Here is a 230,686-nt window from a genome sequence, read left to right as displayed (position 1 = left end):
CTGCCAAGCGGTCACCGATATTTTGGCGAACGGCCAAAGCATCATTCACTTCGCGGAAAGCGGACTGAATCGATTTTTCATAGTCAGATAATGCAATTTGCTGATCTGTTTCTGAAATTTTGATATTGGCTTTACGTGTGCCCCAATCGAAGATTGGAAGATCAATACTTGGACCAATTGACCAGACAAATCCGCCAGATTTAAACAAGTCACTTAAGCTGGTGGAAGCATAGCCTGCATTACCCGTCAAACTAATGGTCGGGAACAAACGTGCTTTAGCCGCAGCAATATTGGCACCCGCTGCAGAAAGTTGGTATTCGGCAGCACGGACATCAGGACGGTTGTTCAGCAAGTCACTTGGTAAACCTGCACTAAAGGCATTGCTTTTGCTAATACGTGTTACACGTTGAGTCGGTAACAAGTTTGCAGGAACCGGTTCACCTACAAGCAAGTTAAGCAAATTCTGTGCTTGCGCAATTTGAGTCTTGTAATTGGCAACATCATTACGTGCAGTTTCTACAGAAATCTGTGCCTGACGAACAGGAACTTCACTGTCGATTCCCACATCGAAACGTTTTTTATTGAGGTTATAAGATTCAAGTTGAGCTTTTAAGGTTTGGTCTGCAAGTTTTAAATTTGCATTTGCAAACGAATAGTTCAACCAGGCTTGAGCCACCTGACCTATAAGTGCAATTTGAGTAGCATCACGTGCACTCGACGTTGCCAGATAAAGATCTAAAGCATTGTCTTTTAAGCTGCGCACACGACCCCAAAAATCCAGCTCATAGGCAGTTACGCCCAGACCAACATTGTAACTGGTCATTGCACCATTGGTATTGAGCGTGTCTTGACGGAGCACACTACCGCTGGCACCAATTGTTGGCAGCTGATTGTTCTGGGTAATTTGATACTGTTGCTGCGCACGTTGAATATTCAAGGTCGAAGTACGTAAATCACGGTTATTAGCTAATGCCAGATCGAGCACCTGTAATAGGCGCTGATCGGCAAAAAAGTCCTTATAACCCTGTTCAGCAATAGAAGGACCAGAGTTAGTGGTTAGATAACCTTGTTCTGGAATATTGGCTTGAGCGACGGGCTCTGGCCCACGCATGCTTTGACACGCTGTCAAAGCAAGCGCAAGTGCAGATACCGCAATGCTACGACCTGTAACAGACCATACCTTTTGCATCACGATGTTTGCTCCTGATTATTTGGCTTTTTAGGTTTAAATTTAAAGATACTTCGAATCCAGACATAGAACACAGGAATAAAGAAAATACCCAATAGAGTCGAACTGATTACGCCACCCAGTACACCATAACCGACAGAATGCTGGCTACCTGCACCTGCACCCGAAGAAAGGGCAAGAGGAAGTACACCAAAACCGAAGGCTAGGGTCGTCATGATAATTGGACGTAAACGCATTTTTGCTGCATGCAAGGTTGCTTCAAGTAAAGGCTCGCCTTTATCTTCTTGCAGTTCCTTGGCGAATTCTACAATCAGGATCGCATTTTTTGCAGCCAAACCAATGACGGCAATAATCGCGACCTGGAAGTAAATGTTATTGGTCAGGTTTGGATCTTTCAGCAGAACCATGCCCAAGAAAGTCAGACCCACTGCACCGACAATACCCAGTGGAATCACCAGCATAACCGAGAATGGAATTGACCAGCTCTCATACAGTGCTGCAAGACACAGGAATACAATCAGCATTGAAAGTGCATACAAGCCAAGCGTTTGTGAGCCAGATTCGCGCTCTTCCAAAGATAAACCTGTCCATTCATAGTCAAAACCGTTCATACCCATTTCAGGTAATTTGGCAATGATTTCTTCCATGGCTGCCATGGCATCACCCGAGCTGACACCTGGAGCAGGCGTACCCTGAATGTTGACTGATGAAATACCGTTATAACGCTCTAAACGTGGTGAGCCATAGGTCCATTCACCGGTGGCAAATGATGAAAACGGAACCATTTGACCTGTGGCGCTGCGTACATACCACTTGTTGAGATCTTCCGGCATCATTCGTGCATCAGGAATGGCCTGTACATACACCTTCTTCACACGACCACGGTCGATAAAGTCATTAATGTATGAACCACCCCACGCAATACTCATGGTACTGTTGATTTCTGCAATACTGACGCCCATAGCGCTGGCTTTTTCATTATCGACATAAATCTTGTACTGTGGCGTATCTTCTTGACCATTTGGACGGACACCGGCCAAACGTTTGTCCTGAGCGGCCATTCCTAAGATCATATTACGTGCGGCCAGCATTTTTTCATGCCCATTACCCGCAGCATCTTTCAACATCAAGTTAAAGCCTGCAGAAACACCCAGTTCAGGCATTGCTGGAAGCTGTAAAGGCATCACATAAGATGCATCTTTGGCAATCACGTTAAGCGCCATACCACGTTGAATAATGGCACCCACAGTAGATTCTTTACTGGTCCGTTCTTCCCAGTCTTTCAGCTTAATAAAGGCAAGACCGGCATTTTGACCAACACCGGTGAAAGAGAAACCGGCAACACTAAACACAGAGTCGACATTGGCCTTTTCACCTTCCAGAAAGAAATTCGTCATCTGGTCAATGACTTTTTCAGTACGATTCAGCGTAGCATTTGGAGGCAGCTGAACCAGCGTCATGACCACACCTTGGTCTTCATCCGGTAAGAATGAGCTTGGCAGGCTTTTGAACAAGAACAGCAGACCGACAATCACTACCGCATAAATCGCGCCGGCAATGATTTTATGAATCAGCAGTTTTCCAACCCAGTTTTGGTAGCCTTGCGCCATACGGTCGAAACGACTATTAAACCCACGGAAGAAACGGGCAGAGTAACCATTGCTCTGTTCTTTGTCTTTATCATGCTGCTTTAATAAGGTTGCACACAGTGCGGGGGTGAATGTTAATGCCACAATCAGTGACAGAACCATTGCGGTAACCAGAGTAATCGAGAACTGACGGTAAATCACCCCCGTGGTTCCACTAAAGAACGCCATTGGCACGAATACCGCGGACAATACCGTGGTAATACCAATCAGTGCACCCGAGATCTGACTCATCGACTTTTCAGTCGCTTCAACAGGCTCGAGGTGTTCTTCCACCATAATACGTTCAACGTTTTCGACCACCACAATCGCATCATCGACCAGTAGACCAATGGCAAGAACCATGGCAAACATCGTCAGCGTGTTAATCGAAAAGCCGAATAAGTTAATAATCGCAAAGGTACCCAATACCACCACAGGCACTGCCATGGTTGGAATAATGGTTGCGCGCCAGTTCTGCAAGAACAGGAACATCACCAGGAACACAAGGATAATTGCCTCAATTAAAGTGTGAACTACACTTTCAATTGAAAGTTTGATAAAGGGTGTTGTATCAAACGCCAGCTGATCTTTTAAACCAGTGGGATAATTTTTACGTAACTGTACTAAACGTTCTTCTACCGCAGTTGCTGTATCTAGTGCATTGGCACCAGTTGCGAGTTTAATCGCTACACCGCCCGCAGGCTTACCATTAAATTTAGAGGTAAACTGATAGTTGTCCGAGCCTAATTCAACTTTGGCAACATCACCCAGAGTTACTTTTGCTCCAGTACCGGCACTTTTTAGATAAATATTACGGAACTGATCTACTGTTTGTAGCAGGCTTTGCGCATTTACGGTCGCATTTAAAACCTGACCTTCAACAGCAGGAGCACCGCCCAATTGACCCACCGCAACCTGTGCATTTTGGGTGCGCAGGGCGGCTACCACATCACTTGGAGAAAGCTGGTAGCTGGCTAGTTTGGCAGGATCGAGCCAAATACGCATTGCATATGAACCACCAAACACCTGAACTTCACCGACACCGGCAACCCGGCTGAGCGGTTCAGAAATATTCGAGTTCACATAGTCTTTAATGTCAGCATCGCTCAATTCACCATTCGGTGAATAGAAAGCCAATACCTGCAAGAAGCTTGCACCTGACTTGGTTACTCGAAGTCCTTGACGTTGTACATCTTCAGGTAAAAGTGCAGTTGCAGACTGTAATTTGTTCTGTACTTGAACTTGGGCAATATCCGGATCGACCCCTTGTTCAAAGTTCAAGGCGATAGAAGCTTGACCATTACCCGCACTATTTGAAGAAATATAGCGCAAGCCATCCAGGCCATTCATTTGTTGTTCGATGATCTGGGTCACTGTATTTTCTACAGTTTCCGCAGATGCACCTGGATAAGTCGCAGAAATACTAACCGTTGGCGGAGCAATAGTCGGATATTGTGCAATCGGCATTTTGCTGATGGTTAAAATACCCGCCAGCATAATCACCAATGCAATCACCCATGCAAAGATCGGGCGATGAATAAAAAAGTGAGCCATTATCGTCTACCCCTTATGTATTTGAAGTAGATTTTTGTTCAGTTTTAGGTTGTGCTTGCTGCGCAGGTTGAGCGGCTTTATTGGCTTCTGCTGCAGGTTGACCTGCACCTTGAGGGGCAGCGGCCGGTTGATAAGGCTTGGCAACCACAGTTGCACCTTCTTTAACCTTGGCAATACCATCAACAATCACTTTTTCACCGGTTTTTAAACCAGAAGTCACGATCCAGTCTTTACCTTGTACACCCACAGTTTCCACAGGACGTGTTTCAACTTTACCTTCAGCATTCACAATCATGGCAATCGCTTGACCAGTCGGAGTACGGGTAATCGCTGCTTGTGGAATCAACATGGCATTTGGAATCACACCTTGTACAATTTTAGCAGTGGCATACATGCCCGGAAGCAACAAATGGTTCGGGTTCGGAAATACAGCACGTAAAGTCACGGTGCCTGTTTCCGGATTCACACTGGCATCAGAGAAGGCAAGACGGCCTTCAACCGGGTAGTCGCTACCATCTTCAAGCTTAAGTTTAACTTTGGTATTGTTGCTGCTGTCTAAACTGCCTTTGCTCAATTGTTGGCGTAAACGCAATAATTCAGCACTTGACTGGTTAATGTCGATATAGATTGGATCTAAACGTTGCACAGTGACCAAAGGATCTGCCTGGCTCGCCGTGACTAAAGCACCTACGGTAACAGTTGAACGATTGGTTTGACCTGAAATTGGTGCACGCACAGTTGAATAACCGAGGTTGATTTCAGCATTTTTAAGTTCTGCCTGTGTTGCCGCAAGATCAGCTTCAGCCAATTTTACTTGTGCAGCAATATCATCATATTCTTGTTTTGAAATGGCATTGCTGCCGACAAGTTGACGATAACGTCCTTCTTTAACGCGTAATACATTCAAGTTGGCTTGTTGACGATTCAGTGCGGCACGGGCACTATCGACGCCAGCACGATTGGTGCGCGAGTCAATTTCATACAAGGCTTGCCCTTCACGAACATAACTGCCTTCAGTGAAAAGTCGTTTTTGAATGACGCCACTGGTTTGTGGGCGCACTTCAGAAATTTCAAATGCCGTGGTCCGACCTGAAAGTTCCACCGATTGTTCAACGCTTTGGGGTTGAGCAACAATGACACCAACTTCAGTCGGTGGCATTTTTTGGGCTGCTGCAGCTTGCTGCGCATCCTTTGGATCTTTGCTACAACCAACAAGTGCAATACTTGTTGCTAATGCGCAAGCGGTAAGGGCGGGCGCCCATAGCTTTGCAGACATCATTGTTCCACCTCGATTAGATTTTTATCTAAAAATTAATTTGTTTTCGCTCTACTGAATTTAACGTACAGCATATAAAGTAGTGTGATCCAAATAAAACTTATGCTCCAACCAGCCAAGACATCAGAGGGGAAATGTACCCCAAGGTAAACCCTTGAAATTCCCATAATTAACAACCATATAAAAGCACAAATACAAATCAGTGTGTGCTGTGGATGTTTTTGACTCAGATAAATTGCAAGACAGCCCAAGGCAGCGGCATAAATACTATGAGCACTGGGAAATGAAGCACCATAGCTGTTGACCAGATGATACATTTCGGGTGGACGAGGTCTTGAAATTATATATTTAAGCAGCCAAACCGTGGCAATGCTTCCAATAAGCCCTAAACTTATAAAAATAACATTTGTGTATTTTTTATACCATACTTGGTGTAAACACCAGATTGTGGTTAAAAATAGCACAAATGGCATGCCACCTATAATAGAAAGTGTGATAGTAATCGTATTTAATTGCACTGTGCGATGCTGACTTATCCATTCAACCATCGCTAAATCATACTGATGAAGTGAGGGAATAAAAAGCATTAATACACTGAAAATAAATAAGAAAAAACCTACACCGAGCAATAGGTACGGCATGTAAGGAACCTTTGTTATCTTGGTCAATTGGAGCAAGACTAATTTAATGGTTAAAGTGTACTCATCAGTACACTTTATTTCAAGTGTGTGTAAATTATGCTAATTTCTTTTTTGCTGATTTTAAAGCTGAATTAAAACAAAAAATAACCCATTATTTATGTGTCATTTTTTGTGAAGGTAATGATTCATCTACTTCTAACGGAATCTTGGGAGGCCAAAAGAAGTCACTGGGGCGGGTCAAGAAATGAGTAAGCACCAGTTTGGCTAAAGGCTTCCATTGTTCAAATCGAACTCTTCGTGCGCGTAAGGCCACAATAATGGTCAGGCTAAAACTCACAAATAAGTTCGTCAGTCCAATCAGCAGCACCCCTAAAAATGATACAAAAATCAGACCAATTTCAGGGCTGCCATTAATATCGATCAAACCCTGAATAAAGTTGGCGGAAGCAAAGGCAATATGTCGAATATCAAGCGGAAGACCCAAAATAAAACCAATGGTTCCCATACTTCCAAGCATAATCCCGAATAAGAAGTTCCCCGCCAGCGCGCCTAAATTTAGTTCAATATAAAGCGCGAAACGATTCAGGCGTTCTTCTCCCATCCATTGTTTTAATCGTGCATGTGCCTGCAAACGCGGACCGACTTTACGGTATACCGCCATATTGTCGAAATAACCGGCAATCAAGCCCGAGAAAAACAGACAAACTCCAGCAATGGCAGCATGTGGAATGGCCAGTGAGGTAAAGGGATTGAGTGAATGTAAGGTTGCAGTCGCCTTGGCATGAGAGAGCAGTGGTTCATTCATTCCATATTGCCAGAGCAGGCTAATGACTGCAGCCGTTGGAATGGCAATCGAAATATTTCCGAGAATGGCAATAAACTGGGTTCGAATAATATTAATGATCAGTGCAGCAAGTTCAGCAATTTGTGCAGTTTTAGAGCCTTTTCGATGCTGTACAGTTGCGGCAAGCGCCGCTGCTGTCATCGCCGGCTGTTTGGTTGCAACGGTAAAATGCAGCACGTGAATTAGCATGAAACCGAGTGAATAATTCATGCTGAAAATAAACGCCTGCATCAATGGTGCCATGACCAGTCTTGCCGCCAATATTTTTAAGGTCGCCATAGCGGCAATAATGACGCCTGCACCTGCGGCTGCCTTGTACATCGACCAAAAACCTTTTTTGTCGGTACTTACATAGTGTTCACCGGTTTTACTGGCATTTTCGGTGACTTGTAATGCAATTAATTCACTGTTATTTGCCAGTAAAGAACGCACACTTCGTTCACTATAAATGGCGGAAGTAATATCGACCAAAAGGGCACTCAATGATTCATAACGAACGTCATCTTCTTCAACAATTAAGTTAATTAACAGTTCGATTCGATCTAGACACTGTTCCAGCAGTGATAATAAGTAAGTCAGACTGATACTTACACCAATCCGTTTGATGGCACGACGAATTTTTAAAACCACATCGCGACATTGCTCAATCATCACCAACGCTTGTGATGCATCCGGGGGAATAATGACGGCCAGAGGATCGGTATTTTGATGCAGCTTTTTATAATGCTGAATGAATTCAATAATTTCACGATTTTGAACCAGAAAAGGTGATTCGTATTCAGTTAAATTGGGTTGTGCATTGATAAATTCAGGATACAGTCCAATTCCGCTAATCCGGTAAGATAAAACGGTAATGGCTTTAATCAGCTCACTGTTAATTTTAAGCTTTTCAGCCTGATTGCCATGACCTTGACCCAGTAATGCAAATAACTTTTGCCAATCCTCACTGGAAATGCTGTCCAACCAATATTTATCACTACGTTGATAAAAAACGCGACGGACTAAATCTTGCAATTGGCTTTCGTCATTAATTAGCGGTAAAAAATGCGCGCCTACGCGTTGTGCGAGCTGATTCCAAAAACCATCCAGAGATAAAATACCGGTATCGGCATACAAACTGGTCTGTTTGTACTGGCTAATCAGTTTTATGACAAAATTTTGTAAGGTAGAAACGGCATCAGGGGTAATCAGTAGTGCTTGTACCAGTGCACGAAATTTGCAGTTAATTTCTTCAGTATTGGTTGAGTCGCTTGGTCGAATTCGGTTAACCAGCTCAATTAACAGTGAGTCATCAAGAACAGCTTGATGAGATTCAAGCTGCTCCTGCATTTTTAAAAATAGATCATTAAAATTTATATGCATAGGCGAGGGTTAAGTCTATTTTTTCAACATCCATCATTGAATTCGGTTTAAGGCAAGTTGGGTCAGGTTAATCAGTGCTTGGCGATATTCGCTATGCGGAAGCGCATCTAAAGCTTGCAGTGCAGATTCAGTTTCTTCTGTTGCACGTTGGCGGCAGTAATCAAGCGCGCCACAATTTTGTACAATGTCAATAACACGTTCTAATTGGGCTGTGCCACCGGTGGCAATGCTGCTGCGAACAATTTCATGTTCTTCATCGGTGGTTTTTTGCAGTGCAGAGATTAAGGGCAAAGTGGGTTTACCTTCCATTAAATCATCACCAATATTTTTACCTAATGTTTCAGCATCTGAGGTGTAGTCCAAAATATCGTCAATAATTTGAAAGGCATTACCAAAGTGACCGGCAAAAATTCGTAGCGGTTCACGGTATTGCGGTGTGCCGGCTAAAATGGCCGCACCTTCTGTCGCCAGTTCAAATAAACGTGAAGTTTTACCGTGAATAATATCAAGATAAGTCTGTTCTGAGGTTTCAGGCTGATGCTGTGCTTGTAATTGTAGCACTTCCCCTTCAGCAATTTCACAGGTTCCGGTCGAGAAATCTTTGAGCAAGGTCATATCGTTTAAATCGACCAACAAATCGAAAGCACGCGAAATCAGGAAGTCACCGACCAAAACTGCAGTTTGATTATTCCAGGTGGCATTGGCAGTTGGACGACCACGACGCAAGCCTGATTCATCGACCACATCATCATGGACCAGCGTTGCAGTGTGTAGCATTTCAATAATCGCCGCCAGTTTACGCTGACGTTCTATGTCGGTCGCACCGCAGGCTTTTGCCGCCAATAAGCACATAATCGGGCGCATACGTTTACCGCCTGCTTCCACTACGTGCTTACTTACTGCCATCACCAAGGCAACTTTCGAAGTAATCCCTTCATTAATAAACGTGTCCATCGCAGCAAAGTCTGAAGCAACAGGAGCGAGAATATCTTGCTTAAAGTCGATGGCCATGTGAAGAGAAACCTCTAAAAATTGAATTGCTTATTCTATAGTGTAACAACTATATCTGATGATATAGCTAAGATCTTAAGATAGTTGCTTAAATCCTGACTAGGCAAATGGTTTTAAGCGAGTGCCCGTTCTAATACTTCATCTCATCTGTGACTGAGCCGGTATTGCGTAGTCTATAGTAGCGGATTGATTTCAAAAATCTATTTCATTTTATAAAATGTAAAATTTCGACCTAAAAGTCATTTATTTTCGAGATTTAGATCGTTTATAAAATAAACATCCAATCCGCGCAAAAAAACCTTAAAATGGCTTGTTGTTTGATTTATTATCACTTACTATGTTTGCCCTAATATATACCCCAGTGGCGCTCGTATTAAGATCGGTATATTCCTTTATCGACACGACGACACGGGCATGTTTGGAGTACATTATGTACGCAGTAATCCAAAGCGGTGGTAAACAGCACCGTGTTATTGAGGGTGAAACCCTTAAAGTAGAATTGTTGAAAGCTGAAACTGGTACAACTATTACGTTTGATGACGTATTAATGCTTGTAAACGGCGAAAGCATTCAAATTGGTGCTCCAGTTGTTGCTGGTGCTACAGTAACTGCTGAAGTAGTTAGCCACGGTCGTCACGACAAAATCCGTATTGTTAAAATGCGTCGTCGTAAACATTACCGTAAACAACAAGGTCACCGTCAATGGTTTACCGAGTTGAAAATTACTGCTATTTCAGGCTAATTACGAGGATTATGAAACATGGCTACTAAAAAAGCTGGTGGATCGACACGTAACGGTCGTGACTCGAACCCTAAAATGTTAGGTGTTAAAATGTATGGCGGTCAATCTGTGACTGCTGGTAACATTATCGTTCGTCAACGTGGTACAGAATTCCATGCTGGTACAAACGTAGGTATGGGCCGTGACCATACTTTATTTGCTACCGCTGATGGCGTGATCAAATTCGAAGTGAAAGGCCAGTTCGGTCGTCGCTACGTATCTGTTGAAGCGTAAGCTTAAATAGAAAAAAACCCACATTTGATGTGGGTTTTTTTATGTCTGTAAATTGGTTGAAAATAATCAGCGTCTTCATAATGATGTAGAAAAAACGACATTGAACATTAATAACAATACAAAACTTCTTATTTTCTCAATTATTAGAAAGAAAAATTGGTTTAAGATGGCACATTGAAGAAATTGTAATACAGCAAATAAAAAGGTGATGAGATGAAAATGCTTCGTAAAACCCTATGTGCTATGACATTAGGTACAGCAACGCTTGCACCGATCATGAGTACTGCTGTTTTTGCTGCGCCTGTTGCAGCGTCGGAGCAGCAAGCAACCAACAACTTGGTCAAACAGTTAACTAATATCCGTAGTTTGTCAGCAAATTTTGAACAAACGACCAAAGCCACTTCGGGGAGTAAAGTAGCTCAGAAAAAAGGCTTAACCGGACAGCATATGAATCAGACCTTTAAAGGTGTAATGAAGGTTGCCCGTCCTGGTAAGTTTTTCTGGGAAACCACCAGTCCGTCAAAACAGACTATTGTGACTTCAGGTAAAACCGTCTGGATTTATGATCCTGACTTGCAACAAGCAGTTCGTCAAAGTCTGGATGATCAAGTTGCGAATACACCAGCTTTATTATTGTCGGGCAATACCAGCCAGATTATGCAATCTTACCGGGTGACACAGCCGGATAAAGGCAAGACTTATTACACCTTGCTGCCTAAGGACCGTGATGGTGCATTCCAAAGCTTGACCATTAGTTTTGGTGTCAACAAAGCACCAAGTTTAATGATTTTGGAAGATTCACTGGGTCAAACCACCTATGTTCGATTTAACAATGTGAAAGTGAATCCTTCAATTCCAGCATCCACCTTTAATTTTACACCGCCTAAAGGCACAGATATTATTGATCAGTAATCAATTAATTTATAATGAGTTAATTAAGTAATTATTATTTAAAAGCAGTCATCCGTGACTGCTTTTTTAGTTTATATTGCGCTAAAAATATAGCGATGCTTTTATAGACAAAATAAACTTATGCAAAAATAAATCTAAGCTGCAGAATCAATGTTCCAATTGCTCAGATATAAAGCTAATAAGCGCAGGGGAAAATAACCAAGATTAATGGTTCCTTAAAATAAACAAAAAATGAAAAATGAAAGCAGCAAAGAAAAAAGCTCAGGAGAATTTAAAAAGTGAAAAATAAAAATGTACTGACCCGAGCTGTGGATTATCCGCGTTTCACAGATTTAAAATCAAAATTTAATACTTATCGTCAAAAAGTCATGGGACTGGGGGTGACTTGGCTACAAAAACGATCTAGAGCTTCATCCAAAAATAAAACGGAAAATCCTTATCTTCATGGGATATTTGCTCCCGTAGGTGAAGTTGAAAAGAGGGAGTTCAATATTATGGGTGAAATTCCAAAGCAATTAACTGGGCTATTGTTAAGAATAGGGCCAAATCCGATTCATGTAGAAAATCAAGATGCCTATCACTGGTTTACAGGCGATGGAATGCTGCATGCTTTAAAAATTGAACAGGGTCAAGCAGTGTGGTTTAAAAGCCATTATATTGAAACGGATGCCGTGCAAAAGCAAAAGAACAAGCCTGTTAAAGCTGGATTTCGCCGTGGTCCTGGTGATGTGGTAAATACCAATGTTTTTTATCATGCCAATAAAATTTGGGCGAGTGTGGAAGCGGGTACTTTGCCAGCTCGCATAGATCTAGACCTGAACACAGAAGAACACTGTTTTTTTAATACCGATGCAGACCTGCCTTTTACTGCACATCCGCATAAAGACAATAAAACCGGCCATTTACATGCCATTTGCTATGATGCGCTGGATATTAAGCATGCCTATTATGAAGTCATTGATCAGCAAGGAATGTTGCTGCATTGGGCTAAAATTCCTGTGCAACATGGTCCCATGATTCATGATTGTGCCATTACCGAGCAGGATATTTTAATTTTTGATTTGCCGGTAACATTCTCTTTCAAGCAACTTATCAAAGGCAATCCCTTGCCTTATGCGTGGAATGAAAAGCATGCTGCACGCATTGGTATTTTGCCTAAATATGGTCGTGCAGATGAAGTACAGTGGATTTCTATAGAGCCCTGTTTTATTTTCCATGCTGCAAATGCTTATCGGAATGATCAACAGCAAATCATTCTGGATGTCGTGGTTCATCGCTACATGTTTAAAAAATCCCATCAAGGTCCATTTGAGCAGCAGAATACTCAATTGCAGCGCTGGACGATTGATCTAAAGCAAAATACTGTCGACCGACAGGTATTGGATGCACAGGCGCAAGAATTTCCGAGAATTGACGAGCGCTATACCAGTGAACAGTATCGTTATATTTATAGTATCAGTTTTGATCCTATGACAATAATCAAAGCCAATCACTTGATTTGTCACGACCTAGAAATGAATGAAAAAGCCACATATAAGTTTGGTGATCACTGGGTGACCGGAGAAGTCGTTTTTATTCCCGAGTCATCTAATGCGGCTGAGGGAGAGGGTTACTTGTTATCCTATGTTCATCATGTAAACAGAGAGGCTTCGAAAGTTGTTATTTTAAAAGCCCAAGGTTTAAATATTCAACCTCAAGCAGAAATTTTGCTTGCCGTACATGTGCCATTGGGCTTTCACGGAAATTGGGTCGATTTATCATAAAATTAGGGAATGTTTATTTTATTCATCACGATTAGATTAAATATTTTTAAAGATACAATTTAAAATTTCATTTAGTTACTGAGCTTTGTATAGTGAAGCCGCATGATAAAAGGCACTAGGTTGTTAAAATAAGATGAAAATACGCATGAATCAACAATGGCTCTGGGCTGTTTCTGTTTCTTTTGCTGCACTGGTGATGACCGGATGTCAGGAGCGAGCTGCCCCACAAGCTGAACAGGCAGTAACAACAAAGCAGGAAAAGGCAGAATCCATTGCATTAATTCAAGCCAAAGTTGTTCCTGTGAAACTGAGCAAACCTGAAGCTTGCGATGCAGATGGCTGTATGCAGTACGACATTCAGACGGTAAAGACCAATCTTAATTGGATTGACGATTATTTTATCGAGCGAATTAAAAAAGCCGATCCTATTGCTTTTTCAACCGCACCGAATCAAAAAATCAATACTGCTGAGGGTGCTAATCCTAATCTAAGTCAAAGTTCGACCTATGTACGTTTTATTGGGCAGCAATATGACCGCGCGACCTTTGCTATTCAGACTTACAATTATTCATCAGGTGCCGCACATGGCATGTATCACCAGGAATTTGTGAATTTTGATTTGAAAAACCAGAAACGTCTGGCGCTACAGGATATTGTGGTGAAGGGTGCAGAACAGCAAGTACTGGATGCGCTTTATGATTCAAACTCCCTTTGGCTGGATCAGCACAGTATAGAAAGAGAAAAGCTAAAATTAAGTGATAATTTTTACTATGGGGCGAATGGCATTGTATTTGTCTATCCTCTATATGAATTGGCTTCCTATGCGGAAGGGATGACCGAACTGACCTTGCCTTATGTTGCATTGACCAAATTGATCAAAGCAGAATATCTGCCAAGTTTGCCGCACTATTCGACCCCTTGATTTTTAGTTAATTCGGTTAAATTTGCTTTAATAAGGCGCAGCTGTAAGCTCGGTCACTGTCTTTTTTAGCGTTTAGCGCTTACACTATAGCCAGTTTTTTTCTTTGCAAAAGATTGGCTATGATCGACCCGAAATTAATCAGAAATAATATTGAGGCTGTAAATTTAGCCTTAGCAAAACGTGGCGTACAGCTGAATGTAGAAGAGTGGGCTTCACTAGAAGCGCGCCGTAAAGAGCTTCAATCGAAAACTGAAGCTTTACAGGCAGAGCGTAATTCGGGTGCTAAACAAGTTGGCCAAATTAAAAAATCTGGTGGCGATGCATCTGAAATCATGGCACGTATGACTGCTATTGGTGATGAAATTAAAGCAGCTGAAGTTGCGCTTGCTGAATTGCAAAATGAAATTGAAACCAAGTCTCTCAGCATTCCAAACATGCCGCACGAATCTGTACCTGAAGGTAAAGATGAAGACGATAACGTTGAAATTTTAAAATGGGGCACACCGCGTCAATTTGATTTTGAAATCAAAGATCATACTGACTTAGGTGAATGGATGGGCGGTTTGGAGTTTGAAACTGCAACCAAATTGACCGGTACGCGTTTCAGTGTTCTTAAAGGACCATTGGCGCGTTTACAACGTGCGCTTACCCAATTCATGCTCGATACCCATACCTTAAAAAATGGTTATACAGAAGCCTATGTCCCGTATTTGGTCAATGCAGAATCTTTACGTGGTACCGGTCAGTTGCCTAAATTTGAAGAAGATTTGTTCAAACTTCAAGGCGAAAAAGAACTTTATCTCATTCCGACTGCGGAAGTGCCGGTAACCAATTTCGTGCGTGATGAAATTGTCGATCCAGATCGTTTACCTTTGAAATATGCAGCGCATACCCCATGTTTCCGTAGCGAAGCCGGTTCGTATGGTCGTGATACCCGTGGTCTGATCCGTCAACACCAGTTCGACAAAGTTGAGATGGTACAGATTGTTAAACCTGAAGATTCTATGCAGGCTTTAGAACAGCTGACGGGTCATGCGGAAGGTATTTTGCAGTCGCTTGGTCTTCCATATCGTAAAATCATCCTGTGTGGTGGTGATATGGGCTTTGGCGCAATCAAGACTTATGATTTGGAAGTCTGGGTTCCAAGCCAAAATACTTATCGTGAAATTTCCAGCTGTTCATGCATGGGCGACTTTCAGGCACGCCGTATGAAAGCACGTTACCGTGCCGATCAAAAGAAAACCGAATTTGTGCATACCTTGAATGGTTCGGGTTTGGCCGTGGGTCGTACCTTGCTTGCGGTGATGGAAAATTATCAACGTGCAGACGGTTCTATTGAAGTTCCTGAAGTGCTTCGTCCATATATGGGTGGTGCAGAATTTATTGATTAATCTCCGGATTGATCAATAAATCTATAAATGGCACAGTTTTGTGCATGAAAATTGTTTAAGACAATCAGATTTAAAAATACTGAGGTAATTCGTGGATATCTTTCCAATCTCTTTAAAGTTGCAACAGCAACCTTGTCTGATTGTCGGTGGTGGACGTATTGCTTACCGCAAAGCGGTACTTTTGGCAAAAGCAGGTGCAGTCATTCACGTGATAGCACCTGAAATTGAAGCCAATCTTTTTGAGATTGTGAAAGCGTGCCACGGGCAATATGTCCAAGCGCCTTTTAGTCCAGATATTTCGTTACGTAATTACCGTTTGGTGATTGCCGCAACCAATGATAAAGCGACCAATATTCAAGTTTTTGAAGCCTGTGAAGCTGAAAAAATATTGGTAAATAGTGTAGATGATCCACCGCATTGCCGTTTTATGGTTCCCGCCATTATTGACCGTTCACCTTTAGTGGTTTCGATTGCTACCAATGGCACATCACCGGTTTTATCCCGTCAAATCCGTACCCAGTTAGAAGCAAGCATTCCATATGGCATGGGAAAACTGGCTGATTTTTCCGGGAAATGGCGTGCTGCCGTTAAAGCTAAAATTGAAAATCCAGATGAACGCCGTATTTTTTGGGAAGACTTGTATGCAAGTCCACTCAAGGAACAGGTATTTAATGGCAATATTGCAGAAGCGGATCGTTTAATTGAACAAACTTTAATGGAGTGGCAAACCCCAAAAGGTGAAGTTTATCTAGTGGGCGCAGGTCCGGGTGATCCGGAACTCTTGACCTTAAAAGCTTTACGCTTGATGCAACAAGCTGACGTGGTTATTTATGACCGTTTGGTATCGCCGCCGATTTTGGATTTGTGTCGCCGTGATGCAGAAAAAATCTATGTCGGCAAGGCCCGTTCCAATCATAGTGTTCCTCAAGATGGGATTAATGCTTTATTGGTGGAATATGCAGCGCAAGGTAAGCGCGTCTGCCGTTTAAAAGGCGGTGATCCCTTTATCTTTGGTCGTGGTGGTGAAGAGATTCAAGAACTCTTTGCTGCGGGTGTGGCTTTTCAGGTGGTGCCGGGAATTACCGCAGCATCGGGTTGTTCTGCTTATGCCGGTATTCCTTTAACGCATCGTGATTATGCGCAAAGTGTCCGCTTCCTGACTGGACATTTGAAAGAAGGTTCGCCCGAATTGCCATGGCATGAACTGGTTTATGAAAACCAGACCCTGGTGTTGTATATGGGCTTGGTCGGATTGGAAAAAATCTGTGCCCAACTGATTGCATATGGCCAGCGTTCTAATATGCCAGTAGCCCTTATTTCTAAAGGTACAACACCAGACCAGAAAGTGGTGGTGGGAACTTTGGCAGACATTGCATCAAAAGTGACAGAACATCAAATTAAGGCGCCCACCCTGACCATTATTGGTGAAGTGGTAAGTTTGCGCGAACAGTTACAGTGGCAAGGCTAATTCAAGCTTGTCATTTTATTTAAAGTAGAGAAATCCCGTGATCCATGTTGTATTGTATGAGCCAGAAATTCCTGCAAATACAGGGAATATTATTCGTTTATGTGCCAATACCGGTGCGCAACTTCATTTGGTAAAACCGCTTGGTTTTGAGCTGGATGATAAAAAGCTCAGACGTGCAGGTTTGGATTATCATGAATGGGCACATATGAAAGTTTGGGAAAACTTTGCAGAATGTGTTGCTCATTTAAAAGAGCAGGGCATTGAAAATGATGCAATTTATCCTTTAACCACCAAAGGTGTTGAAACTCCACATACTTCAAATTTAAACCGTCCGGTAGCATTGCTGATGGGGCCTGAAACACGGGGTTTGCCTGAAAATGTTCGCATGATGTTCCCGAAAGAACACTGGATTCGGTTGCCGATGGCAGAAAATTCGCGCAGTTTGAATTTATCCAATGCAACTGCTGTGATTCTTTATGAAGCATGGCGTCAGCAAGGCTTTCAAGAATTAAAATGATTTCTTCAAGTTTTATAAAAACCACTTTCGGGTGGTTTTTTTATGTAAGTTTCATTGAATTATCTTCAAAAAATGATCAATTTTAGTTATAAAAACTAAAACAGCGAAATAAGATAATTAAGATGTTGAACTTTATAAGAACCGTAAAATTTCAAAGTAGCTGGGGTGGTTTAATTAAGATTGTAGCACTTACTGCTTCTATATCTATTTTTGCTAATCCGACAGCAGAGCTTGTGTCTGAAAAAGTAGAGCCACTTACACAAGCAGAAATCCAACAAGGCTTAAAAGATATGCAGATACGTATGAACCAGCAGATTGAAGCTTGGGGGAAGACATTAAAAGCGGAAGATTTTGAACGAAGCTGGACTGGACGCAAGTTGAAAAAATCCAAGCGTCAGGAAGTGTGTGGAATTTATCAAAACATCATTAATGATATCTACCGGATGGCGGTTGAAAATAAGGCACGTTTAGCGGAGCAAGATCAAAAACTGTTGCAGGATCGAAATGCCTTTATTAAGCGTCTGGGGTATAAGGACAATATTGTAGATACCCAGATGGATTTTAACTGCCGGATTAAATAACAGCTCTAAATAAAAAAGACGCATTAAGCGTCTTTTTTATGGAGTGAATGAAGCTATTAATGAGAATCATCAAACTCGTTATGTTGGGGAGCCGGGTGTTTAAAACCTTTGGTTTTATAACCAAGATATAAAATACCGAACATTGCCCACCATAAGCCATATTTCAACGATGTTTCTTCAATTTCTAACCACAGTGCAAACACACTAATGAAACCCAGTAATGGCACAATCACAAAGTTTAAAATATCTTTAAAGTTTTTGGTGCGTCCATCACGCAGTGCATAACGTGAAATGACTGACAGGTTAACAAAGGTAAATGCAGTTAATGCACCGAAACTGATCAGTGAGATCACCGTATCAAGATTCATAAAGCCAGCAGTTAAAGCAACCGCACCGACAATTAAAATATTGTATGAAGGTGTCAGGCTTCTAGGACTGATATGGCCAAAGATTTTCTTGTTAATGACGCCATCACGACCCATGGCAAACATTAAGCGTGATACGCCAGCATGTGCTGAAATACCTGATGCCAACACCGTCACAATCGCAAAACCAAGCACATAGGATTGGAATAGTGAACCCCCCACCAACATTAAAATATCGGGCTGAGTCGCTGCAATATCCTCAAAATATGTTTTTGGATCGTTCGGGAAGTAAATTTGCATGAAGTAGGTGCTGACAATAAAAATCACACCGGCAATCAAAGCAGTCAAGAAAATGGCTTTAGGCAAAGTCTTTTCAGTATCTTTGGTTTCTTCAGCAAGTGAACTTAAGGAGTCAAAACCGGTGAATGAGAAGCACAGTAAAGTTGCACCAGTAATCAATGCACCGACTGAAGTCAGCTCGTTCCAGAATGGCTCAAGGCTCCATAGCTGATAGCGCTGTTCTACAGAGATTGGACCATCTGCATTAAATCCCGCTTGTAGCTTGGTGTACACCAAATAGGTAAATACACCAATTACCACCAACTGTACCAACACAATCAAGCTGTTGAAGTTCGCAACAAAGCGCGCACCCTTTAAGTTAACACCAGTCATGAATGCTGTGAGTACAACCACCCAAACCCAGTGGTTTACATCCGGGAAGAGCGCTTCAAGGTAAATCACCGCAAGAATGATGTTGACCATGGGCGATAGCAAGTAATCTAGCCAAGATGACCAGCCCACCATAAAGCCGACATTGGGATGAATCGATTTTTGGGCATAGGTATACGCCGAACCCGAAGAAGGGTAGCGACGAATCATATGGCCATAACTCAGGGATGTTAATAAAATTGCAACGAGTGCAAATATGTAGGATGTCGGTACGTGAAAATGACTTTCTTCCGATACTAGGCCGAAAGTGTCAAATAACGTCATGGGCTGTATATAAGCTAAACCGATAATAATGATGTGCCAGAGTCCCAGCGTTTTTTGCAGTTTAGCTGCCGATGGAGTCCCAGAGATATTTGTCAACGGCGTTATCCTCTTAATCGTTGATCAAGGATCAGTCATGTTTATAAGGATCGTTTGAGACGAACGATCCCCCCTATACGAATAAAACAAAAGTGCGCCAATCTACTCTAGTTTGGTATCTTTTGCCAGTATCTTTGTAAAATGTTAATGCAGAAAATATGCCATTCGATATAAATAATTAGCTTTATCTTTCCACAAAGGAAAAGCCCGATGCTTAAAAAAACATCAGGCTAATATTTTGCTATATTGGCTTATTTTTCAATATTTACCAAGCTTTTTTTAGAATCGCTTTTAAATCACTTAAGGTCGCTTCTTTAGGGTTATAAATAATAGAACCATCATTTAAAGCTTTTTCTGCCACTTCATCTAACTGTGCTTCAGATACCTTACCTGTTTCACGTAATGTACGTGGTAATTTGGTCAGGGTATTTAAGCGATCACGCATGGTGAGAATTGTTGCAATGGCCTTGTCTGCCCGTAAGTGCGCAGGGGTCTGGGCGTAAATATCTGCACCGGCTAAAGGAAGCAATAATTCCGCTATTTTGTCGCCATTCACTTCTTTATTGTATTCCAGTACATAAGGCAGGAACAGGTTCATGCATAAACCATGCGGTAGATGCGCCACAGCACCCAAGGCATGTCCTAATGAATGCACCAAGCCCACCATTGAGTTAGAGAAGGCGATACCTGCCATGGTAGAAGCTTGAGCCAATTCAAGGCGACCAAACTCATCTGTTGGATTGTTGAGTACATTGAACAAACTGTTGCTGACTTTCTTGATCGCAGCAGTGGCATAGGCATCACTAATCGGATTTGCAGCCATACAGGTATAAGCTTCAACTGCATGGGTCAATGCATCCATTGCAGTCATTGCAGTGAGGTGTGGTGGCAAGGTTTGGGTCATGCGCGGATCAAGAATGGCTGCATGGGGCATCAAATAATAAGATGCAAATGGCATTTTGACATTTTTTTCAAGGTCAGAAACTACAGCCACCATGGTCACTTCTGAACCGGTGCCCGAAGTCGTTGGAATAACGAAAAATGGTTTTAACGGTTTTGGAAGATTATGCGCACCTGAGAATTTTAGCAGGTCATCACCCCCTTCAGTCACCAAAATATTGGTGGCCTTAGACGTATCAATGACTGAGCCGCCACCCACCGCAATAATCGCATCACAGTTGTTGTCGCGATAGGCTTTTGCCGCATTACGAACGGTTTGTACGCTCGAATCGGGTGGTACATCATCAAAAATATAACCAATCACGGCATCGGTAGATTCAAATGCAGCTTCGATCGGTATTAGTAAATTATTTGCGCGTACGCCTTTATCGGTAATGATCAGTGGGCGTTTGGCACCCAAAGTCGCAAGTTCAAATGGAATGTGTTCTAACGCGGCATGACCTGCGATAACTTTTACTGGGCAGAAAAATTCGTAATAAGGTTTAGCCATGTTATGCACTCCGTTTAAAATATGATTGAGCTAGTTTCAAATAAATATTTGCAGCTCCGCTAAGTTTTTGTTTTAGGCTCAATTCCGTTGGATATTGTTTTACCGCAAGCTCGGCCAGGAGTTTAGGTAAAATCAGCGATTCCATTTTATTCAAGCAACGGACCAGACGAATGGCGTTTGACACATCACCATCGGCAATCATGCGGTCGTGCGCAAAGGCTTGTGCAGTACTTTCCTGAAAAGAAAAGACTAAAAAAGCATGGGTTAAATGCTTAAAAGTAATGGTTAAATCAGGCTTTATGTCTACAGATTTTAGTAATTTTAATTGATGGTCTTCCGTGACTTTCGCAATAAAAGCTGGGCCATTGGGAAATACTTTCATCGATAGAACAAAACCGACAGGGAAGTTTGCGACTTCCTGTTTTACTTCATCATCGACTTGACTCGCCATTACCAGACCTCTGCCAATCACATCCATCATGAGTTTGACATAGGTCAGTTGTAAAGCGGGCTTTACGGATTTGGTTGAAATCACTCGCGCATCCCTTATCTAAAAGTATTTTATTGATTTAGAGTAAATACTCTAATTTATTTTTATGTCAAAAGCAAAGTTATTGTTGCATGACTTGAATTTGATTAAAGTAACCGCTGTTGTTTAAAGTTTCAATGATGTCGACGCACAAGTTCTCGAATTTGGGATAGTTTGGAACCAAGTCCATGACACGGATCATTTCCAGTCCTGCATAACCGCATGGGTTAATTGTGTGGAAGCCGGACAGGTCGCAATCAATATTCAGTGCCAGCCCATGATAGCTGCGTCCTTTACGGATTTTAAAACCTAGAGAGCCAATTTTACGTTCCGCGACATATACGCCGGGTGCATCCGCTTTGGCGTAGGCTTCTATCCCGTATTTTTTGAGCAGTTCAATCATGAGGTTTTCGGCATAGGACACTAAGGTACGCACATTCCAGCCTAAACGGTTGAGGTCAAACATAAAGTAGGCAACCAACTGACCCGGGCCATGCCAGGTGACTTGTCCACCACGATCAGTTTGCACTACTGGAATGTTGCTGGGCATCAGAATATGTTCAGGTTTTCCGGCTTGACCTTGCGTTAAAACCTGATGATGCTGCAAAATCCACAGTTCATCGGGAGTGTTTTCATCCCGGCTCTCCGTCAGGTTTTTCATGTCCTGAAAACGATCGAGATAGGGAGTGAGCTGGTTAAATTGACGAATAATCAGGGTTGGTTTTAGAACAGCAGCAGTCACGTAAAGTGCGTCCTTAAAGAAGTTTAATATTGTGAATGATTATAATGAAATCATGCTGGGATAGGGGTAATCCCAGCATGATTTGCCATCTTTATTGAAAAGGAATTCCATGATTTTCTGTAGATATAAAAAAACACGCCTCGAAGCGTGTTTTTTTATTTGTCTTAAAGGGCTGTTTTAATCAATGGACATGCGGCTAAATCGGCATAAAGCGCATGAACTTGTTCAAGCTCTAAGAAAAGCAGTTGTGCAGTTAAAGAGTGATATTTACCTGTGCGAGATACTTGAATTTTAATACTCGTGCTATCAAAGTCAGGGAAGTGTTTCACTAAAATGTCTACAACAGCGATATGTAAATCATCACTTGCTTCACCAATTAGTTTGATTGGATAATCCATAGGGAAAACCCATAGATCTTCTTGAAGTTCGCGAGATGGCGTACGGTCTAACATGGTCATAGTGGACCCCTTTATATCAAACGCCTGCATGAATGCAGGCGTTATATGTCTTCTGAATACTAAATGGGGATACCTGAATCGTTTTCAAGTCCCCATCGGTATCATCAAGGATTAGTCATTTTCTAGGAATGAACGTAAGTGTTCAGAACGAGATGGATGACGTAATTTGCGTAATGCTTTGGCTTCAATCTGACGAATACGCTCACGTGTTACGTCAAACTGTTTGCCGACTTCTTCCAAAGTGTGGTCAGTTGGCATATCAATACCAAAACGCATTTTCAAGACTTTGGCTTCACGTTCGGTCAAGTTTTCAAGTACTTCACGAGTCGCTTCTTTTAGGCCTTCAGAAGTTGCGGCATCAATTGGAGATGTAATATTGCCATCTTCAATGAAGTCACCTAAATGCGAATCTTCATCATCACCAATCGGCGTTTCCATAGAAATCGGCTCTTTGGCAATTTTGAGTACTTTACGCACTTTAACTTCGTCCATTTCCAGACGTTCGCCCAATTCTTCAGGAGTCGGTTCACGGCCCATTTCCTGAAGAAGTTGACGTGATACACGGTTGATCTTGTTAATGGTTTCGATCATGTGTACTGGAATACGAATGGTACGTGCCTGATCGGCAATAGAACGGGTAATCGCCTGACGAATCCACCAAGTTGCATAAGTCGAGAATTTATAACCACGACGGTATTCAAACTTGTCTACGGCTTTCATCAAGCCAATGTTACCTTCTTGAATCAAGTCAAGGAATTGCAAACCACGGTTGGTGTATTTTTTCGCAATCGAAATTACCAGACGCAAGTTTGCTTCAACCATTTCTTTTTTCGCGCGACGTGCTTTGGCTTCACCAATCGACATGCGTTTAGAAATGTCTTTAATGCCTTTAACATCAAGACCCAGTTCTTTTTCAATGTCTGCAATCTTTTGTTGGAATGCAAGCACATCTGGACGTACTTTTTCTAAATAAGCTTTTTGATCAGCAGGCGCTTTGGCAATTTGTTCATCTAACCAGGCTGGATTTGACTCCTGACCCGGGAAAGACGTACGGAAGTGGTCGCGGTCCATACGACCACGACGTACTGCGTAACGCATAACTTCACGTTCAGAAGTACGAATTTGTTCATGCGTACCCCGAATCATTTCTGAAATGATGTCAAATAAACGTGGGGTAAATTTAAACATCATAAACACAGTTGCAAGTACTTGCTGTGCTTCTTCAGCCTGTTTGCTGCCACGACCATACTTTTCAATCGCGATTTTGGTTAATTTCCAGGCATCTTCCAATTCGGTGAAACGAATGCGGGCAATTTCTGGATCTGGACCTGACTCAACTTCAGAATCATCATCACTTTCAGCTTCTTCATCCTCGTCATCATCCAGTTTTACATCTTTGGTTGTTTTAGTTGCAGCTTCAGGTTCTGCAACAACAATTTCAGCTTCTTCTATAACTTCTGGAATTTCTTCATTAGATTCTGGGTCTAAATAACCAGATAAAATATCAGCAAGACGACGTTCGCCTTCGGCAACATCGCTATATTCTTTTAATACAACTTCAACCGCATTTGGCCAGTACGCAATAGAGTGAAGAACGTCACGAATACCTTCTTCAATACGTTTAGCAATGCTAATTTCGCCTTCACGGGTTAAAAGTTCAACCGTTCCCATTTCACGCATGTACATACGTACTGGATCCGTGGTACGACCAGGTTCGCTTTCAACTGAAGCAAGAACAGCTGCCGCTTCTTCTTCAGCGACTTCATCGGTTGCTTCTGCATTGTTACCGTCGAACATGGTGTCATCAGATTCAGGAGCACGTTCATGCACAGGAATACCAACGTCTTGAAGCATTTGAATAATGTCTTCAATCTGTTCGCTTTCAGTAATCGAGGCTGGGAGATGATCGTTAACTTCAGCGTAAGTTAAGTAACCTTGCTCTTTGCCTCGCTTAATCAGAGCCGCTACTTGCGAAGTAGGGGAAGTTATATCGCTCATCTTTGCTTACTCTTCATTGAATCTGTGGCGGTGAAAAACCGTGCATGATAGCACAATTCGCTTAAAATAGTTCTGAATTGATTGCTCAAGTCTCATTCGGAAAGATGACTTTGATTTAACAATTGTTTTCAATATTGGGTTGGAATTTTATTTTTCAAGTCTGTTTGCTGGAATGTATTCAAAATATAATGCGTTTCTGCATATGTCCTGAATAAAATTCTACATCTTTATGAATACACAATTTTAGGGTCAAAAAACAAGACTAAATTGAGTTTGTTATATAAAAAATTAAAAAAAACTTGACAATAATTCGGAACAAAGATAAATAGCGCCTAGACCCATTCACTTTTTTTCACCATGAGGTAGTTTTAGTGTCTTCTACAGATTTTGAACTAGATGATAGCTTCAGTGAGGATGACGTTAGCTTTGATGAAGCCTCAAGCAAAATTAGTGCTAAAGAGTCTTTGGAAAAACGTCGTCTGATTGATGACCTGCTCGCACAACGTCGTTTGGAGCGTGAACTGAAAGATTTTGATTATGATCTGGATGATGACGACGACTTTGACGATGAAGAAGACTAAATTGTGATTTAGCATAGCCGGCTAAAATGCTATGCTATCCGCAGTTATTTTACTGAACTTGGATTTTAAATGAGTGCTTTAGATTTAGACCTATTGAGCGAATATCTAGATGGTGACCAAAATGAGCATGGTCTAGATTTTGCGGCCACTCATGGTTTTTTATGTGCAACTGCTGTTGGACCAACTTTTGATAAGTGGCTCGATGAACTTTTCGATAACAATCAAAAGAAAGTTCCTGCTGAAATGATTGCCCAGGTAAAAGCATGGTTAGAAGCAATTCGTCAAAACTTGGCCAATGAAGAAGGGATTACATTCCCATTTGAAATTGAAGAAGCAGATACTGAATCAAGCTTGGGTGACTGGAGCGTTGGTTTCGTCGATGCCATGTTCTTAAATGAAGATGCTTGGTTCACACCTGAACATGAAGAACAGGTGGTCGATTTAACTTTACCAATGATGGTATTCAGCGGTGTGGATGACGAAGATCCGCAAATGGAATCTTTCCGTCGCAATGGTCAGCTTATGGACGAAATTGCTGAAGAAATTCCAGAAAACTTAAATGAAATTTATTTGATGTATCACACACCAAAATAATTCAGAGAAGTTTTAAAAAAGCACCTTTTGAGGTGCTTTTTTATGGGCATTTTTTTTATTTATGCTGAGAGGAATTCATCAGCAAAATTTATTTAAGCTATATCGGGCATAACCATGATAGGCGATATGAAAGATCAGTCCATGTAAAGCAATGGCAATCGCGACCAGAAATGAATTGCCGGCTCTACCAGCATAGCCTATGGTAATCAGAATTTCTTCAGCACGCGGATGTAGAAATATCAGCAGAAATATCAAGATAAAGCCCATGCTCATGGCGATGACCGTTGATCCCCAAACCAGTTTGTTTTTTTCGTTGTTGTTGGGTAAGCGCTGTTCTTTTTTAACAAAATGTCTGGCACTTAGAAAAGCACAAGCGATCAGAGCGGGTAGCAAGGTAATGGCACCGAGCTTCAGAGCATATATCAATATACTGACCAAAAGGATCAAGGCAATACTATAAACGATTGCAAAATATTTAAGATAATGCGACATCGTCTTAGGCTCCTGACAAGAGTCTGTGATCAGGATGAATGATTTTTACGCTGATGTCTACGGTATAGAATCCAGATAATAATGGCGGTTACGAGGATAATAATAAAATGGCTGATTTGGCTAAAAATACTCTGCATCAAGGCTTGGTTTTCGCCAAAATAAAAACCCACACAAGCCAAAAATGTAGTCCAGATAATCGTACCTAAACTACTGTAGAACATGAATTTCCAGAAGGACATGTGACTCATACCCGCAGGGATGCTAATTAACGAACGAACAGCTGGAATCATACGACCAAAAAACACAATACGATCTCCATATTGCTCAAACCAGTCGAGTGATTTTTTGACATCAAGGGATTTTATAAAAATATATTTGCCGTAGCGATCTACAAAACGAAAAATACTGTCGTGCTTAAACTTATAACCCACCCAATACAGTATAGCGGCAGCGATGAGAGAGCCTATACAACCTGCAATAATCACACCCACTAAAAAGAGTTGACCTTGTGATGCAGAATAGCCAGCGGATGGCATAATGAATTCAGAGGGAATGGGCGGAAAAATATTGTCGAGAAACATGAGTAGGGCAATACCGAAGTAGCCCAATTGTTCCATAATGGAAATAATCCATTCAGTCAGATTCATAAGTTTATAAAAATAATAATATCTGAACTATCCTAAAGTTTATTGATTGCAGGGTAAAGTATAGCCAAGTAATCAAAGTTGCTTATTCTTGGCTATATACCAGTGTGTGAATGTAGACCTTTCTTAAACTATACGACAATGCAAAAGGAATCACACTGAGCATTGCATATTCCAGGAGATTGGGTTTTAAGTGGTATGCAATAAATATAGATAAAATAGTGCCAATGACAGCGCCTAAGATCACAATAAAAAGATGTGATTCTTGTTCTAAAACTCTTTTTATTTCTTCTGGTTTTTGATGGTTTTTTTCACGAATGATGTGAAAACGTCGCGTATAGTTGGCTGAACGGCAAATTGATCTTGGCATAATTTAATTCCTTTTCACGTTATAAATGAATAAGTTAACTATTTATTGTGTTTTAAGTTTCAGATTATCAAATATTTAGTGACTTAATAAGCATTAATGGTGAAAATTAGTGATGTTTTCTTATCTATTGTTTATTTTAGGTAAATAAAAAACCCTCAAATGAGGGCTTTTTATATAACTTTACAAATCAGAGATTACAGACGTTTGCGTTTAGCTGCTGCAATTTGAGACTGTCGCATACGGAAACCGGCTTTCTGCTGTTCTGTGGTTTTTTCGATGCAGTATTTGCACGATACCCCATGTTCGTAACTTGGAAGTTCAGCTTCTGCAGGGAGTAAAGGCCAACCGCAAGCATGACATTTAGTGTTCTGACCTTCTTCTACGCCATGGGTAACCGCAGTACGACCATCAAATACGAAACATTCACCTTCCCACATACTTTCTTCAACAGGCGTTTCTTCCAGGTATTTTAAAATACCGCCTTTCAGGTGATACACCTCATTAAAGCCTTCTTGAAGCAATAACGATGTCGATTTTTCACAACGAATTCCACCGGTACAGAACATCGCAATTTTCTTGTCTTTATGCTGTGCAAGGTTTTGTTTTACATAGTCTGGAAATTCACGGAAAGTTTCTGTTTTAGGGTCAACCGCACCTTTAAATGTACCGGCTTTATATTCGTAGTCATTACGTGTATCGACCAGTATTACGTCATCACGTGCAATCAGTTCATTCCATTGTTTAGGATCAAGATAATGACCTACAAGATCACGGGGTTTAACTTCCACACCTAAGGTTACAATCTCTTTTTTAAGCTTGATTTTCATTTTACGGAAAGGTTTTTCATCGCTATGAGACTCTTTGTACTCCATAGCGTTAAAGCCTTCATTCAGAAGAAAGGCATGAATTTGGTCAATCGCTTCACGATTGCCAGCCACAGTACCGTTAATCCCTTCACCGGCTACAATTAGAGTTCCACACAAGTTAATGCTGTTGACTAAGTCTAAAAGACGTTGCTGAAGATCGGTTGGATCTTGAACTTCTTTAAATTGATATAGTGCTGCAACAACCCAACTTGTGGTCGCTTGCTGTTCTACAGGTGCAAGCTGTTCTACAGTAGCGTTCATGGAATACTCCAAATGTATTATGATAGGACAAAATTCAAGGCGCGTATTTTAACGTGAATTGTATGAATAAGCGAGAAAACCATAACTAAAATATGGTTATTAAGCGAAAGATGCAGATATAGGCTGTTATTGATCAAATCGATCTGGATTAAATGAATTTGATAAATAATTTTATTGATTTCTAAAGTGTGTAGGAGTGTGTTTTGAGTACTGACCGGCGAATTACTTCTTTGACCCCATGTGCAGGGCGTTGTTCTACGGTATTTGGCGATTCAGTATGCCGTGGCTGTCGTCGCTTTAACCATGAAGTGATTCAGTGGAATACTTACACGCCTGAACAGCACACTGCGGTGTGGAAGCGTCTGGATGCGCAGCTGGATCAACTTTTAGTACCCATGTTGCCACATGCCGATTTGCGTCATGTGGAAGGCTTTGTTCTCTCTAAACGGGTACGTTTACGTGATGATGCATCCAAGGGACGCAAGCTTTATCATGCACTTAAAATTTGTGAGAAGAATAAAAATTTAGCTGAAGAAAGCGGTTTGGGGATTCACGATAAACAGGTAAAACCATTGTGGCAGGAATTTGAACGTCGGGTACTGGCTTTGGCTACAGCAAGTTATGATTTTGCTTTTTTACGTGCCGATGGGATTAGCCATAATTTATTACAGATGATGCAAGAAGATTAAACCCATTATTTTTATTTAAAATTTTAAAAAATTAAATTTGATTATTCAAGAGTGGAAAATGTGAATATCGTAGAATACCTGTTGTATTGCATGGCTGTCATTCTCATGATTGCGATACCTGGACCCGTCATGCTGTTGGTTGCAAGTGCAGGACTCAAAGGCGGTTATCGCAAAGCCCTGCAAACAATATTTGGAACCAATTTTGCATCACTCATTTTAATTATAATTTCCATTTTGATGCTCAAAGGCTTACTGGATATTAATAAACTGTGGTTTAACAGTATTAAAATTCTAGGCTGTTTCTATATTGCCTATTTGGGCCTTCAAATTTTAAAGGAAGTTTGTTTCTCAAAAGTAGATGAAGATGAGTCAGCGTCACCATTTAAATCTCAGTCAATGAATGGTGGTTTTAAACAGGGATTCTGGGTCGGTATTTCCAATCCTAAAGATATTATTTTCTTTGCTTCATTTTTCCCACAGTTTATACACATCACACCTTATTTGGATATTAGTCTTGGGATTCTGACTTTGAGCTGGATTATTTTAGACTTTGCCACGTTATCTGTCGTTTATTTGAGCTTTAATCGTTTATCTAAATCTAAAATTTACAGTAAATTGTTAGTAGTTAGTGGTGCATTTCTAATCTTAATTGCTATATATGGTTTGTATTCCATATTGTTGTAAATATTCTGAATAATAAAAAGCCCCTAAAGTGGGGGCTTTTTATTATTTAATCTTAAAGATTATGTGCTAAACGATACTGCACAATTTCTTCAATGGTAATCACGGTTAGATAATGAGTTTGTGCATACGACAGAACTTGAATGCCCGACGCCATCGTGCCATCAGGGTTGGTCAATTCACACAAAACACCAGCTGGTTTTAGACCGGCTAAACGTGCTAAATCAATGGTGCCTTCAGTATGCCCACGACGGGTTAACACACCACCATTACGGGCGCGTAAAGGGAAAACATGACCTGGACGATTCAGGTCGCTGGCTACAGCACCATCCTTGATTGCAGCTTTAATTGTGGTGGTACGGTCTTTTGCCGAAACACCTGTAGTTACGCCTTGTGCCGCTTCAATCGTTACGGTAAATGCAGTTTTAAACTGGCTGGAGTTATCCGCCACCATTGGTGGAAGTTGCAAATGATTGGCCAGTTCATCCGTTAAGCATAAGCAGACAATACCTGAACCATCACGAATCATCCGTGCCATGGTTTCAACGTTTAGTGTCTCTGCAGCAACAATGAGATCAGCTTCATTTTCACGGTCAAAGTCATCCATCACCAAAACTGGTTTGCCTTGGCGGATATCTTCTAATGCTTTTTCAATACGTTGCTCAGCTGGAGGAAGGGCTGAAAAGAAAATTTCGGGTTGAATTAAACTAGACATTGAAACGCTCTCGTAAAATAAAAATACGGTTGAACATTTCAGGACTGATGCAGAAATGGGGTCGCAGCGATATATCAAATATAAATATCCGTTACGTCGTCTTCTTTCATCCGGACTATACCGTCGGCTTTGGTTTTTCACCAAATCTGCGAGTCAATCTATTTATAACAATTGACAGGCTCGTGGGCTGATTTAGTCATTGCGCATGCAAGCTAAATTTTACCACCGGTGGGGAATTTCGCCCCGCCCTGAAGCGATGTGCAATGATTATAGACCTGTTTTAAATTAAGAGCGCTGCTTTCTATAGATCAATCAGTCATATTGATAGTAATTATGTGAATAATAAAATAAAAATCGTTAGGTAATAAAAAAGCCCGCATATTGCGAGCTTTTAGTATCTTTAAATTTAAGCCACTTGAACAGGAATACAGTTCGCAGTGTGATTTACGGTATTGTTTGGATTGGCATAAACAAGACGTGGTTTATGGGCATTGGCTTCGGCTTCAGTGAAATCACCAAATGTTGCGATAATCATCAAATCGCCAACGTCAGCTTGAAGGGCGGCACCGCCATTGACTGAAATAATGCCTGAGTTTTCTTCACCACGAATTGCATAAGTGGTAAAACGCTTACCATTAGTCACGTTCCACATATGAATTTCTTCATATTCGCGGATACCGGCTAAATCCAATAACACGCCGTCAATTGCACAAGAACCTTCATAATGTAATTCTGCTTGTGTAACGACACAACGGTGAATTTTAGCTTTTAATAAACGAGATAGCATGGCTAGCGTCTCCTTAGTGGGCCTAAGATTTTATCTTATGGTTAAATCAAATCACTTCTTACTGGATCAGTAATCCGCAGAAAACGCATTTTGCTCCGAAATAAGCAACATGGCAAGCAGGATTTTTCAACAATTTATGGAATGATCAGTTCGGTTTATAAGCATTGATTTGATTCATTGCTTGCTGTATGTCACCGCTTACCATCAATTTAATGCGAGATAAAGCATGAGCAATGGCATCATCCATTAAATTTTGTTCGCTGCTCGGCGCTTTACTGAGTACATGTCCAGATACACGTTCTTTTGAACCAGGATGACCAATACCAATACGTAGACGATGGAAATTAGGACCTGTATGGGGAACGATATCGCGTAAACCGTTATGACCACCGTGACCACCGCCTGTTTTTAGGCGAATTACACCGGGATTCATATCCAGCTCATCATGTGCAATTAGCATCGCTTCTGGGGCAACTTGATAGAATTTTGCGAAGGGCACAACACTTTTGCCAGAGGCATTCATAAAGGTTGTGGGTAAAAGCAGACGAACGTCCTGACCTTCAATATTACCGCGACCGCTGATTCCGTAGAATTTAGGATCGGTTTTGAGGGAAATGCCATATTGTTCTGCAAGCCGTTCAACGAACCAAGCGCCTGCATTATGGCGGGTTTGGGCGTATTCCTTACCAGGATTGCCCAAACCGACAATTAGCGAAAGTTTTGACACTAATTATACCGTTAACACTTATGCGCGTTTAAAGTCAGCGTGCATAGGCGTGTTTTTAGCTGGATGACGTTGTAAAGCTTGGATTTTAACGCTTTCAACTTTGTCGCCCACTTGAATTTCAATCACTTCTTCAAAGAAAGAATTGTCTTCAAGGAATTTAACCAGTTGACGAAGTTCTAAAGTAACAGTTACAGGAGCAGCTTCGCCACCGTAAATGATTGCTGGAACTTTGTGTTCTAGACGAAGGCGGCGGCTCGAACCTTTCCCTTGTACTGATTCGTCACGAGCTACTGCATTTAATACGAAGTTTGCCATGATGACATTTCCTCATTGATTTTAATGGACTGAACCTTCGACCAGTTCAGTGATAGAAAGCCCTGCCATAGGGCAGGGCTTTTAAAATTTAGCGCTGTATTATAGATAACTATCGAACATTGCGCTAATAGATTCTTCGTTGTTAATACGACGAATTGTCTCAGCAACCATACCAGCGACTGAAACTTGGCGAATCTTGCCAATTTCTAATGCTTCTTGAGATAAAGGAATCGTATCTGTGACGACAAGTTCGTCGAGTACAGAATTCTTCAAATTCTCAAGCGCTTTACCAGAAAGTACAGGGTGTGTTGCATAAGCAACGACACGGCGAGCACCGAATTGTTTCAATGCTTCAGCAGCTTTACACAAAGTACCGGCAGTATCGACCATGTCATCCACGATTACGCAATCACGATCTCTTACATCACCAATCAAATGCATCACTTGTGATTCATTTGCTTTTTGACGACGTTTATCAATGATTGCAAGATCGATATCACCCATTTGTTTAGCTACAGCACGAGCACGAACTACACCGCCAACGTCTGGAGAAACAACCATAAGATTATGGTGTTGCTGTTGACGAAGATCAGCAAGTAATGCAGGAGTACCGTAGATATTGTCTACAGGGATGTCGAAGAAACCTTGAATCTGGTCAGCATGAAGGTCGATCATTACAACGCGGTCAATACCTACAGTTGTCAGCATATCTGCTACAACTTTTGCAGTGATTGGCACACGGCTTGAACGAGGACGACGGTCTTGACGAGCATATCCGAAGTAAGGGATGACAGCAGTAATACGACCTGCGCTTGCACGGCGTAAAGCATCGGCCATCACGAGGACTTCCATAAGGTTGTCATTCGTTGGGGCACAAGTAGGCTGTACGAGAAATACGTCTTTACCACGAACATTTTCAGTAATTTCGACAGCAATTTCACCGTCAGAAAAATGACCTACAGATGCTGCACCTAAAGGAATGTGCAGGTGGCTTACGACTTTTTGGGCGAATTGTGGATGTGCAGTTCCACTAAAAACGACAAGATTGGGCATGAAGCACCCTTGGCGGTTGGAATGTTTGAGAATAGATGGCAGGGGTAGCTGGATTCGAACCAACGGATGCCGAGATCAAAACCCGGTGCCTTACCACTTGGCGATACCCCTAATGCGGCAGAACTTTAATATTTTTGCGGGTCTATGTCAAGGTAAATTAACAAATGAACTTGCAAACTCTATTCTATCTTTTTTGAGAAAATGGCAGGGGTAGCTGGATTCGAACCAACGGATGCCGAGATCAAAACCCGGTGCCTTACCACTTGGCGATACCCCTAAATTTGATTACTGTAATTTTGATTTAAACGCTGGGTTTAAATGGTAGGGGCGGCTGGATTCGAACCAACGGATGCCGAGATCAAAACCCGGTGCCTTACCACTTGGCGACGCCCCTAATACAGCAATCTACAGATGAAATAAATGGCAGGGGTAGCTGGATTCGAACCAACGGATGCCGAGATCAAAACCCGGTGCCTTACCACTTGGCGATACCCCTATCATATAACCTTGAAATGACGTAATGGTGATTCATTTAAACTATTGACCAAGTAAGCTTTACCAGGTGAATGAGCCAAAATCTCATCAATATTCATATCAGGAGTTACTTCAGTAAAAACACAAGCACCTGTACCTGTAAGTTTTGCAATACCGAACTGGTCTAAATACTGCATTGCTTCATTCACTTCAGGATATAGGCTTCTGGCCAAAGGCTCAAAGTTATTTCCAAAGTTAAATGGCGTTAACTGATAGGCGCAAAATTTAGTAGGCTTCGTGTCTCTTGTCAACGTTTTTTGTGAAAAAAGCAGTTGAGTGCTGATAAAACAGTCAGGTTTTAACACAATGTATTGTTTTTGATCTAAGTCTATGAATGTTAAGTGTTCACCAATGCCTTCTGCCCATGCATTGCGACCATGTACAAAAATAGGAACGTCTGCACCGAGTTTTAGCCCGAGTTCAGCCAATTGTGTAATATTTAGACCACACTGCCACAATTGGTTTAGCACAATCAGGGTGGTGGCAGCATTGGAAGAGCCCCCTCCGAGTCCTGCACCCATCGGAATATTTTTCTCAATAGCGATTTTTAAACCTGTGGGCTGTTTAGCATAAGGGTTTAAAATTTGAGTGGCTTTATAGATCAGGTTTTGCTCTAAATCCACACTACTCAAACCATTAATTGAAATGGTTAGATCATCTGTTGGGGTGAATTCCAACCAGTCGGCTAAATCAATCAGCTGGAAAATAGTTTGCAATTCATGATAGCCATTGTTACGACGACCGGTGATATGCAAAAAAAGATTGAGCTTGGCAGGAGAGGGCACACGAATCATAGAATTTTTAACTTTTGCAGATTTAACGATTTTGAATGACCATTGTAATACGGTTTTCCTGACCCGATTCAAGTGCTTGCTTTAAAATTAATTTATTCGGCAATTGCGCCTGATCATTATAACTTAAATCAACAGTCCAGCCATCTTCCAGAAACTGGATGGGACGATTGCTTTCATCCTTACTGATTTTTGCTTGCGTAGTTGCAGGTTTGGCTTGAACCCAGTCGACTAAATGGGTAATCGGTGCTTGCCAACCGGTTGCGCGTTGCAGTAATTCTTCTGCTGTTGCAGCTTTAATCAGCCCAGTTTTGGCACTGTTTAAGGTGACTTGACCTGGGGTGCCTGAAATCTGGGTTTTGCCTACACCTAAAATTCCGCTTAACTCGATGTCAAATTCATTCTGCTGTTGTACCCAGGTGAAAAATGCACTACCAGATTGTGCCGGTGTTTTTACCCCAATTTTACCTTGCAGGCTGAAATTATTTGTTGCTTCGGGTATTTGCGAGACGTTCGGAGCTTGAGGCTGCGTATATTGTTGGCAACCTGTCAGGACTAGGGTGCTTGTGGCGATCAGGGTTAAGCTGAATTTGGAAAAAATACGCATAAAGATCATTAACTCTTTTTCAGGTTTGGCGGTAACAATAACGATTTCAGTTGTTCTAATTGAGGATCATTGGGGTGTTTTTTTTGTAATTGTTGTAACACAAGATTAAATTTTGTCAGATCGCCTTGCATATACAAAGCTTTTGCATAGCGCACTCCAATTTTGGCATTTTGACTCATCTCATACGCTTTTTCTAAAACCAGCGCAGAGGTTTTAAAGTCATTCTGTAAAAAAGTGATATAGCCGAGCGTATCCAAAATAGACGCTTGTTCTGGTGCAAACTCCAAGGCATGTTCAACATATTGTCTGGCTTCATCCAAACGTCTGTTTTGCAGCGCTAATGTGTAGGCATAAGCATTCAGATAGGTTGGGCTGTTTGGCTCAATTTCCAGTAATTTTTTCAATAATTTATCAAGCTTATCTTGCTCTTGATACGCGTCAAGCAGTAGCACTTCTGAATAGATCAGTTCAGGGTCATCCGGTATATTTTTGATAGCTTCATCGAGCAGTCGCATGGCTGCTTTTTTATTGTCCATACGTTTTAGAATATCGGCCTGAGCCTGATAGAGGAAACTGGCATGTTGAGGGTAGTTGACGCGTTCTTGGGTTAAAAACCGTAGCGCGTCAGTAAGCTGTTTTTGCTCTGAAAAAATATTAATCATGTTGCGGCGTGAAACGGTATAAAGACTGCCATCCACCAAACGGTAATAGGCTTTTGCAGTTTCAAAATGTTGTTTTCTTTCTGCATTTACCGCCAGATAATAATAGGCTTCATTTTGATATTGATTGGAATATCGAAGCTCAACTAAAAACTTTTCCGCCTTTTCATATTCTTCTAAATCGATACTGGTTAAGCCGGCAATGAAAAGGGCTTCTTCCTCATGCGGCCATTTCTTAAGAATGGTTTCGAGTTTATCCAGTGCTTGTGCAGATTTATTAATTTTAATCAAATATTTAATTTCAGCCAAGCGAACTTCTAAATTGGATTTATGTTTACGACTGGATCTGTCATACCATTTTAGGGTTACTTCTTCATCACCTAAGGCACTGAGTAGATTAGCTTTCATTAAAATAAAGCCAGTCACTTTAGGGCGTTTTTTAAGCGCACGATTAACTGTAATAAGCGCTTGCTCTAACTGTCCATTTTGCGCTTCCAAGCCTGAAATTAATACCAGGACAGAGGGGTTGTTGCGTTCTTTACTTTTGCTTAACGCCTCCAGTAGAACTTCTCGATCTTCCGGTTCTTCTGGCACAATGCCAACCAGGATTTTTTCCAGGTCGGCATCGGGATCAATATTTAAAATTTTATCTAGTGTTTCAGATGCCAGTTCATACTCATGCGATTTCAGGGCAATATGTGAAAGATAAAATAAAGCCGGAACATCTGTAGGTTCCTGAACCACCCAATGCGTTGCAATATCGAGTGCGGCTTTAAGGTCATTTTGTTCCAGTGCAACATTTAAAGCGCGCTGTTTAACCGTGGTCGAACTGCTTTTAATTGCAAGCACGGTGTAGTTATGCAATGCTGTTGGAATGTCATGATAGGCCAGTGCAAATTCAGCAATCATGCTTTGTTTTATGGCATTATAGTTTGAATTGGCATGATAAATTTCTCCGGATGCTCTAATATGAACACTCGAAGCCATGCTACCCACAAGTAAGAATGTGGTAGAATATTGCTTAATTGTCGCGCCGTTTATTCGGCTATTTGTTTGACGCAATTTTTCTTGATCCAAGTAATGCTTTTTATGACACCAATATTGCACAATAGCATAAATTTAGCGAAATGATGATCTGATATGTCTTTCTTTGCACTGGGTGTCAATCATCAAACCGCTTCTGTAGAACTGCGTGAACAGATTGCCTTTAACCCGGAAAAGTTAACGCAATTGCTTGCCGAGCAAAGCCAAAACCATGACTTGAATGATATGGTTGTGGTTTCTACATGTAACCGAACTGAAGTTTATGCCATGTCTGAAAATGCAGATATGGTAATGAATTGGCTCGCCCAGACAAATGGCCTAGATCCTAAACAATTATTAAATCATATTTATCGTTATGAAAATGCGCAGGCTGTAACGCATCTGATGCGGGTTGCCAGTGGTCTTGACTCCTTGATGCTGGGTGAACCGCAAATTTTGGGACAAGTGAAGTCCGCGCTTTCTCTGGCGAAAGATGCCCATACCGTTTCTCCAAATTTAAACCGAATTTTTGAATATGCTTTTTACGCAGCCAAGCGTGTTCGCTCGGAAACTGCGGTCGGTAGCCATGCGGTTTCCATGGGTTATGCGGTTGCCCAGTTGGCACTTCAAGTCTTTAGCAAACCTGAAAAACTGACTGTAATGGTGGTTGCTGCAGGTGAAATGAATAGCTTGGTGGCGAAACATTTAGCTGAAATGGGCGTGGGGAAAGTGCTGATTTGTAATCGGACTCGTGCCCGCGCTGAAACTTTGGCGCAAGAAATTGCCCATCGTGTGGATGTGGAAATTATCGATTTTTCCGAGTTGGCTGCAAATTTATATCGCGCAGATGTCATTTCAAGCTGTACCGGAAGTTTGCATCAGGTCATCGCGTATCAGGATGTTAAAACTGCATTAAAAAAACGTCGCTATCAACAAATGCTGTTGGTGGATTTAGCGGTTCCGCGTGATATCGACCCCAAAGTTGAATCATTGGATGGCGTGTATTTATATGGCGTCGATGATTTGCAAAGTGTCATTGATGATAATCTGGCCCAACGTCGCCAAGCGGCTGTTGAAGCAGAAGTCATGGTCACTCAGTTGGCCACAGAGTTGCTCACCCAGCAAAAAATCAACAAAGCGGGCAGTACGATTCATGCCTATCGTGAACAAGGCGAAATCTTAAGACAAGAAGAGTTGGCTCTAGCAATGAGCCGAATTGCAGCGGGTGAAAATGCCGAGCAGGTGCTGCAAGAATTTTCACATCGCTTAACTCAGAAATTACTCCATCCGACCTCTATATTGTTGCGTCAAGCAGCGAAGTCTGAAGATCCAAGTTGTTTTGAATGGATGCGTGATGATTTGAATGAGATTTTTGCGAAGCGTCGTAAAACAAAACAAGAAAAATAAGGGATTTTTTTAGCGTTTGATTATTCGTCAATTAAGGTCAGTGCTCTTTTTTTTGCAATCTCAGAAATGCGCAGTTTTAGATTCTTCATTTCTGCAATGCTGCTAAATTTTTTTGATTTCATCTTTTTCGTTAGATATTCATACTGTAATTTTGTTGATAAATCCGCTGCAAGCTTATCTGCTTGCTCTGGTGATGAAGTGTAATCGCTGACATTCGCATTTTGTAAAATATGCTGTAATTCATGGTGGTACGCTGCACAGGCACCCAAGACATAATATTGCGATAATTCAGGATCATCCGGCAAATCATCAAAAATCACATTAAAGATATTCAAAATTTTAGACAGCAATTGCTCTTGTGAAATTAAAGCACTCAGCGGTTCAAAATGAATATACAAATAGGGGTGATTCATCAAAATTGCAAGCACATATTCTTTCGCATCAATTTTGGTACTAAAGCTTAAGGACGCATCATTGTTAACTTGCGGTTGCCATTTACGGCTATAACCGAGCTTTTCACGGAAATATTGCTGTAATAAATAACGGTAAGAACCATGTTTTGGTAACAGTTCAGTGAGCTGTTTGAGTTCCCCCATGACCTGACTTTTACCTTCAGGCGATGTGCTGTTATAGTTTTGAGTTAAATGGGCAAAAATAAACTCGGATAATAAAGGCGCGGCTTGCAACATGCGTTGAAAGTTTTCTAAGCCTTCACGGCGAATGAGTGAATCCGGATCGTGGTCATTCGGCAGTACGAAGAACTTGAGTTCACGACCGTCATTCAGTAATGGTAAAGCAATTTCTAAAGTACGACGCGCCGCTTTTTGACCAGCAGCATCGCCATCAAAAGCTACCGTAATGCGATTATTTTGCTTAAAGAGAATATTCAGGTGGTCGGTATTGCTGGCCGTACCTAGCGTCGCTACAGCACCAAAAACACCATATTGCTGTAAGGCAATAACGTCCATGTAGCCTTCAACCATCAGCCAGTCTTGGGCTTTTTGCTTGCGGCCTTCATATAAGCCATATAGCAACTGGTTTTTATGAAACACTTCAGAGTCGGGGGAGTTGATGTACTTGGGTTTGATTTCGTCATTTAAAGCACGACCGCCAAAACCAACCACACGACCTTTGGAATCACGAATCGGAAAAATGACCCGATCACGCAGCAGGTCAAAATCTCGCCCTTTGTCACTGGTACGGATTAAGCCCAGTTGTCTTAAACCTTCAATATCATAAGGGAAGGCTTTTTCCAGATGCTGCCAGTCTTCGGGTGCATAACCTAAACGCCAATAGGCAATGGTTTCAGCGCTTAAACCTCGTTGTTTGAAATATTGCTGTGCAGTCTGGCTATGCGGTAATTGTTGTTCATAATACAGCGCAATATTTTCCAATAAATCGTATAAGTTACCGTCTTCAGTAATATCTTCAAATTGTGCGGTAGTTTGCTCAAACGCTGCAAACGGATCATTGCCATAGAATGTGTCCTCTTGCATTTGAAATTCTGCAAAAGGGTCATGATCAAGCGTGACCGGTGTCGGATTATTAGAATTCTGTTGTAAATTTGCCGAAGCCTTTTGAGTATGCTGTTCAATTTTTTTTGCCACAGGCTGCGGCTTGGCTGCTTCACGTTTGTATTTGATTTTATTTGAATCTTGATTGTCCTTGGGCAGCTCTATGCCACTTCGGCTCGACAGATCCTTCATTACATCGACAAAATTACGACCGTCGATATCCATTAAAAAGCGAATGGCATTACCGTTAGCCTGACAACCAAAACAATGAAAATACTGTTTATCCCGATACACATGGAACGATGGCGATTTTTCCTGATGAAAAGGGCAGCAGCCTGAATAGGTGCGACCAGTTTTCTTAAGTTTCACGCGTTGACCAATCAGATCGACAATATCTGTGCGATCTAGTATTTGATCAATCGTGTGTTGAGGAATAGCCATACGTATGCAATCGGGTTGTGATCTATCTATTAAAAATGGCTGACAAATAGGCTGTCAGAAGTTAGCTAAGTTAAAAGTGCAGCAGTTATTAAAAGTTAATTTGTATACCTTTTGCGCACAATGATCAATATGATCGGTTAAAATAACAAAAGGGCAAGTATGATAACTTGCCCTTCATGAAAATGCGACTAATAAGCTCAGCTTATTTGGTTGCTGGCGCTTCTTCTGTAGTCGGCTCTTTAATCATTTCCTGTGTCGGTGCAGGAATAGTGCTTTCAGTTTTTGGTCGATCTAACAAACCAAAACTTAAACGATTGGTCATACTGCGTTTTTCGCCATCTTCAGAGTTTTGTTGTTGCTCTACTTCTGTTGAATTCTGCGCTTCACGTCCAAATACACCTAAAGTTGCGCGGTTAATCCAGCTACCTTCACTGCGTGCAGCACGCAGATTCACACTGCCATCGGCTTTAACGAGGTTTGGATAATTCAGCTTTAACACTTCAATATATTGTTGTGAAGTTTGCTTGTCACCTAATTTGTCATATCCATAGGCAATCGTCGCCAAGGCTTCAGGCACTTGAGGGGTTTGTGGATAGTGTTCCACCACCCATTGAGAACGTTCAACAGCAGCTAACCATGCCTTACGTTTGATATTAAAACGCGCTGCATTCATCTCGGCTTCAGCCAACTCGGTACCAATAAACTTCATACGTTGTGCTGCATCGACGGCATAGCTGCTAGATGGGAAGCGACGAATGAAATCGACAAAGTTCTGATAAGCCACTTTTAAATAGCTGACATCACGATGGGCCTGCTTTAATGAGGTATAGCGTAATAGACCATCATAGTTTTGTTCCATATTTGCTACGCCACGAACATAGTAGGCATAATCCACATTTGGATGCTGTGGATTCAAACGAATAAAACGTTCGGCAAGGGCAATTGCACCTTCATAATCTTTTTGTTGAAATTTAACGTACAACAATTCTAATTGTGCCTGTTGCGCATAGTCACCTGTAGGATAATAGGTATCTAAGGCTTCAAGATGCTTAGCTGCGTCAGTATATTGACCACGTTCAAGAGCTTTTTCAGCTTTTTGAATATAAACTTGCTCGCTAGATTGTGGTCCTGTGTCCACAACATCTTTCTTTGGATTACTGCTACAGCCCGCTATTGCCGACGCAACGCCTAAAGATAAAGCAAGCATTGTCATTTTATAACGTGGTAACGACATAAAAATTCCTCTGTTAATACGGGCAATGAGCTACAATTGCACTATTAAACCACTTTTGTCTGAATGAGCAAATGAGTCAAGCACAATCTTCTAATTCTAATTTCCCTGAAACTGATTTCAATTTACTTGAAGATTCTGAGGATGCAGATAAACATACTTCAGACTCAACTGCAACACGTTTATCGTTGCAATTTCAATTGGATGAAAGCTATTTAGGGCAGCGTATCGACCAGGTTGCAGCGGTAGTCTGGAACGATTTTTCCCGTGAAAAACTGAAGCAGTGGCTGAAAGATGGCCATTTGTTGGTAAATGGTAACACTGTTAAACCCAAGTATAAATGTGAAGGTGATGAGCTTTTAACCCTCAATGTTGAGCTGGAAGTTCAAACCAAAAGCTTGCCTGAAGATATTCCATTAAATATTGTGTATGAAGATGACGATATTATTGTCATTAATAAACCGGTAGGCATGGTCGTTCATCCAGGTGCGGGTAACAGCTCGGGTACCTTGGTAAATGCCTTGTTGCATCACTATCCCAAATCGGCTGAGTTAACCCGTGCCGGTCTGGTACACCGTATTGATAAAGACACCAGCGGTTTGCTGGTGGTTGCGAAAAATCTGGAATCTCAATTTTCCCTAAGCAAGCAGTTGGCGAAGAAAAGCGTCTATCGTGTTTACGATCTGGTGGTGTACGGCAAAATTATTGCCGGTGGCACCATTGATGAGCCGATTAAACGTCATCCGGTGGATCGCGTGAAAATGGCCATTTTGCCGGGCGGGAAAGATGCGGTCACCCATTACAACGTGAAAGAGCGTTTCCAGCATTTCACCCGTGTTCAAGCGCGTTTGGAAACCGGTCGTACCCATCAAATTCGTGTTCATTTTAGTTATTTGGGCTTTGGTTTGGTCGGGGATCCGGTGTATATGAGCCGTATCCGTGTTCCAGCAGGCGCATCAGAATTGCTGAGTGACACTTTGCGTGGCTTTAAACGCCAGGCCTTACATGCATCTAAACTTGGCCTGGTTCATCCACGTTCAGGTGAAGAAATGATGTTTGAAGCACCATGGGCAGATGACTTCACTCAACTGGTTGAAGTGTTACGTAGCGAAAACAAAGCCTACTAAGTTGTTTTATCGCGCGCTATGAATCATAAGGAAAGAGACATGCAATTTGTTCAAGGGCTTCCCAAAGGCATATTTGTTGGGCAGACACGAGTGCAGCATCAAAAAACTCAACCTTCTGCTCAACCTGAACTTGCAGGATTTAACTTGGCACTTCATGTTCATGATGATGCAAAGCGTGTACAACAGCATCGTATGGCATTACTGCAAGAGTTTGCGGAATTCGGGGTCGATAAAATCACCTGGATGACGCAAACTCACAGCACCATTTGCCATAGCATCAATGAAGAAATTTGTTTTACAGCGCTGGAAGGTGATGGGCTAGTCACACAGCGTAAAAAGCATGCGTTAATGATGATGACTGCGGATTGCCTGCCTATCGTACTCGGTAATGCGGATGGTATGGAAATAGCGAACCTACATGCCGGGTGGCGAGGGTTGGCGGGTGGTATTGTTGAAAATACTATTGCGACTATGCAAAGTCAGCCGACTTGGGCATGGTTAGGGGCTGCAATTAGTCAACCATGTTTTGAAATTGGTGAAGAAGTTAAATCTGCTTTTTGTTCAAAATATCCTGAACTCGACAGTGCTTTTAAAGACAGTGAAAAAACCGCCAAGTTTTATGCCGATTTATATGCTATTGCACGATTTATTTTGCAGCAACAAGGTGTTGACCTTGTGCTGGGTGGGGATCAGTGCAGTTACCTGCAAGCGGAAGAATATTTTTCTTATCGCCGTGAAGCAAAAACAGGACGCATGGCCACATTCGTGTTTATGGCGTGAAAATGTTAAACTTGCTTAAAATTTACTGCCTTTATTGATATGCCTTTATCTTCGAAATCACTTGTCATCGTTTATCACAGCCCCTATGGACATACTGCAAAAGTAGCCTCTTTTATTGCTCAAGGTGCTGAGCAAACAGGCATTTATGTGCACTGCATGGACATCGAACATGTAGATTGGGATATATTGGATCAGGCGGATGCAATTGTTTTCGGTTGTCCGACCTATATGGGAAGTCTAACTGCTGCGTTGAAGTTGTTTATGGAGCAGTCTTCCAAGCGCTGGTTGGCACGCACATGGCAAGGCAAAATTGCAGCGGGTTTCACCAATGGTGGCGGTTTAAGCGGAGATAAGCTGGCTGTATTGCAACAGATCAATTTGTTTGCCATGCAGCATGGCATGTTGTGGACAGGCTTGCCGATGATGCCTACCGGACGTAGCACACAGGATTTGAACCGGATGTCGAGTTTTTTAGGTTTAATGACACAGTCCGATAATGCGCCGGTTGAAATCACTCCGCCACAGGGCGATTTGGATACAGCCATCTGGTTTGGGGAATATATTGGCTTATTATTGGGTAAGCTAAAATAAACCCACATTGATGTGAATATTAAAAAACCTCCAGCTGGAGGTTTTTTGTTTTATGGATAGAAACTTTACTTCTAGAAAATTATTTATGGAAGATGCGGGCTTTATCACGTTGCCAGTCACGATCTTTTTCTGTAGCACGCTTATCATGTAATTGCTTACCGCGAACCAAGGCAATTTCAATTTTGGCTAACCGACCTTTCCAGTAACAAGCAAGCGGAACACATGAATAGCCTTTTTGATTGACTGCACCCATCAACTTTTCAAGTTCACGACGTGAAAGCAGCAATTTTCGGGTACGGGTCGCTTCAGGAGAGACATGCGTAGAAGCCGACAACAGCGGTTGGATCTGTGCGCCAAACAAGAATGCTTCGTTGTCTCTAAAAAGAATATAGCTTTCAGTAATGGTCATACGTCCAGCACGCAAAGACTTTACTTCCCAGCCTTGTAATGAAAGACCAGCTTCAAACTTCTCTTCAACAAAATAATCGTGACGCGCGCGTTTATTCTGCGCAATAGTGCCACCAGTATTTTTTTTAACTACGATTGATTTCGACATAATACGAATATTCCCAAGTTAACTATATTTTGCCTCAAACTGGCCGCAAGGTGAAGTTTTTTCAAAATTAAGGAGATTCTTCACTAAAAAAACAAGTTTTTGTTAAAATAAGCATCTACACAATAAACTGAGTACAAATGGATGTCTAAAACTCGCGTCATTTATCCGGGCACATTCGATCCTATCACCAATGGCCACATCGATTTGGTGTCCCGTGCAGCGAAAATGTTTGATGAAGTGGTGGTCGCCATTGCCATTGGTCATCATAAGAATCCAGTCTTTAGTTTAGAAGAGCGAGTAGATTTGGCGCAGAAATCCTTAAGTCACTTGCCCAATGTTGAATTTGTCGGTTTTGACGGTTTGTTGGTCAATTTTTTCCGCGAACAAAAAGCTACAGCAGTGCTGCGTGGTTTACGTGCAGTATCTGACTTCGAGTACGAATTTCAGTTGGCCAATATGAATCGTCGACTTGATTCAAATTTTGAAGCGGTGTTTTTAACCCCTTCAGAGCAATATTCTTTTATTTCATCTACCTTAGTACGTGAAATAGCGCGTTTAAATGGTGATGTAAACCAGTTTGTACCGCATGGTGTGGTTGAAGCCTTTAAACGGAAACAGCAGCAAGGTTGGTAGCGTGTCTTTATATATTACAGATGAATGCATCAATTGTGATGTGTGTGAGCCGGTGTGTCCGAATGAGGCCATTTTTATGGGTGAAATCATATATGAAATTCACCCGGATTTATGTACCGAATGTGTCGGACATTTTGATGAACCACAGTGTCAATTATTCTGTCCAGTCGATTGTATTCCGCTAGACCCACAGCATGTGGAATCCCAAGATCAATTGATGGATAAATATAAAAAACTGATTGCTCAAAAAAGCACAAGCAATTAGTGCAGAAGTTTGATAAGATGCGCCCCGAAGTGAGCTAGACGATCGCTGCTGTGTAGATCTTCGTGATTGAAACAGGGGAGGAAAGTCCGGGCTTCATAGGGCAGGGTGCCAGGTAACGCCTGGGCGGTGAAAGCCGACGGCAAGTGCAGCAGAGAGTAGACCGCCATCTTTGCAATTTTCCTTCGGGAAGACCGAGAGAGATGGTAAGGGTGAAAGGGTGCGGTAAGAGCGCACCGCGTGTCTGGTAACAGTTCACGGCAAGGTAAACCCCACCAGAAGCAAGACCAAATAGGAATCCTGAGGCACGGCCCGTGCTGGATTCGGGTAGGTCGCTTGAGCGTACGAGTGATTGTGCGCCTAGAGGAATGATCGTTCACGACAGAACCCGGCTTATCGGCTCACTTCACCAAATATATTACAATTATTGTGTGATATTTCTTGACATATAGCATATGGAAATAGATAATACGCGCACAGTTTTGGCTATGTAGCTCAGTTGGTTAGAGCATCGCACTCATAATGCGGGGGTCACAGGTTCAAATCCCGTCATAGCCACCATTTTCATAGGTCACGCTTCTATAAGCGTGACCTTTTTTTATGCTTAAAATTTATATATAAAATTATTTATTCACATTGAATAGCGCTGGCTGCTAGTTTAATTTGTGGAAATTCTTGGGCATATTTTTTTAAAATAGCGTCTTTTTTATCTTGACCGAATACCATTGCTTGTAACTGTTTAATTTTATGTTCAGTTAGCTGTTGATAGGCACAATGCAATGCGATCTGGTTTTGTTTGGCAATTGCCAGTTTTTGATCTTCTGGAATTTGTTCAATTTGATACAATTTTTGCTGGGCTTTACTCAGTTGTGCAAGACTGCGCTTTTGTTGCATGCTCAGCAGTTGTTGATTGTTGATCCAGCTTGCCACATCACCACGTACGCCATTGTAGTCCACAAATAAAGGAGAGATCAGTTGACAGCCTGTACTCACCACAGCAATTAGATTTATAGCTATTAATTTAAAGTGATTCATATTTTTCTCGCTCTGTTAAGATTTTTATTTTTGGGATAATAAGAAAAATAATATGAATAAATGCAGGTTTTGTATAAATTTTAACTGAAGTTTTTTAAACTGCTTAAAGTCTGAACACTTGCAAAATAAAGGGGTTGACGCTACTCATTGAAATTTAGATAATGCGCACACAGTTTATGGCTATGTAGCTCAGTTGGTTAGAGCACCGCACTCATAATGCGGGGGTCACAGGTTCAAGTCCCGTCATAGCCACCATTTTTATAGACCACGCTCTCAGCGTGGTCTCTTTTTTTGTGGCTCAAGAAAATATACGCTTATATAATATCAGTAAAGAATTACAATTTATCTTGAATATATTGCTCAATAAATTGCTGTGTAGTTTCGCTTAGAAAAAAAGGCGAGATCAGTTGCTCCAGAATCCCGTGTAATAAACCTTGCTGTTCTAGTGTCTGAATGGTATGCGGCAAGAAACGCAGCGCTTCCTGATGTAAATCATCTTCATCTAGTCCAACAGACTGCAATAATTCTTGTAAGTTATAGTCGGCGAAATAATTATAAAAAACGGTCACAACATCCAAAATCATCTGTTGTAAATGTTCGCCTTGTCGCAACTGTCGCCATGTTTCATAAACCAGAATGAAAAACTCTTCAAAGTCGATGGCTTGAAATTGAGAGAAAGTTTCTTTAAGCGTTCTTTGCTTAATATCATCCCATAAATGCAGGCTAATATCGGCCAGTTCTTCATTGGGCAATAAAATGATGTTGCCCAGTTGTTTGACCAGAGCTTGTGCCAGTTGCTGTTCAAGTTTAAGTTCAATATTTTGTTGCTGGTCTTGAATAAAATTGAGTATTTTAGAGCCTAGACCGTGTTGATGGGTATTGAGTCTACGCAGGTGATCAAGCCAAGGCGTGTTGCTTTCCAGAATCTGATTAGCCAACTGCAAACTGACATGCTTTACTTGTGGGTCATGCAGTAAATTGCTGTGGATGTAATGACGCAACTGGTCTAATTCAAGTATTTTGTACAGCCACAATTCAAAAGATTCATCTGACAGCAGCTGGTTAATTTGAGTCTGGCTATTGCTGGAAACATGATGGATTCTTTGTGCAACCATCCCAATAAACTCTAAAATTTCCGCACCTAAATTTAATTCAAATGCATATTTTTGAACCACATCTTGTAAGGATTCAAGTTGAATACACTGTTTTAATGAAACTTGATCTGAATGGGTATAAAGATGATGAACAAATTGTTCGATGTATAAATTATTTTGTTCTGCTAATAATTGTTTTTTGATAAAGCGAGTTTGCTCAAGCATAAGCGCTTGAGCAAACTGTTGAGCAAAGTCCTGCTTAGGCACCCGGTATCCATCCATTAACGATCGGATAGCGACGTTCGCGGCCAAATGAGCGTGGACTAATGCGTGGACCAATCGCGGCTTGACGGCGTTTGTATTCGTTACGATCGACCAGACGAATTACTTTTTCCACCACTTCTTTCTTAAAGCCTTTGGCAATGATGTCATCTTGACTCATATCTTCTTCAATATAAGCATAAAGAATCGCATCAAGTACGTCATAAGGAGGTAGAGAGTCTTGATCTTTTTGATCAGGACGAAGTTCAGCCGAAGGTGGACGGGTAATCACACGCTCAGGAATCACAGGTGTTTCAGAAATGCTGTTACGGTATTTGGCCAGTTCAAAAACAATGGTTTTATATACGTCTTTAAGAACCGCATAGCCACCGACCATATCGCCATACAAGGTGCAGTAACCTACAGAAAGTTCTGATTTGTTACCGGTTGCCAATACAAGGTTGCCAAATTTATTCGACAGACCCATTAGCAGGGTACCGCGTGCACGTGCCTGTAAATTTTCTTCAGTCGTATCAGCAGGGCTGTTACCAAAGAAAGGGTACAGGGTTTGCATGAAGCTGTTTACAATCGGATTGATTTCGGCAATACCAAAAGTCACGCCCATATTTTTTGCTTGTGCGGCAGCATCTTCAACACTGATTTGCGCGGTGTAGGTGTACGGCATCATCACGGCTTGGACTTTATCTGCACCGATCGCATCAACCGCGATTGCAAGGGTTAATGCCGAGTCAATCCCGCCAGATAAACCAAGAATCACACCCGGAAAACCGGAACGTTGAATATAATCACGCGTTGCTAAAACCAGGCCTTGATAAATTTCAGCCATGGTATCTAAAGCAGGAGTCAGTGTTCCAACTTTATAAGCGTGTTGTTCGGCTTCATATTCAGCGTAATAAAGATCTTCTTTAAAGCTTGGTGCCTGTAAAGCAATGTTGCCGTCTTTATTGATGACAAAACTGGTGCCATCAAAAATAAGGTCATCTTGACCGCCGACTTGGTTGGTATAAACCAGATTAATATTTAACTGCTTAGCCAGCTCGCGCATGGTGGTCAGGCGATGTTGCGGTTTGCCGACTTCATAAGGTGAAGCATTTAAGACTAAAGCGGTTTCAACATTCAGCTGAGATAATTGATGTACCGTACTGAGTGACCAAATGTCTTCACAAATCAAAACACCGAATTTGTGTCCGAGATATTCAAAAACAAGATGTTGATGTCCTGCGCTGAAATAACGATTTTCATCAAATACGCTATAATTTGGCAAGTTCTGTTTGTTATAAATTCCCAGCACTTGACCATCTTTCATGACCGCTGCCGAATTATAGCGGTGACCGTCTTCAGTTTGATTGACAAAACCAAAGACCATTACAATGTCTTTCACTTGGTTCAGTTTCTCAAATGCTTTTTGAGTGCGTTTAGCGAGGCTAGGGCGAAGTAATAAGTCTTCCGCAGGATAGCCAACGGTTGAAAGCTCTGGGAAGATAATTAAATCAGCTTTTTCTTTTTTGGCTTCATTTACCTGGTCAAGCATTTTTTGAGCATTTGCTTCGATATTGCCAGTATGTGGAGAGAATTGTGCAAGGGCAATTTTAAAACTTTTCATTCCAACTTAATCCTATACCTATAGGGATATATACACAGAGTTATGATTTATTATGGCTATTGGTTCAACGCTGTGTACGCGACGACAAACAAATAGATGTTTAATCAGTAATTAGCAATTCGATACTATATACGAATTGCAGCATTTATTGAGATAAAAACAAAAAAAAATCCGAATTTAGACAAAAAAACTACAGCGTTAATGAGAGAATAAAAACACTAAAAACATGTGATTATTGCCAGATAAAATGACATTATTTATGAAGCCTCTACTGCATGCTTTGAATCAGTTATTTGAGGTTGAGAATCGAAAATTAACCCAAGGTGAAAAACAACTTGCGCAGTCTGTTTTTGGTGCGCATTTGCAGCTGAATGCCATTAGAATTGTGGCACATCGCGGGGTCATTAAAAATTATGCGATTAGTCCCAACGGCAATATTTACTTCCACCCTCAAAACTGGTGCGAAGATTTCTCGAAACTGTCTTTAGCCAAGCAGTCATGGTTAATTCATGAGCTGACCCATGTCTGGCAAATTCAGCAAGGTTTGGCTGTAGTGCGTAAAGCAATATTTGACCGTAAATATCAGTATGTTTTAGAGCAGGGTAAGCTGTTTTTGCAGTATGGTATTGAACAGCAGGCACAGATGGTGCAAGACTATTTTATTAAAAAATCACAGGGTCAAGAGTGTTCGGCCTATGAGGACTGTATTCCGTTTCTGTCTCAAAAAGCATGATTCTGTCCTGAGCTTAAAATAACGATGTGATTCGTTAGGACATTCTGAATAATAAAAGTATTTTTGAGTCATAAAAAAACCGCCCAAAGAGGCGGTTTTTTTAAATCATTAAATTCTTAAAGAATTAACGACCTTGGATGTCACGTTGAACTTCACCAGTGTAAAGTTGACGTGGACGACCGATTTTGTAAGGGCCGCTGTGCATTTCTAACCAGTGGCTGATCCAGCCCACTGTACGTGCAAGAGCAAAGATTACAGTAAACATGGACGTCGGGATACCAATCGCTTTAAGGATGATACCTGAGTAGAAGTCTACGTTAGGGTATAGGTTGCGTTTGATGAAGTATTCGTCAGACAACGCAATACGTTCAAGTTCCATTGCAAGCGCAAGTTGTGGATCTTTGATGCCAAGAGCAGCAAGAACTTCATCACAAGTTTCTTTCATTACTTTCGCACGTGGATCGAAGTTTTTATAAACTCGGTGACCGAAGCCCATAAGTTTAACTTCTTTAGTTTTCACTTTTTCCATGAAGTCAGCAACGTTTTCTACAGAGCCGATTTCATCAAGCATCTTAAGAACAGCTTCGTTCGCGCCGCCGTGAGCAGGACCCCAAAGTGCAGAAATACCCGCAGCGATACACGCGTAAGGATTGGCACCCGTAGAACCCGCTAGACGTACAGTAGACGTAGAGGCATTTTGTTCGTGATCAGCATGAAGCGTGAAGATACGGTCCATTGCTTTCGCAAGAATTGGGTCAACTTTGTAATCACGATCTGCAGGAGTAGCAAACATCATGTACAGGAAGTTTTCAGCGTAGCTTAAGTCGTTACGTGGATAAACAAACGGTTGACCAACTGTGTATTTGTAGCTCCAAGCTGCAAGCGTAGGAACTTTAGCAATCAAGCGGATTGCGGTAATTTCACGGTGATCAACATTTTCGATGTCTAGGTTGTTGTGATAGAACGCAGAAAGCGCACCCACTACACCAACCATGATTGCCATCGGGTGAGCATCACGACGGAAACCATTAAAGAAGCGGCTAACTTGGTCGTGAACCATTGTATGGTTGCGAACTTTAGCGTCAAATTCTACTTTCTGTTCAGCTGTTGGAAGTTCGCCGTTTAACAATAAGTAGCAAGTTTCTAGATAGTCTGCTTTAGTTGCTAACTGGTCGATCGGGTAACCACGGTGTAAAAGAACACCTTTACCGCCATCGATAAATGTGATTTTAGATTCACATGCAGCTGTTGCCATAAAACCAGGATCAAAAGTAAAGTGACCTGCAGTCAACACATCTTTAACGTCGATTACATCTGGGCCCAATGTGCCGCTGTAAATTGGTAATTCAATTTCTTTGCCATCAAGCTGTAAAACGGCTTTTTTGCCAGTTGCTTCAGACATTCAATAGATCTCCTGTCCCGGTGAATGTTTTATCCGACTCGTAGTACTCATCTTTTAATGCGCGAATCAGATGGATCAAAAATTTGCTATAAGATTAGTGTGTACTGAAATTTTGTCAATTATACTTATGGATAAAAAGAGACGCCCTCACAGGGAGCTGGTCAAAAAATAATCCAGTAGTCATGAGGAAAATATCAGTATCGACGCAGTATAATAAGTCATATAAAGATAAGTTGCAGAAAAAAATATGCATGCTGTTGGAATTTTAAGCAATTTTTAGTTGCTAAAAACTCTAGCTGTCTTGGGGTTTTAAATTTTTTTATATACCTAAACTAGTCTAATTCCCATAACTTACCTAGATTGCTTTAAAGGGAAGTGTCGCTTTCTTATTCATAATAAAAAGCGATTAATCCTTCGCAAAAAACCGTTCGTTTGTATAAAAAATAACTTGTTTAATCGGGTGTGAATGCTCACTTATTCATCAATTGCATAAAAATAATCCACCTTTTTGCATAAAAGTTAAACGTAACAAGAGTGAAATGTGGAGTTATACACAGACTAAGTGGTTATTTCGTTTCATGATGTTGCTATCATGTATTTATAAATAAATACCATATATTTATTTTGTGAATATAGGGTGTAATTCTGATAATTGTCATTATTTAAGGGGATAATAAGTTTTCGCGATGATTTGTTTATCTTTAGTCTAAATATATTTATTTAATTATCCAAACAAAAAACGATCAATCGAATAGTATTTTAATTAATAAAAACCAACTATATAGCTATGTTTTGTTAGATCTATTTTGTCTGCTTTAAGGGGGTAATTCATGTTAATGATTCTTATTTATTGCTTTTTTGAGGAAAAGGTAAATGCGATCGTTTGTATTTTAATAGTTGACGTTTTATAATTCCCTGTCGTTTTAAGTTTAGGTATTGCTGCAAATTGCAAATACCTAACAAAGCTAGCTTTCCTTCGAATTAATTCCAACAAACTCCAGATGGAGTTTTTACTTACAGGATGCCCGCTGTGAAAAGCAACAGACCTGTCAATTTGTCCATGGGTCAAGTTTTAGAAGTAAACTTAAAATCCCCTGTGGCTATTGCATCAATTCTACACCGTCTTTCTGGTGTCATCGTATTTTTACTCGTACCGGTACTTTTGTGGCTTTTAGACAAATCCCTGTCTTCGGCTGAAGGTTTTGCTCAAGTGCAAGAAATCTTCGGTAGCTTCATTGTGCGTTTCATCGTATGGGTATTTGTAGCCGGTTTAATATTCCACTTTATTGCGGGTGTTAAGCATTTACTTGCAGATAACGGTATTGCCGAGGAACTGCAAAGTGGTCGTATAGCAGCTACTATTTCATTGATCTTGTCTGCGATTGGTATCATCGCAGCATTTGTATGGATTGTTCTCTAATGAAAAGTGCTACAGGTTTTACGGGTTCAGGTTCACGCGACTGGTTTATCCAGCGTGTTAGTGCTGTTGTATTAGCTGTTTATACTGTTGTGGTATTTGGTTGGATTCTCTGCAATGGCGGATTTAACTACGAACAATGGTTTGGCTTTATGATGACATTACCAATGAAGATTTTATCTTTGTTGGCAGTCTTATCTCTTGTCGCACACGCTTGGATCGGCATGTGGCAGGTATTCACAGATTATGTGACTACTCGTCAAATGGGTCCTTCAGCTTCAGGTTTACGCCTAGTGTTGACGTCAGCAGTCATTATTGCTGTATTTGCATATGCAATCTGGGCGATCCAGATTTTTTGGGCGAATTGATAGGAAAATATCATGGGCGCAATAACCCCTAAAGAAGATTATACAAACATTCAACACCTCACTTTTGATGCAGTCATCGTTGGTGGGGGTGGTTCAGGTATGCGTGCTTCATATCAGCTTGCTCAAGCAGGTTTGAACGTTGCAGTCCTGACCAAAGTATTCCCGACACGTTCGCATACTGTTGCAGCGCAGGGTGGTATCGGTGCATCTCTTGGCAATATGCAGGAAGATAACTGGCACTACCATTTCTATGACACGGTAAAAGGTTCGGACTGGTTAGGTGATCAAGACGCAATTGAATTTATGTGTCGTGAAGCACCTAAAGTTGTTTACGAACTTGAACACATGGGTATGCCGTTTGACCGTAACGCAGACGGTACGATTTACCAGCGTCCATTCGGCGGTCACTCTGCAAACTACGGTGAAAAACCGGTTCCACGTGCATGTGCTGCGGCTGACCGTACAGGTCATGCGCTTCTTCATACGCTTTATCAAAGCAACGTGAAAATGGGTACACAATTCTTCGTAGAATGGATCGCGCTTGATCTGATTCGTAACGAAGCTGGCGATGTACTCGGTGTAACTGCAATTGATCAGGAAACCGGTAATATTGCGGTATTCCAAGCAAAAGCGACATTGTTTGCAACTGGTGGTGCGGGTCGTGTTTACCGTGCATCTACCAATGCGTATATCAACACTGGTGACGGTCTTGGTATGGCGGCGCGTTCTGGTATTCCACTACAAGATATGGAATTCTGGCAGTTCCACCCAACGGGTGTTGCAGGCGCAGGCGTATTGTTGACTGAAGGTTGTCGTGGTGAAGGTGCAATCCTTCGTAATAAAGACGGCGAACCGTTCATGGAACGTTATGCTCCGACTTTGAAAGACTTGGCACCACGTGACTTCGTATCACGTTCTATGGACCAGGAAATCAAAGAAGGTCGTGGCTGTGGTCCTAAAGGTGATTATATCTTATTGGATATGACGCATTTGGGTGCTGATACGATCATGAAGCGTCTTCCGTCTGTCTTTGAGATTGGCAAGAAGTTTGCAAACGTCGACATCACCAAAGAGCCAATTCCTGTAGTGCCGACAATCCATTATCAAATGGGTGGTATTCCAACCAATATTCATGGACAAGTTGTTGTTCCTGAAGGTGCTGCGGATACTAACTTTGAAGCAGGTTATGATAAAAGTGGTGACGTTTACTCAAGCAATGGTGGTGAGCGTAACTATACAAAACCTGTTAAAGGCTTCTATGCAATTGGTGAATGTTCTTGTGTGTCTGTACATGGTGCAAACCGTTTAGGTACCAACTCACTGCTTGACTTGGTTGTATTTGGTAAGGCTGCCGGCGAACACATCATTGATTACGTGACTAAACATCATGGTGATGAGTATCAACCGCTTCCGACCACTGTATTTGAAAATACAAGAAAGCGTATGCGTCACTTGGATGAATCAACTGCGGGTGAAAATGCTCAAGAAGTTGCTGATGCAATTCGTGATATCGTTCAAGACCATGCAGGTGTATTCCGTACTCAAGCATTACTTGATGAAGGCGTGAAGCAAATTCTTGCGATTGAGCCGCGTGTTCGCAACATTCATTTAAAAGACAAATCTAAAGTATTTAACACTGCACGTGTTGAGGCTTTGGAAGTTGAAAACTTGTATGAAGTTGCTAAAGCAACCTTAATTTCGGCTGCTGCTCGTAAAGAATGTCGTGGTGCACATACTGTTGTTGATTATGAATTGCCAGCAGATCACCCAATTTATTCTTACGGCCGTCGTGATGATGAATGGATGAAGCATACTTTATGGTTCTCTTCAGACAATCGTCTTGAGTACAAACCAGTCCGTTACAAGCCAGTATCGGTTGATGCGATTCCACCAGCACCACGTACATTCTAATCAGGAGAATAAAGATGAGTAGAGGTATCCGTACATTCCATATCTACCGCTATGATCCTGACAAGGATAAAGCACCGTACATGCAAACGTTTAAACTTGAGTTGACTGACAAGCATCGTATGTTGCTTGACGCTCTTCTTGCGTTGAAAATACAAGACGAATCTTTAACGTTCCGTCGTTCATGTCGTGAAGGTATTTGTGGTTCTGATGGGGTAAACATCAACGGTAAAAACGGTTTGGCTTGTTTGTGGAATCTTAACGATTTACCAAACGAAATCACCATCCGTCCTTTACCTGGTTTACCTGTGATTAAAGACTTGGTTGTAGACATGAATCAGTTCTACGATCAATTCCATAAAATCCAGCCATTCCTGATTAACAATCAGCCTGCACCAGCGAAAGAGCGTTTACAGTCTCCTGAAGAGCGTGACCACTTGAATGGTCTTTATGAATGTATTCTTTGTGCATGTTGTTCAACAGCATGCCCATCATTCTGGTGGAACCCGGATAAATTCTTGGGTCCTTCAGCATTGTTGAATGCATACCGCTTCATTATTGACTCTCGTGATTCTGCAACGCAAGATCGTTTGGCTCGTCTTGACGACCCATTCAGCTTGTTCCGTTGTAAAGGCATCATGAACTGTGTATCAGTTTGTCCTAAAGGTCTAAATCCAACTAAAGCGATCGGTCACATCCGTAGCATGTTGTTAGACCAAGCAGGCTAATCCGTACCTGTTAAAAAAGCACACCTAAAGGTGTGCTTTTTTATATTTTAAATAACATAATGATTTATAGATTTATGCAAAAAATGTATGCAATGGGAATGGATGGTTGCTATTGGTAAAAAGTCAAATGACTGGAATTGTTTAAAATTAAGCCTAAATGACATGAAAGCTAAATTGAATTGTAGTTAAGTTGTTCGAATTGACAATTAAAGCACCAATCTCCAGCTTCAGTCTGCAAATTTGCTCTTAAAATGTTATCCTATAACATAAGCAAAGAGGGCCAGTTTAAAGATTGCGCTCTCTTTTGTTGTATTGGAATGATTGGCTTGGGACTATGGTCTACATTGAATCCAATTGTTAAATAAAGCACCATATGTTAGCTGAAAATAGTCATTATGTATTTCGCTAATTTATGAGAGGTATGTGTCAAAAAAATCAATTGTAACCAGATATCATGTTAGGATTTGATACATCGCTATATTTAAAAAAAGCACCTTGTTTACGTACATTTTTTCAACATTTTAGAGGATGTAGAAGGTTTATAAGTAGAGATGAATCGTTTTAGAAAAACTAGGTCGCGTAGTTATTTTTTCTAAGTCGATTTGCAAAAAAAATTGCTCGGTTTCGGTCGAGTATTTATGAGTGATGATGCCAATGAGGGCGTTATGATTCATTATTCACATTAGGTTATTCCTGGTGTAGTGATAACGCCTCATGGCTTATGCCTGCTGGGGACTAATGTCATATTACCAATTTGACATTACTAATCATGGGTTCGCTTAAAAAGCATCCTGAAAATGTTTTTGCAATAGGAAATGGGTCCACAAATGCAAGAAGTTGCTGACGCACTGCGTCTTGACACTGAACTAAGCGCTGACAGTGCAGCGTATATTGAAGAACTTTATGAACATTATTTGACGTCACCAGACTCGGTTGGAGCTGACTGGCGTGAATATTTCGATAAATTCCCTAAAGGTGATCAACCACATAGCAATGTACGTGAGCAATTCCTTTTATTAGGTCGCAATTCAAGCCGCGTACAGCCTGTTGTTCAAAGTTCTGTAAGTTCTGAGCATGAACGTCGTCAAATTGGCGTTTTACAACTGATTGCTGCTTATCGTAATCGTGGTCATCAAAAAGCAAAATTAGATCCATTAGGTCTGGCAAAACGTGAAGATGTGCCTGATCTTGATCTTGCTACGCACGGTTTGACTAAATCTGATTTCGATACAGTATTTAATACAGGCAACCTTGCACTGGGTAAAACACAAGCGACGCTTGGTGAAATGGTTGAAGCAATGGAAGCCGTTTATTGCGGTTCTGTTGGTACTGAGTACATGCACATTGTTGACACCAAAGAGAAACGTTGGATTCAACAGCGTCTTGAAGGTGCGAAAGGTCAATTTAACTTTAATGCAGAACAGAAAAAACACGTTCTTGAACGTTTAACTGCTGCTGAAGGCTTGGAAAAATTCCTGGGTAACAAATACGTTGGTGCTAAACGCTTCGGTGTTGAAGGCGGTGAATCATTTATCCCAATGGTAAATGAAATCATTCAACGTGCAGGTGCTGTAGGTTGTAAAGAAGTTGTGATTGGGATGCCACACCGTGGTCGCCTCAATCTTCTTGTTAATATCATGGGTAAAAACCCGGCAGATCTTTTTGGTGAATTTGAAGGAAAATCGATTCATAAAAAAGGTTCGGGTGACGTTAAATACCACCAAGGTTTCTCATCTAACGTGATGACACCAGGCGGCGAAGTTCACTTGGCATTGGCGTTTAACCCATCACACTTGGAAATCGTTGGACCTGTAGTTGAAGGTTCTGTACGTGCTCGTCAGGTGCGTCGTAAAGACATTGGTGGCGATGACGTATTGCCAATCATTGTTCATGGTGATGCAGCATTTGCAGGTCAAGGTGTAAACCAAGAAACCTTCCAGATGTCACAAACTCGTGGTTATACAGTAGGTGGTACAGTCCACATTGTGGTGAATAACCAAGTGGGTTTTACCACATCTGATCCACGTGATGCGCGTTCTACAGAATACTGTACTGATATCGCGAAGATGATTCAGGCACCAGTATTCCATGTGAATGGCGATGATCCTGAAGCGGTGATTTTCGTTACTCAATTGGCACATGACTTCCGTCATACCTTCCGTAAAGACGTTGTGATTGACTTGTTCTGCTACCGTCGTCGTGGTCATAACGAAGCGGATGAGCCAGCAGCAACCCAGCCAATGATGTATCAAGTGATCAACAAAAAAGTGACTACACGTGCACTTTATGCAGATCAACTGGTTAAAGAAGGTGTGGTTGACCGTGCAGCTGCGGATCAAATGATTGAAAATTACCGTTCAGATCTTGAAGCCGGTAAACATGTTGCCAATGCATTGGTACTCGAACCAAATACAAAAATGTTTGTGGACTGGAAACCTTATTTAGGTCACGAATACACAGATATTTGGGATACCACTTTCCCAATCGAACGCTTGAAAGAACTTGGCGCAAAAATGCGCGAGCTTCCTGAAGGTTTCGTCATGCAACGTCAAGTCTCGAAAGTGATTGATGAACGCTTGAAAATGCAAACGGGTGAAATGCCATTGAACTGGGGTGCGGCCGAAACTTTAGCCTATGCAACCTTGCTTGATGAAAGCTACATGGTTCGTATTACCGGTGAAGACGTGGGTCGTGGTACGTTCTCGCATCGCCATGCAAAATTGCACAATCAGGTGGATGGTGCGACTTATATTCCGCTTTGTCATATCAAAGAGAACCAGCCACGTACTGCAATTTATGACTCATTGTTGTCAGAGATGGCGGTGCTTGCGTTTGAATATGGTTATGCAACTACAATCCCGCATGGTTTAATCGTTTGGGAAGCACAATTTGGTGACTTCGCGAACTGTGCACAGGTTGTGATTGACCAATTCATCGCTTCAGGTGAAACCAAATGGGAACGTGTATGTGGTTTGACCATGTTGCTTCCACACGGTTATGAAGGTCAGGGTCCAGAGCATTCATCTGCACGTTTAGAGCGTTTCTTACAGTTATGTGCTGAAGACAACATGCAAGTGATTACACCGACTACACCTGCACAGATTTTCCATGCATTGCGTCGTCAAGCAGTTCGTCCAATCCGTAAGCCATTGATCGTGACTTCACCGAAGTCATTGCTTCGTCACAAACTTGCAACCTCTACTTTAGATGAGCTTGCAACGGGTACATTCCAGACCGTGATTGATGAAGTCGATCAAATCAACCACGCTGACGTGACTCGTTTAGTCCTTTGTGGCGGTAAGGTTTACTACGACTTACTTGAAAAACGTCGTGCGGAAAATCTAGATAACACCGCAATCGTTCGTATTGAACAATTGTATCCATATCCAGAACAACGTATTGCTGAAGTACTTGCTTCTTATCCAAACCTAAAAGAAGTGGTTTGGACTCAAGAAGAGCCGAAAAACCAAGGTGCTTGGTTATTCATTGCACCACGTCTATATGACGATGTAATGAAGTCTGCTAAACAAGTCCGTATCAGTTACGCAGGCCGTCCAGCTTCTGCTGCGCCAGCTTGTGGTTCACCATATTTGCATGCAAAACAACAAGCTCAGCTAGTAAATGACGCATTGGCGATCGTAGCTGAACAATCAGGAGATTCTAAATAATGGCAACCGAAATTAAAGCACCGGTATTTCCAGAGTCAGTTGCAGACGGTACGATCGCAACTTGGCACAAGCAACCAGGTGAAGCTGTATCACGTGATGAAGTGATCTGCGATATTGAAACCGATAAAGTTGTTTTAGAAGTTGTTGCTCCTGCTGACGGCACCATCGCTACCATCCTTAAAGGTGAAGGCGAGACTGTTCTTTCTAGCGAAGTAATTGCACAGTTTGAAGAAGGTGCGGTTTCTGGCGCTACTCAAACTCAAGCAGTTCAGTCTGAAGGACAAGTTGAACAAGCTGCTTCTCAAACTGAAGCGGGTGCTGCACCTGTGGTTGAGCGTGCTCAACCTGTTGCTGATCAAGCGCCTGCAGTACGTAAAGCACTCACTGAAACAGGTATTGCGGCTGCTGATGTTGCGGGTACAGGTCGCGGTGGTCGCATTACTAAAGAAGATGTTGCCAGTCATCAAGCTAAACCAGCAGCTCCCGCTGCTGCACCACTAAGCGTTGCAGTTGGTGAACGTATTGAAAAACGTGTTCCAATGACTCGTTTACGTAAACGTGTTGCTGAACGTCTTCTTTCAGCTACACAAAACACTGCAATGTTGACGACGTTCAATGAAGTCAACATGAAACCAATCATGGAAATGCGTGCTCAATACAAAGATGCGTTCGAAAAACGTCATGGGGCACGTCTTGGCTTCATGTCATTCTTCGTTAAAGCGGCAACTGAAGCACTTAAACGCTACCCAGCGGTAAATGCTTCAATTGATGGCGATGATATTGTGTATCACGGTTACTATGACATCGGTGTTGCAGTATCTTCTGAACGTGGTTTAGTGGTTCCTGTACTTCGTGATACAGACCGCATGAACTATGCTGAAGTTGAAAACGGTATTCGCGGTTTTGCTGCTAAAGCACGTGACGGTAAACTGGGTATTGAAGACATGACTGGCGGTACATTCACCATTACTAATGGTGGTACTTTCGGTTCATTGTTATCTACACCAATCTTGAACACGCCACAAACTGCAATCTTGGGTATGCACAAAATCCAGGAACGTCCTATGGCTGTAAATGGTCAAGTTGAAATTTTACCAATGATGTACTTGGCGCTTTCTTATGACCACCGTTTAATCGATGGTAAAGAAGCTGTAGGTTTCCTTGTGGCAATTAAAGAATTGTTAGAAGAGCCAGCTCGTCTTATCCTTGATCTTTAATTCTAAAGAATAAATTCATGGGCTTAGGGCGATCCTCTAAGCCCATTTTTGGAGATAAAAATGTCTCAACAGTTTGACTTAGTTGTAATTGGCGGTGGACCAGGTGGTTATGAAGCAGCGATTCGTGCGGCTCAACTTGGTTATAAAGTTGCTTGTATCGAAAAACGTATTCATAAAGGCAAGCCATCTTTAGGCGGCACATGTCTAAATGTGGGTTGTATACCGTCTAAAGCTTTACTTGATTCTTCACATCGTTATGAAGATACCGTTCAGCATTTAGATGACCACGGTATTACTACCGGTGAAGTTAAATTTGATCTTTCTAAAATGCTTGGTCGTAAAGACAAAGTTGTAGATCAATTGACTGGCGGTATTGCTCAGTTGCTTAAAGGCAATGGCATTGAATGGTTACAAGGTACCGGTAAATTACTTGCAGGTAAAAAAGTTGAATTCACTCCATTTGAAGGTGAAGTTCAAGTTTTAGAGCCTAAATACGTGATTCTTGCGACGGGTTCTGTACCAATTAACATTCCTTCAGCTCCTGTAGATCAAGACCTAATCGTTGACTCTACTGGCGCGCTTGAATTCCAGGAAGTACCTAAGCGTTTAGGTGTGATTGGTGCGGGTGTTATCGGCCTTGAGCTTGGTTCAGTATGGCGTCGTTTAGGTGCAGAAGTTGTTGTATTTGAAGCAATGGATGCATTCTTGCCAATGGCTGATAAAGCTTTGGCAAAAGACTTCCAGAAACTGTTGACCAAGCAAGGTATGGATATCCGTATCGGTGCGAAAGTTGCAGGTACTGAAATCAACGGTCGTGAAGTAACGGTTCAATATAACCAAGCTGGCGAAGACAAAACTGAAACTTTCGATAAATTGATCGTTTGTGTAGGTCGCCGTGCTTATGCTGAAGGTTTATTGGCTGATGATTCAGGCATTAAATTGACTGAGCGCGGTTTGGTTGAAGTAAACGATTGGTGCGCAACTTCTGTTGAAGGTGTATACGCGATTGGTGACTTGGTACGTGGTCCAATGCTTGCGCATAAAGCAATGGAAGAAGGCGTAATGGCAGTTGAACGTATTCACGGTCATGCTGCTCAAGTGAACTATGACACGATCATTTCTGTAATCTACACACACCCAGAAGCGGCGTGGGTTGGTTTAACAGAACAGCAAGCGACTGAAAAAGGTCACGAAGTTAAAACCGGTCAATTTGGTTTTGCAGTCAACGGTCGAGCACTCGCTGCGGGTGAAGGTGCTGGTTTCGTTAAGTTTGTTGCTGATGCAAAAACGGATCGTCTACTCGGTATGCACGTGATTGGACCTGCTGCGTCTGATATCGTTCACCAAGGTATGATTGCACTTGAGTTTGTATCTTCAGTTGAAGATCTACAGTTGATGACTTTCGGTCACCCAACTTTCTCTGAAGTGGTTCATGAAGCTGCACTGGCAGTGGATGGGCGAGCGATTCACGCAATTCAACGTAAGCGTAAATAAGATGAGTAAAAGAGCGACTTAGGTCGCTCTTTTTACATTTGATGGTTGTTTTTAATGGAACAATCATCTAAAAATAAAGATAAGAAAGATTTTAAAAAATGCCAATACTGCTTTGATGGATGTCTGGGTGTTGGTGGGTCATAACAAAGCGAAGAAGTAATAAAAGGTTATTCGATGAATTTACATGAGTATCAAGCAAAAGCGTTATTAAAAAAATATGGTATGCCTGTTCAAGAGGGTGTACTGGCAACCAATGCAGCAGAAGCTGTCGCAGCATTTGAGCAACTCGGTGGCAAGTTTGCCGTGATGAAAGCTCAAGTTCATGCTGGAGGACGTGGTAAAGCAGGTGGCGTTAAAGTCGTAAAATCCAGTGAGGAAGCTGCTGAATATGCAAATGGCATTATTGGTACACGACTTGTAACCTATCAAACTGATGCCAATGGTCAGCCGGTAAATAGTGTTCTGGTCTGCGAGGATGTTTATCCTGTTGAGCGTGAATTATATCTGGGTGCAGTTGTCGATCGTTCTAGTCGTCGTGTCACCTTTATGGCATCCACAGAAGGCGGTGTCGAGATTGAAAAAGTTGCAGAAGAAACCCCTGAAAAAATTATTAAAGTTGAAGTCGACCCTCTTGTGGGGCTTTTACCCTTTCAAGCCCGTGAAGTTGCATTTGCACTTAATTTAAAAGATGGACAAATCAACCAATTTGTCAAAATTATGACGGCTGCTTATCAGGCCTTTATTGAAAATGATTTTGCATTATTCGAAATTAATCCACTTTCAGTTCGAGAAAATGGCGACATTCTTTGTGTCGATGCCAAAATAGGAATCGATTCCAATGCACTTTATCGTTTACCTGAAATTGCAGCAATGCGTGATAAATCTCAGGAAAATGAACGTGAATTAAAAGCATCAGAATTTGATCTGAACTATGTTGCTCTTGAAGGTAACATTGGATGTATGGTGAATGGTGCAGGTCTTGCCATGGCAACCATGGACATCATCAAACTATATGGTGGTCAGCCTGCAAATTTCCTTGATGTTGGCGGTGGTGCAACCAAAGACCGAGTTATTGAAGCATTTAAAATCATTCTTTCCGATTCTTCTGTACAAGGTGTATTGATCAATATCTTCGGTGGTATTGTGCGTTGTGACATGATTGCAGAAGCAATTATTGCAGCGGTTCAGGAAGTACATGTCACTGTACCTGTGGTGGTTCGCCTAGAAGGCAACAATTCAGAGTTAGGGGCTAAATTACTTGATGAATCAAGTTTGAAATTAATTTCTGCGAATGGTCTGGCGGATGCCGCAGAAAAAATTGTTGCTGCAGTGAAAGCGTAGGGAGTATCAATCATGAGCGTATTAGTTAATAAAGACACCAAAGTATTGGTACAAGGCTTTACCGGTAAAAACGGTACATTTCACTCAGAACAAGCCATTGCTTATGGCACAAAAGTGGTGGGCGGGGTCACTCCAGGAAAAGGCGGACAATCGCATTTAAGTCTTCCTGTCTTTAATACCATGAATGAAGCAGTAAGAGAAACCAATGCTGATGCTTCTGTGATTTATGTGCCGGCACCTTTTGTTTTAGATTCTATTATAGAAGCTGTAGATGCAGGTATTGAGCTAATTGTAGTGATTACAGAAGGCGTACCCACATTAGATATGTTAAAAGCCAAACGTTATCTTGAAACTTATGGTAATAATGCACGTTTAATTGGTCCAAACTGTCCCGGAATTATTACACCAGGTGAATGTAAAATTGGCATTATGCCAGGTCATATTCATCAACCAGGTAAAATCGGCATCATCTCGCGTTCAGGGACTTTGACTTATGAAGCTGTAGCGCAAACCACTAAACTCGGTTTAGGTCAGTCGACTTGTATTGGTATTGGTGGTGATCCAATTCCGGGTATGAATCAAATTGACTGCTTAAAACTTTTCCAAGAAGATCCACAAACTGAAGCCATTATTATGATTGGTGAGATTGGTGGAACGGCAGAAGAAGAAGCCGCAGAATATATTCAGTCCAATGTAAGCAAGCCTGTCGTGGGTTATATCGCGGGTGTAACTGCACCGAAAGGCAAACGCATGGGGCATGCGGGTGCGATTATTTCTGGTGGTAAAGGGACCGCAGAAGAAAAGTTTGCTGCCTTTAAAAAAGCAGGCATGGCATATACCCGTAGTCCAGCAGAATTGGGTTCAACCATGCTTCAGGTACTTAAAGATAAAGGTTTAGCTTAATTTTTAGTTAAATTTAAAAGCTCTCATTTGAGGGCTTTTTTATTCAGTTGTAATAAAATTGGAGAAAATAAATGATAATCAGTTGAAAAATTAAATCTTGTAGAAGTTTAAAAATTTTAATTTAAAAATTTATAGTCGAATAAAAACTGTGCTTTAATTATAAATAGAATTACTCGCATAGGAATAAATATAAACAAGAAGAATAAAATAAATATTTTTCATGATTAAAATAAAGTGATATATATCACATTAATAAATAAAAACACAAAATGAAACACAAAAGCCAATTAATGTCATTAGGCTTGAGGGTATTGTTTATTACAATGCAACAATTAATAACAATGAATTGTGAATACTTTAAATATGAATAAAATGAATTCTAAATTAAATATACTTACTTTATCTTGTGGAACTTTATTGTTTTCTACATTTTTGCATGCAGAATTATTATCTAGAGATTCTGTTGATCCACAACGTGAAGAAACAGTGGGTTTGATTAAGCAAGGGCAAGTAGATGCAGGTTTGCAAAAACTCCGGCAATTATTGGTGCTTCAACCCAATAATCAAAAACTGATAGCTGACTTTGTTGTAATTTCCTATAACAATCAGAAATTTACAGAGCCAGATATTAAATATCTTTCGGGTATACAAACTGGCCTATTTCCAGAATATGGAAAGGTTAGCGTAGTTAAAGCGCTGCGTGATTTAAAAAAATTTGAATTGGCAGAACAATGGGCAAAAAAATTCGCTCAAACTGATCCTAATCAGAAATGGTTAGTTCTGATAGGGGTATTACAGGCAGAAGCGGGTAAAACGCTTCAAGCAAAAAAAACATTTTCTCAGATTGATATCAATTATGTCGAAGCTGATTATTTGGCACAGCTCGCTTATGCATATAGATTATTAAATATGCCGATTGAGGAATTGAATGCAGCTAGTCTAGCTATTGAAAAGAATCAAAATATCAGTACACAAGAACAGTATGCATTGGCACTTATGGGAAACGCTGATTATGCTAAAGCTGAAAATTATATTCAAAAGAATGAATTATTAACAAAAAATTCCCAACTTAGAGCTAATGCAAAAATCGGTGAATTTACCCAACGTATTCAAAACGCAATTGAGTATTACAAACTTTCAACTTCTCGTGATCGAGGAAATGTTGCTTATAAACAACTTGATCTGGTTATTGCCGATATGACAAAGTTTGAAGCTCAGTTGCCCAATGATGAAAATATCAAGCGTAAATTTTACTATGAATATATTTATGCGTTGAATGAGAGAAACTGGTCTGAAAAAGTTCTTGAGCAAATTCCAAAAATTGGATTGCCGATTGATCAAATGCCTGCCTATGTACGTCATTCAATTGCAGATGCATATTTAAAGACTCAGCAACCTAAACTGGCTGAAGCTCAATATAAGAGTTTGCTGAAAGAAAAAAACTATCCCAACTTTAAAGTCTATTCTGGTATTTATTACGCTTTAATTGAACAAGAAAAGTTTAAAGAAGCCAATCAGTTACTTTTAGATATGGATAAATTACTGCCTACTTTTCAATACAGTAATGCAAAAGGGGTTGATAAAGTCACCCATGATGACCGCAGTGAATATTTAGGATTAGTCGGTCTCAATTATGCGTATCGTAATGAGGATGCCAAGGCAGAACAACATTTTGAGCAACTGGTTGCCAAAGCACCCAATAATGTAGTTTATCAAAATCATCTAGCACTGGTGCAACGATGGCGTGAAAAGCCACAGGCTTCCGAATGGACATTGGCACAGTGGGATGGTATTGAACCTGTTGACCAGGGTGTTCGGGTTAATCATTTACAGAACATGCAAGCATTGGGTGATATTCAGCAATGGCGTAAGCAGAATGCTTATCTCATGCAAAATCTGCCAGGAGATACGGCAGTCATAAAAAGTAAGAAAGAACTTGATGATCGAAATCATGCCTCTATTCAACATCAGAGTATTTTTTCAGAAAGTGAATCTGATAATTCTGCCTTGCTGAATCGTTTAAAGGGAAGTCAAGAACAAGAAAACTGGACACGAATTAACACTCCCTGGTTTTACGACAATTATCGTACTTATGTAGATCATCATATTCGTTCGGCTGACTACACTGACGGTAATGTTGATGATCAACGCTTAGGTCTGGGGCTTGAATGGGCATCTCGTCGTAAAGTTGCAAATATTATGCTTTCTCAAAGCATAGGTGATCAAGACGATCGTTTTGGTGTGCAATTGAATTGGTCACAATGGCTGAATGACCATTGGCAGTATGTTTTAGCTTTCAATAGTCAGGCTGATATTCCATTACAAGCCATTAAGAATGGTGATGAAGGTCAGTCTTATACTCTTGGCATGAACTGGCAGCAAAATGAATCTCGCGAAGCGGGAGCAACCTATCAATTGACGGATATCGATGATGGAAATACTCGTCAGGAATTTTCCACTTATTTTAAACAGCAGATTTTTCAGTCACCGCACCATATTACCAATTTGATTTTAGGGGGTTATTACAGTCAAAACGATAAAGTTCAAGTCGATTATTTCAATCCTGAAGAAAGCTATAGCGCAGAACTGACTTTAAAGCATGACTGGATAACTTGGCGTCGTTATGACCAATATTTTAAGCAACATTTTCAAGCCACCATCGGAACTTTTGGGCAAGATAATTTTTCTTCGAAACCGATTTATAACGTGTTCTATCAACATGACTGGAAAATTAATCGAACATGGAGTCTAAACTACGGCATTGGATGGGGAACACATCCTTATGATGGTGAAGATGAAAAGAGAACATATGGGGTTGTAGGTTTTGAGGGGCGTTTTTAATGAAGCCAATTGTAAAAAAAATATTTGCAGTCATGACGATAGCAGTTTTGGCTATTCCTAACTTGGCGATGGCTGAAAATGAAATCAAAAATGCAATTGAAATACCAGATAATCTGTTTGTTACACTGACTTTCCATGATGTGCGAGATGATGTTGCCAAAACAGGAGATCGAGATATTTATGCAATCAGTACTAAAAATTTAGCGCAATTTTTTGCCTGGCTTCAGCAAGAAGGTTGGCATCCGATTCGCTTGCAAGATGTATGGCAAGCTCGCCAAAAGAAAAAGAGTTTGCCCCCTAAATCAGTATTATTAACCTTTGATGATGGTGCAATAAGTAGTTACACGCGGGTTTTTCCTTTATTGAAGCAATATAATTTTCCAGCCGTATTTGCGATTCCTACAAGTTGGATTAATGGCAATACCAAAGATGCCTATGAGGCATATGGTGAGAATAGTTTGATGAAATGGGATGAAATGCGTGAAATGCAACAATCAGGTTTAACTGAATTTGTTTCGCACTCAGACAATATGCATAAAGGCATTCTTGCCAATCCACAAAAAAATATGCAGCCTGCTGCAATTACTCGTGAATATTTCCCTAAACTTCAGAAATATGAATCTGATCAGGCTTATCAGAAGCGAGTGTTGAGAGACTTGAAAAAGTCTAAAGGAATTTTAGATTTTGAACTGGGTATTAATACGCTGGGTATTTTCTGGCCTTATGGGGCGGTGACGAAAGAAAGTGAACAACTTGCGACAAAAGCAGGATTACCCATGTCTTTTAGCTTAGGAAGTATGTCTACCCTTGCAGACTCGGGCAAAACATATCAACGTGCCCTGGTGATGGATAATCCCACACCTGAAATACTTCGCGCTCAGATGGAAGATTTTTTAACTTTTGCACGTGCCCCCCATAAGCAACGTCACAGTTTTGTCCGTTTTGATTTAACTGAAATGACCAGTCCAAATAATCAAATTTTTGATCAAAAGCTTGGACAGTTTTTAGATCAAGTGAGTGCATTAAAAACCAATATTATTTTATTGAAATCAGTTGCTGATGAGAATGGCGATGGCAAAATAGATGTTGCCTATTTCCCAAATCGTCAGTTGGAGATGCGTCAAGATCTTTTAAATCGTACAGTTTGGCAGGCACGTACACGTATTGGTAATAATGTATATGCAGAACTGCCCATTAGTCTGGAAACACAACAAGGTTTTAATCTTGCTAAGCTAACTGCTGATTTGGTTAAAAATAATACGCATCTTGAGGGATTGGTAATAGAAACTGGGGATGAGTTTCTATGTGCTGTACAAAATAAAAATTGGGATAATGCATGTAGCCAGAAAATAAATCAGGTTTTTCAGATTAAAGAAAGAACTAAAGAACAGGCTAAAAATTACGCAAACATTAGCAGTAATTATCAAACGGCTTTAAAAATAAGCTTAAAGGATAAGCGTATGGAGGGTTTAAAATCCTTAATTGAGCATAGCTTAACTTATAGTGATTTTCTTTATATAGAATTTGATCCTGTACGTCATCCTGAAATATTTAAAGCTGTAAAAAAGCAGCTCGAACAATTGAGTAATCAACAAATACAGCGCTTGATTTTTAGTTTTACGGTCACTCCAAATGCTACAAAGCGTGAATGGAAACAGTATCAGTACGATTATCAAACCTTAAAAAATTTATCTGTGCAAAAAATTGGTATTAATAACTACAAATTAAATGAAGGACAGAAGATTCAGGAAAATCTTTATCAGGAATTAAGCACCAATGCTAGTCCATTAACTTATCGAAATCCTTACGAGCGTAACCTTGCCAAGGGAGCAAAATAATGGAATGGTTTAATCAACTTAGATTCAGTGATTTTTATTTTGGCTTTGCTTTTTTCTATCCCTTATTTATGGCTTGGATTTGGATTGCAGGCGGCATTTGGTTTTATTTAAAGCATGAACGTAAACAACCTGCAATACCAGAGCCCAGTAAACATCCCTGCAGTATTATTATTCCTTGTTTTAATGAAGAGACGCAGGTTAGAGACACCATTAAATTTGCGATGCAAAGCCAGTATCCTGATTTTGAAGTCATTGCAGTAAATGATGGTAGTCGAGATAAAACTGCCGATATTTTAGATGAACTTTTACTACAATATCCAAAACTTAGGGTAGTTCATTTAGCTGAAAACCAAGGTAAAGCATATGCACTTCGTGCAGGTGCGATGGTGAGTCAAAATGAATATTTGGTTTGTATAGATGGTGATGCCTTATTACATCCGCATGCTGTGTTATGGATGATGCACAATTTGACCAATTATCCTCGTGTCGGGGCAGTCACAGGTAATCCACGTATTGTGAACCGGTCTAGCATCCTCGGTAAAATTCAGGTCGGTGAATTTTCATCTATTATTGGCTTGATCAAACGTGCACAGCGTACCTATGGACGTATTTTTACCGTGTCGGGTGCAATTGCGGGTTTTCGTAAAACTGCATTAGATCGTATTGGTTATTGGCGAGATGACATGATAACAGAGGATATTGATGTGTCATGGCGTTTGCAGTTTGATCATTGGGATTTGCAATATGTACCTAAAGCATTATGTTACATCTATATGCCAGAAACATTGAAGGGCTTATGGAAACAACGTTTACGTTGGGCACAGGGTGGCATTGAAGTCTTGTTTGCTTATTCCTTCAGCTTGTTTAAATGGAATTTACGTCGAATGTGGCCGATTGCGCTGGAATCAATTATCAGTGTGGTCTGGGCCTATGTGATGACGGGTATTATTGTCTTATATTTATATGGTCTGTTTTTCTCTTTACCTGGAGAGTGGGCAATTCAGTCACTCTTTCCTCAATGGTATGGGGTTATTCTAGGAATGACCTGTCTTGTTCAATTCTTTGTTAGTTTGTGGATTGATAAACCCTACGATAAAGACAGAATCTTCAGGAACTATTTTTGGGTCATTTGGTATCCTTTGTTCTTCTGGATTCTCACCATGCTGACCACAGTCGTTGCATTACCTAAAACAATTTTCAAAACTCAAAAACGTGCGCGATGGGTTAGCCCAGACCGTGGATTTAGAGGAGAAACCGAAAATGACTGATTTAAACAAATATTATCTTATTGAAGATGAGTCAAAGCTAGAAATTCCTGAATATATTGATCGACCGGAGTTTGTGCGCAATAAGAGTATGGGGTACAGTCTGCAAATTGCCGGGTGGTTTATTTTTATGTGGCTGTTTATGCCACTGATAACGTTATTCTTTTGGTGGGTTGAAGGTAAAACAATTTATCAGCAAATGGTGATCCAGGCTGCACCGGATAGCCAACTGAGTCTAATGAATATCATCGTCATGATCGCCATCTTTATTGGGGGGCTGTTGCTTTGGGCCACTTATAATTGGGTTCGCTTTCATGGTGAAGACCGTCGTAAAGCTCCATTAGCAATTGATGAAAAGCAACTAGCCAGTAGTTTTAAAGTTAATAGCCTAGACATTCTAAATATGCAACAGGCTAAAAATATGACCCTTTATTATGATGTAGAAGGCAAGCTAGAGTTTTTTGAGGTTAATCATCAATTAAAAAAGCGGATTTCAGCCTAGACGGCTGAGGATGTTCATTGACAAAATCATCGGGGTAATAACCAATGTGTTTTACCCCATTTTTTTCTAAAAATTTGATAGTTTCAATTATTTCTTGGGTTGAAAGTTTCTGATTGTTTTTCCAATTTACCGCTTGAAGTTCAAAAATAGTACGATTCAATTCTGGGTCGTATTTTTTTGATTGTTGAATTAAATCCAAATAGAATTGCTGATGATCATCTGCTTCTTCCATATAAGGCATCGCCATAATGGCATTGTAATCATAGTATTGATATGTGCTAGGCATAGATTGACTAAACCAATTTTCACTAACAGGATTCAATACTACGGGTGCATACATATTCCGTGCAGTGAGAATGTTCGGTTGCTGCTGTTTAAGTATCTTGCTGATACCTTCAGCAAATTGGTCAAGGTATGCTGTTTTAAATTGGGCTAATTGTGATTGTTTTGAATGTTTTGGTTGTTTTAATAATTGCTCAGAATTAAACCCCCAAGATTGGTACATATTTTGGGCTTTTTTAGAAGAATCTTCATAATCGCTGAGCGTGATATCATCATGATAAAGCACACCATCGACTGCATTGGATTTTATAAAATCTAAATAAATTTCAGAAACATATTTAAGGTTTTGTGGATCAAATGGAGAAACCCGAATATAACCTTGCTTGCCTCCTTTACTATGGGAAACATAGACAATGTTGTAGTTTTTGGGGAATTCCCAAGCCATTAAAGGCAGCCAAGCATATATATGCTGCACTTGGGTCTTGCTGCGAATTTGCTTTACAAGGCGTGGAAAAAGATTTTCTCTTAATGGGATATGACGATTTTTGAAATAAACCTGATCTACCGAGCCATTGGCATCAGGATCGGCAAAAGCCTGTAAAAAAATGGTATTCGGTTGAATCTGTTGAATCCGTTCTATTAAATTCTGAATATTTTTTTGTTGCTGTTTTTTATCTTTGTCATATACGTAGTCAATATCGATATGCATAATTCGCATCTGATCAATTTTAATGGTTTTGTCCGCAGATAGAGTGGATTTTTTGACAGTATTCTGCTGAACAATTTCATCAATAGGATGGTGTTTAATTTGAGTTAAGTGAGCAGAGTTTGCAGATAAAGGCAGGCAGCCTAAACTTAAATAAAGGCATTGGGTAAAGCGATTTTTATATCTTTTTTTTAAATTTATCATTTTTATTTGTACTCGTTTTAAGGGGTCTGTTCACTGCATAGTTCATTATTGTTTTTTAAATTAGAAAACTAGTTGTGACTATATTGTTATCAGAGGTTGGTAAATAAAAGATATTGAGCTTGAAGCGAAAACTTTTTATTTTGAATATGGCAGCTCGTGCATGGAAACTCTTGCTCGAAATATCACATAAGTTTTCTTGGACAATTTGCCAACTAAAACCATATTGGTATTGTAGCCAGCGGCAATAATTGCTCCATGGGTATAGAGGTAATTGCATCAATGCACAAAACTTATCAATCAAGCACTTCCAAAATTCACCAATTTCAGAGCGATTGTCGCAAATCATCAGAAAAGAAATAGACGGATTGGTGATAAAAGAAGAATCGCCATTCATTCTTAAAAAAATTGCACCGAGAGATTCGGCCTTTACCGCCGGTTCATGTTCTTGCATGATCTGGCTATTTGGGAAAATGGAACAATGCCATTCCACGGCAGCTTTGGTATTTTCTTTAAAGCATACAGCGGGTAAATAGAGTGAGTCATTATTGTGCTCTATATATCAATATCAGCAAATAATGTAGCTTTCTACACATATAACTCAAGTAAGTTTATGCAGTGTAATTGTATAAAATTTATTCAATAAAATTAAAAAAAGCAGCCTATACGAAGGCATTTTTTTAATTTTGAGCACTTGCCAGAATAAGTTTGCTTATGGCTATAAACTTCAGCCTGATTTTAATCACTCTGGCTTAATTTAAGCAGGTTTGCATACGTACTTTCATGTCTAAAGCTTGTTGTACAATAAAGCTTTTCATCCAATTGAATTGTTGTCCCATTGGATTGGTTTTTAGTGCCGTATTTAGAAAATCCAACTTGGGCTGATTGAACAGTTGGCTTTCCATTGCTTCTTTAAATTGTGCACTATTGGCTGCAAGTGGAAGAATGATCAAATAGAAGGCTTTAGGATAGTTATAAAAGGCATAAAGCAAGTTAAACGCTTTTTGATCGGCCTTTAAATTTCTTGCACCAATTTCATAACTTCGGTCCTGATTGCTGTGGGTGGCACCAATCAAAAAATCAAACTTATTATCCAAAAGTCGTAGACCAAACTGTAGCCCGATTTGGTCAGCAGTAAGCCCATGTTGAACAAAATTATTCAAGACGGAGCCATCCTCATTTAAGTCTTCTTGAAGCACCAGTAAATGCGGATTGTATTGATAGATATAGCCGGCGAGTTGTGCATGTTCGAGGTTGGATTTAATCGTGTCGATTGTAAGGTCTAGCGTAGGCATAATTCAAAAGAACAGAGGAGATGGGAGAGTCTGGATACTGTATGAAATTTATAAGCCGAATAAAATATATGTTTGAAATGAAATAGCGATTAGCTTAGATTTTATATATTTTAAGGTTGGGTTGTTGTAGCTGTGATGTCTGGATAAAATAATAGAACAGCAGTTAAGTGAATTATTAATAAAAACTTATAGTCGTTATTAGTTAAGCTCTATATGATAAATATGCATATTAATATAATAAAACAAGCAATAGTTGGGATAACTAAATCTTTATAATGAATATATATATTTTTAAAAGTGTAAATAAGTACACGTTGATCTGAGCTGGTGTTGTCAATGTCCATAAATGAGGAAAGACTTACTCATCTTAAACAGCTTGAAGCTGAGAGTATTCACATTATCCGTGAAGTGGCTGCCGAATTTGAAAATCCGGTCATGTTGTATTCCATTGGTAAAGATTCTGCAGTCATGCTGCATCTTGCCTTAAAGGCATTTTATCCCGCAAAACTCCCATTCCCACTACTGCATGTAGACACGGGCTGGAAGTTCAAAGATATGATCACATTCCGCGACAACATGGCCAAAACCCATGGTTTCGATTTGATCGTGCATCAAAATAAAGAAGGTAAAGACGCTGGGATCAACCCGTTTGATCACGGTAGCTCTAAATATACCGACATCATGAAAACCCAAGGCTTAAAACAGGCTTTGGATAAATACAAGTTCGATGCTGCTTTTGGTGGCGCGCGCCGTGACGAAGAAAAATCACGTGCCAAAGAGCGTGTATATTCTTTCCGTGATACCAAGCACCGTTGGGATCCTAAAAACCAGCGTCCTGAACTTTGGAACCTTTACAACGGTAAAGTGAACAAAGGCGAAAGTATTCGTGTATTCCCCTTATCAAACTGGACTGAGCTTGATATCTGGCAATACATCTATTTGGAAAGCATTCCATTAGTACCGCTTTATTTGGCTGCAGAACGTCCTGTAGTTGAACGTAGTGGCACACTGATTATGGTTGATGATGAACGTATGCCTTTATTCGAGGGCGAAGTTCCACAAATGAAATCGGTACGTTTCCGTACTTTAGGGTGTTACCCATTAACGGGTGCGGTTGAATCGACTGCCAACACCTTGCCGGAAATTATCCAGGAAATGCTTTTAGCCACAAGCTCTGAACGTCAAGGTCGTATGATTGACCATGATGAAGCAGGTTCGATGGAAAAGAAAAAGCAGGAAGGTTACTTCTAAGAATCTAGAATCTCTCCCGACCTTTCTCTAATAAAGAAAGGAAGAAATTCCCTTTTTCATAAAGAGGAATTTAGGGAGATTAAAGAGATTCTAAACAACCGATTTCTAATGAATTTGTGGAGTTTGAGCGATGTCTCATCAATCAGAATTGATTAGCCAGGATATCTTGGCATATTTAAAACAGCATGAAAATAAAGATCTGCTACGTTTCCTGACTTGCGGTAACGTGGATGATGGTAAAAGTACCTTAATTGGTCGTCTGCTTTATGATTCAAAATTGATCTATGAAGATCAATTGCAAGCCGTAACCCGCGACTCTAAAAAAGTCGGTACAACTGGCGATGCACCTGACTTGGCACTCCTTGTAGATGGTTTGCAAGCTGAACGTGAGCAGGGCATTACCATTGATGTAGCGTATCGTTATTTCTCTACCGAAAAGCGTAAGTTCATCATTGCCGATACTCCGGGACATGAGCAATACACCCGTAACATGGCGACAGGTGCTTCAACTTGTGACCTTGCGATTATTTTGATTGATGCGCGTTACGGTGTACAAACGCAAACGCGCCGTCATACTTATATTGCAAGCTTGCTCGGTATTAAGAACATTATTGTTGCGATCAATAAAATGGACTTGGTTGAATTCTCTGAAGCGCGCTTCAATGAAATCCAAGCCGACTATGCAAACTTCGTAAGCCAATTGGGCGACCGTAAGCCAACTAACATCATCTTTACCCCTATTTCTGCATTGAATGGCGATAACGTGGTGAACAAGTCTGAACATACACCTTGGTATACTGGTCAAACCTTGATGGGTTCACTTGAATCTGTTCAGATTAACCGTGATACCGCAAAACGTGATTTCCGTTTCCCGGTGCAGTATGTCAACCGTCCTAACCTCAACTTCCGTGGTTTCGCAGGCACGATTGCGCTTGGTGAAATCAGCGTAGGCGATAAAGTTGTTGCGTTGCCATCGGGTAAATCTTCAACGGTTAAAGAAATCGTTACTTTTGATGGCAACCTTGAACACGCATTTGCAGGTCAAGCGGTGACATTAACGTTGAACGATGAAATTGACGTATCACGCGGCAATATGTTGATTCGTGCGGATCAGGGTATTCCTGCCATTTCACGTTCTGTTAAAGCAACTGTGGTTTGGATGGCGGATCAGCCGCTTGTACTTGGCAAGTTGTATAACATCAAAATTGGTACACAAACTGTTCCTGCAAAAGTGACTGGCATTAACTTCCGTACCAATGTGAACACACTTGAACAGATGCACGTGGATCACCTTGAGCTGAATGCGATTGCCAATGTTACGGTTGAATTTGATGCGCCAGTGGTATTTGACCGCTATCAGGACAGCCGTTACACCGGTTCGTTTATCTTCATTGATCGTTTGAATAATGTCACGATTGGTGCGGGGATGGTGGAAGACACGGTTGAATGGTCTGCTCATACCAACCCTGTAACAGCGGAAGATCGTGCGGCACGTTTAGGTCAAAAACCTGCGTCAATTACTGTATCTGCTAAAGCATTGGAAAATGCTCAAGTGCTTGAAAACTTGTTGCTTCAACAAGGCATCGTAGCGATTGCGAAAGCTGACCTTGATGCTACTCAAGTTGCACTTCTTCGTGAAACGGGTATTGCGGTCATTACCACTGTTGCAGAAGCGACAGATGTAAGCTTCACGCAAGAATCCGTTGAAGAATTGGCTGAGAAAATTGTGGAATTGGTTCGTCTATAAGACTGAGCTGATTTGAAAGAAGACCCGCTGAAAGGCGGGTTTTTTATTATAAAGAACGATATGATTGTGTTCTTCTTTTCTCTCGTGTAATGGGAGTTTCATGAAACCTTTGATCAAGTGCATCCGCTAAATCACGTACGTCTTCATTCTTATTAATTATAAATTTTCCATTTTGGAAATTAATATGACTGAGATATTGTTGGACATTATTAATAAATTGAGCTTGTTCAATAGCAGAAAATGAATTAAAACGCGTTTGGACAGCGTTAATTTTTTTTCTTACAGGAGTTGAAACTTTTTTGATATCAAATCCTGTGGCTGTGTTAAAAATAGTTGAATTTACAAAGTTGCTAACTTCAACTTCTGTAGCTTCTTTAAATTGCTGATCGATTCCTCTGAAGATGTCTGTCAATTTGGAGATATCTCTAAAATATAATTTTTCTACAGATTCATCATAAATCGCATCTGGTATTTCATTAATCAAAATAATCGGATCAACTGAAATATTGGGTTGATCATTTAAACCTGTCCAATTTAAGCGCGGTTTCTTAATAAGCATTGAATTAGGCACTTTTTGATAAAAAGTGCGTCCATTTACTTTATCAATTAATGATAGAAAACGGATGGAAGTATATTCGTCGGACGAAATTTGAACCCAATCATTACTATTTGCATTTAAGCAATCTGTAATGGGATTTTTGATATTTTTGGAAAGTAATGAATCTAAAAAGAACCATTGATCTTCCTCTAAAGAAGAATTAGGGGAGTAGGAGAGAGCATGTTGTAAGTCTAGATTACGATACTCAGCAAAGACGGAAATTTCTTGCTGATATAATACTTTTTTAATCGACTTTCCTACTTTACCAAGTAATATATCCATTAGTGTAAATAAACTCCTATTTAAAATTGAATATATGTATATTCGTTGATTTTTTTGACAGTAATTGAATTGGTTAAATCTTGCTTTTTAAGATCATTAATATTTTTAATATCGTACTTTATAATTAGTAGTATTTTCAAACCTTTAGTGTTTGTGATGTGATAGAACTTATAGCCTAAGACTAAAAGAATAGGGTTAAAGAAAGCTGATCTAGAAAAATATAATAAAGTCGCTATTACAATAAAAATTATAAAAAATGCTTTGAATGTACTAATGCTTATAGCAACTAATATATAGCTTAAATAAATTGGTAAAAAATACTCATTGGCAGGTTCAATATTGGTAATAGAATTTGTAGAAATTGAATCAGTTGCTCCAGTTTTTCCAAGTAAAATGGAGATTTTTCCGATGAAAAGGCAAACGAAAAAGATAAAAAAATAAATCAAAATCGACATAAAAAATTGATTGTCGTACATTGAACTTATGCAGAAATCAGAAAAGTGATTAATTTTGAGTGCAAACCATAAATGAGTTGAATTTAGCCATAGATCTTCGTGGCTTATTAAAAAAATAAGTATAGATAGTAGAAGCGAGCTGATTATCAGCAGAAGTTTGGCAATCATTTTGAATTACCACAGTAATTTTTTGATAAGTATATATAATTTTTCTTATAAGATTAAAGAGTTATAGGTTTTTAGCGACATAATTTGTCGTAAATACAAAATTTGACTTTAAAAATAATAATAGAAATATTAAGATATATCTTAATTAATCTTAAGGTGTGTCTTTGCTATGCCAAAATCAGACCTGATTGCAGACATCGAAAGCATACCTACACCACGTAAACGTCTGTTTGAAGCACGGCATATGAAGCTGTTGGTGCTTCATCTTGTTTCTCATGCACCTAAGTTTAGCTACGATATTATCAAAGAAGTGGGTGATATTGTCGGCTGTGGATATACACCTAGCACAGGTACAATCTATCCAACACTAAACTATCTAGAAGAGCATCAATATATCGGCTCAGAAATCACTGCGTCTGACCGTAAGCAATATAGTGTTACATCTGAAGGGATAGAGCATCTAGAAGCAGAACAAGCCACTGTAGAGAAAATCCTGTGCCGTTTCGATACGCGCAAGCAAATCCATAACAATGAACAGTATTTAGATATCAAGCGGGCGATGGAAAATCTCAAAACTGCGCTTCGAATTAAGATCCAGCATAGTGGACTTAATCCAGAACAAATTAGACAAATTGCAGAAAAGATTGATCAAGCAGCAGTCAATATTGCACGTTTATAATCTACATTAAAATTCTAAATCTATAGGCAATAAAATGAAAAATCTCGCCAAGTTTCACCCTAAACATATGGTATGGCTGATGCCTCTGTTTTTATCTGGCATCATGAGTGGCGCAATTTCTTGTTTTAACATGATTATAAATAAAGGTTTTGGGGATGGATTCTTTGCCTTGTGGCTGCATGCATGGAGTTTATCGTGGCTGATGGCATTTCCACTGATTCTCATGGTTCTGCCTTTGGTTCGTCGTTTCCTTATGCTATTTATGGCTAAACCAAATTAAACCGGCATCTTGGGGTATTTCTCCAGATGATGCTAGGCTCTCAGATATAAGCAGGAGTTGGCTTCAAAGCGCAGACGAACTATGTTGAAATAAATCGCAGATAGATAAATAGTTAATAAATTGAAAGGGAATAATCATGTCACAAACCAATATGCAGCAAGTCATTATCACGGAACCGGGCGGGGTGGATAAACTTGCCTATGAAACTGTTGAACTACCAATAGCCAAAGCAGATGAAGTTTTGGTGAAAGTCCATGCTTTCGGTATTAACCGCCCAGACATCTTGCAACGTCAAGGTTTGTATCCAATGCCTAAAGGTGTAACCCCAGTTCTTGGTCTGGAAGTTGCAGGTATTGTCGAAGCTATAGGCAGCAATGTTACCAAATTCAAAGTTGGAGACAAGGTTTGTGGTTTAACCAATGGTGGTGGCTATGCAGAGTATTGTGTGGTTCCGGAAAGCCAAACTTTGACTATTCCGGCAGGCGTAAGCTTTACACAAGCGGCTGCTATTCCTGAAACCTTCTTTACCGTGTGGGCCAACGTGTTTGAAATGGGTAAAGCAAAAGCCGGCGAAACCGTATTAATTCATGGCGGTACAAGCGGGATTGGTACGACTGCCTTGATGTTGTGTAAATCACTCGGTATCAAAACTTTTGCAACTGCCGGCTCGGATGACAAAGTTGACGCAATTTCCCATTTGACCACAGGTATTAACTATAAGACTCAAGACTTTGAACAAGTGATTAATGAGCAAACTGACAATAGCGGTGTGGATGTCATTTTAGATATGGTCGGTGCGCCATACTTGGAACGTAATCTGAATTTGTTACGCCGTGATGGACGTCTGGTGTATATCGCATTCTTGGGTGGGCGCAAAGCCAAAGAGATCAATCTTGGTCCAATCATGATGAAGCGTTTGACCATTACCGGCTCAACCATGCGTGCGCGTAGCACTGCTGAAAAAGCGGAAATTACGCAAGGCTTGCAAGAAACCGTTGCGCCATTATGGGCAAAAGGTGAATGTTTACCCATGATCTATAAAACATTTCAGTTTGATCAGATTCAAGATGCGCATGCCGCTATGGATACTGGTGAGCATGTAGGGAAGATTGTGGTGGAAATCATCTAACTATTCCACCTTTAAATAAAGAAAAGCCAACACTTGTTGGCTTTTCTTTCGCGTAAAATAAAACAAGTAATTTAAATTAATTTATTGAAAATAGTAAATAATTTTTAAAAATAAGCAAAAGTGTCGAACATTTGACACAACCTGTCAAAACTGAGGAGTAAATTGGTACTTAAGTTAAATCTGACCAAATTGTTTGGTTTTGATTGAATATTCACGAAATAAAGGGAATATATGATGAAAATATTATCAGCTCCATATACCCATGCTCACAGTTTCCGTGCCTTAAAACGCCTGCATAAAGCCATTATTCGTAATCAGATATTACATTCCGATCTGCATAAGCTTTATCAAGCCATGCTTCATTTGGAACGTTATGTAGAACGCCTAAACCGTAAACGTTATAAAAAACCGTCCAGCGCTTGACGTTAAATCCTGAGTTAAAGTCACTCTCTTCTATTAGCCTTAAGTAGAATTAAATATTTGAAATATTATTTTTATTAGTCGGTATAATTTTTTCATAATTTAAAAATTTTGAGCATTTTATGCAGTGTGCTGTAAAAGTACAAAGAGGGGATTTATGAAGGTTAATCCTTCAACGCATGAGCGCCTTGCGGAACGGTTGGCATGTATTTTAACTAAATTAAATGTAGGACATCAGTTAAGCGTACAGGAGCTGGCGCGTGAGTTTCAGGTTAGTAATCGGACCATTGATCGTGATTTTGACCGGCTAAATTCCTATCTTCCTTTAATGCAGGATGCGAAAACAAAAAAATTCTATCTAGAGTCTTCTTATCTGGGTCGTTTCCAATTACAGGATATTAAAAATTTTGCCCAGTTGTCTGGAATTAATGAGCTTTATCCGTCTTTGGATATCTCCTTTCTAAGAGAGCTATTTGCTGATCGCGCCAATCTGGTCTTCTCTGCCAAAGGCTACAACTTTGAAGATGCGACGCAGTATGCTGAACACTTTAAGGTGCTGACGGGAAGTATTCAAAAAAGACAGCAAATTGCCTTGTTTTACAGGGATCAAATGCGGGTTGTAAAACCGTATCGATTAATTCATCACATGGGTAACTGGTATTTGGCGGCTGTACGCAAGCAGGAGCTGCGTGTTTACCGTCTGGGTCGTATTGATAAAATTCTTTCTAGCCATCGGCTTGTACAATTCGAACATGATCAGGCTGTGCTGCAGCAATTAAAAGATGAAGATGGGATTTGGTTTCAGCATGAAAAACAGGAAGTGATTTTATCTGTCCATCCAGAAGTAGCAATTTATTTTAAACAACGCAGAATTTTTCCGGAACAGATAATTTTGGATGAATCGGCAACAGGAGAGTTACTGATTAGCTGTCAGATTCGGCATCAGAAAGAGTTAAATCCACTGGTACGTTACTGGATTCCTCATCTGAAAATTGTTAAACCTGAACATTTACAGCAAGAGCTGGACAATAGCTTGCAAGGTTATTTAAAAGGAGCTTAAGCAAAATAACTAAAAATTTAATAGACATAATTCTGGGATAAATTTCAGACATAAAAAAACCAGCATAAAGCTGGATTTTTTATTGCACCATTTTAAGAAGTATTAAAATGGTGCCCGAGGCCAGACTCGAACTGGCACGCTTTGTGGGCGGGGGATTTTAAATCCCCTGTGTCTACCGATTTCACCACTCGGGCATTTTACAAGATTGGAGGCGGAGGTCGGAATCGAACCGGCGTACACGGAGTTGCAGTCCGCTGCATGACCACTCTGCCACCCCGCCATCTCTTGGTGATGCACATATTAGCAATCTTTGAAAAAAAAACAATACTATAAATAGTGTATATGCACATAAAATCGGCATATAGAATAAAATTGGCTAAATAATCATGTATTATTTGCAAAATTGATTCATATCAACACTTGGAGATGTGCCGTGGCATTAGTTTTAGATGGTCGTGCATTGGCGAAGCAAATTGAAGCAGACTTGTTAACTCGCGTTGAAGCGTTAAAAGCGAAAACAAATCGTACCCCCATTCTTGCGACTATTTTGGTAGGTGATGATGGTGCATCTGCAACTTATGTACGGATGAAAGGCAATGCTTGCCGCCGTGTGGGTATGGATTCATTAAAAGTTGAATTGGGCACAGAAACCACGACGGAACAGCTTTTGGCTGAAATTGAAAAACTCAATGCCAATCCGGATGTTCACGGTATTTTGTTGCAACACCCGGTACCAGAACAAATTGATGAACGTGCATGTTTCGATGCGATCTCTCTAGCAAAAGATGTTGACGGTGTCACTTGCCTTGGCTTTGGCCGTATGGCAATGGGCGAAGCAGCGTATGGTTCTGCAACACCCGCAGGCATCATGACTATTTTGAAAGAAAACAACATTGAAATTGCAGGTAAACATGCAGTCGTTGTTGGCCGTTCTGCAATTTTGGGTAAACCGATGGCAGCAATGCTGCTTCAAGCCAATGCGACCGTGACGATTTGCCATTCACGTACACAAAATTTAGCTGACTTTGTTAAACAAGCAGATATCATTGTGGGTGCGGTAGGTAAAGCGGAATTGATCCAAAAAGACTGGATTAAACAAGGTGCCGTGGTTGTAGATGCAGGTTTCCATCCACGTGACGGCGGTGGTGTCGGTGATATCCAACTTGCAGGTATTGAAGAAATTGCTTCTGCGTACACGCCTGTTCCAGGTGGTGTCGGTCCAATGACCATTACCACTTTGATTCGTCAAACGGTTGAAGCTGCTGAAAAAGCTTTAGGTTAATACCTTATTACATTTGAATAAAAGCTATGTGAATTTGAAATTTGCATGGCTTTTATTTTATATGAAGGTTAATAATCATCAACATGATGATGTCTTTTCATTATAAATTTAGTTGTTTGGAATCACCTTCGGTTCGACCTACTTTTGTTTCGGCAAAAGTAGGCAAAACTATTGTCATCCAAAAAAACTCGTCAAATAATATGAGAAAATTATTTATCGCAGAAACATTATCTTTTATATAGCATCATGTCTCGGACAGTTGTACATAAAGACGGCACGTATGGTATCAAGGGTTAAAGACTTATTCTGCTTTAACAAAGGTTAAATTTTTAATGAGCTGTACATTGCAATTTTCTAAAGCACCTGAAAATCTTATCTATGCCTTGCATGAGGTGATTCCCGGTTGTGAACTGATGGCGCAGCAATTGCCTGAAACGCCAATTTCACTGTGGCTGATTCCACCGGTATTTCCTACTGATCGTTTAGATGATGAGGTGATTCGTCGCATCTGGAACAATACACCGTATTGGATTTTTTGTTGGGCATCCGGGCTTGCGATGGCGCAGTGGCTGCTTGCAGAGCCGCATCATGTCAAAGATAAGGTTGTACTCGACTTTGGTGCAGGATCTGGTGTAGTGGCGATTGCAGCGAAAATGGCAGGGGCTAAACGTGTGATTTGTTGTGATATTGATAAGGTCAGTTTAGATGCTTGTCGTGCCAATGCAGAATTGAATGGTATAGAGCTGAAATATCTGGATGACTTGTATAAGGCAGAGCAGGTTGATGTACTATTAGCCGCTGATGTTTTATATGATCAATGCAACCGTTTTTTCTTGGATGAGTTTTTAAAATTTGCACCCGAGGTTTGGGTGGCGGATAGCCGCGTGAAAAACTTCAGTCATCCAAACTATCAAAAACTAGATGAACGCAGTGCCACGACTTGGCCTGATTTGGATGAATCTAAAGAATTTCGGAATGTGAGTTTTTACAAGACGCTGTAAACAGCGTCTTTTTATTTAACACAGCCTTTAAGTCGATTAAGAACAGATATAACGAACCACACTTAATGTACTTGGACGAGCCTCTAAAGCTTGGCGAGTTGCCATGTCTTCACTGTTATACAAATCTGGCGTATTGCTTAAGCTTACACTAGTGCGACTTTGACCCAGTTGACGACCATATTGTGGAGTCTGTATTGCTGGATTGGCAATTTCATTTATGCTTAAAATATCTATTTTGTATTGTTTGTTTAAGCCCAATACTTTTTGACAAGCACGTTGTAATTTTATCTCATCTACTTGCTGGTTTTTGCGACCTGCCAAAGTATAGACCAAAGTTGCCGAGTTAGATGACTTGCTCTCAACTTGATAACCTACATTACCATTGTATTGAAGCGGTGTGCTTTGACACGCAGCAAGTCCAAGCGCCATAAAAGCTAAGCCAAGCAATTTATAGGTATTGTTCATCTTCAAAAGTTCCAAGCGTTTTTATTGTATTGAGTATGCCATAAGCCTGCTTTTTTAACGATGTAATCAAGGTGTTTATCCAATAAAAAAGCTTTCCAATTATGACAAGGTGGAAAGCTTTTTTAGATGACTGTTTAACTAAATTCGCTGGACTGAGTCGTCGCTAATCATGCTGTGTTTTTTGGTATCTTTCATGAATAGCTAGGTAATGAGTGACAAGCCAATCATGAAGAAAATAGAGTAGAAGAAGTGGTTTTTATAACCTGCATTTTTCAAGTTAAGCGCAATAAGTTCTGCTGTACCGCCAAATAAAGTATTGGCAATGCCATACGCTAAAGTCACACTCAATGCATGAATGTGTGCAGGGAAGAGTTCAGCTTTAATAACCGCATTAATTGCAGGGTAGCCCGTTATAATGAGCATGCCACTCATACAAAGCATGAATGCGGTGGTTGGATGAGTGGCAGATCCCATGCCATTCAACTAAATGACTTGCAGCGCTACCAAGGATAGATTTGAAACGAGTTTTCTATCAAGTTGCAGAGCGGCAACCTGAGCAAATGATTCTGTTAGAACAATTAATTTTCCAAAAAATGTTGGCAAAATACATCCTTTTAAGTTTTTCTAGACCAACAAATTTAAAAACATATATTTTGTTGTAAGAGATGGAAGTAAATTTTTACAGGTGCGTTATACCCTTATATTTCGCTTTTTCATTTAACTGTAGTCTGGACATTGTTTTTATTTTGACCGTTTAGTAAGTCTAACTGATTATTGTTATTCAATAGAACAGTAAATAAAAAGCCTCTGAGAGAGGCTTTAAAAAATAACGGGGAATTAGTGTTCTTTAATTTCTGAATGGTGTTTGGTGTCTTTCATAAAGATATAAACAATCAATGAGATAAAAATTAAGATGGTGACATAAATAAAGTACCAAGATTCATGTCCAGCTTCTTTGAAACTCAGTGCAAAAAACTCTGCTGTTCCGCCAAAGAGCGTATTGGCAAGTGCATAGGGAAATGCGACGCCTAATGCACGAATATGTGCAGGGAACATTTCAGCTTTTACTACAGCATTGATTGAAGTGTAACCTGTAACAATGATCAGGCCGACTAAACAGATCCAGAATGCAGACCAGTAGTCTTGAGTCTGTCCGAGTCTGTCAAATAAGAAATAGGTAAATAGAACGCCCAATACCCCAAAGGCAATCATGATTGGCTTACGTCCGATTTTATCGGATAAGGCTCCGGCAAAAGGTTGTAAACACATGAAAATAAACAGCGCCAGAGTGGTGATTTGCGTGGCTTCAGGTTTGCTAAATCCCGAGGTGTTGACTAAATATTTTTGCAGATAAGTGGTGTAGGTATAGAAGGCCACCGTACCACCTGCAGTTAAAAACAACACAGTAAATGCCTGTCTAGGATAATGTTTGAACAGTGCAAACATACTCGATTCAGGCTGATTCTTATCTTTTTGTGCATTTTTAAACGATTGGGTCTCGAGGAGTCCACGTCGAATATAGAAAACGACTATGGCCAAGCAAGCACCGATAAAGAATGGAATTCGCCAACCCCAGTCATGCAGTTGTTCTTCAGTCAGTACCAACTGCAAAATAAGCAGAACGCAGAGTGCAGTAAGTTGACCGGCAATGAGAGTGACATACTGGAAACTGGAAAAGAAACCGCGTCGGTTTCGTTCCGCCATTTCACTTAAATAAGTGGCACTGGCACCATATTCTCCACCGACACTTAAGCCCTGTATAAGGCGGGCAACCACAAGAATAATGGGCGAAAACACCCCGATTTGGTCATGTGTTGGGGAGATCGCAATCATGAGGGAGCCAATGCACATTAGGGTTACAGAAAGGGTGAGCCCTGATTTACGTCCTTTTTTATCCGAATAAATCCCCATGATCCAGGCACCAATTGGGCGCATTAAAAAGCCTACTGCGAAAATGGCGGCAGCTTGAAGCAATTGTGCTGTTTGACTGCCTTTGGGAAAGAAGGCATGCGCAAAATATAAGGTAAATGCGGCATAAACATACCAGTCATACCACTCGACCAAGTTACCGGCTGAACCACCCAGAATGGATTTGACCCGTGTTTTGGTATCTAGATTTACTTGAGCAACGTTATCTTCAATCATTTGTCCAAATCCATTTTGTTATTATTTTTAGATGTTAAACCTATTGTTTTAACGATATAAGCATACGAGTTTTTAGTTCTGTATGAAAAATGTTCGAATTTAAGTCTCTGAAAGTGAAGTAGTTGAAGGGGAGAGTAAGGTGAAGGATCTATATGCATGGTTTATTTCTGATATGACAACCCCATTGTTATTTTATATTCCTTTCATTTACCCGTAATTTCCAAGTGTCATTTCAGCTTAAATGGTGGTAAGTTTCCTAGAATAACAAGCAATTTAAGTAAGTCAGCTGTTTTGACAAGATTAGAGGAGGTGGGCATGCAAATGAGTCAGCCGGTCTATGATGTGGTAGTGGTGGGCGGAGGCATCAATGGTGTCGGCATTGCAGTCGACGCTGTTGGGCGAGGGCTATCTGTATTTTTATGTGAAAAGGATGATTTAGCCAGTCACACTTCCTCTGCGAGCAGTAAGCTTATTCACGGTGGTTTGCGTTATCTTGAACATAAAGAGTTTCGTTTGGTTCATGAAGCACTGATTGAACGTGAAGTCTTATTGGCCAAAGCCCCGCATATTATCCGTCCTTTGCGTTTTATCATGCCTCATCAGCCACATTTACGCCCTGCCTGGCTCATTCGGACGGGGCTATTTATATATGATCATTTGGGAAAACGAGAAAAATTAGCAGGCTCAAAGCATATTCATTTTGATCCAGCAACCAGCCCTTTAAAACAAGAAATAACCCAAGGTTTTGAGTATTCAGACTGTGCTGTAGATGATGCACGTTTGGTGGTTTTAAATGCGATGCAAGCCCATGAGATGGGGGCGCATATTGTCACAAAAACGCGATGTACATCTGCATACCGTGAAAATGGGCTGTGGGTGATTCATTTGGAAAATGCCCAAGGCACTTATCAGGTTCAAGCCAAAGTATTGGTGAATGCTGCTGGACCGTGGGTTGCACAATTTATTCAACAGAACTTAAAACAAAAATCACCGTATGGGCTTCGACTGATTCAAGGTAGCCATATTATTGTGCCAAGAATTTATGAAGGGGAGAAAGCTTTTATTCTTCAGAATGATGATCAGCGAATTGTTTTTGCAATCCCGTACTTGGATCAATACACCTTGATTGGGACCACGGATCATGAATATGATGGCGATCTAGATCAGGTCAAGATTACCCAGTCTGAAATTGATTATTTGCTGGATGTTTATAATGATCATTTTAAGCATCAGCTCGGTCCTGAAGATATTTTATGGACCTATTCAGGGGTACGGTCTTTATGTGATGATGAGTCTGATAATCCATCAGCAATCACTCGTGACTATACTTTGGCGATATCTCAAGACCCACAAAATGATACGCCGTTACTTTCAGTGTTTGGTGGGAAACTGACGACCTACCGAAAGCTGGCTGAATCTGCAATGGCACATTTGCAACCTTTCTTTCCTTCAATGAAAAAGTCATGGACTGAAAAAGCGTTGTTACCTGGTGCAGAAAACCTGATTTCGATTGAGCTTTTAATGCAGCAGATTATGCAAAGTGTCGAAGATGTGCCATTCCAGTTGGCTTCGCGTTGGGCGCATGCCTATGGTTTACGGGTATGGCAGTTTTTAAAGGATGTTTCAACGACCGATGAACTGGGTGAAGACTTTGGACACGGCTTATTCGCCAAAGAAGTTGATTATCTTGTAGATCAAGAGTGGGCCAGAACCAGTCAAGATGTTTTATGGCGCAGAAGTAAACTTGGTTTCCAATTTACAGAGCATGAGATTCAATTATTGGATCACTATCTTGCGAAATTGCATCTTAAAAGATCGCAAGATACTGCAGCTTAAGTTGTTAGACATGCAATAAAGACCACTGAGTGGTCTTTTTATTTGAAGCAAATTCTAGTAATAATCTTAAATCAAATTTTGAATTTAGCTTTTGATTTATCTTTCTGTTTAAATTTCAATGCCGTCATGCAGTGCAGTTCACAGGGGTATTCCATTGAACTACTGTACTAAAAACCACTGGCCTTATCCTACCCCAAGGCCAGAAACCCAATTTTTGGCTTGCGTATTATAATTGATGACCACGTTGTAACCGACCTGGTGTGTGCGCTCGACTCAGCGCAAATATAGCTCATCTACATTGCCCTAAATACCTTTGCCAACTGTACTTCACTTTTTGATCTGAAAATTGGCTTGAGTCATACCCCCCTTTGATTGCACAGGTGTAAAGAGCTGACTGCTCTAAACCATAGCTAGGTTAGATCAACCGAACAGGCAAGCTGTTAAAGAGGACAATGTTTTAATATGAAATTTTATCTTTATAGTTTTTATGAAATTATTTGCGGTTATATTAATAGAAAAAAAAGGCCACCGAAGTGACCTTTTATTCATTAATTCAAGAGATTAAGCAGATTTTACCGCTTCTAAAAGCTCGTTTTGACGTGCTTTAAGCGCAGCAGGTAAACGTTCACCTAGTTTAGTGAACAATTCAGTGTGACTTTCCAATTCTTTGATCCATTGATCTTTGTCTTGCGCTGTAACAGTTTCGAACTGCTCTTTAGAGAAGTCGATCCCTGTCCAGTTCAATTGCTCATAAGTAGGAACCAAGCCGATTGGTGTTTCAGTCGCTTCAGCGCGGCCTTCACAACGATCAATCATCCACTCAAGAACACGCATGTTTTGACCGAAACCAGGCCATACGAAGTTGCCTTCAGCATCACGGCGGAACCAGTTTACGTTAAAGATTTTAGGAAGTTTGTTGCCCGCAGCTTCCGCTTTAACAGCGACTTGTTCACCCAACTCTAACCAGTGAGAGAAGTAGTCAGCCATGTTGTAACCAGCAAATGGAAGCATCGCAAACGGATCGCGACGAACAATACCTTGTTGACCAACAGCAGCAGCAGTGGTTTCAGAACCCATAGTTGCAGCTTTATAAACGCCATCAACCCAGTCGAATGCTTCAGAAACCAAAGGCACGGTATCTGCACGGCGACCACCGAAGATGAACGCAGAGATTGGCACACCAGCTGGATTTTCCCAGTCGGCATCAATAGAAGGGCATTGACCTGCAGCAACAGTGAAGCGAGCATTTGGATGCGCAGCTTTTTCACCAGCAACGTGTGGTTGGCCTTTCCAGTTAGTCAGGTTCGCAGGTGCTTCTTTAGTCAGACCTTCCCACCAAACTTCACCGTTTTCAGTCACAGCAACGTTGGTATAGATTACATCTTTAGTCAATGTGGCCATACAGTTCGGGTTGGTTTTGGTATTTGTACCCGGTGCTACACCGAAGAAACCAGCTTCAGGATTGATTGCATATAAGCGTCCATCTTCACCTGGTTTGATCCAGGCAATATCATCACCTACAGTTTCAATTTTCCAGCCTTCATAGCCCGCTGGTGGAATCAACATTGCAAAGTTGGTTTTACCACAAGCAGAAGGGAATGCAGCTGCGATATAGTGTTTTTCACCCTGTGGATTAGTCACGCCAAGGATGAGCATATGTTCAGCTAACCAGCCTTGTTGACGACCCATAGAAGATGCGATACGTAAAGCCAGGCATTTTTTACCCAACAATGCATTACCGCCGTAACCCGAACCGTAAGACCAGATTTCACGAGTTTCTGGGTAGTGCACGATGTATTTTTCAGGGTTGCAAGGCCATGCAACGTCTTTTTGATCTTGTTCTAGCGGAGCACCTACAGTGTGTACGCAAGGAACGTATTCGCCATCAGTCCCAAGAACGTCATAAACAGCTTTACCCATGCGAGCCATTTTAGACATGCTTACAGCAACGTAAGGAGAATCAGTGAGTTCAATACCAATGTGTGCAATATGACTGCCTAAAGGACCCATAGAGAAAGGTACGACATATAAAGTACGACCTTTCATTGAGCCATCAAATAAACCGCTTAAACGCTTACGCATTTCAGCAGGCTCTTCCCAGTTGTTTGTCGCGCCTGCATCTTCTTGTTTTTCTGAGCAGATATATGTACGACCTTCAACACGAGCAACGTCAGAAGGATCAGAATTAGCTAAGTAAGAACCAGGATGCTTTTCTTGGTTAAGCTCTTGCATAGTGCCGTTAGCGATCATCAAGTCGATATAACGTTGATATTCTTCTGCGCTACCGTCACACCATTCAATTTTCGCTGGCTTCGTTAATTTTGCAATTTCTTCAACCCATGCAATAAGCTTAGGGTGTCGAACGAATTCTGGTGCGTTCACTTGGGTCATGGTGAGGCCTATCTCATATGTGTACAGTTTGAATGTACAAAGTACAATCCAAGCAATGGGATACACCGCCTGGATGGAAATATAAAAAAAAGTGGCTGTATTAAAGCATAAAATCATAAAAAAAATAAGACTAAAGAGGTATGTGAAATAGGCGAAGAGATAAGGTTTATTATATTTTTAATTTATTTAAAACAATAACTTATATTTTTTAAATAAGATTTGAAACAGTATTTTTTTATGTTATGAAGGTTATTTATTTAAATTATTTACTTTAAAAACAGTATGTTATTGATATTTTTTTTATGAGAATTATTATTGATTAAATAAATGGTTGTCATTCGAATTTTACATAAAGAGGCTTTTAATTGCTGATAATTTGGACAAGATTAGAGTAATTGCTTCAAAAAGATATAAAAAATGTCAGAACCTTTAAAGCCCTTATCACTCATATATAATGAAAAGTCTGGATTTCATGCAGCGAATAAAGATGAAGTCTTTGAGCAGCTTATGACAAATTTAACTGCGTATGGCTATGAAATTCAGGCTTTTGAAATTGGTGCAGAGGTGAGTTTTGATCATTTGATGAACAAAGTCATATTACGCCATCAACAAGCCCATGAGCTTGGGGTGATCGTTGCAGCAGGGGGAGATGGAACCTTAAACGCAGTTGCTGCGAAACTTATGCAAACTGAAATACCCATGGGGATCTTGCCCCTAGGAACATTCAATTATGTGGCACGATTACTCAATATTCCACTGGATCTACTAAAAGCTGCGGATGTGATCGCCACAGGAAAGATGCGTGAAGTACATGTGGCACAAATCAATGATCATATTTATTTAAACAATGCCAGTTTGGGGCTATACCCCTTATTTATTCAAAAACGTGAATTATATAACCAGCGCTTGGGTCGTTTTGCTTTAAATGCGTATACATCAGGTCTGGATGTGTTAATTCGTGACCGTAAAGAACTAAAACTTGAAGTCGAAGTTGATGGAAAAAAATATCCTGTTAAAACGCCCCTGATCTTCTTTGGCAATAATCAGTTGCAACTGGAAGAGATGAACCTTGGTATTGCTGAATCTGCTCAAAAAGGAAAGGTCGCGGGTTTAGTCGTTGCCAAAAGTGATAAACGCACCTTATTTAAAATTCTATGGCAATTAATCAAGGGAAACTTGGAAAAAGCACCAGATGTGTATTGTTTTTCAGCAGATGAAGTCAAGATTTATTCAAAACGGAAAAAATTAACGGTTGCTTTAGATGGTGAAATTGTTGAAATACAGCCTCCACTTAAAATTTCAGTGCGTAAAAATGCCTTAAAAATGATGGTGCCCCATGATTCTGCATCTGTCTGATCTGCATTTTGGTACGGAAAAACTCGCCTGTCTGGCGGCAATCCGCTTATTTTGCCAAGAGCAACAAATTGAAGCGGTTGTAGTGAGTGGGGACTTAACCCAGCGTGCACGCTACATACAGTTTTATGATTGCAAAAAATTCTTGGAAAGTTTAAATCTGCCGTATTTGGTGGTGCCAGGTAATCATGATATTCCGTTGTATCAGCTGTGGAGCCGTATCTTTAGCCCATTTACCCGTTATAAATTGTTCTTTGGCAATATGGAAACCAGCTTGGAAACTGAGCATTTTTATATTATTGGGGTAAATAGCATTCGGCGGCGTTATCACACCCGCGGCCATATCTCATTGCAGCAAATCCAGCAGGTTGACCAATCGTTAATGATCGCTCCTGCGAATAAAATCAAACTGATCGTGGCGCATCAACCTTTTTATACCCCACCGAATGATTCGCATGGTGTGAAAGATTGTCCCATGTTGGGACGGATGGCTTTGGAGTCCTGGAGTCAAAGTGGGTTAAATGGTTTATTGCATGGGCATCTGCATCAATCGGCAGTTTATGATTTAAACCGGATTTATCATTTAGGCGCAGCACATCCAGTACTGGATATTCATGCCGGAACGGCGACTTCATATCGGCTACATCATGGCTTGCCAAATAGTTTTAATGTCATTCATGCAAATGCAGATGTGCAGCATTATTATTTTGAAGAACAGCAAAAAAAATTTGTATTAAAAGAAGAAAATGTTGAATAAATACAGAAATATCTGAGATCGAATAAAAAATACACAAAAAACAGTACTTTTTTTTGCTTGCCCCCTTGAAGCGTTTTTTTCCATCCCCACCAAAGTGTCATCGAAATTATTTTTTTGATGATGACCGATGGAATAACAAAGTCATCATTACTTTACTATAAAAGACTTAGTCTGATGGAGTTTCCAATGAGCAACATTCGTCCATTACATGATCGCGTAGTTATTCGTCGTGTTGAAGAAGAAACTAAAACTGCTGGTGGTATTTTACTTCCGGGTTCTGCTGCTGAAAAACCGGCTCAAGGTGAAATCATTGCAGCAGGGAATGGTCAGATTACTGACAATGGTGTACGTGCTTTAGACGTTAAAGTAGGCGACAAAGTATTGTTCGGTACTTATGCAGGTACCACTGTAAAATTTCAAGGCGAAGAACTTCTTATTATGAAAGAGTCTGACATTTTAGCCGTTTTAGAAGACTAATTCAGACCTGTTTCAGTTAATCAAATTATTGAAAATTAAAATATTTGGAGTAAAGCATGTCAGCTAAAGACGTAAAATTTGGTGATTCAGCTCGCAGCAAAATGATTGCAGGCGTGAATATACTTGCAGATGCGGTAAAAGTAACTTTAGGTCCTAAAGGTCGTAACGTTGTCATTGACCGTTCTTTCGGTTCACCACACATCACTAAAGATGGTGTAACGGTTGCCAAAGAAATTACGCTTAAAGACAAGTTTGAAAACATGGGCGCGCAATTGGTTCGTGAAGTCTCTTCAAAAACCAATGACATCGCAGGTGACGGTACAACCACTGCAACTGTATTGGCTCAAGCAATTTTGAACGAAGGGATCAAATCAGTTACTGCGGGTATGAATCCAATGGATTTGAAACGTGGTATCGATCTTGCAGTTCGCGCTGTGGTTGAAAACATTAAAGCCACTGCTAAACCTGCTTCTGATACCAAAGCGATTGAACAAGTTGGTTCGATCTCTGCTAACTCTGACACCACTGTAGGTAAACTTATTGCGCAAGCAATGGAACGTGTTGGTAAAGAAGGCGTTATCACTGTTGAAGAAGGTTCAGGCTTTGAAGATTCGCTTGACGTTGTTGAAGGTATGCAGTTTGACCGTGGTTATATCAGCCCGTACTTTGCAAACAAACAAGACACGTTAACCGCTGAACTTGAAAATCCGTTCATTCTTCTTGTTGACAAAAAAATTGGCAACATTCGTGAATTGATCAGTGTGTTGGAAGCGGTTGCTAAAACAGGTAAACCACTGCTTATTATTGCTGAAGATGTTGAAGGCGAAGCGTTGGCTACTCTTGTAGTGAACAACATGCGCGGTATCATTAAAGTATGTGCTGTTAAAGCACCTGGTTTTGGTGACCGTCGTAAAGCAATGCTTCAAGACATCGCGATTTTGACGGGCGGTACTGTAATTTCTGAAGAAATTGGCATGTCACTTGAACAAGCGGCTCTAGAGCACTTAGGTACAGCGCATAAAGTAACTGTTTCTAAAGAAAACACTGTTCTTGTTGATGGTGCAGGAAATGCAGCTCAAATTTCAGATCGTGTTCAACAAATCCGTGCACAAATTGAAGAATCTACTTCAGAATACGACAAAGAAAAACTTCAAGAACGTGTTGCTAAATTAGCAGGCGGTGTTGCAGTCATCAAAATCGGTGCTGCCACTGAAGTTGAAATGAAAGAGAAAAAAGACCGTGTTGACGATGCGCTTCACGCGACTCGTGCTGCAGTTGAAGAAGGTGTTGTTGCAGGTGGTGGTGTTGCGCTAGTACGTGCAGCTAAAGTGCTTGATGGTATTGTTGGTGCAAACGATGATCAAAATGTCGGTATCAACATTTTACGTCGTGCGATTGAAGCACCGCTTCGTCAAATCGTTGCAAATGCAGGTGATGAGCCTTCAGTTGTGATCAACGCTGTGAAAAATGGCGAAGGTAACTTCGGTTATAACGCAGCGACTGGCGAATATGGCGACATGCTTGAAATGGGTATTCTTGACCCTGCAAAAGTAACACGTTCTGCACTTGAGCATGCTGCTTCTGTTGCTGCATTAATGCTTACAACTGAATGCATGATTACTGATATTCCAGAAGATAAATCTGCTATGCCTGATATGGGCGGTATGGGTGGCATGGGCGGTATGATGTAATTCATACTGATCATCCGATCTGAAAAAATCCCCGCAAAATGCGGGGATTTTTTTTTAAAGAATCATATTCAAATGATTCATACGCTAAGTTTGACTAATTACTTTAATTCTCTATTCTTAAGAAAAACTAATTAATAAATTTTTTATCTGTGTGTAACTGGTGAAAATAATGAATAATGAGTTAGAGAATCTAATTATCGGGCAAATTTATGAAGCTGCTTTGGATGCCAGTTTGTGGCCTAAGGTAATTCAACACATTGTTCAATATACTGAAAGCAAAGCTGCCATGTTCACTGCTCTAGATCAATTAAATCCCGCATATAATTTTGTTTATACCTATAATCTTCCGCAGCAAAGTATAGAAAGCAGTCAACAAGAAAGAATAAGAATTATTGATAAGAAGTTACATTTTCCACTCTGGCAAAAATTAGGTATAGGAAATACTTTAAGTCAAAATTTATCGCACTATAGTCAAATGTTTGGGACGGATGAGTTTATTTTTTATGAAAAATGTTTAAAGCCTATCGGGATTTGTTTTATTGCTGCGGTGTTGTTGGATCAAGGTGATCATCAATGGTCTGTACTTGGAATTCATCGGAGCGAGCAAGATCAACCTTTTAGTCAATTTGAACTAGATATTTTAAAAAGAATGGGTTTGCATTTGCGACGCGCCCTGCAAATTCATAAACAATTAAGTTTGGCTCGTTTAGAAAATCATAATTTATACCAAATACTGAATGCAGCAAAAACTGGTATTTTACTGATTGATATAGATAGAAAAGTGCAATATCTCAATCAAAAAGCGCAATCTATTTTTGCAAAATCCAACGTAGTTGAACTGGATAAAAATAATCGAATTAATGTGAGTAAGACAGCTCAACCCGATTTAGAACAATTAATATTGAGCGCTAGAGTTGAATCTGAATATACAAAAAAACAGGTCGGCGGGTTATTGGCATTAACTGATCAAGCTGGCCATAAGTTTATGCTCACTGTTGCACCTTTTAACAGTACGCAGCATTTTGCAGATTTAAAAGACCATTTAAAGGAGTATGTGCTTCTATTCATTACTGAAACAGAAAAAAAATATAACCTTGCACTACCTTACTTAAAGGAAGTTTATGGGTTGTCGAAGAAGGAGTGTGAATTGTGCGAATTATTTGTTAATGGATATAACCTTGAGCAAATTTCAGTGCATTGCAACTTGACATTAAGTTCAGTACGGACTTATCTAAAAAATATTTATGCAAAAATGCAATGTAATAGCCAGGTAGAGTTTTTATATAAATTAATTGGCCTTACTCTAGATTTTGAACATGTAAGTTAATCTATCCAGAAGCTGATTCTGGATAGATATATCTTGATTATTATTCGGTAGCAACAAGAGTATCAGTAGTATCAGTAGTATCAGTAGTTAGGAAGTCTTTATTGAAAGTATATGAAATATCACCGCTGACAAGAGTTAAAGATCCAGTAACAACCGTGTAGGTAAACGCTGGATAAAGCGTTGTTCCGTTTACAAGTCCTGAACAGCCAGTTGTATCCACTATACTTTGAGTGGCAAACACAGTTCCATTGGTCGTGCTGTATTTACCGTATTCAACCCCCTGCGTCGGTGTGTCACAGTCATCATTTGCTAAACTGTCAATATACATATAATAACCGTCACTAAAGAATGTGATTGCATTTGTATCACTGAACCAGTTGTCCTGAAGATTGTTTGCAGTGGTGCTAATCCGTTTTAATTTATTTTCACCATTCGTTACACCAGATTCGACCAGTGTTAGGTTGGTTCGATCATAATTTAAGGTAAACGGTACGCCTCCGTTTGGATTAGACAGTCCTAGCTCGCCATTGGTATCAGCCTCAATTGCTGGATTAATTTGTCCAGTAATTGGATTCCAGTCCAATGTACCGGATTCTACGCCGCTACCCGTTAGATCAGTTCCATCTACTTCGCCTAATATATATTGCCCAGAAGGAGAAATATGAACAACTACAGCATCCTGACCGGTATGACTCAACTCCCAGCTTCCAGCAATATCTTTATAGAAGGCATTTTCCGAATTAGTGAGTGCAGTTTCTAATGCAACTGGAGTTTTATTAAGTTCGGTAAAAACAGGATCTGTAATAAATTGAGCATAAGTCTGGTTAAAGTTGATGGTGTTGTCAGCTAGTGCTGTGAAGTCAGCAGCACTAATTTGGATGCCATTGTCGTAATTGGTATCGGTGTCAAGTGTTTGTAAGAAAACGATAATATTTTGACGAACATTTTCTATAGTAGATAATTGCAATGGAGTGATTCGAGGAGAAGCTGGAATTGAATCACCTAGCTGTACACCACCAATAAAAAATTTAATGGTATCGCCCGCTTTATAGTCAAAATAACCGTCAGCATTGGTTTTAGCTTTTATACCGCTACTCGTTTGATATTCAACGCCCGATACTGGTCCATCAACGAGTTGTCCCTGTTGAGTGGTAGTGGTAGGGGGTGGGTTAAAATCGTCATCGTTATCGTCATTACATGCTGTAAGTAAGCCCGCAATGGCAAATGCCAAGAGCACTTTTTTCATTTTTCTACTCCATCATAACCTTTGATTATTGTGCATAGAGCATAAACAAGCTGAATGTGCGCAAAATATCCTCAAATTAGGATAAATGGATTATTTTTCGTCACTTTTTATAACAATGTAATAAGTTGTAAAAATTAAAAGAGATATTTTGTGTTGTTATTCAAATGATTTAAAAAATGAAATGAATTTAATTTTTAAATACACTTAGCGAGAGTGATTTTTAAATATAAAAATTGTTCCACTTTGATTTTTTTAATATTTATTAGGGGCTGTTGATATTTACTGTTCATAATTAAACCTATAAAGGTCGCCATAAAAATATACAGGCAAAGCAATAGAACTTTCATAATTTCTTTTGAGCTTTATATCGAGGAGCTATTCCTCTAAACTGCTACAGGAAGGAATATCTCGCCATGCACAGCCTGTTCTAATTCTATAGAGAATAGCTTCAATAAAATGAGGTGACTTTGAGTTGTAGTGACTGAATAAATTACGCAAAATAACTTTCAACTTTTGCCAGTGTTGATCTTTCAGCAGGGTACGAGGCATAGCGAATAGTAAAACTGGGTTTGGCGATTTGATTTTACTAATTCGATATTTTTTAAGCTAAAAGTGTCAACCCACCCTACTTATATTCAATTATTTAATTTTGATATAAGCAGGTTGAGAAGAATCTGGATAAATAAATACCACCAACGCATGTTGAGTGCTATTGGATTTTATGGGTGAGATTGGGTTGTTTTTAATCGTAGCAAGATGTTCATTATTTTTATTATCCACTAAAATAATATCGCTGTCGCGTAATTTAAGGGGTTGATCTGACTGATTATTAATCTCAAAAAAATACGTCAATTGAGTGCTTGTAATACCATTCGATTCTATTTTTTCTGATTTAAATAAATCTGCCTCAATATCTACATATTTCAGTGCATTATTGACTTGTATAGTTTGTACTTGAGGGATTTGGTATTTTTCAAAATCTTTGAACTGATTTTTATCTTGGTCAAGCGGTTCGATTGAATGGGCATGCAAAGAAAAATAACGCCTTTGTTGGGTTTTATCGTCCATTAATTGCAATAAATTTGAATTTTTCTCGTCGAAAGTAAATGTTCCCGAAGATTCTTTTTGTATAGTCTTATGCTTAAAGAAACTAATTTCTTTTAGGCTATAAGTCTTGTTTTGATGAAGTCTGATTGATACGAGTTTTTTTTCACAAGTCTTACAGGGGATAAATGCTTGGTAATGACCAACCCAGCTGGGAATTTGAACCTGTATCGGTTGTGAAGGCTGTTCAGATAGATTAAATTTTTCATTCACCGAGGATGTACTATTCTTATTATCGCAGCCACTTGAAAGTAATAGGGCAAAAAAACTAAGTGTAATCATCGCTTGTTTCATAATGATCATTTAATTAGAAAGATATTTTCTAACAGTAAGCATAACTGAATGATCTCGCTAGTATTCATTCACTAAATAGACGGTTTATTTGTAGCAAATCGTGACCAATATACCGAAATAGAGGAACTAAAAAAGCCCGATTTCAGGCTTTTTGTGCAAATCAGAACGAATCTGAATTAATTAAGATCTTTGTGTAATTTGTAATTAAGCTTTGAATCAATCACTTTGCCTGTGTTGATATCGCGAGCTTCAACAAAATTCTCACCTACAAAAAATTTACGATTTTCACCTGCTTTATCCAAGCGAATGACAGATGGATTATCAGGATCGAAGCTAAAGGTGCCTTTGACTTTAGATTCATTATTTTTTCCTTTACCCAAATATTTTTGTGCTAATTCATAGGTTTTATCTGCTTTTAACTCCAGTTCTGTTTCAATACCTTGGCAATCGGCACATGGAAACACACCTTTATATTCACCGGCCCAATCCAGTGAAGTTTCTGCAGTATCACCCATTGGGGTTGCGGGTTGAGTCGTGGTAGGTTGCATAGATTCAGTTTGAGTAATTGTATTTTCAGGTGCTTGATTGTTTTGATTTGTATCGGTATTTGGTTTGCTACAGGCAGTTAGAGCGATAGTGATAAGAGGCAGAATTAATATTATTTTTTTCACGATTTCTTTCCTTTTATAAGGCAACGTAACTTTTAAAACTACGTAGGAAAGAAGGTTTATTAAAGATTTTTATTGTTTGTACTTTGTTATTTCCTGCATGAGTTTTTATGAGATATGAATATCTTTATTTAAAATACACTCTGTAAATTTTCTTGATTTCTAAAACTAATAAGTTTTTGCGAGATATAAAGATTAAAAAAAATATCCATTTCTTTTAAATTATACATTTATATATTAATTGATTGTTAATTATACATGTTGAGCTATCTTATTTCAGTGTCCTTGTTAAAATCTGCGCACTTTATAAGGGTGTGGTGTTTTTGTGTTCGAAAAATTAGCTGAACAAAGTTTGGAAATGATGGGCTGGGAAATTGATAATCATTGGCCGCTTGATTTAGATCAGTGCGTAATGATTGCTGCACCACATACCAGTAATTGGGATGCTTTATATGCCCGTTTGGCCCTAAAAGCCTTAGGGGTAAATGTTCGTATAACCATTAAAGACAGCTATATGAAGTTTCCGTTTAGACCATTTGTACGAGCTTTGGGTGGCATCGGTATTGACCGCACACCCAAAAAACAAGGCGAGCCGCGACTAAGTATGGTTGAGGTCATGGCTGATTTATTCAATCACAATCCCAAGCTGGTAATGTTGGTAACGCCTGAAGCTACGCGTGCAAAACAGGAACAATGGAAAACCGGATTTTATCATGTGGCCACTGCTGCCGGTGTACCGATTGCTTTGGCTTATATGGATTATGCCAAGAAGAAAACCGGAGTAGGAAAAATTGTGTATCCTACTGGAGATTATGAAAAAGACATGGCCGAGATTATGGACTTTTATTCTCAAATCAATGGCAAATTTCCAGAAAACTTTAGTGTTGATAAGCGTTATTACACTGAAGCATAATTTTTAAAAGGACAGGGAGTTTATCCCTGTCTTGCTTTAAACCGTGGGTGAAATTTATAAATTGAAAAAACTTGACCCAACGTTTCAGCATTTGCCAGCCAGCATGTGATCTGACAATTTTTAGTAATGAATAGAGCTGTGGAGCATTCCCTTAACGAGATGAAATATGTTTATTTATTTGCTGTTGAAGTAATTCCACCTAAATGCTGGCAAGCCTCCTGATACCTGACATATTGTTCCTTAATGACATCGGTTAATGGAACATCAAATAACTCCTCACCTTCTTTATAACTTTGCACATACGATTCAGCTTTTTGCCGGCTAGCAGCCAAGGATTGTTCGTGAAATGAGGTAATGGAACTATGCGTCATTTGTGCACTTTCAATTTTATTACACTGAAAATCTGAAAGCATTTTTTCTGCATGCTTGACCTCGCGAGAGGTGCCTAAGCTACAGCCAGTGAAAACAATAATACCTGCTAATAAAATCAAGGTTTTCATTTTAGAAAAATTAGTGGCGGGGATAAGTTATTGTATAAAGTTTTCTCTTACATTGATGGAATGTGAAATGCCAATTGGATGTTTTTTGATTAAATGAGATTTATCTGATTTCTTTAAAATATATTTCAGGGAAAATTATTTTAACTTGCTGCATATGAGTTTTAAATATTTCGTATTAATAAATTTAGAGCAGGGTGCTGAGAATTAAAAAACCACCCGATGCAAATAATAGACTTAATACAGTATGTTTAAATTGTCGCTCTGAAATTTTATAGAATAATTTTGCGCCCCATATTGCAGGGAAACTCACACTGATCAGCAAGATGAGCATATAAGGCAGTAGTTTTATTTCCAAGGTGCCTTGGAGCAAATAGGCCACCAAGGTAAAAAGCTGAATGCCGAAATTGAAATGCCGTAAAATATAACGTTGCTCTTGTTTGGACAGGTTTTTCAACATGACCCAGGCAGAAGGCATTGAGGCACAAAATCCGCCTAAGCCACCCAGTATTCCACCGATAAATCCAACCAGACTATCTGCAAATTTTCCGGATTGTTGCAGTCGGGGAAATTGTGGATTGAAGAACATGATGGAACACCACAACACTAAAAATAAGCCTAAAACTAATTTAAATGTCGCTGGCTGAATCATTTGCAGTAAATAAGTTCCTAAAGGTACGCCAATAAGACCTGCAATTAGATAAGGTATAACCAGTGATTTATTGAGATGAGGATGCTTTTGCTCATTCGATAATGAAATGATATGACTCCATACCGAGGCAAACACCACCAACGGTGCTGCAATTTGTGGAGGCAATACCCATACCCAGAAAGACATGGCAATTAAGGCAAAAGCGAAACCTGTAAGTCCTTGTACAAAACCTGCGACCATTGCACCGAATATAAATAACAGCCAAGTCATAAGCATAAGTTCATAAGGAAAGGCAGCAGTATTCTAAAGATCACCCAAAAAGCCAAGCTTATATTTATCTGTATTTATGCAAATCTAAGTAGAACTTTTAATAAAAGGATTTAAAGGAGGGGATATTTGTTAGATATGTTCACTATGTATAAAAAAATGAATAAATGGCTACAAGAGTGCAACAATCGCTCCGTTCATTTCTCCATTAAATCGTTTGATACTGGCATAGTGCAGTAATAAAAGGTGATGGACATGATGAAAAAAATGATATTACTTTCTGTATTCGCAGTGACTTTAAGTGGCTGTGTTGCAGATCCTTATGATGGTGATCGTGATCATCGAGACCGCAACGGACATTATGATCGACAACATGGGGATCGAGATTGGAATAACCAAGACCGTCCGGACTGGAACCATGACAGAAATGATCGAGACCGACCCTACAATCGTTAACAGGTTTCTAGGCCAGATCTTAAATTTATAACCTACATTCGACAAAAAAAGGATTCCATATAGGAATCCTTTTTTATGGCCTTTGATTAAAAGGGATTTTTTTGATATAAGCCTGCGCGAACCGTGCCGGCTTTAGTCTGTTTAATCTGTTGCCATGAAGAGGGCAGTTTCAGCTGATTCAAGTCGCGATCTGCTTCAACATAGATAAAAGCCTTATCTTTAACTAATGGATCGGCGAGTTGAGCAAGTTCTTCCCATAAATCCAAACTATAGGGTGGATCTAAAAATACCAGATCAAATTGTTCTTTAAGTGTAGGCAAGACTTGTTGAGCGGTCGCAACTTTTAATTTTGCATGTTGACTGCTTACTCTAAGCAACTGCAAATTATCTGTTAAAAAAGCCGCTTGAGTACGATTCGGTTCAATCATGATCACTTGTGCCGCGCCACGTGACAATGCTTCAAAACTTAAGGCACCCGAACCCGCACACAGATCCAGGACATTCGAATTTTGAATATCCCACATCAACCAGTTGAACAAGGTTTCCCGTACACGATCCGGTGTGGGACGTAAACCTTCAATACTGGAAAAAGCAAGTTGGCGACGTTTCCATTCACCACCAATAATGCGGAGTTGATTTTTCATTGATCAGTCACTCTCTACCGGTTGTGAGTTCGTTGATGGTAATGCAGCTGATGCAGGCTGTGCTGATTGCGGTTTATTTGTGCTATTTACATCATCGGCGACTGGCGTAGTCCCACTTGGCAATTCACCAGGTTTAATCCCCGCAGTCATTAGACCACCACTAATTTGATGACCTGCTGGCTGAATGGGATTTTTTTTACGTTTGAGCAGCCAATAATCAAAAATAGGTCGCGCCAGTTGTGCGGCTGAACCACCGTGTTTACCATTTTCCCAAACGACAGCTACCGCTATTTCAGGGTTTTCTGCAGGAGCAAAACCGACAAATAAACCATGATCCAGTTGACGCTCGGTTAATAATGCTTCGTTATATTTTTTGCCTTGGGCAATACTTTTAACCTGTGCAGTTCCGGTTTTACCTGCAATGTGATACATCGGGGTGCGAATACCACGACCGGTACCAGTTTCGACCACATCTACCATGGCATCGCGCATCTTGATCCAGTCTTCCGGTTTGCCATTAAACTGAATTTCACCATCCGGTGCATTATGAGCTTCATGCGGTTTTGCCCCATGACTTTCACGCAATACATGTGGGGTAATGTGTGCGCCTTGATTGGCGGTAATCGCAGTGGCCATGGCCAATTGTAAAGGGGTTGCGGTAAATGCCCCTTGTCCAATACTGACAGAAATGGTTTCACCTTTAAGCCATTTGCTTTTACGGGTTCGCATTTTCCAGTCCGGGCTTGGATATAAACCTGTACTTTCACTCGGTAGGTCCACACCGGTTTTTTCACCAAAACCAAACTGGCGCATCCAGACATTCATTCTTTCAATGCCCATACGGTAGGCCAAGATATAATAGAACGTATCGCAAGACACCACTTGAGCTTTATGCAGGTTTACAGCGCCATGCCCCGATTTTCGCCAGTCACGGAATTTATGTGAATCTCCGGGTAAGGAGAAATAACCCGGGTCAGAAATGGCAGTACTCCAATCCAGCAGATTGTAATGCAGTCCACCCAGACCAAACATCGGTTTAATGGTTGAGCCAGGAGGATAGGCACCTTGCACAGCACGATTGTAAAGTGGCTGATCAAGATTGTCGCGTAAGGCGCTATAGTCGGTATTGTTAATTCCGGTCACAAACAGATTCGGATTGAAACTTGGACTTGAAACTAGGGCTAAAATTTCCCCAGTTTTAGGATTCAATACCACAATTGCGCCACGACGTCCTGCCAGTTGTTCAGTTGCGATCACCTGTAAACCATAATCAATAGACAGGTATAAGTCATTGCCTCGAACAGGATCTTTGCGACCTAAATTACGCAGCACATTACCGTGTGCATCGGCTTCCACAGATTCATTGCCGGGTACGCCGTGTAAAAGATCTTCATAGGATTTTTCGACCCCAATTTTCCCAATGAGGTTGGTTCCTGCATATAAATCTTTATCAATCGATTTTAATTCTTTGTCATTAATTCGACCCACATAACCAACCACATGCGCAAAAAGCTCACCATGCGGATAATAGCGGGTCATTTGGGTTTCTATATTAACCCCGGGGAATTGAAACTTCACTTCACTAAATTTGGCGATATCTGTTTCTGTTAAATTCAATTTAAGCGAAACGCGTTCGGTTTTTTTAGAGGTTTTAATTCGACTGCTAAAACGGTCTATATCTTCTTGGGTTAAGGCTAAAATTGGGGTTAAACGCTCAACAGTATCCTCAATATCTTTAACATCAGCACGTGACATGGTGGCTGAAAACACCGGATAATTGTCTGCAAGTAAAATACCATTACGGTCGTAAATATAACCGCGTGCAGGAGCTAAAGGTTGCAGGCGAATGCGGTTCTGATCAGAGGCGGTTGAAAACTCGTCATAATTTGCAATTTGCAAATAGGCATAACGAGCCACCAGTATTAGAAGAAAGAATGCAACAATGCCGACCGCGATAAACACTCGATTGCGATAAATGCGCTTTTCTTGTTGAACATTTTTTAAAGGAAAGTGCTGCTTCATACGCGATCGACTTACATACAGGAGAGTGGGAAAAACCGGTGGAGTATTCTAACGCATGTCATCATTTTTTGATATTTGTTCAGGCGAACAGTTAGCTGTGTTTAGCTTAAACTTTGACTTTACAGACATTAAAATTGTAAGGTGCAGTATATAAGAGTTCTGATAATTCTGCTAAAGTCAAAATTGAAAAAAGGACTGTATTAAAAATAAAATTAAGGACAACGATGAAAATAATCACAAAAGCATATTCTTTGTTGGCATTTTTTGCGCTCGCAAATGTAGCTCATGCACAAGACAATCCGTATTTACCAGAAGCGAAATTAACACCTGAAAGTGCAAAAGCCTGGAATGTTGGGGCAGGATTCACCCAGGAAATGATTCATGTAAATGCCGAATGGGTTAATCCATACGGAATCGCCTATGCCAAGGCCGGCGTATTTATAGATGATGATTATACTCCTGGGGGGCAGGTTGGATTTCGATATCCATATCATCTGACGGGGAAAGATAAAAATGGGTATTATCTCGGGGTATATGCAGGACATATTGATAGTAAAAGTGTAGACAATGAACTTAAAGCACAACTTGGGGCGGGTGTAGATCTGGCCTATGTTTTGTTAAGCAAGGAACGCATTAGCAGTTTTAGTATCGGTATTGGTGCGGGTGAAGAGTTAGAAGATAGAAATGGTAATGTGGTGGCTGAAACAGAGCCGAGAATACAATTCTCCTATACTTTAAGTATCGGTTTATAGTGAGAATGTTCAGTTTTATACGATTTAGTATTTTGTGATTAAAAATTAAAATGGATATTATGCATGCTTGAGTACGTCAACGAATTGTGGCAAACCTTCTTGAAACGCCCAGATTTCTGGGCAGTACTTAGCATTATTCCTGTAACTGCTTTTGTCACTTGGGCACATGTGTGGATGGCGCTTAAAATGGTCTTTTATCCCATTACATTTTGGGGATTCCATTTAGGTTCATTACCCATCGGCTGGCAGGGAATTGTGCCACGTAAAGCCGGTCGTATTTCAGGGATTATTACCGATAATACCCTGTCAAAACTGGGTTCATTGCGCGAATTTCTGGATGCGATGGATCCTGAAGACATGGCACGTATCATTGGTGAACAGGTTGGCTTTGAACTTGAACACATCATTGATGAGATGATGCTTGAACGTAATGCGGTATTTTGGGAAAACCTGCCTTATTCGATTAAGCGCCGTATTTATGCTCAGGCACATAAACAGTTACCCGGTATCTTAAGAGAACTTGTGACCGAACTGACCATGAACGTCGAGTCACTTGTGGATATGCGTGAAATGGTGGTTCGCCAAATGGAAGGTGATCGCCGTTTAATGGTGAATATGTTTCTTAAGGTTGGACAGAAAGAAATCAACTTTATTTGGCATATTAGCGCGTTAATCGGGATGTTCTTTGGTATATTCCAGATGATAGTCTGGTTTGTTGTGCCTTGGCACTGGACTGTGCCATTTTGGGCTGCGGTATGGGGTTTTCTGACCAACTGGATTGCGATCTGGATGGTATTTAATCCGCTTGAACCGCATTATGTCCGTTATCCGCAATTCTTTGAATTAACCAAAAACCGTAAGTTTCCTTGGGTGAAACCTGTCATGCTACGTATTGGCACCTACAATATTCAGGGCGCATTTATGAAACGCCAAGAAGAAGTGTCAGATGTATTTGCGCGAGTGGTGACAGAAGACCTAATTACGTTAAAATCGATCATGACTGAGATGATGTATGGCGGGAAGAAAAATAAAACTCGCCGTATCGTTAAGCGCCATATTAATCAAATTATGGAAACACCGCTGGTTAGAACATCTTTACAGCTCTCATTAGGTCCAAAAGAGTACGCAAAACTCAAGACAGACTTGATCGATCGCTCAATTGAAATTACGATGGTGCCTGTATGCGACCCTGCTTTTAATGCGAGCCGTGCACAGAAAATCTATCAAATGTTTAGAGACCGTATTCTAGAGCTGACCCCAAGAGAGTTTCAGAATTTACTCCGTCCTGCTTTTCAGGAAGATGAATGGATTTTGATTCTGCTGGGTGGCGTAACTGGATTTATAGCGGGTACAATCCATTTGTTTGTGGCTTTCTTATAATTAGATGCTGGACTGAGGGTTGAATCAATTAGATTCGACCTGAACGAAGTGTCATATACATTGTTAAATGAGGATGTTTTTTTATGCGCATTATATTACTCGGACCACCTGGAGCAGGTAAAGGTACACAGGCTCAGTTGATCTGTAAGCGCTACAATGTCCCACAAATTTCAACCGGTGATATGCTCCGTGCTGCAATTCGTGAAGGTACTGAATTAGGTCTTAAAGCTAAAAGCGTGATGGAAAGCGGTGGTCTCGTATCTGACGAACTCATCATCGGTCTGGTTAAAGAACGTATTGCTCAACCTGATTGTGTAAACGGCTGCATTTTTGATGGTTTCCCACGCACGATTCCTCAAGCAGAAGCTTTGGAAGGTGAAGGCATTAATATCGACCACGTGATCGAAATTGATGTGCCTGATGAAGAAATCGTGCAACGCCTTTCAGGTCGTCGTCAGCATGCAGCTTCTGGTCGTATTTATCATCTTGTTTACAATCCGCCTAAAGTGGAAGGTAAAGATGATGAAACGGGTGAAGATTTGGTTCAGCGTCCAGATGACCTAGAAGCAACGATTCGTAAACGTTTGGGTTCATATCATACTGAAACTGAACAATTGGTCGGTTTCTATCAAGGTCGTGCAGCTTCTGGCGAAAATGCACCGACTTATGACAAATTGAATGGTCTGCGTCCGATTGAAGAAGTTCAAACCGATTTGTTCGCGATTTTAGATCAATCAAAATAATTCACCTGCCCTTGGTGCAGTGAATGTTTTGACATTAAAAGAGTCCTAAGTCATATTAGGGCTCTTTTAATTTGTGCACTATTTTGAAGGTGATGCCTTGCTAAAAATTGGCTTAGTAGTATTGGTAATTTTTTTTGGTATTGTAGTATTGGCTTTAATGGTACAAAGTTTTAAATTCTTGCGCCGCGTAGAAAAGCAGGAAGCGGTAGAAAAGAAAAATAGTCAGCCCGAGCGTCAGCTACATCCTAAAGTGCAGCAAAAAAATAAAGATAAAAACTGAAGTTAGATTTTATCTTCAATCATTTTTACGGGAATGCTTTTCGCTGCACCAAATTCAAACCGATCCGGCCACTGGCAGACATCAGACACCACGCATTCATAACATTTTGGCTTACGTGCAATACAACAATAACGACCATGTAAAATCAGCCAATGATGAGAGTCAATGATAAATTCTTTAGGAATGACTTTAACCAGTCGCTGTTCAACTTCTAACACATTTTTTCCAGTCGCCAGTCCAGTTCGGTTACCGACGCGAAAAATATGGGTATCGACTGCCATGGTTGGCTGACCAAAGGCGGTATTCAGCACTACATTTGCTGTTTTACGTCCAACACCAGGCAATGCCTCTAGATCTGCACGATTATTGGGAACAACACTGTTATGCTTGTCGATCAGTAGCTTACAGGCTTTGATAACATTTTCGGCTTTAGCGTTATATAGGCCAATCGTTTTAATATATTCCTTCAAGCCATCAACGCCAAGTGCATAAATGGCTTTCGGTGTATTGGCAACAGGAAATAACTTGTCGGTGGCTTTATTGACACTGACATCGGTTGCCTGCGCAGAAAGCGTTACCGCCACTAACAGTTCAAAAGAACTGCTGTAATTCAGTTCGGTTTTCGGATGAGGCCTTTGCTCGCGTAATCGCTCAAAAAATACCTGAATTTGTTTTTTAGTCATATTCTTTACAGGCATTCTTTATGTTCCTTGCACAGCATTGAGTTGGTGGTTAAGTTGATCGAGTTGTAGACGTTTTTTTTCATCATCACGAACACTAAGCTGTTTTTCTAATTTTTTGATTTGTGTGCGAATTTTTGCAAGTTCAATGGTTGATTTAGCATCTACCTGGACAGTTGGTTTGGCTTCGTTTAGAGTGATTAGAATGTCAGGAACGCTATCATTTTGTGCTGAAAAACGAGCAAATAATGCGGTATCAATATTTGCACGCACTACGGGACCTTTACGGTTTAAACGTTGTTTTTCCTCACGTTGAATATGTGAATAGTAACGATTTCGTAAGTCATTTTGTTCCGCAACCCGCATATTCTCATTGGGCACTTCATGATGATCTGCAATCAAATCAATACAGTCGACCGGGCAGGGCGGGATACACAGTTCACAACCGGTACACAGGTCAGTCAAAATGCTGTGCATGAGTTTACCCGAACCGATAATGGCATCTACAGGGCAGGCACTAATACATTTGGTACAACCAATACATTCATCTTCACGGATAATCGCTTTCATACGTTGTGGACGACCATCACTTTGAATCGGCCAAACACTTTCTTCGGCTTTTAGTGGGGCACGACCCAATAAGTTGGCCAAGGCATCGGCAACAGGTTGACCACCCGGAACACATTTATTGGCTTCTTCACCTTCGCTTATGGCTTTTGCATAAGGTAAACATCCATCCCGATGACCACATAAGCCACACTGGGTTTGGGGGAGAAGGGCATCAATATTTTGGATGAGAGCAATTTGCGAATTCATGTGTAAACCACGAATGCTGAAGAAATAGCAGCATACCGAAAGAAGATTAAAACGAATTGGATGATTTTAGCATGATTTCCCACTTTAATCTTATGCGCGAAAATGGCGCTATAAGCGCATTTTTTTTGGGCGAAAAGCTAACAAAAACAGTGAGGCAGCATTGCTTTGGTAGTCAGATAAAAAATGGTTATAATTGAAATAAATATATGTTATTAAATATTATTTAATTTTTTTAAAAAAAAGTATTGTGCTATTGTTACAAAAGCTATTTAATATTTTGCGCCAAAAATTATCATTTTTTGAAATTTGACCAATTTTGATCCATCTTTCTGCTGAGGATTAAGTGTTGAAATATAACAGCCTTAACGACTTCCTAGATTACGTTAAATCACGTGATGCACATCAACCTGAATTTCTACAAGCTGTAGAAGAAGTAATGACTAGCCTTTGGCCGTTCATTGAAAAGAACCCAGAGTATGCTGATCATGGTCTACTTGAACGCTTAGTTGAGCCAGAACGTGCGATTCAATTCCGTGTTTCTTGGGTTGATGACAAAGGCCAAACTCATGTTAACCGTGCATTTCGTGTACAGTACAATTCAGCAATCGGTCCATTCAAAGGTGGAATGCGTTTTCATCCATCAGTGAACCTTTCAATCCTTAAATTCTTAGGTTTTGAACAGACGTTTAAAAATGCGCTCACTACTCTCCCTATGGGCGGTGGTAAAGGTGGTTCAGACTTCGATCCTAAAGGTAAGTCTGAAGGCGAAATCATGCGTTTCTGCCAAGCACTCATGATCGAGCTTTATCGTCACTTAGGTTCAAATACAGATATCCCTGCTGGTGATATTGGTGTGGGTGGTCGTGAAGTTGGCTACATGGCCGGCATGATGAAGAAATTGAGTAATGACACTGCTTGCGTATTCACAGGTAAAGGTCTGACTTTCGGTGGTTCATTGGCTCGTCCAGAAGCAACAGGTTACGGTACAGTTTATTTTGCTGAGGAAATGCTGAAAACTCGTGGCGATAGCTTCAAAGATAAAGTGGTAGCGATTTCTGGTTCTGGTAACGTTGCGCAATATGCTGCTGAAAAGGCAATGTATTTGGGTGCGAAAGTGGTTTCACTTTCTGACTCTGCGGGTACTGTTTACGTTAAAGACGGTTTTACTGAAGAACTTCTTGCTGAAGTGATGGAACTTAAAAACATTAAACGTGGTCGTATTTCAGAATTCGCGTCTAAACATGGTTTTGAATACCTTGAAGGCAAGCGTCCTTGGTCCATCAAATGTGATATCGCGCTTCCATGTGCAACTCAAAACGAGTTGGATGCTGATGATGCGGCTCAATTGATTGCAAATGGCGTGATCTCTGTTGCTGAAGGCGCAAACATGCCGTCTACTTTAGAGGCTGTTGAGAAATTCGTTGAAGCGAACATTCTTTATGCGCCAGGCAAAGCATCGAATGCCGGTGGTGTAGCAACTTCTGGTCTTGAAATGTCGCAAAACGCGATTCGTTTAGGCTGGACTTTTGAAGAAGTTGACGAACGTCTACATGCAATCATGAAAGAAATTCATCGCAACTGTGTTAAATACGGTACTAAAGAAGATGGTTCTGTAAACTATGTTGATGGTGCAAACATTGCGGGCTTCGTAAAAGTTGCCGATGCGATGTTGGCTCAAGGCGTATTCTAAGAATATATTTTCTTGAGTATAAAAAACCGAGGTGATGGCCTCGGTTTTTTTTGGATCTGAAATAAGCAGAATTATTTTACAGTTGCGCGCTCTATAGTCATGTCATGTACATAAGCATATTTAGACTGATCGGCTGCCGGGTTTTTAATTTCATAACGCTTTACCCGAATTACTTGGCGTTCAGCAGGATTATGCTCAAAACCTTCAATCTGATCGTAGAATAAAGTCCAGTTTTTATCGATCTGGGTTTTTACGCCACTGTTGTTATATTTGAGTTCACGAACTTGTAAACAGGTTTGTGCTGCTACACCTGTACAGGGTTTAGTTTCAGGTGAAATTTCCAGGAAAATAGTTTCAGCTTGGCTCTGATATTTAGTTTCAGGTGTCATTTTTCCAGTAAAAACGTATTTTTGACCTGTAGCAGAAAGGATCGTTAACGTTGGATTTTGCGGATCTTTTAAATCTAATACAAAAGGTGCTTTTCGATTATTAAATAAATCTTTAGCTACTTTTTCTTGTTCCATGGCTTGAGTTTCACATGCCATTTGGGTGCCCATTAAATTATCGGTCACTATTTGATTATTTTCTACTTTCCAGCTCGCTCCCATACCATTACAGCTGGTTGCAATGGCAAGACGCCCTTTATCATCAAAATGAAGCACCAGAGGTTTAGGTGCACTGCCGGTACTGGTGCTCCATTGATAAGAAGCCAAGGTTTTGTCTGCATTTTGTTGTTGTAACACCGACACGGCAACATCTCCAGCTTTTTGAAGATCACCTGATTGGCAAGCTGCAAGGGTAAGAGGAAAAAGGGCAATCGCTAAAAATTTAAATTTCATGTTAAAAGTACTGGGTTTAGAAGAATTTTTAATAGAATAACGTAGGACTATTTAAAAAATATGGATACATTCTGATGAGTTAAGTATCAATATGTATCCATAACTATTTTTTTGTTGATTGTTAATAAAAAATTATAAGTGGGTAGACATCAGTCAAAACGATAAATATCCATACCGAGTGAACCCATACTAAAGCTGCTATGTACAATACTAAATCGCTGACCGGTTCCCATTGCAAAGAATAGCGGTGCGAAATGTTCCAAGCTTGGATGATTGCGTTCTACATAGGGAATATTTTTCCAGTCCAGTACGCTTTCATAATCGCTATGGTTTAGTTTGCTGACAACATAATTGCGAAAGGTTGATGCCCATTCGGGTACTTCAGCAGGTTCTCCACGCCAAGCAAGCTCAGCCAGATTATGGGTAATGCTGCCCGAACCAATAATTAACACCTGTTTTTCACGCAGCGGAGCTAGGGTTTGACCAATTTTATAAATATCTTTAGCAGACAAGTTCATGGGTAATGAAATTTCAACTACAGGAATATCCGCGTCGGGATACATATGCAGCAATGGCATCCAGACCCCATGATCACGAGGGCGAGTGCTGTTGGCATGTGCAGCCAAGCCTGCATCTGCTAAAAGGTGCAGAATTTCTTCAGCCAGTTCTGGTTGCCCCGGCGCAGGGTAGCGCATTTCGTAAAGTTCTGCGGGAAAGCCACGAAAGTCGTGCCAGGTTTCAGGACGTATACTGCTGCTCACTTCCAGTGCATTACTTTCCCAGTGTGCCGACATCACAATAATCGCTTCTGGTTTAGGCAGGTTTAGCTTCAAACGCTCTAGTGCTGGACCGACTTGCTCTGGATTAAGCGCCAGCATGGGTGATCCATGTGAAATAAATAAACCGGGTAAAGTTTGTAAATTCATGACAATGCGCCTAATTCAAATTATCTAGATTGAGATGATGATGCCAAAAAGAACATATAGAATAAATAGAGTTTATCTCAACATGTTGTTGCATATATGCAACGATGAGAAAACCAGCTAAATCGTCGTCTCATCAAGACAAATCGCTAACAATGAGCTTATTTTAGCTTTGTAAAAAACCAAAATAAATCATTCAATCTGCTGATTTACCCTGCACGATGGTAAGGATGATTATGGTTAATAGTCATTGCACGGTATAGCTGCTCGATCAGCATCACTCGAACCATCGGGTGGGGCAAGGTCAGCTTGGACAATGACCAGTGCCAGGCTGCGGCTTTACGCACGGCCTCAGAGTGACCATCTGGCCCGCCAATGGCCAAAACCACATCATTACCTTCAAGCATCCAGCCTTTCATAGTTTCCGCCAGTTTCTCCGTACTGAACTCTTTGCCGCCGACTTCAAGTGCAATCAGGGTCTCATTGTGCTTAAGTGCATTCAGAATGCTGTCCCCTTCAACTTGGCAATATTTTAAAATATCCGCTTCCGAATCATTTTTACCGCGTTTTGCCATGGGTAATTCAATAATTTGAGTCTGAACAAAAGGCTGAATACGTTTGAAATAATCTTCAAAACCAGTGAGCACCCAAGCTGGCATTTTTTGACCGATGGTAATAATACGGATTTTCATAAGATTCGATGATTTGAAAGTCATGGTTATTATAAACGCTAAAACGGGGTTTAATTATTTTGTGCAACAAATTGAAATTGAAAATTCGAGCGAGATGCTGCTTTAATCCTCAGCAATGGATTAAATATGAATAATAAGAGAGGAATAACAATAAATGATATTAAAGAGGAATCACCAGTTAGGATTATTGTTAAGTACCTTCCTTTGCACTCTTTTTTTTAATACCTCGATTTGGGCATTGCCTAGCCTTACACCTGCCAGTACCGATAATTTAAAGGTTTATCTGGAACAAATCGTCGGTCAGCAGGGCCATCGTAATCATAAAAATACAGCAGAATTACAACGTGTTTCTGCATGGATTAAAGAACAGATGCGTCTGTTTGGTATTCCGTGCCAGTATCAGAATTATTCGGTGAATGGATTGGGCTATCGAAATGTCGTATGCACTTTAACGGCAGGTCATTCTGACAAAGTGATTGTCGGTGCGCATTATGATGTGTTTGAGGAGCAACAGGGCGCCGATGACAATGCTTCGGGTGTTGCAGGAGTGATTGAGACGGCACGCATTCTGGCACAACAAAAATCCCAACTGGCAAACAATGTAGAATTTGTATTTTATACCTTGCAAGAACCGCCATTTTTCAAAACCGAGAAAATGGGAAGTTATGTGCATGCCAAATCGGTACAAGCGCAAAAGCAACAGATTGGTGGGGTCTATATTTTAGAGATGATTGGCTACTATGATGAAAATTTGGTACAGCAATATCCGGCCGGTTTGAAGTGGGTTTATCCAAGTCATGGTAATTTTATTGCAGCTGTGAGTAATTTACAGTCTTATGAGTTAGGAGCAAAGTATTGTCAAGCCATGCAAATTCTTAACCGTTTAGAGTGTCAAAGATTGGTAGCACCCTCTTTTGTATCTGGAATGGAATTTTCTGATCATGTGAATTATTGGAAGTTCGGGATTCCCGCGATGATGATTACCGATACCGCTTCTTTTCGAAATAAGCATTACCATACCAAGGGAGATACCTTAAAAACACTCAATATTGGAAAAATGGCCAATGTAGTAGAGGGGTTGGTTTATAATTTAATGGTTCAATCTGACTGATAAAAACGCATAAAAAACGCAGTCCCTGAATGAGTACTGGAACTGCGATCAAAAGGTCATCCACCTGGAGATGTAGATGACCATTCACATAACTTATTAATCAGAAACTTACAACGCATTAGGGTTTCTATAATAATAAATGAGGGTCAGATGTATATTTTTCAAGTTTATGCTTCACTAATATAGTAAAACTTTTCATCATAAAAAAAGAGAGCCGAAGCTCTCTTTTTTGTATCCAAATGCGATTAATGACGCGCAGCTTTGCTTTCTTCAACCGGTTTTACAATCGGATTTTTAGGCAAAGGTTTCGGCATGTCAGTTAAAGCAAGCGGCAAAATATCATCGATACTTTTCACTGCTTTAATTTCAAGACCCGCTTTCACATTGTCTGGAATTTCTACCAAGTCACGGACGTTTTCTTGAGGGATAAACACCAGTTTAATGCCACCGCGATGGGCTGCTAAAAGTTTCTCTTTTAAGCCACCAATACGCATTGCACGACCACTCAGATTGGTTTCACCTGTCATGGCAATATCCGCGCGAACAGGAATACCAGTGAGGGCAGAAATCAAGGCAGTGGTTAATGCCAAACCTGCAGATGGACCATCTTTCGGGGTTGCACCTTCCGGTAAATGCACATGGATATCGGTTTCTTCAAATCTTGAAGCTTCAATACCGAGTTCATCTGCACGGGTACGAACCACAGTCATTGCCGCAGTAATGGATTCTTTCATGACATCACCGAGGGAACCGGTGGTAATGAACTTGCCTTTACCTTTTACGGCTGCAACTTCAATGGAAAGCAATTCACCACCCACTGATGTCCACGCCAAGCCATTTACACGACCCACTTGCGGTTCTTCTTCTGCCATACCGAAGTCGAACTTATGAACGCCCAGGTAATCAGACAAGTTTTCAGCCGTCACATCAATATGCAAGTTTTTAGCTTTTTTGCTAACTGCTTCTTTCACGACTTTACGTGCAATTTTTGACACTTCACGTTCAAGGCTACGTACACCCGCTTCGCGAGTATAACGACGCACGATGTCACGAATTGCTTCTTCATGAATGGTCAGTTCTTTACCACGTAAACCGTTATCTTTGATGGCTTTCGGAACCAGGTAACGCTCAGCAATATTGACTTTTTCCTCTTCGGTATAACCCGGTAGACGAATCACTTCCATACGGTCAAGCAAAGCTTCAGGAATATTCATGCTGTTTGCGGTACAGATGAACATCACTTCAGACAGGTCAAGATCAAGATCTAAGTAGTGATCATTGAACTTATTGTTTTGTGATGGATCTAGTACTTCAAGCAGGGCAGAAGCAGGATCGCCACGATAATCTTGTGCCATCTTGTCAATTTCGTCGAGCAAGAACAGTGGGTTCTTCACGCCTACTTTGGTCAAAGACTGCACCACTTTACCTGGCATTGCACCAATATAAGTACGACGGTGACCACGGATTTCCGCTTCGTCACGCACGCCACCTAAAGCCATACGCACAAATTCACGGCCTGTGGCTTTGGCAATCGATTCACCGAGTGAAGTTTTACCTACCCCTGGAGGGCCAACCAGGCAAAGAATAGGACCTTTGAGTTTTTTAACGCGTGATTGAACAGCGAGGTATTCAACAATACGTTGTTTAACTTCATCTAGACCGTAATGATCGGCATCTAAGATCTCTTGTGCCTTGTTCAGGTTAATGCTGACTTTACTGGCTTTATTCCAAGGCGTATCTAAAATCGCCTCAATATAATTGCGCACCACAGCAGCTTCACTTGAAGCAGGTTGCATCGCTTTAAGTTTACGGAATTCAGATTCCGCTTTTTTACGCACGTGTTCGGGTAAATCAGCTTCTTCAAGACGACGTTCAATTTCTGCAACGTCATCTTCCGCACCGCCATTCATGTCAGAAAGTTCGCGCTGAATCACCTTCATTTTTTCATTCAGGAAATATTCGCGCTGGTTTTTCTCCATTTGGCGTTTTACCGAATCATGCAAAGTCTGTTCAATCTGTTGTTCTTCAGATTGTTGTAACAGATAAGTCATGAGTTCAGTCAAATGTGCTTCAAAGTCATCATGTTCCAAGAATTTTTGTTTTACATCGATGTTCAACGGCACACGAGTGGCCACGAAGAACAACAGTTGCAACAAATCATCGATTTTATTTGCAGCAGTAATCAATTCACGTGCATTACGTAATTTTGCTTCTGCATATTGGGCAAATAAAGCGCGCAGTTCTTGCACACGGGTTTCTTGAGAATCCGCTTCAATATTAACGGTCATTGGGCTAACTGCATGTTCGGCCGATAAATATTCATCATTGTCGATGATTTTTACCAGTTTAGAACGCTGTATACCTTCAATGAGTACTTTGATACAGTTTTCATCATTTTCATGATTCACAACTTGCACAATCTTCGCGACAGTACCGTATTGATATAAGTTGTCGTGATCAATTTCTTCTGTAAGAGAATCTTGTTGTGCAACTACAAATACAAGGTTGTCACTGTTACGAGCCACGTCAACTGCTTTGATCGATTTTTCACGACCGACAAATAACGCAATTTGCATGTGTGGATAAACCACCACATCTCGTAGCGCTAAAAGTGGTAATACATGGGGAACCTCAGAAGCTAAGGTTTCTTGATTCATAATAATTTCAGACATGAGCACTCCTAATGAGTAACAACGGTGTTGCCATATTTTTATAGTGAAGTGTATTTCAAAAATTACAAGGGCAGGGTCAATGAAAATGTATAAAAAATGAGTAAATGTGTGATTTTAAAGTGTTCCTAAGTGTCAAAAATAGCCGTTTAACGTTTGAAATGTAAATATTTTGAAGGTGTAATTAAGGCATCGAGGGGTTGATCCCAAGTTTCGCGATGCAAGCGTGCGTTAATCAACTGAAAGTCATGTGCAATTCCCAAGCGAAAAGGGCGCTGCCCCGCACTGGCTAAGGTTTTGTCGTAAAATCCGCCACCCATGCCAATGCGTGTACCGTAAATATCGCAGGCCAATAAAGGCATGATTAACAGGTCGAGTTTAGACACATGTAAGCCGCGACTGGCCATTGGTTCTTTCATGCCAAAGGGATGATGTGAAAATTGATTGTTTCGATATTGCTGTCGGGTAATTTTGACCCAGTGTAATTGCTGATTCATCGTGCAAATCATCGGCAGATAAACATCTTTATGCTGTTTAAAACAGTATTCAATGATGTCTCTGGTCTGGACTTCACCAAAGGCATGCAGGTAAATGCCAATTTTTTTTGAGTGCTGAAATTGTTTAAGGCGTATTAGCTGGTTCAACACCTGTTGTTGGGCTTGCTTTTGTGCAAAAGGGGACACGGTTCTACGTTGATGTCTAAGTTGTTGGCGTAAAATTTTTAGATCTACTGACATCGCTTATTTGTCCCCCTAAAAAACATCAAAATATTCATTGTTTTGCAGTTTAACTGTTTTTAAGTTGCTTCAAAATCGGACAGCAACTCTCATTTGTGGTTTTACATTCATCGACCCAACCGCTTAAACGTGATTTTAGCGCCTGTAATTCCTGAATTCTTTGATCGATTTTTTCTAATCGTTGCTGAATGACATGTCGCACTTGCTCGCGATCATCCAGTTGAAGTTGCAGTAATTCGTGTATTTCACTGAGTTGCAAACCTGCGTCTTTACCTTTTTGAATAAAGCTTAAAGTTTCCAGGTCTTTATCGTTGTAATAGCGATAGCTCTGCGTGGTTTCTGGCACCCGCATTAAGCCGATCCGTTGATAATAGCGAATGGTTTCGACATTGACATGACACTGTTTGGCCAGTTTTCCTATGGTGAGCATAAAACATCCTCAATATGGCTTGACTCTGTACCTAGGTACAGACTTTATGCTAGCACAATTGAAGAATAAAATAGGTGAGTCTGATGAATGAGCAACAAGAATCTCCTTGCTGTAAAAAACAGGATTCAGCACTTGAATGGGTTAAAACTGATCCTGTGTGTGGGATGACTGTATCTGAAGGTTCAGCGCATTCTTTTGCATATCAGGGAAAAAAATATTTATTCTGCTGTGAGGGCTGCAAACAGAAATTTATCGATTCTCCTGAAAAATATCTTCAACAACAAAGCAAATCTGTTTCTGGCTGTGGTTGTGCCAGCAAAGCAAAAGCGGCTGTATCATCAAGCTTATGTGGTGGTGGTCAAAAAGCGGATACACAACAATATATCGACCCCGTCTGTGGCATGACCGTGAAGGATTTATCCAAGCCGCATACTGAATATTTAGGCCAGACTTACTATTTTTGCTGTCAGGGCTGTTCGGATAAATTTCAACAACATCCGGAACAATATTTGGCAAAAGAATCTGCGAAAACTTCGGGTTGTGGTTGTATGTCAAAATCTAAAGTAGTAGCCCAGACTGTAGATTGCTGCGGGACAGATCAAAAAAATATGCTTTCAGGTATAGCGACAGTGACCGATCCAGTCTGTGGTATGCAGGTCAAAACAGATTCTAAATGTCATACACAATTTGAAGACCAAGACTATTATTTCTGTTCTGAGCACTGTCTGAATAGATTTAATAAGCAGCCAGAACAATACCTGCAAACTAAGCAAACAGCTTCCTCCTGTTGCGGTTCACAAGAAAAAGCAGCAATTGAACAAAAGAAATCTGGCTGTTGTGACGGAACTCCTCCTTCATCTGCACAGATTTCAGAGATCGATCCTGTGTGTGGCATGTCGGTAGATATTGCAACTGATTTAAAAACCGATTATCAGGCTAAAACTTATTATTTCTGCAATCCATCTTGCCTCGACAAGTTCAAGGATGATCCTGAATTTTACTTGATTCCAGCAGATCAGCGACCTGTACCCGAAGGTGCGGCCGATATGGATTATACCTGTCCCATGGATCCTGAAATTGTACAAAAAGGACCGGGAACCTGTCCAATCTGTGGGATGGCTTTAGAGCCGATGCAACCGAGTTTAAATGATGCACCGAATCCTGAACTGGTCGATTTTAGTCACCGTTTCTGGATGACTTTGCCGCTGACTTTAATTGTATTCATATTGGCGATGGGTTCGCATATTCATGCTTTTATTCCGCAACATATCCAGCCGTGGATTGAACTACTGTTGTCCATTCCTGTCGTACTCTGGGCGGGTAAGCCTTTCATTGAGCGTTGTTGGATCTCTTATAAAACGCGCAATCTGAATATGTGGAGCTTGATTGGGGTCGGGGTACTTGCAGCTTTTATTTATAGTGTGGTTGCCACCGTTTTTCCCTCCCTGATTCCCATGCAGGCCAAAACCGGTCATGGGATCGCTGTGTATTATGAAGCGGCCTGCATGATTGTGTCGCTAAGTTTGCTTGGGCAAATCATGGAGTTAAAAGCGCGTGCCAAGACAGCTGATGCATTAAAATCATTGCTGAAACTGCAACCGCATACCGCAAAACTGGTGCAGCATGATCAGGTGGTTGAAGTGGATATCGCTATGGTCAAGCAGGGCGATATCTTGCAGATTTCTTCCGGTGACCAGATTCCACTCGATGGTATAGTCGTGGAAGGTAAAACCTATGTTGATGAAGCCATGATGACGGGTGAGCCTGTTCCGGTGAAAAAAGAAACTGATGACCGGGTGATTGGCGGTACGGTGAATCAGCAGGGCAGTATACGTATTCAAACCACTGCAGTCGGTGCAAATACCACCTTGGCGAAAATGATTCAGACTGTAGCGGAAGCGCAGCGCTCCAAAGCACCGTTGCAACGTCTTGCCGATGTATTTGCCAAATATTTTGTGGTGATTGTTTTAGCAATTAGTGTGTTGACCTTTATTGCCTGGATGGTCTTTGGCAAAGCGCAATTTGATTTGGCGCTCATGTGTGCGGTGGCAGTGTTAATTATCGCCTGTCCATGTGCCTTAGGTCTGGCAACCCCGATGTCGGTGATGGCAACGACAGGTCGTGCGGCACAAAAAGGCGTACTGTTTAAAGATGCAGAGGCCATTGAAGCCTTAAGCAAGGTCACGACTTTAATTATTGATAAAACCGGAACCTTGACACAAGGTAAGCCGAGTCTGAAAGAAATTAAATTGCTTTCAAATAAAGTGCAGCAAGCGCAAGTGGAACAATGGATTGCCTCAATTGAACAGTACTCTACTCATCCGATCGCACAGACTTTGATAAAGCTTGTTCCAAATAATCAACTAATTAAAGTTAATGATTTTGAAGATGTCACAGGCTTTGGGGTCAAAGGGCAGATTGAAAATCAAATGCTTTATGTAGGCAGTCAAAAACTGATTGATCAACTGGGTTTAAAATTAAATGAAACTATTCAGGCGCGACTTGATCAGCAACGATCTAAGGGCAATGTAATTAGTTTCTTGACCAATCAGCAAGAAGTTTTGGCCTATATTTCGATTCATGATGCAATTAAACATAATGCACACCAAGTGATTGATCAACTGATTGCCGATGGTATAGATGTGGTGATGGCAACAGGTGACCATGAACAGAATGCCAGATTGGTTGCGGCAGAGTTGGGTATTCAGCATGTTTATGGCAACTGCACCCCAAGTGAAAAGTTAGATATTGTGAAACAATATCAAGCGCAAGGGAAAGTGGTGGCAATGGCAGGGGATGGCATTAACGATGCACCTGCACTTGCGCAGGCCAATGTCGGAATTGCGATGGGGAATGGGACTGATATTGCCAAACAAACCGCACAAGTGACCTTGGTTAAAGGGGATGTTCGTGGTGTGGCTGACGCCATTCATATGGCGAAGCGGGGTGTCAAAAACATGAAGCAGAACCTCGCTTTTTCCTTTGTCTATAATGGTTTGGGCGTTCCTGTTGCGGCAGGTGTTTTTTACCCGTTGACCGGTTTGTTATTAACCCCGATGCTTGCAGCGGTAGCAATGTCCCTTAGTTCATTGTCAGTGGTCATGAATGCGCTACGTTTGCAAAAGTCTGAATAGGACTGAAAAGCTAGGCATTTATTTATACAGAGTACCCAAGATAAAAATCTTGGGTACTTTTACATATTATATTGAAAGTTCAGGCTTTTGATTAAATCTGTGCGATACTGCGAGCTGAAAAAATACGTAAAGGTTAAAATGCATAATACAAATTCACTGATAGCGATAGAACAAATTTATAATTTTTTAAAAGTTACACCCAATTACAAGATAAATAACCAATTTGATAAGTTGAAAGATTTTTTCTTCGAACTGAATGATCATAAGATGGGCGATTTTGAATCGGATCAACCCTGGAGATTTATATTTAATTTTAATAAATCATGGATATCCATGGACGCTGTGGCAGCGCCAGATTTCAACAATAAAACATTATTTCTAAACTGGGTTGTTGCAAGATTAAATATTATTGCTTGAAAAAAGCATGTCTAAGGTAAATTCTCTGATTGGTTTAACGCAATTATCTTGTTTCTCATGCATGATAAAAAGCCAGATTCGGGATTGGTAGAAATACAAAAAATCTGCTCATATATTCTCCGTTAATGAGCAGGAAATAATATTAATTTTGCTCATATGTCAGCAGCAGCTAAAGATATTTTATCTAGCGTCGTAATTAAGCATAATGATATAACTCAGTAGTTTATGTAAATTCATTGCTACCCAATATTTTGAGCAAAATTTTACCAAACCGTCATTATCATAATGGCGGTTTTTTTATATTATAGTATTTCAGCCAATACAGCAGTCGAGTACCAATAAGTTACCAAGCCAAGAGTCTGGTTCTCGGTGTGCCCTAAACACCGAGCTGCATTGGATGAGGTTAAAAGTAATATTTTATAATTATTGATCAATGGAGTACATATGACTAATCAGCAAACCAATCAATCAAATCCCCAAAAAGAATCGAATCAGGATAAAGGTAAAAAAGATCCTAACCAGCATGCTGATCCACAGAAAAAACCAAATCAAGAACCTGAAAACCCACTCAGAGAGCAAAAATAAATTTTATAGATCGCCTAGGCTCTAATTGAGATTGGAGCCTATATTTTTAAATATATTTAATGCGATTTTTAAAATAGAGGATGAAATGGTTCCATTCTTCCTTGGCATGATTAGCAGTGAGACAAATATTCAGTCAGGCAATCGATATAAGTATTTACAGCATGCCGTGGATAAGATCCTATTGTTTATATAACTTTTAAATGCTAACGATAGAGGCAGGAATTCGCTGTTACTCATCATTTGTAGCATTGATGAGTTACTTTATTTTGCGTTATTTTACTATTAAATATCGCTGTTGATATGCATAAGTAAACGACGAGCTGGTTCAACTAAATACGGGGCATGGATATAACTTTGCATTTAAGTTTTTTATTTGATATTTTTTTCAATTAAATAATTTTAATATCTTCCCTATATTTATAAAAAACAGGGCAGTGTGGCTAGATAAAAGACTTTATTGATCGGGGAGGGTTGAATTGAGTCAGTAAAATTTTTGCTTAGCTGTTATTGGGAAGGAGTGAGTATTAGGTAGAAATTAGAATTTCAAATAACATACTACAACATATTACTTATCTGTCTACGGTGTATTAAAAGGGTGTATTTTTTTGGATAATATAATAAGTATATTTTATAAATTATTTTAATTTCTATCATTTTTTATTTTTAAATTAAATAAACACTCCGAAGATGCCGCTGCATGTCATTACCCTTGAACCCTGAAGTTCAAGGTGGACGCGGCGCATACTTGCTGGGTTTCCTACTCGAAGGCAGGCATACACTCTAAATATACAGAACGCATCCGGGGGTGTAGATATCGGCTCAGGGGAATCTGACTCGCTGGCGAACATCTCAGAGATGAAGTAAGTATAACCAATAATCACGTAATGGCAAATCATCCATGTGCAGGAACTGTAAACTTAGATTTCAACTGCCGATACTTTGCCCAATTTTAACCAAAATTAAGCCAAATCATTCACATCTTCTAAAATGGTCGCCAGTAAGCGTTCGCAGTGGGCATACTCTTGCAACGATTTATTCATCGCCAGCACTTCTTGCATCAGCTCCAAAGCCACCATGATAATTAGTTTAGTTGGCTCTAGACGCGGCGCTTTACGACGAAAATCATCATATTTTTCATTTAATAATTCAGCTGCACGTTCCAAATCCACTTTTTCAGTTTCAGTGGTGGCTAAACGAAAATTATGTCCCAATACACGCAATTCAACAGCAATTTGTTCACTCATGCTTAAATGTCCTCATTGGCTTCTGTTGGATGAGCAAGTTGTTGAATTTCTTGCGCGTGCTGATCTTGAGCAGTGCCTAAAATAGACAAGCGTTGAATAATCGCTTCAACCTTGGCCTTGGCATGTTCATTTTTTTGTAACAATCTTTCTCGTTCCTGCTGCAAACCCTGAATTTCCTGTTGAGCAAGACGTTGTTCATTTTGCATTTTTTCTTTAATGACGCGTAATTCATTACGTTCAGCCAGAATTTCCTGAAAACGATTTTTAAGATCAGTACAACTTTTTTCTAAACGGCTATAACGATCAGCTAAAGAGGTCGCATCCGTATTCAATTGCTTGAATTGGGACTGTGCATCGCTTAATTGCTCGCTAAGATCGTCTATTTCTTCTTGTTTCTTGGTAATGATGCCGTTCTTTTGCACAATTTGGGCATGATGATGTTCGGCAGAATTTTCTTTTGCCGCGTTGAGTGCACTATTTTCACTTTCATAATGCGTAAGTCGCGTTTTTAAAACGCCAATATGCGCCTGTAGACGCTGTAATTTTTCTAACATATCGTAGTCGCACAGTATTGCAAACAAAGGTAATATATACGAAGTATAGAGATTGGATAAACGAATGCAAGACGATATTTCAGGTTGGTCGGAATGGCACCACAATTTTTCAAAAATCGAAGAGATTTCAAGCCCAAGTGAGTTACATGGGTTACTTACAGGTATTGTTTGTGTTACTCAGGCCCCAACAAGCGATGAATGGCAACAAATTTTAGCAACCCTTGAAATTCCAGCATTGGATGATCACATTCTGAATTTGCTCGCAGAGGAAGCGGAAGATATTTCTCATGCTTTATCAGATGATGAACTGGACTATTTACCACTGCTTCCTGATGATGAACATGTTCTGGCTGATCGTGTTCAAGCGTTGGCAGATTGGTGTGCAGGGGTGGTACTCGGTTTTGGTTTGGCTTCAGGTCATATCCGTCAAGATGAAGTCGAATGGATTGAACATCTTCAAGATGTTGCAGCAGTCGAATTTGAAGAATCTGACGATGATGAAGAGGGCGAAGCAAGCTATCAGGAACTTTATGAATTTGTGCGTTTAATTCCTGTTAGCCTGTCCTTGGGCCGTAAGAAAGTCGAAATTGCAGAAACCCCATTACTGAAAAAGCTTCAACCTCAATTAAAACCCGCAGCTTCAACAGAAGTAAGCAGTGTGGTAGAAATGTTTACACCGCATCGTCCGAGCTAATTCGGGCGATTTTGGTTCACAAACAAGCTATTTAAAAAGTTATAAACTCCATTCATAACAGACAAAAGTAAACTCAATGATGAAACTGACTCAAGCAGATTTTCAGGAACGTCGCGACCGCCTGGCAGAAGAAATGGGTCCGCACAGTATTGCGATTATTGCCACCAGTCCGGTTGCCATGCGTAACCGTGATGCAGATTATAAATTTCGTGCGGACAGCAGCTTTTTTTATCTGACGGGATTTGCAGAACCTGAAGCAGTGGCTGTCATTGAGACCTTTGAGTCTATTGATGAAGGTTATACCTATAGCTTGTTCTGCCGTGAACGTGACCGTGAAATGGAAATATGGAACGGTTACCGTGCCGGTGTAGATGGTGCAGTCGATGATTATGAAGCTGACGAAGCCTATGCAATTGATTTACTTGATGAAGAAATTATCGAGAAATTACTGAACAAGCAAAAACTGTTCTATCGCATCGGGCAGCAAGCAGATTTTGATGCACGTGTGGCAAAGTGGATTACTGAGGCAAATGGTGAATCACGTCGAGGTACTTCTGCACCAGCACATGTAATTCAGCTCGATCGTATTTTAGATGAAATGCGGTTGCACAAATCGAAACAAGAAATTGAATTGATGCAACTTGCATCGAACATCAGTAGTGAAGCACATACTCGTGCCATGCAAACTGTGCGTCCGGGCATGATGGAATATGCACTTGAAGCAGAAATCAATTATATCTTTGGTAAAAACGGTTGCGTGCCTTCATATAACAGCATTGTCGGTGGGGGTGCTAATGGCTGTATCCTGCATTATGTGGAAAATGACAAAGAGCTGAAAGATGGTGATTTAGTCCTGATTGATGCTGCCTGTGAATATCAATTGTATGCATCAGATATTACCCGTACTTTTCCAGTCAATGGTAAGTTTAGCCCTGAACAGAAAGCACTGTATGAGCTGATCTTAAAAGCACAAATTGCAGCGATTGATGCTGTACGTATCGGTAATTCATACAAGGAACCGCATAATGTTGCTGTTCGTATTATGGTTGAAGGTCTGGTCGAGCTTGGCTTGATGCAAGGCGATATTGAAGACATTATTCAAAAAGAAACCTTCCGTCAGTTCTATATGCATGGGACTGGTCATTGGCTAGGTATGGATGTACATGATGTCGGTTCATATAAAATTGACGGTGAATGGCGTGCCTATGAAGAAGGCATGGTGGTTACCGTTGAGCCGGGACTGTATATTGCACCAGATGATGAAACAGTCGATGCGAAATGGCGTGGTATTGGTATCCGTATTGAAGATGATGTTGTCGCCACTGAAAAGGGGCCGCGAGTTTTAACAGCTGCAGTGGTTAAATCTGTAGAAGATATTGAAGCATTAATGGCTAAAGCTAAAGTAGCTTAAGTCATTTTTTAATATAAAAGCCGGTCAGATGATCGGCTTTTTATTACAGACCTATTATATTTCAAGCAAGATTGTTAGATCTTTGCAACCATTGCAAAGTTATTTCACTTACGTTTATCGCGAATAACTTAAATAAAACCAACCAAGTTAAAATTTAAAATCTATAAAATGACACTAATTCAACACAGAAAATCTATTTTTTGCATCAAAGCTACATATTAAATCTGCTTTCCTTCTCATACTTTTTTTGATCCTCAAAGAAACTTAAACAAGAGCGGGAGAAAAAATATGAGATTAAATACTATAGACTGGATTGCTTATGCTTTAACCATTATTGGTGGCATCAATTGGGGCTTAATTGGTGCATTTGACTTCAATTTAGTGTCAGCAATCTTTGGTGAAATGAGCACATTATCTCGAATTGTGTATGTTCTGGTCGGTTTGTCGGCACTTTACCTGATTTATACAGGTACGAAATTAAATAGAACAGTACATCATACTGATTCTGCGAATATTGTGCGTTAACTACCAATGATCAAATACATAGACTAACTTGAGCATTCTAATTCAAGTCGATTCTTCCGTAATTTAGGATGGGCTTAATTTGGTGACCCAGTTGTACTAGACAAAAAATGGAGCTTAAGCTCCGTTTTTTTAAAATAACATATCGAAACTTATGTGTTTTTCTGTTGGAATTTAACGCTTTAATAAAGTACTTTAACCCATTGAAGCCATCTCTTACAAAATGTGATTTTTATTTATTTTTTGTATTTCATATATTCTTCCATCCTTGTTCTACAATTTTAAATCAGTAAGAGTAGAAAATTTCTGGGTGAGCAACCATGTACTCACATCTGTGTAGTCCAAAGTTACTAACAATTGAACGTCACTTACGAGAGACCATCTATTTCATTATAAAAATAAAAATTTTTGAGCTAATATAAAATCAATCAAGATTTTAAGTATCTAGACCTTATAGATGCGGCATAGAAGGATCAAAACATGCAACAAGAGGTGATCATTGTTGGTGGTGGTATGGTGGGGCTGAGCCTCGCTTTGATGTTAGCCAAAGCAAATATTGCAGTTAAACTGCTCGAAGCCATTAAATACCCAAATTATGACGATGCCAATCTTGCGCCGTATCACTCCAGTTTTGATGCGCGAAATAGTGCATTGTCACGCCGTAGCGTACAAATTTATCAGGAACTTGGGCTTTGGAATGCCTTGCAAGAACATGCAACACCAATTCTTGAGGTACATATTACGGAACAGGGCAGTTTTGGTAAGGCACGCCTTAAAGCAGAACAAGAGAAAGTCGAAAGCTTTGGCCAAGTGATTGAAAATGCCTGGTTAGGTCGTGTGCTACTCACAGAAGTCCGAAAGCAGCCATTGATTGAATTAATTGATGGGGTACAAGTCACTTCACTTACACAAGATGCTGATCACGCCAAGATTGAAGCTGTACGCGGTGAAGAAAGCTTATCTGTGCAATCCAAACTGGTCATTGCAGCTGATGGTCGTGACTCTTTCTGCCGTAAAGCTCTATGCATTGGTGCAGATGAGCATGATTATGATCAGGTCGCTATTGTCACGACGGTACAAACATCGAAACCCCATCATCATGTCGGGTTTGAACGTTTTAGTCCGCTGGGGCCTTTAGCACTTCTACCCTTACCGGGTGAATATCGTCGTTCAGTGGTTTGGCCGGTGAAAAAAGGTACAGAGCAAGAATGGCTTGGTGAAGAAAATGATCAACATTTCCTGGATGCCTTGCAAGAAACTTATGGTGACCGAGCGGGAAAATTCCAAAAAACTGGTCGCCGTTTTAGTTTCCCTTTGTCACAAGTGCTTGCCGAAAAGCAGGCAGTCGGTCGTGTGGTCTTGATGGGCAATGCAGCACACACGATTCACCCAGTTGCAGGGCAGGGCTTTAACCTGTGTATGCGAGATGCTTATGTTCTGGTTCGTTCGCTTAAAGAACAACTATCCAAATCAGCAAATATTGGCGAGCCAAGCATGCTGCTGGCTTATGAAGCAGCTCGCTTAACCGATCAACAACGTGTGATCAAGTTCTGCGACAGTGTAGTACGTGGTTTTAGTAATCAAAATCCAGTGCTCAAATTGATCCGTAATACCGGATTGCTTGCTTTTGATATGATTCCTGGCGTGAAGCCATTGGTAGCAAATTATGCAATGGGGCTAAAAGCATGAGTGACGTTCTGGATGCTGTGATTATTGGTGGTGGCCTGGTGGGTGGTTTAACCGCATTGTTGCTGGCTCAAGGGGGTGTTCAAGCAACTGTACTCGATGCTGCACCTATTTTAGATGAACAAAAAGTTGTTTCTGTTGCAAATCCACGGGTTTTGGCCCTTAGCCAAGCCACGATTCATTTGCTTAAAACAGTGCATGTGTGGGAAAAGCTTGCCCGTCAGATGCCCTATAGCGGCATGCAGGTGTGGAATAAAAACGGCTATGGTGAAATCAATTTTGGTCAATCCAGTCAAAATACACCCGGCGCTGAACAGACATTAGGCTCGATGGTTGAGCCGAGTATTTTGAATTTAGCCATTCAGCTAAAAATGCTGCAACAACTGCAAGATTACCGTACCCAAGTCAAAGTCATACGCGTAGAACAAGGTGTGGGCGTCTGGCACATTCATCTGGCTGATGGCACAGAGCTTAAAACCAAGTTGGTGATTGGGGCAGATGGGGCAAATTCATTTGTCCGGGAACAAGCCTTTATTGACTTGGATATTTTAGATTACAAGCAAGCCGGTTTAACTTGCGCCATTCGGACTGCACAGCCACACCAACATGTAGCGCGTCAGATTTTCCTCGAAACCGGCCCTTTGGCCTTCTTACCGATGGCCAGCTTAAAGCCGGAACAAGACGGCTATTGGCAATCGATTGTCTGGACATTACCTGATGATTACGCAGAAGAATACGCAGCTCTAGATGATGCCGCATTTATTGAACTGTTAACGCGCGAGAGTCATCACATGTTGGGTAATGTACTAGAAGCGACACCACGGGCACAATTTCCGCTTAAAGCACGTGCCGCGCAGCAATATGTGAAAGCGGGCTTAGCCCTGATTGGCGATGCTGCACATGTAATTCATCCTCTTGCAGGACAAGGGGTAAATATTGGTTGTCTGGATGCTGCGATTTTATGTGATGTATTGCTGCATGACAAAAAGAGAGGTGTATGGGCACATGAACAAACTTTACAGCGCTATGAACACCGCCGTAAAGGCCAAAATGATGCCATGATGCACAGCATGTCTGCGATTGGCTGGATGGAAACCACACAACTTTTCCCTGTGGTTTGGGCGCGAAATATTGGCTTAAAACAAGTCGAAAAACACGCTGCTTTAAAAGATGCCTTTATGTCTCAAGCCAACGGATTACAGGTCTTAAAAGACACTTGTTATGCAGTTTGAAACTGAAGAGCTGTTTTTTGTACAAATATTCATATAAGTTTACTTTTTTGATTAAAAAAGATACGATTTTTTTGCATTTAACTCTATGCGAAACGATCAGAGATTGCTAAATTTCTTCCTAATTCAAAACCAATTCACATTGGAACGATAGACATTATTTTTGGGGAGAAACAGCCATGACTGATATGAATGACTACGATGAAGCAGAAGAATCTGCAGTAGATGAAGATGAAGCGAAAGCTGCTGAAAAAGGTGCATCTGTTAGTGAAGCTACGCCCACTGACGGAGATGTAGCTGAGGCAGAAACTTTAACCGTGACGGCTAAACTTAAAAAGCGCCAAGCCTTAGAAGATGAGCTTGCTGCTTTTCTTGCCCAAGGTGGCCGTATTACGGAAGTTCCCGCAGATGAATCTGCTAAGGGTTAATCGTTCTACTCCTTGATTTTGCCCCAGACTATAAAAAGCATCACATAAGTGATGCTTTTTAGTTTTCAATGGCTCATTTTTTAATCTTGCTGAGTAAGTTCCAACGCACGTTGATACGCAACTTTCTTTTTGATTCCAGTCAAATCTGCTGCCAATTGTGAAGCAGCTTTTACCGATAAATCTTGCAATAAACGAGTCAATAACTGATCCAGTTTTTCTTGATCTAAATCTTTTTCTACCGTCGCCCCACCAATGACTAAAACAATTTCACCTTTTTGCTGGTTACGATCGGATTCAATCAATTGAATTAAATCGGCCAAAGTCATTTTTTTGATGGTTTCAAATGTTTTGGTAATTTCACGGGCAAAACCAACCGGACGGTCTGCACCAAAAATATCCGCCATATCTTTAACGGACTCTAAAATACGATGCGGTGCTTCATAAAAAATTAGAGTTTGGGTTTCATCTTTCAGTTTTTCTAACTGAATTCGGCGCTGGGATTGACGCGAAGGCAAAAAGCCTTGAAAGCTGAAACGGTCGCTCGGTAAACCCACAGAACTAAGTGCGGCAATTGCAGCACAAGCACCCGGTACAGGAATCACACGAATATTATGTTCTTGCGCGGCACGAACCAATTTAAAACCCGGATCACTAATCAGCGGCGTACCTGCATCACTAATTAACGCCATGTTTTCGCCATTCAGCAATCTTTGGATCAATATATCAATTTTGTTACTTTCATTATGCTCATGACACGCAGTCAGGGGAGTTGATATATTATGATGCTTTAATAATTGAGCAGAAGTACGCGTATCTTCTGCCGCGATAATACTTACCGATTGTAAAACATGAATCGCACGATAAGTGATGTCATCTAAGTGCCCAATTGGGGTCGCTACAACAAATAACTGAGCACTCATAAGGTTTTTCCAATGTTGAATAATAAAAATAATTTGATGGGCTGCATCTTGTATTGCATTTTTAACCGGGCACAAGCCGAAGTATTGGTCATTTTACCTGAATCAGGCCCTATGGCGCGAGCCGGATTAAGTATCAAACAGGGTTTTATGAGTGCTTATCAAGCACTAAACCAGAAAACCCCAATTAAATTTGTAAACTCGGATCAAAAACAAATTACGCAACTGTTAGAATAATTGTGAATAAAAAAACCGAAATGGTGATTGGGCCTTTAGCACGCAATGAGGTGTAAACGTTAATTAAAAGCAAACTCAAAGTTCATGTTTTGGCTTTAAATGAAGTGACTGTCCAAACGGACAATGTCTGGAAATTGAGTCTATTCAAAAAAGATGATGCGTATGCGCTGAAGTAGATGTTGCAGAAAGATAAAATTAATGAACTTTATGTTTTCGGCAACAGGGTACAGAGGAGAAAAGCCTACTGTTTTTGATATCCTTAATAGGACAGGTTGACTATCCGATTTCTATAGTAGAAGAACTCCCCAAAAAACTGACCAAGCAACGCGGTTTATTGTTACTTGGAAATAATACCAGGATAAATAGCCTAAGCAATTTACCTCGTCAAGATCTCTATGCATTAGCGCATGCCTTTGAACAAAATAAAGCCTTATCGCAAAGGGTAAAATTTTGTGATTACCTGCCTTATATGGGAGTAGCTGGCCAGATCTGATTCAAGCCTATCAAAAAAAACCTGTTTCCATGCCGTATCAAAGACTGCTGGCCTTTGGTGGTGATGCCTGGCATATTGCTCAACAATATTTAGCTGAACCAAATTTAAAAAGTATTGAATTTTAAGGTCGTACAGGGATGATTAACATCAGCGATAATCATATTCGGCGCATTCCACATTGTTTTGAGAATATCAAAAAAAGGCATTAAGAGCTTGTAATGAAAAATAATAATCAAACCAATTTAAATTTAGGCCAATGGGCAGAACAACAAGCTTTAAGAGTTTTACAAGCTCAAGGTTTTACCCTTGTGGTCATGAATTATCATTGTCGTTATGGGGAGATTGATCTGATTGTACAAAAGGATCAAGAATTGATATTTGTGGAGGTGAAAGCACGCTCTGCAACTCGATATGCACACTCATGCGAAACGATTTCACTCGCTAAGCAAAAGAAGATTATGAAATCTGCATTATGTTTTTTAAATATTCATCCACAATTCGAACAGTTTTATTGTCGTTTTGATGTGATTTGTTTTGATTTTTTTCAACAATTTGCAAAAACAATACAGCAAGATTTTTCCAAATTCACTTATGATCAACAATGGATTGAAAATGCTTTTACTTTTGATCAAGAGTTCATTAATCTTTGAACAAAACCAGAGCATAAATGCTGAAATAAAATAGAACTGAAATTAACGATTAGGAGTCTTGCTGAGTGTTTAACCGTATTGCAATGACGTTACTGTGTGTAGCAAGTTTATCTGGTTGTGCAAGTTTCATCTCTGGTGGCACTGGATCCGCTCCAGTCGGAACAGAGAGTGGTGCTCGTTCACTTGGACAGGTGTTTATTGATTCTTCTATAGAACGCACCGCCAAAATCAATTTATATAAATTAGATGCAAGATTTAAACAATCTCGTGTCAATATTGAAAGTTTTCATGGCAATGTTTTATTGACTGGCCAAGTGCCAGATGCGCATTTAAAGCAATTGGCTGAAGATAATGTACGCGCCATGACGGATGTCAAAACTGTACATAATTATATTACCGTGGGTAACCAAATTGGTTACGCCACTATTATGCAAGATACCACGGTTACAGCCAACACACGTGGGCTGATCATGAAAGCTGGCGTGGTATCGGATAGCAAGGTCCACATTCACACCGAAGATGGCATTTTATATGTGATGGGACGTTTAAATAGTGCCGAAATCACCGATCTTAATCAGGTACTTGAGCAAGTTGGGAATGTGAATAAAATTATTACCTTAATTGATAATGTTGAGCAATCACGTGCAGTGACTTCCAGCTTTAGCAGTCCTGTAGTAAATGCACAACCGATTGAACAAACGCCTATAGCCATTGATCCAGATCAAGCTGAACCTACGAATGCTCAATAATGTAACTCAAGTGGTCAAAAACAAACTGCAACAAAATGTCGTATTGATGAAAATGTTTTCCAAAGATTTTCGCCTTTACGATTTTGGTAGTTATGCACTGAATCGTTTAACCCCTAAAAAGGGTTATTCGGTCGTTGAAAACGTTGCGTATGGCTTAAAAGCACGGCAACGCCTCGATATTTTTACTGCTGAAACACCTCGTGAACAGCGCCCTTTGATTGTATTTGTGCATGGCGGGGCATGGTTACATGGAGATAAAAAAGATTATCGTTTTGTTGGTGAAGCCTTTGCGAAAGAGGGTTATGACGTTGCGGTGATTAATTACCATCTGGCACCTGAACATGTATTCCCCAGTTATATCGATGACCTGAGCCTGGCATTAAATTATCTGACCCAGCATCAATCCAAACTGAATATTCGGACTGAAAAACTGGTGTTGATGGGTCATTCAGCGGGTGCATTTAATGTCATGTCGGCACTGTATCATCCAAAGCCGTATACCTTGCATTGCCGCGCTCAAATTCAAGCAATTATTGGATTATCTGGGCCTTATCATTTTGATTACAAAGATGATCCATTGTGTGCCGATGCGTTTGATCAGAGCATCCCTTATCAACATGTGATGCCATATTATTTTATTGAATCGAATACGGTGAAGCATTACCTGTTTTTAGCCGCCAATGATCAAGTGGTCAGTCATAACAATTCAAGAGATATGCATCGTATTTTGCAGGAAAAGGGTAATCATAGCCAGCTGATTACCATGCCCGGTACTGGGCATATTTCCATTATGGGGTCAGTTTCGAGTTTATTTAGCCGCTTTTTTCAGACCAAGAAACAAATTTTAGCGGCTTTGGATGAAGCATTAAAACCCTAGCTTACAACCATTCACGGGTATCATCTGCAACAGGATGACCTTCGGTAATGTGTTTAATCATGGCGTAAGCAATACTGCCTTTAAAAGGGATTTCGGGCAGTTGATCCAGTTTAAAAAATTGCGCATCGCTTATTTCTTCTTCTTGAAGCTTGATGTCGCCAGAAGCATATTCAGCCCGAAAAGCCAGCATTAAATTACTCGGAAATGGCCAAGGTTGGCTAGCAAGATATTGCACATTTTTTACTTTTAATCCGACTTCCTCAAAAGTTTCACGACGTACTGCTTCTTCTAAAGTTTCTCCAACTTCGACAAAACCGGCAATGAGTCCATACATATTGGTTTTATTTTTTGCATTTTTAGCCAGCAAGATTTCGTTATCACCACGGGTAATGACCGTGATTACGCAGGGTTGTACCCGCGGATATTGGTGATAACGGCAAGCAGGACAAATCATAGCATATTCAGTGGGATGTGCTTCCGTCTGATGGCCACAGTGACTACAGAATTTATGATTTTTACGCCATTCTAAAAGCTGAATTGCACGACTGGCATGTTCGAATTGCCTTGTATCCCAAAGCGTCAATAACTGACGGATGGGAACCAACTGCAAGCCTTGAGGGATGGGTTCATCTTCGAGAAGATCACGGGCAATCACTTGATCACCCGCGTTCAAGTGAAGATCACGGGCAATCACTTGATCACCCGCGTTCAAGTGAAGATCACTTGCTAACCGTTCTACTTGAGGAAGTTGAAAGTTTTCATCCACTAAGAGTTGATGTTGATGAAAGATATAAGCAAGTGATAATTCAGACATTAGGCTACAGTTTTCAGTTTTTCGCTACTTTGCAATGCTACATCAAACATCGACTGCAATACAGGTTGTTTGTATTTTAAATTGTCAATCATCATATCGGCACTGGCTAAAGTGTCGAGGGTATGATTGATTTGTTCAGCATTAATTACCGTTGAACTTTCAATTCTCTGCTGAATAAAGTCAGCCGCAGTTTTTAATGCAATTTGTCCTGATTCAGCATTTAAGAACAATAACGCTCCGCCAATTTCACGTAATTGGGTCGGTGTATTTTCTATAGTTGCCAAATTGTTGTCTTGTAAATATTGCATTAAGGCTTGGCTAGAAAGATCAATCACCGCTTTAGTTTCATTCAGCAAAGCAGCATGCGCTTCATCTAAACGGTCTAAAGAGATATTCATGTTATGCACACGAAGCTGTAAACGGCTTGAGGTGTGATGGCGTTCCAGTACGCCAATTGAATTCATTGCCGATAGAATACAGTTCATCAATTGCTGTGCAAAACCTTCATCTTGAAGTACTTCAGCACTGCTGAGTAAACTTGCTTGGCGCGATAAATCATTAAAGGCTTCATTCAGATTTAACACTTTGAAAATATTAGCAAGACTGGTTAATTTGTCTTGTAACTCTCGCGCTTTTTCCGGCGTCATATTTTGATAGTTGTATTCGATAGCGTTACGAATTTGTGTCATTTCCGTGGTCACAAGTTCACTAATCGTATGCATGGTATCAAAATCAGGGCCATATAGATGACGGCTGAACACTTGTAATTGCGTATCGGTCAGATGGTCTTCACCCAGATTAAGCTGGTTGCGAATATGCTGCGCAGTCTCATCTTCCTGGCTAATACATAAACTTAAAATATTGGCTAAATCCGGCAAGCTTGGCTTGAAACGATCCGGAGCAATGAAATATTGCGCCATGTTACGTTCAATACTGACCAAAGTACGTAAACGCGGATCATTCAGAAGCAAGTGATCAATCTGGTCAAATGCAACATGCACCAGATTCCAGTATTGCTTGCTTGGCGTATTTTCAGCAAGACCGGCTAAATATGTACCGACCAATTTAATCGCTTGTAGATCAAATTCGGTTTCTACTTGTTTAATCAGCTTGTTTAATGACAATTTATACAAGCGATGCACATATTTAGATTTTTCTAAGCTCGGTGCTTTAGGAAGCTGGAAATCAGGGGTAAAGTTGTCAATTAATGACTCAATATACTGACCTTCATGAGTAATAGGTTTACCCAAGACAATCTCAATGCGATTCAGCGTATCAAGTAAGAATTGCGGAATTTTAACTTCGCGCAAGCAAATGAATTCGATATAGCGCTTCAACATGGTGGTGCCTTCACTTAAGGCGATCACCTCTTGCGTGTTAATTTGCGCAGGATTCCCCATGATTTTGCGCATTAACTCTGCAGAATATTGAGCGATTTTAGCCAGACTTTGCATATCAATCAGCGCCAGTACTTGGGCACATTGCTCAAATTGATTCAGTGCATCATCAATACCAAAAGGTAAAGTTTGATCTTCTGCTAAGCTGCTAACCGCTGATTCGACTAGTTTAATTGAGTTATCAACCTCATTTTTTATTATCAGCAATGCAGTTGGGTCAAAATGAATAGAGGTTTGGTAAGACATGTATCTGCACCTATCCTAGTGTTTTATCTGTTTATGAGCAGCCTGTTAAGGGCGAAACTTCTTTACATTCAACTATAACTTAACTGTTAAACGTTTAAATACAAAAAACCACTAGAAATTAGATTTTATTTTGTAAAAAGACAAGCTGTACCATGTTTTTCTTCAAATTCTTTGACCCATGTCTCATGTGCTTCAAGTTCCTGTTCTGAAGGCAAGATGACAGGGAGTTCTACTTGTACACTTAGGCGCGCAGTCTGTGCCTCTTGTTGCTCACTCGCGGTCAAGGTATCCATATCGAAGGAGACTTGACCACCAGTCATGGCTAAATAGACATCGGATAAGATTTCAGCATCGAGTAAGGCACCATGGAAAGTACGGTCTCGTTGTGGGATTTCGTAACGGCGAACCAAAGCATTAAGGGAGTTTTTCTGCCCGGGATGTTTGCTTTTCGCCATGGCCAAGGTATCGGTAACCTTACACACTTCCGACAAAGCCACAAAGCCCGCACGTTTGAACTCCATATCGAGGAAGTTCATGTCGAAGCTGGCGTTATGCGCAATAATTTCTGCGCCTTTTAAATACTCAAAAAGTACATCAGCAATTTCCGCGTAGACAGGTTTGTCTTGTAAGAAGGCATCTGAAATACCATGAATATTTTCAGAATCACCGACCGGTTTTTTCGGATTGATATAAATGTGAATGGAGCTGCCGGTCAGTTTGCGATTCACCATTTCAATGGCACCGACTTCAATAATCCGGTCAGTGTCCTGAAAATAGAAACCGGTGGTTTCCGTATCCAGAATCAGTTGGCGCGGACCATGAACCTGTTTGGTGCGTGGCGTAATCACAATATGTGGATGTTCTATATTGGATAGGTCGGGCGCAACACTTTCTATAACTTCATTTTGTACTTCAGCTTCGTCATTCATGCCTTCAGACTGAATCAATTCTTGTTCTAGATTTTCTAAAGCTTCCAGATCATCCTGAACATCGGATTCGATGAAATCGAAACCAAAAGGATCATCTAGCAGCCAGTCTTTTTCCAGTTTTTTTTTATCTACAACCGCGGCTTCTGCTAAGGGTTGTTGTATTTCTAATGTGGAGTTTTTCATGGCTTTTAAGGTTTGATCGGCCCCTTGATTAGCAAGTTGATCTGCCATTTCATTGCCCGGATGTCCAGCATGACCTTTAATCCAGTTCCATTCAATGTCACGACCTTGGCAGGTGGCATCAAGCAATTTCCACAAATCAGGATTTTTAACATCCTTCCAGTTTTTCTTTTTCCAGCCATGAATCCACTCGGTAATGCCTTGTTTCACATAGTTGGAATCTGTCCAGATAATCAGTTTGGCATCTGTTGGGCAGAACTTAATTCCTTCAATGGCTGCAGTGAGTTCCATGCGGTTATTGGTCGTTTGCGGTACACCGCCAAACAGTTTATGTTCTTCAGTTTCAGTAATGACATATGCACCCCAACCGCCTAAACCTGGATTGCCGCGGCAAGCGCCATCGACATAGAGTGTGATTGTTTGAGTCATATAAACCAAATCCGAACGAGTGAAAGTCAAATTGAACAGCGTCAATAGTATATTGTATAACGCAATTGCACTTTTGAACCGTATAACATGCTTATTTTTTAATTTCTTGTAACATTTATAGTGAAATCGCGCTAAATTATTGCCTTGTGTCTAAGGCATGCTTCACTACAATGGCATATCTAAAAAATAAATTTTATACGAGTTGTCTGGATTTCTTTATGTATAAACCAACCGCGATTTTGTGGCAGCCTTTATTACCCAACTTTTTTAAAATTACCATATTGGGTTCAGCTTTAGCTGCGCTAGGTCTGACTGGCTGTTCCTCAAGCCAAAGTGCAACGCAAGGATCAAAATCGAAACTGGTGGGTTCTGGCTATCTGGACGCCAATAGTTTGGACTCCTTGGAAGATTTACTTTCTGCCACAGATATGCGTGCGGTAGAGGGAGATCGTTTGCTTATTTTAAAACACGGTGACGTTTGGAAACGCATGACCGTAGGTTTTAAAATGGATCAAACCCATGGGGACTCTCGTATCGAGGCGCAGCGCGGCTGGTTTATTTCGCGTCAACCGTATTTAGACCGTTTGAGTGCACGTGCTTCACGTTATCTTTACCATACGGTGAAAGAGGCAGAGCGTCGTGGCTTGCCGACTGAACTGGCTTTATTGCCCATTATTGAAAGTTCCTATGACCCTGCAGCCACCAGTAGTGCAGCAGCAGCCGGGATGTGGCAATTTATTCCAAGTACTGGTCGTATTTATGGTTTAAAACAAACCAGCCTATATGATGGTCGCCGTGATGTGGTCGAATCGACGCGTGCAGCCTATGAATTTTTAGGTGGTTTATACAACCAGTTCGGTTCGTGGGAACTGGCTTTGGCCGCCTACAATGCAGGTCCGGGGCGTATCCAGCAAGCGATTAACCGTAACAAAGCGGCAGGTTTGCCGACAGATTACTGGTCACTGAAACTGCCACAAGAAACCATGAACTATGTGCCGCGTTTTTTGGCGGTGGCACAAATTATTAAAAATCCGGGTGCATATGGAGTGTCTTTACCTCCAATTGCCAACCGTCCGCATTTTAGAGAAGTGTCCGTTGGACCGGTGAGTTTAAATGAAATTGCTTCGATTACCGGCTTAAGTCGCGCTGAGCTATATCAATTAAATCCAGGACATCGTGGCGATCGTATTGATAGCGAAAGTCCAATGAAAATCATTATCCCTGCGGATTTAAGTCCTTCCATTGATGCTCGAATTAAAAAACTATCACCAAATTCAGGTGGTTTATGGACAAGTACTGCACAACCTTTCACGCCAGAAAAATCGAATCCGCCTCAATTAAATACTCAAGTGATTAATCCGGTAAGAACAGCTCCGCCAGTATTGACCACAACGACGACAAAAAATTCTCAAACAACAGCAGCAGTTAAACCTGCCAATCCGGTAACGACGACCCAAGCCTCCAATTCGCGTACATCTACACCGCAAGGTTCAGCAGCGTTGGCATCGTTTGCATCGAATAGCGATATTCCAAGTGCGCCACGTATTCCAGTTGCGGTAACTCAAGTCGCAAATGTTAAGCCTGTAATAGTTGAGCCGCCTTTATCTTCGGTTGAGCGTGAGCAAATTTTGGCTGCAGTCAGAGCTGAAGGTGAAAATAAAACTGTCGAGCAGGTGCTACAACCGGTCGCCAGCAAAGCTGAACAAGACAAAGTGGTGGCAGAGCTGAAAGCTCTTGCACCGCAAGGCACAGAAATTACCGATCCTTTTGACGGTAAAATTAAACTCACTGCGATTCAAACCAGTCAGTCTGTGGCAGAGCAACAAGGTAAAGAGTTGACTAAAGGTTTTTCTTATCCTAAAGGGGTAGCGGAAAATACCAAAGCTGATTCTGACGAAGCAAGACGTAACCAAGGCAAAAACTACGTTAAGACTGATTCAGAAGTTGTGGTTACAGCGCCGAAAGGAAAACGCAGTACTTATACCGTTCTTCCGGGAGACACTTTAACTGTTATTGCGATGAAAAATGGTTTGAACTGGCGTGATGTGGCAAAGTGGAACCAGATTGATCCTGGCTCAGCGCTATATGTGGGAACCAGTATTTATTTATACGATGCTAAACCGCAAAGCACAGAAACGACTGCGACAACTAAGGCAAAAACACAGCCTGAAACGTATGTCGTCCAAGCCAATGATAGTTTGATTGCAGTGGCTAGCCAATTTGGCCTGTCGCTTAAACAGCTTGCGGATTACAATAATTTATCCGTCAATAGTGGTTTGAGGGTTGGGCAAAAATTGTCGTTAAAGGAAACTGCTGCAAGTAATTCCGATATTGCTGAAACTAAGATCGGTAACGCAAAATCCACTGCCAAAGTGAAAACCAAGTCCTATGTGGTTAAACGTGGTGAATATTTAAAGCTGATTGCAGAGCGTTATGCCTTGTCTAATCAAGAGCTGGCAGATTTAACTTCAGGGTTAACTGCGGGCAGCAGCTTAATGGTGGGGCAAAAAATTAATGTGCCATTAAATGAAGCCGAAACCAAGGCAGAAACGAAGCAGGAAGAAAAAGCTACACCAGTTAAAGTAGAAACGGCTGCTGTACAATCTTCGTATAAGACTGAAAGCTATCGCGTACAACGGGGTGATACTTTATCCAGTATTGCAGCGCAGTCGAAAATTTCTTTAACTGAACTGGCCCAACTTAATAAATTATCCAATAGCAGTGGTTTACAAGTTGGTCAGACCCTTAAAATTCCTGCAGGTTCAAATGTTCCTGAAAGTTATACCGTGCAGTCGGGTGATAGTTTGTCGGCTATTTCAGCGAAATATAATTTAGGCATGGATTATATTGCCAATATTAATGGCATTAACCGTAATACAGGCTTGCGTGTTGGACAGCGCTTAAAACTGAGTGGCGAAGAAGCTGTTCAAGACAAAGTTGAAGCAAAAAATGAAAAAGTGAGCTTTGAAAAACAGCCAGATATGCATACGGTAAAAGCAGGCGAAACACTGAGCAGTATTGCCAAAAAATATCATTTACAGCTGGATTATTTATCTGCATTAAATGGTTTAACCCGAACTTCAACTGTACGTAGTGGGCAACGTTTGAAATTTGAAGGGGAGCTTCCGAAGCTTGAAGAAAAAAATGAATCACCCACTCTAAAAGCCGCCAAATCATCAAAAAATGCTGATGCTTATACTGTAAAACCAGGCGAGTCTTTAAATGCGATTGCCAGTCGGGCAGGAATATCGGTTGCTGAATTAGCAGTGTTAAATGAGCTGAATGCACGAGCAGGTTTACGTGTCGGTCAACAGATCATGGTTCCTAAAACAGTGATTGACTATAAAGTCAAACGCGGTGATACCTTGATTGGTCTAGCCAACCGTTATGGTTTGGAGAGCAGCAAACTGGCTGAAATGAACGCGATTCAACCGAATACTCAATTGCGTATTGGGGATGTCATTAAAGTGCCAAACTTATAATTATACGCAAAGACAGGGAGTCATTTTAGATGTCATTTGCTTTCGCAAAACGTTTTGGTTTTGCCTGTGGGGTGAGTCTTGTGACGCAAGGGCTGTGGGCTGTAGTACAGACCACGCCTTATATCGCAATCCATAGCCAGCCGAAATATGCAGGCTTGTCGGTCATGCCTTATGCAAATGCCAATGCCCCTAAAGGCGGTTATTTAAGTACAGCAAGCAATGGCACATTTGATAACCTGAATAGTATGAATGGCAAAGGCAGTTCAACAGAGGGTGTTGATCGTCTGTTTGACTCGCTGATGTCGAGTTCACTGGATGAGCCTGGGGTGATGTATCCATTGCTGGCGGAGAAAGTCACCTTTGATCCGGATAAAACCCAATATGTCATTTTTCATTTAAACCCCAAAGCACGCTTTAGTGATGGCAGTTCGGTAACGGCCCAAGATGTGAAATTTAGTTTCGATGCGTATCAGACCAAGTCTAATCCGGGTTTGCAAATGTATCTGACTGATTTGGATAAAACCGAAGTATTGTCCAAATATGCGGTAAAGATGAGTTTTAAGTCTGACAATAATGCTGAGATGCCGCTGATTTTATCGCAACTGCCGATTTATTCTAAACAGGATTGGCAGAACAGAGATTTCACCCGGGTCACCATGCAGTCGATTTTGGGTTCAGGACCGTATCTGATTGATCGAATTGATGCTGGTCGCAGTATTACCTACAAACGTAACCCGAATTATTGGGCGAAAGATTTACCGGTCAATAAAGGGCGTTATAACTTTGATCGTTTGAAGTATGTTTATTACCGCAGTCTGGATATTGCTTTTGAGGGTTTTAAGTCGGGTCAATATACCCTGCATGAAGAGTTTACTGCGCGTAAATGGGTCACGGAATATCATTTTCCGGCGGTAAAAACCGGCATGGTGGTGAAATACAAATTCCAGCATAAAAACCCGATTCCAACGCAAAGTTTTGTGTTTAATACCCGCCGCACACCTTTTCAAGACATCAAATTTCGTCAGGCGATCACCTATGCCTATGATTTTGAGTGGCAAAACAAGGCGCTGTTCTATGGTCAATATCAGCGTTTACAGAGTTATTTTGCCAATAGTGAGCTTGAAGCCAAAGGTGTTCCAAGTCCTGCAGAACTGGCAGTTTTAAAACCATATTTAGCCAAACTCAATCCGATTCAACGCCAGGGCGTGCTAAAGGATTGGAAATATCCCGTCTCCGATGCCAGTGGTTTTAATCGTAGTAATCTGCTAATTGCACGCCAACTTTTATTAAAAGCAGGTTATGGCTTTAAGAACGGTCGTTTGCTCGATAGCAAAGGTAAGCCGATTCGGATTGAGTTTTTAATTCATCAAGATGGTTTACAACGTACGCTCATGCCGTTTGTCCGCAATATGAAACGTTTGGGTGTCGATGTTGCCATTCGTCATGTCGACGTGCCGCAGTACATTGAACGTATGCGTAGCAAGGACTTTGACATGACCACCAGTGTGATGCCGCAGTCTTTAAACCCAGGGAATGAACAGGCACAGTTCTGGGGCAGTGCATCGGCAGATCAGCCGGGAAATTATAATTATGCCGGCATCAAAAATCCGGTGATTGATGCGGTGATCCAGCAGATCATCCGTGCGCCTGATCGTAAGGAACTGGTCATTAGAACCCAGGTGCTGGATCGTTTATTACGTGCCGGATATTATCAAATTCCGACCTATGGTAAAGGTGAAAACTGGTTTGCCTACTGGAACATGTATCATCAGCCTAAGGTAAAACCCAAGCTTTCAACAGGAATTGACTATTGGTGGAGTGATGCAACAGAAGCCAAAAAAGTCACCCAGTATTTAGGTCAACAATAAGCAAATAGCACAGGCACAAGGAACGTCGTTTCGATGGGCATATACATACTAAAAAGACTGCTGCTGATTATTCCGACACTGTTTTTCATTTTATTGATTAACTTTGTGGTGATTCAAATTGCACCCGGGGGGCCAGTCGAGCAAGCTATTCAACAGGCAGAAGCTTTTCAAGGCTTGGGCGCAACGGGGGGTGAAACCGCATCAGCCAAAAGCAATTATCAGGGTGCAAAAGGTTTGAGCGAAGAAATGGTCGAGAAGATTAAAGCGCAATATGGTTTTGATCAGCCTGCACCTGAACGCTTCTGGATGATGCTGAAAAGTTATGTGACTTTCGATTTTGGCACCAGTTTTTTTAAAGACAAGCCTGTGACCCAACTGCTCTGGGAAAAAATGCCGGTCTCCTTGTCATTAGGGCTATGGAGCACTTTGCTGATTTATCTGGTCTCTATTCCTTTAGGCATTAAAAAAGCGCGTCAGCATGGCATGTTTTTTGATAAATCCACCTCCATGCTATTGGCGATCGGTTATGCGGTACCGTCTTTTGTCTTTGCAGTTTTGCTGATTGTATTTTTTGCGGGCGGTTCCTATTTTCAGTGGTTTCCACTACAGGGACTGGTTTCAGAAAATTTTAGTGAATTGAGCGTATTGGGGAAAATTAAAGATTATTTCTGGCATATGACTTTGCCTTTGCTGGCGATGGTGATTGGTGGTTTTGCCAGCCTAACCTATTTAACCAAATATTCGTTTATGGAAGAGTTGAACAAACAGTATGTTCTGGCGGCACGTTCTAAAGGCTTAAATGAATCGCGGGTGCTATACGATCATGTTTTCCGTAATGCGATGCTGATTGTGATCGCCGGTTTACCGGAAGCCCTGATTGGAATTTTCTTTGTCGGCAACCTGTTTATTGAAATTATTTTTAATCTGGATGGCTTGGGATTGTTGGGTTTTGAAGCCATTCAACAGCGTGATTATCCGGTGATTTTTGGCACCTTATTCCTGTTTACCTTAATGGGTTTGATTCTGCGTTTAATCAGCGATGTACTGTATCAGGTGATTGATCCGCGTATTAATTTTGATTCGCGAGGTGCTGAATAATGTCACCTTTGATGCATGCACGCTTAAAACGTTTTCAGGAAAATAAACTTGGTTTTGCCTGTTTAATTGTTTTCACTGTCATTTTTGTGTTGTCGCTGGCTGCTGAATTAATTGCCAACGATAAACCGTTGTTAGTGCAATACGATCATTCACTGTATATACCGGTTTTAAAATCCTATCCGGAAACGGCTTTTGGCGGTGTCTTCGAAACTGAAGCTGACTATAAAGACCCGGTGGTACAGCAACTCATCAACGATAAAGGCTGGGCAGTCTGGCCGCTGATCAAATATTCCTATCAAACGCCTAATCTGGAACTGGCAGTTCCGGTACCTTCTGCACCGACTTCACAAAACTGGTTAGGCACTGATGACCAGGGACGGGATGTACTGGCGCGTATTCTTTATGGTTTGCGCGTATCGCTATTGTTTGGTTTTGCTTTAACCATTGCTTCAGCACTTCTTGGAATCGCTGTCGGGGCCATTCAGGGCTACTACGGTGGATGGGTGGATCTGCTGGGTCAGCGCATTCTGGAAGTATGGGGTGGTCTGCCCATGTTATTCATGGTGATGATTCTGGTCAGCATGTTTACCCCGAACGTCTACTGGCTGTTTCTGATTATGTTGCTGTTCGGCTGGACGACTTTGGTGGGTCTGGTTCGTGCTGAGTTTTTAAAGGCACGCAATCTGGATTATGTCCGTGCCGCACGCAGTCTGGGTGTGGAAGACCGAACCATTATGCTGCGTCATATCTTGCCCAATGCCATGAGTTCCAGTCTGTCGCAGTTACCTTTTATGTTGACGGCCAATATTACTGCTCTCACAGCCTTGGATTTTTTAGGTTACGGTTTGCCACCCGATGCTGCTTCACTGGGTGAATTATTATTACAAGGCAAATCCAATTTGAATGCACCGTGGCTCGCGCTTTCGGGCTTCTTCACTTTGGCAATTGTCCTATCTTTATTGATTTATATCGGGGAGGCGACACGTGATGCATTCGATCCAAGACGCCAATAATCTACAAGCGCTATTAAGCGTAGAGCATCTCAATATTCAGCATCAACAGCATGTTTTGGTGGATGACCTGAATTTTCAGCTGCATGCAGGTGAAACCATTGCCATTGTCGGTGAAAGTGGTTCAGGCAAATCGATTAGTAGTCTGGCTTTACTTGGCTTATTACCCAGCACTTTAAAAATAAAAGGTCAGGCTAGGTTGGGAAAACAGGATTTGCTGACCCTTAAAACTGAACAGCTCAGACAGGTTCGTGGCCATAAAATTGCCATGATTTTTCAGGAGCCGATGACGGCTTTAAATCCGTTACATCGGGTGGAAAAAATCATTGGCGAAACTTTATTGCTGCAAGGCTGGTCAAAGCAAAAGACTCAGGCGCGCATTATTGAATTGCTGAATGATGTCGGGATTAACGAGCCTGAAGATAAATTGCGCCGTTATCCGCATGAACTGTCTGGTGGACAGCGGCAACGGGTAATGATCGCTATGGCTTTGGCTTTAGATCCGGAAGTTTTGATTGCAGATGAGCCAACCACTGCTTTGGATGTCACTTTACAGGCGCAAATTTTACATCTGCTTAAATCATTACAGCAAAGCCGAAATATGGCGATGATTCTGATCAGCCATGATTTAAATCTGGTGCATCGTTATGCCGATCAGGTGATTGTGATGAATAAAGGTCTGGTTGAAGAACAGGGCAGCGTTGCGGAAATCTTCAATCATCCGAAACAAGCCTATACCCGGGATTTACTGAATCATGATTTTGGCGAAGCCATTCAAGTTGCAGATGGTCAAAATTTGTTGGCTTTACGCAATGTTGCGGTAAAGTTTCCCATTAAGCAGGGGTTTTTGAATCGGGTCAAAGACTACTTTGTGGCAGTAGAGCCTTTAGATTTGGCGTTGGCGCAAGGGGAATCAATTGGCATTGTCGGTGAAAGTGGTTCAGGTAAAAGTTCACTGGCTTTGGCCATTACCCGTTTAATTAAAAGTGACGGTGAAATTGTGCTGCTTGGCACAGATTTAAACCAGTGTAATGAAAAGCAGTTACGACCCTTACGTGCCGAATTCCAGATTGTATTTCAGGATCCGTTTAGCAGTTTAAATCCACGGCTGAATGTCGAGCAAACCATTGGCGAAGGTTTAGCTTTAAAAAAACTGTCAGCGATTGAGATATCGAAGCGGATTGATGAAGCTTTGGAAAAAGTGGAATTGTCCATTAGTTTTAGAACGCGTTATCCGCATGAGTTGTCAGGCGGGCAGCGTCAGCGTGTGGCATTGGCACGTGCACTGGTTCTCCGTCCTAAACTGCTTATTCTGGATGAACCTACATCGGCACTGGATCGAACTACACAGCGTGCCATAGTGAAATTGCTCAGACGTTTACAGCAAGCGCACCAAATCAGTTATTTATTTATCAGTCATGATTTACAGGTGGTCAAAGCCCTGTGTCAAAAAGTTTTGGTGCTGCGCAATGCTCAAGTGATGGAATTTCAAAGCACGGAACAATTGTTTTTAAATCCACAAACTGAATATACCCGGCAACTGATTCAAGCTAGTCAGTATGTTTAAAATTACTGACACGTCATATTGTCAGAATAGCCATTGACGGATTGCAGAATAAGGTTAGGGTATTAACTCTAAATAAAATACAAATAAATCAGGATTGAAATATGAGCCATCTTGCTGAAGCGATCACCATTGGAAAGATCACCTTTAAAAATAGAATTATCAAAGCTGCGATGAGTGAAGCCTTGGCAAATGATGCAGGTCAGCCGGGTCAGTTGCATTTGGGTTTGTATGAAGCCTGGGCAAAAGGTGGTCTGGGTTGTGCAGTTACCGGTAATGTGATGGTGGACTTCCGCGCCAAAAACGAACCGGGTGTGGTTGTAATAGAATCGGAACGCGATTTGGCGGAGCTGCAGCAGTGGGCGCAGGTGGGTAAACAACACGGCATGGTGCAACTGATTCAATTGTCCCATCCAGGCCGTCAGTGTCCCAAAGGCTTAAACAAGGAAACTGTTGCGCCATCGGCTGTACCTTTTAGCCCGATGCTTGCGACCACGTTTGGTACTCCGCGTGAATTACGTGAAGATGAAATTATCGACATTATTCAGCGTTTTGCCGCCTCTGCTCAAATTTGTGAAAAAGCCGGTTTTGAAGGCGTGCAGCTGCATGGCGCACATGGTTATCTAATCAGTCAGTTCTTGTCACCCTTGACCAATAAACGTCAGGATCAATGGGGTGGCTCGATAGAAAATCGCATGCGTTTCTTGCTGGAAATTTATAAAGCAGTACGTGCAGTCACTTCGGATCAATTCATCATTTCAGTGAAATTAAATTCGGCAGATTTCCAGCGTGGCGGAATTACCGAAGATGAAGTCATTACAGTTTTTAAGGCGATTGATACAGCAGGAATCGATCTGATCGAGATTTCTGGCGGAACTTATGAAGCACCGGCAATGGCTGGTGCTAAAGCAGATAAACGTAAAGTCAGTACCATTGCCCGTGAAGCCTATTTCCTCGATTTTGCCGAGAACATTCGTCAGCAAGTCAAATGTCATTTAATGGTGACAGGTGGCTTCCGTACGGTAGCAGGGATGAATGCTGCACTGGACAGTGGTGCATGTGAATTTATTGGAATTGCCCGTCCATTGGCGGTGGAACCAGATTTAACCGATCGTCTGATTGCTGGGCAGGATGTTCGTTATGCGGTGGATAAAATTAGAACCGGTATTCCGATGGTCGACAAAATGGCGATTATGGAAATTATCTGGTATGCCGCACAGTTTAAAGAGATCGCACGTGGCAAACGTCCGAATCCAAAACTCTCGCCACTGAAAGTTTTCTTTAAATATGCCAAAGGCAATATCACTGCAATTATAAAAGGGCAGATTAATTCACGACGTAGTGCTTAAACGGATTACCTTGTAAAATATGAAAATTAAAACATAAAAGCAGACTGATGTGTTTTCGCTGCTGAAAGTGGAAAGATGAGTCTGCTTTTATGTGATGTCTAAAAAGAACCTGATTTTTTTCTGGAATTTAGAAAACATATAAGAAAAAATGGTTAGATTTTTTCGATATTGAAAGTACACAACAGAAAGCAATTTTGGATTTAACAATATTTAAAAACAAAAAAGCCTGAGTCATGATGCTCAGGCTTTTTTGTGAGATTTTTCAATCTCGAATATGGCGACCCTACGGGGATTCGAACCCCGGTTACCGCCGTGAAAGGGCGATGTCCTAGGCCTCTAGACGATAGGGTCATCTATATAAATTGGCGTCCCCACGGGGATTCGAACCCCGGTTACCGCCGTGAAAGGGCGATGTCCTAGGCCTCTAGACGATGGGGACGTTTCAGAGGTGGGCGTATAATAGGGTGGATATTAAAAGCTGTCAAACCTTTTTCAGCGATAATCTTTAAAAACTCAATCAACTGAATAAAAATAAAACAAATATGTGAAATATACTTTGAAATACCCTATTTTTTACACTTTAAGGTATCCATGATGCTTTTGATGACAGCAGGGTGTTCTAAATAGCCCATAATACTGTGTGGATTATTAATCAGGGTTACAATTGCCTGATTAATAATCGGCGGTTCAAAATTAAACGGTGCTTCAGAGAGTGGAAATGCAGTTAAAAAATCATTAAGTGAATAAAAATTGAACCAGTCTCCGTGAAGTTGTGGGGGTCTACAAATAGGTAAAGGAAGTTTGGCTTGAATGACTTTAAACGCCAGAGGGGAACCGAGTGTAATAAAGCGTTGAATTCTAAAATTTGTAAATTGATGCAGCAGGTTGTAGGTAATCACCGATCCTAATGAATGCGCCACAATAAGATGGTCTTCATCGGGGATGATATGACACATGATTCTTCGGTGCACCTCCTGCATGAAGTCGGGATTGGATAAGTACAAATAGGTTTCAATTAAAAATTTATGAATCACGGTTTCGTGCAATTTTGGATAATGATTAAGGAACATGGATAATTCCCTGAACGCATGATCTTTGGTCAGTGCAGAAATGACGGATAAACGCTGGGTAAGCGTTTCAGAGTGATTTGGATTGAAGGTGGGTAAGGAAGTGATGCAAGGTTTATTTTCTTGATCAATACAGGTGTTGTGACCTACTAAGTGAAAGGGAAGATGCAGATGTGCAATTGATTTTGGTAAAAATGTTTGTAAATCCAAGCTGTTGTATAAATGATGCTTGCTGAGTAAATCACCATAAAAGGGCAAGCTAATATCCAGGGAATTTAGGTCAATATCAAGGTGTAAATTACTTAAACCTGACTGAAAGGCAGTTAACCAATGTTGTTTTAATGAATTTGCATCATAAGCTTGTTGATTCATACCGTGAATAAAAATGATTTTCATACCGGATCAGATTTTTTATAGAGGGCATTGTCAGCTTAAAAAAAAGAGTGGTATTTGACCACTCTTTTTATGTGCTAGTTTTGCTTTCGATAGAAAACATAGTAACTGAGATAACAAGCTGCAATAAAGATTAAACAGCCCATAAAGCCCGGTAGCATTTCAGGGTCGAATGCCATACTTATTGCCGTGATAAAACAGAACACAAAACCTAAAATGGGTACAAGAGGAAACAAGGGTGCAGCAAAGCCTAAGTCTTTTGCGCTATGACCCTGTTTATACCATTGACGACGGAAATTGAACTGGCTTAAACAGATGCTCATCCATACAATCACCATGGTGAATGCTGCAACACCCAGTAAGTTCTTAAAGATAGTCTCTGGGGCAAATTGTTCAGACAATAGACCCGGTAAGGCACCCAACATGGTGACCATCACGGCTACAAATGGAATACCGCGATGATTTACTTGAGAGAAAACCGCAGGTAATTGTTTTTTATCAGACAACGACCACATCATACGTGATGCAGCAAATAAACCTGAATTTGCCGCAGACAATAATGCCGTGATAATCACAAAACGAATAATGTCTTCAGCGTATGGAATGCCGATATGGGTAAACACAGTAACAAATGGACTGCTACTGACGCCTTCAGCATTTAGGCCGGCCATTTGATGCGGTAAAAGCGCACTGATTACCACGATGGTACCGACAAAGAAAATCAATAAACGCCAAATCGCTGCATTGATCGCTTTAGGTACATTTTTTGCGGGATCTTTGGTTTCACCGGCTGCAACACCAATTAATTCAGTGCCCGAAAAGGCAAAATTGACAATCAGCATGGTTGCGAAAATGGGAAACAATCCTTTTGGGAACCAACCTTGAGCGGTTAAGTTACTAAACAGGGGAGCAGATTCATAACCATTAAAGTTTAAAATACCGAAAATAGCCAATAGCCCCAGTAAAATAAAGGCAATAACAGTCAGCACTTTAACTAAAGATAACCAAAATTCAGATTCGGCAAACCAACGGGTTGAACTCATATTTAAGCCGAAAACCACTGCAGCAAAAATAATGGTCCATAACCAGACCGATACGTGAGGGAACCATTCCTGCATCAATAATGCAGCAGCGGTAAATTCTGTACCGAGGGTCGCCGCCCAAGTTAACCAGTAAAGCCAAGTGACGGTATACCCGGTACCTGGACCAATATAATTTCGTGCATATGTACCAAAAGAACCCGATTCGGGCATATGTACCGCAAGCTCGCCTAAGCAAAGCATAACAGCATAGGCAATTAAACCGCCCAATACATAGGAGATGATGGCACCTACAGGCCCCGTTTGTGCAATGACTTCACCCGAACCTAAAAACAAACCTGTCCCGATTGCACCACCAAGCGAAATCATGACCAGATGTCGAGTACTCATAGCGCGTTTTAAAGGCGCAGAATTGCCCTGATGCGAAGCATCATTCGGAGTATGAGATGACTGCATAAGAGAAAAACAAAAAAGACAAATGAAGCGAGCTATTGTAGTGAAAAACTACAAATCTGCAATGTAATAATGAGAAGTATTGAAGCTTGAATGATCGTATAGCACGATATATGGCGACCCTACGGGGATTCGAACCCCGGTTACCGCCGTGAAAGGGCGATGTCCTAGGCCTCTAGACGATAGGGTCGTTAGGAGGTGATGCGTATATTATGGATTTTTAAAGGGACTGTCAAACCTGTAATTGCATTATTTTTAAAATATTGAATTGATTGCATAAAAAATGACAAATCTAGATAAAAAAAGCGCAGTTTTTAACTGCGCTACATTCATATTACGATTAAGGACTAATTTTTATTGTGATACAGCCAGTAATAGCTGGCATAACAGCCTGCCATAAACAGTAGACAGCCAATAAAACCAGAGATCATTTCAGGATCGGCGGCCATACTCAAACCTGTTGCCGTACAGCAAACAAAACCCAGAATCGGTAGCAGTGGGAACCACGGCGTACGGAATTTAAGTTCTCCTACATTATGACCTTGTTTGAGCCATTGACGGCGGAAATTAAACTGGCTCCAGCAAATGCTCATCCAGACAATGACCATGGTAAATGCAGCCACACCCAGCAAGTTTTTAAAGATCACATCTGCGCCAAACTGTTCTGAAAGCAAGCCGGGTAAGCCCCCAATCATGGTGACTAGTACCGCCACTACAGGAATACCGGATTTACTGACTTTGGCAAACACGCGAGGCAGCTGATTTTGTGCAGCCAAGGCCCACATCATGCGGGAAGCGGCATACAGTCCAGAATTTGCAGTGGAGAGCAATGCGGTAATAATGACAAAACGCATAATATCAACCGCGTAAGGAATACCCATCAGGTTAAATACAGATACAAATGGACTGCTACTTAAACCGTGACCTGCATTGAGTCCTGCATCCTGATAAGGAAGCAGAGAGCTAATGACAATAATGGTGCCGACAAAGAAAATGATTAAGCGCCAGACCGCCGCATTAATGGCTTTGGGTATATTTTTCTCAGGATTTTCGGTTTCGCCAGCTGCAATCCCGATCATTTCCGTACCATTAAATGCAAAATTGACAATCAGCATAGTGGCAAAAATAGGGAAGATGCCATTGGGTAACCAGCCATGTTCGGTTAAATTTGCAAACAGTGGAGCAGATTCATAACCCTGAAAAGGAATGAAACCCAAAATAGCACCGAAACCTAGAACAATGAAAACGAGAACGGTAGCGACTTTAATCATGGAAAGCCAAAATTCAGATTCGGCAAACGTTCGGGTTGAACTCAAGTTGGACAGCAGTACGCCACTGGCAAAAATCAGCGTCCAGATCCAGATAGAGGTACTGGGGAACCATTCCTGCATCAGTAACGCAGCGGCAGTAAATTCCGTACCTAGCGTTGCTGACCAACCGAGCCAGTACATCCAGGACACCATGTAGCCTGTACCTGGTCCAATATAATTGGATGCAAATGCACCGAATGAACCGGACACGGGTAAATGTACTGCAAGCTCACCTAAGCAAAGCATCACCATGTATGCAATTAAACCGCCAATAATATAGGCAATGACTGCACCCAGTGGACCTGCTTGTGCAATGACTTGACCAGAACCCAGAAATAAACCGGTACCGATTGCACCACCGAGGGAGAGCATAATGAGATGACGTTTGGTCATGGCTCTTTTTAACGAACTGCTTTGACCCTCAGCGTCTGAATGCTGCGAAGGTTGAATAGGAGATTGCATAATCTAGAAAAAGAGTTGAAAGAACTATTTTAATTGTTGATTGTGTGAATATTCATGTAAATCGTTTTTTCCTGACTCATTAATAAATTTAATAAGAAAATCAGATGATTTAAAAGAATGACTTTCACCATTTTTAGTGGTCTGGTGTCTGATATTTTTGTGATTGTTGTGTCGGTACTTGCGGGGGCTGCTGTAGAGGATTCTTTGGCATACTCTGTATCTTTGTGGACAAGATATAAATAGACGCCCGAAGGCAGCAGAAGCACGAAAACAATAATTTTTTTAATATCATGGCAGAGGTATGGGTGGGGAGAAGGGAACGTGAGCATGTAAACGGGCATAAAAAAAGAGTATCGCAAGGCCTAGCAGTTAAACTTTAAAATATTTTAATAGAAGTTAAAATAATCAATAAAATAGAAAAATTAAGAATATGGCACAGCTAAACAATAGAAATTTGTTTTGGAGATTAAATTAAACAGAAGATATAAATAGATGGCGTCCCTACGGGGATTCGAACCCCGGTTACCGCCGTGAAAGGGCGATGTCCTAGGCCTCTAGACGATAGGGACGTTTAGAAGATGGCGGTATCTTATTGATCCGCCGCCAGAGTGTCAAGGAGATGAGGTGCGAGTTTGTTCAAAATATAGCAAAACAGTTCCGCAGTCTTTTGAGTATCGTATAAAGCAGAATGTGCTTCCTTGCCATCGAACTCAATTCCAGCGTGAATACACGATTTTGCCAGTACGGTTTGACCAAACATGACTGCACTTAGAGTCACGGTATCGAACACAGAAAAACTGTGAAATGGATTTTGATTTTTAGTTCCGGTACGTGCAATTGCTGCTTGTACAAAACCTAAATCGAAATGCGCATTATGGCCGACCAAAACGGCATGGGTACAATTCTGCTGACGACGAACTTCATTTACAGATTTAAAAATACGTTTTAAGGCACTTTTTTCATCTTCAGCCATGGCCATACGCATCGGATTGAATGGATCAACCCCAATAAAATCCAGTGAGCGACGGTCTAAATTGGCCCCTTCAAAAGGATTAATGTGTGCATGGTGAGCTTCACCTGGCACAAATTGACCCTCTTCATTATAAATGATAGGAATTGCTGCAATTTCCAATAAGGCATCGGTCTTCGAGTTAAAACCTGCTGTCTCGACATCGACAACAACAGGTAAAAATCCACGGAAACGCTGACCAATTATTGGTTGGGTTTCATCTGTCACACTTTTCTCCATTGAATGGTATTACCCGCATATAGAGGGATAATTTTTTCACCATCCAAGTAGTCTAAACTTGTCGGAATAACTTGCTCTTCTTTCACCAGAGTGATGGTATTGGTATTGCGCGGCAGACCATAAAAGTCAGCACCGAAGTGGCTGGCAAAGCCTTCCAGGCGCTCAATTTTGCCCACTTGGTCAAAAGCTTGAGCATATAATTCAATTGCGGTAGGTGCACTATAACAACCTGCACAGCCACATGCATTTTCTTTAGCATTTTTTGAATGCGGCGCGCTGTCTGTACCCAAGAAAAATTTAGGATTCGAGCTGGTCGCCACTTCAAGTAAAGTTTGCTGATGGGTCTGACGTTTTAAAATCGGCAAACAATAAAAATGCGGTTTTACACCACCAACCAGCATATCATTACGGTTAAACAATAAATGCTGCGGGGTAATAGTAGCAGCTACATTGCGGTCTTGTTCAAGTACAAAGTTCGCGGCTTCACTGGTGGTAATGTGTTCAAGCACCAGTTTAAGCTTAGGGAACTGTTTTAATAATGGAGAAAGAACTTCATCAAGGAAGCGTTTTTCACGATCAAAAATATCGACATGGTTATGAGTAACTTCACCATGTAGCAATAAAGGCACTTGATGCTCTTCAAGTTGTTCAATTACAGCATAGACTTTACGAATATCGCTGACGCCATTGTCTGAATTTGTGGTTGCACCAGCAGGGTATAGCTTGATGGCATTTACATGTTCAGATTCTTTAATCTTTTTAACTTCACTTGGTTGGGTGAAGTCCGTAAAGTAAAGCACCATACGGGGATCAAATGAGATACCTTCAGGAACATGTGCCAAAATCCGTTCACGATAAGCATTAGCTTCTTCAACTGTTTTCACAGGAGGAACAGTGTTTGGCATGCAAATTGCGCGCGCAAACTGTTTGGCTAAATCTGGAACCGTACGTTTTAAAGCAAGACCATCACGAAGGTGAGCATGCCAATCATCTGGCTGGAGAAGAGTGATTGTATTCAAGGTCATTTTAATCGGACAAATAAAACAAATGATAATCCATAAAGTGTGAAAAGGGTAACCAGAATTAAAGACAAATGGTGATAGATATTTAAATATAAAGCATAAAACTGTGCTATTTTTAAGTAACGAAAAAGAATTACACAATGCTTGCAAATGGAATACAAGTATAATCTGGCTAAATTACAGTACGATAAAGAAAAAGTAGAAGAACTGATTACGCAGCAAAGTCGCCGTGTAGGACAAATTTTTCCAAAAAAATTAGAACAGGAATTTTGGTCTAAAAATTTAGAACGCGCGCGTAAGCATGTCGAAAAATATTTCTGGGGTGGTGTTTTAAGCTATTTTGTTTTTATGATGGTCATGATTCCAAGTGATTACTGGATTATCGACAAGCAATATTTCGTCCATGATTTCGTACAATCCATGTTGGCACTGTTGAATGGTAGCGCATGTTTGATGCTCTTATTCTTCTTTGCTTATTTCCCTAAAATGCGTCCATATTTTGCCCATGCTGCAATGGGAATCAAGTTTTGGGCCATTGTTTCCATGTCGTGGTTGACGATGACCGTGGAAACGGTTGTGCTCCAGCATCAGGCTACGGCTATATTGTGTATTATTTATATTCTTGGCTATATTTTGACTGGGGTAAAACCACTTCACATGTTGTTGACGGGCGTTTCGGCAGCAATGTTCACAATTGTTCTGTTTTTGGGACTGCATGTTAATTTCGATGCGATGGTACTGGGTCGTATCCTTGCTGGAAGTAGCGTATTAGGTTATGTGATTAGTCATATGATTTTCGCACGTGAGCGGATGATTTATTTGTATTCGATGCGGGCCAAAATTAGTGAAAAAATTCACCGCATTCATAATTCAGAATTATTACATCTGAGTCAGCACGATGAACTGACTAAAATTTCAAATCGCCGTACTTTCGATGAAATGATGGAGGTTTTTTATCAGCAGACTCGTCTAGACCATAACTCTCTCTCTATTTTGTTTATCGATGTGGATTTCTTTAAAAACTATAACGATTTTTATGGTCATCAAAAAGGCGATGATGTTATTTTTTCCATTGCTAAATCTGTTAAAAATGCCATTCGACATATGGATTTTGTTGCGCGCTATGGTGGCGAAGAGTTTGTAGTTTTATTGCCAGAAACAGATGCTCATGGTGCCTATGCAGTTGCATCAAATATTTTTAAGGCCATAGAGCGTTTGGAAATTCCACATACTAAATCATTGGTGTCGAGCTACATTACGATTAGTCTGGGGATTACAGTTTATCGTGGCGAAAATGAGGTGAGCAAAGAAGAATTACTCAAGATTGCCGATCAAGCTTTATATCGGGCCAAACACCTGGGGCGAAACCAAATTTATTATCAATCTATTCGTACGACCAATATTGCTTGAAGACTCAAAATACCATTATAAAAAAAACCGCCATTTAGGCGGTTTTTTAAGATCAAACAGGCTTATTTGTTTTTGTCTTTTAATTGAGGTACTGCAGAACCTGTACCCACAGCAAGAAGACCTGCATTGGTATAGATGCCGAGTTTCGCACGAGTATCTATAATGTCCAGGTTACGCATGGTTAACTGACCAATACGGTCCATAGGCGTAAACATAGAATCACCTTTTTCCATCGTCAAACGCTCAGCTTCATAAGTGAGGTTTTCAGATTCAGTGTTCATGATGGTGAAGTCATTACCACGACGCAGTTCTAAAGTAACAGTACCAGTCACTGCTTTAGCCACCCAACGTTGAGCAGTTTCACGCAGCATTAATGCTTGAGAATCGAACCAACGGCCTTGGTAAAGTAAACGACCTAAACGTAAACCGTTGATACGGTACTGTTCGATGGTATCTTCGTTATGAATACCGGTTACAAGGCGTTCATAAGTGATATGAAGAAGGGCCATACCCGGTGCTTCATAGATCCCGCGAGATTTAGCTTCGATGATACGATTTTCAATTTGATCCGACATACCCAGACCATGACGACCACCGATACGGTTGGCTTCAAGAATCAATTCAACCGGATTGTCAAAACGTTGGCCGTTCAATGCAACTGGCGTACCTTCTTCGAAAGTCACAGATACAAGTTCAGGTTGAACCTCAACTTCGTCTTTCCAGAATGCAACGCCCATGATTGGATCGACAATTTTGATACCGGCATTCAGGTATTCAAGGTCTTTGGCTTCGTGAGTTGCACCCAACATGTTTGAATCGGTTGAATAAGCTTTCTCTTTTGACATTTTATAGTCAAAGCCGTTGTCGATTAAGAATTGCGACATTTCGGCACGACCACCCAATTCATCAATAAACGTTTGGTCTAACCAAGGCTTATAGATTTTAAGGTTCGGGTTAGTCAGTAAACCATAACGGTAGAAACGTTCAATGTCGTTACCTTTATAAGTTGAACCGTCACCCCAGATGTTTACGTCGTCTTCTTTCATTGCGGTAACAAGCATAGTGCCTGTGACTGCACGACCCAATGGAGTCGTATTGAAATAAGGAACACCACCCGTGCTAATGTGGAACGCGCCACATTGAATTGCAGCAATACCTTCAAGTGCAAGCTGTAAACGGCAGTCCACCAAACGAGCTTTTACTGCGCCATAAGCTTCAGCTTTCTTAGGAATTGCATCGTAGTCTTCTTCATCTGGCTGACCCAAATTTGCTGTATAAGCATAAGGTTCAGCCCCTTTTTGTTTCATCCACAATAAAGCAGCTGAGGTATCAAGGCCACCAGAGAAGGCAATCCCGACTTTTTTGCCTACTGGTACATTCTGCAAGATAGTTGCATTGTCAGTCATTGTAAGTCCTAACGATATGAAATAGGCACCACGATAATTGGTAGCCGAGGAGAATCTATAGTTGCCTCAATTGTAGCACTTTTAGGAAAATTTTTTTTCGTAAAAATAAGCAATCAAAAAAAATATCTACAATTTTTAAAGTGATAGATCTTTGGCAGTTGATGAAAGAGTTAATTTAATTATAAAGAAGGGAAATGGATTAAAATAAATACGCAAATTTTTTTATTCAGCCGCATTATATTAATGATATTAAATGTATGCCTTTCAGTTAAAAAATGACAAATAATTCGGTAATGGTTACACCATAATAAGAGATGAAATAAATCAAATTTCACTTTATTTCACTATCCTTACATTGCAATTATGGCTAAGAAAAATAACCTGCCCATCCTTGTTCCTGAATAATTGCAGCGCATTGATTTTATTTCAACTAAGAATATTTCATAAAAGAATTCCTAAACTCATTTTGAGTGTTAAAAACATGAAATTAATAAAAAAATCGGGATGCTAGACTAAAGTTGTAAACGTGTTGAAAAATTCAATGGCTATATTTAAAAAATTAAATAAAAACAAAGATTAAGTTGCTATTCATTAATTTTAGCGCATTTTTTAAAAAAATTTGTGATATGAATTCCAGTATTTATTGGTCTGACCAATATTATTTTAATCAGACCACTATTGATCTTTAATTAAACAAAAACTAGTATATTTATCAGAATGTGAATATTTTTTTGTTTTAATTTAATATTGGTATGACCAATTATGAATATTTGTCAAATATTCAGACCACCAATAATGTCCCAGTAAGCATTTCAAGGAGATGACAATGCTTCAATCTTGGCAACAGATTTACGATCCTATGGGGAATATCTGGATTTCCAGTGCGATTGCCCTTATTCCTATTATTTTCTTTTTCCTTGCACTGGCTGTGTTTCGGATGAAGGGCAGTGTGGCCGCAACCATTACGGTCGCTCTAGCATTTCTGGTATCTTTGTTTTTATATGACATGCCATTGTCGATGGCGCTTTCATCGCTAGTTTATGGCTTCTTTTACGGTTTATGGCCAATTGCTTGGATCATCATTGGCGCAGTATTCCTCTATAAAATTTCAGTGAAAACGGATCAGTTTGACATTATCCGTTCTTCAATTTTATCGATCACTGAAGACCAGCGTTTGCAAATGCTGCTGGTTGGCTTTGCTTTTGGTACGTTTTTAGAAGGTGCTGCAGGCTTTGGTGCACCCGTTGCCATTACAGCGGCTTTATTGGTGGGTTTGGGTTTTAAGCCTTTATACGCTGCCGGTCTTTGCTTAATTGTAAATACTGCACCCGTTGCCTTTGGTGCGATGGGGATTCCCATTATTGTGGCAGGTCAGGTATCTGGCGTAGATACCATGGAAATCAGCCAAATGGTGGGTCGTCAACTTCCATTTATGGTGCCAATTGTATTGATCTGGATCATGGCGATTATGGATGGCTGGCGCGGTGTTAAAGAAACCTGGCCTGCAATTTTTGTTGCAAGTGTTTCATTCTCTTTAGCACAATATTTAACATCTAATTTTGTTGGTCCTGAATTACCCGATATTACTGCAGCAATTGCTTCATTAATAAGTTTGACTATTTTGTTGAAATTCTGGAAACCAAAACATATTTTCCGCTTCCAAGACGAAGACGTTAAAGTAGATGAAACGGTTGTTGCGGCAGCACGTAAGCAATATAGCTTAGGTCAAATTGCAAAAGCATGGTCGCCATTTGCGGTATTAACTGCAATGGTTACGGTTTGGAGTATCAAACCATTTAAAGATTTATTTGCTAAAGATGGTGCGCTCAGTGATTTGGTGGTTTCGATCAAAGTGCCTTATTTGCATCAGATGATTCAAAAATTACCACCTGTGGTTCCTGAAGTTAAAGATTACGATGCAATCTATAAATTTGACTGGTTCTCTGCGACGGGTACAGCAATTATGATTGCCGCAGTCATCACCATCATTTATTTAAAAATGAAGCCGAAAGATGCGGTGGCGACTTTCGCTGAAACAGTAAAAGAATTGAAAACGCCAATTTATTCGATTGGTATGGTATTAGCCTTTGCCTTTATTGCCAACTATTCAGGTTTATCTGCAACGCTGGCATTGGCACTGGCCCATAGCGGCAAAGCCTTTACTTTCTTCTCACCATTTTTGGGTTGGATCGGGGTGTTCTTAACCGGTTCAGACACTTCAGCAAATGCGTTATTTGCGGCATTACAAGCAACTACAGCACAGCAAATTGGTGTTCCTGAGGTGTTATTGGTTGCAGCAAATACCAGTGGCGGCGTCACCGGAAAAATGATTTCACCGCAATCCATTGCGATTGCCTGTGCCGCGGTAGGGCTTGTAGGCAAAGAATCTGATCTGTTCCGTTTTACGGTTAAACACAGTATCGTCTTTACCATCATGATGGGTATTATTGTTAGCTTACAAGCTTATGTGTTCCCGTGGATGATTCCATAACACGCCATTGAGGTCAGCAAATGAAAGTTTCCGACAAAGTCGTACAAAGCCTGCGCATATTGATTGAGCAAAACAATATGCAAGTTGGAGACCGTTTGCCTGCCGAACGAAAATTATGTGAACAACTGGGCGTGTCCCGTTCCTCTTTACGCGAAGCCATTCAGCAGCTGACCAGTCGAGGAATGTTGCTGAGTAAAGTGGGAGCCGGTAATTTTTTGCAGCAATTGCCGACCAATTGGTCACAACATCAAATAGTGCAGCCTTTAAGTGATTTGATTGATCAGGATCCGGCTTACCGCTTTGATGTGCAAGAAGCACGAACTATTTTGGAAGGCGGAACAGCGTGGTATGCCGCAGAGCGTGCCACACCGGAAGACCTGCAAAATATTCGGGATTGCTATGCACAGATTAGCCATTTTCAAGCCATCGGTGATGATGATCAGGCAGCACAGGCCGATGCCAAATTTCATCTTGCCATTGCCGAAGCTTCGCATAATCTGGTGCTGATCCAGATGATGCGTGGCTTATTTGATTTGTTGCAATTCAATGTGGTTCTGGGACGCCGAAAAGTGTATTCCGAACCTCATCGTTTTGATCAGTTGCATTTACAGCATCAACAAGTGATAGATGCGATTGAACGTCGAGATCCAGAAGCTGCCAGACAGGCAGTGTGTGGACATATTGAGTTTGTTATTCAACAAGTACGCTCGATTGATGAGGAAGATGCCCGTCGTCAGCGTGCGAGTCGATTAAATAGGATTTAACCATGATTATTTCTTCTGCTAATGATTACCGCGAAGCCGCTAGACGTCGCTTGCCACCTTTCCTGTTTCATTATATTGATGGGGGCGCATATGCGGAATATACACTCAAGCGTAATGTAGAAGACTTATCCAAAATTGCCTTAAGACAGCGTGTTTTAAACGACATGTCAGAACTAAGCTTAGAAACCAAATTATTTAATGAAACCTTGTCGATGCCTGTGGCTTTATCGCCAGTCGGATTGACCGGGATGTACGCGCGTCGCGGTGAAGTGCAGGCGGCGGTCGCGGCAGACAAAAAAGGCATACCTTTTACTTTGTCGACGGTTTCTGTATGCCCGATTGAAGAAGTAGCACCGGCCATCCAGCGCCCGATGTGGTTTCAGCTGTATGTATTACGTGACCGCGGTTTTATGAAAAATGCCTTGGAGCGTGCCAAAGCCGCGGGTTGTTCAACTTTGATTTTTACTGTGGATATGCCCGTTCCAGGCGCGCGCTACCGCGATGCCCATTCCGGAATGAGTGGCGCCAATGCCGCCATGCGCCGTTATTTGCAATCGGTATTGCATCCGCAATGGGCGTGGGATGTGGGATTGCATGGCCGTCCGCATGACTTGGGCAATATTTCAAAATACTTGGGTAAACCGACCGGACTTGAAGATTATATTGGTTGGTTAGGCAATAATTTCGATCCCTCTATTTCCTGGAAAGACTTGGAATGGATTCGGGAATACTGGGACGGACCCATGGTCATCAAGGGTATTTTAGACCCTGAAGATGCCAAAGATGCAGTACGTTTCGGTGCCGATGGTATTGTGGTGTCGAATCATGGTGGGCGTCAGCTGGACGGCGTTTTATCCAGTGCCCGTGCTTTACCGCCAATCGCCGATGCAGTCAAAGGCGAGATTAAAATTCTGGCCGATTCCGGTATCCGTAATGGTCTGGATGTGGTGCGTATGCTGGCTTTGGGTGCAGATACCTGCATGCTCGGCCGTGCTTTTGTCTATGCCTTGGGTGCAGCAGGTGGAGCGGGTGTAAGTAACTTACTTGATCTGATTGACAAAGAAATGCGGGTAGCGATGACTTTAACCGGTGCCAAAACCATTGCGGATATTAGCTCCGATTGTTTGGTGAGATTGGATCGAGAGTTGGTTGGGTGATTTTTAATTAATTTTTTTCAGATGATTTATAGCGGAATGCTGCTTCTCTTTGCGCCAAAAATGGCTCAGGGAGAAGGTGAGGATGAAGAGGCTTTAATTCTTTTGTCACCACCTCTGCCTGACCCTTTCCTAGAAAGAGAGGGAACTTCAATTACATATTTATCCGCCCGTTTTTAGAATCGAAATGTTTTGGATCTCAAAAGATCACTTTATGAATGAAAAAATCCAAATCCATAAAGTACGACGTTAAAAAAATTATCGTTTAGATATTTATAAATGGAAAAATGCCGAACATGAGTTCTCCAACAAATTCAATGCAAACCATTCAAAACCTCATCACGATTGTCGGCAAGCAGCATGTACTGACCGATGACAACGCTACCCGTTTATACCGTCAAGGTCGTCGCTATGGTTCAGGTCAAGTGCTTGCCGTTGTGGCGCCCGGTTCTTTGGTTGAACAATGGCAAGTTTTGCAAATTGCTGTTCAGGCAGATTGTATTGTGATTATGCAGGCTGCCAATACCGGACTCACCGGGGGTTCAACCCCTTTTGGTGATGATTATGATCGGCCTGTGATTTTAATGAGTACTCGCCGATTAACCGGTATTCAAGTGATTAATGATGGGAAACAGGTGGTTTGTTTGCCGGGAGCAACATTAGATAAATTGGAAAAGCAGTTGGCGCCGTTTAATCGTGAACCGCATTCCGTGATTGGTTCATCCTGTATTGGCGCGTCAGTTTTAGGCGGAGTTTGTAATAATTCAGGTGGTGCCTTGGTTCGCCGTGGACCAGCCTATACCGAACTTGCGCTGTATGCTCGCGTCGATGAGGCTGGACAGCTTGAGCTAGTTAATCATTTAGGGGTAAACCTAGGCTCAACCCCTGAAGAAATTTTATCAAAACTGGAAAATCAGCAATATCAAATTGATGATATTCAGCACGATTCCAATTGTTGCGCTTCTGATCAGCATTATGCTCATGATGTCACTCAAGTCGATGAAAATACTCCAGCACGCTTTAATGCAGATCCATCGCGCTTGTTTGAGGCTTCAGGTTCCGCAGGAAAAGTATGCGTGTTTGCGGTACGTCTGGACACTTTTGAAAAAATTCCGAGTCAGGTCTTGTATGTCGGCACCAATACGCAGCAAGATTTGACCGCAATTCGCCGTTTTCTCCTCACCGATTTAGCCCGCTTGCCGATTGCCGGTGAGTATATTCACCGGGTCGCTTATGACATTGGTGCCGAATACGGTAAAGATACGTTCATGTTTATCGAGAAATTCGGGACTGTCAGAGTACCGGCGGCTTTTGCCATGAAAGATAAGGTCGATGGCTACTTGGAAAAAATTGGCATGAAAGGGCTGTCGGATAAAGTCTTGCAAATGGTGAGCAAATTTTTACCGTCGCATTTGCCGAAACGCATGAATGAATTTCGTGATCTGTATGAGCACCATTTGGTGTTACGCATCGAAAATCAGGATGTGGAACAGGTTCAGCAATTTCTGCAACACTATTTTGCAGCCCATCCCACTGGAAAGCATTTTCTGTGTAGCGAAGAAGAAGGCCGTAAAGCCTTTTTACACCGTTTTGCCATTGCAGGCGCAGCGATTCGTTATCGCGACACGCATCGTTCAGAAGTGGAAGATATTGTTGCGCTGGATATTGCTTTACGCCGTAACGACCGTGAATGGGTGGAAACCTTGCCCAAGGAAATGGAAAATCTGATTATCCATAAATTGTATTATGGTCATTTTTTATGTCATGTTTTTCATCAGGACTATATTGTGAAAAAAGGCGTAGATCTTTTGGCGATGGAACATCAAATGTGGCATTTATTGGATAAGCGCGGTGCAGAATATCCGGCCGAGCATAATGTCGGACATTTATATGCCGCCAAACCGGCTTTAAAAAATCATTATCAAAAGCTCGATCCGACCAACAGTTTTAATGTCGGCATTGGACATACCTCTAAATTAAAACACTGGAATTAAAATCCTGTAATTAAAATATAAATAATCATGTGTTTTATCTCTGGTGCAGTCTGACAACTGAACCTTTTTTATGGAAAATTGACTGTTTCGTCAGACAATGTTGCAAAGATGTCATAAACAAATAAATAAAAATAGGTAAAGTAGTATGCAACAAGTTGCAAAGCCAATAAATTAAGGATTCATCATGACAACAAGCTATGCAAATATTTTAAAACCGCTACATTTGGGCTTTACGACCATTAAAAACCGTGTCGTGATGGGTTCTATGCATACCGGTCTGGAAGACCGTTTTTACAACTATCCAAAACTGGCAGCATATTTTGGGGAACGTGCAAAAGGTGGGGTGGGGCTGATTATCACGGGCGGGATTTCACCGAACCGTCAAGGCTGGTTACTGCCGGCTGGCGGTACCATGAATAACTTGGGGGATGTGGCGCCGCATCGTTTAGTGACCCATGCGGTACATAAGCATGGCGCAAAAATTTTGATGCAGATTCTGCATTCTGGACGTTATGGTTACCAGCCTTTTGTGGTTTCTGCCAGTCCAATCAAATCGCCAATTTCACCATTTAAACCGCGTCAAATGAGTGAAAAGCAGATTCTGGATACCATTGATGATTATGCGCATACTGCCAGCATTGCCAAAAAAGCTGGTTATGACGGTGTGGAAATCATGGGGTCGGAAGGTTATTTGCTGAACCAGTTTTTAAGCCGTCATGTTAATCAGCGCGATGACCGCTGGGGTGGTGATATTCTAAATCGCATGCGTTTTGCAGTGGAAATTGTACGCGCGATCCGTGAAAAAATTGGGGAAAACTTTATTATCTGTTTCCGCCTGTCGATGCTCGATCTGGTTCATGATGGCAATACCATGCAGGAAGTGATTACCGTAGCTCAAGCTCTGGAAAAGGCAGGGGTGACTTTGCTGAATACTGGTATTGGCTGGCATGAAGCACGTATTCCGACCATTGTGACTTCAGTACCACGCGCTGCATTTGCAGACTACACCGCAGAAGTGAAAAAGCATGTGGCAATTCCTGTGATTGCATCCAACCGTATTAATATGCCTGATACTGCCGAAGCCATTTTAGCGGCTGGAAAAGCAGATATGGTGCAAATGGCACGACCACTGTTGGCCGATGCCTTTTGGGTCAATAAAACTGCGACCAATCGGGTTGATGAAATTAATACCTGTATTGCCTGTAACCAAGCCTGTTTAGATCATACCTTTAAAAACCAACGTGCAACCTGTCTGGTGAATCCACGCGCTGCTTATGAAACTGAATTGGTGTATGTCAAAACCAAAAATCCTAAAAAAATTGCCGTTATTGGTGGTGGCGTAGCAGGAATGTCTGCTGCAACCGTGGCTGCAAGTCGTGGTCATCGGGTCACTTTATTTGAAGCTGCCACTGAGGTCGGTGGGCAGTTTAATTTAGCCAAAGTGGTACCGGGTAAAGAAGAATTTCACGAAACCATCCGTTATTTTAAAGTTCAGATTGAAAAAACCGGGGTGGAACTGCGCTTAAATACTAGAGTCAACCGTGAGCAATTGGAACGTGAAGGTTTTGCTGAAGTTATTGTGGCAACTGGAGTTGTACCGCGTAGTTTAAAAATTGAAGGTAGCGATGCACCGCAAGTGTTGTCTTATGCTGAAGTATTACGCGGCGCACCCGTGGGTCATAGAGTTGCAGTAATTGGTGCCGGTGGGATTGGTTTTGATGTCTCGGAATTTTTGTTAAGACCTGAACATCAGCCACAACCGCAACCGTTGGCAGATTGGCAGCGCGAGTGGGGCATTGATCCGAATCCAAATTATATTTCTGAAGGCGGCATGCAGCCTGCCGAAGTGGATACCCCTGTACGTGAAATTTATTTATTGCAACGTAAAACTACACCGCTAGGTATGAGTTTAGGCAAAACATCGGGTTGGGTACATCGTGCGCAATTGAAAAAGCATGCTGTGAAGATGCTACGCGGTGTGCAATATAAGTCTGTTACCAATGAAGGCTTATGGATTGAAACCAACGGTTATGACCAACTGTTACGCGTAGATACCGTGGTGGTGTGTGCAGGACAAGAGTCAGTCAAAGATCTTATGCCAAATGATGATGATTTTACCTTAGCAAATTACCATATTATTGGCGGTGCCAAACTGGCAGCAGAGCTGGATGCCAAGCGCGCCATCCGTGAAGGTGCTGAATTAGCAGCCAGATTATGATTTTTTAACTCAATGTGGTGAAACTATATTCAGTTGAATGGTTTGCTTGCAATTTTTGCTTGTCAGTTTTTAAAAAGCTCCGTATGATTGCGCACATGGAAGCGTGGCAGAGCGGTTTAATGCACCGGTCTTGAAAACCGACGAGGGTTTACCCCCTCCGTGAGTTCGAATCTCACCGCTTCCGCCAAACAACACTGTCCAACATTACTTAACGCAATATAAGCAATTGATTATATTGGTTAAAGTTGGAATATAACGGTACGACGCACGTTGACACTTGACGTAAATCTACAGTTATAAAGTAGTAAGAAATGTAGTAAGTTAAAACTTACTACATTTTTTTTTGCGTGGTTTTTTATTATGGCACGTACTCAAAATAAGCTCACAGCGCTACAAATTAAAAAACTTAAAGCTGATCCGCAAAAGAGTATAAAGATAGGTGATGGTGGAAACCTATATTTTCGTATTGATCCGAATGGGAGTCGGTATTGGATATTTAATTATACTCGCCCATATACGAGCAAGCGTAATGAAATGTCACTCGGTACATATCCTGGGATGTCCTTGGAAGAAGCTCGTAAAGTTCGAGATGAATACAAAGTGCTTATTCAAAAGGGTATTGATCCAGCAGCACAACGTTTGCAACATAAACACCAGCGTAAACATGAGCTAGATCATACTTTTCAGGTGATTGCAGAAAAATGGCTTGAAAAAAGAGCGATAGAAAAGAAAGAAGATAGTGAAACGATCCGTCGTTTAAATCATGATGTCTTACCACAAATATCAACATTGACCTTTGATCAGCTTACTTTAGAAGTTATGGAAGATCGTATATTTCAGCCTATTCTCGCAAGAGGAGCATATTCTGTAGCTAAAAGATTAAAGTCGGATTTAAATCAAATTTTCAAATTTGCCAGAAAAAGAAAACTCATTATTTATAATCCGATAGAAGATATTGAACTGCCAACACCACCTAAAACAAATCATGCTGCCATTACTGAACCACGAGAACTAGCATCGCTGGTCAAAGCAGTATGGCGATATGGTGAGGTACACCAACGAAGTTTAATCTCGACCCAAATTGCGATAAAACTCTCCTTACTGATTTTCCAGCGTCCAGGGGAGATTAGACAGCTTAAAAAAGCGCATTATTATAAAGAAGAGCATTGTTTAAAGTTTGTTGCCAGTAAAACTAAACAAGAACACATTGTTCCACTATCAAGGCAAGCAATCGAACTACTAGATTCAATTATGGATATTTAGCTTGGGAACGAATATATTTTTGTCGGTCGAGAGGGTAAAGGTTGTATTTCAGACAATACGATGAATAAGGCTTTAGAGCGCTTAGGGTTTGCAGGCAAACATACTGTACATGGTTCACGAGCTACAGCAAGAACACTGTTAGATGAAGTTCTTAATCAGCGAGTAGAGCATATTGAACATCAATTAGCGCATAGAGTTAAAGATCCTAACGGTACCGCTTACAACAGAACAAAGTTTTTAGAACAGCGACGAGAGATGATGCAGAAGTGGGCTGATTATTTGGAATCTTTCCTTGAAGATAAATATGATGCAAGTGTAGAAAGTCAAAAAGATTTAAGCCTGTTATGACACAGGCTTTAGGAAAAATAAAATAGTCGCTATGCAGCTCTATTTTTGCTTTCTATCCACTGATTGATTTGGTGTTCAGACCATGTTGGCATACTCGCAGTAATATAGGTCGGGGCAGGAAAATCCCCTCGTTTTACTAATTTCCAAAGCATGGACTCTGAAATGTTCAATAAACCAATGGATGCTTCACGAGAGGAAAGTTTGCGTATACGACCAGAACGGTCGACATATACATTACCAGCACGTGCTGGATAGTTTACGAGATCTTTCACTCGATAAAGTTTTGCAATAGACATTGTCTGTCTACTCCTGATTTTTATTATTAAGCGACATTGCTTGTATAAAAGCTTAGCAAAATAAAAAAATAGACAATTCTAAAAGTATGAGAATTGGAACTTTTAATAAAAAATTGAAAACCGAAAAAATGAATAAGGTGAATTTTATAGAAAACAATGATGGATCAGAAAAATAGGTGGATAATTCGTCAAACTTGAGCACTATTTAGAAAAAATATTGAGATATAATTTTTAGGTAAAAAGACTTAAGTTTAAAGATATATCTATCATTCAACTATTCTCAAGAAGCAAAGGATAGAGGACTTAGAACAATATTTTTTATTTTTGAGGTATAGCTAATTGACATGGTAATACCCCCATTTTTAATTGAGTTAATGAGTAGAAAAACCAATTTCTTGTATCAAAATGTGTATCATTTTTTTCTTATTTTACATATAAAACAAATACTTAAAATTTGGTTCGGTAGTGAATATAAGAACAGAATTTTTCATTTTTCGATAATTTCTAATTTAATTAAAGTATAAATATTTTAGCTTGAGTCCTCATGTATCAACGCAGATGGAATGAGGTTAAGTTCCTGTGAGCAAGCCTACCTGTAGCTACAAAAATCTATCCTACGGATCGCTTTTTGGTACGCAACAGGGCTTGTCAGGGGCGACCCCCTGAACCCCAAAATATTACTTATCAAACAGAGGAAATGAGTTTCTTTGGCTTTTTTTTGAGCGGGAAGACTAAAGAAAGACGGTTAAAGAAAGCTAAATTAAGTTGTGGAACATTGCTCAAATATTAGATGTGGAACGTGAATAATCATAAAAAAAGCCCATTCGAGGGTGAATGGGCTTTTTAATAGTATATAAGAAATTGATTTTTAAAGGAATAAAAATTGCATTTCATATAAGCTGTATTATGTTAATTTTAGAAAAACTTTAAAGTACTTATTCAATTCAATGGAAAAAATATTAGATTCCGAAACTATTGTCTTTTGAGCATTATACAAAAATTAATTAACATACCACCTTAAAAAAATCCCATCTTCATCATACATTTTCTGAGTTAATGAATAAGGGCAAATTGATAAAAAATACCAACCTAAATAACCATGCTCTTCATCCAATTTGTCCATTTTTTCCTTACCAATCCATATTTCTTTAAGTAAGGCTAGCTGCTCATCTGGTGATTCTGTTAAACGTTCCCCGCGTTTCGGATGCTCAATACAATCACCGTAAAACAAACATGCATCTCCACTTTTTAAGAGCCTTTCTAAGGCCATAAAAAAAGCAGTATCTGGGTTATATTCAAATTTTACGTCTGGATAATTTTCATCATCCATCTCACCATCTCACCATCTCACCATCTCACCATCTCACCATCTCACCATCTCACCATCTCACCATCTCACCATCACAGCTATACCATAAATATTCTATTCCCGCGTAAGGGTGCCATTCTTTAAAATGTTTTAAAATTGCATCTATTTGATTCATTAAAATTTAACTCTAAGTTTTAGCTTTTTTAAGTAGGTTTTTGAACATCGACTCAAAAACAGGGTTAATATTTATTTTCTGACGTAGAGTATGGTTTTGTTGGAGTGAGGCATCTAACCATGATTTACCATAAAATCTCTTATGAGAAACTCATAAATAGTGGACTTTTCAACAAAATAAGCGGCTATTTAACATAATGGTATTTATGCGAAATTATCAAAAAAAATTAGTAAAAATGGTGGCTTAAGGCTCCCATTTTAGACTTCGTATAAGTTGTATTATGTTAATTTTAGAAAAATTAAATAGCTATTTATTCTTTAAGAAGTATTTAACCTTCTTAAATCTTAGTTTTTCGATTGTATATTTTGCACTTCCATGAGGTCCTCTAAACAATGTTGCACCATTAAAATTATATTCGTCACAATAGGAATAAATATCTATAGCTAAGGCATAAGGAATATCAACTTTTAATAAATTATTCTCTAAAGACTTATCTTTTAGGACATCATTTATAGTGAGGAATGATAAGGTTTTAGATTCATCTTGTGATAGATTAAGTTTATTAATAGGCTGTGTCACACAAGTAAAACACCCTTTCTGAAAAGATATATGTGAATTAGTAGCCTTCGGTAAATCTATTACTTGTACTTCTGGAACAACATTAGAGTCAGCATAGATCCATATCGACATAAACAAATTATTGAAATCAATATCTTCATTTTTATGAATCATATTAAAAATCTTATCTATAACTTCAATACTAGCAAAATATAATGCAACTAAAGGATGATAAGACCAATCTAGAAATCTAGTGGGAACACCATAATGCTGAGCGAATCCAATAAGTTCATACAATTCACTTATTGATGCCCAATTTGCTTGTTCCTTCACCATTCTTTTAATGTGTTTTTCATCTTCAAAGAGCTTTCTCCATGCTACGGAGTCATTTGGAATTATAGTGCCAGTAGAATCACAAGCATTTATGAAGTCTCTCAAAATAAAATATTCTTGTAATTGAGTGTCAGCATGATCAAATGACTCTTTCTTATCCCTATATAAAGATGAAATTAGTTCATATTCACTGTTACTCATGCCCCGAAATATAAGATTTTTAATATATCTATTATTCATTTCAGATTTTGTTTCTATTACTTTCTCAAAATTCCTTTTAAATGGACAAAAAAAATCAATTAGATCTTGTTGATTATCTATTTTTAATAGGTAATAACCACCTTCTTGTAGTGTCATCTTTTCAACAAGTGCATTGACAGAAAAAGTCATTAATTACATTTCTCATTTAAATTTTTCTATTATAAGCAAAGATTCCCTCCATTTAACATAATGGCGCTTATACGCAACGAAATTGTAATAATATTGCAATATCAATAATTTAAGATAAAAGAAAAAGTTGAAAGATCAGCAGAATCCCGGCTTGGAAACAAGTCGGCTTTTTTTTGAACTGTTTTGATATATTCTGCCAATAAAATTAATTACTTTTTAATCAAATTGAAACTTTCCTCAATGTTAGCAGCCTTCCCAGGGCAGAAAATATCCCCAATTTCTGCGGATAAAAGGGGGACAGTTTTTAGCCGGCTTTGTACGCATTTGCTCACATCAATCTCGGCCCTTTGCTGCTATACCACTTCGCTGTAATTTCATATGATGGGGACATAGAGAGCAGGATGCTCCAAATAAAAAGAACAACGTACAGAACAAGGAATGTGAGATCCGACAGGAGTTAGATCTAAGCATCAAATACGAAAAACCCCGACAGGATGTCGGGGTTTTTTATTTCGTGATTTTTAAATTTATAAATTTCTTTATTTATTTCATAATTTTACTTATGGTACACATCTTTGATGTTATTTTTTGGATAGACTGTGATAATTGGAATATTTTTACGACATATAAAAACCTATAAAGGAATTAACTTTATTCCAATTAGCGATAGTAGTAGTTTTTGTGGACTAGTTGGTGAAAATGGAGTTGGTAAAAGTACCATTTTGGAGTCTCTTGATACGTTTTTCCATCATAAAGACTGGAATATTAATATAGAACATGTTGCCAAAACAGATGCTAATACTCCTTATATTATTCCTATTTTCTTAATAGAAAAGAAAAAACTAAAACTCAATACTGAAGAAATAATATATGTAGAAAAAATTGATAAAGCATTAAGATCAAATGATCCAAGCGGTCTGCCAAAGAAAACTAGGGATATTGGTGTAAGAGCACTCGAACATATACAAAATGTACTACAAAATTTAGAAAATCCTGATGAATACTATATTATTGCAATTGGTATAAATAAAGATAATACAAAAAGTTTTGGTCTTTTTAAAAATACAATTACATCTCACTTTAATATCGCTGACTTTATTAAAGATAGCTCACAAGAAAAAATTCTTGAAGAAAATTTAACTGATGAAGCCGAAGAAGATTTGACTGATGAATCCGAAGAAGATTTGACTGATGAATCCGAAGAAGATTTGACTGATGAAGCTGAAGAAGATTTAGAGGATGAAGCTGAAGAAGATTTAGAGGATGAAGCTGAAGAAGAAACAAGTATTGCAACAAAAATTCTTACAAGCTTAACAATATCTAAAATATTTTTAAAAATAATTGATTTATATAACTATATATATATTCCAAAAGAGCTAACAGCTGAAGAATTCACTAAGTTACATAATAGAGAGTTTGAAGTATTAATGGGTAAAACCCTTAATCAGACATTAGATAGTTTTATCGATAAAAATTTGGTAGATAGTATAAATAATAAACTTGATAGTTTGGTTTCAACTATAAATGAAAATCTTAACTTCTACACTTATAAAACACCACAAACTCGTCAACAGAAATTAAGAAAGACAGATGTATATAAGTTAATAACAGATGCATATTTCGGAATTAGGCAAATACATCAAAATTTTGATGGAAAGCTCATCCCTATTACTAAGTTAAGTTCAGGAGAAAAACAAAAAGCTATTTTAAATATAGCTAGTATTCTGTTAGAGAAAAATCACCCTCAGAATAAAGATAAATATATTATTTTTGCCTTTGATGAACCAGAATCTTCTCTCCATATTTCAGCTTGCTTCGATATTTTTCAACAATTGCATAAGACTAGTACCTTTTGTAATCAGTTGATTTTTACAACGCATTGGTATGGTTTCTTACCTGCTGTGATAGACGGATGTACTGTTATTATATCGAAGGACAAAAAAAGAGAGCATTTATACGATTTTGTTAATCTTTATAAATATAGGGAGGAAACAAAGTTTCTTAGAGAAAAATCTAATAGATATCAACAATTTCCATCAAGTATAAAATTAAAAAGCATTAATGACCTTGTCCAATCGATTGTCTGTGGCAGTATGTCTGATAAACCTTTTAATTGGATAATATGTGAAGGATCATCTGAAAAAATATACTTATCTTTTCTATTAAAAGAATTAATTGAAAAAAATAACCTACGTATTTTACCAGTAGGCGGTAGAGATGAAGTTAAACAACTCTATAATCATTTATCTATAGCTTTTAAGGATTTTGATGCTGAAATATCGGGCAAAGTTTTTTTATTATGCGATACAGATAATATATCTAATTCTCAACTACTTAATGATAATCAACATAAAAAACTCATGTTTAGACGTTTAATCAATGATAGTAATTCTAGTACTACTAAGCTAGTTCATATAAACGATACGACATCTTCAGAACCTACAGAATTAGAAGATGTTTTAAACTCTAAAACATTTATAAATACACTCGAAAGCTTTAAAGAAATATATCCAGAAATCTTAATTGACTTAGTGGAGGATAATTATTCAAAAATAGAAGATAATCAATATTTGCCATCAGCTTGGGCATTTAGACTTTCACCTGTTTCACCACAAAGAAAGAAAATAATGAGCTTTTTTGACGTTACTCCAACTATAAAAAGTGATTTTGCAAATGTATATATTAAAAATATTAGCAGCAATGATGATTTACCTTGGATTCAAGAAATAAAAGATTTTTTCCAAAGTTGATTATAGAGAGGCACCTTTTCGGGTGCCTCCTTATTTAATATAAAATCTCTTATACGAAACTTAAAAACGAGGATCTAGAGTCCTCGTTTCGTGTAAGCGCTATTATGTTAAATGCAATACTTTACATACTGCATTCTCTCCTGATTTCTACTGTACGGAATAAGCCTCTAAAAGGCATTGTGCTGTAGTTTCATCAAGATTTTTTTCGATCTCATTCCAATTATCTAGATATTTTTTAAATTTTCCATCCATAAAGTGTGAATGTAACGCCACCTGCATATAGTAGCCATCAACAACTAAAGCTATAAAATTTTGGTTACTTTCAATGATGGCATATCCACCGTTTTGCATTTGCAAAAAAGAACGAGAAGCATAGTTTAAATACTTAGTTTCTATTGGAGTCTTAGCAATCATTGCCGGAGAATAGGTTGCAAAGATATTGTCATTTTTTGCATTGTTTATAGGTAGCCAATAAAGGTAACTATCTGTTTTATTTAATGTTTCACATAACAACTGATATAGATTTTGACTACATTTTTCATTGTAATGATCTGAATAGTCTAATAAATTTACTTTTTTATTATTAGCAATTATTGAAGGTTTAATATAATTATGATGATTAATCCATAAAGTAAATATCTTAGAAATATCGGTATATTCCTTATTATTTAATTTCCCATAATAGGGTTTTAATGGATCACTATCGTCAATCCAAGGTTTGGTTTTCCTATTCATAGAACCATTCTCTAGTGTATTTATGGATTCGTTTAAAAGTGAAGAAGAACTAAAATTAACATAATACAGCTTATACGAAGCTTAAAAAATGAGGAGCTATAGTCCTCGTTTTGTGTAAGAGCCATTATGTTAAATAGGCAGGGAATCAGGCTCAATCATTTTATTTTAAGATGAGTTTTGAGTACTTAATTATATGGTCTGTAACACTTTCCAAGTGGTAAGGTTGATGAATCCAGTGATGCCAGTAGAGTTGAACCTTATTTTCTAATTCTGGACATAAATCAATCATTTCATCTTGATCATAGAGGCTATTCAATTGGAATTCTGGAACCATTCCATAGCCTATTCCAAGTCGTATAGCTGTCAAAAAAGATTCTGAAGAGGGTATTAAGTGAAAAGGGTAACTGCCCTTTGTTAGACCGAATTGCTTTATTAAAATATCAAAATGAAGATGGTCTTTTTCATTAAATATTACAGCAGGCGCTAAGCATAAAGCTTGTCTATTTATACCACCAGCAAACCATTTTTTTGTGAATGCTTTTGTTGCGATCATTTTATATTTCATCATACCTAAATATTGAGACTTACAGCCTTTCATAGGTTTAGGTTCAATTGAGATACACGCATTAACGATTCCTTTTTCTAGTAAGGAATATGTATGAGCTTGATCATCAACGATTAGATTCAGCAATATCTTATTTTTTATAAGTACATCTTTGAGCGTTGGAAGTAACCAGGTTGCTAGGCTATCGGCATTAGATGCGATAACCACTTTAAAAAATTCAGCTTGTGACTTATTCATTAAATCATGTAAAAAATTTTGTTCTAATCTTTGACTTTTTTTCAAATATTCAAATACGTGCTGACCTGATGTGGTTAATGTACAAGGCTTACTACGTATTATTAATAACTGTCCTAATTCTTTTTCTAAAGCTTGTAATCTTAAGGTTACAGCAGATGGAGTCAGGCAGAGCATTTTTCCTGCCTGATCGAAACTACCAGTCTCAACTACCGCTAAGAAGGCTTCGCATTGTTTTTTTTCTAACATAAAAATTATTTAGCCAACCCAAAATATTCTTAATTTTAATGAATAAAAAAAACAAATACACATAATTCAAATAAATAGATACTTCAGATAAATCAATATGGTTACATTTTTAACAGGATTGGGGGTTGGGTTTTCTCTCATATTAGCCATTGGTGCTCAAAATGCTTTTGTTTTGAGACAAGGACTCAAACGTGAATACGTTTTTAGTGTTTGTCTCATATGCGCCTTATCGGACTCTATTCTTATTTATTTAGGAATTACAGGGTTCTCAAAGATCGTTGAGGAATTTCCTTTAATCACTATTTTTGCTCAATATTTTGGAGCTATATTTTTATTCATTTATGGCTTGAGAAGCTTCTATTCAGCTTTTAGAAAAAATACACATCTTGATCCGAGTCGTATTGAAAAAGCTAATATTTATCGTGTGCTAGGTACTTGCTTGGCATTTACATGGCTCAACCCTCATGTTTATCTAGATACTATTGTACTAGTAGGTTCTATCTCCACGAACTTTACAAACGAATTGCCTGCATTTGCTATGGGAGCAATTCTATCTTCATGGATATTTTTCTTTTCTTTAGGCTACGGAGCAAAATTTCTATTACCTCTATTCCAGAATTCTCTTTCATGGAAAATATTAGATTTTCTAATAGGGGTAATCATGTGGGGTATAGCTATAAATCTTTTGTACTAAAAATATGTGGGGGTAATTTATTTGGCACTGTTGCAAATAGTGATTTGATTTGAGGGTGCTTCCTTTAAAAATGGGTTAGAGACCGAAAACCCTGTTGATTAGACACACTTAACCCTGAGGTTGACCATAATAAAATGACGAAGCTTGTCCTTTATGTAGTGCACGCATGACTTCAATCCCTTTAATTGTGGCATAAGCCGTCTTCATAGATTTGAATCTTAAAGTAGCCTTGATAATCCACTTTAGCTTGCCATGATCACATTCAATTAAATTGTTCTTATATTTAATTTGTCGATGTTCAAGGGCGATTGGGCATTTTCCTTCTCGCTTTAACCGTGATAAAGCGTGGCCATAGGTCGCTGCTTTATCTGTATTGATAACACGTGGAATCTGCCATTTTTTCAACGTATTGAAAATCTTTCCTAGAAAACAATAGGCCGATTTACTGTTCCGTCGAGCGGAAAGGTAAAAGTCAATCGTATGACCACATTGATCAACTGCACGATACAGGTAAGACCATCGCCCATTTACTTTGATATAAGTTTCATCCATATGCCATGAATGTAAATCTGTAGGATTACGCCAATACCAGCGTAACCGTTTTTTCCATTTCTGGAGTGTAATGCTGAACCCAACGATAAATTGTGGTGTGATCAACATTCACACCTTGTTCAGCAAGCATTTCTTGAAGTTCAAGATAACTAATACCGTATTTACAGTACCAACTGTACAGCCCAAAGAATGATTTCGTCACGAAAATGCCGACCATGAAATGGATTCATCAACTGTATCTCTGACAAACAAGATATTTAGCTTAGCATGTCAGGCTATTTGCAACAGTGCCACCTCTACTATGTCAATGTAGAGGTGGCAGAAAAACTATAACGTTATGAAAAAACTTATCGTTTTGGCCAAGTCACTGTATCGGCATAATTTTTTAAAACAAATTCACGCGTATCCTCTGCAATAAAGGCCTGTTTCACGATTTCTACTTCAGCTCTCTGCGCAGCGTTGCTATTGGATACAAGGACGCTGTCATAGTCTTGGTTATCTTGTTCAAGAAAAATCGAATCACGTTTGGGTATCAGGTCAGCGTGAATCGTATATGCACCGGCCATAATTGCTAAGTCGGCATCTTTAAAGCTAACAGGTACCAATGCGTGTTCAACTTCTAAAAAACGTAATTTTTTTGGGTTGGCAACAATATCTTTTAAGCTGGTTTTTGCACCAGTATTTGGTTTTAACTCAATCAGTTTTGCACGTGCCAATAAATTGAGCGCACGTCCACCATTTGAAGGATCTGATGGAATTACGATTTTAGCTTTATCTGGAAGATCATTAATATTTTTATATTTAGGTGAATATGCCCCGAACATGCCATTAAACGTCGAGGCAATCGCGACTAAATCCCAATTATTTAATTCTTTTGCTGACTGCATATAATAGTTATGCTGGAAATAGTTTAAATCAGCTTCATTTTCTGCCACTGATTTATTTGGAATCAAGCCATCATTGGCGTATTTAATTTTCAATTCAATATTCTGATTTTTGACCTTATCCCTTACATATTCAACAACTTGTGGATATGGAGGATTATCACGGGTAAGTAATGTAACGACTTTAGTTTCACTATGAGCAGTCGAAGCTGTTTTATCTTGTTTAGAGCAGCCTGATATGCCAAAACCAATTGATGTAGCAAAAGCAGCAAGCAATACATGTTTAAATTTCATAGGTATTCCATTATATACGCGGTTGTTTTAAATAGCGTCTTAAATTGCAATTCAGCTTAAATAACATGACTGGGTTAGAAGTAGCCGATATTTGGTACAGTTTTTTTATTGACTAAAATATCACCCAATACTTTAGCTTTCAGACTGACCGAGTTGTGCGTTGATAGCGTACGGATATTGCGCCAGTGACGATCATTGAATGTATCGCGCCCCATCGCGGAAGCCCCAATGACTTCAAACATCAGATTGGCAGCTTTGAGTGCGAGCGGGTCAATTGCGACTTTTACTTTCGCTGTATCTGCCGCGGCCTGCTGCAGCACGACATCATAGCTCGGAAGGTCTACATGCTGGATCACACGATCTAGTGAGCGGGCTGCCCGTAAAACAGCATTTTCAACGATAAAAGAAATAGACGAAATTTCCCCCGCTTTTTCTAGAAAAAGCGGTTCATCACGCGCTTGTTCAGCATTGCCATAGCTGAACGTTCGACCACGACTGGCCAGCAGCACAGCAGTGCGATCTTCTACAGCTTTGGTTTGGCCTGCAATAATGGCTTGAATGTACAGCTGTGCAAAGGGCTTATTCACTAAGCCCTTTTGTTTAGGCCAACGGATTTCATCTTCGTAAATGGCAACATTGTTAAATAATGTGGTGCCACTGGCCGTATTCCGCTGGCCAATGCCAAGCCAGTCATCAAAAATTTCTACGCCTTCACGGTTTGTCGGCACAACCACATGACATAAAGAATCTAGGTGACTTTGTGCCCAGACCAATACGTAGTCAGCATGCAAGGTACCGGTAGTGAAATATTTTTTCCCATTTAAAAATAGTTGGCCATTTTTATTTAGAAGATGGGTGATGAGCTTACCGTTGCCAACATTATGTGAAGAGGGTTCAGCTAACGCATTAGTCACCATTTTTCCACTGGCAATACGCTCAAACCATTTTTCACGGTATGTCGGGTCGGGATGTCTCAATACCTCTTCAGTAAACTGAAAATGCGAATGGAAAATATGCGCCACATCAGAATCTGCGCGGCCTAGCTCAATAATCACGGCAAACAGTTCTTCAATGCTGAGGGCTTGACCACCATATTGTTTTGGTAGGCGAAGTGCGCCTAATTTCTTTGTTTTTATATATTGAATGATCTGGGTTGGTGGTTGTTCAGCGTTAGCATCACGCAGTTCTAAGTCAGCTTTTACTGCATCAATCAATGCAATAAACTCTGGACATTGGTGGTAGGGAAGTTGTGTATTTGACAGCTCTTTAACTTTAATATTCATAATACTAGACGTCCTATACGCTTACTGTTTTTCCCAAGTGACTGTGCCTGAGTAATTTTTCAGTACGAAATCACGAGTATCATCTGCAGTAAATGCATCTTTAATGAGTTGAACTTCGGCTTTTTGTTGTGACTTAGAATTTGCCACCAGAACCGCATCGTAATTGTGATTATTTTCTTCCAAATACAGGGCATCGTGCTTTGGCACAAGGTTAGCGTGGGCTGTATAGGCACCATCCATAATTGCTATATCTGAATCTTGGTAACTCACTGGTACCAATGCATGCTCTACTTCAATAATCTTTAATTTTTTGGGATTAGCTGTAATATCTTTGACACTGGTTTTTGCACCGGTATTGGGTTTAAGCGTAATTAAACCGACTAAGGCCAGAAGATTTAACGCTCGCCCCCCATTGGATGGGTCAGACGGAATCACCACTTTAGCGCCATCCGGCACATCTTTTAAATGTTTATATTTCGGTGAATACGCGCCAAAAATACTGTTAAATGTGGTTCCGATCGCGTTTAGATCCCAATTGTTCAGTTCTTTTGCAGACTGCATATAGGTTCTGTGTTGAAAATAATTCAGATCAGTTTCATGTTCAGATACTGATTTGTTAGGAATCAACCCATCATTAGCATACTTAATCCGCAGTTCAATATTCTGATGCTTCACTTTATCTCTTACAAATTCCGCAATTTGTGGGAAAGGTGGATTGTCACGCGTGAGTAAAGTCACGACTTTAATCGCTTCAGCCTCTGCTTTGGTTTTGTCCTGTTTTGCACAGCTTGTCATGCCTAAACCAACAGATCCACTCAATACTGCCGCCAATGTATATTTAAATGTCATATATAAATTAATCCCTTAAATTAAATCCGTTTATCTAAACGCTTCACAAAATAGTTGCCCGTAAATTGAATCATCTGAACAATGAAAATAATAATCAGCACAGTGAAAATCAGAATGTCTGTTTCAAAACGATGAAAACCATACCTGATAGCAAAGTCGCCAATACCACCACCACCGACAATTCCAACAATCGTGGAATAAGAAAAATAACTCACCGTCACAATTGTGATTGCGTTAACAATCGCCGCACGTGCTTCTGAAAACAGTACTTTATGCACAATTTGAAATTTAGTTGCGCCCATTGCTTGTGCTGCTTCAATGACCCCGCGGTTGACCTCTAATAATGCAGCTTCGACGAAACGAGCAAAATAAGGGATGCAACTGATGGTCATTGGAACAATCGCTGCTGTGGTACCAATTGATGTTCCAACAATTAAACGCGTTAACGGAATAATAGAGATTGCGAGAATTAAAAAAGGGAAAGAACGTATGAAGTTCACCAGCGCATTTAAAACACCATTTAGCAACTTATTGCTAGAAATTGAGCCATCACGAGTTAAATACAGTGCAGTGCCTACGATTCCACCAAAAATAATGCCCAATAAAATGGTGACAGACAGCATATAAAAAGTTTCGCCCAGCGCAGTTTGAATTTCAGGCCAAACCCCGATTACTTTGTCGTACATATTAGGACGCCTCTTTTAAGCTGGTACTAATGTCACTAAGGAGTAATTTAGAAATAATAGATTTCACCGGTTGCTGGATGGGCTGGGTGAGGTCAAATTCTTCAATGACTTGACCCTGTTCCATGACCGCTACACGGTTACAGATTTTATGTACCAGTTGCATTTCATGCGTCACAATCACTATCGTGATGTCAAACTGTTGATTGATTTTAGACAGGTAATGCAAAATAGATTCTTTAGTTTGTGGGTCTACTGCAGAAGTTGGCTCATCGCAGAGTAGGATTTTTGGCTGCGTTACAATGGCGCGGGCAATTGCGACACGCTGTTTTTGACCACCGCTGAGTTGACTTGGATAAGCGTCTTTTTTGTCTAACAGATCGACAATTTTCAGACACTCTAGAGCACGTTGATGACGTTCGGATTTTGGCACTCCTGAAAACTCTAAAGGGAGTTCAATATTTTCTAAAGCAGTACGGTTGGTCAGCAAATTAAAATGCTGAAAGATCATGCCGATGAATTTGCGCTGCTCGAGCAATTGCTTTTTTGACAATTGTAGAAGTGATACCCCTTCAATTTTAATATCGCCACTATGAGGATGTTCTAGCAGGTTAATCATGCGTAATAATGTGGATTTTCCTGCACCACTAAAACCGATAATGCCAAATACATCACCTTGATGGATATTTAAACTGACATCGGAGACAGCCGTAAATTGACTCTCCTTTTGTACAAATATTTTAGTGAGATTCTGCAGCTGTATCATGGTTTATTCTCTATGTTAGCTCAGCATCATTGATGCAGTCGTCTGTATGTAGCTCAACATAAATGAGAATTTAATATGTTTTAAATAGGTATTTTTAATAAAATTATATAAAAATAATGAATACTACATTTAAGATCTATCTTTATATGTCATTAATAGATAATACATATTAATTATTTTGATGCATTTAGAATAATAGTGAATGATTTTAAATAATATTTATAGTTAAATTAGTATGTTGTCGGTATCCCTTGAATCAACTTCTCTAATGTATTGATTGGAATAACAACATCATTTTTAATATTTTATAGATAAAATATAACTTATTCTAAATTTTATCTTTTCATATGAATTTTATTCACTTCGCTTTAAATGCAAGAGATTCTAGAATCCGCAAAAAATAAGTACCGATTAATTGATGGATAAGCATTTGTTTTTCAACTTTTTTATTACAATTGGATCTGAATATTTGACGTTAATTTGTAGCATAGCCAGTTGAAAGATTTACTTTAGCGAATCAATTTGGGTGAATAGGCGTTCGATGGGTTGGGTTAGATGCTAAACACCCGTCATCGAGTATTTTTTTGTTTAGAAGCTCTGTTTGGCATGAATGCAGAGAAGACTGATATTTTTCCATAATGCATCTTAAATTCACATAGAATAAGCTTCTGAATTTTTGAGTAAATTCGATAGCCCATAAGATATGAGCGATTCAAATATCCAATTAGATTTCAATCCGGCAACTGTGCGACGCGATGATGACGAGGTTAAATTTCCAATGAAGATTGAAGACATTCATGCTTTTATTACTTTTGTTAAATTGCAATCGACGCGTCTGACTGCTCAACAATTAGGGATTACACAGCCTGCAGTAACACGTCGCATCCAAAGCCTTGAACAAGACTGTTCAGTACAACTGTTTGACCGAAATACGCGTCCTTTAAAATTAACCGCAAATGGACGAGACATCTATGAACAGTGCTGTATTATCGCGCAAGAGTTCAATCGATTGAAGCAGATGATTGCTTTACAACGTGCAGATGCAACACACCTCAGAATAGGAATTCCAAATAGCCTGTCAGAGTCTGGTATTTTTGGAATGATACAAGAGCTTGAAAAAGACTTTCCATCTGCAAAAATTGAAATCAGTACAGGATGGGGCAAGGAATTATTATCTAAATTAGCGCAAGATGAACTTGATGGCGTCATTTCTACCGCAAAAGAACACAGTGCTTTTCCAAAAGATTATGCGCTGAAAATGATGGGTACCTTACATATTCGGCCTGTAGTATCAAAAACTTTAAGCAGATCGGGTATTTCAACATGGCAAGACTTGCAGGATTTAGGCTGGATTTTAAACAACGAAGGATGTGGATTCAGAGAATTTTTAACTGAAGAATTAGAAAAACAGCATAATCAGCTCAATTTAAAGATTGAAGTCACTGGCGTTAGAATTCAGTTGGATTTAGTACAACAGGGCGTTGGTGCTGGTTTCTTAGCACGGGAATTAATCTCTCAAACGCCGCATTTTCAACAATTATCCATGATCGATACTGAAGAACTCAATCTAGATGTCATTGTTTACAATGCACGTCGGGAAAACCTGAGCCATGCACAAACTGAATTATTTGATGTCATTATGCAACAGTTTAACCAGACATTGAATTTATCCTAATCTCAATCCCTTTTCTATGCGTTAAATTAATATTAGTTTATGATAAATATTTATTTAACACATACTAATTTATAAATTACAGTTGTTTCAAGTTCAAAAAATATTTTGGTTATTGAAATGACAATTCAAATTTTAGGCATGATTGGCCACCGTCTAGCTTCGGAAACAATTCCAGCGCAAGGCCCCGTATTTAATCCAGATTATGTTGCAAATTTTGCTAAGGCACATGAGGATGCTGGTTTTGATCAGGTATTGATTGGTCAGTGGTCAGATCAGCCCGATGGCTTTATTGTGGCTGCTCACGCAGGTGCAAACACTTCGACATTAAAGTTTTTATTAGCGCATCGCCCCGGTTTTATCGCACCAACGTTGGCTGCACGTAAGTATGCAACTCTGGATCATTTACTTAAAGGTCGTTTAGCCATTCACGTGATTACCGGGGGAAGTGATCCAGAACAGCAGCGTGATGGTGACTTTTTAACCAAAGCTGAACGCTATGCCCGTACAAAAGAATTTTTAGACATCGCTAAGCTTTCTTGGTACAGCGATACACCTTTCCAGTACAGCGGTAAATATTATCAAGTGAAAGATGGCTTCTCAGAAATCAAACCGTATCAATCGCATTTGCCAGTGTACTTCGGAGGTTCGTCTCAAGAAGCACTCAATGTAGCAGCTGAACATGCAAACGTGTTTGCACTTTGGGGGGAGCCTTTAGCTGGCGCTGAAGAGCTTATAAAAAACATTCGAACAAATACACTCAATATTGAGCGTAAAAAGCCACTTGATTTTAATATCTCTTTCCGGCCAATTATTGCAGATACACAAGAACAAGCTTGGGAAAAAGCACAAGATATTTACCGTCTCACACGTGAGCAAATTGAAAATCGTGGTCTGCGTACAGATCGGCAAAGTGCTCAAAGTGCAGGCGCCCAGCGCTTGGTCGATTTAGCCTCACAAGAGGTCCATGACACCAATTTATGGACGGGCATTTCAACATTAGTGCATGGCAACCATAACTCTACGGCCTTAGTGGGCACACCAGAGCAAGTCGCAGAATCTATTGCAGAATATTATAAGCTCGGTATTAACAGCGTATTAATTCGTGGTTTTGACCCATTAAACGATGTCATTGAATACGGCAAAGTACTACTGCCGAGTATCCGTCATAAAACCGCCGAACTCGATCAATTCAATAAAATAGCTTAGGCCCGACTGAAACAATATTAAAAAGTGTGATTGAAATGAAAAAAATATTATTAGGCATGATTAGTGCTGTTTCAATAAGTTTAACGGCCTGTAATAAACCGGCTGAAAATACACAAGAACTGAGTAGCACTAAAAATTTAGCACAAATTGAACTCAAAATAGGCGATCAAAAAGGCAACATGCGTGCCCAGCTAGAAGCTTCCCAACTTCTAGAGGGTATCGATTATAAAATTTCATGGTATGAGTTCCCAGCAGCAGCACCAGTGGCTGAGGCATTAAACGCGACTGCGATTGATATTGGTTATCTTGGGGATGCACCCTTTATTTTCGCAAATGCAAATGGAGGCCATACGCGTGCAATTGCGGTTAACCGCTATGATCCATACGCAGTGGCTTTACTGGTGCCTAAAGATAGTCCGATTAAATCCATTCAGGATATTAAAGGAAAAACAGTGACCGCCAATAAGGGCTCAATTGGTCAGCTGGTGACACTGCGTGCTGTAGAGCGTGCTGGCTTGAAAGCATCTGATGTGCATTTTAAATTTTTGCCACCCGCAGATGGCAAACTTGCAGTTGCAAATGGCAATGTCGATGTATGGGCAGTTTGGGACCCATATACTGCCTATGCTGAAATCATCGATGGTTTTCGCATCATTGAAAATGGACGTGGATTATATTCAGGTTTTACATTTCTTGCCGCGACAGAGCAAGCATTAAATCATCAGCAAAAGCGTGCAGCGATTCAGGACTTTATCTACAGACTTGAAGAATCACAGCAATGGGTCAATAAAAATTATCAATCATTTGGTAAAGAACTTGCGAAAATCACCGGAATTCCAGAAGAACCAGCCACATTGGCGTTTAAACGAAAAAATGCCACATGGACCAGTATTACTGATGATGTGATTACGACATCGCAAGAAACAGCAGATTTCTATCATCTACACCAACTCTTGAATCAGAAAATTGATGTAAGCGGTCTGTTTGACCGTGAGTTTAAGACAAAACAGGTCGGAAATTGAGATGGCTGAGCATCTGAACGCTTTAACACTAGTCATTAATGCTATTCAACAGGGCTTGGTAGAACAACTGGATGAGCAAACCTTAATTCAGCGCTTTACACCTGAGTTTAAAAAGCTCCTCAAGGATGCGCACTGGCTTAAACCCGAGTTTAAAAAACCACATCCAGAATATTATCAACAATATCTGTTGTATCTAGATCCTGAAGAACGTTTTTCTATTGTCAGCTTTGTTTGGGGGGGAGGTCAAAAAACCCCCATCCATAACCATGAAGTTTGGGGTGCCATTGGGGTACTTGCAGGCGCAGAAATTTCTACCCCTTATACCCGTGATGAGGCTAGCTTACATGCAGCTGCTCAAGGCGATTATCTCGGGGTGGGAGATATCGACTGGTTTACACCGACTACGGGAGATATTCATGCGGTTCAAAATGCCTTTGAGGATCAGGTCTCAATCAGCATCCATATTTATGGTGCAAATATAGGCAAAGTTGAGCGCTTTACCTATCAACTAGATGGTACAGCTAAACCATTTATTTCTGGCTATTCGAATATTTAAAGAGTGATGTTAAAAAAATGAAAACGATCGGTTATCAAGAAGTTCGTGAAAAATTGCTGGCTGGCGAGGAAATTGCCATTGTAGATTTAAGAGAAGAGCATATTTTCGCCCAAAATCATCCATTATTTGCGAGCAATATTTCGTTATCACGTCTCGAAATTGAAATTTATAACCGTATTCCTCGTCTAGATACACCAATAGTAATTTATGATGATGGCGATGGTCGTGTTGAGCGCGCCTATACCAAACTCAGAGAATATTGTTATAGCAACATTGCTGTGCTAGACGGTGGCGTGGCAGCATGGCAACGTGATGGTGGCGAATTATTCATTGATGTCAACTCTGCGAGCAAAGCATTTGGTGAGTTTGTCGAGCATCATAAAGGGACACCATCTCTGAGCGCAGAGGAACTCAAAGCAAAAATTGACGCTCAAGAAAATATCGTTATTTTAGATGCGCGACGTTTTGATGAATATCAGACGATGAGTATCCCTACGGGGATGAGTGTTCCCGGTGCTGAATTGGTTCTGCGAGCACCTTCATTGATTAAAGATGAAAACACCCAAATTATCGTAAATTGTGCTGGCCGTACGCGTAGTATTATTGGCACTCAGTCACTCATTAATGCCAACTTGCCGCATGAGATTTTTGCATTACGAAATGGAACGATTGGCTGGACACTTGCTGGACAACCACTTGAACATGGTCAGCAACGTTCATTCTCAGATCTTGATACTCAGATCGATGAACAGGTAAAACAAAATGCTGCACAATTAGCAAAACGAGCAGGTGTAAAGCAAATCAATTTCATTGACTTACAGAATCTACAGGCACAGCAAGATAAAACCACCTATATTTTTGATGTACGTACCGAACAGGAATATGCAGCAGGGCATTTACCTGCTAGTCGTTGGGTAGCAGGTGGCCAACTGGTACAGGAAACTGACCATTATGCTGCAGTGCGTGGCGCTCGGATTGTTTTAGTTGATGATCAACTTGTTCGAGCTTATATGACTGGTTCTTGGTTAGCACAAATGAATTGGAATGTTTATGTGCTCGCAGATGATTTTGCGCAAGTTTTGGTCGAAACTGGAGGATGGAAACCAGCTACACCACAGATTGATGTTGATTTGTTTATTTCTCCAGATGAGTTGCAGCAACTTTCAACAACACAAAATATTGTGATTTGGGATTTCACAACTGCGGCGAACTATAAGAAGGGACATATACCACATGCACAGTGGGTATTGAAAGCAGATGTGTCTAAACTGATCCAGCAGCCCGCGTTTACAAGTCTAGATGCTATTGTGGTCACTTGTGGCTCAAGCTTACTTGCTCAATATGCTGTGCCAGAAATCAAAACTCAACTCAAATCTGGTCAAAAAGTGTATATCTTGAAAGGCGGTAATGCTGCATGGGCGCAGGCTGGTCTGCCATTATCTCAAGAACTAGAATTACTTTCTGAAGAGATAGACCGTTATAAACGTCCTTATGAAGGTACAGATATTTCGAAAAAGGCGATGCAAGCTTATCTAGACTGGGAGTTTGGTTTAGTAAATCAGCTTAAAAATGATGGCACACATGGATTCTTTGTAATATAAGATTTATTAAAATTATTCAAAAGATTAAGCATTCTAAGCCAGGAAACGTATTTCTATATTTCTTGGCTTAATTAATATTAGACTCATTTAATTGATAATTAAATATGGCTTTGTTGCATAAAGGTTTGAAAGACAGAGCTATCCTAAATGACTCGAATTTAGGCACTGTTGCAAATAGGGATCTGAGTCGATGATTTTCCCTTCAAAAAAGCTTAGAGACCGAAAACTCTATTTACTAGCCACACTTCTCCTTGAGGATTATCTTTATAAAATATTGAAGCTTATCCTTTACGAAATGCACGCATAACTTCAATACCTTTAATTGTAGCATAAGCCGTTTTCATAGACTTGAATCCCAACGTAGCCTTGATGATCCGTTTGAGCTTGCCATGATCACATTCAATCACGTTATTCTTGTATTTAATCTGTCGATGCTCAAGGTCTTGAGGACACTTTCCTTCCTGTTTTAGTCGCGACAAAGCACAGCCATAGGTATGGGCCTTATCAGTGTTTATGACTCGTGGAATCTGCCATTTTTTGACATGATTCAAAATCTTACCAAGAAAACAATAAGCTGAATGGGTATTTCATCTAGCAGAAAGATAGAAATCAAGAGTGTGGCCACGTTGGTCAACTGCACGGTATAGATATGCCCATTTTCCATTCAGTTTTACGTAAGTTTCATCCAGATGCCATGAATGTCGATCTGTAGGATTACGCCAATACCAACGTAAACGTTTTTCCATTTCAGGAGCATAACGCTGGACTCAACGATAAATCGTGGTGTGATCGACATTTACTCCTCGTTCAGCGAGCATTTCCTGAAGTTCGCGATAGCTGATGCCATATTTGCAGTACCAACGGACGGCCCAAAGAATGATTTCACCCTGAAAATGACGACCATGGAAAGCACTCATCTGCTGATCCGTTAGCTAAAAGATAATCTAGCTTAACATTAGTCTCTATTTGCAACAGTGCCAGATTTGGTCACTGAAGTAGATAAACTGGTTAAAAGAGGGATTGCCATTCAGTTTGTAAAAGAAAATATTACTTTTACGGCTCAATCCACCCCGATGGATAATTTGATGCTGCAACTCATGGGTGCTTTTGCACAATTCGAACGTAAGATCATTTTAGAGCGACAAAAGGAAGGAATTAAACTAGCCTCTGCTCAAGGGAAGTACAAAGGCCGGGTACATAAATTGAATTCTGCTCAGGCTGATGCTTTACGCCAAGCATGGAAGGAAGGGCAGTATCCTTCAAAAATGGCATTAGGCCAAGCATTTGGAATTAGTCGTCAGGCAGTATATCGGTATTTAAATGCCGGCGAGTAACTTAATAGAAATTGGCGCCTATAATTAGTTTATAAAAATGTTATACGATATTAGACTTTAAATAGTGTGGCTATATGGGGGCTACACGAATTTCTAATATAAGAATAAAAAAAGCAGCTTTTAATGCTGCTTTTTTTATTCTTATATTTTGAAGTATTGTTGAACTTAGAAAGTTAGAGTATATGTAGCAGATAGCCTATTTTCTAAATAATCTTTGGATGTACTATTTTTATAATCTGCGATAAGCCAACTGAGACTAAATCCTTTTAGTTTGGACTGAGAAAATTCATAGTTCAAAATAAAATCTAACTCTTTTTCAATACCATCATTTCCTGTTGCGGTTTTAATATTGTCACCGTAGTAATAACGTAGTGTTGATTTTAGACCATTGAAGGGTGTTTCTTTAAAATCGTAATCATAGCGAATTTGCCAAGAATGTTCATCTTGTTGCATATAGGTGCCCACAGACCAATTGGCTAAATACAGTTGTGGAACCCAATTGGCTAAAAGTGGAAATTTCGTATCGCCACTCATATGTTTATAACCAGCACCAAAGGTATGGTTACCGTAAGTCAGCATGTGAATCGTGGCTAAAGCTAAACTATCGATATTTCCCTCTAATGAATCGCCTGAATCATAGGTATCAAACAGGTAGAAGTTAGATTTAAGGCGTAAATTTTCATTAAAAGCATGACGATATTCATAACTTAGAAAATGTTGATTATAAATATTCTCTAAATCGGCAAAAAAGTATCTGAATTGTTGATCTTTATAATCATAGTCAGCTCCGATAAAATTAAGTGCATCAGTTTTGGCCTTGGTTGTACCATTGCTGAGTTGAAATTTCGAGTAATCTTCAGCATTACGACCACTGACTTTAGTTAGGCGACCAGCAGTAATTTTTGTATTTTTAATATCGGTAGACTCTATCATTCCGCCTAGGAAAGTCGTCGGTAGCTGCATAGCTACATCAGTATGAACAATTGGTAATTTGGGAGTGAATTCACCAATTTTTAGTTCAGTATTTGAATATTTAAGTTTAATTGCACCCCCCAATTTTAATTGGTCTTGTGCCTGTTTATGATCATACTCATCATACGGCATGACGTTATCTACAATATCTTTTGCTGGACTTAAACGATAAGCATAACGAGCTGATAAATCTAAGCCCATTTGAATAGGTGTGTCGGTATATCCAGAATTAACAAATAAGCTGACAGCTTGAGACCAGTTACTTAAGTCCGTGGTTTGATCACTATAATCTCGATCGAAGTAAAAGTTTTTTAAATAGATTTGTCCTTTGGTATCTTCAATAAAAGCTGCTTGGGTTGCAGAATTTAGGCAAGCAAAGGCCATTATCGCTAATACGAGATTTTGAATTTTCATCATTCTATCCTTATGATTTTCCCCTTAATACCTTTTAAGGGGAGTGGTTTTTTAATTTATTTTGTCTTAGTTTTATGCTGACCTGGTTTGCTCAACACAAGTAGCATCGATTAGCGGAGCCTCGGTCAAGGCTTGTAACTCTTTAAAACTTATTCCATCCACTTTTTCAGTGACGACTAGGCCTTGTTTAGTCACATCAATCACGCAAAGGTCGGTATAGATTCGATCTACACAATGTTTTCCAGTTACAGGATAAGTTAAGGATTTAACAATTTTTGCAGCACCAGTTTTGGTCGTATGATCCATGGTGACGAAAACTTTCTTTGCTCCTACAGCTAAATCCATGGCACCACCGACAGCTGGAATAGCATCAGCTTCCCCTGTGTGCCAATTGGCTAAGTCTCCATTTTCAGCCACTTGAAAAGCGCCCAAAACACATATATCCAGATGTCCACCACGCATGATGGCAAAAGAATCCCCATGATGGAAAAAGCTTCCGCCAGTGAGCATGGTGACAGATTCTTTGCCAGCATTAATTAGATCTGGATCTTCTGAACCTGCTTCCGGAGCAGGGCCAAAGGCCAATAAGCCATTTTCAGAATGTAGAAAAATTTCTTTATCATTGGGTAGATAATTTGAAATCTTAGTAGGTAAACCAATGCCTAAGTTTACATAGGCGCCATCAGGAATATCCTGTGCAACACGTGCTGCAATCTGATCACGAGAAAGTTTGCTATAGCTCATTGTTAACCTGCGTTGCTAAGTTCTACAGGATTTAGCTGTACAACATGTTGTACAAATATTCCTGGTGTGATGATGTGTTCTGGGTCTAAAGCACCCAATTCAACAATTTCATTCACTTGTGCGATTGTGACTTCGGCTGCCATTGCCATGATGGGACCAAAATTACGCGCAGATTTGTTGTAAACTAAATTACCCCAACGGTCCCCTTTATGCGCTTTGATTAAAGCAAAATCTGCTTTAATCGGATGCTCTAGAACATAGTCTTTCCCATCAATTTCACGGGTTTCTTTGCCTTCAGCCAGCAAGGTTCCAAATCCAGTGGGGGTGAAAATAGCCCCAAGACCCATACCTGCAGCTTGAATTCGACAAGCTAAATTTCCTTGTGGAACCAATTCAAGTTCCACTTTTCCTGCATGATACAGCTCATCAAATACATAAGAATCAGCTTGGCGGGGGAAGGAGCAGACCATTCTTTTGACTTGTCCTGCTTTGAGCAATTTGGCAAGTCCATAATCGCCATTACCAGCATTATTACAAACAATTGTGAGATCTTTTACACCGGTTTCGATGAGAACATCAATTAACTCTGCTGGCTGTCCAGCGGTACCGAATCCACTAATTAAAATGGTCGAACCATCTTTGATGTTTTGCATTAAATCCACAATTGATGTTGTGATTTTAGTCATTGATATAAATTCCGTTTTCTAAGTTTTTTCTCTGTTGATTTCTCTTCAGTGCAAAACTCAACATGATGACAGCTCCAATAAACATTAAAGTACTGCCGTAAAGCATGCCTGTTGCAAATGATTGAGTTAGATCTTTTAAGAAGCCGATTAAGAATGAGCTAACAATGGTTGCTGAATTACCAACAGCATTAATAAACGCAATCCCTAAGAATTTGGCACTGTTATCAAGGCTTTCATCAGCAAAAGCCCAGAAAATGCCCATGGTACTGAAACCTGCCATACATGCTAGACATAGGCCAATCAGTTGCAGACTTCCTATCTGAAGATATGCTGCCATGAGCCAACCTATACCGCCTAAAAGCATTGGAATAAAGGTATGCCAATAGCGTTCTTGTTTTTTATCGGAATGACTGCATAGAAAAAATAGGGCAAAAATAGTGACGAGATGAGGTATTGCAACAACAATACCAGTCATTACAGTACTAGCATTAGGTAAAGCGGTTGAAACAATTTGAGGCACCCATATATTGATCATGCCACACGTGGTTACGATACAAAAATAGACTAATGCACAGCGGATAACGGAAGAGTTAATAAAAGAGAACGAGCTACTTTTTACCGTGGATTTAGATTTTTCATTTGTCTGCTCTTTTTCAAGCGCATTTATGAGAATATTTTTTTCATCCTCATTCAGCCATTTGGCATCTTTAGGCGTATTTGGAAGTTTAGCAAAAACAATAAAACCTAGAATTATACATGGTAAGCCTTCCAACAAAAATACCCATTGCCATCCTGATAGCCCCTGAAAGTCATGCATATTTAAAATGAAACCAGTAACCACAGAGCCAAACATCGCAGTAAATGGCATAGCTAACATAAAGATTGCATTTGCTCTAGAACGATGGCTAGAGGGGAACCACTGGGTTAAATACAGTAGCATGCCAGGCATAAAACCTGCTTCAGCAATACCCACAATCGCTCGAATGATGTATAGCGATTTTTCATCTGTAGCAAAGGCAGTACAACTTGATGCAACCCCCCAAACAATAATGATGAATCCAATCCAAATTCGAGTACCTAATTTTCGCAACGCCAAGTTGCTTGGCATACCAAAACAAATATAAAAGATATAAAAAATGGTATTAGCCAGGCCAAAGCTTAATGCAGTTAGACCTAAGTCTGCACTAAGTTGTTTGCCAACAAAACCGATATTAATTCTATCTAGAAAAGAAAAAATAAATAAAATTAAGAGAAAGTAGAGCAATTTTTTATGAACTTTTTTTATGACAAAATTTAGTTTTTCCTGGTCTTGCTTACCATGTGTATTAAAAGATGCATTATTTTGATTTGATTCCATCGTTTCTTCCTTTGAACACAATATGGAATAGGCGAATAAATCGCCTAGTTAGAGTTAAATTATTGCTAAATCGTATAGGTTTGCAGCCTTCATTAAGTCTTCTAAAGTTTTTCGGTTATTGGCTTGCCCAAATATATATCGATCGGGACGTACCAAAATGGCAATAGCCTGATTATCTTCAAGCCATTGTTTAGGTTGGGTAGAGTCAGCAATTAAGGTCACCAGATGTTCTATATGATCGAGATTAAGATCATCGATAAGATGTTTAAATTCCGGGTGAATAAATAGTGCATTTTGATAACCAACAATTTCATCACTTAGCTGATCATTTATAAGTAGAAACTGAGGTGAAATCTGCCCGCTTAACTTATCTCCAGTTATATAAAATCCTTGTCCAAGCTGTGGTGTCGGGGTGATAAAGTTTTTCAGTTGATTCACTTGTTGTTGGAATTCAGCATCTTCACAATAATTTTGAATAATTTTTCCGAAATTAACTGCACCATTAACAAATTCTGTGACATGTGAAAGACGTTCAGAATAATAGCTTTCAATTAAGCCAAGGTTGTTGTGTTGAATTGATTCATTTAGCTTCCATGCCAAGTTTGCAGCATCACGGATACCTGCTGCCATACCTTGGCCCATAAAGGGTGGAGTTTGATGAGCAGCATCACCAGCAATGATTAACCGATTTTTACACCATTTTTTTGCGATAAGTGCATGAAATGTATAAACAGCAGAACGTTCGATAATTGCATCTTCTGGACGAATATATTTTTCCAAAAGCTTCCAGATACTTTCAGCTGTAGCAAGTTGCTGTACATCATCTTCTGGCATGACCATGATTTCCCAACGTCGGCGCATGCCTGTACCTTTGATATAACTCATTGGACGTTTTGGGTCACAGAGTTGGATACTATAATCACCCATGTCATTGGTACTATTCTGGGCAATAAAATCGACAACCAGCCATTTGCTATGTAAGTCTAAATCTTCAAATGTTGTCCCAATCAAACGACGTACTAATGAGCGAGCACCATCACACCCCACCACAAATTTTGCTTGAGCTTGGTGAAGCGTGCCATTGGCTAAGTTTTCATAATGGATTGTACAAGCATTTGCATGCTCATCAATTTTAAACACTTCATGGCGTAATTTAAGATCCAGCAAATTATGGTCATGAATTTTAGCGCGTAAGACAGCTTCTAAATCTGGTTGATGGATTCGATATGCTGAGCTCCATTGATGGATACCTTTAGTAGTAGGTCGCTCCCAAGTAATTAATAAATTACCTTCAGCATCTTCGAACTTCATACCTGGACCAGGTGCAATTTCTTCAAGAAGTTTTTCAGTGATGCCAATGGTTTGGAAAACACGCATACATTCAGCATCAAAACGAATAGCACGTGGAAGTTGTAAAATGGCAGGCTCACGTTCAATAACGAGAACTTCTAATCCCATTTTAATCAATAAGTTTGCTAATGTGACTCCAGTAGGACCGTAGCCTACAATTGCAATATCATAATTTTTTTGTAAATCCATTTTCGATTTCCTTTACGATTATTGGGGCTTTTTAAATTCATTTAAAAAGCCCCATTTCTTATTTATCCATCATTTTTAATAACGTTCTTAAGTACTCCAACTTTATCCACTTCAATTTCAACAACATCACCTTCTTTAAGCAAAAGAGGTGGGGTACGTTTTAAACCAATACCACCTGGTGTACCGCTGACAATCACATCACCTGCACTGAGTGGGGTAAACGTTGAGATGTAGTTAATTAAAGATGGAATATCGTGAATTAACTGTGTGGTGAGTGCACGCTGTACTTCTTGTCCATTAACACGAGTAATTAAAGTCATCGTTTCATTTGCTTTGATTTCATCACTTGTTACTAACCACGGACCAAAGCCACCAGTCTGGAAGAAATTTTTACCTGGGCCCCATTGCGAAGTATGTCGTTGCCAATCACGTACTGAACCATCGTTGTAGCACGAGTAACCAGCGATATGATCCCACGCGTTTTCTTTTGAAATACGACGACCACCTTTACCAATCACAATGGCAATCTCACCTTCATAGTCAAATTGCTCACCTTCAACAGGTCTTAATAGGGGTTGGTTGTGGCCGACTTGTGATGGTGCCAAGCGCATAAAGATCATTGGTTTTTCAGTAATTTCACGTTGAGTTTCTTTTACATGTTCACCATAGTTCAAACCGATACAGAAAATTTGACCTGGATTAGGAATCACGGGTTCAAATTGAATATCTGTTAAAGCGTAATCACTTTCAGTATTTTCAATCGACTGAATCGTTTCAGCTAAATTTTCTACTGCAAGTAAGCTTTTTAAATCTTCAAATTTGCCATTTAATTTCTTTTTTAAATCAATGACAGAGTCATTTTTGATTAAACCGAAAGATTGTTCGCCATTTACGCTAAAACTTAATAATTTCATAAGGGTCGTCCTTGGTGGGTTTAAAATAATTATCAATAATCGATAAAGATTGACACAATAATTCCAAAGATATAATGTTGTGTCAACACTTTTATCAATTATTGAGAAAAATATGAAAGGACTCAGCTTTAGCCATATTGGAATATATGTGAAAGATCTTGAAAAAATGGAAGATTTTTACACTAAGGTTTTAAATTTTTTTGTGACGGATCGGGGTGATCTCGATACATCACGAGGTAAAGTGCAACTCGTGTTTTTAAGTCGTGATCCGAAAACACATCATCAAATTGTGTTGGCAAGTGGACGTCCAGAAGAAAATATTTTTAATCCAATAAATCAAATATCTTTAGAAGCAGATTCTTTAGAAACCTTGCAAGAATTATTTTTGAATTTTAAAGCATTGAATGTCCCAAATATTGATGCTATTACCCATGGCAATGCAATCTCATTCTATGCACCAGATCCTGAGGGAAATCGCTTAGAATTATTTATCGATACCCCGTGGTATGTTTCACAACCAATGAAAGTTCCCTTAGATTTGACATTAGATACTCAAACAATCATGAATATTGTGGAAGGTCATGCTAGGGAACTACCAGGTTTTTGCCCAAGAGTGGAGTGGGAAGGTAGAATGCAACAATTAATGTCAGCTAGCTAAATCGAGGAAAAGAATGTCTACATCCAACAATATGTTGCAAATTTTGACGTTATTCACAATAGAACAACCTGTTTTGGATGCAGACACCATTTGTGAAAAATTAGAATTTTCAAAGCCTACAGGTTACCGATATATTAAAGACTTGGTCGTACATGGTCTTTTGGAACGTCTGTATGGGGGACAATACACTTTAGGTCCACGTATTTCAGTAATGGATTATATTGCCCAACGCTCTAATCCCATTATTCAATTAAGTATTCCGGTAATGAAAGATATTGTGGAACAGACTGAATTCAATTGCTGTTTAACACAATTTCATGAAGACTATTGTTTGGATATTTATCATGAAAGTTGTAAGGAAACGACTTTATTAGCATATGGACGGGGACGACCAAGACCTGCTTATGCGGGTGCAGCACCAAAAGTTATCCTCGCCCATACCGCTACGAAAATTCAAAAATCAATTTTTCAAAAATATAATGAGCAATTTCTTACATCTGATTTTGCGCAAGATGAAGCGACGTTTATTCAAAAGCTGAATGAAATTAAAAAGCAAGGCTATTACTTTTCAAAGGGTGAATTGGAATCGCATTTAGGTGCCATTTCGGTCCCAATCATTTATTCAAATAGAGCTTTTCCAATCTCACTCAGTATTGTGGGGTCAGTAAAACGTTTTAATCTTATAAATATTGAAACTATTGTCGATATATTGAGTCAATCTGCAAAATTTATTGAAAGTGAATTCAAGAAAATAGATTCAGATTAATGATAAGAGGTGTGCTTTGATTACAGTTTGGGGACGTCCAGATTCCACCAATGTCCGTAAAGTTATTTGGTGTTTGCATGAATTAAATTTACCATTTGAGCATATTTTGGCAGGTGGTCAATATGGGTTGATTACAAGTAGTGAATACTTAAATATGAATCCTAATGCTTTAGTACCATGTTTAAAAGATAATAACTTTTTACTTTGGGAGTCAAATACAATTCTCCGATTTCTAGTAGAGAAATACGGAAAGCAATCAATTTATTTATCTGATATAGAAATTCGCTACTCTGCTGAAAAATGGATGGATTGGTGTTTGAGTACTCTTGTTCCAAATTTTAGAACCATCATGTTGCAACTCAAGCTTCCAAAAGATCAACAAAATGTAGATGTATTATCCAACGCAATTTTGGTATTTGAGCAAAAATTAGAATTGCTAAATGAACATCTTAAATATAACAAGATGATTGCAGGAGAAGATTTTTCAGTGGCTGACATAGCATTGGGAAGTTATTTTCATAGCTGGAATAAAATCAAGGTGAAAAAAAATCATAATTTTCCCACAATAGAACGGTGGTATGCAGCATTAATCAGTCGTGATGCTTTTAAAAATATAATCCCAGCGGAAGATTGATTTTTAGACAAAAGTATTAATTACGTTATCAACAAAATCTACATAATTTTTAAATTTATCTTTATTAAATCCCTAGCTAAAGGAAGGCTAAATGTTAAATGCATATATATATGATGGATTAAGATCTGCTTTTGGAAAACATGGAGGAGTCCTTGCAAAAGTTCGCCCTGATGATTTGGCTGCTTTAGTCATTAAAGCTTTGATTGAAAAAAATAATTTATCTAAAGATTCTATTGATGATGTGATTTTCGGAAATTCGAACCAAGCAGGTGAGGACAGCCGTAATATTGCACGTCATGCAGTATTACTTGCAGGTTTAGATGTTAAGACACCTGCTCAAACAGTGAATCGTTTATGTGCGAGTGGCTTGGCTGCTGTGATTGATTCTGCTCGTGCAATTACTTGTGGTGAAGGTGATATTTATATTGCGGGTGGTGTAGAAAGTATGTCACGTGCTCCCTTTGTTATGGGGAAGTCAGAGCAAGCTTTCTCTCGTGATATAAAAGTATTTGATACAACTATTGGCGCACGCTTTTCAAATCCTCAGATCGAATCTTCCTTTGGTGATGACACAATGCCTAAAACAGGGGATAACGTTGCTCATGAATTTGGCATTACTCGTCAGCAAGCTGATGAATTTGCATTAGCATCTCAACATAAATATCAAAAAGCTAAAGAAGCAGGATTTTTTGATGAAGAAATTACTCCCATACAAATTAATCAAGGAAAGAAGCTTCCTCATGTGGATTTAATTGAAGATGAACATCCACTGTTTGAACAGTCAAATTGAATCATTGACTAAACTAAAATCCTTGTTCGAAGGTGGTGTTGTAACAGCGGGGAATGCCTCTGGGATAAACGATGGTGCGGTTGCCCTTATTATTGGATCAAAAGATGCTGAAAAAATTATCGGTCGTAAACCTATCGCAAAAATCCTAGCTTCTGCTGCAATGGGAATTGAACCACGCATTATGGGTGCAGGTCCAATTGAAGCCATAAAACTTGCACTAAAACGTGCAGAGTTGAGCCTAGATGAAATGGATATTATTGAAATTAATGAAGCTTTTGCTTCTCAAGTATTATCCTGTTTAAAAGGTCTAAATGTAGATTTTAAAGATTCACGTGTAAATCCAAATGGTGGCGCAATTGCTTTGGGACATCCACTTGGTGCTTCAGGTGCCCGTTTGACTCTCACAGTTGCACGTGAATTACAACGTAGTCAAAAAAAATATGCTGTTATTAGTTTGTGTATTGGTGTTGGTCAAGGATTGGCAATGGTGATTGAACGTATATAAAAAATACTTAATCACGTAAGAATGTGTAGCCTGAACAGATTTTTAAGTTAGGTAGGCTTTGTCGCCTAATAATTTGATGCAATGCATCTTGGTTTCCACCAAACTTCGACGATGATAATAACCAGACCACTTTTTCTAAAGGGCTTTTCCTGGCACTGTTGCAAATAGCCTGACATGCTAAGCTAAATATCTTGTTTGTCAGGCTATTTGCAACAGTGCCCTATTTCGGCTATTTTTCTTACTCTAAAAATTATTACATTGATGCATAATTTAGACATGAAATATGGATATACAGAAAATTTTTGATTCTCGGTTTAAGCGATACATATACAGTTCAGCCAATTCGAATTTTGCGCTTCAGCATGGCCGGCTAAGGCAAGATTGGTCAGGGCAGCAGAGAGAAACACGCTGGTCATATCAGCATCTCAAAATATTATGTGTAGACTAAAAGTTTAAAGTAAAAAAGCCAATCCGTAGATCAGCTTTTTAAAAGAGATTGATAAATCAAATAATTAGATTAAGTACAGAATCCCTGAGATTAAAATAATGAGCACACAGATCATCACTATCATTTTAATTTTGCTTTCCAGATAACTCAGACTTAAACCAACGACCAATGCTGCAAAAGTTAGACTGCCTAGCCAATAACTGATCATATTGCTAACTGTACCAGCGAACAGACACAAGGTGAGTGCCAGAATCAATATCACCCAGCCAAGAATGCTGGCCAGTCTGGTTTTGGAAGTATCTAATTCTTGAGCAAAGATCTGTTTTTGATGTTTGGACATCGACGCGGCAAGTGTAAAAAAACCGAGAGACGTCAAAGCCCAAATCAATAAGAAGAACATCATTCCTGATTCTCCTTGAGCATCGCTTTGGATTTTTTCGGCGGCAAGCCTTTATGGTTTTTCACTTTCTTAAAGGCAAACCAGAACAGGATTGCAAGCACCCACATCGCCAGATCAAAAGAAGCAATCATCCATTGACCATTCAGGACAGTATTCCAGATTGCCTGACCGCCAGTCAGGAAATTAATGATTGGCAACAATGCGAATGCCACAGTTGCCAGCAGGAGAAGCTCTAGCCAAGCTTGTCGACTGCTACGAATCATGGCATACAGCAAAGTCAGCAACCAGACGATAAAGAAGCTACGAATCTCCCAGTTCAAACGCATGCCCATGTCTGCCGGAATAAAACGATTGGCATAAAAGTAGGCAGCACAGGCAATCGGTAAACCAATAATAGCAGCGATATTGGTCACTTCCACAAGACGATAACCAAAGGATTTATATCCTTGCTTCTGTTGTTGCGGTGCACGTTTGACACACCACAGAATTAAACCGGTCGCAATCATCAAGGTGCCGACCACACCAGACATGAACAATAACCAGCGTAGAGCCAAGTCCACGCCACGTGCTTCATGCAATGTGGTCAATATATTGTAGATACCATTTGCGACCGAAGGCATTTTTAATGTGGTTTGATCCGGCTTTAATTCACCTGTCACGCCATTGAAAGCAAGACTTGGATAAACATTACGATAAGCTACGCTGACCCCATTTAAGGCACGAAGTTCAATTTCGGCTTTGGCTGTATTTGGCTGGATGATATTTATTGTAGTAACAGGATTGTTTTTCCATTGCTTTTCTGCTGCTGCAAGGATAGGTTCCAGATCTGTCAATGGGGCAGGGCGTGCAGGTGATGCATCACCACGCAAACCACGGCCTTCACCAGGTGCAGACATTTCGCTGCGCCCACTACGATTTTCTCCTTCGCCTCGCGGTCGGTGTTGTGCACCGTCACGGGGTTCAGTCTGAATACTATTCTCCTGAATCAGGCTCTTACGCTGATCTTGCAGAAATGCGCCACGATTTTCATAAATCTGGTTAACACCCCAAGGCATTAGAGGAAAGAGCAGTAGTAATAAACCGCTAAAGGTAATCATGATATGAAAGGGTAGGGCAAATACCGCTGTCGCATTATGAGCATCTAACCAAGAACGTTGACCTTTGCCTGGACGGAAGGTAAAGAAATCCTTAAAGATTTTCTTATGGGTAATCACACCACTGATGATCGCCACCAGCATCAGCAGGGTTGCAATACCGACAATCCAGCGCGCCCAGATCCGGGGCAGGCCGTACAGTTCAAAATGAAAACGGTATAAGAATGAACCGCCGCGTGTTGCTCGGGCTTGCAAAACTTCGCCAGTTGCACTGTCAATGGTTACGCGAGTACCGCCACGACGTGCACGAGGATCATCACCGGCGCTGCGAATATTGAGTGTGGTAGTATTTTGGCGTGAGTTTGGAAGCTGAATCGCCCAACTGCCAGCATCAGGATGATGTTGTTGCAGATAAGCCAATGCCACACGAGTCTGTTCGATCTGGGTCTTTTGCGGGACTGACTGATGAAATTCAGGTTTCATCCAGACGCTGATTTCATTCTGGAAAAAACTCAAGGTTCCGGTCAAGAAGATCGCATATAAAAGCCAGCCTAGAATCAGGCTAGCCCAAGTATGCAACCATGACATCGACTGGCGTGGCCCTTCCTGTTTTGCATCGACTCTCATCTTAATTTCCTAAAAGCTTATAGGCGATATAGAGCAAAACACTAGGAATCACGATCCCGAGTGTAGCCTTCATGGTCTTGTTCACCATAAATACCCAGATAAAGGCTGCGGTATTTAAGCTAAAACCAATCAGGGTGGCCGACATAGCTGCACTGTTTCCAGCATCCATAAATAACTGGGCAATCACAATGGCTGCCAGTGAGGCAAGGATATAACCGCCGACACCCGCCAGAATAAAGCGATATAAAATCATCCCACGATAAGCCAGCATATTTGCTTTGACTTTATTTTTGCTCGACGGATTCGGTGCAGTAACTGTTTCAGTCGCTATTGCATGCATATTCGGACTACTCATCATCGAAAATTCTATATATAAATTTATTAAGCAATGTAGATGCGAATGATAACAATTATTATATGTATTATTAAAGTTATTATTGCAAGTTTATTAGGGTTACCAATGTCACGTTAAATTCAGGTATAAATTGTGAGTGACTGCTGCATTCCACTTTAGAACCAATTTATGTTTAGCAATTTAATAAAAATCAGAGAAAAGGGAGCCATAATCTCTCTTTTGGGCCTCATATAATCAGAATTATGTTAATTTTAGGGGGATTTAAAAATCATATATATTAACCAAGTAATAAATTGAGGCAGGCTCAATAACACATCCCCCAAAAAAATTTATAATTTTTCTTTAGATTTAAATTACTAGTAAACCTACTATAATTGCAGTTTATTGCCTAAAACTGATAGGTCAGTTGGTTATTCTGGCCCTCATGTAGATGAGAATTAGTCTGTTTAGAACCCTTGGCGTTAACGAAAATTCAGTTACCACTGAATAAATTTAGCAGTGAAGGTTATTCATCAAATGAACCAAAAAAAATTTATCATCATTACCCAAGTTTTTATTTCTGGGATGATGGCTTTTGTCATGACTCTTTTTTTCTCAATATTAAATATAGGTTTAACTTCCCTAATGTTAAAAGAATGGTTAACAAGTTTTATGATAGCGTGGCCAGTAGCTTTTTTATTTTCATTAGTAGTATCTCCCTTAGCATTTTCAATTAGTGGGAAATTATTTAAATTTAAGCTTTAAATAAATCAAAAAAGCTCTGATTTTAGGTCAGGGCTTCGTATAAGGGGTATTATATTGATTTTAGAGAAATTAAATTGTTTGTCTGTTCGAACTGACCTAATCTACCCATAATTCAGCGATTTTTTTCATTAATTCAGCACGATATGGTGCTGTTGGATTACAAGAGTTTCGCTGAACTTCGTTTTCATAAAATGCTTGCCATTCCTTTACCATTGCCAAAGTAGTACCCTTTTCTTGAATAGCTTTTAAATCCAGCTTTTGGATATTTTCCAGACGATTTTTCGCTCCTTCCGGCCCTGTTGCCCATCCAATTACATTCTGCCCAAATTTAGGTAAACTCATATTTTTTGGCGTTTTCGGAATTGCGTTACGCTCAATCTGCAGATTAACTTTACATCTTACCTCTTGAGTCGATTCTTGTACAAACTTTTGAGATGACATCTGATGATTTGCACATGCCATCAATAACATAGATGAGATAAACACAAATGCAACTCTTAGCAAATTAGCTTTAAACATGGGAGAACTTACCTTAACACTTAAATTTATTGATCACAATTTTTAGAACTTTAATGTAATATCTGCAAAATATTGACGACCAATTTCAGACAAAATACGGCCATTTGCCCCTATATACTTATTATGTCGGTCAAACACATTATTCACGGTTAAACCGAATACAGCTTGGTAATTCCGTCCCACATTAAGACTATAACTCAAACGAGTATCCCACCCAAAGTTTGCACCAATACGTCCTGCACTATAGCTACTTTTTACAATCTCGCCTTGATATTCAAATTGCTGATCTTTTGCTAAAGCTTTTTTAGTCATGGCTTCTTGACTTGAACGATAGCGTAAAAAGTTACTCCAAGTCAGCGGTAAATTATTCGGCTTAACTTCCCAAATCGAACGAATTGTCCATGGCTGAGCAAAGTTTTCCGCAGGTCTATCAATATTTGCGATTAACTTTCCATTATAAATGACATAAACATCTTCGTTATACATTGAATCATCATAACTATTAAAATTACGCTGAACCTGGCTATAGTCAGCTGCTAAACTGAATTTATGCTGACTGTTGAACAACTGAAGTGGTTCAACATTTAAAAGCTCAAGTGTGTAAGTCTCTGCCTTACTTTGCCCATTATTAGTATACGTAAAATCCGTTGTAGAGCTATTTAGGCGATCTTTACGAATTTGATCATGATTGTCACGATTGACATATTTAAGTTGGCCTTGCCAATTATTCCATCTTGTATTTACTGCAAATACAGATTCGTCACTATACGGTGTATCTAATGTAGCACGTGTTACATTACCATTTGATGGATGTGGATTTGAAAGCAACCAATCTGAGGCCACACTCGCCCTACGTTCTTCTGAAGTAAATGAATTAATTCCGTCTTGTAAACTTTGTTCAAAAATATTATTGGCGTAGTAACGATTCCAACCCGCAGTGAAAAATACAGAATCATTAGCGAATGGAAAATATTGAATATTACTCCGCGGTGCAAAATTATGTTGCTTGGATAAACTGTCATAGTCTTGACGTAACCCTAAGCGGACCTTGATTAAATCATTCCAGTTTATTTTATTTTCTATAAATGTATTCCAACGATCCTGTGTTAAATCAATTTCTCCCTGTTCGTAAACATAACGTCGAGCATGATATTGTCCTTGCACACCACCATTGCTATAAGACAAATCACAGTTAGGATCGATTACACCATTATTTAAAGTACATGTATCCGTTCCCAATCCACCATTTGATTTACTAGGTAGATAGTACATATAGCCATTTTCGAGACGTGTCCAACTTGCGTCATATTGGCTATAACCTGTACCAATCGTCCATTGCTGTTCAATATCCGCCAAAACGAATGGATGAAATACTGCTTTAACATTATATTGCCAATTATGCTGACTGGTCTCTAAATCACCATACCCCCCCTGTGAGGCAGTCTTGGCTCCATTCCAATCTTTATCGGGAGATGCATTCCATGTCAACATCGCATTCGAGGCATAATCTTTAGCAGCACTTTGTTTTTGTAAAACAAATTTTTGTGTCAAATTTAAAGCATCAAATTGATGTATTCCCTCAAAATCTAATGCTAAATTTTCAGTACTGGATTTGTAGCTACTTGTAGCCATTGATGGGTTGTTTTTTGAATTATCATCTTTTTGATAATACAAGCCTAGCTTTAATTGATTACGATCGTCCATATCATAATACATGTTCGCTGCAAAATTATCGGATTGACGTTTTTGGCTAAAATCTTGTTCATCTGTAAACGAAGACTTTAGACCAATATCAGATTGTCTACGTGAAGCAGATAAACTTAATCCCAGCTTTTCTGTCGCCTTACCGTATGCTGTAATACTTAAGCCTTGCTTCGTAAAATCTTTTTGATAACTTGTCGAATCGTTCGCTTCAAAATCTTCAAGCTCTTCTTCATCAATAAAATGAAAACTACTCAAGTCACTACTGGTATAGTCATAACTCACCGAACCATGCACTTCACCTACAGCAGTTTTTGGCGCACATGTTTTCGCTTTTATAACACCTCCTGCAAATTCACCATATTCAGCACTGACATTACTATCTAAAACTTCAAGTTCACAAAGTAAATCTATATTTACCGTTGCCGATAAAGAGTTACCAGCAATAGCATTCATCGCTGTATCGCTACTACCTGATGCAGGATTTAAAGAGTTTCCAATATTGACATTGTTTAATAAGAATTTGTTGTCATAGAACATTGCGCCATGAATACTAATATCTGTTGCATTCAATTCACCTTGTGCTCCTGCCGCTAATGCTTCATCTCCCATTTGTACATTGGGATTGACCTTTAAAAAATCGGTGATTGTTTTTTGAGAATTTGGAAGTTGTCTTAATTCTTCTTGATCATAATGACTGGCACCCGGCTGAAATTCGGGTTCCGCATACAGTACAATCGTTTGCATTTTAAATATCGTGTCCTTCACATTTATATCATTTTTTAATGTGGACTCCTCCAAAACTTCGCTTTTAACATTTGACATGGTTATTGCACTTAATACAGCTGAAGTCAGCACGAAAAAACGAGATAGCATTAGAAAGCATTTAAAGTAAATAAGAATTGCTATTATTTGCATTTACACAAAAATTACAAGTATTTTAATTTTTTTTATAATCTAAACCTTTAATAGTTAAACCTTATGAACTCAGAACGTAACTAAAAAGTAAGTAGTAGTCTGTTCCATTTAACATAAAATCTCTTATCTGAAATATGGATCCAGGTTTCAAAGAAATCACAACTGAAAAGTTTCTCACAATATAGAGTTAGTATCTTTGGGTAGGGGATGTCCATTCTATAAAAAATATTTTCTAAAATTTTTCTCTCAAATTTCATATTTACGATTTTCAAAAAAATTAATTTGCTAAAGTTTCTTTCAGCAATCAGTAATGTTCTTTGTAGCCATGTTCTAGAAAATTGATGAAGTTCGTAGCTATAAACAAAATGATTCAACGTCTTGTAGCTACAAAGTGTTCTTTGAAGACTTCGTTGTGGCTACAAGCTAAATGAACACATTACTGACACCACAATAAAAATAACAATAGGTGGAAGAATGAAACAAGGCAATCGCAATATTGTCAAAAGACTCCGATTTCTTGATATAGAGGCTGAGCAGCTTGAACAGTTGCTAGAGCTGAAAGGCATCAGCTTTACCAACTTGGTGCAGGCATTAATTGCTCATGAATATCGTATGAGTCAGCCCTATGTCCCTCGGGAAAATGAAGCTCAACTGGGCGTTATCCAAGCCAAAGCTTCGCCCCCTAAAGTAAGCCGTGTAGCCACATCGTACTGCAAACTTGATCCCGCATTTCTTAGAGAGTTAGGGCGGATCGGGAATAACATCAATCAAATAGCAAAATCCCTGAATATCCTTTGTCTCAGCCAACAGAAAAATAAAGCAGACTTTTCCTATATCCAATGCTTGGCTGTCTTGGAAAGCATTCAACAGCTACTTCATCAGCATCTAGATTCTTTACCCATCATCACACGCTCTGAATATCAGGTTGAACGTCGTAAAGAACAGGCTTTGCGTTATGTGACCACACAAAGGGAAGAGGCATGATTATTAAGTTTCTCCCTCATGGGAAAGGTGATCCATTTCGTGCTGCTGCCTATGTGATGGATGATAAAGATCACCTGAATTTGCCTCGTACAGGCGTAGAGGTACTTCGAGGTGATCCCATGACCTTTGCATCGATTGCACAAGGCTCACCTCATAAGCATCGTTATACCTCAGTCGTCATTGCATGGGCAGCAGAAGATCAGGTCGGTCTCGATGAAATTAACGAAGTGCTCGATGCGTTTGAACAACATGCCTTTGCTGGTTTAAAGCCCCATCAATATCACATGACGGCTGTGATGCACAAAGAAGAGAATAGATCGAGACATATCCATGTATTGATTCCACGTCTTGAACTCAGCACTGAAAAATCCCTCAACATTGCACCGCCTGGGCATCGGCATTATTTCGATCCACTACGAGATTACTTCAACCATAAATATGAGTGGGCGAGACCTGATGATCCTGCACGTGCGAGAAGCTTACAACTCCAAGACCATCTGCTTAAGCAGAATGCGGCTGCTCTAAAAACTAATTTGATTGAACAGCCCAAGGCAACACGCATTGAGCTGATTAATCAGTTTATCGAACACCGTATGTTGCAAGGCGTGGTGTATGACCGTCCTACCGTTCTACAAGCACTTTCCGAAATTGGCACGATCACTCGGATAGGACAAAACTATATTTCACTTCGTACCGAGGCAGGTACAGACAGATTAAAGGCGGCATATTATGACGAACAGTTTTACCTCTCAGATTACCTTGAAAATCAAAGAAGAACAGAAGCTCTTGGATCAACATCAATTGAAGATTCAAGAAAGCTTGCAGAACGGAATCGAGCATTACGAGAAGCTGAGCAACGTATTCAAGAGGTACGAGCAAAACGCCAACAGTACAATGAACGAACATATCGAGACCCTGAACCAATATCAGCAGCAATTGGCAAGGATCAACGAAGCACATACCCAGTTGAGCCAACAATTGAAGAAGCTACAAAGATACAAGATCAATCTCGAGGAAGAGACCGAGCAGCAGAACAATCAGATGGAGGAAATACTTCTACAGATGCAAAGCCATCAACAAACACATTTGGAAATAGTACAGACGCTAGAGAAGACCAAAAATTTGGTTTTGAATACCTCGATTTCGAGCGAAACACAACTCAAAGTGATCATCCAAGAACTCCGGATAAAACCCGACCTCAACACAATAGAGGAGATTCAGCAGGGTATCGCCAAAACACCTATGTTCATTTTAGTGCTATTGCTGATACTGACCGTCAGCAACAGTTTCATTTTAATTTACAATATTATAAGAGGTATCTAAATGCCCGCACTCCATACCGAGTTACAACAGCTCACTCAACAGCAACTACAGTTGCTACAACAAGAAAATCAAGCTCTGAACAGTTACTTGCAAGTGATGAAGGACGAAATCAAAGACGCAACCAATACCATCGCATTGCAGCAAACTTACCAAGCCAAATTGCAGCAATTGATCGAACAATTGAACAGCGAGCTACAGCACAAAGATCAGCAGATCAAACAGTATCAGAATTATTTATCCAACAACATCGACGTGCCAAATCAAACAGATTTGTCCAATATCTTGGTTCCGTTGTTGAAAGAGTCTCTGAATACTTATCTCCAATCAGAACAGTTTCAGATGCAGTGTCAGAGTTATATCGAGGCAAGACTCAGCAGTTATTCGAGCAGTTTAGAGATGCTACATACGATCAACTGGTCAAGTTTGCAATATCCCGAGAAAAGCATCGAAAGAGAGTTAGACAGTGTGCTGAGCGAAGTCATGAATATGAGCAACGATTTAAGGGAGCTCATCAATTTATATCAACCGCGTTAAATTGGTCGAAGCAGCGTATTTTTCCAAAATATCGTTTGAGTCATTTCATCAATAACATCGTGCAACAGCATCCTGAGCAAGATTTCACCATGATGAAGGGCTATGCCGAAAGGGTAGATGATCAAATCACAGGTCATATCCATTACTTAATGGATGAAAACAAAAAGGGAAATAAATATCCAACAGGGGAAAAACTGAAATTCGCTAGAGAATTCAGATTATGTAGTGAAAAGCTGAGTCAAAATATCCATCTATTCAAAAAAGACGATCCGAATATCCTGGGATTTTTAAGCACAATGGATCATTACATACAGATGATTGATCTTAACCATCCTAGACCACACATCAAAGAAGAAAATTCACATTTGCTCAATGCGAATGATGCTTCAAGGCTTGATATCAAAGACAGTATAAATGAACTTCGGTCTTACCTTGAACCTTATGGTCGCAAGAGATCTGCTGAAAAAAATGAGCTTAAACAGGTCTTGCAAATTGTGCCTAAAACACCAGAACCAAAGAAAAATAACTTACCGGATTTAGAATTCTAAAAAAAGGGAATGCTTTGACGCGAGGTCAAAACATTCCTATGCGATCAATCCTTTAATTTTTGAATGTCATTCTTTTAGGGCGTAGCTTGGTACGTCTCGACCACATTTCAGGATATTGAGCACTTATATTTGTTGTCCCAGTTGAGTGGGGAGAACGACCATCCATCTGTTGAACACGATCTTCCAAGCGATCAATGAGAACATAGAGATCTGTAAGACGTTGCAGATCCTCGGTTGGAATTTTCTTAGCAACGTTTTGGATCAACTGTGTGACGATGCGCTTTGCTGAAATTTGATTTTGCATAATGATGCACTCCTAGATAGGGATATACACCACCTCAACTAATTTCCACATAGCTGAGGTGGCAACAGACAGGGGTGGAAATACTGAATCTAGGATCAGCCAACACGAAGTTGCCCTGTCATGCTGCCATAAAGACTGCATCAAACAGTAAGCAAAAAAATAGCCGCAAGTGCGACATTTCATGCACCTAGATCGTATCAGGTTTCCACGCCTGAACACAGATTTTGCTGTGTAATAAATACGCTATCAGTGGTTAAAAAATGAGTCAACACGCTTTTACATTAGATCAGGTAAGGGGTGTCTATGAAAAAGTCATTTTTTATTTTTAATGTTTAAATAATTCAATATCTTATGGTCCATATTTATTTCATCTTTGCTATTAGACACGATTAATAAGCCGATAAACGGTATAAGCAATGCCTTAAAACTCAGGCTAAATGTAACAAAATTTTTGTATTAAGAATTGTAGTAAGAAAAATTTATAAATAAATATAGATAATATAAAACATATAGATAGTGGTTTAATTTGACGGACACCGCTTCCGCCAAATTCAAAACCCCGATTAATGATCGGGGTTTTTTATTGCCTATAGTTTTACCCCCACATAAAAATTTGGATAGCATAGAACTTTTTTAGTCGTAGTAAGGCAAGCTTGGAAAGCAGTTTTATAAACAGCTATTAAAATAAACTATATTTATCATTCAATTTTTTCGCTATTTCTGATTTCACTATTCAGCTGCTTAGTTTGCTTGAGGATCTCTTAAGTGGAGATTATTCATGGCTTGCTGACCTTAATCGTCAGTGGGTTTTGACAGCCCCCTAACACAGCGGGTAATTCCATTGGTGTCATTCTGATTGACGAGCCAATCCAATCAATGGATTCCATTTACATACTCACGACGATCGATCTCTTACGTAGTATCTGTTTGCAGTTTGACAACAAGTCATCATTTCCACCCATGATGGAAATTTCTTCGACTTACTTCAACGCAAAATTCCTGCACAAATTTTAGGGTCAAAATTCTTGCAATTGAAAAAGTTTGGCGTAGCCGTGCCGATTGATCCGTTCCGCAATTAGGCTTTGTTGCATAAACCTATCATTAAAAGCTTATCCAATAATATAATTCTCCAATGAATAAGCCTGCACATAAAAAATATAGAACAACCAATTGGTCTACCTACAATCAAGCGTTGGTCAATAGGCAGGACGGACAATATAAGCCATGATTAACGAGTTGGCATTCAATCAATTGGGTTTCCTCAATAGGTATATCTACCTATATCAATAGGCATTTTTATATGCTGCTACCCGTACTTCTCATTATCGTATTAGGACAGTTTAAGTATGAGTACTTAACTTCTGCCTAATCAGAACACTGATTCATCCTTATATTTCACAGGCATATTCTCGGATTAGATTAAGTCATGCACTTAGTGGGAGTTAAAGCTTCTATTAAGGAAGACTTAACGATCTGAGGAATTGCTGCAAATGATAGCTAAACATCTAAAATCAATAGCATTAGCCACAAGTCTTTTGGGCTGTACGCCATTTGTAGTTGCAGCTGAAAATGGGGGAAGTGCTTATCCTGATGGTACGGATAGCTTTCTAGGGGGCGCAATGCCACCTCCAGGTACCTATTTGGTGAATTACAACCAATTCTATTCAGCAGATAAATTTAAGAACAATCATCCTGTATTCGCTGACTTCAAACTCGATACCTTCGCAACCGTTGCACGCGGTATTTATGTCAGTGATAAAACCTTTCTAGGCGCAACATGGGGTATGCATGCTTTCCTGATCTATGCAAATGCCGACATCACCTTAGGTGGCGGGCAGGATGAAAAAACGGCTTTAGGTGATGTCATTATCGATCCATTTCTATTGGGTTGGCATCAAGGTGACTGGCATGTCTCTACCGGGGTAGATTTTTATATTCCTGTCGGTTCTTACAACAAAAATAAACTTGCCAATATTGGTCGTAACTACTACACGATTCAACCCATTGTCGCAGCCACGTATCTCAACAAACAAGGTATCGAAGTCACTACCAAATGGATGTACGACATCAACTTCGAAAATAAAGATACCCAATACGAATCAGGCAATGCCTTACATGTAGATTACATTATCGCAAAGCACATGGGGCCACTAGCAATCGGCCTAGGTGGATATGTACATCGCCAATTGGAAGGCGATTCGGGTGAAGGCACAATTCTCGGTGACTTTAAAGCCAAAGCCGCAAGTATTGGACCACAAGTGCGTTATCAATTTGCTAAAGGCATATCGGTTGCTGCCAAATACCAAAAAGAATTTGACGTTGAAAACCGACCTGAAGGTCAAAAGTTTGCAGTCGATATCACTATTCCTTTTTAAGACCAACATATTGCAGTAGGGGGAGAAATTATGAAAATTGAAAATCAAGATTATGCCGCTGGTAGTAAAAATGCAGTTGATTATCTTATCGTCAATGAATACTCAGGCGGTATTGTCGGGCCAAGCCAGCGCATGCTGGGTCCACTTAAAAACGGTGGAACACTGAAAACAGGTACCCCGCCGGGCTGTTGGGGGCCAATGATTACGCCGGCATTTCAGGGTGGTCATGAAGTTACATTACCAGTATTTATTGAAGGGGCAGAAGTGGGTGATGCCGTTGCACTGAAAATCAAAGCAATGCATGTCACCTCTACAGCAACATCTTCTGGCGTCATGAGCTTTGTTGAAGGTCGCTATCACGGTGATCCGTTTGTGGCGAAATATTGCAGCGCATGTGGTACAGAACAGCCTGCCAGCTATGTCGAAGGCATAGGTGAAGATGCCATCCGTTGCAAAAATTGTGATGCAGAAGTCAGTGCATTTGAATTTTCACATGGTTATGTAATTGTTTTAGATGAAGATAACAAAGTCAGCCTGACTGTCAATCAAAAAATTGCTGACAAACTCGCTGGCAATGCAAATGAATTATCAGCACTGCCTGAACATGCAGCACAGCACTCAATTTTGTCACTCGCACGTGCAGATATGCCTGGAGTGGCAGCACATATGCGTCCATTCCTCGGCAATATTGGTACCACACCATCACGTGACTTGCCGGACTCGCACAACTGTCATGACTTTGGACAGTACCTGATTAATGCACCACACAAATTTGGCATGACTGAAGAAGAATTGCTTGCAGCAAAAACCGACGGACATATGGACACCAACTCGATTCGTCCAGGATGTATCTTGATCTGTCCGGTCAAAGTACCAGGGGCAGGCGTGTACATGGGAGATATGCATGCACAGCAAGGTAATGGCGAAATCGCAGGTCATGCAACAGATGTCTCAGGTGAAACAGAACTCCAGGTTGAAGTGATTAAGGGCTTAACCATTGATGGTCCAATTTTGCTTCAAGCCTTTGATGATCTGCCACCGATGGCACGTCCATTTAGCACAGACGAAAAAGCCAAAGTCAAAGCCCTCGGTGAGCGTTGGGGTCAAACTGAAATTGAAGAAAGTGGCCCCATCACCTTTATGGGCACAGGAAAAAACCTGAATGATGCCACTGAAAATGCATTAAACCGTGCTGCGAAAACCACAGGTTTGAGCTATGACGAAGTGATGAACCGCTGCACCATTACCGGTTCAATTGAAATTAGCCGTCTGCCAGGCATGGTACGTGCAACCTTCCTTTGCCCAATGCCAATTCTTGAAAAACTCGGTATCGCTGACCTCGTACGCGAACACTATCAACTTTAATGGATGTTGCCGTGGTACTCCATCGGCATATTAAAACTTTTAATTGAAAAGGAATCTCAAATGAACAGTGAATCTAAATTACGTTGGGGCGATTTATACCCTGAACTCGGGATCGAGCCAATTCCAACTGAACCCTGTATTTCTCCTGAAATTTATCAAGAAGAAATTGACAAGGTCTTTTCAAAAGTATGGCTCAAAGTTGGTCGTGTCGAAGAAATTCCCAAGAAAGGCGACTATAAAGTTAAGCGTATTGATTTTGCTAAAACATCTGTGATTTTAATGCACGGCAAAGATGGTCAAATTCGTGGTTTCCATAACATCTGCTCACATCGTGGCAACAAGGTTGTGGTTGAAACCGACAATGAAACTTTCGGTTCAAGCAAAGCTGCAGTGGTGACTTGCCGCTTCCATGGCTGGGTCTATGACGCGAAAGGTGATTTAGTCAATGTTCCGGAAGAGGAAAAATTCACTTCTTGTTTCGATAAAGGTCATAACGGTTTAGCACCGGTACGTACCGAAATTTGGGAAGGCTTTATCTTCATTAATTTAGACAATGAAGGCACTCAAAACGTTGAAGAATTCTTAGCTGGTATGGGCACGCATTTGGGCGGTTATCCATTCCATGAAATGGAAGAATGCTTTGCTTATAACACGCTGCTGAACTGTAATTGGAAAGTGGCACATGATGCATTTGCTGAGGCTTATCACGTAGCGACGATTCACGCAGGTTCATTCCCGAATGTATTTGCTTCAGGTCTGCAAGAAGTTCAATTGTTTGGTGATCACCGTACTTGTGCAGTGTGTTTAACCAAAAATGCCAACCCTAAACCAGCGGCGGCACTTTCCGGAGAAATTACCGGAGCATCACTGGTCAATCACTATGAACGTACGCAACTCCCTAGTTCAGTGAACCCCAATGACCGTGATGATTTTTCATTCGAGTTATCCGTGATCTTCCCGAATATTTTGGTTCATGTGACTGAAGGCGTGTGGTTCACCCATCAATTCTGGCCAGTGGGTCACAATCAAACCCGTTGGGAAGGACGTTACTACCTGCCGAAAGCGAAAAAATATTCTGAACGTTGGGCACAAGAGTTTGCACAAGTTTTACAGCGCAATGCATGGCTAGAAGACACTGCAACGATGGAAGATACCCAACAAGCACTTGAATCTAAAGCGAAGAAAGTGATGCATCTACAAGACGAAGAAATCCTGATTCGTCATGGCTACCATGTTCTTGAACAATATCTCAACCGCGCATAAGGAGAATTCGCATGACACAACTTATTTCACAACTTCCTGCTGATTTTGCTGTTCTTGAAGCTTTTGTCGCGAAATGGGCTTTGGGCACTTCCAAACAACGCCACCAGCAACGATTGCAATCGACTTCGGCTGAATTGCAGGCATTTTACGATGTGATTTTGCCTGAAATGCACAAATTATTGGCAGCACTCGATGAATATGAATTGGGTACTTTGCCTGAAGAATTGCATAAGTTGTATTGGCTGAGCTTAAGTTTTGCAGAAATTGCACCACATATCGAACTGTATAAAGGTTCAGTAGGCGTGCCATATGCCTTTGAAGAAAAGCGCTTTATCTATGAAACAGGCGATGTAGTAAACGTTTAAAAGGACTTGAATATGAGCCAGCACAATCTGGAAGCACGTTTGCACTATCTAGAAAGCTGTGAGGCGATTCGGAGTCTCGTGGGGCAGTACGCCACAGCGGCTGATCAACGCAACAATCCCCAAATTTTACAACATTTGTTTCATGACGACGCAGTCTGGGCTGCCAATGGTTTTGGTGAATATCAGGGTCGTCAAAATATTCTAGATGCATTGTCCGGCATTGCTGAAGCGCAGATTTTATGGAGTCTGCACATTATGGCTATGCCTGATATACAGGTCATTGATGAATGCAATGCAACCACAAGTTGGATGCTTTGGGAGGTGTGTCATTTCAGACAAGCTATGGCTGAAAAAAATCAGCCTGCATTAATGAATTGTTTAGGTGGTTTTTATAATTCCGTCATTCGCCGAGACGAAGACGGGATTTGGAAATTTGAGCGTGTTGAACTCAACCTGACATTTAATCAACCGTATCCAACGGCGTAAATACAAGGTCTGCAGCAATCACAGCATTAAAGAGGAATTTATAAAATGAGAAAAATTGCAATTATTGGTGGTGGGCAAGCAGGTTTATTACTGGCGTTTTCATTACTCGAAAAAAAATATGATGTGACTTTATATGTAGACCGTCCTGCGGATGAACTTTTACATGGCCGTATGGTCAGTACCACCATGTTTTTCGCCAATACTTTAGAGGTCGAGCGTAAATTAGGCCTGAACTTCTGGGAGGGCAATGCCCATCACGGACAAGCGATTCATGTGGACTTCCGTGCGTCAGATGGCAGCGTTGCATTACCCTTGACTGGTTTTTTGCATGAAAATAAGGGTATCGCGATGGATCAGCGGACCAAATATCACCGTTGGTTAGAAGAATATCCACGTCGTGGTGGCAATTTGGTGATTCAAAATGTCAGCCCTGAAGATTTAGAAATTATCTCTGCAAAAAATGACTTAACCATTCTGGCGGCAGGCAAGGGCAATATCACCAGCCTGTTTAAACGTAACGAAATACGCTCTGTGCATCAAACCCCGCCACGTAAATTGGCTGCAGCACTTGTTGTAGGGGATGATCTTTGCGGTCCAGACAGCTGGCAAGGTCAGCCTTCGCAAACCCTGCACTTTAACTTCGTGGCGGGTGCAGGCGAATACTTCAGTATGCCGTTCTACAGTCATACCCATGGCCCTTGTCGCAGCTTCTTGTTTGAATGTGTTCCAAGCGGTCCGATGGATATCTTTGATGATGTCACCAATGGCGAAGAAATGTTGCAGCGCATGAAACAGGCGGTTGCCAAACTGACCCCTGATCAAAGTTTCCGTATGGTCGACAATCTTGAACTCAGTGATCCAAATGCATGGCTGAAAGGAGCATTCCGTCCAGAAGTCCGTCATCCAGTTGCACAGCTCGAAAGTGGCGCAGCCATTTGGGGCATCGGCGATACAGTCATGGTGAATGACCCTATTGCAGGTCAGGGCGCAAATAATGCAACGCGTATGGTTGAACATTATTTACAAGCAATTCTTGCGCATGGTGATGAAGCATTTACTGCTGAATGGATGACCCAAGTTTTTGACGAATTCTGGGAATATTCAGGTCGCTATACCACTGAATTTACCAATCTGCTGCTTAATCCGCCAAGTGAAAGTCTATTACAAGTCTTAGGCGCTGCATCGCAGAATCAAGTTATTGCCGATGATTTCATGGGGCACTTCAATCATCCACGTGGTTTCTGGCCAGCGGTCGATGGCGCTGAAGGCGCAAAAGAATACCTCTCACGGAAGGAGTTTCAAGATGCAGCTGCCTGAAGTGTTATGGCAGGATGTTGATCTTGCGGAAGCGAAATCGCTTCGGCAGGCCTTCGGGGGCTTTGCAACAGGTGTCGCAATTGTCACTTGCCTCGATGAACATCAACAACCTGTAGGACTCACGATTAACTCGTTTAGTTCAGTTTCTTTAGACCCGGCACTCGTGCTGTGGAGTTTGGTAAATCACTCACCCAGTCGTGAGATATTCGAATCTGCGGAATATTTTGCGATCAATATTTTAGGTGCAGATCAGCAGGACATTGGCTTGAACTTTGCCAAGCCAATTGCGGATAAATTTCAGCATGGGGTTTGGAATATTGAACATGCTCAAGCACCCGTACTCGAAGGCTGTGTAGTGCAATTTGTTTGCAAAAATGAAAAGCAGATTGAAGCGGGAGATCATCAAATTTTCCTTGGCAAGATTGAGCAATGCCGTCACAGCAACAAGCGACCATTACTGTTCTGCAAAGGGCAGTTCAACGTATGGCCACAGTATCAGGAGGTTTCATGACTGATCTAAACAATAAAGTAATCTTGGTCACTGGCGGCGCAACCCATATTGGTCAGGCAGTGGTTTCTGAACTGACAACGTTGGGTGCACAAATCATTATTGCTGATATTAATGAAACATTGGGGCAACAAGTGGCGACCGCCACTAAAGCAACATATAAATATCTTGATTTAGCGAATGATGACAGTATTCAAGCTTTGGTCAGTACACTGAAACAAGTCGATATCTTAGTAAATTTAGCATGCCTCTATGAGGATCATGGTTCACAGTCGACACGCACTGACTGGCAAAAAACCTTTAATGTCACGGTGTTTGGTCATGCAGCACTGGTACAAGCCTGCCGTCCATTGCTCAAAGCAAGTTCAGATGGGGCGGTCATCAATATCAGCAGTGTTAGTGCCCGTATCGCGCAAAAAGAGCGTTGGGTTTATCCGGCATCTAAAGCCACTTTGGAGCAATTGACTAAAAGTATGGCCTTGGACCTAGCAGCAGATCATATACGCGTGCATGCTTTGTCACTCGGTTGGACATGGTCTGTTCCAATGCAAATGATTTCAGGTGGTGATCGTCCAAAGACGGATCGTATTGCAGGTCGTTTCCATGTACTTGGTCGTATTGCGGATGCAGAAGAAGTCGCACAAGCCTTAAGTCTGTTATGTAGTCCAAAAGCCAAATTACTCACCGGCAGCACTATTCATGCCGATGGCGGTTATCACACCCTGGGACCTGAAGCGACAGATTCACCGATTGAGGAGTTAAGCGCATGAATATTCAAATGACCAATATTGCCGAAAAGCTGCTATGCCTCACCTCGGATGTTGAACAAGGCGAAGGTTTACAGGTCATGATTGAGGGTTATCCGCCACTGGCTGTTTTTCACCTCGAAGATGGAGAATTTTACGTCACTGATGATACTTGTACCCATGGGGAAGCTTCTTTAGCCGATGGTGAAATTGATGGCTGTGAAGTGGAATGTCCATTCCATGCCGGTGCATTCGATATTAAAACCGGCGAGCCGTGTGGTGCACCATGCAGTATTCCACTCAAAACCTACCAGTCCATTGTGCGCAATGGTCAGGTCTATTTGGTGGAGTAACGCCCTATGCATAAAATTCAAATTGAAGGACAGGGGCAATTTCACTGTGCATCCGATGACGTGTTACTCCGTGGCGGCTTGCGTGAAGGTTTAGGCTTACCTTATGAATGCAATGCAGGCGGCTGTGGCACCTGTAAAATAGAAGTACTTTCTGGTGAGATTGAAAACCTGTGGGTAGATGCACCGGGCTTATCAGATCGTGATAAACGTAAGGGTCGTGTATTGGCATGCCAATGCCGCCCAAAATCTGACTGTGTGATCAAAGTTCGCTTAGATGAGCAATGTATACCGAAAATTTTGCCAAAACAGCAAGCAGTAACTTTGAAGCATGTAGCGCCAATTACCCATGATATTCTGGAAGTCCATTTACAGGCAGATACGCCTGCGCAGTTTATTCCGGGTCAATACGCCTTGCTTTGGGTTAATCAGGAATTGCTGCGCGCCTATTCGATGTCCAATTTGCCCAATGACGAAGGGCTGTGGGTCTTTCAGATTCGACGTGTGCCGGATGGCAAGATGACCAACTTACTGTTTGATGAACAGGAACGTAAAAATGCAGTTATTCAAATTGATGGTCCTTATGGCTTAGCATATTTACAAGAGCAGCCACGTCCGATTATTTGCGTTGCAGGAGGATCCGGTCTGGCACCTATGCTGGCGATCGCGCGTGGTGTCGCAGTCAATCCACATTTACAGCATCAAAAAGTCTGGTTCTTCCATGGTGGACGTGAACAACGCGATTTGCTGACCGAAGCACAAATGCGTGAGTGGACTGAACTTGGTGCACGCCTGAACTATATCCCTGCAACCTCATCCGAGCTAATTGAGGGGATTCGTTCCGGTTTTATTCATGACGTGATTCATGATGTTATCGGTGCTCAACTGCTTGAACATGAAATTTACTGTGCGGGCCCACCGCCGATGGTGAAATCCATTGAACAGATGGCACATCAAGCAGGAATTCCGCAGCAGCAAGTTCACTTCGATCGTTTCTTCTAAATCTTAATCTGTATTTAGCTTGCAGGTGACGGTTTTAAACCATCGCTTGCAAAGTTTTATCTCGACATATCAACACCATATTGACGATCTGCGCAATTGACTCGGTGCCTAGTTTTTGTCGGATATGCGTGCGATGAATCTCGACAGTTTTATGGCTGATATTCAGCATTTGAGCAATATGTTTACTCGACAAGCCATCGACCAATAAATTAATGATTTCATTCTCACGTGGGGACAGGGATTTCAATTTAGATCTTTGTAGCTCACGTTTTTCAGCGGCTAAAAAATCAACTTCTGCCTGCTGTAAACAGGATTGGATTTGATTGAGCATATGCTGCGGGTTAAACGGCTTTTCCAAAAAATCGAACGCACCCGCCTTCATGGCATTGACGGACATCGGAATATCGCCATGACCGGTCATAAAGATAATCGGTATACTGATCTTTTGCTGATTCAGCTGCTGCTGTAACTGCAAGCCGCTCATCCCACGCATCCGCATATCCAGAATCAAACAGGCAGGCGTATGGGGACGCTGGTAGCTTAAAAACTCCGTCGCGCTGTTGAATGTTTTGGCCTCGAGTTGAACAGACTCCAAAAGCCAGGTTAAAGAGTTACAAATGTCTTGGTCGTCATCAATGACATATACGATTGGTTCTGCGACATGCGGATTGGTCATATACATTTTGCACGCTCCTGTGCTGCCAAAGAAATATTGAAGATGGCGCCTGATTCGCCTTCACAAACCCATAAATAACCTTGATGGTTTTCGATGATGCTGCGAGACAAGGTTAATCCTATGCCCATACTGTCTGTTTTACTTGAATAAAATGATTCAAATAACTGTTCAGGATTTTGTCCTTGTAGCCCTGGACCATTATCAGCGATCGCAATTCTTGCGTGTTGATGGTGCTGCCAAGTACGGATAAAAATATCGCGCTGACCTTCAGGATTTTTTTGTAATGCATCGACAGCATTAAAGACCAGATTGATAATAACTTGACTGAATAATGTCTCATCAGCAGAAATACTCATTGGAGACACACCCAATTCATAATGAATGGTGCATCCGCCTTGATCTGCTTTGAGATTAATGAGCGGATTTAAATCCTGAATCAGACGATTCAATGAATGGATTTTAAAATTTGCTTCACCTTTTCTCAAGAAGCTACGCATACTGTGAATAATACCATTCACGCGGTGGGTTTGATTTAATGCAGCATTCAGGGCATCAATGGTTTCCTTGGTATTCGCCAAACCGTTTTGGATGCGAATAATACTCCCACCGACATAATTATTCAGTGCCGCCAAAGGCTGATTCAACTCATGTGCCAATGCAGTCGAAAGTTCGCCCATCGTTTTGCAGCGGGACATATGGCCCAATTGTTTTTCTCGAGCCCGCGCTGTATTTTCAGCGTCGATACGTTCAGTAATATCTCGGTAATTAATTAAAATGCCTTGAATGTCAGGATGGTCAAGTAGATTTCTGAAAGTCGCTTCATGATGGCACCACTTACCATTGTGGTGCAGGATTTTATAATGGATCGTTCCTACACCATCATCTGCTGGCTGTCTAAACAGTAGTTGTCTTACATCCATCCGATCATCGGGATGAATCACGCTTAAAACATTTTTATTGAGGACAAAACGGTCACGATATCCCAAAATACGCTGAAGGGAAGGGCTGGCATAGAGCAATTTTCCTTGAGTATCTAAAATCGCAATGCCATCTCCAGAGTTTTCTAGCAACATCTTAAAATATTGATCTTTAGATTGAAGCTGATACTGGTATTTCTTGATTTCACTGATGTTGCGGACGAGCGCTAGCATTTTGGGCTGCTGCTCGATCTCTACAATTTTCAGACACACCTCAACAGGGATATGACGCAGATCTTGAGTCTGAATGAGCCACTCAAATGTGATGGCTTCATGACTAGCAGCCTGATGGACTTTCCTTAAAGCATGTTGAAAATCAAAACCATGACTATGTGCACTAATCTTTTCCACACTCATCTGGGTTAATTCGGATTTGCTATAACCTGTCAAGGCTTCAGCTGCTTCATTGGCATCCATGAAATCGATACTGTCTATGTCATGAACAAAAATCGCATCACCAGCTTTGTCAAAGATGGTTTGATAATAATTAACACTTGTCATTTCCGGTCCTTACGCTAGATGGCGTCCTGCTATCTGGTAGAAGGAGTATTTCATTCCATTTAAACATTTCTAATTTTGTCTTTTATATTGAGTACAATTTCAAGATTATGCAATGCGAATAAAAGTCTAATTACATACTCAAAAAGTATAAATCCAATCAGAAAACAAATATGTTTAAACTTATAGAAGTATAAGCAAGATTTATTCCATAACTTCTTGACTTGCAGTTTTTAATTAACCCGAATCGCGGATAATAAATTGACTTGAAAAATAAGAGGACGAGAGCCATCAGTTGAGTTACCACACAAAACTCATAACTCTAGTCCTGATGTTTAATAGTATCGAATTATTCTGTGTAGTTGATGACTTCTTTCTTAAATTTGAAGCAACATATTGGCAATTCCTCAAACAAGACGATGGGTAAAATTTATAGTATTTCTGGCTATTTGTTAGGAATTTAAGTTTCGTTATGCACCTGTCCGCTTTGTCACAAAAATAAGCTAACAACTCAACTGATAGAAGTTTTGGTTTAAGTACGACTTGTATTGAGTACGCGTTCATAATTTTATGTAATAAAGCTTCTGATTCTTATAGTGATTTTATGATTTGATAAGTGGCTTAATTCAATCAGAAAATTCGCATAATGAAACTTATACCCTGAGGGTATTTCAGTGAGAGATATTTGATATTGGCAAGTGTATTTGAATTCATCTAAAAATATAAATGGATTAATAAAAAGCCGAATCAACTAGCAAGGAAAAGCTAAATGAATAAGATGATTTTTAAAACACAACCCCAGCTAGATCATACTTTTTTAAAGAACTGTTGGTATGTGGCCGCATTATCTACGGACGTAGATGCGTTTAATCTTTTTAAACGCAAGATCATGAATACTAACGTTGTCATGTATCGAACTCAAGCTGGAGAACCCGTTGCATTACAAGATCGTTGTCCTCATCGCTTTGCACCGCTCAGTTTAGGTAAGAGAGACGGAGATGAATTAGTTTGTCCTTATCATGCTCTAAAATTTAACTCGACTGGCCAATGTACCCATAACCCGCATGGCAAGGGACATATTCCAACTGCTGCAAAGGTTCAGACATTTCCCTTGGTAGAGCGTTATGGCTTTTTATGGATATGGATGGGTGATGCGGATAGCGCTGATGATGAGTTAATTCCAGATTATAGTGAACTGGTGTCTGGACATGAGAATTCAGTCGGTCATACCTATATGCATGTGAAATGCAACTTTGAGCTATTAACTGACAATGTTATGGATCTGAGCCATATAGATCATGTACATGGTGAAATTATTACAACGCGAGGAAAGTTGTCGCCGCTTGTTCCTAAAGTGACTGAAACACATAACAGTATTGCTGCACGCTGGGAGTGGGAACAACAACCGGCAATGATGATCTTTGCTCCATTATTACCGTCACCACACGAATCGGCAGAACAGTATTTCAATATCATCTGGACTGCACCTTCGCATATTCAATTGACAGTGGCAGCGGTACAGAATGGTGAGTTTGGTGTGGATGATTTAAACCAATATGACCTACATACCACTACGCCAGAAACTGAAAATACCACGCATTATTTTTTCGCGACTCGACGTAACCATATTGAAGAAGATGCAAGTTTTAATGTGATGAAAATTCAAAATATGCATCGTGCATTTGAAGATGAAGATGTGCCATTACTTGAGGCTGTTCAAGATGAGATGGTGTCTACAGATTTCTTCTCTCTTAACCCTGTTTTAATGTCGAATGATATTGCTCCTGTGCGTGTGCGCAAAAAATTATTAGAGCTCATCGAACAGGAAAATCAGCACAACCCTGCCTAATTTATGGTTCAACTGATCAAAGGAGTACTTATCCACCCGATAAGTACTGAGATGAAATATTGTCAAAGGATTGTAAATAGTGGATATGCATAAATTAAAGTTAAAAGTTCACGATATTCGCTGTGAAGCAAAAGATACCTTGCTGCTTGAATTGAGAAGTGAAAAAAATGACGAATTGCCTGCATTTACAGCGGGTTCACATTTAGAATTTTATTTGAAGAATGGATTGGTTCGGCATTATTCATTACTCAATGATCCTGCTGAGCGAACGCGTTATGTGGTTGCAATAAGTTTAGATGTAAATAGCCGAGGTGGATCTCAATTCATTCATCAAAAACTGAAAGTGGGAGACTTTGTCTCCGTCAGTACACCTCGCAATAATTTTCCACTCGCTGATGCCGAACAATACTGTTTCATTGCCGGTGGAATTGGTATTACACCTATATTAGCCATGATTCACTGGTGTATTGCTCATCAGAAAAAATGGCGATTATATTATGCCGTTCGCAGCAAACAACGTGCGGCTTTTTATGAAAATTTACAGGCATTGAATCAACTCAAAAATATTAATTTTCACTTCAATGATGAACACGAAAATTTATTGGACTTAAGAGAAATCGTGCTGGGTTTAGACGAGGGTGAGCACATTTACTGTTGCGGCCCAAATCCGCTCATGTTGGCACTTAAGGATATGCCGGAAGCGCCAGCTGATCGGTTGCACTTTGAATGGTTTAGTGCGCCTAAGTTAGCGGAGCCAGCGCTTGATGCTGAAAACTCTATTGCAGACTTTAGGGTTAAATTGGCAAAGTCGGGACATGAAATCATCGTCAGATCAGAGCAATCTATTCTAGAGGCCATTGAAGAATCAGGAATAGATGTTCCTTTTTCCTGCCGCGCAGGTATCTGTCGAGCGTGTGAATGTAAGGTTTTAAAGGGTGAGCCAGATCATTTGGACATGATTTTGAGCGATAGTGAAAAACAGACCAATCAGACCATGTTGATCTGTGTTTCCCGCGCCCGGAGTAAAGTGTTGGAATTAGATATTTAAAGGATAAATCAAATTATATGGATATAAATAATGAAAAAAATAACAGTGATTATGTTGAGCGTTTTATCACCTGCTATATATGCGTATAACGGAACATTACTCACAGCAACAGGTCAGGTTTCAAGTGGTATGGGCGGTGTCAGCTACGGGGGAGGTTTTGACCGATCTTCGATTGCTGATAATCCAGCCAATTTATCCTACCAGCTATCTGGTGGTGATATTCAAATGTCTTTGCTTAATATTCGCTCAGAAGCAAGTTTTATTGATCCAAATAGTCAATATAAAAGTAATCAGTATGTTCCTGTACCCAGTCTTGCTGTTGTGCAGCATGCAGGAGAACAACTCAGCTATGGTGTTGCCGTTGTGGGCTCAGGTGCATCAGTAGATTATAAGCAGGCGATTACTGCTGATGAGCAAAATGCGACAGCCAAAGATAATCTTGCGATGGCCACGATTAATCCGATCGTGTCTTATAAAATTAATCCAGAGCTGAGTGTTGGTGCAGCGATTCACTTGGGTGTGCAGCAATTCAGAGCGAAGGGCGTTATTGTGGGAGTGGATTCCAACCAGCAAGCCATAGAACTCCCTGGACACGGCAATCAATGGGCATTGGGTTATGGCTACGCATTTGGCGCGACATGGCAGTTTCAACCGCAATGGACAGCTGGAGCATCCTTTATTAGTGAAACAGTTTTTTCAAAACTGGATGGCTATGAAGATGATCTGCTTTTAGCCAGTGATGGTCGCTTAAATTTACCAATGAGGTTCGGCATCGGATTCGCTTATCAACCGCGTGAAGATCTTAAAATTGGCTTTGATGTGTTGAAAATTAATTGGCAGGATAGCGATGGATTTGGTCAAGCAACTGCCTTTAATTGGAAAAATCAAACGGTGTACCGAATTGGCGCAGATTATAAAGTCAATGACGTTTCAAGTTTGAGAGCTGGTTATAGTCATGCCAATAGTTTTTTGGATAGGGACTTTAGCAATGCCAATGTTTACACAAATGCGATAGCGCCTCAGGCAATGACGCTTGGATATGGGCACCGTTTTAATTTTGCTGATTTCAATCTGGCTTATGAGTATGATTTTTCTTCATCTGAGGAAGGAACCAAGCAAAGCACAGGGACAAATCTAAAAAATGAAAATCATACCTTGACCTTAGGATTTTCAAAGGCATTTTAGTTTTTTCTGATGGTTTAAAGCGCGATGAACACTATTTAATGAAGATTATTAAAGCGAGTGATCATGGTCTTTAAACCCTCATATACTTAGATGGACATAGGTTGACAGTTAATCAAATGATAGATGTACGCGTACAACAAATTCGCTATGAATCTGAGAATATTATCAGTATTCAATTGTATCCGATTCATAGCAAGCTGCTGCCTAGCTTTAACAGTGGGGCGCATATCGATGTCCATCTTCCCAGTGGCAAAGTACGGCAATACTCTTTGATCAGTCCCTTACAGGATCGCCGTTATTATGAAATAGGTGTGCTCCATAGTCCGACCTCAAAAGGGGGGTCAGGCTATATTCATCGCAAGTTGAAAGTGGGAGATATTCTCACGATTACTGAACCGCGCAATCTTTTTGAACTGGATGATACCGATCAGAAAGTATTGTTGATAGCGGGTGGCATTGGTATTACGCCGATACTGAGTATGTGGTCGAGTCTGGCAATTGATCAGCGTAAGTGCGAACTTCATTATTGTACGCGGCAAAGCAAGATCCCGTTTATTGAACGTATCGATGCTTTTAAGATTATGAATAGTGATAGTCATTATGTAACGTATATCGGAAATAAAGGGAATAATGGCTTCGAGATTGCTGAAGTCTTAAAATCCAACATCATTAATACGCATATTTATGTCTGTGGTTCTTTCGAGTTTATTCAGTATGTTGAAAATACTGCGCTTTCAATGAACTGGAATAAGCATTTTATACACAAAGAATGTTTTAAGAACACGAACGTGATGCTGCCTGTATCTTCAGATGAAGAACACGTGCTTGAGATTGCCTCTACAGGCCAAAAAATACCCATTCTACAGAATGACAATATTGCGGAAGTGCTCAATCAGGCGGGTTATGCTGTTCCCATGTCATGTGAACAAGGTATTTGCGGAACTTGTACGCTGCGCTATATCGATGGAGAGTTTTTCCATCAGGATATGATTTTAAACGATCAAGATCACCTAACATTGTTTACGCCATGTTGTTCGAAAATAAAGTCTAAAAAAGTCATTATTGATATTTAAGAAGGAACATCAAAATAATATGGATATCAGGCAAATGAAATATTTTATCGCAGTGGTGGAAGAACTCAATTTCACCAAAGCTGCTGAAAAACTATTTATTGCTCAGCCGCCATTAAGTCGTGCTATACAAAATTTAGAAGAAGAATTGGAAGTCTCTTTATTGGTACGTAACACTCGATCTATTGAACTCACAATAGCGGGCAAATATTTTTATGAAAATGCAAAAAAGATTGTACAGAGTGAAATTCACCTCAAGAAAATGACGCAGCAAATAGGCGGAGCCAACAACACCCTTCGTATAGGATTTATTGGTTCTACTATTTATAGTGAGCTAGCAGATTGTATTAAAAACTATCGCATCCAGTATCCTGATACCGCGATTCATGTTAAAGCCATGAATACGTTGAAGCAAATTGAAAAATTAAAAAATGGCACGATTGATGTGGGGATTGGCCGGCTTAAACTCATAGACCCTGAGATTGAAAGAATTATTCTTAAACAAGAAAAACTTTATGTGGCTTTTTATAAAGAGCATCCACTCTTGCAACAAAAAAGCAATCAACCGCTGTATTTAGAAGACATCGTCAATGAACCCTTAATTTTATTTCCAGATACAGCTCAACCGAACTTTCTGTCTAATATCCTCGAAACCTTTGCAGTTAAGATGATTGCACCAACCAACCTCTTTGATCCAGTACGAGATGTACAATCAGCTTTAGGGCTTGTATTGGCAGGACTGGGAGTCTCAATAGTGAGTGAAGGCGTGGTTAATAATTATAGTCGGGATCTCGTATTTCTGCCCTTAAGTGAATCTTTTGCATCCACGCCGATTATTCTGAGTCACCGTAAAAATGAAAGCTATATTCTCGTTGAAAACTTTATTCGTTTATCGAAGAGAATATTTGGCTGTGAATAAAAAACGTTTTTAGAGTCAATTTATTGATGACAATAAACGGTGTACAACCCCTCAAACTAAATAAAAGGAAGTTATTTAATGAAATCACGTGCAGCGGTTGCATTCGGTCCAGGTCAACCATTAGAAATTGTTGAAATTGATGTTGCTCCGCCTAAAGCGGGCGAAGTGTTGGTCAAAATCACGCATACAGGGGTATGCCATACAGATGCATTTACCTTGTCAGGTGATGACCCTGAAGGGGTATTTCCAGCGGTATTGGGTCATGAAGGTGCAGGTATCGTTGTTGAAGTCGGTGAAGGCGTGACCAGTGTTCAGCCTGGCGATCATGTCATTCCACTTTATACCGCAGAATGCGGTGAGTGTTTATTTTGTACATCAGGAAAAACCAATCTCTGCGTATCTGTACGTGCCACACAAGGTAAAGGCTTAATGCCTGATGGTACGACGAGATTTTCATATAATGGTCAGCCGATTTATCATTATATGGGCTGTTCAACCTTCTCTGAATATACTGTTGTTGCTGAAGTTTCTTTGGCAAAAATTAATCCAGCTGCTAATCCAGAGCATGTGTGCTTATTGGGCTGCGGCGTAACAACGGGCCTCGGCGCAGTTAAAAACACGGCAAAGGTTCAGGAAGGCGATACCGTAGCTGTTTTTGGTTTAGGTGGAATTGGTTTGGCTGTGGTTCAAGGCGCTCAAAAAGCCAAAGCCGGCCGTATCATTGCAATTGATACCAATCCTGAAAAATATAAGTTAGCAGAAAAATTTGGCGCAACAGATTTTGTGAATCCGAAAGATCATGAACGTCCTGTTCAAGAGGTTATTGTGGAAATGACAGGCTGGGGTGTAGACCATTCTTTTGAATGTATTGGCAATACGCATGTTATGCGTTCTGCGTTGGAATGTACCCATCGTGGTTGGGGCCAATCGGTGATTATTGGTGTCGCTGGTGCTGGACAGGAAATTTCAACCCGACCATTCCAGTTGGTGACTGGCCGTACTTGGAAAGGTTCTGCATTTGGGGGCGTAAAAGGCCGTTCGCAATTGCCAGATATGGTTGAAGAGGCAATGAAAGGCGATATTCAACTGGAACCTTTTGTGACGCATACCATGGGGCTGGAGCACATTAATGATGCTTTTGATTTAATGCATGAAGGCAAGTCCATCCGCTCAGTGGTGCATTATTGATTATTTCTTTACGATGGCTTTGTTAGGCTAACTTATTCATAAATGGTTGTTTAATCATATAACTCTAAAGTGAGTAATTCTCGGTCTAAACCACCTATTAAACAATCATTTGACCTTGCTAGAACTAACCATGAGTAATTACGTATATCTCATCATTTGATTTGATCCTAATACTAAATTTTAGGAATTTTCACTTGAAAAATTTTACGCAACCAATTTGTACCAGAACTCTGCCTACTTTAGTCATAACAGTAGACGTAACACTAGTTCAAGTAATAACCGTGCTGTAGTACTTTAAGCTAATTAGTTCTGGTGTAATGCTTGCCTGAATTAAGTCATCATAAATAACCTGAAAGCCGAAACTTTCAGGTTTTAAACGACATATTTTTAATCGTTTTCAGATTCCTAGATGAAATTGGTATTAGATATCATTTTAACATTACGCTCGATTTTCAACGTTAGCTGATCATTATATCGAAGCCAAAAGTCAGTACCTGCCAAGTACGCTTTTAAGGCGGCTAAACGATGGAATATATGCAACTGATTGATATTGTATAAATTATTTTAATTTTTTAAAATAATGGCGTAATACCAGCGTTCATTGAAGGAAAACAGCCCAATCCAATATGATCAGCAGGCGTGTCAATAAAATGTGATTCTAGATCTTTATAAAGTTGAGTTTCACTGAAGTTAATCCAATCCGATGAATCTTTTCTCACAAAGAAAATCAACC

At 40.2% G+C, this 230,686-nt stretch carries 199 protein-coding genes, 13 tRNA genes, 2 other RNA genes, 9 pseudogenes and 1 riboswitch (2 of these 224 cut by a window edge); of the genes and pseudogenes, 117 read left to right on the top strand and 106 right to left on the bottom strand.

Features of this window, described 5'->3' with window-relative positions:
- From adeK to sdsA, 6 genes are all read right to left on the bottom strand, one after another.
- Positions 1 to 1,189, bottom strand: partial view of a multidrug efflux RND transporter AdeIJK outer membrane channel subunit AdeK gene (gene adeK / locus E0H80_RS01970; protein ID WP_131362992.1) — the 5' portion only. The gene continues 272 nt to the left of window position 1, outside the view; 1,189 of the gene's 1,461 nt are visible here — the first part of the coding sequence; the start codon lies at positions 1,187 to 1,189; its stop codon lies beyond the left edge, outside the window.
- Entirely contained in the window at positions 1,189 to 4,371 is a 3,183-nt protein-coding gene (locus E0H80_RS01965) for an efflux RND transporter permease subunit (RefSeq protein ID WP_131362625.1), read from the bottom strand. The genes adeK and E0H80_RS01965 overlap by 1 nt, the downstream gene beginning before the upstream one ends.
- A gap of 13 nt (positions 4,372 to 4,384) precedes the next feature.
- Positions 4,385 to 5,650, bottom strand: a complete 1,266-nt coding sequence (locus E0H80_RS01960) for an efflux RND transporter periplasmic adaptor subunit (RefSeq protein ID WP_131362623.1) — start codon at positions 5,648 to 5,650, stop codon at positions 4,385 to 4,387.
- 32 nt (positions 5,651 to 5,682) lie between these two features.
- Complete coding sequence (locus E0H80_RS01955) at positions 5,683 to 6,288, bottom strand: phosphatase PAP2 family protein (protein ID WP_067863135.1); 606 nt, start codon at positions 6,286 to 6,288, stop codon at positions 5,683 to 5,685.
- 151 nt (positions 6,289 to 6,439) lie between these two features.
- Entirely contained in the window at positions 6,440 to 8,494 is a 2,055-nt protein-coding gene (locus E0H80_RS01950; protein WP_131362621.1) for a site-specific recombinase, read from the bottom strand.
- Between the two features lie 33 nt (positions 8,495 to 8,527).
- Entirely contained in the window at positions 8,528 to 9,505 is a 978-nt protein-coding gene (gene sdsA / locus E0H80_RS01945) for an All-trans-nonaprenyl-diphosphate synthase (protein WP_131362619.1), read from the bottom strand.
- Positions 9,506 to 9,935: 430 nt separating this feature from the next.
- On the opposite strand from sdsA, the gene rplU reads away from it, so the two are divergent.
- The 9 genes from rplU to E0H80_RS01900 all read left to right on the top strand — a co-directional run bounded on the left by rplU (position 9,936) and on the right by E0H80_RS01900 (position 18,074).
- The gene (gene rplU, locus E0H80_RS01940; RefSeq protein WP_067723976.1) at positions 9,936 to 10,247 is read left to right on the top strand and encodes a 50S ribosomal protein L21; all 312 of its coding nucleotides are present in this window, start codon (positions 9,936 to 9,938) and stop codon (positions 10,245 to 10,247) included.
- An 18-nt stretch (positions 10,248 to 10,265) separates the two neighbouring features.
- Complete coding sequence (rpmA, locus tag E0H80_RS01935; protein ID WP_067723977.1) at positions 10,266 to 10,520, top strand: 50S ribosomal protein L27; 255 nt, start codon at positions 10,266 to 10,268, stop codon at positions 10,518 to 10,520.
- Positions 10,521 to 10,733: 213 nt separating this feature from the next.
- Complete coding sequence (lolA, locus tag E0H80_RS01930) at positions 10,734 to 11,432, top strand: outer membrane lipoprotein chaperone LolA (protein ID WP_131362617.1); 699 nt, start codon at positions 10,734 to 10,736, stop codon at positions 11,430 to 11,432.
- A 278-nt stretch (positions 11,433 to 11,710) separates the two neighbouring features.
- A complete protein-coding gene (locus E0H80_RS01925) occupies positions 11,711 to 13,195 on the top strand; it encodes a carotenoid oxygenase family protein (protein WP_228259932.1) in 1,485 nt (494 codons plus the stop codon).
- Positions 13,196 to 13,340: 145 nt separating this feature from the next.
- Entirely contained in the window at positions 13,341 to 14,117 is a 777-nt protein-coding gene (locus E0H80_RS01920; RefSeq protein WP_131362615.1) for an RsiV family protein, read from the top strand.
- A 119-nt stretch (positions 14,118 to 14,236) separates the two neighbouring features.
- Positions 14,237 to 15,508: a serine--tRNA ligase gene (gene serS / locus E0H80_RS01915; RefSeq protein WP_131362613.1), complete on the top strand. Its 1,272-nt coding sequence runs from the start codon at positions 14,237 to 14,239 to the stop codon at positions 15,506 to 15,508.
- A 91-nt stretch (positions 15,509 to 15,599) separates the two neighbouring features.
- Positions 15,600 to 16,976, top strand: coding sequence for a siroheme synthase CysG (gene cysG / locus E0H80_RS01910; protein WP_131362611.1), 1,377 nt, complete (start codon positions 15,600 to 15,602; stop codon positions 16,974 to 16,976).
- A 37-nt stretch (positions 16,977 to 17,013) separates the two neighbouring features.
- Entirely contained in the window at positions 17,014 to 17,493 is a 480-nt protein-coding gene (locus E0H80_RS01905; RefSeq protein ID WP_131362609.1) for a tRNA (cytidine(34)-2'-O)-methyltransferase, read from the top strand.
- A 122-nt stretch (positions 17,494 to 17,615) separates the two neighbouring features.
- Entirely contained in the window at positions 17,616 to 18,074 is a 459-nt protein-coding gene (locus tag E0H80_RS01900; RefSeq protein ID WP_228259931.1) for a hypothetical protein, read from the top strand.
- Between the two features lie 56 nt (positions 18,075 to 18,130).
- On the opposite strand, the gene E0H80_RS01895 is transcribed toward E0H80_RS01900, so the two are convergent.
- The 6 genes from E0H80_RS01895 to rpoD all read right to left on the bottom strand — a co-directional run bounded on the left by E0H80_RS01895 (position 18,131) and on the right by rpoD (position 24,705).
- Positions 18,131 to 19,528, bottom strand: a complete 1,398-nt coding sequence (locus tag E0H80_RS01895) for an APC family permease (protein ID WP_131362607.1) — start codon at positions 19,526 to 19,528, stop codon at positions 18,131 to 18,133.
- 265 nt (positions 19,529 to 19,793) lie between these two features.
- Complete coding sequence (locus E0H80_RS01885; RefSeq protein WP_067863166.1) at positions 19,794 to 20,978, bottom strand: iron-containing alcohol dehydrogenase; 1,185 nt, start codon at positions 20,976 to 20,978, stop codon at positions 19,794 to 19,796.
- Between the two features lies 1 nt (position 20,979).
- Positions 20,980 to 21,513 carry a hypothetical protein gene (locus E0H80_RS01880; protein WP_067863169.1) on the bottom strand — a complete coding sequence of 178 codons (534 nt, stop codon included), beginning with the start codon at positions 21,511 to 21,513 and terminating at the stop codon, positions 20,980 to 20,982.
- Between the two features lie 76 nt (positions 21,514 to 21,589).
- Positions 21,590 to 22,249 carry a lipoyl(octanoyl) transferase LipB gene (gene lipB, locus E0H80_RS01875; RefSeq protein WP_131362605.1) on the bottom strand — a complete coding sequence of 220 codons (660 nt, stop codon included), beginning with the start codon at positions 22,247 to 22,249 and terminating at the stop codon, positions 21,590 to 21,592.
- 164 nt (positions 22,250 to 22,413) lie between these two features.
- On the bottom strand, positions 22,414 to 22,701 hold the full coding sequence (locus tag E0H80_RS01870; RefSeq protein ID WP_131362986.1) for a YbeD family protein: 288 nt from the start codon (positions 22,699 to 22,701) through the stop codon (positions 22,414 to 22,416).
- A gap of 117 nt (positions 22,702 to 22,818) precedes the next feature.
- Complete coding sequence (rpoD, locus tag E0H80_RS01865; protein ID WP_131362603.1) at positions 22,819 to 24,705, bottom strand: RNA polymerase sigma factor RpoD; 1,887 nt, start codon at positions 24,703 to 24,705, stop codon at positions 22,819 to 22,821.
- Positions 24,706 to 25,076: 371 nt separating this feature from the next.
- Between rpoD and E0H80_RS01860 the strand changes: the two genes are divergently transcribed.
- Complete coding sequence (locus E0H80_RS01860; RefSeq protein WP_067863182.1) at positions 25,077 to 25,286, top strand: PA3496 family putative envelope integrity protein; 210 nt, start codon at positions 25,077 to 25,079, stop codon at positions 25,284 to 25,286.
- Positions 25,287 to 25,355: 69 nt separating this feature from the next.
- Positions 25,356 to 25,880 carry a YecA family protein gene (locus tag E0H80_RS01855; protein WP_067863184.1) on the top strand — a complete coding sequence of 175 codons (525 nt, stop codon included), beginning with the start codon at positions 25,356 to 25,358 and terminating at the stop codon, positions 25,878 to 25,880.
- 78 nt (positions 25,881 to 25,958) lie between these two features.
- On the opposite strand, the gene E0H80_RS01850 is transcribed toward E0H80_RS01855, so the two are convergent.
- The 4 genes from E0H80_RS01850 to E0H80_RS01835 form a co-directional block, all read right to left on the bottom strand.
- The gene (locus E0H80_RS01850) at positions 25,959 to 26,372 is read right to left on the bottom strand and encodes an ABZJ_00895 family protein (RefSeq protein WP_131362601.1); all 414 of its coding nucleotides are present in this window, start codon (positions 26,370 to 26,372) and stop codon (positions 25,959 to 25,961) included.
- 29 nt (positions 26,373 to 26,401) lie between these two features.
- Positions 26,402 to 27,019, bottom strand: a complete 618-nt coding sequence (locus E0H80_RS01845) for a DedA family protein (RefSeq protein ID WP_131362599.1) — start codon at positions 27,017 to 27,019, stop codon at positions 26,402 to 26,404.
- Between the two features lie 82 nt (positions 27,020 to 27,101).
- Positions 27,102 to 27,386 carry an FUSC family protein gene (locus tag E0H80_RS01840; RefSeq protein ID WP_131362597.1) on the bottom strand — a complete coding sequence of 95 codons (285 nt, stop codon included), beginning with the start codon at positions 27,384 to 27,386 and terminating at the stop codon, positions 27,102 to 27,104.
- A gap of 194 nt (positions 27,387 to 27,580) precedes the next feature.
- Positions 27,581 to 28,513: a rhodanese-related sulfurtransferase gene (locus E0H80_RS01835; protein ID WP_131362595.1), complete on the bottom strand. Its 933-nt coding sequence runs from the start codon at positions 28,511 to 28,513 to the stop codon at positions 27,581 to 27,583.
- A gap of 203 nt (positions 28,514 to 28,716) precedes the next feature.
- On the opposite strand from E0H80_RS01835, the gene E0H80_RS01830 reads away from it, so the two are divergent.
- Positions 28,717 to 29,202, top strand: a complete 486-nt coding sequence (locus E0H80_RS01830; RefSeq protein ID WP_131362593.1) for a DUF1289 domain-containing protein — start codon at positions 28,717 to 28,719, stop codon at positions 29,200 to 29,202.
- Between the two features lie 60 nt (positions 29,203 to 29,262).
- Positions 29,263 to 29,886: a LysE family translocator gene (locus E0H80_RS01825; RefSeq protein ID WP_131362591.1), complete on the top strand. Its 624-nt coding sequence runs from the start codon at positions 29,263 to 29,265 to the stop codon at positions 29,884 to 29,886.
- Positions 29,887 to 29,938: 52 nt separating this feature from the next.
- Here E0H80_RS01825 and ribB read toward each other — a convergent pair whose 3' ends face one another.
- From ribB to E0H80_RS01765, 12 genes are all read right to left on the bottom strand, one after another.
- Positions 29,939 to 30,598 (bottom strand): 3,4-dihydroxy-2-butanone-4-phosphate synthase, encoded by a 660-nt coding sequence (gene ribB / locus E0H80_RS01820; protein WP_131362589.1) that lies wholly within the window; start codon positions 30,596 to 30,598, stop codon positions 29,939 to 29,941.
- 94 nt (positions 30,599 to 30,692) lie between these two features.
- A riboswitch (FMN riboswitch) is annotated at positions 30,693 to 30,857 on the bottom strand.
- Between the two features lie 147 nt (positions 30,858 to 31,004).
- A complete protein-coding gene (panD, locus tag E0H80_RS01815; protein WP_067723997.1) occupies positions 31,005 to 31,385 on the bottom strand; it encodes an aspartate 1-decarboxylase in 381 nt (126 codons plus the stop codon).
- 145 nt (positions 31,386 to 31,530) lie between these two features.
- Positions 31,531 to 32,112: an aminoacyl-tRNA hydrolase gene (pth, locus tag E0H80_RS01810; RefSeq protein ID WP_131362587.1), complete on the bottom strand. Its 582-nt coding sequence runs from the start codon at positions 32,110 to 32,112 to the stop codon at positions 31,531 to 31,533.
- Between the two features lie 18 nt (positions 32,113 to 32,130).
- Entirely contained in the window at positions 32,131 to 32,427 is a 297-nt protein-coding gene (gene rplY, locus E0H80_RS01805; RefSeq protein ID WP_131362585.1) for a 50S ribosomal protein L25, read from the bottom strand.
- A 99-nt stretch (positions 32,428 to 32,526) separates the two neighbouring features.
- Complete coding sequence (locus E0H80_RS01800; RefSeq protein WP_067863211.1) at positions 32,527 to 33,480, bottom strand: ribose-phosphate pyrophosphokinase; 954 nt, start codon at positions 33,478 to 33,480, stop codon at positions 32,527 to 32,529.
- A gap of 36 nt (positions 33,481 to 33,516) precedes the next feature.
- Positions 33,517 to 33,591: transfer RNA gene (locus E0H80_RS01795), tRNA-Gln, on the bottom strand.
- 91 nt (positions 33,592 to 33,682) lie between these two features.
- Positions 33,683 to 33,757 (bottom strand) — tRNA-Gln (locus tag E0H80_RS01790).
- A 42-nt stretch (positions 33,758 to 33,799) separates the two neighbouring features.
- Positions 33,800 to 33,874 (bottom strand) — tRNA-Gln (locus tag E0H80_RS01785).
- A gap of 27 nt (positions 33,875 to 33,901) precedes the next feature.
- Positions 33,902 to 33,976 (bottom strand) — tRNA-Gln (locus E0H80_RS01780).
- A gap of 1 nt (position 33,977) precedes the next feature.
- Positions 33,978 to 34,808, bottom strand: coding sequence for a 4-(cytidine 5'-diphospho)-2-C-methyl-D-erythritol kinase (gene ispE / locus E0H80_RS01775; protein WP_131362583.1), 831 nt, complete (start codon positions 34,806 to 34,808; stop codon positions 33,978 to 33,980).
- Between the two features lie 22 nt (positions 34,809 to 34,830).
- A complete protein-coding gene (lolB, locus tag E0H80_RS01770; RefSeq protein ID WP_131362581.1) occupies positions 34,831 to 35,412 on the bottom strand; it encodes a lipoprotein insertase outer membrane protein LolB in 582 nt (193 codons plus the stop codon).
- An 8-nt stretch (positions 35,413 to 35,420) separates the two neighbouring features.
- Positions 35,421 to 37,133 carry a tetratricopeptide repeat protein gene (locus E0H80_RS01765; protein WP_131362579.1) on the bottom strand — a complete coding sequence of 571 codons (1,713 nt, stop codon included), beginning with the start codon at positions 37,131 to 37,133 and terminating at the stop codon, positions 35,421 to 35,423.
- Between the two features lie 78 nt (positions 37,134 to 37,211).
- Here E0H80_RS01765 and hemA point away from each other — a divergent pair, with 78 nt between their 5' ends.
- Positions 37,212 to 38,501, top strand: coding sequence for a glutamyl-tRNA reductase (hemA, locus tag E0H80_RS01760; protein WP_131362577.1), 1,290 nt, complete (start codon positions 37,212 to 37,214; stop codon positions 38,499 to 38,501).
- A 20-nt stretch (positions 38,502 to 38,521) separates the two neighbouring features.
- On the opposite strand, the gene E0H80_RS01755 is transcribed toward hemA, so the two are convergent.
- Positions 38,522 to 40,456: a DNA primase gene (locus E0H80_RS01755; protein ID WP_131362575.1), complete on the bottom strand. Its 1,935-nt coding sequence runs from the start codon at positions 40,454 to 40,456 to the stop codon at positions 38,522 to 38,524.
- Positions 40,457 to 40,658: 202 nt separating this feature from the next.
- Complete coding sequence (locus E0H80_RS01750) at positions 40,659 to 41,690, bottom strand: outer membrane protein assembly factor BamD (RefSeq protein ID WP_131362573.1); 1,032 nt, start codon at positions 41,688 to 41,690, stop codon at positions 40,659 to 40,661.
- Between the two features lie 71 nt (positions 41,691 to 41,761).
- Here E0H80_RS01750 and rluD point away from each other — a divergent pair, with 71 nt between their 5' ends.
- The 3 genes from rluD to E0H80_RS01735 are packed head-to-tail and all read left to right on the top strand — an operon-like array spanning position 41,762 to position 44,185.
- On the top strand, positions 41,762 to 42,814 hold the full coding sequence (gene rluD, locus E0H80_RS01745) for a 23S rRNA pseudouridine(1911/1915/1917) synthase RluD (protein WP_067863228.1): 1,053 nt from the start codon (positions 41,762 to 41,764) through the stop codon (positions 42,812 to 42,814).
- A 39-nt stretch (positions 42,815 to 42,853) separates the two neighbouring features.
- Positions 42,854 to 43,594, top strand: a complete 741-nt coding sequence (gene pgeF, locus E0H80_RS01740) for a peptidoglycan editing factor PgeF (protein WP_131362571.1) — start codon at positions 42,854 to 42,856, stop codon at positions 43,592 to 43,594.
- 39 nt (positions 43,595 to 43,633) lie between these two features.
- Entirely contained in the window at positions 43,634 to 44,185 is a 552-nt protein-coding gene (locus E0H80_RS01735; protein WP_131362569.1) for a flavodoxin family protein, read from the top strand.
- Positions 44,186 to 44,264: 79 nt separating this feature from the next.
- Here E0H80_RS01735 and smpB read toward each other — a convergent pair whose 3' ends face one another.
- On the bottom strand, positions 44,265 to 44,741 hold the full coding sequence (gene smpB / locus E0H80_RS01730; RefSeq protein WP_067863237.1) for an SsrA-binding protein SmpB: 477 nt from the start codon (positions 44,739 to 44,741) through the stop codon (positions 44,265 to 44,267).
- Positions 44,742 to 44,882: 141 nt separating this feature from the next.
- On the opposite strand from smpB, the gene coaD reads away from it, so the two are divergent.
- The 4 genes from coaD to E0H80_RS01710 all read left to right on the top strand — a co-directional run bounded on the left by coaD (position 44,883) and on the right by E0H80_RS01710 (position 46,197).
- On the top strand, positions 44,883 to 45,374 hold the full coding sequence (gene coaD, locus E0H80_RS01725; protein ID WP_067863240.1) for a pantetheine-phosphate adenylyltransferase: 492 nt from the start codon (positions 44,883 to 44,885) through the stop codon (positions 45,372 to 45,374).
- A 1-nt stretch (position 45,375) separates the two neighbouring features.
- Positions 45,376 to 45,639 carry a YfhL family 4Fe-4S dicluster ferredoxin gene (locus E0H80_RS01720; RefSeq protein WP_067863243.1) on the top strand — a complete coding sequence of 88 codons (264 nt, stop codon included), beginning with the start codon at positions 45,376 to 45,378 and terminating at the stop codon, positions 45,637 to 45,639.
- A gap of 26 nt (positions 45,640 to 45,665) precedes the next feature.
- Positions 45,666 to 46,048, top strand: an RNA gene (gene rnpB, locus E0H80_RS01715) — RNase P RNA component class A.
- A gap of 72 nt (positions 46,049 to 46,120) precedes the next feature.
- A tRNA-Met gene (locus tag E0H80_RS01710) sits at positions 46,121 to 46,197 on the top strand.
- A 66-nt stretch (positions 46,198 to 46,263) separates the two neighbouring features.
- Here E0H80_RS01710 and E0H80_RS01705 read toward each other — a convergent pair.
- Positions 46,264 to 46,671 carry a hypothetical protein gene (locus tag E0H80_RS01705; RefSeq protein ID WP_171457794.1) on the bottom strand — a complete coding sequence of 136 codons (408 nt, stop codon included), beginning with the start codon at positions 46,669 to 46,671 and terminating at the stop codon, positions 46,264 to 46,266.
- Between the two features lie 178 nt (positions 46,672 to 46,849).
- Between E0H80_RS01705 and E0H80_RS01700 the strand changes: the two genes are divergently transcribed.
- A tRNA-Met gene (locus tag E0H80_RS01700) sits at positions 46,850 to 46,926 on the top strand.
- 80 nt (positions 46,927 to 47,006) lie between these two features.
- Here the strand turns inward: E0H80_RS01700 and E0H80_RS01695 are convergent.
- On the bottom strand, positions 47,007 to 48,032 hold the full coding sequence (locus tag E0H80_RS01695) for a hypothetical protein (protein WP_228259930.1): 1,026 nt from the start codon (positions 48,030 to 48,032) through the stop codon (positions 47,007 to 47,009).
- The gene (locus tag E0H80_RS01690) at positions 48,025 to 49,650 is read right to left on the bottom strand and encodes an NAD+ synthase (RefSeq protein ID WP_131362565.1); all 1,626 of its coding nucleotides are present in this window, start codon (positions 49,648 to 49,650) and stop codon (positions 48,025 to 48,027) included. Before E0H80_RS01690 ends, E0H80_RS01695 begins: the two co-directional genes overlap by 8 nt.
- A 247-nt stretch (positions 49,651 to 49,897) precedes the next feature.
- On the opposite strand from E0H80_RS01690, the gene E0H80_RS01685 reads away from it, so the two are divergent.
- Complete coding sequence (locus E0H80_RS01685; protein WP_131362563.1) at positions 49,898 to 50,383, top strand: type IV secretion protein Rhs; 486 nt, start codon at positions 49,898 to 49,900, stop codon at positions 50,381 to 50,383.
- A 124-nt stretch (positions 50,384 to 50,507) separates the two neighbouring features.
- Here the strand turns inward: E0H80_RS01685 and gltA are convergent, their stop codons facing one another.
- Positions 50,508 to 51,785, bottom strand: a complete 1,278-nt coding sequence (gene gltA, locus E0H80_RS01680) for a citrate synthase (protein ID WP_067863306.1) — start codon at positions 51,783 to 51,785, stop codon at positions 50,508 to 50,510.
- 1,021 nt (positions 51,786 to 52,806) lie between these two features.
- On the opposite strand from gltA, the gene sdhC reads away from it, so the two are divergent.
- From sdhC to pgaD, 13 genes are all read left to right on the top strand, one after another.
- Entirely contained in the window at positions 52,807 to 53,205 is a 399-nt protein-coding gene (sdhC, locus tag E0H80_RS01675) for a succinate dehydrogenase, cytochrome b556 subunit (protein ID WP_131213899.1), read from the top strand.
- Positions 53,205 to 53,570 (top strand): succinate dehydrogenase, hydrophobic membrane anchor protein, encoded by a 366-nt coding sequence (gene sdhD, locus E0H80_RS01670; protein ID WP_053579839.1) that lies wholly within the window; start codon positions 53,205 to 53,207, stop codon positions 53,568 to 53,570. Before sdhC ends, sdhD begins: the two co-directional genes overlap by 1 nt.
- A gap of 12 nt (positions 53,571 to 53,582) precedes the next feature.
- Positions 53,583 to 55,481 (top strand): FAD-binding protein, encoded by a 1,899-nt coding sequence (locus tag E0H80_RS01665; protein WP_131362561.1) that lies wholly within the window; start codon positions 53,583 to 53,585, stop codon positions 55,479 to 55,481.
- A gap of 14 nt (positions 55,482 to 55,495) precedes the next feature.
- Positions 55,496 to 56,206, top strand: a complete 711-nt coding sequence (locus E0H80_RS01660) for a succinate dehydrogenase iron-sulfur subunit (protein WP_067863313.1) — start codon at positions 55,496 to 55,498, stop codon at positions 56,204 to 56,206.
- An 827-nt stretch (positions 56,207 to 57,033) separates the two neighbouring features.
- Entirely contained in the window at positions 57,034 to 59,874 is a 2,841-nt protein-coding gene (locus tag E0H80_RS01655; RefSeq protein WP_131362559.1) for a 2-oxoglutarate dehydrogenase E1 component, read from the top strand.
- Positions 59,874 to 61,091, top strand: a complete 1,218-nt coding sequence (odhB, locus tag E0H80_RS01650) for a 2-oxoglutarate dehydrogenase complex dihydrolipoyllysine-residue succinyltransferase (protein WP_131362557.1) — start codon at positions 59,874 to 59,876, stop codon at positions 61,089 to 61,091. The genes E0H80_RS01655 and odhB overlap by 1 nt, the downstream gene beginning before the upstream one ends.
- A gap of 60 nt (positions 61,092 to 61,151) precedes the next feature.
- The gene (gene lpdA, locus E0H80_RS01645) at positions 61,152 to 62,585 is read left to right on the top strand and encodes a dihydrolipoyl dehydrogenase (RefSeq protein WP_131362555.1); all 1,434 of its coding nucleotides are present in this window, start codon (positions 61,152 to 61,154) and stop codon (positions 62,583 to 62,585) included.
- Between the two features lie 174 nt (positions 62,586 to 62,759).
- Positions 62,760 to 63,926, top strand: coding sequence for an ADP-forming succinate--CoA ligase subunit beta (gene sucC, locus E0H80_RS01640; RefSeq protein WP_067863319.1), 1,167 nt, complete (start codon positions 62,760 to 62,762; stop codon positions 63,924 to 63,926).
- Positions 63,927 to 63,938: 12 nt separating this feature from the next.
- Positions 63,939 to 64,829 carry a succinate--CoA ligase subunit alpha gene (gene sucD, locus E0H80_RS01635; RefSeq protein ID WP_131362553.1) on the top strand — a complete coding sequence of 297 codons (891 nt, stop codon included), beginning with the start codon at positions 63,939 to 63,941 and terminating at the stop codon, positions 64,827 to 64,829.
- Positions 64,830 to 65,246: 417 nt separating this feature from the next.
- Positions 65,247 to 67,670, top strand: a complete 2,424-nt coding sequence (pgaA, locus tag E0H80_RS01630; RefSeq protein WP_265937215.1) for a poly-beta-1,6 N-acetyl-D-glucosamine export porin PgaA — start codon at positions 65,247 to 65,249, stop codon at positions 67,668 to 67,670.
- On the top strand, positions 67,670 to 69,508 hold the full coding sequence (gene pgaB, locus E0H80_RS01625) for a poly-beta-1,6-N-acetyl-D-glucosamine N-deacetylase PgaB (RefSeq protein WP_131362550.1): 1,839 nt from the start codon (positions 67,670 to 67,672) through the stop codon (positions 69,506 to 69,508). Before pgaA ends, pgaB (E0H80_RS01625) begins: the two co-directional genes overlap by 1 nt.
- Entirely contained in the window at positions 69,508 to 70,776 is a 1,269-nt protein-coding gene (gene pgaC / locus E0H80_RS01620; protein WP_131362548.1) for a poly-beta-1,6-N-acetyl-D-glucosamine synthase, read from the top strand. The genes pgaB (E0H80_RS01625) and pgaC overlap by 1 nt, the downstream gene beginning before the upstream one ends.
- Entirely contained in the window at positions 70,769 to 71,275 is a 507-nt protein-coding gene (gene pgaD, locus E0H80_RS01615) for a poly-beta-1,6-N-acetyl-D-glucosamine biosynthesis protein PgaD (protein WP_131362546.1), read from the top strand. Before pgaC ends, pgaD begins: the two co-directional genes overlap by 8 nt.
- On the opposite strand, the gene pgaB (E0H80_RS01610) is transcribed toward pgaD, so the two are convergent.
- The 3 genes from pgaB (E0H80_RS01610) to E0H80_RS01600 all read right to left on the bottom strand — a co-directional run bounded on the left by pgaB (E0H80_RS01610) (position 71,241) and on the right by E0H80_RS01600 (position 73,759).
- Positions 71,241 to 72,467 (bottom strand): poly-beta-1,6-N-acetyl-D-glucosamine N-deacetylase PgaB, encoded by a 1,227-nt coding sequence (gene pgaB, locus E0H80_RS01610; RefSeq protein WP_131362543.1) that lies wholly within the window; start codon positions 72,465 to 72,467, stop codon positions 71,241 to 71,243. The two genes, pgaD and pgaB (E0H80_RS01610), sit on opposite strands and share 35 nt — an antisense overlap.
- Before the next feature lie 55 nt (positions 72,468 to 72,522).
- Complete coding sequence (locus E0H80_RS01605) at positions 72,523 to 73,023, bottom strand: VOC family protein (RefSeq protein ID WP_131362541.1); 501 nt, start codon at positions 73,021 to 73,023, stop codon at positions 72,523 to 72,525.
- A gap of 193 nt (positions 73,024 to 73,216) precedes the next feature.
- Complete coding sequence (locus E0H80_RS01600; RefSeq protein ID WP_131362539.1) at positions 73,217 to 73,759, bottom strand: hypothetical protein; 543 nt, start codon at positions 73,757 to 73,759, stop codon at positions 73,217 to 73,219.
- Between the two features lie 342 nt (positions 73,760 to 74,101).
- Between E0H80_RS01600 and cysD the strand changes: the two genes are divergently transcribed.
- Both cysD and cysN read left to right on the top strand, forming a co-directional pair.
- Positions 74,102 to 75,010 (top strand): sulfate adenylyltransferase subunit CysD, encoded by a 909-nt coding sequence (gene cysD, locus E0H80_RS01595; RefSeq protein WP_171255343.1) that lies wholly within the window; start codon positions 74,102 to 74,104, stop codon positions 75,008 to 75,010.
- Positions 75,011 to 75,140: 130 nt separating this feature from the next.
- Positions 75,141 to 76,757: a sulfate adenylyltransferase subunit CysN gene (gene cysN, locus E0H80_RS01590; RefSeq protein ID WP_131362537.1), complete on the top strand. Its 1,617-nt coding sequence runs from the start codon at positions 75,141 to 75,143 to the stop codon at positions 76,755 to 76,757.
- Between the two features lie 46 nt (positions 76,758 to 76,803).
- On the opposite strand, the gene E0H80_RS01585 is transcribed toward cysN, so the two are convergent.
- Positions 76,804 to 77,637: a hypothetical protein gene (locus E0H80_RS01585; protein WP_131362535.1), complete on the bottom strand. Its 834-nt coding sequence runs from the start codon at positions 77,635 to 77,637 to the stop codon at positions 76,804 to 76,806.
- Between the two features lie 20 nt (positions 77,638 to 77,657).
- On the bottom strand, positions 77,658 to 78,113 hold the full coding sequence (locus E0H80_RS01580; protein ID WP_131362533.1) for a hypothetical protein: 456 nt from the start codon (positions 78,111 to 78,113) through the stop codon (positions 77,658 to 77,660).
- 316 nt (positions 78,114 to 78,429) lie between these two features.
- On the opposite strand from E0H80_RS01580, the gene E0H80_RS01575 reads away from it, so the two are divergent.
- The 5 genes from E0H80_RS01575 (at position 78,430) to E0H80_RS01555 (ending at position 81,828) form a co-directional block, all read left to right on the top strand.
- A complete protein-coding gene (locus tag E0H80_RS01575) occupies positions 78,430 to 78,939 on the top strand; it encodes a PadR family transcriptional regulator (protein WP_131362531.1) in 510 nt (169 codons plus the stop codon).
- Between the two features lie 34 nt (positions 78,940 to 78,973).
- Entirely contained in the window at positions 78,974 to 79,219 is a 246-nt protein-coding gene (locus E0H80_RS01570) for a DUF2798 domain-containing protein (RefSeq protein ID WP_067863350.1), read from the top strand.
- Positions 79,220 to 79,355: 136 nt separating this feature from the next.
- On the top strand, positions 79,356 to 80,348 hold the full coding sequence (locus E0H80_RS01565; RefSeq protein WP_131362529.1) for an NAD(P)H-quinone oxidoreductase: 993 nt from the start codon (positions 79,356 to 79,358) through the stop codon (positions 80,346 to 80,348).
- Between the two features lie 234 nt (positions 80,349 to 80,582).
- Positions 80,583 to 80,771: a hypothetical protein gene (locus E0H80_RS01560; RefSeq protein ID WP_131362527.1), complete on the top strand. Its 189-nt coding sequence runs from the start codon at positions 80,583 to 80,585 to the stop codon at positions 80,769 to 80,771.
- Positions 80,772 to 80,925: 154 nt separating this feature from the next.
- Positions 80,926 to 81,828, top strand: coding sequence for a helix-turn-helix transcriptional regulator (locus E0H80_RS01555; protein ID WP_131362525.1), 903 nt, complete (start codon positions 80,926 to 80,928; stop codon positions 81,826 to 81,828).
- A 108-nt stretch (positions 81,829 to 81,936) separates the two neighbouring features.
- Here E0H80_RS01555 and E0H80_RS01550 read toward each other — a convergent pair.
- Together E0H80_RS01550 and E0H80_RS01545 are read right to left on the bottom strand one after the other, a co-directional pair.
- Positions 81,937 to 82,022: transfer RNA gene (locus E0H80_RS01550), tRNA-Leu, on the bottom strand.
- A gap of 12 nt (positions 82,023 to 82,034) precedes the next feature.
- Positions 82,035 to 82,108 (bottom strand) — tRNA-Cys (locus tag E0H80_RS01545).
- Between the two features lie 153 nt (positions 82,109 to 82,261).
- Here E0H80_RS01545 and folD point away from each other — a divergent pair.
- Positions 82,262 to 83,110, top strand: coding sequence for a bifunctional methylenetetrahydrofolate dehydrogenase/methenyltetrahydrofolate cyclohydrolase FolD (folD, locus tag E0H80_RS01540; RefSeq protein WP_131362524.1), 849 nt, complete (start codon positions 82,262 to 82,264; stop codon positions 83,108 to 83,110).
- A gap of 332 nt (positions 83,111 to 83,442) precedes the next feature.
- Positions 83,443 to 84,111, top strand: a complete 669-nt coding sequence (locus tag E0H80_RS01535; RefSeq protein WP_131362523.1) for a class I SAM-dependent methyltransferase — start codon at positions 83,443 to 83,445, stop codon at positions 84,109 to 84,111.
- Positions 84,112 to 84,147: 36 nt separating this feature from the next.
- Here E0H80_RS01535 and E0H80_RS01530 read toward each other — a convergent pair whose 3' ends face one another.
- The 3 genes and pseudogenes from E0H80_RS01530 to E0H80_RS01520 form a co-directional block, all read right to left on the bottom strand.
- Complete coding sequence (locus E0H80_RS01530; protein WP_131362522.1) at positions 84,148 to 84,576, bottom strand: hypothetical protein; 429 nt, start codon at positions 84,574 to 84,576, stop codon at positions 84,148 to 84,150.
- Between the two features lie 201 nt (positions 84,577 to 84,777).
- Positions 84,778 to 85,056: pseudogene (locus E0H80_RS01525) on the bottom strand (alpha-ketoglutarate permease); the annotation flags it as partial.
- A gap of 357 nt (positions 85,057 to 85,413) precedes the next feature.
- Positions 85,414 to 86,721 (bottom strand): MFS transporter, encoded by a 1,308-nt coding sequence (locus E0H80_RS01520; protein WP_131362520.1) that lies wholly within the window; start codon positions 86,719 to 86,721, stop codon positions 85,414 to 85,416.
- Positions 86,722 to 87,036: 315 nt separating this feature from the next.
- On the opposite strand from E0H80_RS01520, the gene glpD reads away from it, so the two are divergent.
- Positions 87,037 to 88,557 carry a glycerol-3-phosphate dehydrogenase gene (gene glpD / locus E0H80_RS01515; protein ID WP_131362518.1) on the top strand — a complete coding sequence of 507 codons (1,521 nt, stop codon included), beginning with the start codon at positions 87,037 to 87,039 and terminating at the stop codon, positions 88,555 to 88,557.
- A gap of 561 nt (positions 88,558 to 89,118) precedes the next feature.
- On the opposite strand, the gene E0H80_RS01505 is transcribed toward glpD, so the two are convergent.
- Positions 89,119 to 90,948 (bottom strand): phosphoenolpyruvate carboxykinase (GTP), encoded by a 1,830-nt coding sequence (locus tag E0H80_RS01505; RefSeq protein WP_131362516.1) that lies wholly within the window; start codon positions 90,946 to 90,948, stop codon positions 89,119 to 89,121.
- A gap of 417 nt (positions 90,949 to 91,365) precedes the next feature.
- Between E0H80_RS01505 and E0H80_RS01500 the strand changes: the two genes are divergently transcribed.
- From E0H80_RS01500 to E0H80_RS01480, 5 genes are all read left to right on the top strand, one after another.
- Positions 91,366 to 92,304, top strand: a complete 939-nt coding sequence (locus tag E0H80_RS01500; protein ID WP_131362514.1) for a diacylglycerol/lipid kinase family protein — start codon at positions 91,366 to 91,368, stop codon at positions 92,302 to 92,304.
- Entirely contained in the window at positions 92,285 to 93,058 is a 774-nt protein-coding gene (locus E0H80_RS01495) for a metallophosphoesterase family protein (protein ID WP_131362512.1), read from the top strand. Before E0H80_RS01500 ends, E0H80_RS01495 begins: the two co-directional genes overlap by 20 nt.
- Positions 93,059 to 93,244: 186 nt before the next feature.
- Positions 93,245 to 93,535 (top strand): co-chaperone GroES, encoded by a 291-nt coding sequence (locus tag E0H80_RS01490; RefSeq protein WP_067863388.1) that lies wholly within the window; start codon positions 93,245 to 93,247, stop codon positions 93,533 to 93,535.
- Positions 93,536 to 93,591: 56 nt separating this feature from the next.
- Positions 93,592 to 95,226 (top strand): chaperonin GroEL, encoded by a 1,635-nt coding sequence (gene groL, locus E0H80_RS01485; RefSeq protein WP_131362511.1) that lies wholly within the window; start codon positions 93,592 to 93,594, stop codon positions 95,224 to 95,226.
- A gap of 169 nt (positions 95,227 to 95,395) precedes the next feature.
- Positions 95,396 to 96,553 (top strand): helix-turn-helix transcriptional regulator, encoded by a 1,158-nt coding sequence (locus tag E0H80_RS01480; RefSeq protein WP_131362509.1) that lies wholly within the window; start codon positions 95,396 to 95,398, stop codon positions 96,551 to 96,553.
- A 40-nt stretch (positions 96,554 to 96,593) separates the two neighbouring features.
- On the opposite strand, the gene E0H80_RS01475 is transcribed toward E0H80_RS01480, so the two are convergent.
- The 4 genes and pseudogenes from E0H80_RS01475 to E0H80_RS01460 all read right to left on the bottom strand — a co-directional run bounded on the left by E0H80_RS01475 (position 96,594) and on the right by E0H80_RS01460 (position 99,868).
- On the bottom strand, positions 96,594 to 97,799 hold the full coding sequence (locus tag E0H80_RS01475; protein ID WP_131362507.1) for a hypothetical protein: 1,206 nt from the start codon (positions 97,797 to 97,799) through the stop codon (positions 96,594 to 96,596).
- Between the two features lie 393 nt (positions 97,800 to 98,192).
- A pseudogene (locus tag E0H80_RS01470) lies at positions 98,193 to 98,348 on the bottom strand (transposase); the annotation flags it as partial.
- Between the two features lie 90 nt (positions 98,349 to 98,438).
- Positions 98,439 to 99,197 carry a copper resistance protein NlpE N-terminal domain-containing protein gene (locus E0H80_RS01465; RefSeq protein ID WP_165494266.1) on the bottom strand — a complete coding sequence of 253 codons (759 nt, stop codon included), beginning with the start codon at positions 99,195 to 99,197 and terminating at the stop codon, positions 98,439 to 98,441.
- A gap of 176 nt (positions 99,198 to 99,373) precedes the next feature.
- Complete coding sequence (locus E0H80_RS01460) at positions 99,374 to 99,868, bottom strand: copper resistance protein NlpE (protein ID WP_131362503.1); 495 nt, start codon at positions 99,866 to 99,868, stop codon at positions 99,374 to 99,376.
- 322 nt (positions 99,869 to 100,190) lie between these two features.
- Here E0H80_RS01460 and E0H80_RS01455 point away from each other — a divergent pair, with 322 nt between their 5' ends.
- Entirely contained in the window at positions 100,191 to 100,778 is a 588-nt protein-coding gene (locus E0H80_RS01455) for a 1-acyl-sn-glycerol-3-phosphate acyltransferase (protein WP_228259929.1), read from the top strand.
- 170 nt (positions 100,779 to 100,948) lie between these two features.
- Here E0H80_RS01455 and E0H80_RS01450 read toward each other — a convergent pair whose 3' ends face one another.
- Both E0H80_RS01450 and E0H80_RS01445 read right to left on the bottom strand, forming a co-directional pair.
- Entirely contained in the window at positions 100,949 to 101,278 is a 330-nt protein-coding gene (locus E0H80_RS01450) for a hypothetical protein (protein ID WP_131362501.1), read from the bottom strand.
- A 184-nt stretch (positions 101,279 to 101,462) separates the two neighbouring features.
- Entirely contained in the window at positions 101,463 to 102,197 is a 735-nt protein-coding gene (locus tag E0H80_RS01445) for a sulfite exporter TauE/SafE family protein (RefSeq protein WP_131362499.1), read from the bottom strand.
- Positions 102,198 to 102,449: 252 nt separating this feature from the next.
- Here E0H80_RS01445 and E0H80_RS01440 point away from each other — a divergent pair, with 252 nt between their 5' ends.
- Positions 102,450 to 102,650 carry a membrane lipoprotein lipid attachment site-containing protein gene (locus tag E0H80_RS01440; RefSeq protein WP_171457793.1) on the top strand — a complete coding sequence of 67 codons (201 nt, stop codon included), beginning with the start codon at positions 102,450 to 102,452 and terminating at the stop codon, positions 102,648 to 102,650.
- 86 nt (positions 102,651 to 102,736) lie between these two features.
- On the opposite strand, the gene rsmD is transcribed toward E0H80_RS01440, so the two are convergent.
- Both rsmD and mrdA read right to left on the bottom strand, forming a co-directional pair.
- A complete protein-coding gene (gene rsmD, locus E0H80_RS01435; RefSeq protein WP_131362495.1) occupies positions 102,737 to 103,294 on the bottom strand; it encodes a 16S rRNA (guanine(966)-N(2))-methyltransferase RsmD in 558 nt (185 codons plus the stop codon).
- A gap of 3 nt (positions 103,295 to 103,297) precedes the next feature.
- Positions 103,298 to 105,316, bottom strand: a complete 2,019-nt coding sequence (gene mrdA, locus E0H80_RS01430) for a penicillin-binding protein 2 (protein WP_131362493.1) — start codon at positions 105,314 to 105,316, stop codon at positions 103,298 to 103,300.
- 233 nt (positions 105,317 to 105,549) lie between these two features.
- On the opposite strand from mrdA, the gene E0H80_RS01425 reads away from it, so the two are divergent.
- The 4 genes from E0H80_RS01425 to E0H80_RS01410 all read left to right on the top strand — a co-directional run bounded on the left by E0H80_RS01425 (position 105,550) and on the right by E0H80_RS01410 (position 108,471).
- Complete coding sequence (locus E0H80_RS01425; RefSeq protein WP_131362980.1) at positions 105,550 to 106,068, top strand: hypothetical protein; 519 nt, start codon at positions 105,550 to 105,552, stop codon at positions 106,066 to 106,068.
- Positions 106,069 to 106,131: 63 nt separating this feature from the next.
- A complete protein-coding gene (locus E0H80_RS01420; RefSeq protein ID WP_131362491.1) occupies positions 106,132 to 107,448 on the top strand; it encodes a hypothetical protein in 1,317 nt (438 codons plus the stop codon).
- Between the two features lie 83 nt (positions 107,449 to 107,531).
- Positions 107,532 to 108,191, top strand: a complete 660-nt coding sequence (adk, locus tag E0H80_RS01415) for an adenylate kinase (protein ID WP_131362489.1) — start codon at positions 107,532 to 107,534, stop codon at positions 108,189 to 108,191.
- A 97-nt stretch (positions 108,192 to 108,288) separates the two neighbouring features.
- Complete coding sequence (locus E0H80_RS01410) at positions 108,289 to 108,471, top strand: hypothetical protein (RefSeq protein ID WP_131362978.1); 183 nt, start codon at positions 108,289 to 108,291, stop codon at positions 108,469 to 108,471.
- A 2-nt stretch (positions 108,472 to 108,473) separates the two neighbouring features.
- Here E0H80_RS01410 and nth read toward each other — a convergent pair whose 3' ends face one another.
- Positions 108,474 to 109,169, bottom strand: coding sequence for an endonuclease III (nth, locus tag E0H80_RS01405; protein WP_131362487.1), 696 nt, complete (start codon positions 109,167 to 109,169; stop codon positions 108,474 to 108,476).
- Positions 109,170 to 109,172: 3 nt separating this feature from the next.
- Positions 109,173 to 109,967, bottom strand: a complete 795-nt coding sequence (locus tag E0H80_RS01400; protein WP_131362485.1) for an RnfABCDGE type electron transport complex subunit B — start codon at positions 109,965 to 109,967, stop codon at positions 109,173 to 109,175.
- Positions 109,968 to 110,310: 343 nt separating this feature from the next.
- Here E0H80_RS01400 and gdhA point away from each other — a divergent pair, with 343 nt between their 5' ends.
- On the top strand, positions 110,311 to 111,657 hold the full coding sequence (gene gdhA / locus E0H80_RS01395; RefSeq protein ID WP_228259928.1) for an NADP-specific glutamate dehydrogenase: 1,347 nt from the start codon (positions 110,311 to 110,313) through the stop codon (positions 111,655 to 111,657).
- 71 nt (positions 111,658 to 111,728) lie between these two features.
- Here gdhA and E0H80_RS01390 read toward each other — a convergent pair whose 3' ends face one another.
- The 3 genes from E0H80_RS01390 to rlmH form a co-directional block, all read right to left on the bottom strand.
- On the bottom strand, positions 111,729 to 112,496 hold the full coding sequence (locus E0H80_RS01390) for an META and DUF4377 domain-containing protein (protein ID WP_131362483.1): 768 nt from the start codon (positions 112,494 to 112,496) through the stop codon (positions 111,729 to 111,731).
- A gap of 149 nt (positions 112,497 to 112,645) precedes the next feature.
- Positions 112,646 to 113,422 carry a dioxygenase gene (locus E0H80_RS01385; protein ID WP_131362481.1) on the bottom strand — a complete coding sequence of 259 codons (777 nt, stop codon included), beginning with the start codon at positions 113,420 to 113,422 and terminating at the stop codon, positions 112,646 to 112,648.
- Positions 113,423 to 113,628: 206 nt separating this feature from the next.
- Positions 113,629 to 114,111 (bottom strand): 23S rRNA (pseudouridine(1915)-N(3))-methyltransferase RlmH, encoded by a 483-nt coding sequence (gene rlmH, locus E0H80_RS01380; protein ID WP_131362479.1) that lies wholly within the window; start codon positions 114,109 to 114,111, stop codon positions 113,629 to 113,631.
- A 154-nt stretch (positions 114,112 to 114,265) separates the two neighbouring features.
- Between rlmH and E0H80_RS01375 the strand changes: the two genes are divergently transcribed.
- On the top strand, positions 114,266 to 115,222 hold the full coding sequence (locus E0H80_RS01375) for a M28 family peptidase (RefSeq protein ID WP_131362477.1): 957 nt from the start codon (positions 114,266 to 114,268) through the stop codon (positions 115,220 to 115,222).
- 245 nt (positions 115,223 to 115,467) lie between these two features.
- Here E0H80_RS01375 and lon read toward each other — a convergent pair whose 3' ends face one another.
- The 3 genes from lon to E0H80_RS01360 form a co-directional block, all read right to left on the bottom strand.
- Entirely contained in the window at positions 115,468 to 117,894 is a 2,427-nt protein-coding gene (lon, locus tag E0H80_RS01370; protein ID WP_067863449.1) for an endopeptidase La, read from the bottom strand.
- 146 nt (positions 117,895 to 118,040) lie between these two features.
- The gene (locus E0H80_RS01365) at positions 118,041 to 118,628 is read right to left on the bottom strand and encodes a 5-formyltetrahydrofolate cyclo-ligase (protein ID WP_131362475.1); all 588 of its coding nucleotides are present in this window, start codon (positions 118,626 to 118,628) and stop codon (positions 118,041 to 118,043) included.
- Positions 118,629 to 118,677: 49 nt separating this feature from the next.
- Positions 118,678 to 119,058, bottom strand: coding sequence for a MerR family transcriptional regulator (locus tag E0H80_RS01360; protein ID WP_131362473.1), 381 nt, complete (start codon positions 119,056 to 119,058; stop codon positions 118,678 to 118,680).
- A gap of 83 nt (positions 119,059 to 119,141) precedes the next feature.
- On the opposite strand from E0H80_RS01360, the gene E0H80_RS01355 reads away from it, so the two are divergent.
- Together E0H80_RS01355 and E0H80_RS16560 are read left to right on the top strand one after the other, a co-directional pair.
- Positions 119,142 to 122,192: a heavy metal translocating P-type ATPase gene (locus E0H80_RS01355; RefSeq protein ID WP_131362471.1), complete on the top strand. Its 3,051-nt coding sequence runs from the start codon at positions 119,142 to 119,144 to the stop codon at positions 122,190 to 122,192.
- 861 nt (positions 122,193 to 123,053) lie between these two features.
- Positions 123,054 to 123,194 carry a hypothetical protein gene (locus E0H80_RS16560; RefSeq protein WP_165494265.1) on the top strand — a complete coding sequence of 47 codons (141 nt, stop codon included), beginning with the start codon at positions 123,054 to 123,056 and terminating at the stop codon, positions 123,192 to 123,194.
- 675 nt (positions 123,195 to 123,869) lie between these two features.
- On the opposite strand, the gene ssrS is transcribed toward E0H80_RS16560, so the two are convergent.
- From ssrS to E0H80_RS01340, 3 genes are all read right to left on the bottom strand, one after another.
- Positions 123,870 to 124,053, bottom strand: a non-coding RNA gene (gene ssrS, locus E0H80_RS01350) — 6S RNA.
- A 100-nt stretch (positions 124,054 to 124,153) separates the two neighbouring features.
- On the bottom strand, positions 124,154 to 124,438 hold the full coding sequence (locus E0H80_RS01345) for a cell division protein ZapA (RefSeq protein WP_131266722.1): 285 nt from the start codon (positions 124,436 to 124,438) through the stop codon (positions 124,154 to 124,156).
- 2 nt (positions 124,439 to 124,440) lie between these two features.
- On the bottom strand, positions 124,441 to 124,992 hold the full coding sequence (locus E0H80_RS01340; RefSeq protein WP_131362469.1) for a hypothetical protein: 552 nt from the start codon (positions 124,990 to 124,992) through the stop codon (positions 124,441 to 124,443).
- 64 nt (positions 124,993 to 125,056) lie between these two features.
- On the opposite strand from E0H80_RS01340, the gene E0H80_RS01335 reads away from it, so the two are divergent.
- The 6 genes from E0H80_RS01335 to E0H80_RS01310 all read left to right on the top strand — a co-directional run bounded on the left by E0H80_RS01335 (position 125,057) and on the right by E0H80_RS01310 (position 130,962).
- Positions 125,057 to 125,686, top strand: coding sequence for a UPF0149 family protein (locus E0H80_RS01335; protein WP_131362467.1), 630 nt, complete (start codon positions 125,057 to 125,059; stop codon positions 125,684 to 125,686).
- Between the two features lie 79 nt (positions 125,687 to 125,765).
- Entirely contained in the window at positions 125,766 to 127,097 is a 1,332-nt protein-coding gene (gene pepP / locus E0H80_RS01330) for a Xaa-Pro aminopeptidase (RefSeq protein ID WP_165494271.1), read from the top strand.
- A gap of 288 nt (positions 127,098 to 127,385) precedes the next feature.
- On the top strand, positions 127,386 to 127,622 hold the full coding sequence (locus E0H80_RS01325; protein WP_131362463.1) for a DUF378 domain-containing protein: 237 nt from the start codon (positions 127,386 to 127,388) through the stop codon (positions 127,620 to 127,622).
- Positions 127,623 to 128,099: 477 nt separating this feature from the next.
- Positions 128,100 to 129,308: a 2-octaprenyl-6-methoxyphenyl hydroxylase gene (gene ubiH / locus E0H80_RS01320; RefSeq protein WP_131362461.1), complete on the top strand. Its 1,209-nt coding sequence runs from the start codon at positions 128,100 to 128,102 to the stop codon at positions 129,306 to 129,308.
- On the top strand, positions 129,305 to 130,537 hold the full coding sequence (locus E0H80_RS01315) for an FAD-dependent monooxygenase (protein WP_131362459.1): 1,233 nt from the start codon (positions 129,305 to 129,307) through the stop codon (positions 130,535 to 130,537). Before ubiH ends, E0H80_RS01315 begins: the two co-directional genes overlap by 4 nt.
- A 176-nt stretch (positions 130,538 to 130,713) precedes the next feature.
- The gene (locus tag E0H80_RS01310; RefSeq protein ID WP_067863484.1) at positions 130,714 to 130,962 is read left to right on the top strand and encodes a hypothetical protein; all 249 of its coding nucleotides are present in this window, start codon (positions 130,714 to 130,716) and stop codon (positions 130,960 to 130,962) included.
- An 80-nt stretch (positions 130,963 to 131,042) separates the two neighbouring features.
- Here the strand turns inward: E0H80_RS01310 and rsmI are convergent, their stop codons facing one another.
- On the bottom strand, positions 131,043 to 131,882 hold the full coding sequence (gene rsmI / locus E0H80_RS01305) for a 16S rRNA (cytidine(1402)-2'-O)-methyltransferase (protein ID WP_131362457.1): 840 nt from the start codon (positions 131,880 to 131,882) through the stop codon (positions 131,043 to 131,045).
- Positions 131,883 to 131,894: 12 nt separating this feature from the next.
- Between rsmI and E0H80_RS17100 the strand changes: the two are divergent.
- The 4 genes and pseudogenes from E0H80_RS17100 (at position 131,895) to E0H80_RS01285 (ending at position 134,885) form a co-directional block, all read left to right on the top strand.
- A pseudogene (locus tag E0H80_RS17100) lies at positions 131,895 to 132,818 on the top strand (penicillin-binding protein activator).
- A 9-nt stretch (positions 132,819 to 132,827) separates the two neighbouring features.
- A complete protein-coding gene (locus E0H80_RS01295) occupies positions 132,828 to 133,259 on the top strand; it encodes a YraN family protein (protein WP_131362455.1) in 432 nt (143 codons plus the stop codon).
- 65 nt (positions 133,260 to 133,324) lie between these two features.
- Positions 133,325 to 134,008: a BON domain-containing protein gene (locus tag E0H80_RS01290; RefSeq protein ID WP_131362453.1), complete on the top strand. Its 684-nt coding sequence runs from the start codon at positions 133,325 to 133,327 to the stop codon at positions 134,006 to 134,008.
- On the top strand, positions 133,998 to 134,885 hold the full coding sequence (locus E0H80_RS01285) for an alpha/beta hydrolase (RefSeq protein WP_131362451.1): 888 nt from the start codon (positions 133,998 to 134,000) through the stop codon (positions 134,883 to 134,885). Before E0H80_RS01290 ends, E0H80_RS01285 begins: the two co-directional genes overlap by 11 nt.
- Before the next feature lies 1 nt (position 134,886).
- Here E0H80_RS01285 and nudC read toward each other — a convergent pair whose 3' ends face one another.
- The 3 genes from nudC to dnaQ all read right to left on the bottom strand — a co-directional run bounded on the left by nudC (position 134,887) and on the right by dnaQ (position 138,880).
- Positions 134,887 to 135,699 carry an NAD(+) diphosphatase gene (gene nudC / locus E0H80_RS01280; RefSeq protein WP_131362449.1) on the bottom strand — a complete coding sequence of 271 codons (813 nt, stop codon included), beginning with the start codon at positions 135,697 to 135,699 and terminating at the stop codon, positions 134,887 to 134,889.
- Positions 135,699 to 137,342: a chemotaxis protein gene (locus E0H80_RS01275; protein WP_131362447.1), complete on the bottom strand. Its 1,644-nt coding sequence runs from the start codon at positions 137,340 to 137,342 to the stop codon at positions 135,699 to 135,701. The genes nudC and E0H80_RS01275 overlap by 1 nt, the downstream gene beginning before the upstream one ends.
- 125 nt (positions 137,343 to 137,467) lie before the next feature.
- A complete protein-coding gene (gene dnaQ, locus E0H80_RS01270) occupies positions 137,468 to 138,880 on the bottom strand; it encodes a DNA polymerase III subunit epsilon (protein WP_131362445.1) in 1,413 nt (470 codons plus the stop codon).
- Positions 138,881 to 139,098: 218 nt separating this feature from the next.
- Between dnaQ and E0H80_RS01265 the strand changes: the two genes are divergently transcribed.
- From E0H80_RS01265 to E0H80_RS01240, 6 genes are all read left to right on the top strand, one after another.
- Entirely contained in the window at positions 139,099 to 142,362 is a 3,264-nt protein-coding gene (locus E0H80_RS01265) for a lytic transglycosylase (protein ID WP_131362443.1), read from the top strand.
- A gap of 29 nt (positions 142,363 to 142,391) precedes the next feature.
- A complete protein-coding gene (locus tag E0H80_RS01260; RefSeq protein ID WP_131362441.1) occupies positions 142,392 to 144,230 on the top strand; it encodes an extracellular solute-binding protein in 1,839 nt (612 codons plus the stop codon).
- Between the two features lie 33 nt (positions 144,231 to 144,263).
- Positions 144,264 to 145,328, top strand: coding sequence for a microcin C ABC transporter permease YejB (locus E0H80_RS01255; protein WP_131362439.1), 1,065 nt, complete (start codon positions 144,264 to 144,266; stop codon positions 145,326 to 145,328).
- Positions 145,328 to 146,341, top strand: a complete 1,014-nt coding sequence (locus tag E0H80_RS01250; protein WP_131362437.1) for an ABC transporter permease — start codon at positions 145,328 to 145,330, stop codon at positions 146,339 to 146,341. Before E0H80_RS01255 ends, E0H80_RS01250 begins: the two co-directional genes overlap by 1 nt.
- Positions 146,316 to 147,905 carry an ABC transporter ATP-binding protein gene (locus E0H80_RS01245; RefSeq protein ID WP_131362976.1) on the top strand — a complete coding sequence of 530 codons (1,590 nt, stop codon included), beginning with the start codon at positions 146,316 to 146,318 and terminating at the stop codon, positions 147,903 to 147,905. The genes E0H80_RS01250 and E0H80_RS01245 overlap by 26 nt, the downstream gene beginning before the upstream one ends.
- A 101-nt stretch (positions 147,906 to 148,006) precedes the next feature.
- Positions 148,007 to 149,251 carry an NADH:flavin oxidoreductase/NADH oxidase family protein gene (locus tag E0H80_RS01240; RefSeq protein ID WP_131362435.1) on the top strand — a complete coding sequence of 415 codons (1,245 nt, stop codon included), beginning with the start codon at positions 148,007 to 148,009 and terminating at the stop codon, positions 149,249 to 149,251.
- Between the two features lie 275 nt (positions 149,252 to 149,526).
- Here E0H80_RS01240 and E0H80_RS01235 read toward each other — a convergent pair.
- From E0H80_RS01235 to pyrC, 9 genes are all read right to left on the bottom strand, one after another.
- A tRNA-Glu gene (locus E0H80_RS01235) sits at positions 149,527 to 149,602 on the bottom strand.
- Between the two features lie 12 nt (positions 149,603 to 149,614).
- Positions 149,615 to 149,690, bottom strand: a tRNA-Glu gene (locus tag E0H80_RS01230).
- A 127-nt stretch (positions 149,691 to 149,817) separates the two neighbouring features.
- Positions 149,818 to 150,714, bottom strand: a complete 897-nt coding sequence (locus tag E0H80_RS01225; protein ID WP_131362433.1) for a hypothetical protein — start codon at positions 150,712 to 150,714, stop codon at positions 149,818 to 149,820.
- Positions 150,715 to 150,788: 74 nt separating this feature from the next.
- Positions 150,789 to 152,207 carry an amino acid permease gene (locus E0H80_RS01220; RefSeq protein WP_131362431.1) on the bottom strand — a complete coding sequence of 473 codons (1,419 nt, stop codon included), beginning with the start codon at positions 152,205 to 152,207 and terminating at the stop codon, positions 150,789 to 150,791.
- A 111-nt stretch (positions 152,208 to 152,318) separates the two neighbouring features.
- Positions 152,319 to 152,394 (bottom strand) — tRNA-Glu (locus tag E0H80_RS01215).
- A 157-nt stretch (positions 152,395 to 152,551) separates the two neighbouring features.
- On the bottom strand, positions 152,552 to 153,976 hold the full coding sequence (locus tag E0H80_RS01210; protein ID WP_131362429.1) for an amino acid permease: 1,425 nt from the start codon (positions 153,974 to 153,976) through the stop codon (positions 152,552 to 152,554).
- Positions 153,977 to 154,469: 493 nt separating this feature from the next.
- A tRNA-Glu gene (locus E0H80_RS01205) sits at positions 154,470 to 154,545 on the bottom strand.
- A gap of 20 nt (positions 154,546 to 154,565) precedes the next feature.
- Positions 154,566 to 155,225, bottom strand: a complete 660-nt coding sequence (gene rnt / locus E0H80_RS01200) for a ribonuclease T (protein ID WP_067863532.1) — start codon at positions 155,223 to 155,225, stop codon at positions 154,566 to 154,568.
- Positions 155,210 to 156,244 (bottom strand): dihydroorotase, encoded by a 1,035-nt coding sequence (gene pyrC / locus E0H80_RS01195; protein WP_067864490.1) that lies wholly within the window; start codon positions 156,242 to 156,244, stop codon positions 155,210 to 155,212. The genes rnt and pyrC overlap by 16 nt, the downstream gene beginning before the upstream one ends.
- 153 nt (positions 156,245 to 156,397) lie before the next feature.
- Between pyrC and E0H80_RS01190 the strand changes: the two genes are divergently transcribed.
- On the top strand, positions 156,398 to 157,657 hold the full coding sequence (locus tag E0H80_RS01190; protein ID WP_131362427.1) for a GGDEF domain-containing protein: 1,260 nt from the start codon (positions 156,398 to 156,400) through the stop codon (positions 157,655 to 157,657).
- Positions 157,658 to 157,719: 62 nt separating this feature from the next.
- Here the strand turns inward: E0H80_RS01190 and argG are convergent, their stop codons facing one another.
- Positions 157,720 to 159,063, bottom strand: a complete 1,344-nt coding sequence (gene argG, locus E0H80_RS01185; protein ID WP_131362425.1) for an argininosuccinate synthase — start codon at positions 159,061 to 159,063, stop codon at positions 157,720 to 157,722.
- Positions 159,064 to 159,883: 820 nt separating this feature from the next.
- On the opposite strand from argG, the gene lldP reads away from it, so the two are divergent.
- From lldP to E0H80_RS01150, 7 genes and pseudogenes are all read left to right on the top strand, one after another.
- Positions 159,884 to 161,554, top strand: coding sequence for an L-lactate permease (gene lldP / locus E0H80_RS01180; protein ID WP_171457792.1), 1,671 nt, complete (start codon positions 159,884 to 159,886; stop codon positions 161,552 to 161,554).
- Between the two features lie 20 nt (positions 161,555 to 161,574).
- Positions 161,575 to 162,318 carry a transcriptional regulator LldR gene (gene lldR, locus E0H80_RS01175; protein ID WP_131362421.1) on the top strand — a complete coding sequence of 248 codons (744 nt, stop codon included), beginning with the start codon at positions 161,575 to 161,577 and terminating at the stop codon, positions 162,316 to 162,318.
- A 2-nt stretch (positions 162,319 to 162,320) separates the two neighbouring features.
- Positions 162,321 to 163,475: an FMN-dependent L-lactate dehydrogenase LldD gene (gene lldD / locus E0H80_RS01170; protein WP_131362419.1), complete on the top strand. Its 1,155-nt coding sequence runs from the start codon at positions 162,321 to 162,323 to the stop codon at positions 163,473 to 163,475.
- A 293-nt stretch (positions 163,476 to 163,768) separates the two neighbouring features.
- On the top strand, positions 163,769 to 165,466 hold the full coding sequence (gene dld / locus E0H80_RS01165; RefSeq protein WP_131362417.1) for a D-lactate dehydrogenase: 1,698 nt from the start codon (positions 163,769 to 163,771) through the stop codon (positions 165,464 to 165,466).
- 184 nt (positions 165,467 to 165,650) lie between these two features.
- Positions 165,651 to 167,684, top strand: coding sequence for an NADPH-dependent 2,4-dienoyl-CoA reductase (locus tag E0H80_RS01160; protein WP_131362415.1), 2,034 nt, complete (start codon positions 165,651 to 165,653; stop codon positions 167,682 to 167,684).
- Positions 167,685 to 167,781: 97 nt separating this feature from the next.
- Positions 167,782 to 167,871, top strand: a tRNA-Ser gene (locus tag E0H80_RS01155).
- A 170-nt stretch (positions 167,872 to 168,041) separates the two neighbouring features.
- Positions 168,042 to 169,295 (top strand): annotated as a pseudogene (locus E0H80_RS01150) (tyrosine-type recombinase/integrase).
- A 29-nt stretch (positions 169,296 to 169,324) separates the two neighbouring features.
- On the opposite strand, the gene E0H80_RS01145 reads toward E0H80_RS01150, so the two are convergent.
- From E0H80_RS01145 to E0H80_RS01135, 3 genes are all read right to left on the bottom strand, one after another.
- Positions 169,325 to 169,591 carry a helix-turn-helix transcriptional regulator gene (locus tag E0H80_RS01145; protein ID WP_067868022.1) on the bottom strand — a complete coding sequence of 89 codons (267 nt, stop codon included), beginning with the start codon at positions 169,589 to 169,591 and terminating at the stop codon, positions 169,325 to 169,327.
- Positions 169,592 to 170,591: 1,000 nt separating this feature from the next.
- The gene (locus E0H80_RS01140) at positions 170,592 to 170,921 is read right to left on the bottom strand and encodes a hypothetical protein (protein ID WP_228259926.1); all 330 of its coding nucleotides are present in this window, start codon (positions 170,919 to 170,921) and stop codon (positions 170,592 to 170,594) included.
- Positions 170,922 to 171,381: 460 nt separating this feature from the next.
- Complete coding sequence (locus E0H80_RS01135) at positions 171,382 to 172,356, bottom strand: FRG domain-containing protein (protein WP_067868015.1); 975 nt, start codon at positions 172,354 to 172,356, stop codon at positions 171,382 to 171,384.
- Between the two features lie 599 nt (positions 172,357 to 172,955).
- Between E0H80_RS01135 and E0H80_RS01130 the strand changes: the two genes are divergently transcribed.
- Positions 172,956 to 175,106, top strand: a complete 2,151-nt coding sequence (locus E0H80_RS01130) for an AAA family ATPase (protein ID WP_131362413.1) — start codon at positions 172,956 to 172,958, stop codon at positions 175,104 to 175,106.
- 147 nt (positions 175,107 to 175,253) lie between these two features.
- Here E0H80_RS01130 and E0H80_RS01125 read toward each other — a convergent pair whose 3' ends face one another.
- Both E0H80_RS01125 and E0H80_RS01120 read right to left on the bottom strand, forming a co-directional pair.
- Positions 175,254 to 175,841: a hypothetical protein gene (locus tag E0H80_RS01125; RefSeq protein WP_067868010.1), complete on the bottom strand. Its 588-nt coding sequence runs from the start codon at positions 175,839 to 175,841 to the stop codon at positions 175,254 to 175,256.
- A 160-nt stretch (positions 175,842 to 176,001) separates the two neighbouring features.
- Entirely contained in the window at positions 176,002 to 176,889 is an 888-nt protein-coding gene (locus E0H80_RS01120) for a LysR family transcriptional regulator ArgP (protein ID WP_131362411.1), read from the bottom strand.
- A 97-nt stretch (positions 176,890 to 176,986) separates the two neighbouring features.
- Here E0H80_RS01120 and E0H80_RS01115 point away from each other — a divergent pair, with 97 nt between their 5' ends.
- Positions 176,987 to 177,583 carry a LysE/ArgO family amino acid transporter gene (locus tag E0H80_RS01115; protein ID WP_067868007.1) on the top strand — a complete coding sequence of 199 codons (597 nt, stop codon included), beginning with the start codon at positions 176,987 to 176,989 and terminating at the stop codon, positions 177,581 to 177,583.
- 108 nt (positions 177,584 to 177,691) lie between these two features.
- Here the strand turns inward: E0H80_RS01115 and E0H80_RS01110 are convergent.
- From E0H80_RS01110 to E0H80_RS01085, 6 genes and pseudogenes are all read right to left on the bottom strand, one after another.
- Positions 177,692 to 178,365 (bottom strand): annotated as a pseudogene (locus tag E0H80_RS01110) (IS6 family transposase).
- A 117-nt stretch (positions 178,366 to 178,482) separates the two neighbouring features.
- A complete protein-coding gene (locus E0H80_RS01105; protein WP_067868003.1) occupies positions 178,483 to 179,313 on the bottom strand; it encodes a MetQ/NlpA family ABC transporter substrate-binding protein in 831 nt (276 codons plus the stop codon).
- Positions 179,314 to 179,387: 74 nt separating this feature from the next.
- Positions 179,388 to 180,596 carry an acyl-CoA dehydrogenase family protein gene (locus tag E0H80_RS01100; protein WP_131362409.1) on the bottom strand — a complete coding sequence of 403 codons (1,209 nt, stop codon included), beginning with the start codon at positions 180,594 to 180,596 and terminating at the stop codon, positions 179,388 to 179,390.
- A 21-nt stretch (positions 180,597 to 180,617) separates the two neighbouring features.
- Positions 180,618 to 181,445, bottom strand: coding sequence for a MetQ/NlpA family ABC transporter substrate-binding protein (locus E0H80_RS01095; protein ID WP_131362407.1), 828 nt, complete (start codon positions 181,443 to 181,445; stop codon positions 180,618 to 180,620).
- A 20-nt stretch (positions 181,446 to 181,465) separates the two neighbouring features.
- Positions 181,466 to 182,131 (bottom strand): methionine ABC transporter permease, encoded by a 666-nt coding sequence (locus E0H80_RS01090; protein WP_067867997.1) that lies wholly within the window; start codon positions 182,129 to 182,131, stop codon positions 181,466 to 181,468.
- A gap of 1 nt (position 182,132) precedes the next feature.
- Positions 182,133 to 182,894 (bottom strand): methionine ABC transporter ATP-binding protein, encoded by a 762-nt coding sequence (locus tag E0H80_RS01085; protein ID WP_131362405.1) that lies wholly within the window; start codon positions 182,892 to 182,894, stop codon positions 182,133 to 182,135.
- 703 nt (positions 182,895 to 183,597) lie between these two features.
- Between E0H80_RS01085 and E0H80_RS01080 the strand changes: the two genes are divergently transcribed.
- The 5 genes from E0H80_RS01080 to E0H80_RS01060 all read left to right on the top strand — a co-directional run bounded on the left by E0H80_RS01080 (position 183,598) and on the right by E0H80_RS01060 (position 188,954).
- Entirely contained in the window at positions 183,598 to 184,569 is a 972-nt protein-coding gene (locus E0H80_RS01080) for a LysR family transcriptional regulator (RefSeq protein WP_067867990.1), read from the top strand.
- Positions 184,570 to 184,686: 117 nt separating this feature from the next.
- Complete coding sequence (locus E0H80_RS01075; protein WP_067867979.1) at positions 184,687 to 185,775, top strand: LLM class flavin-dependent oxidoreductase; 1,089 nt, start codon at positions 184,687 to 184,689, stop codon at positions 185,773 to 185,775.
- Positions 185,776 to 185,810: 35 nt separating this feature from the next.
- Positions 185,811 to 186,797, top strand: a complete 987-nt coding sequence (locus E0H80_RS01070; RefSeq protein ID WP_212838729.1) for an ABC transporter substrate-binding protein — start codon at positions 185,811 to 185,813, stop codon at positions 186,795 to 186,797.
- Position 186,798: 1 nt separating this feature from the next.
- A complete protein-coding gene (locus E0H80_RS01065; RefSeq protein WP_067867976.1) occupies positions 186,799 to 187,353 on the top strand; it encodes a cysteine dioxygenase in 555 nt (184 codons plus the stop codon).
- Between the two features lie 17 nt (positions 187,354 to 187,370).
- A complete protein-coding gene (locus tag E0H80_RS01060) occupies positions 187,371 to 188,954 on the top strand; it encodes a rhodanese-like domain-containing protein (protein ID WP_131362403.1) in 1,584 nt (527 codons plus the stop codon).
- 212 nt (positions 188,955 to 189,166) lie between these two features.
- Here E0H80_RS01060 and E0H80_RS01055 read toward each other — a convergent pair.
- Positions 189,167 to 189,871 (bottom strand): annotated as a pseudogene (locus E0H80_RS01055) (IS6 family transposase).
- 54 nt (positions 189,872 to 189,925) lie between these two features.
- On the opposite strand from E0H80_RS01055, the pseudogene E0H80_RS01045 reads away from it, so the two are divergent.
- A pseudogene (locus E0H80_RS01045) lies at positions 189,926 to 190,288 on the top strand (recombinase family protein); the annotation flags it as partial.
- A 165-nt stretch (positions 190,289 to 190,453) separates the two neighbouring features.
- Here the strand turns inward: E0H80_RS01045 and E0H80_RS01040 are convergent.
- The 6 genes from E0H80_RS01040 to E0H80_RS01015 all read right to left on the bottom strand — a co-directional run bounded on the left by E0H80_RS01040 (position 190,454) and on the right by E0H80_RS01015 (position 196,914).
- Positions 190,454 to 191,674: an OprD family outer membrane porin gene (locus tag E0H80_RS01040; RefSeq protein WP_131362401.1), complete on the bottom strand. Its 1,221-nt coding sequence runs from the start codon at positions 191,672 to 191,674 to the stop codon at positions 190,454 to 190,456.
- A gap of 72 nt (positions 191,675 to 191,746) precedes the next feature.
- Entirely contained in the window at positions 191,747 to 192,418 is a 672-nt protein-coding gene (locus tag E0H80_RS01035) for a 3-oxoacid CoA-transferase subunit B (protein ID WP_067867965.1), read from the bottom strand.
- 2 nt (positions 192,419 to 192,420) lie between these two features.
- Positions 192,421 to 193,104 carry a 3-oxoacid CoA-transferase subunit A gene (locus E0H80_RS01030; RefSeq protein ID WP_067867963.1) on the bottom strand — a complete coding sequence of 228 codons (684 nt, stop codon included), beginning with the start codon at positions 193,102 to 193,104 and terminating at the stop codon, positions 192,421 to 192,423.
- The gene (locus E0H80_RS01025; RefSeq protein WP_067867960.1) at positions 193,097 to 194,461 is read right to left on the bottom strand and encodes an MFS transporter; all 1,365 of its coding nucleotides are present in this window, start codon (positions 194,459 to 194,461) and stop codon (positions 193,097 to 193,099) included. Before E0H80_RS01025 ends, E0H80_RS01030 begins: the two co-directional genes overlap by 8 nt.
- Positions 194,462 to 194,515: 54 nt before the next feature.
- A complete protein-coding gene (locus E0H80_RS01020; protein WP_067867957.1) occupies positions 194,516 to 196,000 on the bottom strand; it encodes a bifunctional 3-(3-hydroxy-phenyl)propionate/3-hydroxycinnamic acid hydroxylase in 1,485 nt (494 codons plus the stop codon).
- A gap of 62 nt (positions 196,001 to 196,062) precedes the next feature.
- Positions 196,063 to 196,914, bottom strand: coding sequence for a fumarylacetoacetate hydrolase family protein (locus E0H80_RS01015; RefSeq protein WP_067867955.1), 852 nt, complete (start codon positions 196,912 to 196,914; stop codon positions 196,063 to 196,065).
- Positions 196,915 to 196,993: 79 nt separating this feature from the next.
- Between E0H80_RS01015 and E0H80_RS01010 the strand changes: the two genes are divergently transcribed.
- From E0H80_RS01010 to E0H80_RS00995, 4 genes and pseudogenes are all read left to right on the top strand, one after another.
- Positions 196,994 to 197,572, top strand: coding sequence for a VOC family protein (locus E0H80_RS01010; RefSeq protein ID WP_228259925.1), 579 nt, complete (start codon positions 196,994 to 196,996; stop codon positions 197,570 to 197,572).
- A 13-nt stretch (positions 197,573 to 197,585) separates the two neighbouring features.
- Complete coding sequence (locus E0H80_RS01005) at positions 197,586 to 198,338, top strand: IclR family transcriptional regulator (RefSeq protein ID WP_067867949.1); 753 nt, start codon at positions 197,586 to 197,588, stop codon at positions 198,336 to 198,338.
- Between the two features lie 16 nt (positions 198,339 to 198,354).
- Positions 198,355 to 198,972, top strand: a complete 618-nt coding sequence (locus E0H80_RS01000) for a glutathione S-transferase family protein (protein WP_067867947.1) — start codon at positions 198,355 to 198,357, stop codon at positions 198,970 to 198,972.
- Positions 198,973 to 199,063: 91 nt separating this feature from the next.
- Positions 199,064 to 200,267 (top strand): annotated as a pseudogene (locus E0H80_RS00995) (3-oxoadipyl-CoA thiolase).
- Positions 200,268 to 200,779: 512 nt separating this feature from the next.
- On the opposite strand, the gene E0H80_RS00990 reads toward E0H80_RS00995, so the two are convergent.
- Genes E0H80_RS00990 through E0H80_RS00980 form a run of 3 tightly spaced genes read right to left on the bottom strand, consistent with a single transcriptional unit; the run spans position 200,780 to position 203,194 of the window.
- On the bottom strand, positions 200,780 to 201,118 hold the full coding sequence (locus tag E0H80_RS00990) for a DUF3325 domain-containing protein (protein WP_131362399.1): 339 nt from the start codon (positions 201,116 to 201,118) through the stop codon (positions 200,780 to 200,782).
- Positions 201,115 to 202,836 carry a PepSY-associated TM helix domain-containing protein gene (locus tag E0H80_RS00985; RefSeq protein ID WP_131362397.1) on the bottom strand — a complete coding sequence of 574 codons (1,722 nt, stop codon included), beginning with the start codon at positions 202,834 to 202,836 and terminating at the stop codon, positions 201,115 to 201,117. Before E0H80_RS00985 ends, E0H80_RS00990 begins: the two co-directional genes overlap by 4 nt.
- Position 202,837: 1 nt before the next feature.
- Complete coding sequence (locus E0H80_RS00980; RefSeq protein ID WP_131362395.1) at positions 202,838 to 203,194, bottom strand: hypothetical protein; 357 nt, start codon at positions 203,192 to 203,194, stop codon at positions 202,838 to 202,840.
- 513 nt (positions 203,195 to 203,707) lie between these two features.
- On the opposite strand from E0H80_RS00980, the gene E0H80_RS00975 reads away from it, so the two are divergent.
- On the top strand, positions 203,708 to 203,935 hold the full coding sequence (locus E0H80_RS00975; protein ID WP_131362393.1) for a DUF2798 domain-containing protein: 228 nt from the start codon (positions 203,708 to 203,710) through the stop codon (positions 203,933 to 203,935).
- A 96-nt stretch (positions 203,936 to 204,031) separates the two neighbouring features.
- On the opposite strand, the gene E0H80_RS00970 is transcribed toward E0H80_RS00975, so the two are convergent.
- Complete coding sequence (locus E0H80_RS00970; protein WP_323052963.1) at positions 204,032 to 204,376, bottom strand: DUF4951 domain-containing protein; 345 nt, start codon at positions 204,374 to 204,376, stop codon at positions 204,032 to 204,034.
- A 120-nt stretch (positions 204,377 to 204,496) separates the two neighbouring features.
- Positions 204,497 to 206,923, bottom strand: coding sequence for a TonB-dependent receptor plug domain-containing protein (locus E0H80_RS00965; protein ID WP_165494264.1), 2,427 nt, complete (start codon positions 206,921 to 206,923; stop codon positions 204,497 to 204,499).
- Between the two features lie 624 nt (positions 206,924 to 207,547).
- Between E0H80_RS00965 and mobC the strand changes: the two genes are divergently transcribed.
- Both mobC and E0H80_RS00955 read left to right on the top strand, forming a co-directional pair.
- A complete protein-coding gene (gene mobC / locus E0H80_RS00960) occupies positions 207,548 to 208,057 on the top strand; it encodes a plasmid mobilization relaxosome protein MobC (RefSeq protein WP_131362389.1) in 510 nt (169 codons plus the stop codon).
- Positions 208,054 to 210,462, top strand: a complete 2,409-nt coding sequence (locus E0H80_RS00955; RefSeq protein ID WP_131362387.1) for a hypothetical protein — start codon at positions 208,054 to 208,056, stop codon at positions 210,460 to 210,462. The genes mobC and E0H80_RS00955 overlap by 4 nt, the downstream gene beginning before the upstream one ends.
- A 52-nt stretch (positions 210,463 to 210,514) precedes the next feature.
- Here the strand turns inward: E0H80_RS00955 and E0H80_RS00950 are convergent, their stop codons facing one another.
- A complete protein-coding gene (locus tag E0H80_RS00950) occupies positions 210,515 to 210,766 on the bottom strand; it encodes a hypothetical protein (protein ID WP_131362385.1) in 252 nt (83 codons plus the stop codon).
- Between the two features lie 1,490 nt (positions 210,767 to 212,256).
- Between E0H80_RS00950 and E0H80_RS00940 the strand changes: the two genes are divergently transcribed.
- The 10 genes from E0H80_RS00940 to E0H80_RS00895 are packed head-to-tail and all read left to right on the top strand — an operon-like array spanning position 212,257 to position 220,543.
- The gene (locus E0H80_RS00940; RefSeq protein WP_131362383.1) at positions 212,257 to 213,141 is read left to right on the top strand and encodes a SphA family protein; all 885 of its coding nucleotides are present in this window, start codon (positions 212,257 to 212,259) and stop codon (positions 213,139 to 213,141) included.
- A 30-nt stretch (positions 213,142 to 213,171) separates the two neighbouring features.
- Positions 213,172 to 214,506: an acetamidase/formamidase family protein gene (locus E0H80_RS00935; RefSeq protein WP_131362381.1), complete on the top strand. Its 1,335-nt coding sequence runs from the start codon at positions 213,172 to 213,174 to the stop codon at positions 214,504 to 214,506.
- A gap of 60 nt (positions 214,507 to 214,566) precedes the next feature.
- The gene (locus E0H80_RS00930; protein ID WP_131362379.1) at positions 214,567 to 215,769 is read left to right on the top strand and encodes an aromatic ring-hydroxylating oxygenase subunit alpha; all 1,203 of its coding nucleotides are present in this window, start codon (positions 214,567 to 214,569) and stop codon (positions 215,767 to 215,769) included.
- A gap of 11 nt (positions 215,770 to 215,780) precedes the next feature.
- Positions 215,781 to 216,134, top strand: coding sequence for a hypothetical protein (locus E0H80_RS00925; protein ID WP_131362377.1), 354 nt, complete (start codon positions 215,781 to 215,783; stop codon positions 216,132 to 216,134).
- 12 nt (positions 216,135 to 216,146) lie between these two features.
- Complete coding sequence (locus tag E0H80_RS00920; RefSeq protein ID WP_131362375.1) at positions 216,147 to 216,620, top strand: nuclear transport factor 2 family protein; 474 nt, start codon at positions 216,147 to 216,149, stop codon at positions 216,618 to 216,620.
- A gap of 45 nt (positions 216,621 to 216,665) precedes the next feature.
- Positions 216,666 to 217,937: a styrene monooxygenase/indole monooxygenase family protein gene (locus tag E0H80_RS00915; RefSeq protein WP_131362373.1), complete on the top strand. Its 1,272-nt coding sequence runs from the start codon at positions 216,666 to 216,668 to the stop codon at positions 217,935 to 217,937.
- Positions 217,924 to 218,448 (top strand): flavin reductase family protein, encoded by a 525-nt coding sequence (locus tag E0H80_RS00910; RefSeq protein WP_131362372.1) that lies wholly within the window; start codon positions 217,924 to 217,926, stop codon positions 218,446 to 218,448. The genes E0H80_RS00915 and E0H80_RS00910 overlap by 14 nt, the downstream gene beginning before the upstream one ends.
- Positions 218,445 to 219,215 carry an SDR family oxidoreductase gene (locus E0H80_RS00905; protein WP_131362370.1) on the top strand — a complete coding sequence of 257 codons (771 nt, stop codon included), beginning with the start codon at positions 218,445 to 218,447 and terminating at the stop codon, positions 219,213 to 219,215. The genes E0H80_RS00910 and E0H80_RS00905 overlap by 4 nt, the downstream gene beginning before the upstream one ends.
- The gene (locus E0H80_RS00900) at positions 219,212 to 219,544 is read left to right on the top strand and encodes a non-heme iron oxygenase ferredoxin subunit (RefSeq protein ID WP_131362368.1); all 333 of its coding nucleotides are present in this window, start codon (positions 219,212 to 219,214) and stop codon (positions 219,542 to 219,544) included. The genes E0H80_RS00905 and E0H80_RS00900 overlap by 4 nt, the downstream gene beginning before the upstream one ends.
- Positions 219,545 to 219,550: 6 nt before the next feature.
- Positions 219,551 to 220,543: a 2Fe-2S iron-sulfur cluster-binding protein gene (locus E0H80_RS00895; RefSeq protein ID WP_131362366.1), complete on the top strand. Its 993-nt coding sequence runs from the start codon at positions 219,551 to 219,553 to the stop codon at positions 220,541 to 220,543.
- 34 nt (positions 220,544 to 220,577) lie between these two features.
- Here E0H80_RS00895 and E0H80_RS00890 read toward each other — a convergent pair whose 3' ends face one another.
- Together E0H80_RS00890 and E0H80_RS00885 are read right to left on the bottom strand one after the other, a co-directional pair.
- Entirely contained in the window at positions 220,578 to 221,225 is a 648-nt protein-coding gene (locus E0H80_RS00890) for a response regulator transcription factor (RefSeq protein WP_228259924.1), read from the bottom strand.
- Positions 221,216 to 222,697, bottom strand: a complete 1,482-nt coding sequence (locus tag E0H80_RS00885) for a PAS domain S-box protein (RefSeq protein WP_131362364.1) — start codon at positions 222,695 to 222,697, stop codon at positions 221,216 to 221,218. The genes E0H80_RS00890 and E0H80_RS00885 overlap by 10 nt, the downstream gene beginning before the upstream one ends.
- Before the next feature lie 328 nt (positions 222,698 to 223,025).
- Here E0H80_RS00885 and E0H80_RS00880 point away from each other — a divergent pair.
- The 7 genes and pseudogenes from E0H80_RS00880 to E0H80_RS00850 all read left to right on the top strand — a co-directional run.
- Positions 223,026 to 223,118: pseudogene (locus E0H80_RS00880) on the top strand (IS982 family transposase); the annotation flags it as partial.
- Positions 223,119 to 223,463: 345 nt separating this feature from the next.
- On the top strand, positions 223,464 to 224,543 hold the full coding sequence (locus E0H80_RS00875) for an aromatic ring-hydroxylating dioxygenase subunit alpha (RefSeq protein ID WP_131362362.1): 1,080 nt from the start codon (positions 223,464 to 223,466) through the stop codon (positions 224,541 to 224,543).
- Positions 224,544 to 224,628: 85 nt separating this feature from the next.
- A complete protein-coding gene (locus tag E0H80_RS17050) occupies positions 224,629 to 225,591 on the top strand; it encodes a PDR/VanB family oxidoreductase (RefSeq protein ID WP_131362970.1) in 963 nt (320 codons plus the stop codon).
- Positions 225,592 to 225,621: 30 nt separating this feature from the next.
- On the top strand, positions 225,622 to 226,776 hold the full coding sequence (locus E0H80_RS00865) for an OmpP1/FadL family transporter (protein WP_131362360.1): 1,155 nt from the start codon (positions 225,622 to 225,624) through the stop codon (positions 226,774 to 226,776).
- 101 nt (positions 226,777 to 226,877) lie between these two features.
- Positions 226,878 to 227,849, top strand: coding sequence for a PDR/VanB family oxidoreductase (locus E0H80_RS00860; protein ID WP_131362358.1), 972 nt, complete (start codon positions 226,878 to 226,880; stop codon positions 227,847 to 227,849).
- A 34-nt stretch (positions 227,850 to 227,883) separates the two neighbouring features.
- Positions 227,884 to 228,765, top strand: a complete 882-nt coding sequence (locus tag E0H80_RS00855) for a LysR family transcriptional regulator (protein ID WP_165494263.1) — start codon at positions 227,884 to 227,886, stop codon at positions 228,763 to 228,765.
- Positions 228,766 to 228,843: 78 nt separating this feature from the next.
- A complete protein-coding gene (locus tag E0H80_RS00850; RefSeq protein WP_131362354.1) occupies positions 228,844 to 229,953 on the top strand; it encodes an S-(hydroxymethyl)glutathione dehydrogenase/class III alcohol dehydrogenase in 1,110 nt (369 codons plus the stop codon).
- 572 nt (positions 229,954 to 230,525) lie between these two features.
- Here the strand turns inward: E0H80_RS00850 and E0H80_RS00845 are convergent.
- Positions 230,526 to 230,686, bottom strand: the end of a protein-coding gene (locus E0H80_RS00845) for a hypothetical protein (RefSeq protein WP_131362352.1). The gene runs 418 nt beyond the window's last position; 161 of the gene's 579 nt are visible here — the last part of the coding sequence; the start codon falls outside the window, past its right edge; its stop codon occupies positions 230,526 to 230,528.

The organism is Acinetobacter sp. ANC 4779, from assembly GCF_004331055.1.
In the GTDB taxonomy this organism is placed as follows: domain Bacteria; phylum Pseudomonadota; class Gammaproteobacteria; order Pseudomonadales; family Moraxellaceae; genus Acinetobacter.
Note: the sequence above shows the minus strand (reverse complement) of the source record. Positions and strands in the feature narration are given on the sequence as shown.

Coding starts and splice junctions, on each gene's coding strand:
- E0H80_RS01965 (WP_131362625.1), bottom strand. CDS start 4,371: ATGGCTCACTTTTTTATTCATCGCCCGATCTTTGCATGGGTGATTGCA.
- E0H80_RS01960 (WP_131362623.1), bottom strand. CDS start 5,650: ATGATGTCTGCAAAGCTATGGGCGCCCGCCCTTACCGCTTGCGCATTA.
- E0H80_RS01955 (WP_067863135.1), bottom strand. CDS start 6,288: ATGCCGTACCTATTGCTCGGTGTAGGTTTTTTCTTATTTATTTTCAGT.
- E0H80_RS01950 (WP_131362621.1), bottom strand. CDS start 8,494: ATGCATATAAATTTTAATGATCTATTTTTAAAAATGCAGGAGCAGCTT.
- sdsA (WP_131362619.1), bottom strand. CDS start 9,505: ATGGCCATCGACTTTAAGCAAGATATTCTCGCTCCTGTTGCTTCAGAC.
- rplU (WP_067723976.1), top strand. CDS start 9,936: ATGTACGCAGTAATCCAAAGCGGTGGTAAACAGCACCGTGTTATTGAG.
- rpmA (WP_067723977.1), top strand. CDS start 10,266: ATGGCTACTAAAAAAGCTGGTGGATCGACACGTAACGGTCGTGACTCG.
- lolA (WP_131362617.1), top strand. CDS start 10,734: ATGAAAATGCTTCGTAAAACCCTATGTGCTATGACATTAGGTACAGCA.
- E0H80_RS01920 (WP_131362615.1), top strand. CDS start 13,341: ATGAATCAACAATGGCTCTGGGCTGTTTCTGTTTCTTTTGCTGCACTG.
- serS (WP_131362613.1), top strand. CDS start 14,237: ATGATCGACCCGAAATTAATCAGAAATAATATTGAGGCTGTAAATTTA.
- E0H80_RS01900 (WP_228259931.1), top strand. CDS start 17,616: ATGTTGAACTTTATAAGAACCGTAAAATTTCAAAGTAGCTGGGGTGGT.
- E0H80_RS01885 (WP_067863166.1), bottom strand. CDS start 20,978: ATGGCTAAACCTTATTACGAATTTTTCTGCCCAGTAAAAGTTATCGCA.
- E0H80_RS01870 (WP_131362986.1), bottom strand. CDS start 22,701: ATGTTAGACCGTACGCCATCTCGCGAACTTCAAGAAGATCTATGGGTT.
- rpoD (WP_131362603.1), bottom strand. CDS start 24,705: ATGAGCGATATAACTTCCCCTACTTCGCAAGTAGCGGCTCTGATTAAG.
- E0H80_RS01855 (WP_067863184.1), top strand. CDS start 25,356: ATGAGTGCTTTAGATTTAGACCTATTGAGCGAATATCTAGATGGTGAC.
- E0H80_RS01850 (WP_131362601.1), bottom strand. CDS start 26,372: ATGTCGCATTATCTTAAATATTTTGCAATCGTTTATAGTATTGCCTTG.
- E0H80_RS01845 (WP_131362599.1), bottom strand. CDS start 27,019: ATGAATCTGACTGAATGGATTATTTCCATTATGGAACAATTGGGCTAC.
- E0H80_RS01840 (WP_131362597.1), bottom strand. CDS start 27,386: ATGCCAAGATCAATTTGCCGTTCAGCCAACTATACGCGACGTTTTCAC.
- E0H80_RS01835 (WP_131362595.1), bottom strand. CDS start 28,513: ATGAACGCTACTGTAGAACAGCTTGCACCTGTAGAACAGCAAGCGACC.
- ribB (WP_131362589.1), bottom strand. CDS start 30,598: ATGTCTAGTTTAATTCAACCCGAAATTTTCTTTTCAGCCCTTCCTCCA.
- panD (WP_067723997.1), bottom strand. CDS start 31,385: ATGCTATCTCGTTTATTAAAAGCTAAAATTCACCGTTGTGTCGTTACA.
- rplY (WP_131362585.1), bottom strand. CDS start 32,427: ATGGCAAACTTCGTATTAAATGCAGTAGCTCGTGACGAATCAGTACAA.
- E0H80_RS01800 (WP_067863211.1), bottom strand. CDS start 33,480: ATGCCCAATCTTGTCGTTTTTAGTGGAACTGCACATCCACAATTCGCC.
- ispE (WP_131362583.1), bottom strand. CDS start 34,808: ATGATTCGTGTGCCCTCTCCTGCCAAGCTCAATCTTTTTTTGCATATC.
- lolB (WP_131362581.1), bottom strand. CDS start 35,412: ATGCGTATTTTTTCCAAATTCAGCTTAACCCTGATCGCCACAAGCACC.
- hemA (WP_131362577.1), top strand. CDS start 37,212: ATGTCTTTCTTTGCACTGGGTGTCAATCATCAAACCGCTTCTGTAGAA.
- E0H80_RS01755 (WP_131362575.1), bottom strand. CDS start 40,456: ATGGCTATTCCTCAACACACGATTGATCAAATACTAGATCGCACAGAT.
- E0H80_RS01750 (WP_131362573.1), bottom strand. CDS start 41,690: ATGTCGTTACCACGTTATAAAATGACAATGCTTGCTTTATCTTTAGGC.
- rluD (WP_067863228.1), top strand. CDS start 41,762: ATGAGTCAAGCACAATCTTCTAATTCTAATTTCCCTGAAACTGATTTC.
- pgeF (WP_131362571.1), top strand. CDS start 42,854: ATGCAATTTGTTCAAGGGCTTCCCAAAGGCATATTTGTTGGGCAGACA.
- E0H80_RS01735 (WP_131362569.1), top strand. CDS start 43,634: ATGCCTTTATCTTCGAAATCACTTGTCATCGTTTATCACAGCCCCTAT.
- smpB (WP_067863237.1), bottom strand. CDS start 44,741: ATGTCGAAATCAATCGTAGTTAAAAAAAATACTGGTGGCACTATTGCG.
- coaD (WP_067863240.1), top strand. CDS start 44,883: ATGTCTAAAACTCGCGTCATTTATCCGGGCACATTCGATCCTATCACC.
- E0H80_RS01705 (WP_171457794.1), bottom strand. CDS start 46,671: ATGAATCACTTTAAATTAATAGCTATAAATCTAATTGCTGTGGTGAGT.
- E0H80_RS01690 (WP_131362565.1), bottom strand. CDS start 49,650: ATGAAAAGTTTTAAAATTGCCCTTGCACAATTCTCTCCACATACTGGC.
- E0H80_RS01685 (WP_131362563.1), top strand. CDS start 49,898: ATGACATTATTTATGAAGCCTCTACTGCATGCTTTGAATCAGTTATTT.
- gltA (WP_067863306.1), bottom strand. CDS start 51,785: ATGTCTGAAGCAACTGGCAAAAAAGCCGTTTTACAGCTTGATGGCAAA.
- sdhC (WP_131213899.1), top strand. CDS start 52,807: ATGCCCGCTGTGAAAAGCAACAGACCTGTCAATTTGTCCATGGGTCAA.
- sdhD (WP_053579839.1), top strand. CDS start 53,205: ATGAAAAGTGCTACAGGTTTTACGGGTTCAGGTTCACGCGACTGGTTT.
- E0H80_RS01665 (WP_131362561.1), top strand. CDS start 53,583: ATGGGCGCAATAACCCCTAAAGAAGATTATACAAACATTCAACACCTC.
- E0H80_RS01660 (WP_067863313.1), top strand. CDS start 55,496: ATGAGTAGAGGTATCCGTACATTCCATATCTACCGCTATGATCCTGAC.
- E0H80_RS01655 (WP_131362559.1), top strand. CDS start 57,034: ATGCAAGAAGTTGCTGACGCACTGCGTCTTGACACTGAACTAAGCGCT.
- odhB (WP_131362557.1), top strand. CDS start 59,874: ATGGCAACCGAAATTAAAGCACCGGTATTTCCAGAGTCAGTTGCAGAC.
- lpdA (WP_131362555.1), top strand. CDS start 61,152: ATGTCTCAACAGTTTGACTTAGTTGTAATTGGCGGTGGACCAGGTGGT.
- sucC (WP_067863319.1), top strand. CDS start 62,760: ATGAATTTACATGAGTATCAAGCAAAAGCGTTATTAAAAAAATATGGT.
- sucD (WP_131362553.1), top strand. CDS start 63,939: ATGAGCGTATTAGTTAATAAAGACACCAAAGTATTGGTACAAGGCTTT.
- pgaB (WP_131362550.1), top strand. CDS start 67,670: ATGAAGCCAATTGTAAAAAAAATATTTGCAGTCATGACGATAGCAGTT.
- pgaC (WP_131362548.1), top strand. CDS start 69,508: ATGGAATGGTTTAATCAACTTAGATTCAGTGATTTTTATTTTGGCTTT.
- pgaD (WP_131362546.1), top strand. CDS start 70,769: ATGACTGATTTAAACAAATATTATCTTATTGAAGATGAGTCAAAGCTA.
- pgaB (WP_131362543.1), bottom strand. CDS start 72,467: ATGATAAATTTAAAAAAAAGATATAAAAATCGCTTTACCCAATGCCTT.
- E0H80_RS01600 (WP_131362539.1), bottom strand. CDS start 73,759: ATGCCTACGCTAGACCTTACAATCGACACGATTAAATCCAACCTCGAA.
- cysN (WP_131362537.1), top strand. CDS start 75,141: ATGTCTCATCAATCAGAATTGATTAGCCAGGATATCTTGGCATATTTA.
- E0H80_RS01585 (WP_131362535.1), bottom strand. CDS start 77,637: ATGGATATATTACTTGGTAAAGTAGGAAAGTCGATTAAAAAAGTATTA.
- E0H80_RS01580 (WP_131362533.1), bottom strand. CDS start 78,113: ATGTACGACAATCAATTTTTTATGTCGATTTTGATTTATTTTTTTATC.
- E0H80_RS01575 (WP_131362531.1), top strand. CDS start 78,430: ATGCCAAAATCAGACCTGATTGCAGACATCGAAAGCATACCTACACCA.
- E0H80_RS01570 (WP_067863350.1), top strand. CDS start 78,974: ATGAAAAATCTCGCCAAGTTTCACCCTAAACATATGGTATGGCTGATG.
- E0H80_RS01565 (WP_131362529.1), top strand. CDS start 79,356: ATGTCACAAACCAATATGCAGCAAGTCATTATCACGGAACCGGGCGGG.
- E0H80_RS01560 (WP_131362527.1), top strand. CDS start 80,583: ATGAAAATATTATCAGCTCCATATACCCATGCTCACAGTTTCCGTGCC.
- E0H80_RS01555 (WP_131362525.1), top strand. CDS start 80,926: ATGAAGGTTAATCCTTCAACGCATGAGCGCCTTGCGGAACGGTTGGCA.
- E0H80_RS01535 (WP_131362523.1), top strand. CDS start 83,443: ATGAGCTGTACATTGCAATTTTCTAAAGCACCTGAAAATCTTATCTAT.
- E0H80_RS01530 (WP_131362522.1), bottom strand. CDS start 84,576: ATGAACAATACCTATAAATTGCTTGGCTTAGCTTTTATGGCGCTTGGA.
- E0H80_RS01520 (WP_131362520.1), bottom strand. CDS start 86,721: ATGATTGAAGATAACGTTGCTCAAGTAAATCTAGATACCAAAACACGG.
- glpD (WP_131362518.1), top strand. CDS start 87,037: ATGCAAATGAGTCAGCCGGTCTATGATGTGGTAGTGGTGGGCGGAGGC.
- E0H80_RS01505 (WP_131362516.1), bottom strand. CDS start 90,948: ATGACCCAAGTGAACGCACCAGAATTCGTTCGACACCCTAAGCTTATT.
- E0H80_RS01500 (WP_131362514.1), top strand. CDS start 91,366: ATGTCAGAACCTTTAAAGCCCTTATCACTCATATATAATGAAAAGTCT.
- E0H80_RS01495 (WP_131362512.1), top strand. CDS start 92,285: ATGATTCTGCATCTGTCTGATCTGCATTTTGGTACGGAAAAACTCGCC.
- E0H80_RS01490 (WP_067863388.1), top strand. CDS start 93,245: ATGAGCAACATTCGTCCATTACATGATCGCGTAGTTATTCGTCGTGTT.
- groL (WP_131362511.1), top strand. CDS start 93,592: ATGTCAGCTAAAGACGTAAAATTTGGTGATTCAGCTCGCAGCAAAATG.
- E0H80_RS01480 (WP_131362509.1), top strand. CDS start 95,396: ATGAATAATGAGTTAGAGAATCTAATTATCGGGCAAATTTATGAAGCT.
- E0H80_RS01475 (WP_131362507.1), bottom strand. CDS start 97,799: ATGAAAAAAGTGCTCTTGGCATTTGCCATTGCGGGCTTACTTACAGCA.
- E0H80_RS01465 (WP_165494266.1), bottom strand. CDS start 99,197: ATGAAACAAGCGATGATTACACTTAGTTTTTTTGCCCTATTACTTTCA.
- E0H80_RS01450 (WP_131362501.1), bottom strand. CDS start 101,278: ATGAAAACCTTGATTTTATTAGCAGGTATTATTGTTTTCACTGGCTGT.
- E0H80_RS01445 (WP_131362499.1), bottom strand. CDS start 102,197: ATGACTTGGCTGTTATTTATATTCGGTGCAATGGTCGCAGGTTTTGTA.
- E0H80_RS01440 (WP_171457793.1), top strand. CDS start 102,450: ATGATGAAAAAAATGATATTACTTTCTGTATTCGCAGTGACTTTAAGT.
- rsmD (WP_131362495.1), bottom strand. CDS start 103,294: ATGAAAAATCAACTCCGCATTATTGGTGGTGAATGGAAACGTCGCCAA.
- mrdA (WP_131362493.1), bottom strand. CDS start 105,316: ATGAAGCAGCACTTTCCTTTAAAAAATGTTCAACAAGAAAAGCGCATT.
- E0H80_RS01420 (WP_131362491.1), top strand. CDS start 106,132: ATGCTTGAGTACGTCAACGAATTGTGGCAAACCTTCTTGAAACGCCCA.
- adk (WP_131362489.1), top strand. CDS start 107,532: ATGCGCATTATATTACTCGGACCACCTGGAGCAGGTAAAGGTACACAG.
- nth (WP_131362487.1), bottom strand. CDS start 109,169: ATGCCTGTAAAGAATATGACTAAAAAACAAATTCAGGTATTTTTTGAG.
- E0H80_RS01400 (WP_131362485.1), bottom strand. CDS start 109,967: ATGAATTCGCAAATTGCTCTCATCCAAAATATTGATGCCCTTCTCCCC.
- E0H80_RS01390 (WP_131362483.1), bottom strand. CDS start 112,496: ATGAAATTTAAATTTTTAGCGATTGCCCTTTTTCCTCTTACCCTTGCA.
- E0H80_RS01385 (WP_131362481.1), bottom strand. CDS start 113,422: ATGAATTTACAAACTTTACCCGGTTTATTTATTTCACATGGATCACCC.
- rlmH (WP_131362479.1), bottom strand. CDS start 114,111: ATGAAAATCCGTATTATTACCATCGGTCAAAAAATGCCAGCTTGGGTG.
- E0H80_RS01375 (WP_131362477.1), top strand. CDS start 114,266: ATGATATTAAAGAGGAATCACCAGTTAGGATTATTGTTAAGTACCTTC.
- lon (WP_067863449.1), bottom strand. CDS start 117,894: ATGTCTGAAATTATTATGAATCAAGAAACCTTAGCTTCTGAGGTTCCC.
- E0H80_RS01365 (WP_131362475.1), bottom strand. CDS start 118,628: ATGTCAGTAGATCTAAAAATTTTACGCCAACAACTTAGACATCAACGT.
- E0H80_RS01360 (WP_131362473.1), bottom strand. CDS start 119,058: ATGCTCACCATAGGAAAACTGGCCAAACAGTGTCATGTCAATGTCGAA.
- E0H80_RS01355 (WP_131362471.1), top strand. CDS start 119,142: ATGAATGAGCAACAAGAATCTCCTTGCTGTAAAAAACAGGATTCAGCA.
- E0H80_RS16560 (WP_165494265.1), top strand. CDS start 123,054: ATGACTAATCAGCAAACCAATCAATCAAATCCCCAAAAAGAATCGAAT.
- E0H80_RS01345 (WP_131266722.1), bottom strand. CDS start 124,438: ATGAGTGAACAAATTGCTGTTGAATTGCGTGTATTGGGACATAATTTT.
- E0H80_RS01340 (WP_131362469.1), bottom strand. CDS start 124,992: ATGTTAGAAAAATTACAGCGTCTACAGGCGCATATTGGCGTTTTAAAA.
- E0H80_RS01335 (WP_131362467.1), top strand. CDS start 125,057: ATGCAAGACGATATTTCAGGTTGGTCGGAATGGCACCACAATTTTTCA.
- pepP (WP_165494271.1), top strand. CDS start 125,766: ATGAAACTGACTCAAGCAGATTTTCAGGAACGTCGCGACCGCCTGGCA.
- E0H80_RS01325 (WP_131362463.1), top strand. CDS start 127,386: ATGAGATTAAATACTATAGACTGGATTGCTTATGCTTTAACCATTATT.
- ubiH (WP_131362461.1), top strand. CDS start 128,100: ATGCAACAAGAGGTGATCATTGTTGGTGGTGGTATGGTGGGGCTGAGC.
- E0H80_RS01315 (WP_131362459.1), top strand. CDS start 129,305: ATGAGTGACGTTCTGGATGCTGTGATTATTGGTGGTGGCCTGGTGGGT.
- E0H80_RS01310 (WP_067863484.1), top strand. CDS start 130,714: ATGACTGATATGAATGACTACGATGAAGCAGAAGAATCTGCAGTAGAT.
- rsmI (WP_131362457.1), bottom strand. CDS start 131,882: ATGAGTGCTCAGTTATTTGTTGTAGCGACCCCAATTGGGCACTTAGAT.
- E0H80_RS01295 (WP_131362455.1), top strand. CDS start 132,828: ATGAAAAATAATAATCAAACCAATTTAAATTTAGGCCAATGGGCAGAA.
- E0H80_RS01285 (WP_131362451.1), top strand. CDS start 133,998: ATGCTCAATAATGTAACTCAAGTGGTCAAAAACAAACTGCAACAAAAT.
- nudC (WP_131362449.1), bottom strand. CDS start 135,699: ATGTCTGAATTATCACTTGCTTATATCTTTCATCAACATCAACTCTTA.
- E0H80_RS01275 (WP_131362447.1), bottom strand. CDS start 137,342: ATGTCTTACCAAACCTCTATTCATTTTGACCCAACTGCATTGCTGATA.
- dnaQ (WP_131362445.1), bottom strand. CDS start 138,880: ATGACTCAAACAATCACACTCTATGTCGATGGCGCTTGCCGCGGCAAT.
- E0H80_RS01265 (WP_131362443.1), top strand. CDS start 139,099: ATGTATAAACCAACCGCGATTTTGTGGCAGCCTTTATTACCCAACTTT.
- E0H80_RS01260 (WP_131362441.1), top strand. CDS start 142,392: ATGTCATTTGCTTTCGCAAAACGTTTTGGTTTTGCCTGTGGGGTGAGT.
- E0H80_RS01255 (WP_131362439.1), top strand. CDS start 144,264: ATGGGCATATACATACTAAAAAGACTGCTGCTGATTATTCCGACACTG.
- E0H80_RS01250 (WP_131362437.1), top strand. CDS start 145,328: ATGTCACCTTTGATGCATGCACGCTTAAAACGTTTTCAGGAAAATAAA.
- E0H80_RS01245 (WP_131362976.1), top strand. CDS start 146,316: ATGCATTCGATCCAAGACGCCAATAATCTACAAGCGCTATTAAGCGTA.
- E0H80_RS01240 (WP_131362435.1), top strand. CDS start 148,007: ATGAGCCATCTTGCTGAAGCGATCACCATTGGAAAGATCACCTTTAAA.
- E0H80_RS01225 (WP_131362433.1), bottom strand. CDS start 150,714: ATGAAAATCATTTTTATTCACGGTATGAATCAACAAGCTTATGATGCA.
- E0H80_RS01220 (WP_131362431.1), bottom strand. CDS start 152,207: ATGCAGTCATCTCATACTCCGAATGATGCTTCGCATCAGGGCAATTCT.
- E0H80_RS01210 (WP_131362429.1), bottom strand. CDS start 153,976: ATGCAATCTCCTATTCAACCTTCGCAGCATTCAGACGCTGAGGGTCAA.
- rnt (WP_067863532.1), bottom strand. CDS start 155,225: ATGGAGAAAAGTGTGACAGATGAAACCCAACCAATAATTGGTCAGCGT.
- E0H80_RS01190 (WP_131362427.1), top strand. CDS start 156,398: ATGGAATACAAGTATAATCTGGCTAAATTACAGTACGATAAAGAAAAA.
- argG (WP_131362425.1), bottom strand. CDS start 159,063: ATGACTGACAATGCAACTATCTTGCAGAATGTACCAGTAGGCAAAAAA.
- lldP (WP_171457792.1), top strand. CDS start 159,884: ATGACAATGCTTCAATCTTGGCAACAGATTTACGATCCTATGGGGAAT.
- lldR (WP_131362421.1), top strand. CDS start 161,575: ATGAAAGTTTCCGACAAAGTCGTACAAAGCCTGCGCATATTGATTGAG.
- lldD (WP_131362419.1), top strand. CDS start 162,321: ATGATTATTTCTTCTGCTAATGATTACCGCGAAGCCGCTAGACGTCGC.
- dld (WP_131362417.1), top strand. CDS start 163,769: ATGAGTTCTCCAACAAATTCAATGCAAACCATTCAAAACCTCATCACG.
- E0H80_RS01160 (WP_131362415.1), top strand. CDS start 165,651: ATGACAACAAGCTATGCAAATATTTTAAAACCGCTACATTTGGGCTTT.
- E0H80_RS01145 (WP_067868022.1), bottom strand. CDS start 169,591: ATGTCTATTGCAAAACTTTATCGAGTGAAAGATCTCGTAAACTATCCA.
- E0H80_RS01140 (WP_228259926.1), bottom strand. CDS start 170,921: ATGGATGATGAAAATTATCCAGACGTAAAATTTGAATATAACCCAGAT.
- E0H80_RS01135 (WP_067868015.1), bottom strand. CDS start 172,356: ATGACTTTTTCTGTCAATGCACTTGTTGAAAAGATGACACTACAAGAA.
- E0H80_RS01125 (WP_067868010.1), bottom strand. CDS start 175,841: ATGAATAGGAAAACCAAACCTTGGATTGACGATAGTGATCCATTAAAA.
- E0H80_RS01120 (WP_131362411.1), bottom strand. CDS start 176,889: ATGTTAGAAAAAAAACAATGCGAAGCCTTCTTAGCGGTAGTTGAGACT.
- E0H80_RS01115 (WP_067868007.1), top strand. CDS start 176,987: ATGGTTACATTTTTAACAGGATTGGGGGTTGGGTTTTCTCTCATATTA.
- E0H80_RS01105 (WP_067868003.1), bottom strand. CDS start 179,313: ATGAAATTTAAACATGTATTGCTTGCTGCTTTTGCTACATCAATTGGT.
- E0H80_RS01100 (WP_131362409.1), bottom strand. CDS start 180,596: ATGAATATTAAAGTTAAAGAGCTGTCAAATACACAACTTCCCTACCAC.
- E0H80_RS01095 (WP_131362407.1), bottom strand. CDS start 181,445: ATGACATTTAAATATACATTGGCGGCAGTATTGAGTGGATCTGTTGGT.
- E0H80_RS01090 (WP_067867997.1), bottom strand. CDS start 182,131: ATGTACGACAAAGTAATCGGGGTTTGGCCTGAAATTCAAACTGCGCTG.
- E0H80_RS01085 (WP_131362405.1), bottom strand. CDS start 182,894: ATGATACAGCTGCAGAATCTCACTAAAATATTTGTACAAAAGGAGAGT.
- E0H80_RS01080 (WP_067867990.1), top strand. CDS start 183,598: ATGAGCGATTCAAATATCCAATTAGATTTCAATCCGGCAACTGTGCGA.
- E0H80_RS01075 (WP_067867979.1), top strand. CDS start 184,687: ATGACAATTCAAATTTTAGGCATGATTGGCCACCGTCTAGCTTCGGAA.
- E0H80_RS01070 (WP_212838729.1), top strand. CDS start 185,811: ATGAAAAAAATATTATTAGGCATGATTAGTGCTGTTTCAATAAGTTTA.
- E0H80_RS01065 (WP_067867976.1), top strand. CDS start 186,799: ATGGCTGAGCATCTGAACGCTTTAACACTAGTCATTAATGCTATTCAA.
- E0H80_RS01060 (WP_131362403.1), top strand. CDS start 187,371: ATGAAAACGATCGGTTATCAAGAAGTTCGTGAAAAATTGCTGGCTGGC.
- E0H80_RS01040 (WP_131362401.1), bottom strand. CDS start 191,674: ATGAAAATTCAAAATCTCGTATTAGCGATAATGGCCTTTGCTTGCCTA.
- E0H80_RS01035 (WP_067867965.1), bottom strand. CDS start 192,418: ATGAGCTATAGCAAACTTTCTCGTGATCAGATTGCAGCACGTGTTGCA.
- E0H80_RS01030 (WP_067867963.1), bottom strand. CDS start 193,104: ATGACTAAAATCACAACATCAATTGTGGATTTAATGCAAAACATCAAA.
- E0H80_RS01025 (WP_067867960.1), bottom strand. CDS start 194,461: ATGGAATCAAATCAAAATAATGCATCTTTTAATACACATGGTAAGCAA.
- E0H80_RS01020 (WP_067867957.1), bottom strand. CDS start 196,000: ATGGATTTACAAAAAAATTATGATATTGCAATTGTAGGCTACGGTCCT.
- E0H80_RS01015 (WP_067867955.1), bottom strand. CDS start 196,914: ATGAAATTATTAAGTTTTAGCGTAAATGGCGAACAATCTTTCGGTTTA.
- E0H80_RS01005 (WP_067867949.1), top strand. CDS start 197,586: ATGTCTACATCCAACAATATGTTGCAAATTTTGACGTTATTCACAATA.
- E0H80_RS00990 (WP_131362399.1), bottom strand. CDS start 201,118: ATGATGTTCTTCTTATTGATTTGGGCTTTGACGTCTCTCGGTTTTTTT.
- E0H80_RS00985 (WP_131362397.1), bottom strand. CDS start 202,836: ATGAGAGTCGATGCAAAACAGGAAGGGCCACGCCAGTCGATGTCATGG.
- E0H80_RS00980 (WP_131362395.1), bottom strand. CDS start 203,194: ATGATGAGTAGTCCGAATATGCATGCAATAGCGACTGAAACAGTTACT.
- E0H80_RS00975 (WP_131362393.1), top strand. CDS start 203,708: ATGAACCAAAAAAAATTTATCATCATTACCCAAGTTTTTATTTCTGGG.
- E0H80_RS00970 (WP_323052963.1), bottom strand. CDS start 204,376: ATGTCATCTCAAAAGTTTGTACAAGAATCGACTCAAGAGGTAAGATGT.
- mobC (WP_131362389.1), top strand. CDS start 207,548: ATGAAACAAGGCAATCGCAATATTGTCAAAAGACTCCGATTTCTTGAT.
- E0H80_RS00955 (WP_131362387.1), top strand. CDS start 208,054: ATGATTATTAAGTTTCTCCCTCATGGGAAAGGTGATCCATTTCGTGCT.
- E0H80_RS00950 (WP_131362385.1), bottom strand. CDS start 210,766: ATGCAAAATCAAATTTCAGCAAAGCGCATCGTCACACAGTTGATCCAA.
- E0H80_RS00940 (WP_131362383.1), top strand. CDS start 212,257: ATGATAGCTAAACATCTAAAATCAATAGCATTAGCCACAAGTCTTTTG.
- E0H80_RS00935 (WP_131362381.1), top strand. CDS start 213,172: ATGAAAATTGAAAATCAAGATTATGCCGCTGGTAGTAAAAATGCAGTT.
- E0H80_RS00930 (WP_131362379.1), top strand. CDS start 214,567: ATGAACAGTGAATCTAAATTACGTTGGGGCGATTTATACCCTGAACTC.
- E0H80_RS00925 (WP_131362377.1), top strand. CDS start 215,781: ATGACACAACTTATTTCACAACTTCCTGCTGATTTTGCTGTTCTTGAA.
- E0H80_RS00920 (WP_131362375.1), top strand. CDS start 216,147: ATGAGCCAGCACAATCTGGAAGCACGTTTGCACTATCTAGAAAGCTGT.
- E0H80_RS00915 (WP_131362373.1), top strand. CDS start 216,666: ATGAGAAAAATTGCAATTATTGGTGGTGGGCAAGCAGGTTTATTACTG.
- E0H80_RS00910 (WP_131362372.1), top strand. CDS start 217,924: ATGCAGCTGCCTGAAGTGTTATGGCAGGATGTTGATCTTGCGGAAGCG.
- E0H80_RS00905 (WP_131362370.1), top strand. CDS start 218,445: ATGACTGATCTAAACAATAAAGTAATCTTGGTCACTGGCGGCGCAACC.
- E0H80_RS00900 (WP_131362368.1), top strand. CDS start 219,212: ATGAATATTCAAATGACCAATATTGCCGAAAAGCTGCTATGCCTCACC.
- E0H80_RS00895 (WP_131362366.1), top strand. CDS start 219,551: ATGCATAAAATTCAAATTGAAGGACAGGGGCAATTTCACTGTGCATCC.
- E0H80_RS00890 (WP_228259924.1), bottom strand. CDS start 221,225: ATGTATATGACCAATCCGCATGTCGCAGAACCAATCGTATATGTCATT.
- E0H80_RS00885 (WP_131362364.1), bottom strand. CDS start 222,697: ATGACAAGTGTTAATTATTATCAAACCATCTTTGACAAAGCTGGTGAT.
- E0H80_RS00875 (WP_131362362.1), top strand. CDS start 223,464: ATGAATAAGATGATTTTTAAAACACAACCCCAGCTAGATCATACTTTT.
- E0H80_RS17050 (WP_131362970.1), top strand. CDS start 224,629: ATGCATAAATTAAAGTTAAAAGTTCACGATATTCGCTGTGAAGCAAAA.
- E0H80_RS00865 (WP_131362360.1), top strand. CDS start 225,622: ATGAAAAAAATAACAGTGATTATGTTGAGCGTTTTATCACCTGCTATA.
- E0H80_RS00855 (WP_165494263.1), top strand. CDS start 227,884: ATGAAATATTTTATCGCAGTGGTGGAAGAACTCAATTTCACCAAAGCT.
- E0H80_RS00850 (WP_131362354.1), top strand. CDS start 228,844: ATGAAATCACGTGCAGCGGTTGCATTCGGTCCAGGTCAACCATTAGAA.